This is a genomic window from Streptomyces sp. NBC_00390 (assembly GCF_036057275.1).
GTDB lineage: Bacteria > Actinomycetota > Actinomycetes > Streptomycetales > Streptomycetaceae > Streptomyces.
The window spans coordinates 6,698,828-6,923,310 of the sequence record NZ_CP107945.1 but is presented as its reverse complement, the minus strand read 5'-3'; the positions used below and the strand labels follow the sequence as shown (position 1 = coordinate 6,923,310).

Genomic DNA, 224,483 nt, shown 5'->3' with positions numbered 1-224,483 from the left:
GGCCCGGCACACGTTCACGGCCCGCCGCAGGGTCCGGCCGTGGGCGACGACGATCTGGGCGTCGTCCCAGGGCATGCCGGCCCTGGCGAAGGCTGCCGCCACGGCGGAGACCGCGGGGACGACCTCGACCTCCAGACCGTGCTCGGGGGCGCGCAGGGTGCGGACGACACCGAAGAATCCGGGGTCGCCGTCGGCGAGGACGACGGCGCTGCCGCGGTGTCCGGCGATCCTCCGGGCGGCGAGGTCGACGCTGCCGAGCCGGATGCGTTCGGCGCGCGGCGGCACCTCGGGCAGCGCCAGATGGTGGGCCGCTCCGGCCACCAGGGTGGCAGCGGTCAGGGCGGACCTGGCCGCTTGGGTGAGCGGCGAACCGTCCCAGCCGATCACCGTGACCCGGTCGGCCATCGTCGTCAGTCTCCTGGAGTTGTCGCAGGTCGGGGCTCCCGCGGACGCGGGCATGGCGAGCGTACCTGGAGGAGGGGTGATAGGGCCGGGAGCGGGGGTGCCGGGCGTTGTTCCGCCGGGGCCGGTCAGTTCCAGTCGGTGAAGGAGGCGTAGCCCGCCTGCGCCATCGGGTCCACGGCTCCGTCGAGGTCTTCGGGGAGCAGGCTCCAGATGATCAGGTCGGTGCGGATCTCGGTCCACGGGGCGCCGGGGTCGTTGTCGGGCCGGGTGCGCACGATCCAGGCGTTGCGCAGCACGCCCTCGCTGATGCAGCCGATCTTCTGGGCGACCTGCTGGGAGGCGGTGTTGTCGGCGGCGGTGCGCAGCTCGATGCGCTCGAACCGCTGGGTGCGGAAGAGCCACCGGGCGACCGCGAGCACGGATTCGGTGGCGTACCCCTCGCCGCGTGCCCAGGGCGCGGTGACGTAGGCGACCTCGGTTGCGAGAGTGCGCCAGTCGGTGTTCCGCAGATGGATCGTGCCGACGAGCCGCTGGGTGAGGAATTCGGTGACGGCGAGGACGATGCCGCGGCCTTCCGCGCGTTCTGCAGGAGCGATCCTGCGCACCCAGTCCTCGGAGTCCTGCGTCGTGTACGGGTGGGGAACGGAGGTCCAGGCGGTGACCAGTTCGTCGTTCATCATCTCGGTGTGCGCCGCGATGTCGGCCTCTTCGAAGGGGCGCAGCACCAACCGCTCCGTGCTGATGGACACGTCCGGGAAGGTGGTAGTCATGCGCAGCTCCATGCCGAAGACCGTGAGACAAGGGTCGTAGCCGTAAAGGCACAGCATGCAACATCATGTGGCGGGTGTGCATGGCCGGGGTACCGGTACGCCGAGGCCCCGCGCACCATGGTCGGTGTGCGGGGCCCGCGTCAAGTGCCGTGACAGCGGCGTTACTTGAGAAGCATGCCGGGCGGGAGCCTTACTGCGCGGCACCGAAGGCCGGGATGACCGAGCCCTTGTAGGTGTCCTCGATGTACTGCTTCACCTCGGGGGAGTTGAGAAGCTCCGCGAGCTTCTGCACACGGGCGTCCTTCTCGTTGCCCTTCTTGACGGCGAGGAAGTTGGCGTACGGGTTGCCCTCGGCCTTCTCCAGCACCAGGGCCTCCGTGGCGGGCTCGAGTTCGGCCTCGATGGCGTAGTTGCCGTTGATGACCGCGGCGTCGACGTCGTTCAGGGCGCGGGGCAGCGTGGCGGCCTCCAGCTCCTTGAACTTCAGGCCCTTGGCGTCCTCGATGTCGGAGAGCTTGGCGTCCGCGCCGGCGCCGTCCTTGAGGGTGATCAGACCGTTGTCGGCAAGGAGCGCCAGCGCGCGGCCCTCGTTGGTGGTGTCGTTGGGGACGGCGACCGTCTGGCCGGCCTTGATGTCCTTCAGCTCCTTGGCCGACGCGGAGTAGAGGCCGAGCGGCTCCAGGTGGACATCGGCGACCGGGACGATGGTGGTCTTGTTCTTCTTGTTGAAGTCGTCGAGGTACGGCTTGTGCTGGAAGAAGTTGGCGTCGACCTGGCCCTGCTGGGTGGCGGTGTTGGGCAGGACGTAGTCCGTGAACTCCTTCACCTCGAGGTTGAGCCCGGCCTTCTTCGCCAGGTTGTCCTTGATGTAGTTCAGGATGTCGGCGTGCGGCGTCGGGGAGGCCGCGACGACGAGCGCCTTGGACGCGTCGGCCTTGGCGCCGGATCCGGACGCGGCGCCCGGGTCGGAGGCCGTCCCGCAGGCGGTGAGGCCGAGAGCAAGGGCGGCGGTGGCAGCGGCAGCGGTGAGCTTGGTGTTCTTACGCACGAAAAGTGCCTCTTTCTTGTGTGGAACGACGCCCGGACAAGGAGTGCGGGCCCATGGGGAGTGAGGTCTGGAGTCAGCTCGCGGTGCGGCCACGGCGGGCCAGCAGCCGTACGACGCCGTCTCCGATCAGCTGCACCGCTGTGACGATGGCGATCAGGATGACGACGGTGACGAGCATGAACTGGGTCTCGAAGCGCTGGAATCCATACGTGACGGCCTTGGATCCGAGGCCTTCGCCGCCGACCGCGCCGGCCATCGCCGAGTACCCGACGAGGACGATCACCGTGGTGGTGACGGCGGAAACGAGCGACGGCAGGGCCTGCGGGAGCAGCACCTTGCGGATGATCGTGGGGATGGAGCCGCCCATGGCCTGCACGGCTTCGATCAGGCCGTGGTCGACCTCCCGGACCGCCGTCTCCACCAGCCGGGCGAAGAACGGGATGGCTCCGACGGCCAGCGGCACGATCATCGCGGTGGGGCCGATGAAGGTCCCGACGACGAGGGTGGTGAAAGGGATCAGCGCGATCAGCAGGATGATGAACGGCAGTGAGCGGCCGATGTTCACGATCACGCCGACGGCCTTGTTCACCGGCGTGTTCTGCAGCAGTCCGCCCTTGTCCGTGAGGACGAGCAGCACGCCGAGCGGCAGTCCCCCGATGACGGTGACCAGGGTGGACCACAGCACCATGTAGAGGGTGTCGACCGTGCCCTGGCTGAGCAGGGGCTGCATCTCCGACCAGGTCACTTGGCGGTCTCCTTCGTGAGTACCGGGCCCTGGGCGGGCAGGGTGATCTTCTCGGTGGGTCCGTCGCCATCGACGACGTCGACCTGGAGGCCCTGCTCGCGCAGGAAGCCGACGGGGATGACGTTCTCCTCGTAGCGGCCGGGCAGTTCGATACGCATCCGGCCGATCTGCTTGCCGCCGACGGTGTCCATGGCGGCACCGAGGATCGATATGTCGATGTTGTAGGTACGCGAGAGCTGGGAGATCACCGGCTGGGTGGCGGCCTCGCCGTGGAAGGTGACGTCGATGACCGTGCGGTCGGTGCCGGAGGCCTCACCGCCCACCGGGAAGAGCTCGTCGGCGAGTTCGGAGCCGGGGGTCGCGAGCAGTTCGCTGACCGTGCCCGATTCCACGATCCGGCCCTTCTTCATCAGGGCGGCGGAGTCGCAGATCGACTTGACGACGTCCATCTCGTGCGTGATGAGCAGCACGGTCAGGCCGAGCTGCCGGTTGAGGTCGCGCAGCAGCTGGAGGATCGAGCGGGTGGTCTCGGGGTCCAGGGCGCTGGTCGCCTCGTCGGAGAGCAGGACCTTGGGGTCGCCCGCGAGCGCCCTCGCGATGCCGACGCGCTGCTTCTGACCGCCGGAGAGCTGGGCCGGATAGGCCTTGGCCTTGTCGGCGAGGCCGACGAGGTCGAGCAGTTCGAGAGCCTTGCGGGAGCGTTCGGCGCCGGAGACGCCGAGGATCTCCAGGGGCAGCTCGATGTTGTCCTTGACAGTGCGCGAGGACAGCAGGTTGAAGTGCTGGAAGACCATGCCGATACGGCTGCGCGCCTCGCGCAGTTCCCTGGAGGCGCGGCGACCGCGTCCGGCGAGCGCTGTGAGGTCCTGGCCGGCCACTGTCACGGTGCCGGCGGTGGGGCGCTCGAGCAGGTTGACGCAGCGGATGAGCGAGGACTTTCCGGCTCCGCTCTGACCGATGACGCCGAAGACCTCGCCCTCACGGACATGGAGGTCGACGCCGTCCAGGGCGGTGACTTCGCGGGTTCGGGACTGGTGGGCCCGGTAGATTTTCGTCAGGCCCGTAGTGGTGATCACAGGGGTTTCCGTCACTGTCGAGTGCACGGCGCGGTGTCCGCCGGGCAGGGGGCATTTCTTCGTTCGGACAGTCGGCGCAGGAGGGCCGGTCCCGGCTCATGGCCGGGGGCGGCGTGCGCGCGGGGGCAGGCCGGGTCCGGGTGCGTTCCAGGTGGAGCTTCGGACACGGCTCGGCTGTCGGTCTCGCTTCGGGGCGCGAGGCTCAGGCAGGGGCCCTCAGAAGGCGCACATTCGACACAGACAACGAGCACCGGGCGTCGTGATCGCCTCGGTCGCAAGGGTGCGGCTGCTCGTCCTGGTCATGGCGGCAAGTAAAGCAGACTGCATGCTGAACCTATCTCCGGTGTCCGTATACCGGACGCAGGGTGCGCAGTATGTGGACGGATCACTCCGCTGTGGTGATCTCCACGCCATCCACCGTGGCCTGCGCGGACACGGACGAGAGGTCGGGGACGACGATGTCGGCGATCAGCTCGGACGCGGCGTGCGTTGTGGTCAAGGCCACGGTCGTCATACCGGCGGCCCGCCCCGCGGCGAGGCCGGCCGGTGCGTCCTCGAACACCACACAGCGCGCCGGGTCCACGCCCAGGAGCCGGGCGGCGCGGAGATACGGCTCCGGGTCGGGCTTGCCGCGGGTCACGTCGTCGGCGGCGATCATCGCCTTGGGCCGTATGCCGGCCTCCTCGAGGCGGGCCTCGGCCAGCCTGCGGGTCGCAGAGGTGACGACGGCCCAGCGGTCGGCGGGCAGCCGGTCCAGAAGCGCGGCGGTTCCGGGCAGCAGCTGCACTCCCCCGGCGACATCCTCGACCTCCAGCTGCTCGATGCGGGCCAGGGCCTCGGGGACCACGGCGGGGGGCAGCAGATCGGCGGCTATCTCCACGGCCGGCCGGCCGTGGAGTTCGATACGGGCGAAGTCCTCCGCCGCGATGCCGTACTCGTGCGCCCATCGGGTCCAGCAGCGGTTCACCGACTCCAGGGAGGAGACAAGGGTTCCGTCGTTGTCGAACAGGAGCGCTTCGGCGTGGATCTTCATGGTTCCCGACCCTAGGCCAACCCGCGGCGCGCCCTGGTGCCCGGCCCCCTGCGCACTCGGGGCCGGGCGCATCCGGCCCTTCGGCCCGTAATACTCTCGGAGCCATGCTTGACGCCCTGACGGTCGCGGTCGCCGTGGCCGCGACCGCCCTCACCGCATGGTGCGGCTTCGCCGCCTTCCGCGATCAGCCCACCAAGGACTGGCACTTCATCGGCATGGCCGTGGTGTCGGTGCTCGCCTTCGCGCAGCTGGTGGTGGGGATCGTGCAGCTGGCGAGGGGCGAGAAGGCCGACGAGGGCACCGCGATCTTCCTGGCCTATCTGATCGGGGCCTTCGCCGCAGTGCCGGCGGCCGGATTTCTGTCGCTGGCCGAGCGCACGCGATGGGGATCGGCGACGGTGGCCGCCGGCGCGGTGGTGCTGGCGGTCCTCGAAGTACGCCTCTACGACATCTGGGGAGGCTGACGATGCCCGAGCCGCTCACCGACGGGGCGCAGCAGCGGAACGGGCAGAGCGACCGCCCGGAGCGGGCCAGGCTGGTCGGGGGCCCGGGGCTGCTGCTGGTCTGGCTGTACGGAGTGATGTCGGTCGGCGCCGTGTCGCGCTCCGTCTACCAGATCCTGACCGACTTCGGCTCGGCCCCGCTGGCCCATGTGCTGTCCGCGGTCGCGGCCGTCGTGTACGCGTTCATCACCTACACCCTGGTGCGCGGCGGGGAGGCGGCCCGCAGGGCGGCGCTGGTGTGCTGCGCCGCCGAGCTCGCGGGCGTACTGATCGTCGGGACCTGGACCGTCCTCGATCCGTCGGCCTTCCCCGACTCGACCGTGTGGTCCACGTACGGGATGGGCTACCTCTTCATCCCGGTGCTGCTGCCGGTCACGGGCATGCTGTGGCTGCGCCGGGCGCGCAGCCTCGGGGCGTAGCGGGCGGGAGCGTCAGGCGCTGGCCGCGTATTCAGCGGCGGCCGCGTCCTTCTCCAGCGTGACGAGGGTGAGCCGGGGTCCGACCTGCTCGCTGGACACGGGGACGTAGCCGCGGCTGCGGTACAGCCGCAGATTGCCCTCGCTGCGGTGTCCGGTGAACAGCTGGAACCGCTTGGTGCCGGCGTCCCCGGCGAAGCGTGTCTCGATCGCGTCGAGCAGCCGGCCGCCCAGGCCGTGGCGCTGCATCCGCGGGTGCACGATGAGCTTGGCGATCCGCGCGGTGCCGGTCTCGTCGACCCTGGCACGCACGGAGGCGACGACTTCGTCCCCGAGCTTGGCCACCAGGGCGTGCCCCTGGGCGATTTCGGCCGTGAGGTCGGCGAGCGACTGGGTCAGGGGCTCGATCCCGTAGTCGCCGTAGAGTTCGGCCTCACTCTGATAGCACAGATACTGCAGCTTGAGGATGTGCTCCGCATCGTGCTCAGCTGCCGCTGAGATGGTCACGCTCATGCCCATGTGCGCATGCCTCCCGCTCACCTGTCCTGCCGGTTGTCTACCGCTCCTTTCCCAAATGTTCAGGAGCTGCAACCTCTGCCGCGAGCATTCTGCGCAGACATCCCAGGCAGCGGGAACGCATGGGTCCCAGACTGCCTTGTGAGATTCCCAACGTCCCTGCGATTTCCCGGTAGGTGGGGTCCTGCGGGGACAGCATCGCGGTCAGCAGCCGTGGGCAGTTCCCGGGGGTGCGGGCCACCGCGGCGCGCAGTGTGCGCCGCCGCTCCGAGCGGAGCACGGCCCGCTCCGGGGTGCAGGCCGGGTCGCCGGCGCGATCGGTGGACGGGTCGGTGGTGTAGGGCAGTTCACGCGCGGCCGTGCGGCGGGCTCGGCGCGCCTCCGCCCGTACCGCCGTCCTGACCCACCGGGCGGTGTCCGGCGGCGGCCCGTCCCCGTCGAGCCGTTCCAGCAGCCGTACCCATACGGCCTGTTCCAGATCGTCCGGTTCGAGTGCGGTGCCGGGGGCCTCGGCCGTGGCCTCGGCGCTGACCAGCGGGCCGAGTGCGCTGACGACATGGGCGGAGGTGCCGGCGGCCGGGACGGGGAGCTCATCGAGAACGGTCATGCCCTGCGGGACGTGCCGTCGAGGGCGCCCGGTTGCCCGGCGACGGCACAGTCACCCGTACGGGCGGCGGGTGACCGTGCCGTGGACGCTCGGCCGGCTCGTCGGGACTCAGCCGCGGAAGTCGGCGGCCGCCAGCAGTCCGGTGTCCGGATTGTCGGTGAAGATCCCGTCGATTCCGGTCTTGAAGTACACCTCGAGCGCACCGAACGCGTCGCCGTATGCGTTCGGGTCGGTACCGCGCCGGAAGTCGGCGGGCAGGAAGCTGTTCTCGTTGCGCAGGGTGTACGGGTGCAGGATCAGGCCCTTCGCGTGGGCGTCCCGGACCAGCGTGGTCGGCTCGGTGAGCCTGCCGGTCGCGTCCTTGGGGATGATCAGATCGAGCAGCGGGCCGATTCCCTGCGCGAACGAGGCGATCCACTTCAGCCCGTCGGGCTTGACCAGGTCGGCGACCGTGCGCGGGTCGCCCGACGTGCGGAAGTCCCACGGCCGGTCGTCCGGGGTCCACAGCAGGACCACGCGCGGCGTGTCGACGAGCCCGGCCATGCGCTTCATGCTGGTCGGCTCGAAGGACTGCAGGAACTGCGGGGAGTTCGCGCGGTGGCGGCCGTAGCGGCGCAGCAGCCTGGCGAGCCGCTCCTCGAGGCCGAGACCGAGACCGCGGAAGTAGGTGGGGTGCTTGGTCTCCGCATGCAGCCAGACCGGAGCGCCGCGCCGGCGGCCCTCCTTCTCGGCCCAGCGCAGCACCTCCTCGAAGGTGGGCACGGTCCAGCGGCCGTCGTAGAGGGTGTTCTCCTGGCGGGTTCCCGGGATGCGCTCCTTGGCGCGCAGCGTCTTCAGCTCGGCGAGCGTGAAGTCCTCGGTGAACCAGCCGGTGATGCTGACGCCGTCCACGGTCTTGATGGCCTTGCGGGAGGCGAACTCCGGGTGGTCGGCCACGTCGGTGGTGCCGGTGATGTCGTTTTCGTGACGGCATACGAGATGGCCGTCCTTGGTGGGCACCAGGTCCTGCTCGATGACATGGGCGCCCATGTCGAGGGCGAGCTGGTAGGCGCCGAGCGTGTGCTCGGGCCGGTAGCCGCTGGCTCCGCGGTGGGCGATGACCGTCGGCACGGGCAGATCCCGGTACGACGGCCGGTGGCCTTGGTGGCGCTCACCGGCGGGTGACGCCTGTGCCGTACCCGCACCCGCGCCGACCCCTATCGCGGCGGTGCCGAGAACCGCGGCTCCCAGTACGCTGCGCCGGCCCGGACTGCTGCTCGCACCCTGTGTCATCGAGTTCCTCCGTGTGATGTCCCGCACCTGTCAGGCGGACGCCTGATGCTAGGCAACTACGCCTTACCTACGGCGGATCCTGGGCCAACACCGTGAAAACTCGGGTCAACACTGCGTATCTCTCGCGTGAACCCGACGTGCGAGGGGGTATGACCCGCGAGTATCGTCCTCACCTGCATGGACTTCTCGGCCGCCGCACACTCTGCCGGCCGTGGACCTCCCGCCGGCCCCTGATTGATCCGTCCCTGACACCGGAGGACCCGTTGTCCCGCTTGTCGCTCATCAAGGCAGTGCTCGGGCCGATCCTGCGCCTGATGTTCCGGCCCCGCGTGGAAGGCGTCGAGAACATCCCCGGGACGGGAGCGGTGATCCTCGCCGGCAATCACCTCACCTTCATCGACTCGATGGTCCTGCCGCTCGTGTGCGACCGGCCGGTCCACTTCATCGGCAAGGACGAGTACGTCACCGGCAAGGGCATCAAGGGCCGGCTCATGGCCTGGTTCTTCACCGGCGTCGGCATGATCCCGGTGGACCGCGACGGCGCGAACGGCGGTGTGGCCGCGCTGATGACCGGCCGGCGGGTGCTCGAGGAGGGCAAGGTCTTCGGCATCTACCCGGAGGGCACCCGCTCCCCCGACGGCCGGCTCTACCGCGGCCGTACGGGCATCGCGCGGCTGACGCTGATGACAGGTGCGCCGGTGGTGCCGTTCGCGATGATCGGCACCGACAAGCTCCAGCCGGGCGGCGCGGGTCTGCCGCGCCCGGGCCGGGTGACGGTCCGCTTCGGCAAGGCGATGGAGTTCTCCCGGTACGAGGGAATGGACCGGGACCGCTATGTGCTGCGCGCCGTCACGGACTCGGTGATGGCCGAGGTGATGCAGCTGTCCGGCCAGGAGTACGTGGACATGTACGCGACGAAGGCCAAGGCGGCGTAACCCCCGCGTGGGACCTGAGGTGGCCCCCGGTGCCGTGTGCACCGGGGGTCACCTCGTTGTCCGCGTCAGTGCTCGATGCCGACCGCGTCAGTGATCGATGCCGTCGGCCAGCTTCTGGCCGCGCAGCAGGAACCATGCGGCGACGGCGGTGGCCAGGAGTACCGCCGCGCCGACGCCCGTGGCGAGCCGCAGCCCGTCCACGAAGGCGTCCTGGGCGGCGGTGATCAGCTCCGCGCCCTGCTGCTGCGGCAGTGCGGCTGCCGCCTCGACGGCCCCGCCGAGCGACTCGTGCGCGGCGGATGCCGGCCCGGCGGGCACACCGGCCGGGGTGGCGAAGTCGCGGTAGGCGCCGGTGACGATCGAGCCGAGCAGGGCGATGCCGAGGGCCGCGCCGAGTTCGTACGCCGTCTCGGACACCGCCGAGGCGGATCCCGCCTGCTCCTTGGGAACGCTGGAGAGGATGACGTCCGCCGTGACGGTGAACGAGAACCCGGCGCCGATTCCGACGACGAGCAGAGCAGCGCCGAGCAGCGGGTAGCCGGTGGACCGGTCGACCAGGGTCATCACGGCCAGCGCGATGCCCACGGCGGCAAGGCCCGCGGCCACCACGGACCGTACGGTGAACCGCCGGGCGACCGTACCCGCCATCAGACCGGTGACCACCGCGCCGATCGCGGCGGGCAGTTCCGCGAGCCCGGCCTCGAACGGCTGCCGCCCCTGGACCAGTTGCAGGAACTGGGACAGGAAGAACACCAGGCCGGACAGGCCGAGGATGGTCAGCAGATCCGCGAGGACCGCGCCGGAGAAACCCGGGTGCCGGAACAGCCGCATGTCGAGCAGCGGCGCCGGGAGCGTGAGCTGCCTGCGGACGAATCCGTACAGGGCGGCGGCACCGATCAGGGCGGCCACGCCGGCATCCGAGCCCGGCCCGTGGGTCGCGGCCTCCTTGATGGCGTAGACGATGCCGACCACACCGATGAGGGACAGCACGACGCTGATGAGGTCCCAGGGCCCGGCGACCCGGTTCTTGGACTCGGGCAGCAGCCTGATGCCGACGATCACCAGCACCGCCATCACGGGCAGGTTGATCAGGAAGACGGAGCCCCACCAGAAGTGCTCGAGCAGGAAGCCGCCGACGACCGGGCCCACGGCCGCGCCCGCGGAGGCCATCGCGCCCCAGATGCCGATGGCGAAACTGCGTTCCTTCGGGTCGTGGAAGATGTTGCGGATCAGCGCCAGCGTGGACGGCATCAGGGTCGCGCCCGCGACACCGAGCAGCGCCCGGGCGAGGATCATCATCTCGGGGCTGGTGGCGTACGCGTTGAGCACGGAGACGGCACCGAAGGCGACGGCCCCGGTCAGCAGCAGCTTCTTGCGGCCGATCCGGTCTCCGAGGCTGCCCATGGAGACGAGCAGACCCGCGATGACGAACGAGTAGATGTCGCCGATCCACAGCAGCTGCGTGCCGGTCGGCTGGAGGTCCTCGCTGAGGAACGGGGTGGCGAGGCCGAGCACCGTGGCGTCGACGGCCACCAGCAGAACGGCGAGCACCAGGACAGCGAGCGCCAGCCAGCGCCCGGGGCGGTACACGGTGTCATCCGTCCCGCTCGTACGCTGGACGGTACTGCTGGTCATTTCTCCACACTCCGTCGTGCTCCGCCGAGCAGCAGCTCGGCGATCATGTACTGGAAGTCCTTCTTGGCGACCCGGCCGTCCAACACGGCCCAGGCGCAGCTGCCCATGAGGCCGTAGAGCGCCTCGGTGAGCCATGCGGGTGTGAGGTCGATGCGGAACTCGCCCTGCTCCTGGCCGCGCCGGAACAGTGCCGAGACCCGGGCGTCGAGCCGGGACCAGCCCTCGTTGACCTGGTCGCCCTCGAACAGCTGGTTCTCGGTGACGAGGAAGGCCAGCAGATCGGCGGCGGGCTCCATCTCGGCGATGAGCCGCCGCAGCGCGTCGCTCGCGCCGCCCGTCTCGAGACCGGCCCGGTCCAGGGCGGCCTCGAACTCCTGGATCCCCAACTGCTCCAGCGCCTTGACCAGCGCCTCCCGCCCGGCGAAGTGCCGGTGCAGGGTGGCGCGGCCGATACCCGCGGCCCGGGCGACCTCGTCCATGGTGGCGGTCGACCGACGGGACAGCAGGGCGGCGGCGGTGCGCAGCACGTGTTCACGATCCATGGCCATGAGACAACCATACCCCACATGAGACATCAATGTCTCATTCAATGCATGAGCGTCCCACTGTTGCCGCAGATTCTCAGGCTGCACCACCGGCGGCGTCCACTCTCGTCGAGGAACAGCCACCCGCACTCCGGGCCGGGGCAGGCACGGATCGTGAAGCGCCTGGGGTCTGCCAGCAGATCCGCGGCGCTGCGGGCGACGCACCACAGGGGCAGCAGCAGACCGGCGGAAGGGGTGATCCGCCAGCGGCCGAGGCCGTCCTCGCCCCGGGTGAACACAGCGGAGCCGGCGGCGTCCTCGGCGACAGAGGCCACCGCTGCGAAGGCCCGGACATCGTCCGGATCGGTCAGACAGGCGTACAGCCGCCTGCGGAATTCCCGGGCCCGCTCCAGCGCGGCAGCGGCCTCGGCGGGGTGGTCGGCCGCCTGCTTGAGCAGTCCGGCAACCACCCATTCCTCCGCCAACCCGTGATGGCCGGCCCACACGGCGAGCGTGGCGTAACGGCGCAGCCACTCCGAGCCGGGCCTCTTCGGGCCGCCCCAGCCGGCGTACGTGTTGCAGAACTCCAGCGCGGGATGCCCGCTGGTGATCCAGGGCAGCCACTCGTCGCCCACCCGTACCGCGTGGACGGGCACGGACGGCCGGATCAGCCCTGGATCCACGCGCAGAATGCGGTCGTGCAGGGTCGCCAGCTCCGGGCCGGGCTCGATGCCGAGTCCGCTCACGAGCGCCTGGCGCGTGCGGCGGTACAACTGCAGGGCATCGGCCTGGCGGCCGCTGCGGTACAGCGCGGTCATCTGGACCGCGACCAGCCGTTCGCGCTCGGGGTGGAGCGGGACCAGCGGAGTCAGATCCGTCACGACGCGGTCGTGCAGCCCCAGGGTGAGCTGGGCATCGGCGCGCTGCTCGAACGCGGACAGCCGCAGCTCCTCGAGCGGGCCGCCGAGCCGGTCACGCAGGGGCCCGTCGGCGACATCGGCGAGCAGTGGGCCGCGCCACAGGCCGAGCGCCAGGTCGTAGAGACGCACGCGGTGCGCCCGGTCGCCTGCCGCGGTGGCCTGCCGGACGAGGCTGCCGAACTCCTGGGCGTCGATCTCGTGGGTGCCGGGCTCGATGCTGTACCCGTCGTGCCGGGTCTCGACCTCGAGGCCGTAGGGAGTCAGGGCGGCACGCAGGCGGCCGATGTAGGTGTGGACGGTGCCCCTGGCGGCGGCCGGCGCATCCCCGTGCCACAGGAGATCGATGAGGCGCGCGGTGGTCACCACGCGGCCCGCGTGCAGCAGAAGGATCGACAGCAGACAGCGCTCCTGGCGGCGGCTGCCCACCAGGACCCGCTGTCCGTCGTGGCGGGCCTCGAAAGGTCCGAGCAGCTGGAACTCCATGGCTGCGGCGAGCCTAACCGGGCGGAGCGGGCCGGTCCCAGCCCTGGTGAGTCTGTGGTCAGGGGACCCGGAGAGGCTCGGGCCGACACATCACCCCTCTCTTCAGGGAGACATCGTGCGACGAACTGTTGTTGCTCTCACGGCACTTGCCGCCGCGGCCCTCGGCGCCGCTCCGGCTTCGGCATCGGCCGGCACCGATGCGGGCTGGGAACCCGCGCCGTCGACGCCGTGGGACGTCGCTGCGGGCGTGCGCTGCGATTTCCCCGTGCACGGTGAGCCGATCGTGGACGAGGTGGTGCAGCGCGTGCTCTCCACTCATCCGGACGGCTCGGCGAAACTGGTCGCGTACAAGGGCGACCTGGTCATCAGGGTCACGAACACCGACACCGGTGACTTCTACGACGCCGACGCGAGCGGCTCGGCGCTCGTCGACCACGGCACCGACGGCTCCCAGTTCTGGACCGTGCTCGGTCCCGTGCTGGTGGGCGTCGGCGAGGGGCGCGGGAACCTGCCGCGCAGCCTCTACATCATCGACGGCGCGTACACGATGGACATCAGCCCGACCGGGTACAAGACCGTGACCATGGCGCATGGTTCGCGCACCGACATCTGCGAGCAGATCGACTGAGGCCGCCGGACCCGCGCCCGGTCGCCCAGGAGGTGAGCGCGGCGAGCAGTTCCAGCACAGTCGGGTCGCGCTCACGCTCACGTTCACCACAACCCGATGCAGGAACAGGGCAGTGAACGCAGGGCCGTTGCCGACCAAAAGCCTCAAGGCAGCCACCGCGACGGATCCCGGATGGGGCCGGCGGCACGGGCGTACACGGGGCGTCGTCGCTTCGCGAGGAGACTGTTCGGCCACCGGACGACAAAGGGCAAGGAGTACCCACTCCTTGCCACTCTCAACTTATAGCGCGCTGGGGGGCTTGCGGCAAGGCCCCGGGTGTCCCGCAGAATCCTCGGCCGAGGCCGGAAACCGCGGAAGGTGAGAGTCGCGAAATGCGTGTGCTGTTGTCGACGTATGGATCGCGCGGGGACGTCGAACCGCTGGTGGGGCTCGCGGTGCAGTTGCGCGCAGTCGGCGCCCAGGTGCGGGTGTGCGCGCCGCCGGACGAGGACTTCGTGCAGCGGTTGGCCGGCGTCGGCGTGCCGTTGGTGCCGGTCGGCCCGTCGGCGCGCGCGCTGACGAAGGCGGCGCCGCCGCCGTCATCCATGCCCCGGTACGCGGCCGAGGTGATCTCCAGTCAGTTCGGCGCGGTCACCGCGGCGGCCGAGGGATGCGATGCGCTGGTGGCGACCGGCATGATGCCGGCCGCGGCCGGCGCCCTGTCGGTCGCCGAGAAGCTCGGCATCCGCTCCGTGTCCGTGACCTTCCAGCAGCTCACCCTGCCGGCGCCGCACCGTCGGCCGCTGGCGTATCGGGGCCGGCCGTTCCCGCCGGAGGTGACGGACAACCGGGTGCTGTGGGATCTGGACGCCCAGAGCATCAACGCGCTGTTCGGTGAGGCGCTCAACACGAACCGGGCGTCGATCGGTCTGCCACCGGTGGACAACGTCCGGGACTACGTCATCGGCGGCCAGCCGTGGCTGGCGACGGACCCGGTCCTGGACCCGTGGCGGCAGACGCCGGACCTCGACGTCGTCCAGACCGGCGCGTGGGTGCTGCCCGACGAACGCCCGCTCCCCGCCGAGCTGGTGGCGTTCCTGGACGCCGGCACACCACCGGTGTACGTGGGCTTCGGCAGCATGCCCATGCACACGTCGACGGACGTCGCCCGGGTGGCCGTCGAGGCGATCCGGGCGCAGGGCCGCCGCGCGGTCGTGGCGGGCGGCTGGGCCGATCTGTCCCTGATCGACGAGCGGGACGACTGCTTCGCCGTCGGCGAGGTCAACCAGCAGGCACTGTTCGGCCGGGTGGCCGCCGTCGTACACCACGGCGGCGCGGGCACCACGACGACGGCCACCCGGGCCGGCGCGCCTCAGGTGGTGGTACCCCAGGGGGTGGACCAGCCGTACTGGGCCGCCCGGGTGGCCGACCTGGGCATCGGCACGGCACACGACGGTCCGACCCCGACCTTCGAGTCCCTGGCAGCCGCGCTCGGCACCGCCCTGGCCCCCGAGACCCGCGCACGAGCTACCGCCGTGGCCGCCACGATCCGCACCGACGGAGCAACAGTGGCCGCGAGACTGCTGCTCGGCGCGATCAGCCGAGACAGGCCGCCCATGTCCGCGTGAACACACGGGATCGTCGAGCCAGGACCCGTAACGCAACAACCTGCGAACCCTGGCGACCTGAACCGACAACGGCCATGTGGTCCACGTCAGGCAGAGCGTTGCCCGTCATGGCCACCTGGTCCCTCACGCCGGTTCGGACGCCTACTGCGCGCAATGGCTGCAAGCGGCCTCAGATCGGAGCTCTAGAAGTGAACCCCCTGACCACCAGCGCGTTCGACCTTCCCGACCACCTCTCTCCCAAGGCCGACCCGACGCTGACCGCCGGCGATGAGCAGCACTTCGCGGCCATCACGGAGTGCCTCGAGCAGTCGATCGCCGAGCTGTCCGATCACCTCGATGCCGCGCGCAGGGCGCCCGGCGGCCTGGGCCGGCAGGCGATGGACCGGGACATGGAGGTCCACCGGCTGACCGCCCGCCTGCGCGCACTGCGTCGCTTCGGTCTGGACCTGTGCCTCGGACACATGGCCGGCGCCGACAACCCCGAGCCTGTCTACGTCGGACGACTCGGCCTTACGGACAGTACGGGCCGACGGCTGCTGCTCGACTGGCGCTCCCCCGCGGCTGAGCCGTTCTTCGGAGCCACCCACGCCAACCCGATGGGTCTGGCAAGCCGCCGCAGGTATCGCTGGACCGGCGGCCTGATCAGCGACTACTGGGACGAGGTGTTCACCGCGGACGGGTTTGCCGGGCACGCCGCGCTCGACGACCAGTCCGCCTTCATCGCGAGCCTGGGCAGTAACCGGTCGGCACGGATGCGAGACGTGCTCGGCACCATCCAGGCCGACCAGGACGCCATCATCCGCGCGGGATCCCGCGGCGCTCTCGTCGTCGACGGCGGTCCGGGTACGGGGAAGACCGTCGTCGCTCTGCACCGCTCCGCCTACCTGCTCCACTCCGACCCCCGTCTCGGTCACCGCCGGGGCGGCGTGCTGTTCGTCGGTCCCCACCGGCCCTACCTGGCCTACGTCTCCGACGTCCTCCCCAGCCTCGGAGAGGAGGGCGTGCAGACGTGCACCCTGCGGGACCTCGTCGCCGAGGGAGCCGCAGCGGCGATCGAGGCCGACCCGCACGTGGCCCTCCTGAAGTCGTCCGCGAACATGGTGGAGGCGATCGAGACGGCCGTCAGGTTCTACGAGGAGCCGCCCGCCGAGGGGATGACGGTCACGACCCACTGGTCCGACATCCGGCTGAGCGCCGACGACTGGGCCGTGGCGTTCGAAGCAGCGGAACCCGGTACTCCGCACAACGAGGCGCGCGACCAGATCTGGGAGGAGCTGCTCACGATCCTGGTGGACAAGCACGACGGCGACGACGTCTCGTCCGACCTGCTGCGCAAGTCGCTGCTGCAGAACAGGGAACTGCTCACGGCCCTCAACCGCGCGTGGCCGCTGCTCGAAGCGGCCGACCTCGTCGGAGACCTGTGGTCGGTCCCCGCCTACCTGCGCAAGTGCGCTCCCTGGCTCAGCCGCGATGACGTGTCGAAGCTGCAGCGCGGGGACGCCCAGGCCTGGACGGTGTCCGACCTGCCGCTCCTGGACGCGGCACGGCAGCGGCTCGGCGACCCGGAGGCGTCACTGCGCAAGCGTCGGCACAAAGCCTCTGTCGCCGCCGAACGCGAGCGCATGGCCGGCGTCATCGACAACGTGCTCGAGGCCGATGCCGACGGTGAAGGCGCGGTGACGATGCTGCGCGGACAGGACCTGCGGGACACCCTGGTCGACCAGACCGCACGGCCCGGCACCGAACCGGACCTGCTCGCCGGCCCGTTCGCGCACATCGTCGTGGACGAGGCTCAGGAACTGACCGACGCGGAGTGGCAGATGCTGCTGCTCCGCTGCCCGTCCCGGAGCTTCACCATTGTGGGGGACCGTGCCCAGGCCAGGCACGGGTTCACGGAGTCGTGGCAGGAACGGCTCGAGCGGATCGGGCTCGACCGGATCAGCCTGGCCTCCCTGAGCATCAACTACCGGACGCCGGAGGAAATCATGACGGAGGCCGAGCCGGTCATCCGGGCCGTGCTCCCGGACGCCAACGTGCCGACCTCCATCCGCAGCGGCGGCGTCCCCGTCCTGCACGGGGCTGCTTCGGATCTGAGCTCGATCCTCGACACGTGGCTCGCCGCCCATGCCGACGGGATCGCCTGTGTCATCGGCGATCCCGCGTTCCGGACGACGTCCCGCGTCCGGTCGCTGACCCCGGAGCTGTCGAAGGGGCTCGAGTTCGACCTGGTCGTCCTCGTCGACCCGGAGGCGTTCGGCAACGGCATCGAAGGAGCGGTCGACCGCTATGTCGCGATGACCCGAGCGACGCGGCAACTCGTCATCCTCACGAGCTCCTGACGCCGGCCGGGCGAACGCCCGCTCCCGGCCGGGTCGGTGGCCCACCAGGCGCTGCTCGGCCGGGTCGCCGCCGTCGTGCACCGCGGCGGCGCGGGCACGACGACGGCGGCCGGGGGACCTGTCCGTCGAAGGTCAGTTCTTCGCGGTCGCCCACGCGTGCTGGACCGCCAGGTCCGCCTTGATCTCGGCGAGCTGGACGGCGACGGCGGACGGAGCCGTGCCGCCGCGCCCGTTGCGCGAGGCGAGCGCGCCGGGGACGTCGAGCACGGTGCGCACCTCGGGCGTCAGGTGCTCGGAGATCTTCGCGAACTGTTCGTCGGTGAGCTGGTCCAGCTCGATGCCGTGCTGCTCGCACTCCTTGACGCACTCGCCGGCGACCTCGTGCGCGACCCGGAACGGCACTCCCTGCTTGACCAGCCACTCGGCGATGTCGGTGGCGAGCGAGAAGCCGGCCGGGGCGAGCTCCTCCATCCGCTCCCGGTTGACCGTGAGGGTCGCCATCATCCCGGTGAACGCCGGGAGCAGCACCTCGAGTTGGTCGCAGGAGTCGAACACCGGCTCCTTGTCCTCCTGAAGGTCGCGGTTGTACGCGAGCGGGAGCGCCTTCAGCGTGGCGAGCAGGCCGGTCAGGTTGCCGATGAGGCGGCCGGACTTGCCGCGAGCGAGCTCGGCGATGTCCGGGTTCTTCTTCTGCGGCATGATCGACGAGCCGGTGGAGAAGGCGTCGTGCAGGGTCACGAAGGAGAACTCCTTCGTGTTCCAGATGATGATCTCCTCGGCGATCCGGGAGAGGTTCACACCGATCATCGCGGTGACGAAGGCGAACTCGGCGACGAAGTCACGCGAGGCCGTGCCGTCGATGGAGTTGCCGGCGGAGCCGTGCTCGAAGCCGAGGTCGCGGGCGACCGCCTCCGGGTCGAGGCCGAGCGAGGAGCCGGCCAGCGCGCCGGAGCCGTACGGGGAGACCGCCGTCCGCTCGTCCCACTGACGCAGCCGCTCGGCGTCCCGGGACAGCGACTGGACATGGGCCAGGACGTGGTGGGCGAACAGCACCGGCTGGGCGTGCTGGAGGTGCGTGCGGCCCGGCATGGCGACGTCCGGGTGGGCCTCGGCGAGGCCGACGAGGGCGTCCTGCAGCTCGGCGATCAGGCCGCCGATGATCCGGGCGTGGTCGCGCAGATACATCCGGAAGAGCGTGGCGACCTGGTCGTTGCGGGACCGGCCGGCGCGCAGCTTGCCGCCGAGGTCGGGGCCGAGCCGCTCGAGCAGGCCGCGCTCGAGTGCGGTGTGGACGTCCTCGTCGGCGATGGTGCCCACGAACGAGCCGTCGGCGACATCGGCTTCGAGCCGGTCGAGGCCGGCCAGCATGCGCGTCAGCTCGTCCTCGGTCAGCAGGCCTGCCTTGTGCAGCACCCGTGCGTGGGCACGGGACCCGGCGATGTCGTACGGCGCGAGACGCCAGTCGAAGTGGACCGACGCGGACAGCTTCGCCAGGGCCTCGGCGGGACCGTCGGCGAAACGGCCGCCCCAGAGCCGTACGTCACCGCTGTTGCTGCTCACTTGCTCTGCTCCTCAAGACGGGTGATGTGCGACCTCCCCCGGGCCCGGGGGCCTGGGGGACCTCCACCTCACCGTAGCGGTGAGGCAGCGGTTGCCGGGCCGGCTGTTACGCCAGGTCCCGCTTGGCGGCGATCTTCTGGGACAGGCCGAAGATCTCGATGAAGCCCTGCGCCTTGGACTGGTCGAAGGTGTCGCCCGAGTCGTAGGTCGCCAGGTTGAAGTCGTACAGCGAGGAGTCCGACTTCCGTCCGGTGACGACCGCGCGGCCACCGTGCAGGGTCATCCGGATGTCGCCGGTGACGTGCTGGTTGGCCTCGTTGATGAAGCCGTCCAGGGCGCGCTTGAGCGGGGAGAACCACAGGCCGTCGTAGACCAGCTCGCCCCAGCGCTGCTCGACCTGCCGCTTGTAGCGGGCGAGCTCGCGCTCGACGGTGACGTTCTCGAGCTCCTGGTGGGCGGTGATCAGCGCGATCGCGCCCGGGGCCTCGTAGACCTCACGGGACTTGATGCCGACGAGCCGGTCCTCGACCATGTCGATCCGGCCGATCCCCTGGGCGCCGGCCCGCTCGTTGAGCTGCTGGATCGCCTGAAGGACGGTGACGGGCTTGCCGTCGATGGCGAGCGGGACGCCCTCCTTGAAGGAGATGACGACCTCGTCCGCCTCGCGGGGGGTGGCCGGGTTCGAGGTGTACTCGTAGATGTCCTCGATCGGCGCGTTCCAGATGTCCTCCAGGAAGCCGGTCTCGACGGCCCTTCCGAAGACGTTCTGGTCGATGGAGTACGGCGACTTCTTGCTGGTGGCGATCGGGAGCTGCTTCTCCTCGCAGAACGCGATCGCCTTGTCCCGGGTCATGGCGTAGTCACGGACCGGGGCGATGCACTTCAGCTCGGGAGCGAGGGCGACGATACCGGCCTCGAACCGCACCTGGTCGTTGCCCTTGCCGGTACAGCCGTGGGCCACGACCGAGGCGTCGTGCTTCTTCGCGGCGGCGACGAGGTGCTTGACGATGGTGGGCCGGGAGAGGGCGGAGACCAGCGGGTAGCGGTCCATGTAGAGGGCGTTGGCCCTGATCGCCGGAAGGCAGTACTCCTCGGCGAACTCGTCCTTGGCGTCGGCGACCTCCGCCTCCACCGCACCGCAGGCGAGCGCGCGCTTGCGGATGACGTCCAGGTCCTCGCCGCCCTGGCCGACGTCCACGGCAACGGCGATGACCTCGGCGCCCGTCTCCTCGGCGATCCAGCCGATGGCGACGGAGGTGTCCAGACCGCCCGAGTAGGCGAGTACGACGCGCTCGGTCACTGGCTTCTCCTTCGGTGCATTCGGTGATGGGTATAACTATGCAATCCTCCGTATGTTTTGTCAATGCAAGCAGGAATGCGCTGGTGAGGCGTGCCCCTGCGGCTCGTACGGAGGCGGGCAGGCCGGGAAAACTCTGCGGACGTCTCCGTATCCGGTGCCCGCCCGGCTGCGCGACAGGACGGGGCGGCTCGCCGCCCGCATCACCGTCGACCACGGTCCGGCTCTCCGCGTGGCGCCCCACGCACACACGCCGGGCCGCCTTCCGGCTGCTGAAGGCGCACGGCGGGCTGAGCGAACCGAGCGCTGCAGTGGCCTTGTCGGCCGACACCGACCCCCGGCTGCGCCGAATCCGCCGTGCAGCGTTGGCTGGACGAGGTTCCGCGGGGCGACGCCGGCGTGGACGGGTTGCTCCGGCAGTGCACCCATTTGCTCAGCGACTACGTGATGAGCGGTATGCGGAGCCGCGTCGGCCTCAATGCGTGAACGCCCGGCCGGGCGGCCGGACGGGGCCGATAATTCAGCCATGGGGCAAACGTATGAACGCATAGAGGGCCGGATCCGCGAATTCATCGAGCAGCAGCCGGTCTTCTTCACGGCCACCGCGCCGCTGTCCGGAGACGGACACGTCAATCTCTCGCCGAAGGGGCGCAGCGGGACGCTCGTCGTCGTGGACGCCACGACGCTGGCCTACATCGACTTCGGCGGCAGCGGGGCCGAGACCATCGCCCATGTGCGCGAGGAGGGCAACGGGCGCATCACGCTGATGTGGTGCGCGTTCGCCGGGCCGCCCAAGGTGCTGAGGGTGCACGGCCGCGGCGAGGCGATCTTCCGGGACGACCCTCGTTGGTCCGCCTGGATCGGCCACTTCGAGCAGGTCGACGGCCCGAGCGCCCGCGCGATCATCGTCGTCCGCGCAGTGCGGATCAGCGACGCCTGCGGTTTCGCGGTGCCGTTCATGGACTACCGCGAGGAACGCACCCAGCACGCTGAGCACTTCGGCCGCAAGACGGACGAGGAGTTCGCGGCGTACTGCGAGAAGAAGGAGCACGTCGCCGTGAGCCTGGACGGGCTCCCCGCCCTCCCGCTGCCGCTTCCCGCCCGCACCGACTGAAGCGCACTCACCCGCGCCCGCCCCGCGGTCCTGCACCCGAGCGGCGCAGCCCGGACGGCGGGCGCACCGAGGCGGGGCTTAGCATCGTGAACCATGCGCCCTCGTCCTGCACTTGGCATCGTGCTGCTGTTCCTGCTCGCCTCGGGTTCCGTCGCGGCCGCGCCCGACCCCGTTCCTACGCCCCTGCCCGCCCGTATGGCGGACACCGGCGGCGGCAGCCAGCTGATCACCGCCGAGGCCCCGGGCCCCGGGTCCACGACCGGGAAGGTCACCTGGTGGGACCGCCGTCCGGACGGGCAGTGGGTGGCCGCGGGTTCGACGGACGCCCGTTTCGGTGCGAACGGCCTGGTCGAGGGCGACAGCCGCAAGCAGGGCACCTCCACCACACCGACCGGGCTGTTCGGCATGCCGTACGCGTTCGGGATCAAACCGGCGCCCGTCGGCACCGACTACCGGTACCGCAAGGTGACCGAGCGCTCCTGGTGGTGCCAGGACAACGCGGCCCGTACGTACAACCGCTGGGTGGAAGGCCTGCCCAGGGACTGCCGGGGCACCGAGTCGGAGCATCTGGTCTCGTACACCACGCAGTACGCCCACGCCCTCGTCATCGGTTTCAACTACGACCGTCCGGTGCGCGGCCGGGGTGCCGGCATCTTCCTGCACGTCAACGGGCGTGGCGCGACGGCCGGTTGCGTGTCCGTCCCGGAGTCGGCCATGGTGAAGATCCTGGCCTGGGCCGACAGGTTCCGCCATCCGCACATCGCGATCGGAACGGCCTCCGGGCCCACGGCCATCACCCGCTACTGACGCACAGCCGGCCCACAGCTGACACAAGCGCCCCGCAGATTGAACTCCTGGAGGCTCGTCTCCGTATCCACCTGAGCGATACGGAACAGCCGAGGAGCAGCGGTGGCGATGATTCAGAGCGGTCGGGCCGCCAGGCGCCAGACCATGCGCGCGATCCGGCCCAGGCGCAACCCGGCAGTGATGCTGCTGGGCCTTGCCTGGGCGGGCGCGGCGGCAGTGCTGTGGCTGTGGTGGCAGAACACGGCCGTGGTCGGGATGAACACCGCCGAGTGGCTGATCGGGGCGGGCCGGATCACCGGCCTGCTCGGCGGGTACATGATCGCGCTCGTGGTGCTGCAGATGGCGCGTGTGCCGGCACTGGAACGGCGCGTGGGTTCCGACCGGGCGACCCGCTGGCACGCGATGAGCGGCCGGTATGCGATCAGCCTCGTCGTCGCGCATGTCGTCCTGACCGTCTGGGGCTACGCCGTTCAGGCCCGTACCGGTGTCGTCGAGCAGACGGTCACCGTGGTCCTCGACTTCCCCGAAATGATCAAGGCGGCGATCGGCACCACACTGCTGCTGGTGGTCGGCTTCGTCTCGGCCGGCGCGATACGCCGCCGGATGCACTACGAGACCTGGTACTACCTCCATCTGCTCACCTACGCCGCGGTGTACCTGACCTTCTGGCACCAGCTGGCCACCGGCACCGAGTTCGTGGCGAACCCGACCGCACGAACGGTCTGGTACGTCCTGTACGCGGCAGTCGGTGCGCTGCTCGTCTGGTACCGGGTCCTGGCGCCCGTGCGGCTGAACCTCTGGCACCGGATGCGGGTCGAGTCCGTGGTGGACGAGGCGCCTGGCGTGGTCTCCGTGCTGATCAGCGGGCGGCGGCTGCACCGGCTCGGTGCTCAGGCGGGCCAGTTCTTCCGCTGGCGGTTCCTCACCAAGGGCCTGCGCTGGAGCGCCAATCCGTACTCCCTGTCCGCCCCTCCCCGCCCTGATCTGCTGCGTATCACCGTCAAGGCCGTCGGCAAGCACAGCACGGCCCTGTCCGAGCTTCAGCCCGGGACGCGCGTCTGGGCGGAGGGTCCGTACGGCGCGATGACCGCAGGACGGCGGAGCCGGAACAAGGTGCTGCTGATCGCCGGCGGAGCCGGTATCACGCCGCTGCGGGCGCTGTTCGAGACGCTGCCCGGCGGTCCCGGGGATCTGACCCTGCTCTACCGGGCCGGCAAGACCCAGGACCTGGCGCTGTGGAGCGAACTGCGGGAGATCGCGGACGCCCGCAGCGCGCGGCTGATGTACGCCGTGAACGGGCCGGACGGGGCGCGGCCCGAGATCACGACCGAGCGCCTCACACAGGTGCTGCCCGACATCGATGAGCACGACGTCTACCTCTGCGGGCCGCCCGGTCTGGCCGAGGAGTCGTACAACGCACTGCGCGCGGCGGGCGTGCCCTCCCGCCGAATCCACCACGAGTCGTTCGAGATGTGAGGCCGTCCATGAAGAGGAAACATCCGCTGCGCCGGATCATGATCGGCATCGCAGGCACCACGTCGGCCGTCGTCCTGCTGCTCGCACTGAAGCAGCCGGGCACCTCGGTGGCCGGCTCGTCGTCGCAGGCCGGCGGCGTGCCGCCGGCCGCTTCGGGGTCCGCGGGGAGCGGGCTGGAGGCGGCCGGCGGTCAGACGGTGCTGGGGGACGTGGCCGAGACCCAGTACGGGCCGGTACAGGTCCAGCTGACCCTGAGCGACGGCAGGATCACCGCGGCCACGGCCGTGAAGGCTCCCGGCTCGGACGCCAACAGCCGGAAGATCGCCGCTGGTGCCGTACCCGAACTCAACCAGGCCGTCGTCGCCGCGCAGAGCGCACAGATCGACGCCGTCTCCGGCGCCACGTACACGAGCCAGGGCTACATCAAGTCCCTGCAGAGCGCCATCGACAAGGCCGAGGCGGCGGGGGCGGAGGAGGACGGCCCCGGTGAGGGAGCCGGCGCGGGGGCCGCATTGCCCGGACCGGACGCAGGGGCCGGCACCGGCGGGTCGGGGGCGGCGTCCGGCACGGGCGACGCCGGGGCCGGAGGTGCCTCGGGCACCGGCGGGGGCGGGGGCTCGGAGCCGGCCGCGCCCAAGACGGTTGTCGGCGCTGCGGCGAGCACCCAGTACGGCGACGTCCAGGTGCGGATCACCGTCAGCGGCGGCAGGATCACCGCGGCCGACGCCGTCAAGGCACCGGACTCGGACGCCAACAGCCGGAAGATCGCCGCCAGGGCCGTGCCCGAGCTCAACCAGGCCGCCGTCGCCGCGCAGAGTGCGCAGATCGACGCCGTCTCCGGCGCCAGCTACACGAGCGAGGGCTACATCAAGTCCCTGCAGAGCGCCATCGACAAGGCAGGTCTGTGAAGGCCGGCGGGGCGCGTCTGCGCCATGTCGAGCACTCGATGGGCACGGTGTTCTCGTTCGACGTCCGCGTCGCCGCCGAGAGCGACACCTCACGGGTGCAGGCCGCACTCGCCGCCGCCGTGGCGAGCCTGCACCACGCCGACGAGACCTTCTCGACGTACCGCGAGGACAGCCAGTTGAGCCGGCTGTCCCGGGGCGAACTCTCACTCGGCGACTGCGTCCCGGAGATGGCCGAGGTGCTCCAGGGATGCGAGGAGGCCGAGGCCGAGAGCGAGGGATGGTTCACCACCCGGTACGCGGGCGGTCTCGACCCGACCGGCCTGGTCAAGGGCTGGGCCGTGCAGCGTGCGGTGCGCATGCTCGCCTCGTCCGGCGCGGATGCCGTCTGCCTGAACGGCGGCGGGGACATCCAGCTGTACGGCGGCCCCTGGCGCGTGGGAGTCTCCGACCCTCTGCGTCCCGGAGGACTGGCAGCGGTGATCGAGGCGCACCGGAGCCTGGCCGTGGCCACATCGGGTCCTGCTGAGCGCGGCTGCCACATCCTCGACCCGCACACCGGGCGGCCACCGGCCGCCGGCATCGCCTCGATGACCGTCGTCTGCCCCGGGCTCACCCGGGCGGACGTACGCGCGACGGCCGCGTATGCGATGGGTGACCGGGCCCGCGCATGGCTGGAGGAGCTGCCCGACACGGAGGGCTTCGCGGTCTCCGCCGACGGCTGCACGTGGCAGACCAGCGGCTTCGCCCGCCATACGGCGAAGCTGGCGGCATGAGGCGGGTACGCTGCCGCCCGCCCGGCCTGATGCCCACCCTGTCGTGAACCCCGACCGCGCCGGTGCGTTCGGGCCCGGCGGGCGGACCGCGTGCTCACCCCGCGGCGCCCGACAGCCCGAGGGGCAGCCTGCCGCTGCACCGCCCGGCCGCTGAGGACGGTCGGGCCCCGGCCGCACGCGCCGGGTCACCCGTTGCGGGCGCGGCGCGAAGTGCTCACTCGCCCGGAACCGGCCACGGGCGGCGGCAGGTGCGAGGCGAAGAGGGCGGCAGCCTCGGGACAGGCGACCGAGGCCGCTTTGAGTCCGACCGATCCGAGGCCCTTGCGGCCCGGCTGCCGGCCTTGACCATGCGACGACCACCCGCCTTCGGTGGCCTGCCGCCCGCGGGCCGGTCCGGCGACACGGCGGTCGCACGACGCCTCGGACCCGACAGCCCCGCCCGCCGGCCTTGACCACGCGACGACCACCCGGCTTCGGTGGCCTGCCGCCCGCGGGCCGGTCCGGCGACACGGCGGTCGCACGACGCCTCGGACCCGACGGCCCCGCCCGTCGGGCGCGTCGGCCACTCTCCGTCCCGACGGCCCTGCCCGCCGTCCCGTGCGGTCACCCGCCCCGGACCGTCCGGCCCGAGGCGGAGGAACTGTTCCGTACGCGGACAGCCGCAGGGGGCCGGGCCCCGGCCGGGTGCCCCTGTCAGCGGTCGTTCTGGGCCAGACGCAGCAGATGGTCCGCGAGCGCCTGTCCGCCCTGGGGATCACGGCTGATCAGCATCAGCGTGTCGTCGCCCGCGATCGTGCCGAGAATGTCGTGGAGTTCGGCCTGGTCGATGGCCGAGGCCAGGAACTGGGCTGCGCCCGGCGGCGTACGCAGGACCACGAGATTGGCCGAGGCCTCCGCGGAGATCAGCAGTTCACCGGAGAGGCGCCTCATGCGCTCCTCCTTGGCCGACTCACCGAGCGGGGCCTGCGGGGTGCGGAAGCCTCCCTCACTGGGTACCGCGTAGATCAGCTCGCCGCCGGTGTTGCGGATCTTCACCGCGCCCAGCTCGTCGAGGTCGCGGGAGAGCGTCGCCTGAGTGACGTTCAGTCCGTTGTCCGCGAGGAGCTTCGCCAGCTGGCTCTGGGAGCGCACCGGCTGCCGGTTGAGGATGTCCACGATCCGGCGGTGGCGAGCCGTGCGCGTCTGCGGTACGGCCGGGCCGCTGTGCTCGGTGTCCTGGCCCTCGGTCATCGTCGTCTCATTCTCCGGGTCGCCCTTCGCCGTCGCTCGCACTGATCGCCTGGAGGATGCCGGGCAGCGCTCCGAGGAACGCGTCCACCTCCGCGTCCCCGATCGTCAGCGCGGGCATGAGCCGTACGACATCGGGTGCGGGGGCGTTCACCAGGAAGCCGGCATCCTGGGCCGCCTGCTGCACCTTGGGTGCGTGCGGCCCGGTGAGCACGATACCCAGCAGCAGACCACTGCCACGGACATGGGAGACCAGCGGGTGTCCCAGACCCTCGATCCCGTCGCGCAGTTTTTCGCCGAGCCGCTTGACCTCGTCGAGCAGGCCGTCGGTGGCAAGGGTGTCGATGACGGCGAGACCGGCGGCGCAGGCCACGGGGTTGCCGCCGAACGTGGTGCCGTGCTGACCGGGCCTCAGCAGCTCGGCGGCCTCGCCGAAGACCACGGTGGCGCCGATGGGAAGACCGCCGCCGAGTCCCTTGGCGAGGGTGACGACATCGGGCTCGACGCCCTGGTGCGCCTGGTGCTCGAACCAGTGGCCGCAGCGGCCGATGCCGGTCTGCACCTCGTCGAGGACCAGCAGGGTGCCGGTGGCCCGGGTGATCTCCCGGGCCGCCTCCAGATAGCCCTTGGGCGGGACGACCACTCCGTTCTCGCCCTGGATCGGCTCGATGATCACCAGCGCCGTCTCCTCGGTGACGGCGGCCCGCAGCGCCTCGGCATCGCCGTAGGGGACGTGCGTGACCTGGGCAGGCAACGGCAGGAACGGCTGCTGCTTGGCGGGCTGGCCGGTGAGCGCGAGGGCGCCCATGGTGCGGCCGTGGAAGCCGCCGGTGGTGGCGACCATGTGCGTACGGCCCGTCAGCCGGCCGATCTTGAAGGCGGCTTCGTTGGCCTCGGCGCCCGAGTTGGCGAAGAAGACGCGGCCGGGGCGGCCGAACAGCTGGATCAGCCGCTCGGCGAGTGCGACGGGCGGCTCGGCGACGTACAGGTTGGAGACATGGCCGAGGGAGGCGATCTGGCGGGTGACGGCCTCGACGACGGCGGGGTGCGCGTGACCGAGCGCGTTCACGGCGATGCCGCCGACGAAGTCGGTGTACTCGGTGCCGTCCGCGTCCCAGACCCTGGCGCCCTCGCCACGGACGAGGGACAGTTTCGGCGTGCCGTAGTTGTCCGTCATCACGCCCTGCCAGCGCTGCGTGAGTTCCTCGTTGCCGCTCATCAGTCCCCCTGTCCGTCCGGCACGACCATCGTGCCGATGCCCTCGTCGGTGAAGATCTCCAGCAGGATCGAGTGCTGGACCCGGCCGTCGATCACGCGGGCGGTGTTGACCCCGTTGCGTACGGCGAACAGGCAGCCCTCCATCTTGGGGACCATGCCGCTGGAGAGGTCGGGCAGCAGCTTCTCCAGTTGAGTGGCGGTGAGCCGGCTGATCACTTCGTCGCTGTTCGGCCAGTCCTCGTAGAGGCCCTCGACATCGGTGAGGACCATGAGGGTCTCCGCGCCCAGCGCCGCAGCGAGTGCCGCAGCAGCCGTATCAGCATTGACGTTGTAGACATGTCCGTCGTCCTGCGAGCGGGCGATCGAGGAGATGACCGGGATACGTCCGTCGGTGAGCAGCGCCTCGATGGCGCCCGTGTCGATCTCGGTGATCTCGCCGACCCGGCCGATGTCGACCAGCTCGCCGTCGATCTGCGGCTGATGCTTGGTGGCGGTGATGGTGTGGGCGTCCTCGCCGGTCATGCCGACGGCGAAGGGGCCGTGCTGGTTGAGCAGGCCGACGAGTTCGCGCTGGACCTGGCCGGCCAGCACCATGCGTACGACGTCCATGGCTTCGGGTGTGGTGACCCGCAACCCTGCCTTGAACTCGCTCACCAGCCCGTGCCGGTCGAGCTGGGCACTGATCTGCGGGCCGCCGCCGTGCACCACGACGGGCTTGAGGCCGGCATGGCGCAGAAAGACGACGTCCTGCGCGAAGGCGGCCTTCAGCTCCTCGTCGATCATGGCATTGCCGCCGAACTTGATGACGACGGTCTTGCCGTGATGACGGGTCAGCCAGGGCAGCGCCTCGATAAGGATCTCGGCCTTGGGCAGCGCGGTGTGCTTCCGCGTCGTGTTCGTCATGAGCTGTACGCGCTGTTCTCGTGGACGTAGTCGGCGGTGAGGTCGTTGGCCCAGATGACGGCGGACTCGGACCCGGCGGCCAGGTCGGCGGTGATCTTCACCTCGCGGTAGCGCATGTCGACCAGCTCCCGGTCCTCGCCGACGCTGCCGTTCTTGCAGACCCAGACGCCGTTGATGGCGACATTGAGCCGGTCGGGGTCGAAGACGGCCTGGGTGGTGCCGATGGCGGAGAGCACCCGGCCCCAGTTGGGGTCCTCACCGTGGATGGCGCACTTGAGGAGGTTGTTACGGGCGATGGAGCGGCCCACCTCGACGGCGTCGTCCTCGGTCGCCGCGTTGATCACCTCGATACGGATGTCCTTGCTCGCGCCCTCGGCGTCACCGATCAGCTGGCGGGCCAGGTCGTCGCACACGGTCCGCACGGCCTCGGCGAACTCCTCGTACCGCGGCGTGATCTCGCTCGCTCCGGAGGCCAGCAGCAGCACGGTGTCGTTGGTGGACATGCATCCGTCCGAGTCCACCCGGTCGAAGGTCGTCCGGGTGGCGTCCCGCAGCGCCTTGTCGAGGGTGGCCGACTCGAGGTCGGCGTCGGTGGTGAGGACGACGAGCATGGTGGCGAGGCCGGGGGCGAGCATGCCGGCGCCCTTGGCCATGCCGCCGACGGTCCAGCCGTCCCCTGTGGCGACGGCGGTCTTGTGCACCGTGTCGGTGGTCTTGACGGCGATGGCGGCCTTCTCGCCGCCGTGCTCGCTGAGCTGCGCGGACGCCTTCTCGATGCCCGGCAGAAGCTTGTCCATCGGCAGCAGGACGCCGATCAGGCCGGTGGACGCGACCGCGACCTCGCCGGCGCTGTGGCCCAGCACATCGGCGACCTTCTCGGCGGTGGCGTGGGTGTCCTGGAAGCCCTTGGGCCCGGTACAGGCGTTGGCGCCACCGGAGTTGAGGACCACGGCGGTCACCTCGCCGCCCTTGAGGACCTGCTCCGACCACAGGACGGGCGCGGCCTTGACGCGGTTGGAGGTGAACACGCCCGCGGCGGCACGGCGGGGCCCGTTGTTGACCACGAGGGCCAGGTCCGGATTCCCGCTCTCCTTGATCCCGGCGGCGATGCCGGCCGCGGTGAATCCTTTCGCTGCGGTCACGCTCACTGTGCTTCTCCGTTCTCTCCCGGAGCTGACGCCTGGGAGGTGCCCCCGTCTCCGCCCGCGCGGCTCCGGGATGTGGGCATCGTCATCGACTGCGGACCGGTGGCTGCGTGCGCGTCGCTCACGGGGCAACTCCGGTCATGGGAAGACCTGCGCTCTCGGGGAACCCGAGGGCGATGTTCATGCTCTGCACCGCGCCGCCGGCAGTGCCCTTGGTGAGGTTGTCGATGGCGCTGATCGCGATGATGCGACCGGCGGCCTCGTCGTGGGCGACCTGGATCTGCACGGCGTTCGATCCGCAGACGGACGCGGTCGCCGGCCACCGCCCCTCGGGCAGGAGGTGGACGAACGCCTCGTCCGCCAGTGCCTTCTCGTACGCGGCCCTTACGTCCGCGGCCGTCGTGCCCGGCTTCGCCTTGGCGGAGCAGGTGGCGAGGATGCCGCGGGCCATGGGCGCGAGCGTGGGCGTGAAGGACACGGTGACCGGCTCCCCCGCGGCCGCGCTCAGGTTCTGGATCATCTCGGGGGTGTGCCGGTGACCTCCGCCGACGCCGTACGGAGTCATGGAGCCCATCACCTCGGACCCGAGCAGATGCGGCTTGAGCGCCTTGCCGGCACCCGAGGTGCCGGACGCGGCGGTGATCACGGCCTCTGCCTCGGCGAGGCCTGCGGCGTACGCCGGGAAGAGCGCGAGCGAGACGGCGGTGGGGTAGCAGCCGGGGACCGCGATGCGCTTGGACGCCTCCAGCGCGCTGCGGGCACCCGGCAGTTCGGGGAGGCCGTACGGCCAGGTACCGGCGTGCGGGGAGCCGTAGAACCGCTCCCAGTCACCCGCGTCCTTCAGCCGGAAGTCGGCGCCCATGTCGATGACGAGGACGTCGTCGCCGAGCAGCTCCGCGACCGCGGCGGATTGGCCGTGCGGCAGGGCGAGGAAGACGACGTCGTGGCCCGCGAGCGCCTCGGGGGTGGTCGGCTCGAGCACCCGTCCGGCCAGCGGGAGCAGATGGGGCTGGAGACCGCCGAGCGGGCGGCCCGCGTTGGAGCCACCGGTCAGGGCGCCGATCTCGACGTGGGGATGGGCGAGGAGCAGCCGGAGCAATTCCCCGCCCGCGTAGCCGCTGGCCCCTGCCACTGCTGCTCGTACCGTCATCGGACCTCCTCCTCGATGGCATGACTATACGCAACCATGCAGATCTATGCAATCACGCCGCCGACCGGCCTCGGCGAGGCCGGGGTGACCGAGACTCTTGGTTGACGGGCGAGCGTGCCAGTTGGCGGATCTTGGGTCCCGTAACGCCGCGTTGTGATAGTTCCGAGGAACGGTCCCCGTTGCCGGTCGCGATCGGGGGCGTTCGTGGCGTGGGTCAGATGGTGAGAGCGGGCCAGGGGACGTCGGTTTCGACGGGGGCGGTGTAGTCGACGCCAGGGACGGAGAAGCCGTAGAGGCGGCGGACCTCGTCGCTGAACCAGTCGAGGTCGGCGAGTTCGGTGACGGTCTCGCTGGTGGCGGTGCTCCAGCGTTCGGCGACGGCGTTCTGCACTGCGGGGGCAAGTTCCCAGGTGTCGAGGCGGACCCGGCCCTCGTCGTCGAGGTCGAGGGGCCGGGCGCCGGTCAGTTGGTCCCACAGGTCCACCAGTTGACCGATCGGGGCCACCATGGCGTCGCCGAGGACACCGCGCAGCAGCCCGACGTACAGGGCGATGCCGGGGATGGCGGTGGAGGACTGGGTGACGGCAGCGGCGTTGACCGAGGTCACGGCCCGGCCGCCCACGGTCTTGCCGAGACGCTCGTCCAACGTGCGTGCGGTGGCTTCGAGATGGGACTTTGCGGCGCCGATGGTGCCCTGCCGGTAGATCGCCGCAGTGAGTGGAGAACCGATGTAGGACAGGGCGGCGGTGGCGAAGCCGTCGGCGAGCAGGGACCGGTCGGCCAGGAACGTGATCCACCGTTCCCAGTCGGTGCCACCCATCACCGCCACGGTCTGCTCGATGTCGTCGCCCTCGGCCGGCGCGGTGGTGACCTCCTTGACCTCCGGGGCACCGGACTCGTCGAAGACGAGGGTCTTGGTGGTGTACTGCGAGCCGACCGGTTTGAGGACCGAGGCGTACACGTCGCCGCTGTCCGGGTCGGTGCGGCGAGGCGCGGCCACCGAGTAGATCAGGAAGTCGAGCCGCCCCCCGAACCGCTCGGTGAGGAGGTCGGCAACCTGCTCCTTCATCGCGTCGCTGAACGCATCGCCGTTGAGGAAGACCATGTCCCGCCCGTGCTGTTGGGCGAGCCGGGCGGTGGCGGCGGTGCGATACCAGCCTGCCGTACCGGTGCGCCGCGCGGGCGCCTTCTCGAAGCACACGCCGATGCCACGGATACCGACACGGGCCAGGCCCGCGATCGTAGCGGCCAGGCCATACCCGGCGGACGAGCCGATGACCAGAGCCACCGGCCCTTCGCCCCCGGCGGTGACCGGGGCGGGGACGGCGTGCCACATCTCGTCCACCAGCTGTCGGCATCCGCCGGGATGGGAGTCGAGGAACAGGAAGCCCCGGCTCTTGGGCGCAATGACGCGTTCGCTCACGGTGTGGTGCCCCAGGTGTCGTCACGGACAAGGACGCGGCGGCCGCCTCGGCCGCCCCGCCCTGCAAGTCTGCGGCCGTGCGGATGAACACGGTGATCTTGACCGGCACAACGATGTCCAGCCGGGCTTGGAGGGTTCCCACTAGCTCCAGCGGGGACAGCCGGCGGTGCCAAGTCCCATCCCGCGGGACAGGACCGGACCTGATCACCGGCCAGATCCTCGAAAGCCTCTTCGGTGCTGGTTCAGGGACCGGTCGCTCGGCCCGAGCGGGGTTGCGTGCGCAGGGCCGGCAGCCGGGTTTGATCATCACGTACCGACCGTACGGGACCCTCATTGAGCGCCTCCCTGCCCCACCCGGAAGGCGCTCAGCCCACGACCCGCTGCAACATGACTCAGACCAGTTCGGGCTGCGGTTCGCGTCGCGGTTCCGGCAGATGCGCCGACGCGGCCTTCCGTTCCCACAGCTTGGTGGTCCGTACATAGCCGTAGATCACCGAGGTCATCGCCAGAACGAGCAGCGGCCCGAACACCCACGGATGTCCGGCCATCTCCACCGACAGATAGCGATACGACGCCAAGAGCGCAGCGAAGACCGCGGTGCCGTAGACGACCAGCTGGATTCCCGCCCGGTCCCAGCCGCGGTCGAGCGAGCGCAGCGCCGCTTCGATCGTGAGCGTGAACACCACGCCGGCGACGATGTCCGCGCCGTAGTGGTAGCCGAAGCCCAGCGTTGCGCCGAGCGTGGCGATCAGCCAGAACGTGCCCAGGAATTGCAGAGCCCGCGGGCCCTTGAGGGAATGAATGAAGATCGCGGTGGCCCACGCCGTGTGCAGGCTGGGCATGCAGTTGCGCGGGGTGATCTCGTCGAAGGGCATCGGGCGCGGGGTACCGACCGGCGGCGGCGTGTCCGGCCACAGGTTGGCCATCGCCCACTGCCCCCCGTCGGCGCCGTAGGCGAAGACCGGCCCGACCACGGGGTAGATCATGTAAATGCCCGGCCCGAGCAGACCGATGACCAGAAAGGTGCGCACCAGGTGATGGCCCGGGAAGCGGCGCTCGGCCGCCACGTTGCGCAGCTGGTACAGCGCGATGATGACCGCGGCCACCGCGAGCTGAACGTAGACCCAGTCGAGAACGTGGGCGCCGACATTGCCGGTGGCCGCGACGATCCGGCCTACCACCCACGACGGGTCGCCCAACGCGCGATCGGCGGTCGCCACGTACTGGTCGAGCACCGTCGGGCGGGTCTTCGACGTGATCAGCAGCCAGGTGTAGCCGGTCTTGCGGCCGGCCACCAGCAGCAGGGCCAGTCCGACGCCTTTCAGCAGCAGGACACGGTCCCGGCCGGTGCGGCGCGTGACGGCAATGACGGCACAGGCCAGAGTCACCCACAACGCGCCGTTGCCGACCATCATCTTGGCGTCGACCGCCCACCGCACGAGCCAGAAGACACCGTCGATGCCGACCGCGGCGCCGACCGCGATGAACCGCTGCCGCCAGGTGAGCACCACCATCATCAACGCCATACTGGCGTACAGCACCGTCCCCGATTGGGGAGCGAATATCACCTCACGCGCCTGGGTGGTGATCGGCCCCGACACGCCGTACCGACGCGCGGCGATCTCCAGTGCGATGAGGAATCCGAGGGCCACCACACTCACGGCGACCCACAGCATGACGCGTGGTTGACGCCACCCGGCCAACCTAATTCTGCCGCCTATTCGCGAAAACACCCGCGTTACCCTAGATGTCAATTTTTCAGCCGATTTGTCATATTCAATGTGATCGTCGTGAGCTCGAACATGTTAACGGAGCAGGCGGGTTTCGCTGATCACGGGTACATCGAATTCAGCGATCGGCTCCCCTTGCCCGCGGCCACGGCGGACACGGAACGCCGCAATGAGGGCGTTCACCGTGGAGCTAGGCGGCCGCCCGGGCCGGCGCCCTCCTCACGAAGCTGCGGCTTCACTGCCGACGGACGATCCCCTTGGGGCAGTTGGCCGCTCAGCCCGTTACGGCCCCGAGCCCAGGGATACTCGGAATCGACGAGTTCGCTTTCCGTAGGGCCGGACCTACAACATCCGCCCTCGTCGGCATCGAGACTTCAGGGGTGACGGACGTGTCTACGGCGCTCAGTCACATTCACACCCCCCGAGGCTTGCCCAACCCTCTGGCCTCGAGCAACGGCGGACGAGCACCTGTACCACTCCGGGACGCATCCACCGGCCCGACATCGTCGACTGCGCCAGGGGCATCGTGACCGGCGCTCAAGGACCATGCGAAGCGGGTGGCCAAGCAAGACGGCGGCAGTCCCGGGGCGGTGATGCGTGGCTTCTTCTTCCAACGCCTGACCGCAGGAGTCTTCAAAGCCGACCCACACGGATGGCTCCTCAAAGGCGGCCAAGCCCTCCTGGTCCGCTACCCCGCCGGAGCGCGGCTGAGCAAGGACATCGACCTTCAGCACCTGAGCGGGGACAAGGGCGAGGCGCTCGCCGCCCTCATTTCCCGGCCATGGAGACGAACACACAGCCAGATGCGATTGAACCGCTCCGGCCGGCCGACCTCACCCAGAGCGTCAGCGTTCGTCTGCGTTCGACCGACCCCAATCCTCGACCGCCCGTGCCGGCGATGGTCCCCTCCTCATGCACGGTGGGAATCATGCCCGGACCAGGCTGTCAAGGCGAAGCCCTGTTCCGGCGGTCGGTCAAGTGCCTCAAGGCTGAGCACTTCAGTTGGCGTCGCCAGAGGTGGTGAGGCCACCCCCGGTCGCGCTGCCTCGCCGGGCAGTGACCGGCGCGTGGGGCCGGGACGTTCCGGCGGCAAATTCGTGTGCTTCGGTGGGCAGCGCCGCGTTATGGTCGCCCGCATGAACGTCACCGGCCCGAGCACCACCGCAACCGCGCGAGCGACCAGCTCGCCGGTTGCCGCCGCCTGACTTCCCCTTTCCCCGGCGACCGGAAACGGTCCGTCGGTAGTGCCGTGGCGCCCCCTGTCTTCGGTCGGACGACTGAACGGTCCCGTTCTCCGGTGCCTCCCCCGCTGTGATGCGAAGGAGTCATCCCATGAATACAGAACAGCTGGTCAGGACGTTCGTCGAGTACTTCGAAGAACGCGGCCATCGCCGGATCGTCGGCTCGACGCTGCTGCCGCCACCCGGCGACCCCGTGCTCTTCACCACCTCCGGCATGCACCCGCTCACTCCGTACCTGGAGGGCCGCCCCCATCCGCTGGGCAGGCGGCTGGTCAACGTACAGCGCTGTCTGCGCACCACGGACCTGGAGGAGATCGGCGACGCCACTCACCTGACGGTCTTCGAGATGCTCGGCACCTGGTCGCTGGGCGACTACGAGGGCCCGCTCAGTCTCGACTGGGGATACGGGCTGCTCACCGAGGGACTGGGTATCGATCCCGGTCTGCTGCATGCCACCGCCTATGCCGGCGACGACCGGACCGGACCGGACACCGCTTCCCTTGAGCTGTGGCAGGACCGCGGCGTCCCCGTTGAACTCACCGTAGAGGACAACTGGTGGTCCAACGGACCTGTCGGACCGTGCGGTCCCGACTCGGAGATCTTCCTGTGGAGCGGTGACTGCCCGCCCCGGTCGACACCCACCCGCGACGACCGGTGGGTGGAGGTGTGGAACCACGTGACGATGAGCCACCGCCGCCGCGACGACGGTTCCCTCGTGCCTCTTCCCCAGCGCAACGTCGACACCGGACTCGGCCTGGAGCGGCTGGCCTCACTGCTCCAGGGCAAGTCGTCCGTATTCGAGTGCGACGTTTTCGACCCCTGGCGCCGCCTCGTGCCGGCCCTGTGGCCCCTGGAAGAACCGTCGCTGCGTCTGGTCTGCGACCACCTGCGCTCGGCCGTCGTGGTGCTCGGCGACGGCGTGCGCCCGGCCAACACCGGACGGGGCTACGTGCTGCGACGCCTGGTGCGACGCGTGCTCACCGTGCTGTGGCGGGACGATCCCTCGCGCGGTGTCGAGGACCTGCCGGACGAACTGGTCCAGCACAGCCTGGACCACTTCCGGCAGGACATGCGTCCAGGCGACGTGCTTCGGATGTTGCTCGAGGAGGAGCGCCGGTTCCGTCGGCTCCTGGAGCGCGGCCGGCAGGTGCTCGCCCGGCCCCGCTTCCAGGGCCCGCTGACCGAGGAGGACTTCCACTACCTCCACGACACCCATGGTCTGCCCCGCGACCTGGTCACGAGCCTGCGGCAGGGGTGACGACACGGGTGCGAGCGGGCTCGGCAGGACAGGCCTGACCTGCTGGCCGCGGCAAGGCAGATCGTGCCCTCGACCGAGCCGTGGTTCGCGGCCGCCCGCAACGTGGCGATGTACGCGAACGAGGGCGGGATGTACGGCAGCCATGGAGGAGACGCCCCGGGCTAGGGTCGCTGCAGCAGTCCCCTCTCCAGGGCCACCACCACCGCCCGCGTCCGGTCGTTCACGTCGAGCTTGGCGAACAGGCGCAGGAGATGGGTCTTGACCGTGGCCTCCGTGATGACGAGGCGTTTGCCGATCTCGGCATTGGTCAGGCCGTCGGCCACGGCGTTGAGGACGTCGGTCTCGCGTGCGGTCAGCGGCTCCTGGGCGGGGCGGCGCATGCGCGCGATCAGCTTCTCGGCCACACGGGGGGCGAGGACGGTCTCGCCGCGTGCCGCCGAGCGGATCGCGTCGGCGAGCTGTTCGCGGGTGGTGTCCTTGAGGAGATAGCCGATGGCGCCGGCCTCCACTCCGCGCTCGATGTCCTGGTCGGTGTCGTATGTCGTCAGGATCAGGACCCGGGTGCGCGGGTATCGGGCGACGATTTCGGCTGTCGTCCCCACACCGTCGAGCACGGGCATCCGCAGGTCGATGAGCGCGACATCGGGGTCGTACCGCTCGACGAGTGCAAGGGCCGCCCTGCCGTCTCCCGCCTCTCCGACGATCTCGATGCCGTCCTCACCGGCGAGCAGGGCGACCACGCCCGCCCGCATCACGGTGTGGTCGTCCACGACGACCACCCGGATTCGTCCGCCGGTCATCCTGTCACCCCCCTCCCCTTGTCGCTGTCCTCGTCGCTGTCCTTCGGTGTCTCCATGGGCAGCACCGCCAGGACCCGCGTGCCGTCGCCGACCGAGCTGGTGACCATCAGCCGGCCGCCCAGTTCCGCCAGGCGTTTTCGCATTCCGTCGAGCCCGAAACCCGTCGATTCCTCCGGGACGAAACCGGCGCCGTCGTCGGTGACCTCCAGCTCCACCCGGTAGGGCCGGAGGGTCAGGATCACCCCGACCGTGGACGCGTGCGCGTGTTTGCGGACGTTGGCCAGGGACTCCTGGGTACAGCGCAGCAGCGCGATCCGGGTCTGCTGGTCGCACGCCACGTCCGCCAGGTCGGCGACCACTGTGAGCCCCGTGTCCTCCGCGAAGCGGTCGAGGATACGGCGCAGTGTCTGCGCCACGGAGCCGGCCGCCGCCTCGCCCTGTTGCTGTGCGGATCCCACCAGCTCCCGTGCCTCGGCGAGGTTCTCACGGGCGGTCGACTCGATCGAGCGCAGTTGCTGGGCGCTGCGTGCCGGATCGGTGGCGAGTCCCGCCCGGGCCGCCTCCGCGAGCACGACGATCGACGCGAATCCCTGCGCGAGGGTGTCGTGGATGTCGCGCGCCATCCGTTCCCGTTCGTCCGCCGCCCCCTGACGCTTGTGCGCCTCGGACAACTCCGCCTGGGTCCGCCCCAACTCGACGATCAGTCGGGCCCGTTCGGTGCTCTGCGCGACCACCGAGTGCGCCCACAGCCCGATGAGGACCCCCACGGCCACGACGATCAGGGTGGACACCACCGTCTCGCTGAAGAACTCCAGTGACCAGCCCTGCCGGGACCAGCTCCCCGCCAGCGTCGCGGCGGCCGCCAGCCCCAGGAACCCCATCGAAGCCCTGGGGGTCCGCCCGAACATCCAGTAGTGCGGCAGCGTCACCATGAACAGCGCCGCATAGCTGCTGCGCAGGTACGCGAGCCCGCCGAGCGCGAGCACGAGCACGGAGAGATAGACGTGCGGCCGTACGACGGAGTGGTCGGGGAAGCGATCCAGGAGCGCGTAGCAGAGCACCACGCAGCCGAGCAGCGCGAGCGCCCAGTACCTGCTCCCGCCGGGCCGGTCCATCGCGGCGAGCCCGACCGCCATCGCGGCGAACAGTACCCAGCACACCGCGTTCCATCGGCGCAGCGAAGCGGACCAGATGGCGTTGGCGGAGGGCCCGGCAAGAGCAGTCATATCGATCAACGTACGTCAACCGCCGGTTCTCCATGGGCCGCTGCTCGGCCGGGCACGGCCGGGGCACGTCGCGCCGGACGTGACGGCCACCAGGTCGCCTCGCCGAGCAGGAGCAGGGCCGACGGCAGAATCATGATCCGGACGACGAAGGCGTCGAGCAGCACGGCCGCCGCCAGGACGAAACCGATCTGCTTCATCTCGATGATGTGCAGGAAGACGAAGCTCGCGAAGACGGTCGTCATCACGACCGCGGCACTGGTGACCACGCTTGCCGACCTGCGAATCCCGTCGAGCACGGCCTGCCGCGTGGGGACGCCGGCGAGCGCGGCCTCTCTGATCCGGCTGACCACGAACACCTGGTAGTCCATGGAGAGTCCGAAAAGGATCACGAAGAGGAAGAGCGGGACGCGCGACCCGATCGAACCTGTGGAGCGGAAGTCCAGCAGCCCCTCGGCCCAGGTCCCCTGGAAGACGAGGACCAGCAGCCCGAGCGCGGCCGCGGCCGACAGCAGATTCAGTACGACACCGATCAGACCGAGCACCGCCGAACGGAAGACGTACACGGTCATCACGAACGTCACGAAGAGCAACGCCCCGAGCACCAGCGGGAGTTTGCTGTTCTGATGGGCGGGATAGTCGGCGTACCGGGCGACGTCACCGCTGACGCCGTACTCCGCGCCCTCGACCCGGCCGACGGTGGTCGGCAGGTAGTCGTTGCGCAGGTGGTCGAGGGAGTCGTACGCCTGAGGGGAGTTGCCGAGATGCGGCACCTTCAGCCGCAGGACACTGGTCCGGTGGTCGGCCGATGTCGTGATCCGCGAGCCGTCGGCGAAAAGCGGGTCGCTGTCGGCGAGTTCGGCGAGCCTGCGCAGCGCCTCGTCGACCTCTTGGACGCGCGAGGCGTCGGCGCGCACGACGACGTCGTGCGTGACCCGCTGCTCAGGAAACGCCTTGTTGAGGCGGTCGTACACCTGCATCGCACGGATCTCGCGGGAGTGTGTGTCCCGGCTCATCTCCGTGATCTTCAGCCCGGCCAGCGGAAGGGCGAGGGCGACCAGGGCGAGGACCGAGACGCAGAGCGTGGCGAGGGGATGCCCGGCGGCGGGCCGCAGCAGCGCCGTCCAGATGCGTCCGCCACCCTCGCCGCGCGTCCACCGGGCCGGTTTCGCGCGCTCCGCCCGGCGCCGTGCCTTGCGTTCCGCCCGCTTGCCGAGCACTGCCAGCAGTGCGGGCAGCGCCGTCAGGGAGCTGGCCACGGCGACCAGGACGACCACGATGGTGCCGGTGGCGAGCGAGGAGAAGATCACGTCGGAGGCCAGATACAGCGTCGCGGTAGAGGCGACGACCGCCAGCCCCGACACCACGACCGCACGGCCTGACGTGGCCGCCGCCAGCTCCACCAGCGCCTCGGTGCTCAGCCGGCCGCCGCTGCGGGCCCGCTCCTCGCGTTCCCGTTTGAGGTAGAAGAGTGTGTAGTCGACGCCGACCGCGAGACCGATCATCAGGATGACGTTCGTGCCGACCCCGGCGTCGGGGGAGAGATGCGAGACCACCATCGACAGGCCGATCGCCGCCGCGATCGACGACAGCGCGAGCAGCAGCGGCACTGTGGCCATGACGACAGAACCGAAGACGACCAGCAGCGTGAGCAGCGTGACCGGAAGCGTGATCTTCTCGGACAGCGCCAGGTCCTCGCCGCGCTGCTGGTCGACCCCCTTGCTGACGGAAGGGCTTCCGGTCTCCTCGAGCAGTAGCCGGGGGTGGGACTTCTGGACGGCCTCGGTCTGTGCGACCAGTGCGTCGACCTTGTCCTTCGCATCCCGCTCCTCGCCCTTCAGCGCCACCTCGACCATGACGATCCGGCCGTCGCCCGACCACAGCGGGGCGGCCACGCCGGCAACCTCGGGCAGTGACTTCATCCGCGCCGTGAGGTCCCGCGCGGCCGCTTCGGCGGCCTGCTTGTCGAGGGCGCCCGACCGGGCGGAGATCAGCACCTGCTCGGTGGAACGGCGCTCCAGACGCCCCTCGGCCGCCATGGCCTCGGCCCGGCCCGCCTCGCCGACGCGGTAGTCCGCCGTCTCGGCGCTGTTGGTGCCGACGGCTCCACCGACGACCAGGCACAGCACCACGAACACAAGCCATCCGGCGACCGCCCGCCAGGGGTGCCGCGCACTCCAGCGCGCCATACGTACCGTGAGTGAGTTCATGCCCAAAAGTCTTGTTGAGCAGGGCAGTTGACGGACAGAGGTGTCAGGTTGAACCTGCCGTCCACCGATCGGTGGACCCGGAGGGTGAGGAAAACCCCCGCAGGCGGCCGGCCGGTGGGTCGGTCCCGGGATGGGCTGCCGGCAGGTGACGGTTCTGGCAGCGCCCCGGCATCCCGCGTCTGCGCCGGGGACGGGCCACGAGGACGTCGCCTGCCCCATCGCCTTCATGGTCACCCGGCCCCGGGCACGCCGCGGTCAACGAGATCATGGTGCGCCGACGGCCGCAGGAGCGATGAGCCCGTACCGGACTCGGCAGCGGCCGACCGGGCGGCGCCGACTGCCGTGCGATGCTGGTACGCGTGACACTTGAGGACCTCGTCAGGCTGCGCCGCGCGCGGGACGTGATGGACCGCGACTACGCGCAGCCGCTGGACGTTCCGGCGCTGGCCGCCGTCGCCCTCATGTCGGCCGGACACTTCTCCCGCAGCTTCCGCGCCGCTTTCGGTGAGACGCCCTACAGCTACCTGATGACCCGCCGTGTCGAGCGGGCCAAAGCGCTGTTGCGGCGGGGCGACCTGAGCGTGACGGAGGTCTGCTTCGCGGTCGGATGTACCTCACTGGGGTCGTTCAGCTCGCGCTTCACCGAGTTGGTCGGCGAGAGCCCGAGCGCGTACCGGGCCCGCCGCCACGAGGCGGGCGCCGCGATCCCGGCGTGCATGGCCAAGATCCTCACGCGACCGCCCAGGAACGGCGAACCGGTCAGGATCGGAGAAGCGGAATCCGCCGCCGCCTCGTAGCGTCGAAGCCATGAACATCAAGCTCTCACAGTGCTTCATCGCAGTCGACGACCATGACAAGGCGCTCACCTTCTACCGCGACGCCCTCGGCCTGGAGGTGCGCAACGACGTCGCGTTCGAGGGGATGCGCTGGTTGACCCTCGGGGCGCCCGCGCAGCCTGACGTGGAGATCGTCCTCGAACCGCCGCTCGCCGACCCCAACGCCTCGCCGGCCGACAGGCAGGCGATGGCGGAACTGCTGGCCAAGGGCATGCTGCGCGGTGTGATCTTCTCCACCGACGACTGCGACGCCACCTTCGAACAGATCCGGGCCGCCGGCGGCGAGGTCCTCCAGGAGCCGGTCGACCAGCCCTACGGCGTCCGCGACTGCGCTTTCCGCGACCCGGCCGGCAACATGCTCCGCTTCACCCAGCCCCGTACGCGCTGACCCCTCGTCGAGGGCCCGGTTCGCCTGCGCCTGCGACAGTGCCGGCCGACGACTGCACAGCCTCCAACTCATCGGCGGGCGCGGGCGATCCGGCTCCTTGACCCGCACGCGTGAGGGAGCGTCCCCGTCCGGCGGGACCCGCCAAGGGCGCTCAGCCCGCACCGCCGGCGTGCGGCAGTGGCAGAAGCGGGTCGGAGCCATGCACGCATGGGAACCCATGCTCGATTTTCTGCGCATCGACGTGCGCCCGTGACGGTGGCGGCCGACCCTGAACACAGGGGGTCCTGCCGAGCGGCGCCCGGCTCGCACCTCTGGCCGGCGCATGAGCTCGGACCGAACTGGAAGGTGCACGTCACCATGAAGACACCCCCGATCGTTTCGCTGCAGGACTGGGAGGCCGCGCGCGAGCAGCTTCTGGTCGAAGAGAAGGAGTTGACCCGCGCCCGTGACGCACTGGCCGCCAAGCGACGGCGGATGCCGTGGCTGGCGGTGGAGAAGGCGTACGAGTTCGACGGACCCGAGGGCAGGGCGAGCCTGCTCGACCTGTTCGAGGGGCGCCGTCAGCTGATCGTCTACCGCGCCTTCTTCGAGCCCGGGGTGTCCGGCTGGCCCGAGCACGCTTGCCCCGGCTGCTCCATGGTCGCTGACCACGTCGGCCACCTGGCCCACATGAACGCCCGCGACACCACGCTCGCCTTCGTCTCGCGCGCGGCGCAGCCGGACATCGGGCGCGTGAAGGCGCGGATGGGCTGGACGATGCCCTGGTACACGATCACCGACGAGTTCGACACCGACTTCGGCGTGGACGAGTGGCACGGCACGAACGCGTTCATCCGCGAGGGCGACGAAGTGTTCCGCACCTACTTCATCAACGCCCGCGGCGACGAGGCACTGGGGAGCACCTGGAGCTACCTCGACATGACTGCGCTCGGGCGGCAGGAGACCTGGGAGGACTCGCCCGAGCAGTATCCCCAGACCCCGCCGTACGAATGGTGGAACTGGCACGACGAATACGGCGACGCCGAGCCGGCGAAGGAGTGACGTGCCCGGACTCGCGGAGACCCCCGAGCCCGGCGTGGCCGAGCCCGTCGTCCGGCGGCTGAGCGGTCGAACCGGCGGTGGAGAACCCCCCGGGTCGCGGCAGGTCAGGACCGGGCCGCAGGGCCCGGCGTGCTGCGGTGCATGGGCGCTCGGGTCGCGGCGAGGCGCGCTGAGCGCTTCGGTTGGCCAAACGGGCCATCCGAAGCGCTCGGTCGCAGAGAATCACGCCGGTCGTCGATAGATTCCACCCAAAACGGTCGCACCCGTCCCCAGGGGGAGCACGATGGCCAAGGCCGACACCGCCGACGCAGCGCCGCCGACCGCCAAGCTGACCCTGATGACACTGACGGCGATGGTCGTCGGCTCGATGGTGGGCGCGGGCGTGTTCTCGCTGCCGCGGCGCTTCGCCCAGGAGACAGGTGTCGCCGGGGCGCTGATCGCCTGGGCCATCGCCGGCACCGGCATGCTGATGCTGGCCTTCGTGTTCCAGTCCCTCGCCGTCCGCCGGCCCGATCTGGACGCCGGCGTCTACGCGTACGCCAAGGCCGGTTTCGGCGAGTACCTCGGGTTCTTCTCCGCCTTCGGTTACTGGGCGAGCGCCTGTGTCGGCAACGTGACCTACTGGGTGTTGATCATGTCCACGATCGGCGCGGTCTGGCCGGCGCTCGGTGACGGGGACACCCTCCTCGCCGCGGTGCTGTCGACCATAGGGCTGTGGGCGTTCTTCCTGCTCATCCGCCGTGGCGTGAAGGAAGCCACGGCGATCAACAAAGTCGTCACCGTCGCCAAGGTCGTCCCGATCCTCGTCTTCGTCATCCTTGCGCTCTTCTACCTCGACACCAGCGTCTTCGCCGAGAACTGGGGCGGCGCCGACTACGCCGGCTCGCTGTTCAACCAGGTCCGGGGCACGATGCTGGCCACGGTGTTCGTGTTCCTGGGCGTCGAGGGCGCCAGCGTCTACTCACGGCACGCCAAGCGGCGCGAGGACGTCGGACGCGCGACGGTGCTGGGCTTCCTCAGCGTCTTCGCCGTCTTCGCCTCGGTGACCATCGTGTCGTACGGAATCATGCCGATGAGCGAGATCGCCGAGCTCCGCCAGCCGTCGATGGCCGGTGTCCTTGAGTACGCGGTCGGCACCTGGGGCGAGGTGTTCGTCAGCGTAGGACTGATCATCTCGGTGCTCGGTGCCTATCTCGCCTGGACGCTGATGGCCGCCGAGGTGCTGTTCGTCGCCGCCAAGGACGACGACATGCCCCGCTTCCTGCGGCGGGCGACCGCCGCCGACGTCCCGGTGCCCGCGCTGGTGATGACGACGCTGCTGAGCCAGATCGTCCTGATCGTCACCCTGTTCTCCGAGGACGCGTTCAACTTCGCCCTCGATCTGACCAGCGCACTGACCCTGATCCCGTTCCTGCTGGCCGCGGCGTTCGCCGTCAAGGTCGGAGCGCGGCACGACAGCCTCACCAAAGGCGGCAAGGCCTCCGCGCGGGAACTCGTCGTCGCGGTGGTCGCCACCTTCTACACGGCGTTCCTGCTGTACGCGGCCGGACTGAAGTTCGTGCTCGTCTCCTTCATCATCTACGCCCCCGCCACCTTCCTGTTCGTGAAAGCCCGCCGCGAGCAGGGCAAACGGCTGTTCTCGCCACCTGAAGCCGTCCTCTGCGCCATCTCGGTCGCCGGTGCAGCCGTCGGCGTGGCCGCCGTGGCTGCCGGCTGGATCAGCCTCTGACCGCCCACGACGCCCACACCGGCTCCCGCCGTCGAGCCCGAGGAAAGGCCCAGCAGGATGAACGACACGACCCCGGCCGCACAGGCTCTCGGCGTCCACTCCGAGGTCGGCAGACTGCGCAAGGTCCTGGTCTGCGCCCCGGGGCTGGCGCACCGCCGTCTGACCCCCACCAACGCGGACGATCTGCTCTTCGACGACGTGATGTGGGTGGAGAACGCCCAGCGCGACCATGCCGACTTCGTCAACAAGCTCCGGCAGCGCGGCGTCGAGGTCGTCGAACTCCACGAGCTGCTCGCCCGGACCGTGGCCATGCCCGAGGCGAAGTCCTGGCTGCTCGACCGCAAGATCGTCGCGAACGAGGTCGGCGTCGGGCTGATCGATCCCACCCGCGCCTTCCTGGAAACACTGGAGCCTCGTGAACTCGCCGAGTTCCTCATCGGCGGCCTCGCGTCCGCCGACCTGCCGGACGAGTTCCGGCCGCCGTATCTCGCTCTGGCCCGGGAGTCGACCGGCATCCGCGAGTATCTGATGCCGCCGCTGCCGAACACCCTCTACACCCGCGACACCACCTGCTGGCTGTACGGCGGAGTCACCCTCAACCCGCTCTACTGGCCGGCCCGCCACGACGAGACACTGCTGATGAAGGCCGTCTACCGGTTCCACCCGGACTTCACCGGCAGCACCGTGTGGTGGGGCGACCCGGAACGCGACTGGGGGCAGGCGACGTTCGAGGGCGGCGACATCATGCCCGTGGGCAACGGCGTGGTCCTGATGGGCATGAGCGAGCGCACCTCCCGCCAGGCGATCACCCAGGTGGCGCTGTCCCTGTTCGAGAACGGTGCGGCGGAGCAGGTCGTGGTCGCGGGCATGCCCAAACTGCGCTCCGCGATGCACCTCGACACCGTCTTCACCTTCGCCGACCGGGATGTCGTGACGCTGTACCCGCACATCATGGACGCCGTCCACACCTTCACCCTGCGGCCGAGCGACAGGGCCCCCGGTCTGGACGTGGCCGACGAGGGGTCCCGTGCCTTCGTCGATGTCGTCGCGAGGGCCCTGGGCCTGTCCGAGCTGCGGGTGATCGAGACCGGCGGCGATGTGTACGCCTCCGAGCGGCAGCAGTGGGACAGCGGCAACAACGCGGTCGCCCTGGAGCCGGGCGTGGTCTTCACCTACGACCGCAACACGCAGACGAACACACTGCTGCGCAAGGCGGGGGTGGAGGTCATCACCATCGTGGGCGCCGAGCTGGGGCGGGGGCGGGGCGGCGGGCACTGCATGACCTGCCCCCTGATCCGTGAGCCGGTGGCGTTCTGAGCGAATTCCGTCTCTGCTGTCGATCCGGCGGGAGGCCGTTCGTGTAGAGAGTGAGACAGGGGCGAGCCGGATGCCACCCCGCGGAGGAGGAGCGTCATGCAGCAGTATCTGCTCAGCATCTACCAGCCCGACGGCGAGCCGCCGGCGCCCGAGGTGCTGGATCCGATCATGCGCGATGTCGAGGCCCTGAAGGCGGAGCTCAAGGAGGCGGGGGCCTGGGTGTTCTCAGGCGGCCTCCATGCGCCGAGCACGGCCACCGTGCTGCGGCTGAAGGGTGACGAGGTGCTCACCACCGACGGCCCGTATGTCGAGGGCAAGGAGCACCTCGGCGGTTTCACCGTCATCCAGGCCCCCGATCTCGACGCAGCGCTGGAGTGGGGGCGCAGGCTCGCCCGGGCGATCACGCTTCCGATCGAGGTGAGGCCGCTGCAGCACGGCCACGTCTGATGCCGTCCGGCCTGCCCGAGATGCCCGCAGCCGCGGTGGAGCGTGTCTTCCGCGAGGAGTACGGTCGCGCGGTCGCCGTCCTGGTCCGGGTCTTCGGTGACATCGACATCGCCGAGGAGGCGGTCCAGGACGCGTTCGCCACGGCCCTCGAACGCTGGCCCACGACCGGGCTGCCGCCGAGCCCCGCGGGATGGATCATCACCACCGGGCGCAACCGGGCGATCGACCGCCTTCGCCGGGAGGCGTCCCGCGCCGACCGGCACGGGCAGGCCGCCCTGCTGCAGGCCCGCGACCACGACGGCGAGGAGGAGGGGCCGGTGCGCGACGAACGGCTGCGTCTGATCTTCACCTGCTGCCATCCGGCGCTCGCCCCGGCCGCCCAGGTCGCCCTGACCCTGCGGCTGCTCGGCGGGCTCACCACCGCCGAGATCGCCCGGGCGTTCCTGGTCGCCGAGCCGGCCATGGCCCAGCGTATGGTCCGTGCCAAGGGCAAGATCCGGGATGCGCGGATCGCCTACCGGGTGCCCGGTGAGGCCGAACTGCCCGACCGGCTGCCCGCCGTGCTCGCCGTGATCTATCTGATCTTCAACGAGGGGTACGCGGCGGGCTCGGGCGACCGGCTCGTACGCGAGGACCTGTGCGTGGAAGCGGTACGCCTCGGGCGGCTGCTGGCCGCCCTGATGCCCGACGAGCCGGAGGTGACCGGCCTGCTCGCGCTGATGCTGCTCACCGAGTCCCGCCGCGCGGCGCGGACGGGCCCGGGCGGCGAACTGGTTCTGTTGGCCGACCAGGACCGGGGCCGGTGGGATGCCGCTCTGATCGCCGAGGGGCACGCGCTGGTACGGCGGTGCCTGCTCCGCGGGCGCCCGGGGCCGTACCAGATCCAGGCGGCGATCAGTGCCGTGCACAGCGAAGCCCCGGCGGCGGCGGAGACGGACTGGGGGCAGATCCTGCGGCTGTACGACCAGCTGGCGTCGATCGCGCCCAGCCCGGTCGTGGCGCTCAACCGCGCGGTCGCGGTGGCCGAGGTCGAGGGCCCGGCCACCGCGCTCGACCTGGTCGACGGTCTCGGCTCCGCGCTCGACGGCTTCCGTGTCTTCCATGCGGTCCGCGCCGATCTGCTGGTGCGCCTGGGCCGCCGGGCGGAGGCGACGACGGAGTACGACGCGGCGATCGGGTGCGCGGGGAACGCGGCGGAGATCGCCTTCCTGCGCCGCAGGCGGGACGGGCTGCGGGAAGCACCATAGCCCGGGGAAGGCCTCCCCCCCGTTGCCAACAGCCTGGTGAGGAGGCCGGGTTACCCTTCGCGCATGTCTGTTTCCCTCAGTACGGCCGCCCGTCGGCTGCTCGATGCGCCGAACCCCGCGGTGCTGGCCACCGTCCTCCCCGACGGGAGCCCCCAGACCTCCGTGGTCTGGATCGCCAGGGACGGCGACGCTCTGGTCATCTCCTCCGAGGCGGGCCGCCGCAAGGACCGGAACATCGCGGCCGACCCGCGGGTGAGCGTGACCGTGTACGACCTCAAGGACCCGCTGCAGTACGTGGAAGTGCGCGGCACCGCGACGATCACCGAGGACGCGGGACGCGAGCTCGCGGTCCAGCTGGCGGAGCGGTACGAGGGCCCGGGTGCGGGCGCGGAGTACCTGGGGCTGCCGCCGGAGGTCGTACGGATCGTCATCCGCATCACGCCCGAGCGGGTGGTGGGAACGGCCGCGTGATGCCGCGCGGCCGGGGCGTCACGCCGCCGCCTCCAGGCGCAGGCTCCAGTGACCGGAGAGGCCCGTGAGGGTCACGGTCGACAGCGGGCGCACGTCCACCGCCCAGTAGGTGGCCGGCGGCAGCCTCAGGGCGTACACCAGGGCCGCTCGGACGACGCCCGGTTCGGCCACGGCGACGATGGTGCCGCCGTCGTCGGCGGGGCGGGTGTCCAGCCAGCTCCCTATGCGTCCGATGAACGCGAGCAGCGGCTCGCCGCCGTGCGGCGCCGAGCGCGGGTCGGCGAACCACGCGTCGACGGCGGCAGGCTCGCGGGCGGTCACCTCGGAGAGCGTGAACCCGCGCCAGCGGCCCATGTCGCAGTCCCGCAGCGCGGGCTGGGCCATGGGAAAGAGGCCGAGCGCCTCGCCGGTCGCCCGGCTGCGGGGGGTCGGCGAGCAGTACCGCAGCTCGGCGGTGTTCAGCGGCACAAGGGCGTGCGCGGCGAGCCGCACCTCCTGCCAGCCCACCAGGTCGAGCGGGCGGTCGTCGTCGAACCGCTCGGCGAGCAGCGACGAGCTGCGCGCGGCGGCGACCAACGTGACCCTCACACTCATGGCGTGATGGTGAACGGGAACGCCGCGCAGGTCAAGAGTCAGTTGAAGGCGATCTGCAGCCAGTTCCCCGGGTTGCCGAGTACCTGGAATCCGACCTTTTCGTACACACCGTGAGCGTCGTCGGTGGTGAGCAAGATCCGGTTCAGCCCGAGCGGCGCGAGATGGTCGCGCACAGCGGCGACGAGGGCGGTGCCCAGTCCCGTCCCGCGGGCGGACGGGTCGACATAGACGTCGCAGAGGTAGGCGAAGGTGGCCCCGTCCGTGATGACGCGCGCGTAGGCGGCCTGCTCGCCCGAAGCTGCTTCGTACGCGCCGAAGTTGAGCGATCCGGCGATGGCGAGGTCCTGCCGCTCCCGGCTGCGGCCGAGCGCCCAGTAGGCATCGCTCGAGAGCCAGTGGTGCACCCGGGCCGCGTCGAGGCGGCCCGGGTCGGTGGAGATCGTGTAAGGGCCATGGGTCGTCTCGCTCATGGCGTGAGATTCGCATGCCCGGTCGCCGGCTGTCACGCTCGATGTCCCGGCCGGGGGCAGGCGGCGGTCGTCACGGCCGGTGTCCCGGTCCCGGGGGGAGGCCAGGGGTCATGCCGCCCATTCGTCGCACGCCGTCCGCAGCCGGCGCACACCCTTCTCGATCTCGGCCGGGCCCGCGACGCCCGCGAAGCTCAACCGGATGTGTCCGGCGGGGGGTTCGGCGCAGAAGTAGGGGCGGCCGGGGGCGACCGCGACATCCGCCCGGAGGGCGGCGGCCACGAGGGCGCTCTCGTCCATGGCGTCCGGCAGGCGCAGCCACAGGTGGTGGCCGCCGGACGGGATGTGCGGCAGGGACAGTTCGGGCAGGTGCATCCGAAGTGCCGCGGTCATGGTGTCGCGGCGGCCCTTCAGCTCGGCGGCCACGCGGCGCAGATGGCGACTCCAGGCCGGGGCACCGACCAGTTCCAGGGCCGCTTCCTGGAGCGGGCGGGGGACGAAGAAGTTGTCGACGACATGGATGGCGCGCAGCCGCTCCAGCACCGGGCCGCGGCCGGCGAGCATGCCCACCCGCAGGCTGGGCGAGGTCGCCTTGGTGAGCGAACTGACGTGGACGACCACTGCGTCGGGGTCGTCGGCGGCCAGGGGCCTGGGCAGCGGGCCGGCGTCCTCGTGGACCAGGCGGCGCGCGAAGTCGTCCTCGATCACGAAGGCTCCGGCTTCGCGGGCGATGCGCAGCACCTCGGGGCGGCGCTCCGTGGCGAGAACGGCACCGGTCGGGTTCTGGAACAGCGGCTGGCACACGAACACGCGCGCTCCGGTGGCGCGGAACGCCGCGGCCAGGAGGTCCGGTCGCACACCGTCGGGGTCCAGGGGGACGGGCACCGGTCGCAGCCCCGCGGCGCGGGCGATGGCGAGCATGCCGGGGTAGGTGGGTGATTCGACGAGGACGGGGGCGCCGGGCGGGGCGAGAGCGCGCAGCGCGGTGGTCAGGGCCGACTGGCCGCCGGCGGTGACCAGCACATCGGCCGCGCCGACGGTGCCGCCGAGTCCGCGGGCGAACCACTCGCGCAGTTCGGGCAGCCCGTCGGTCGGCGGCCGGCCCCACGCCCCGGGGCGGCGTCCCGCGCGGGCCAGCGCGCCGGCCATGGCCCGTTCCGGCTGGAGCGAGGGATGCAGATAGCCGCCGTTGAACTCGACGACTCCCGCGGGTGGCGCTGACAGTGTGACGAGCACGCCGGACGCGTCGACCGCGCGCGGCACGACTTCGGTCGCCGCGTCCGCGCTGAGGGTGACTTCCTGCCAGGAGGTGTCCCCCGGTGGTGGGGTGTCGGTGCGGGGCCGGGCCCGGAAGGCGCCTGCGCCGGGCCGCGTGACGACCAGGCCTTCGGCGGCGAGCTGGGCGAGAGCCCGGGAGACGGTGACCGGGGAGACCCGGTGGCGCTCGACCAGCGCCCGGCTGGACGGCAGCTTCTCTCCTGGTGAGTAGCGGTCCAGTTCACGCTTCAGCGAATTCGCCAATTCCGCCACACTGCTACGCTCTTGCATGACAGTACAGGATAGCGCTACTCCCACCACTTCGATAGCGGTGAGCAGTGGCACCCTTCTCGCCGCGCTCGGCGTCGTCGCCTTCTCGCTGACCTTTCCGGCCACGGTCTGGGGCATGGAGAGCTTCGGCCCCTGGTCCCTGGTCGCCGTACGCAGCGTGCTTGCCGCCCTGGTCGCGGGCGGGTTCCTGCTGGCACTGCGGGTGCCGGTCCCCCACCGCAGGCACTGGGCCCCGCTCGCCGTCGTCGCAGGCGGCGTGGTGGTCGGCTTCCCGCTGCTGACGACGCTCGCCCTGCAGACCTCCACCTCCGCCCACGCCGCCGTGGTGGTGGGACTGCTGCCGCTGACCACTGCGGCCTTCGCCGCCCTGCGCACCCGCCGCCGTCCCTCCCGCACCTTCTGGGCCGCGGCGCTCGCCGGTGCCGGCGTGGTGCTCGCCTTCACCGTCCAGCAGAGCGGTGGTGCGCTGCACACCGGTGACCTGTATCTCTTCGGCGCGCTGCTGGTGTGCGCCGCCGGCTACACCGAGGGCGGCCGACTGGCCGCGGTGATGCCGGGCTGGCAGGTGATCGGCTGGGCGCTGATGCTGTGCCTGCCGCTCGCCGTCGCCGGATCGGCCGTCGCGCTCGCCTTCGAGCCGGTGCGCCTCGGGACGCACGGCGTGATCGGCCTGCTGTGGGTCGCGGCCGGCTCGACGTTCTTCGGTCTGTACGTCTGGTACCGCGGGATGGCGCAGATCGGGATCGCGAAGGCCAGCCAGCTTCAGCTGGCCCAGCCGCTGCTCACTCTCGTGTGGTCCGTGTCCCTGCTCGGCGAGCGGCTCTCCCCGGCTGCTCCGCTCGCCGCGGTCGCGGTGCTGGTCTGCATCGCCGTCACCCAGCGCACCAGCGGTTGAAGGGGCAAACGACCACGGGCGGAGCCGGAGGTGCGACTCGCGGCCCCGGCCGTAGACTCGAAGTCAGGCACGACCAACCTCTTCGAGGAGGTCACTCCCAGATGCAAGCGAACGTGGGCGACAAGCTGCTGATGCACGGCAGGATCGTGGGACAGCACGACAAGGTCGCCGAAGTCGTCGAGGTGCTGGGCCCTGAGGGCAACCCCCCGTTCCGCGTCCGCTTCGAGGACGGGCACGAGGCGCTGATGTCCCCCGGTCCCGACACCGTCGTACGCCACCACGAGCAGACCTGATCAGCTCGGGGGCCTCACCCGGGTCGGATAGTGGTCGGCGACCACCTTTGCCATCGCCCCGGCCGGATCCGTCATGACCTCTTTCGCCGAGAAGAAGCAGTGGCCGCGGACCGTCGCGTACCGCCGGGCGAAGGTGAGGTGCCTGGACAGCTCCGCCGGATCCTGCCAGGGCGCGGGCTGACCGGGCATGCCCGCTTTGTACAGCGCTTCGCCGATGTACAGGTCGACGCCGGTCCCCCGGGCGACATCCGCCCACCAGGGAACCAGGGCCGCATAGTCGGCGGCCTGGAAGCCGATGTTCCAGTAGACCTGCGGAACGACGTAGTCGATCCAGCCCTTCCGGACCCATGTGCGGGTGTCGGCGTGCAGGGCGTCGTAGGTCTGGACACCGGCGGCGGTCGCCGAGCCGCGCGGGTCGGTCGCGGAATTGCGCCACACGCCGAACGGGCTGATCCCGAAGCGGACGCCGGGCTTGGCCTTGGTGATACGGGCGGCCATCTCGCTCACCAGCCGGTCGATGTTGCTGCGCCGCCAGGAGGCCTTGTCCGGGTGTCCGGCACCGTAGCGGGCATACGTGGCGTCGTCCCGGAAGACCTGTCCCGCGACGGGATACGGGTAGAAGTAGTCGTCGAAGTGCACCGCGTCGACGGCGTACCGGCGGACGGCGTCCATCATCGCGTCCTGGACGAAGCGGCGGACCTCGGGGATGCCGGGGTTGTAGTACAGCTTGCCGCCGTAGGGCAGGATCCAGCCGGGGTTCCGCCGGGCGGGGTGGTTCGGGACCAGCAGTGAGGGGTCGGTGTGGTTCGCCACCCGGTAGGGGTTGAACCAGGCGTGCAGCTGGAGACCGCGGCGGTGGGCCTCGGTCACCGCCGTACCGAGCGGGTCCCAGCCGGGATTCCTGCCCTGGACGCCGCTCAGATACTGGCTCCAGGGCTCGTGCGGGGACGGCCACAGCGCGTCCGCCGTAGGCCTCACTTGGAAGATCACCACATTCAGCCGGCGGGCGACCGCACTGTCGAGGTGGGCGAGCAGCTCGGCGCGCTGCGCCGCGGCGCTGAGGCCGGGCGCCGACGGCCAGTCCCGGTTGCCGACCGAAGCCAGCCACATCCCGCGGAATTCGCGCCGTTCGGCGCTGGTGCGCGGCGGTGCGGCGGCCGGCCGATCTGACGCAGCGGCCGCGTCCCCCGTCGCCGCCAGCGCGGACAGCGCTCCGGCGGCGGCTGCCACGAAACCCCTTCGCCCGATACGTGCCATATGACTGCCCCCTGCCCACTCGATGTGCGCTGTCGTGACTCTCCGTATTCAAGCAGCATGCCCGGCCCTGGCGGCCGGACACGCATACTCCCGGAGTAACGTCATGGGGTCGGGGCGGGCACCGGAACCATACGGGACCCCGCCGCACGAGTATCAGCGAAAGGCACGAGGTGACGGACTCAATGGCCGACATTGCACGCGTCGGAGTGGTGGGCTGCGGCCAGATGGGCGCGGGCATCGCGGAGGTGTGTGCCAGAAGCGGCCTCGAGGTGAAGGTCGCCGAGACCACGGGCGAGGCCCTGGAGATCGGGCGTACCCGCCTGCACAACTCCCTGTCCAAGGCCGCCGAGCGCGGCAAGATCACCGAGGCGGAGCGCGACGCGACCCTGGAGCGCCTCACCTTCACCACCGACCTCGGGGAGTTCGCCGACCGCGATCTCGTCATCGAGGCCGTCGTGGAGAACGAGCAGGTCAAGACGGAGATCTTCCAGATCCTCGACCAGGTGGTGACCCGCCAGGACGCGATCCTCGCCTCCAACACCTCCTCGATCCCGCTGGTGAAGCTCGCCGTCGCGACCTCGCGCCCCGACCAGGTCATCGGCATCCATTTCTTCAATCCGGCACCGGTCCAGAAGCTGGTGGAGCTGATCCCGGCGCTGACCACGTCCGAGGAGACCGTCAAGCGGTCCGAGGCCGTCGTGCAGCGCGTGCTCGACAAGCACCCGATCCGCGCCCAGGACCGCTCGGGCTTCGTGGTCAACGCGCTGCTCATCCCGTATCTGCTCTCCGCGATCCGGATGTTCGAGTCGGGCATCGCCAGCCGTGAGGACATCGACAACGGCATGGAGATGGGCTGCGCCCACCCGATGGGTCCGCTGAAGCTCTCCGACCTGATCGGCCTGGACACGGTGGCCTCGGTCGCCGACTCGATGTACGCCGAGTTCAAGGAGCCGCTGTACGCCGCTCCCCCGCTGCTCCAGCGGATGGTGGACGCGGGCCGGCTCGGCCGCAAGACGGGATCCGGTTTCTACCCGTACTCCTGAGCGCCTGACGCCCGCTCCTGATTCACACGGGGTGCGAGGGGCGTGCCCGCATATGCCGTGCGCACACGCTCCCGCCCCCCGAGCAGGGAGGGTTGACTCGGACCCGCTCAGTCAAGGGCCCGCCGTACACCCCCCGAACAGGAGCGACATCCGTGACAACCGACGCTGATCACTTACTGGCCGTCGAGGAGTTCGCAGAACTGCGCCGCAGCCTCGATGTCGGCCTCGCCCGGATCGACGGCCGGCTGGAGCTGCTCGCCCAGCGCAACGACCAGATCGACCGGGACCTGACCGATCTGGTCGCGCGCGTGGGGGCACTTGAGCATGCCCGGTGGCCACTGCCCGCCGTCGCCGCACTGACCGCGCTCGGGGCACTGGCCGTCGTGGTGTGGCAGGCGCTCGGGCCGTAGGCGCCTCGCCTCCCCTGCCGTGCCCGCCCCGTCCGATCAGCCCTGCCGCGCCGACCAGGTCGGATCAGCCCAGCCGCAGATGGTGCAGCATCAGCAGCCCGGCCGCCATGTTGGCGGCCGGGACCTCGCCGCGCGCGATCATGTCGGGCACCAGTTTCAGGGAGATCCACTCCCGGCGGGAGGACTCGAAGTCGTCCTCGGGGTGGCCCATGTACGTGGCCTCGTCGGCGACGTAGAGATGGTGGCGCGCGTCCGTGAGCCCGTTGGACGGCTCCACGGTGAGCAGATGCCGGAGGGGGCCCGGCCGCCAGCCGGTCTCCTCCTCCATCTCACGGGCGGCGGCGGCCGCGATGTCCTCGCCGTCCTCGACGACACCGGCGGGGAGCTCCCAGCCCCAGCTGTCCGTGATGAACCGGTGCCGCCACAGCAGCAGCACCTCGTTGGCCTCGTTGACCACGGTCGCGACGGCAACCGGGCGCAGCCGGATCAGGAAGTGGTCCAGATGCCGGCCGTCGGGCAGCGCGACATCCGCGAGGTTGACCCTGAACCAGCGGTTCTCATACACAGTTTGTTCGCTTAAGTTTGTCCACTGCACGTGTGTGCCACCTTCCGACAAGTAGGTGGCAACATCGCAGCAGGAGTACGGTCACAGGGGAACGCGCAGCGCCCCGTCGATGAGTTCGGCCGCTTCCTCGGCGTCGGCGCAGCCGCTCGCCGCGAGGGCCCGCCGCACGGCACGCAGCCGGTCGCGCAGCCGCTGGGACTCCATCCCCCGCGCCCGCTCCACCATCTCGGCCGCCGTCCGCGCCGCCCGGTCCATCTCACCCGCGCGCATCTCGATCTGGCTCAGCATCGCGAGCCGGTGCACCCGGCCGCGGTCGTGGGCCGGGGTGCCGACGGCCGCCGTGGCATGTTCCCGGGCCACCGTCAGATCCCCGAGGCTGAGCAGCGCTTCGGCCACCTGGACATTGACCAGTCCCGGTTGCACGTACCCCGTCTCGTCCGGTTCATGGCCCGGGCGGATCCGCTCCGCCTCGGACTCGGCGCAGTGGATGCACCGCAGCGCGCTGCCGCTGTCACCCAGGTGCGCGTACGCCTTCGCCTGCATCGCGTACAGGTCCGCGGCCAGGGCCGGCGTGATCTGGTGACCGGCAGCCCGCAGCGCCGCCTCGGCGAACGCCACCGCCTGCCGGTACTCGCCCATGTACAGCGACTGGTTGACCAGCAGCGCGATCACATAGGCGCCAAGTCCGCGGTCGCCGCTGGCCTTTGCCAGACGCAGTGCCTGATGGAAGTAACGCTGGGCGAGACCGTGCGCGTCGGAGTCGTACGCGCAGATGCCCGCCACCGCCACCAGCCCGCCCGTGGCACGGTGCAGTTGACGGCCGAGTGCGTCGCTGTAGGCGCCGCGCAGCAGGGGTGCGGTCTGCGCGTTGAGGAAGCCGACGACACGGGCGCGGACGGCGACACCGCCGGCCTTGCGGTACATCAGCTCGTAGTGCGCCCGCGCGGCACGCAGCATCTTGATGTCGGCCATGCTGACCCGGGTCGTGCCGCTGCGCGAGACATCCGCGTCCTCGGGCGGGTTCTCCCACTCCCACACGGGCATCACGGCGGGGGTGCCGGTGACGGCCGGGGCCCCCACGATGTGTGGCCGTTGCTGCTCGTCGGAGCGCCACAGGGCTGTTGCGCGGTCCACGAACCCGGAGAGCGAGGAGGCGCCCTGTGGCGACGGCCCGGGCGTGGCGAGTCCGATGTCGCCGAGCGTGATCACCCTGTGCAGCCGGCCGGCGAACACCTCGCAGATCAGGTCGGGCACCTGGCCGCGCGGGCGCTGGCCCTTCAACCACCGTGCCACGGCCGTGTGTTCGTACCGCAGCGACAGGCCTCTGGCCCGGCCCGCATGGTTGACGCGGGCGGCAAGTCCGGCGTGCGAGATGCCCGCTTCGTCGAGCAGGGCGTCGAGCAGGGTGTTGGGCTGCATGGGCACCCTCCGGTGACTCGGTCCGCTCAGCGTAGTAGAGGACGATTCGCACGGGGTGTGAAACAAGTGCGCTTTTCTGTGCCTTGCGTACGCTGCCGCCGGGCGGTGCGCGCCGGTTGACTGAAGGGCCTCTCACAGAGGCGGCCGGGCCGCCGGCTCCCCCTCGTACAGTGCGGCGGCCCCGATCGCGTCGTCTGCCCTGCTGATCTGCCCGACACTCCGCGGCAGGGCGGGCGGCGCCGGCCGTCGGCAGTCCCACTCCTGCCGAACACTGCACACGGCTGCGGAGAGCTATCGATTGGAGGGTTCCGGCCGGGCACGGCGCAGGGCGGTGTCACCGCTCTGCGCCGCTGCCCGTGTGCGGTCGTCGCGCAGCACCAGCAGCGCCACATCGTCGGCGATCCGCCCCCGGCGGGGGCGGTTTCCGGCTCCGCACACGCGTGAGGGGCGCATCCGCACGTGGCGGATGCGCCCCTCATCGGCGAACGGCCGCTCAGGCCCCGCGCAGCACCGCGCCGGTGCGCTCGGCGGCGAGCGCGACAGCGGCGTCACGGGCGGCCGACGCCTCGTCGACCGTCAGCGTGCGGTCCGCGGCACGGAAGCGCAGTGCGTACGCCAGGGACTTCTTGCCCTCGCCCAGCTGCTCGCCGGTGAAGACGTCGAACAGCCGGATGGACTCCAGCAGTTCGCCCGCGCCCTCGCGCAGTGCGGCCTCCACGTCGCCGGCGGGCACGTCCTCGGCGACGACCAGCGCGACGTCCTGGGTCGCCACCGGGAAGGTGGAGATCCGCGGAGCCTCGACGATGCCCCCGGCCTGCTCCAGCAGATCGAGCTCGATCTCCATGGCGCAGGTGCGCTCCGGCAGGTGCAGCTCCTTGACGACCCGCGGGTGCAGCTCACCGGCATGGCCGATGAGCGTCTCCTCACCGTTGACGGTCGCGAACAGTGCGGCGCAGCGCCCGGGGTGCCACGGCGCGTGCTGGTCGGCCCGCACGGTCAGCTCGACACCCGCCTCGCGGGCGAGCAGCCGGCCCGCCTCGATCGCGTCCGCCCATTCGGCCGGACCTCCCTTGCCCCACCAGCCGGCCTGCTCGCGGGCGCCCGCGAGGACGACCGCGGCGCGGCGCGGCTGGCGCGGCAGCGCGGCGTCCAGCTCGGCGATCTGCGCGTCGGTCGGACGGCGGTCGACCGGCAGTACCACGGCCGGCTTCTCGTCGCCGGTCGGCAGGAAGACCAGACCGGTCTCGAACAGCGCGAGGTCGTGGCTGCCACGGCCGTTGTTGCGCCGCAGCGTGGCGAGCAGGCCGGGCAGCAGTGTGGTGCGCAGCGCCGGCTCCTCGTCGGACAGCGGGTTGGAGAGCCGGACGACCCGGCGACGGGCGTCGTCCCCGTCCAGGCCGAGCTGGTCGAAGACCTTCTCGGCGATGAACGGATAGTTCGGCGCCTCGACGTAGCCGGCGCCCGCGAGCGCCCGGCCGACCCGCCGGTGCAGCCGCTGGCGTGCGGTCAGACCGCGGCCGGACGGCGGTGTGGGCAGCGTGGACGGAAGGTTCTCGTACCCCTCGAGCCGGATGACCTCTTCTGCGAGGTCGTTCGGCTGGGCGAGGTCGGGGCGCCACGACGGCACGGTGACGACGAGCTCGTCCTGCCCGTAGACGTCGCAGCCGACCTCCTGGAGGCGGCGTACGACGGTCTCGCGGCCGTAGGCGACACCCGCGACGCGGTCGGGGTGGTCCGCCGGCATGGTGATCGTACGCGGCGCGTACGGCGCGACGACCTCGGTGACGCCGCCGTCGGCGGTGCCGCCGGCGAGCAGCACCAGCAGATCGACGGTGCGCTGCGCGGCGGCGGCCGCGGCCAGCGGGTCGACGCCGCGCTCGAAGCGCTTGGACGCCTCGGAGGACAGCTTGTGCCGGCGCGCGGTCCGGGCGATGGCGACCGGGTCGAAGTGCGCGGCCTCGATGACGACCTCGGTGGTGGCCCCGGCGGTGTCGTCGTGGTCCGCGATCTCGGTGTTGGCACCGCCCATGACACCCGCGAGGCCGATCGGGCCGCGGTTGTCCGTGATGACCAGGTCCTCGGCGTCCAGGACGCGCTTGGCCCCGTCCAGGGTGGTGAGCTTCTCGCCGGGCTCGGCGCGGCGCACCCCGATCGGCCCGTCGAGACGGGAGCGGTCGTAGGCGTGCAGCGGCTGCCCGAGCTCCAGCATCACGTAGTTGGTGACGTCGACGGCGAGCGAGATCGGGCGCATCCCGGCCTTCTGCAGCCTGCGCTGCAGCCAGATCGGTGAGCGGGCCTCGGGCTCCAGGCCGACGACGGTGCGCGCGGTGAAGCGGTCGCAGCCGACCGGGTCGGAGACGTTGACCACGTGTCCGTACGAGTTCGGGCCGGGCACGTCGAGCAGCGCCGGGTCGCGCAGCGGCAGACCGTAGGCGATGGCGGCCTCGCGGGCGACGCCGCGGATCGACAGTGCATAGCCCCGGTCGGGGGTGACCGCGATGTCGAGGACCTCGTCGACGAGCTCCAGGAGCTCGATCGCGTCGGTGCCCACCTCGTACTCGGGCGGCAGCACGATGATGCCGCCGCTGCCGTCGTCGCCCATGCCGAGCTCGTCGCCGGAGCAGATCATGCCGTGCGAGGTCCTGCCGTACGTCTGGCGAGCGGCGATCGCGAAGTCTCCGGGCAGTACGGCGCCCGGGAGGACCACGACGACCTTGTCGCCGACGGAGAAGTTGCGCGCCCCGCAGACGATCTCCTGCGGCTCACCGCTGCCGTTGGCCTGGCCGACGTCGACGGTGCAGAAGCGGATGGGCTTCTTGAAGCCCTCCAGCTCCTCGATGGTCAGCACCTGGCCGACGACGAGCGGGCCCTTCAGGCCCGCGCCGAGCCGCTCGACAGTCTCGACCTCGAGGCCGGCGGAGATGAGCTTGGCCTGGACGTCGCGGCCGGTCTCCGTCTCCGGCAGGTCGACGTACTCCCGCAGCCAGGAAAGCGGGACCCGCATCAGATCTCCATCCCGAACGGCCGGGTGAACCGGACGTCACCCTCGACCATGTCTCGCATGTCTTCGACGTTGTGGCGGAACATCAGCATTCGCTCGATGCCGAACCCGAAAGCGAATCCGCTGTACTTGCTGGGGTCGACGCCGCAGGCCGTGAGCACCTTCGGGTTGACCATGCCGCAGCCGCCGAGCTCGATCCAGCCCTCGCTGGAGCAGGTGCGGCAGGGGCGGTCCGGGTTGCCGACGGACTCGCCGCGGCAGACGTAGCAGACCATGTCCATCTCGGCGGACGGCTCGGTGAACGGGAAGAAGTTCGGGCGCAGCCGGGTCTTCATGCCCTCGCCGAACAGCGCCTGGACCATGTGGTCCAGGGTGCCCTTGAGGTCCGCCATGGTCAGGCCCTCGTCGACGGCGAGCAGCTCGACCTGGTGGAAGACCGGAGTGTGCGTGGCGTCCAGCTCGTCGGTGCGGTAGACGCGGCCCGGGCAGATGACATAGACGGGCAGCTCACGCTCGAGCAGGGAGCGGATCTGCACGGGCGAGGTGTGCGTGCGCAGCACGACGCCGGAGCCCTGGCTTCCTGCTGCCGGGCCCTCGGCCTGGGCGGTGTCCCCGCTGCCCTGCACGAAGAAGGTGTCGTGCTCGCCGCGGGCCGGGTGGTCGGTGGCGATGTTGAGCGCGTCGAAGTTCAGCCATTCGGTCTCGACCTCGGGGCCTTCGGCGACCTCGTAGCCCATGGCCACGAAGACGTCCTCGATGCGCTCGGAGAGCGTGGTCAGCGGGTGGCGGGCACCTGCCGGGATGCGGTCGTAGGGCAGCGTGACATCGACCGCCTCCTCGACGAGCACCCGGGCATCGCGCTCGGCCTCGAGCTCGGCCTGCCGGGCGGCGAGCGCCTTGCTGACCTGGCCGCGGGCCTGGCCCACGCGCTTGCCGGCCTCGGCCTTGGCCTGCGGGGGCAGTGCGCCGATCTCACGGTTGGCGAGCGAGAGGGGTGAGGTGCCTCCGGTGTGCGCGACCTTGGCGTGGGCGAGCGCCTCGAGGGAGTCTGCGGCGGCGAAGGCGGCGAGCGCCTCGTCCCGCATGCGCTCGATCTGTTCCGGTTTCAGTGCCTCGACCTCAACGGGGTCGTACGACTTATTGGGTGCGGACATCTCTTCCCGTGCTTCCGATGGGCTGGCTGGGGACCCCGCACGTCGACCAAGGACGACCGAGGACGCAAAGGTGCCAAAGGTCGAGTCTAACGGGGTATGGGGAGGCGAATGAGCCCGCGGGCGGCTCGGGCGATCTCTACTGGAGATATGCCGGAGTGCCGACGGGCAGGATAAATCGGAACTCGGCGCCGCCGCCGCTCCCCCGGCCGACGGTGATCGTCCCGCCGTGCGCCTCGACGATGCCCTTGACGATGTAGAGGCCGAGACCGGTGCCACCGCGCTTGCTCCCCCGCCAGAAGCGGGTGAAGACACGGCCCATCGACTCCTCGGGGATGCCGGGGCCTTCATCGCTCACGGTGACCGCCGTGCCTTTCTCGTCGTTCTTCGCCGCGGCCGGCGCCACCTCGATGGTGACGGTTCCCTCGCCGTGGCGCACCGCATTTTCCAGCAGGTTGCCGAGTACCTGGTCGATCTTGTCGGGGTCGGCCCACAGGTCGGGCAGCTGCTCCCGGATGCGTACGAAGAACCGGTCGGGAGCCTGGCCGCCGGCTATGTGGGCCTGGACGTGCCTGCTGACGGCCGCGGGCATGTCGACGGGCTGGCGGCGCACCTCGAGCCGTCCGGAGTCGATCCGCGAGATGTCGAGGAGCTCGGCGATCAGCCGCGTGACACGGTTGGCGTCGGCATCGACGGTCTCCAGCATCAGGCGCTTCTGGTCGTCCGTGAAGCGCTCCCATTTGGCGAGCAGCGTCGCGGTGAAGCCCTTGACGGAGGTCAGCGGCGAGCGCAGCTCGTGGGCGACGGTGGCGATCAGTTCGGCGTGGCTGCGTTCGGTACGGCGCCGGGCCTCGGTGCCGCGCAGAGTGACCACGAGCCGGCGCAGCGGGCCGGTGGGGACGTCGCGTACATAGCGTGCGGAGACGAGGACCTCACGGCCGCCGGGGAGGAGCAGATTGCGCTCCGGCTGGCCGACGCGGGTGGCGAGTCCGCCGTACGGATCGGTCAGGGTCCACCAGCGGCGGCCCTTGAGATCCTCCAGCGGCAGCACACGCTCCAGCGGCAGTCCGATGGCGTCGTCCCTGGCGACGGCGGTGATGCGTACGGCGGCGGCGTTGAAGCAGACGACGTGGCCGGTCTCGTCGGCGACGACGAGTCCGTCGGGAAGGTCGTCGGGGTCGATCGCGGGCAGCTCGGGACTGCCGGATCGGCGCAGGAGAGCCGCCTGCGCCTGGGTCGGCCTGCTGGTCCCGACGGTCATAGCCCCGTACCCCACCTCTCCGCTGCCGAGTGGGCCCCCGAGCCCGCCACCCTACTAGCTCCTTGTGACGGAGCGGACCCCCTGAGCGAGTGGTCCGCTCAACGGGTGGCGCCGCCGGCGCGCTGGGCTCGTGCTGAGGCGTAGAGACATACGGCGGCGGCGGTCGCCAGGTTCAGGCTCTCGGCCCTTCCGTGGATCGGTACGCGCACGACGGCGTCGGCCAGCGCGCGGGTCTCCTCGGGCAGGCCCCAGGCCTCGTTGCCGAAGATCCACGCGGTGGGGCCGCCCATGGTGCCCGCGTCGAGCTCGGCATCGAGGTCGCGGTCGCCCGCGCCGTCGGCGGCGAGGACGCGGACCCCGGCGTCCCGCAGGCCCCGCACGGCCTGTTCCACGGGTACGCCGACGGCCACCGGCAGATGGAAGTGCGAACCGACCGACGCCCGCACGGACTTGGGGTTGTACAGATCGACGGAGGCGTCGGTGAGCACGACGGCGTCGGCGCCCGCGGCGTCGGCGCAGCGCAGCACGGTACCGGCGTTCCCGGGGTCGCGTACGTGGGCGAGTACGGCGACGAGCCGGGGGCGGGCGGCCAGGATGTCCTCGAACGGCGAGTCGAGGAACCGGCAGACGCCGACCAGACCCTGCGGAGTGACGGTCTGGGAGACCTCGGCGAGCACGCTGTCCGCGGCGTGATGCACCCGGGCGCCGGTGGCGCGGGCGGCGTCGACGATGTCCGCGTAGCGCTCGGCGGCCTCGACGGTGGTGAACAGCTCGACGAGCGTGGCCTCACCGCCGGGCCCGCGGTGGGCGACGGCCTCGCGCACGGCCTGCGGCCCCTCGGCGATGAACAGCTGGTCCTTCCCGCGGAAGTTGCGCTTGGCGAGCCGCCGGGCGGCGGCGACACGCGGGGAACGCGGGGAGATCAGCTCGGGGGTCGGCATGTGCCTGCGGCTCTCTGACTCGGTCCGGGCCGGGGCCCGGATACGGGGGTGCCCCCGCCCTGGCGGCCGACGGGGGTTCGGGGGGCCACCCCCGAGAACAACACCAAACGTGACCGGACCCGCAGGCCGCGCGGCCTGCGGGTCCGGTCACATGCGGATCAACGGACCCGTCAGGCGGCAGCCTTGGGGGCGTTGACGTCGCTCGGAAGCGCCTTCTGGGCAACCTCGACGAGCGCGGCGAACGCGTTGGCGTCGTTGACGGCCAGCTCGGCCAGGATCTTGCGGTCCACCTCGACGTTGGCGGCCTTCAGACCCTGGATGAGGCGGTTGTACGTCATGCCGTTCTGGCGGGCAGCGGCGTTGATGCGCTGGATCCACAGCTGACGGAAGTCGCCCTTGCGCTTCTTGCGGTCGTTGTAGTTGTAGACCAGGGAGTGGGTGACCTGCTCCTTGGCCTTGCGGTACAGGCGCGAACGCTGACCGCGGTAACCGCTGGCCTGCTCGAGGATCGCCCGGCGCTTCTTGTGGGCGTTGACTGCCCGCTTGACGCGTGCCACTTGTTTAACTCCTTGTAGCGGGGCCGTGGTCGGTGGTCACACGGCCCGGAAACGAATAGGTCCCGGTCTCGGCGTCCCGTCCCCGGCAGCGGGGACGGCGGACGTCACTTGCCGAGAAGCTTCTTGATCTTCTTGGCGTCGCCCGGAGCCATCTCGGCGTTGCCGCTGAGGCGACGCGTCAGCGTGGACGGCTTGTGCTCGAGCAGGTGGCGCTTGCCGGCGCGCTCACGGAGCACTTTGCCGGAGCCGGTGATCTTGAAGCGCTTCTTGGCACCGCTGTGCGTCTTGTTCTTCGGCATCGCGCCGTTATCTCCTCATCAGTGGCGCTCCCCCGGTGGGTACACCGGACAGCGGGAGCGTCAGATCTTGGTTTGTGGATTCCGGGCAGAACCCGGGGCCGCCTGGATGGCAGCCCCAGTGGTCATGCCTCGGAAGGTGTGTCGGAAGGTGCCTCGGCCGGAGCTTCGGCGCCCTGGTCCGCCGACTCTCCCGGCTGGCGTCCGGCCTTGCGGGCGGCCTGGGCCTCCCGGGCTTCGGCCATGGCCTCGGTCTTCTTCTTGTGCGGGCCAAGAACCATGATCATGTTCCGGCCGTCCTGCTTCGGGTTCGACTCGATGAAGCCGAGGTCCTCGACATCCGAGGCGAGACGCTGCAGCAGGCGGAAGCCGAGCTCGGGGCGGGACTGCTCACGACCACGGAACATGATCGTGATCTTGACCTTGTCGCCCTGCTTGAGGAACCGAACGACGTGACCCTTCTTGGTGTCATAGTCGTGCGGGTCGATCTTCGGCCGGAGCTTCATCTCCTTGATGACCGTGTGCGCCTGATTCTTGCGCGCCTCACGGGCCTTCATGGCCGACTCGTACTTGAACTTCCCGTAGTCCATGAGCTTGCACACGGGCGGACGGGCGTTCGCCGCGACCTCGACCAGATCGAGGTCGTACTCCTGCGCAAGCTCCAGGGCCTTGGCAAGCGGAACAATCCCGACCTGCTCGCCGCTGGGACCGACAAGTCGCACCTCGGGAACGCGAATTCGGTCGTTGATGCGGGGCTCGGCGCTGATGGATCCTCCTAAGTAGCACCACACGACCGCCTGGCAGACAGCCGCGTAACGTCTGTTTCAACGGACCAACCGCACCGGAACACGAAAAATGCCCCGGACGGGACACAGGCGGATGCTCCTTGGAATACCGGAACACCGCCGCGGTCAACCGCGGGGCGCACATCGGGCGACTCCATCGTCCGTACGGAACGATGGGGGCCGCCTGACCGGTGACCCGCCGCCCGGAGGGCGGTCAGGTGGGAGATCGGAGCCTCCACTTGTGGGCTGGGCACGCAGGTGTCCAGCCGGTCGTCACACAAGGTTAGCAGCTCCCGGCGGAAGGGGCTAACCGGTGGCCGCGGCGGGGGGCCGGACGGCGGGGCATATCGTGTGCGTCATGAGTGACGCGACCTCCCCCCAAGAGCCCTCCCCCGACGAGGCCCCCGATTTCGACGCCATGACCCGCGACATCGCCGAGGTCCCCGCCGTCGAGGTGATCGTCACGGTCGCGGTCAATCTGATGAGCGCCGCCGCCGTGAAGCTCGGTCTGACCGAGGACGCCGAGGACCACAAGGACCTGGACGAGGCCCGCAAGCTGGTCCATGCGCTGGCCGGTCTGCTGGACGCCGGCGCCACCGAGATCAGCTCCTTCCACGCGGCGCCGCTGCGTGACGGACTGAAGTCGCTGCAGCTGGCCTTCCGCGAGGCGTCGCTCGTGCCGGACGAGCCGGGCCAGGGCCCCGGCGAGAAGTACACCGGCCCGGTCTACGGCTGACCCGCCCGGACAGGGCTATACGCGGACGAACAGGGGCTCGCCCGGAGGGGTGGCCTCGGCAGGCAGCAGTGCCAGGTCGAGGCCCCGCACCAGGCGGGCCCTCAGTACGTCGTCGGCCGCCAGCGCCGCGGCGACACGCCGGCCGGCCTCGGCCGGGACCGCGTCCGCGGCGAGCACCAGCGCGAGCGTGCCGTCCGTGTCCCGGCCACGGACGAGATGTGCCCGCAGCACCATCGGCTCGGCGGCGACCGCGTTCCGTACGGCGCCGGTGACGGCGGGGTCGGCCAGCGGGTCGGTGCTGGTGCGGCCCTCGGCGAGGGCGAGCAGTGCCCGGCCGGCCAGCTGGTACGGAACGGGCCCGGCCAGGTCGATGACGAGGGTGTCCGCCTTCTCGTGGGCGGCGGCCTGGAGCGCCTGGTACAGCGGCACGGCCACGGGGCGGGCCTCGGGGTTCCAGCGGGCGAGCGAGGCGATCGACGTGAAGGCGGGCAGGGCTCTGCGGTCGCCGGCGGTCAGCGTGGGAACCGCCATGTCACTGGTCTTCTCGCGGCGCAGGCCGTTCTCGTCCTCCTCCACCTCACCGAGTACGGCGACGACAGGGACGAGCAGCCGCGCGCCCTTGAGTGCTTCGAGCACCGGTTCTTCGGCCGAGCCGTCCTCGGCCCAGGCGGCGAGCGCCGCCTCGAGGGCCGGGTCGGCCGTGCCGTCGTCGTCGGAGAAACCGGGGTCGGGAATGTTCTTGAGCGCCACGCGTCGAGCCTAGCCTCCTGTCCATGAGTGCCAGCGTCTCGGTCGCCGTCCTGCGCGCGGGAAGCGGCGAGCCCTTGGTGTACGGCGACGAGCGGACGTATCCGTGCGCCAGCATCGTCAAGATCGCGATCCTCGCGGCGCTGGAGGAACCGCTGTCCGAGCCGGAGCGGGGACGGGCCCGGGCCATGATCGTGAGGAGCGACAACGACGCCGCGACGGCCTTGTGGGAGCGGATCGGCGGGGCGGCCGGGCTCGATGCGGCCGTTGCGCGGCTGGGGCTGGGCGAGACCGTGGCGGACCGGGCATGGGGCCTGACCCGGACGACGGCACGCGACCAGCTCACCCTGCTGCGGGCGGTGTTCGAGGGGAACCACGCGTATCTGCGGTCCCTGATGCGGCAGGTGGTCCCAGGACAGGACTGGGGCGTGTCGGCGGCGGGCGCTCCGTGGGCGCTGAAGAACGGCTGGATGCCGATGCGTGCGACCGGTCTGTGGGTCGTCCACTCGGTGGGCCAGGCCGGCGGCAGCCTGATCGCGGTCCTCTCGGACGGTCATCCGACGAAGGAGTCGGGCGTCGCGTGCGTCGAGGCGGCGGCGCGGAAGGCGGTGGGGGCGCGCTGAACGGTGAGCGCCGCGGGCCCCTACCGCGTACGGCTGCTGCGTCCGCCGCGCCAGAGCGCGACGGCGGCGGCGAGCATCAGGACGCCGAGGCCTCCCGCGACCGGGGCGAGTACGCCGGTCGGTGCGCCGTCCTCGTCCGCAGGGGTGGGCCCTGGGCCGAAGTACTGCTTCGCGTAGCCCGCGGTCGCCGTCCCAGGCTGCGCGGGGCGCAGCTTGGCGCCCGCCGCGAGGGCCGCGGCGGGGTCGACCAGGCCGTGTCCCCGGGAGTCGTCACGGCCGCCCGTGGGTGAGTTGCGGGCGGTGTCACTGAGGAGCTTCTTGATCTGGGCCGGGCTCAGGTCCGGGTGGGCGGACCTGACCAGGGCGACCGCTCCGGACACGAAGGCGGCGGCCGCGCTGGTGCCCCAGCCCTGGTAGTAGCGGCGGTCCGGATGGGCGATCACGATGTCGACGCCGGGTGCGCTGACGGTGGCGTACCAGCGACGGGTGGAGAAGGCGGCGTGGGTGCCGAAGCGGTCGACGGCCGTCACCGCGATCACGCCGGGGTAGGCGGCGGGGTACGAGACGTGGTCGCCCTTCTCGCCGCCGTTGCCGGCCGAGGCGACCACGACTGCGCCCCTGGAGAGCGCGTACTGCACGGCGGCGTCCTCGCCCGCATCGGGGTGCGCGGACTTGCTGTCGTCGCCGAGGGAGAGGTTGATGACGTCGGCGCCGTGGTCGGCTGCCCAGCGGATGCCCTGGGCGAGAGCGGTGCCACGGGTCTTGCGGGCGCGGTCGCGGCTCTTGTCGCCGCCTTCGAGGATGACCCGGACGGGGAGGATCTTGGCCTCGGGGGCGATGCCCATGACCCCGGACTCGTTGCCGAAGCCATGACCGTGGGCCGCGATGATCCCGGCCATGGCGGTGCCGTGGTGGGCCCAGGCGCGGTCGCCGCGCTCGGCCCCGAAGCCGACGAGATCCTTGCCGGGCAGGACCGATCCGGCCAGGTCCGGATGCTGGTCGTCGACGCCCGTGTCCAGGACCGCGACGGTGATGCCCTTTCCCTTGGTGGTCTGCCATGCCTGCTCGGTGTGCAGCGCCTCGAGGCCCCACTGCTGGGCCCGGATCGCATCCGCGTGGGCGGGTGTCGCGGGCAGCAGCGCGAAGGAGACGGCGGCGAGGAGGGCGGCGACGCGGTGGCGGCGGCGGGTCATTCGGGCTTCTCCGTCGCGGCTGCGGTGAAGGCGGTGCGCAGCCGGGTCTTTACGGCGGTGGCGATTCCGTCGGCATCGTGGCCGAGGCCGGCCTGCGCGGGCGCGGAGGTCGCGCCGGCGGCCTTGGCCTCGTCGGCGGGCTGGGGGTCGGTGACGGTACGGCCGTCGGCGAAGCCGGACACGGCGTAGACGACGACGGGCGCCTCGGTCATCACGTCGACGGTCCAGCTCGCGCGCTGCTTCTTGCCGAACTTCGCGGCGACGGTCTTCTCGGCCCCCAGCGTGCGGGGCATCAGGTCGGTGCGCTCCCCCAGCGACTGCGCGGTGAACCGGTCGCCCAGAGCCCGCATGCCCTGCTTGTCGGCCTTGGTGAAGACCATGCCGACCGTGGTGACGCTGGTGGCGGTGGCGTCGGTGTACGTGGCGCGCAGCACGCGGGAGCAGCCGACCGGCTCCAGCGTCTTGACCAGCAGGGGATCCAGGGCGGTGGCGCAGCCGCCGGCGGGTGCGACGGCGACCCGCGTCCAGACCCGGTCGGCGCCGCCGGGGCCCGCGTCGGGGCCCTTGAGCGTACGGGGGAACAGTGTGTCCACGGGGACGCTGTGCCAGAGCGAGCCGGCCTCGGCGTACGGGTCGCCGGTGGCGGAGTCCGCGCTCGAACTGCCGGTCAGCCAGATGCCGGTGACCGCGCCGCCGATCAGCCCCAGTCCGAGCACGACGCAGGCGACGGCGCTGACGGTGCGCGCGGGGTGCCGGGTGCGTACGGGCCGCAGCCGGGTGGTCATCTCGGCGGGCGTCTCCGGCGGAGCCCAGGCATGGACGGGTGGCCGGGGCGCGCCCGGCCGCGGCGTCATGTCCACGGTGCCGACGGGCCTGCGGCGGGCTTGCGGCGGGAGCGGCGGCCGGGGTGGCGGGGTGCCGGCCCCGCCGATCGGCCGCAGGCGGGTGGTGGTCTCGGCGTCGGGGATGCCGGCGCCGGATCCCGTCGTCGTGCTCGGCGGAGCCCACGGCGCGGTGGCCTCTGCCCTGGCGGCCGGGTCCGCGGCGGGCCGGGCAGGCGGGGCCTGAGGGACGCGGGCGGGCGGTGCGGTGGGGGCGGGCGGCACCGGCCGTGCCGCCTGCCCGGGCGCGCGGGCGACGGAAGCGCGAGACGCGGTCGAGGGGCCCGGCTCGGCACGGGACACGGGCGGGGTTGCGGGCGGCGCCGGGGGTCCGCCGGGGTGCGGAGCGCACGGCGCGGGCCGCGGGGGTACGGCGGGCGCTTGAGCATCCTGTCCCGCCGCCGGGCCGGACCTCGCCGGGCGGGCCTCGGGGGCGCGCGGCGCTGACGGCTCAGGGGTGGTGGTGGACGGTCTCGGCGACGGCGCGCGGTCGGGGGCCGCAGGCGTGGCAGGCCGGTGCGGAGCCACAGGCGTACGCCCGTCGAACCCACCCTCACGCGTCACGGACGCGGACCGGGGCGACGCATCCGAAGCGGACACGCGCCCGGGCGCCTGACCCGACGCTCCCGGAGCGGCGGTGCGCGCCGCAGGCGCGGGTGCGCCAGGGACGGACCGGTCCGGAGCGGACGCGGCAGGCGCGGGTGCGGACCGGTCCGCAGCGGACGCGGCAGGCGGCGTCGGACGGTGCGGGGCAGATGAGGCGGGCAGGCGCGTCGCGGGGCCGGGCGCCGAGCCGGGCTCTGGGGGCGTGACACGCGCCGGCGGCTGGGGCGGCACCGTCGGCGCGGCCCGGTCCGGGTCGGGGGCCGTGTGCCGGTCCGGGTGCGCAGCCTGGTTCGACGTGGCGGGCGGCGTGTCCCCGTCCGCGGCCGGCGGCTCCATGGGCTGGAAGGCGTCCGAGATGCGCGACGGCGACGGGCGCTGTGCCTCCGTGCTCATTCCGCCCCCGTTCCAGGTTCACGTTCGCCGACGGATCACCCTTCGGGGCAGGCCCGTTCGCCACTGCGTGCCCGTCACTCTAACGGGCTCGGCCGAGGTCGTCGGCCACGCGCCCGCAGGTCCGGTGGATCTGCCCAGAACATCCCCTACCCCGGGGTATTCCGGTCTGGCAAGCTCAGGCCATGACCCGCTTCGACAGGGCCACCGCCCATCTCGACGCCCCGCTCGCCGTCGTCGATCTCGACGCATTCGATGCCAACGCCGCGGATCTGGTGCGCAGAGCGGGCGGCAAGCCCATCCGGGTGGCCAGCAAGTCGGTGCGCTGCCGCGCACTGCTGGAGCGGGTGCTGGCGATGGACGGTTTCGCCGGGATCATGTCGTTCACGCTCGACGAGTCGCTGTGGCTCGCGCGCGCGGGTTTCGACGACGTACTGCTGGCGTATCCGTCGGCGGACCGTTCGGGCTTCGCCGAGCTCGCGGGCGATGCCAAGCTCGCCGCGGCCGTGACCGTGATGATCGACGACCACGCGCAGCTCGAACTCATCGACGGTGCGCGGGCGGGCGGCACGGAGGAGATCCGGGTGTGTCTGGAGCTGGACACCGCGCTCCAGCTCCTGGGCGGCCGGGTACGGATCGGGGCGCGGCGCTCTCCGCTGCGCGAGCCCGCCCAACTGACCGAGCTGGCCAGATCCGTCGTCCGCCGGCCCGGTTTCCGGCTGGTGGGGCTGATGGCGTACGAGGGGCACATAGCCGGGGTCGGCGACTCGGTCGACGGATCTCCGCTGCGCTCACGGGCCGTACGGCTGATGCAGAGTGCGGCCCGCAAGGAGCTCGCCGCTCGGCGGGCCGCTGTGGTGCGGGCGGTACGTGCGGTCGCACCCGGCCTGGAGTTCGTGAACGGGGGCGGCACGGGCAGTGTCCAGCACACCGCCGCGGAGGACGCGGTGACCGAGATCGCCGCAGGCTCGGGTCTGTACCTCCCGCGGCTCTTCGACAACTACACCTCGTTCAGCGGTCGTCCTGCCGCTCTGTTCGCCCAGCCCGTGGTGCGGCGCCCCGGTGTGGGCGTGGTGACCGTGCTCGGCGGCGGCTACCCCGCGTCCGGCGCGGCCGGCAAGGACAGGCTGCCGGTCCCGTGTCTCCCCGAGGGTCTGCGCTACGACCCGCAGGAAGGCCCGGGCGAGGTGCAGACCCCGCTGCTCGGTTCCGCCGCCGACGACCTGCTGATCGGTGACAAGGTGTGGTTCCGGCATGCCAAGGCCGGGGAGATGTGCGAGCGGTTCGACACGCTGCATCTGATCGAGGGCGACCGGGTGACGGGCAGTGCCCCCACCTACCGCGGTGAGGGCCTCACCTTCCTCTAACGCGTTCCGCCGGCGCGCTGCCGGCCGAAACGCGCTCGGTCGCGTACGGCGGCCGTGGTCTCATACCCGCGGGACAGCGCCTCCCCGACCACTCGGCGACCTGTGTTCCCCGCTGCTCCGAACACAGTGATCCGCGTGAAGGGAGCCTTGCTCCCTGTCCTGTGTCTGCTTGTCCTGTTTCTGCTTGTCCGGTATTTGCCGGCTCTGCCGGCGGCCCTGGGCCGCGACGAGCGCGGCGAGGACGACGAGACCGCCGACCGCCTGAAGGGGGTTGAGTCGCTGGCCGAGCACGAGCAGGCCCAGCGCGGTGGCGACGAGGGGGCTGAGCAGCCCGAGGAAGGACACGCCCGTCGGGGACAGCGCGCGGATCCCCCGGAACCACAGGGCGTACGCGAGGGCGGCGCCGATGAGCGAGAGATACGCGTACCCGGCCAGATTCGCCGCCGTGAGCGTCGTGGGCGGCGGTCCTTCGACGGCCAGGGCGACCGGGAGCATCAGCAGTCCCCCGGCAACCAGTTGCCAGCCGGTGGTGGCGAGCAGCGGCGCGGGCGAGGGCCACCGCTTCGCCAGAACGATGCCCGCGGCCATCACGAGTGCCCCGCCGAGTGCCGCAGCGACCCCGAGGCCATCCAGCCGGGCGTCCGCCCGCAGCACGAGCAGGCTCACCCCGCCCACCCCCGCGACTCCCGCGAGCGCCGTGCGCAGCGACAGCCGCTCACCGAGGAGCACCGCGGACAGTCCCGCCGCGAACAGGGGCTGCACGGCTCCGACGGTGGCCGCCACCCCGCCCGGCAGCCGGTAGGCGGCGACGAACAGAAGCGCGTTGAAGACACCGATGTTGAGCGCGCCGAGCACGAGGGCGCGGGACCACCACACGCCGTGCGGCAGTCGCCGGGTGATGGCCATGAGCAGCAGTCCCGCGGGCAGTGCCCGGACGACCGCGGCAAGCAGGGGGCGGTCGGGCGGCAGCAGTTCGGTGGTGACGAGGTAGGTGGTGCCCCAGATCGCGGGCGCCAGCGCGGTCACCAAAGTGATTCTCAACTGGTCACTTAGCACTAAGTGAATGTATCTCATCGCTAAGGAAGTGACTAGGCTGGAGCCATGGCAGACCATGTCGATCTCGTTCTGAGGCAGTGGGGAGCACAGCGCCCCGATCTGGATGTGTCACCGATGGCGGTGATCGGCCGGCTCTCGCGGAGCTCACGGCTGATCGGCGGGGAACTGGCCCGCACGTTCGCGGCGCACGGGCTGGACGCGGCATCGTTCGACGTGCTCGCCACGCTGCGGCGCAGCGGACCCGCGCACCGGATGACACCCGCCGCGCTCACGCGGTCCGCGATGGTCACATCGGGCGCCATCACCCAGCGCCTGGACCGCCTGCAGGCCCGCGGCCTGGTGACCCGAACGCCGAGCGAGTCGGACGGCCGGGTCGTGCACGTGGCGCTCACCGACGAGGGCCTCGAGCTCATCGACCGGGCACTGCCGGACCACATCGCGACGGAGAACAGACTGCTGGCCGGGGTCAGCGGCTCCGGGCGCGCCGCACTCGCCGCGGCACTCCGCTCGCTGCTGGAGTCGCTCGGGGACACCGTTCCCCAGGAGCGGCATGGTTATGAGAATGAGTTTTGCGAAATTCCCGGGGAGGCCGTCGCGGCGGGGACGCAGCCCGTGCGCATCGAGTACGACGGTGAGCGTGGCTCGGGTGCCCGGCCCGAACTGGAGAAGGCTCTCGCGCTTCTGCGCGGGATCAGGCGGACCGCACCCGACCAGCAGGTGGTTCTCACCGTGCCGGACCTGCGGACCCTCGCGCGCGGCACCGGCGAGCTGGCCGCGATCGCCGTCCGGCTGCGTGAGTACGGTGTGCGGCTGGAGATCCAGGCCGGGCCGCTGAGCGGCGTCCATGACCCGGCCGAGCCGGGGACCACATTCTTCGCGGTGCTGGCGGCGGCCTCCCAGCTGGAGCAGGACCGGCCCGCTGATCACGAACAGGGAACAGGGCCGACGGCCGGGGCGGGCCCGGAGCCGGACAGGGACGCCATGGCGGGCCCGGAGCCGGAGCAGGCGGCCGGGACGGGTTCGGCCGCCCGCGGCGGGCGGCCGAAGGTGATCGACGACGCCATGCTCGCGCGCGCCCGCGCGCTGCGCGAACAGGGCGTGCCGGTGGCCGAGATCGCCGGACAGCTGACCATCACCACGGGCCGGAACGCGGGCCGCAGCCCCTCGGTCGCGTCGCTGTACCGGGCGCTGGCGCAGTCGGACACGCGCCCCGACCGGGCGCGGTGACCTACGGGGCCGTAGGGCCCGTGGTGCCCGGAGCGGGCCGCGTGGTCGGGCTGCTGCCTGCTGCGCTACCGCGGGCCGATGCTGCTGCCGACGCCGCCGCTCGTCGCGTCCCCGACCGGGCGGATGCTCGCGACGATCTTGTCCATCTCGTCGGGTTCCGGCGCGTCGGGCCCCGCGTCGAAGGCGAGGCGGACCATGACCAGCGCCTCCGTACCCACGGTCGAGGGGAAGACCACCGACTGGACATAGCCCCCGGGGCCCTTGCCGGTGATCACACGCCAGCGCACCAGATGACCCGCCCGCCCCGCGACCGCGATGGTGCGCTGGTCGAGCACGGTGTGGGAGGTGATGCCGCCGTGAATGCTGTTGCCGATGGCGTCCTCGCCGTACACCTCGTCGGCCGCCCGTTCGATGTCCTTCTCCGCCACCGCCTTGGCCGAGGTGCCGTCCGCCTGGGGCGCCGTCAGGGACGAGACCCGGCCATGACGGCAGAGCGGCGAGCCTCCGCCGGGACATTCGTATGTCTCGGCGGTGTGCATCGTCGTGCCCTGGTCGAGGGAGCTGTTGGACTTCTCCCAGCCGTCGGGGACGGGCATGGTGATGCCGTTGAACTGGTCGACGAGTTCGGCCGCGTCCCCGCCGTCCGAGGGGGACTCGGAGGCGCCGTCCTTGGGGTCGTCCGTCGCCGTGACGGCCGGCGTGACGGAGCCGGTCGCCTCGGGCGTGGATCCGTTGTCCTTGCCGAGGAGCACGGCACCGGCGGCGACCGCCGCCACGAGCACCACCCCCGCTGTCGCCAGCGCGAGCGTGCTGCGGTATCTGGCGCCGGTGCCCGGCGTCGTCGCAGGCCGGTGCAGGGGCACGGCCGACGCCCCGAAGCCGACGCCGTGCGGATCGCCCTGCGGCGACCCTGCCTGCGGTACCGGCCCCGGTGCCTGGGCCGCACGGGAGTGCGCGGTCCAGGCGGTCCCGTCCCACCAGCGTTCGGTGGCGGGCGTGTTCGGGTCCGGGTACCAGCCGGGAGGGGTCGTCATGCTCATCCGGCCACCCTAGGCCCTGTCCGGGCGATCTTCGAGGATCAGCCTGCGGCGTCAGATGCGGTGCATCGCAAGGCGGAGGATCGCCCTCGTACTGGACGTACTTGGGCGACTCCGACAACACAGCGAGGTGCCGTAGCTGTCGCCGCGGGCCCGACAAGATCGCCCGGACAGGGCCTAGGGGCGGCGGCCGTACGGGCTACAGCGGGGTGACGTACGCGCCCGAAATGCCACCGTCGACAAGGAAGTCCGTCGCGTTGACGAAGGACGCGTCGTCGCTGGCCAGGAAGGCCACCGCGGCCGCGATCTCCTCCGCCTGCGCGAACCGGCCGACCGGAATGTGCACCAGCCGCCGGGCGGCGCGCTCCGGGTCCTTCGCGAACAGTTCCTGGAGCAGCGGGGTGTTGACCGGCCCCGGGCACAGCGCGTTGACGCGGATGCCCTCGCGGGCGAACTGGACGCCCAGCTCACGCGACATGGCCAGCACACCGCCCTTCGAGGCCGTGTACGAGATCTGGGAGGTGGCCGCACCCATCCGCGCCACGAAGGACGCGGTGTTGATGATGGAGCCCTTGCCCTGCCGCCGCATGTAGGGGATGGCTGCCTTGCAGCACAGGTACACCGATGTCAGGTTGACCTCCTGGACGCGCCTCCAGGCATCCAGCCCGGTCTCGAGGATCGAGTCGTCGTCCGGCGGCGAGATGCCGGCGTTGTTGAAGGCGATGTCGACGGAGCCGTACGTGTCGAACGCGGTCTTGAACAGAGCCTCCACCTGCTCGGTGTCGGTGACATCGACGCGTACGAAGGTGCCCCCCACCTCGTCGGCCGCGGCCTTGCCCGCGCTCTCGTCGATGTCGCCGCAGACGACATGGGCACCCTCGGCGGCAAGGCGGCGCGCCGTGGCCAGGCCGATGCCGCTGCCGGCACCGGTGATGACGGCGGTGCGGCCCACCAGGCGGCGGCAGATGTTCTCGGTCTCTGTCATGGTGGTTCAGGCCTCCGTGCTGATGAAGACGTTCTTGGTCTCGGTGAAAGCGGTGAGGGCGTCGGGGCCCAGCTCGCGGCCGAGGCCGGAGCTCTTGTAGCCGCCGAACGGCGTCCAGTAGCGGACGCTGGAATGGGAGTTGACGGAGAGATTTCCGGCGGACACGGCCCCGGAGACGCGCAGCGCACGTCCCACGTCACGGGTCCAGATGGAGCCCGAGAGGCCGTAGTCGGTGGCGTTGGCGAGCCGGATCGCGTCGGCCTCGTCGTCGAAGGGCAGGACGGCGGCGACGGGCCCGAAGATCTCCTCGGTGGCGGCAGGACAGGCGGGGTCGACACCGGTGAGGACCGTCGGCGGGAACCAGAAGCCGGGCCCGGCGGGTGCCGAGCCGCGGATCGCCTGCGCGTCGTCGGGGACGTAGGAACGCACCTTTTCCAGCTGGGACTTGGAGATCAGCGGGCCCATCTGGGTCCGCTCGTCGGCCGGGTCGCCGACGACGACCGACTCGATCGCGGGCGCGAGGAGTTCGAGGAAGCGGTCGTGGACGGAGCGCTGGACCAGGATGCGGGTGCGGGCGCAGCAGTCCTGGCCGCTGTTGTCCAGGAAGGACATCGGGGCGGCCGCGACGGCCTTCTCCAGGTCCGCGTCGGCGAAGACGATGTTGGGGCTCTTGCCGCCGAGTTCGAGTGTCACCCGCTTCACCTGGCCGGCGCAGAGCGACATGATCTGCTTGCCGGTCCGGGTGGAGCCGGTGAACACGATCTTCGCCACGCCCGGGTGGCGCACGAGCGCGTCGCCGGCGATGTCGCCGCGCCCCGACAGCACCTGGAACAGATGCTCCGGAAGTCCTGCCTCCAGGGCGAGTTCGGCAAGGCGCAGCGCCGTGAGCGGGGTGGTCTCGGCGGGCTTGAGGATCACCGCGTTGCCGGCGGCGAGTGCCGGGGCGGTGCCCCAGGCGGCGATCGGCATGGGGAAGTTCCAGGGCGCGATCACACCGATGACGCCGAGTGGTTCGAGGATCGTGATGTCGAGGCCGCCGGGTACCGGGATCTGCCGGCCGTTCAGCCGCTCCACTCCCCCGGCGGCGTAGTCGAGCAGATCGCGGACATTGCCCGCTTCCCAGCGGGCGTTGCCGACGGTGTGGCCCGCTTCGCGGACCTCGAGCGCGGCGAGTTCACCGATGTGGCCGTCGACGACGGCGGCGAAGCGGCGCAGCACTCTGGCGCGGTCGGCGGGCGCTGCGGCGGACCAGACGCGCTGGGCCGCGGCGGCCCGGGCGACGGCGGCGTCCACGTCCGCGGGGGTGGCGCCGGGGACGGTCGCCACGACCTCCTCGGTCGCGGGGTTCAGCACATCGAGTTCGTACGGCTCTGACACGTGGTGCCTCACATGCGTTCGAAGGAGCGGCGCAGCTCCCAGTCGGTCACCGCGGCGTCGAAGGCTTCGAGCTCGACCCGCGCCATGTTGCGGTAGTGCGCGACGACTTCGTCACCGAAGGCGGCCTTGGCGAGGGCGCTGTTCTCCCAGAGCTCGGCGGCTTCGCGCAGGGTGGTGGGCACATGTTCGTAGTCGGCGGCGTAGGCGTTGCCCGGACAGGCGTCGGGCAGTTCCAGTTGCTGCTCGATGCCGTACAGGCCGGCCGCGATCAGGCCCGCCACGGCGAGATGCGGGTTGACGTCCCCGCCGGGCAGCCGGTTCTCGAAGCGCATCGAACGGCCGTGGCCCACGACGCGCAGCGCACAGGTGCGGTTGTCATGGCCCCAGGCGACGGCGGTCGGGGCGAAGGAGCCGGGCTGGAACCGCTTGTAGGAGTTGATGCCCGGGGCGTACAGCAGCGAGAAGTCGCGCAGCGCGGCCAGCTGGCCGGCGAGGAAGTGGCGCATGACGGGCGACATGCCGCCGGGTCCGTCGCCTGCCATGACGCTGCGGCCGTCGGCGTCCTGGAGGGACAGGTGGATGTGGCAGGAGTTGCCTTCGCGCTCGTTGTACTTGGCCATGAAGGTGAGCGAGACGCCCTCCTGCGCGGCGATCTCCTTGGCTCCGGTCTTGTAGACGGCGTGCTGGTCGCAGGTGACCAGCGCCTCGTCGTACTTGAAGGCGATCTCGTGCTGGCCGGGGTTGCACTCGCCCTTGGCTGATTCGACGGTCAGGCCGGCGGCGGCCATCTCGTTGCGGATACGGCGCAGCAGCGGCTCGATCCGGCCGGTGCCGAGGACCGAGTAGTCGATGTTGTACTGGTTGGCCGGGGTGAGTCCTCGGTAGTTGCGGTCCCAGGCCTGCTCGTAGGTGTCCTTGAAGACGATGAACTCGAGTTCCGTGCCGACGTGTGCCGTGTAGCCGTGCTCGGCGAGACGCTCCAGCTGGCGGCGCAGGATCTGGCGGGGCGCGGCGACGACGGGCGAGCCGTCGTTCCAGGCGAGGTCGGCGATGAGCAGTGCGGTGCCCTCGTGCCAGGGCACGCGGCGCAGCGTGGTGAGATCGGGATGCATGGCGAAGTCGCCGTAACCGCGCTCCCAGGACGACATTTCGTAGCCGTCGACCGTGTTCATCTCGGTGTCGACGGCCAGGAGATAGTTGCAGCCTTCGGTGCCGTGTTCCAGCACCTCGTCGAGGAAGAAGGGTGCGGCGAACCGCTTGCCCTGGAGCCGCCCTTGCATATCGGGGAAGGCCAGGACAACTGTGTCGATCTCGTCGTTCGCGACGAGGGCGCGCAGTTCCTCGACGGCGAGCGGGGGTTTGCGGTCTGCCACAGGGTTACGCCTCCTTGGATCAGCCGGGAGTCATAAGGTATTGCTGAAGACCATTGCTTGGGAAGGGGAAACGGCGAGGTGGCGAAGACAAGTGGGGCGACGGGCGGGCCGACCGACCGGCTCACCCCTGTACTGCGGCCCGTCCGCGCGGGCAACGGCTTCGAAGAGGCGCTGGAACAGATCCTCCAGTTGCTGCGCCTCGGCCTGGTCCCCGCCGGCGGGCGGCTGCCGGCGGAGCGCGAGCTCGCCGAGCGCATGGGGATCAGCAGGGTCACCCTGCGCGAGGTGCTGAAGGTTCTCACCGACCAGGGCCTGGTGGAGAGCAGGCGCGGCCGTTACGGCGGCACGTTCGTGCTGCACCGGCCGGACAGCCACGGCGAGGACGAGCTGCGGCGGCGGGTGGCGGGCGTGGACGTCGAGGACACCCTGCGCTTCCGCGAGGTGCTGGAGGTCGGGGCGGCCGGGCTGTGCGCGGCGCACGGACTGGGGGACCAGGACGCACAGCGTCTGCGTACAGCGCTCACCTCGACGCACGACGCGCCGCTCGCGGACTACCGCAGGCAGGACACACTGCTGCATCTGACCCTGGCCGAGCTCTCCGGGTCGCCGTCGCTGACGGCGCAGTACGCCGCGGTGCGGGCGACGCTGAACGATCTGCTGGACTGCATCCCGCTGCTCGTACGGAACCTGGAGCACTCGCAGCATCAGCACGCGGCGCTGGTGGAGGCGGTGCTGGACGGCGACCCGGACGGGGCGCGCGAGGTGATGCGCGAGCACTGCGAGGGCACGGCGGCGCTGCTGCGCGGTTTTCTGGCCTGAGCGCGGCGGCCGGCCGCGCGGGGCGCGACGCCCGCGCCGAGCCCGCCGTCGGCCGATCCGTAACCTCGCATTTACGCACGGGGCTTGCGCAGTCGGCTTGGCTGCCGCAATGGTGTCCGCACAAACCTTTGACCTCTGCCAGGAGCGACCCATGGCTGAAGGCACCACTTCGCGCACCCCGACCCCCGCACCCCCCACGGACAAGATCGTGGGGGACGCCTATCTGAATCGGCGCACGCTGCGCAGGGGCAGCGCCGGCTGGCTCCTGCTGACCGGGCTCGGCGTTGCCTATGTCGTCTCCGGCGACTTCTCGGGCTGGAACATCGGTCTGTCCAAGGGCGGATTCGGCGGCCTCGCCATCGCCACCGTGCTGATGGGCGGCATGTACGCCTGTCTGGTCTTCGCGCTCGCCGAGCTGTCGGCGATCCTGCCGACGGCCGGCGGCGGCTACGGCTTCGCCCGGCGCGCTCTCGGCACCTGGGGCGGGTTCCTGACCGGCACCGCGATCCTGATCGAGTACATCCTCGCGCCCGCCGCCATCTCGATCTTCATCGGCGACTACGTCGAATCGCTCAAGCTTTTCGGCCTCGAATCGAGCTGGCCGGTCTATCTCGCCTGCTTCGTCGTCTTCATAGCCATCCATCTGTGGGGCGTCGGCGAGGCGCTGCGCTTCAGCCTGGTGGTGACGGCGATCGCGGTGGCGGCGCTGCTGATCTTCGCGGTGGGCGCGTTCACCGACTTCCAGGCGGACAGCCTCGACGACATCCCGGTCGACAAGGACGCGTTCGGCGCGAACTCCTGGCTGCCGTTCGGCCTGCTCGGCATCTGGGCCGCGTTCCCCTTCGGCATGTGGTTCTTCCTCGGTGTGGAAGGCGTGCCTCTCGCCGCCGAAGAGGCGAAGGACCCGGTCCGCTCGATGCCGCGCGCGCTCGCTCTGTCGATGGGCATCCTGGTGCTGCTGGCCGTGATCACCTTCTTCGCGTCGACCGGCGCACGGGGCTCCGCGGCCATCCAGGATGCCGGAAACCCGCTGGTCGTGGCGTTGCAGGGAGACGGCGACCCGACGCCGCTGAGCCGCTTCGTCAACTACGCGGGCCTCGCCGGCCTGGTCGCCTCCTTCTTCTCCCTGATCTACGCCGGGTCCCGTCAGCTGTTCGCCCTGTCCAGAGCCGGCTATCTGCCGCGCTTCCTGTCGCTGACCAGCCGCCGCAAGTCGCCCTATCTCGGGCTCCTGATCCCGGGTGCGATCGGCTTCGCACTGGCGGCCGGCACGGGGAGCGGGCTGCGGATGCTGAACATCGCGGTGTTCGGCGCGACCATCAGCTACGCCCTGATGGCGCTGTCGCACATCGTGCTGCGCCGTCGCGAGCCCGACCTGCCCCGCCCCTACCGGACCCCGGGCGGCATCGTCACCTCGTCCGTCGCCTTCGTCCTGGCACTGTCCGCGCTGGTCGCGACGTTCCTGGTGGACAAGGACGCCGCGTTCATGGCCCTGGGCGTCTACGCCGTCGCCCTCGCCTACTTCGCGATCTACAGTCGGCATCATCTGGTGGCACGCGCGCCGGAGGAGGAGTTCGCGGCGCTCGCGGCCGCCGAGGCCGAGCTCGAACGAGACTGACCGGATCGATCAGGAACGGAGTCACCGTGTCCGTGCCGCTCATCGGCATCAGCACCTATCTGGAGTCCTCGGCCCGATGGGGCGTGTGGGACCTGCCCGCCGCGCTGCTGCCCGCCGGGTATCCGCACCTGGTCCGGGCGGCGGGCGGCCTGGCCGCGATGATCCCGCCGGACGACCCGGCGCGCGCCGATGCGGTGGTGGCGCGGCTCGACGCCCTGGTCATCGCCGGCGGACCGGACGTGGAGCCCGCACGGTACGGCGCGGAGCGCGAGCCCCGCACCGGACCGGCGGCCCAGGAACGGGACGCCTGGGAACTCGCCCTGATCCGGGCCGCCTTGGCGTCCGGCACCCCGCTGCTGGGCATCTGCCGCGGGATGCAGCTGCTGAACGTCGCCCTGGGCGGCACGCTGGTCCAGCACATGGAAGGGCACAGGGAATCGTTGGGTGTGTTCGGGGAGCACACGGTGAAACCTGTGCCGGGCACGCTGTACGGGCGGATCGCGCCGGAGGAGACGCCGGTCCCGACGTACCACCACCAGTCGGTGGACCGTCTCGGCACGGGTCTCGTGCCGAGCGCCCACGCGGCGGACGGCACGGTCGAGGCCGTGGAACTCCCGGGCGGCGCGTGGGTGTTGGGCGTGCAGTGGCACCCGGAGATGGGCGAGGACGTCCGGGTGATGGCATCCCTGGTGGCGGCGGCGACCGGCTAGGCCCAATACCGGTGATTTAGTCACCGGTATTGCGGCTAGGCCCTGTGGCGGGGGGCGCCGGCCCCCGCCCGGCCTCCCCCTGCGTGCCCGGGGGTACGTCCCACGGCCGCCCGGCCGTAGGGGGAGGGCCGGGTGCGGAAAAGGCCGCGCAACGGCCCCCACCCGTAAGCGCCCGGCACCCGGCCCTCACCCCGACGACGACCCCCGCGTCAGCCCCAGCAGATCCCGCGCGGGCCCGGTCGGCCGGTGCGACTGGGGCCAGACGGCCCGCAGATCACGCTCCAGCCGCACCCCCTCCACCGGAATGCGGGTCAGTCGTCGCGACGCCAGCTCCTCGGTGACCGCCAGTTCGCTCAGCACCGCCGGCCCCGCCCCGCTCACCGCCGCCGCCTTCACCGCCGTGGTGGAGGCGAGCTCCAGCAGCGGTTCCGCCAGTCCGCCGTAGGAGGACAGGGCCGAGTCGAGCACCTGACGGGTGCCGGAGCCCCGTTCACGCAGTACGAGCGGCACGGCCGCCAGCTCCGCGGGCGTCAGCGGGGCACGCCGCCGCCGCGCCCAGGCGTGTCCCGGCGCCGCGACCACCAGCAGCCGGTCGTGTCCGACGACCGTGCCGTCCAGGCCGTCGGGTACGGACAGTCCCTCGACGAAGCCCAGGTCCGCCTCGCCGTCGAGCAGCTGCTGGGCCACCGTCGCCGAGTTGCCGGCCAGCAGCGAGACCGCGGTGCCGGGCCGCTGAGCCCTCAGGGCGATCAGCCAGCCGGGCAGCAGATACTCGGCGATCGTCATGCTCGCGGCCACCCGCAGCCGGGAGTCGCGCCGCCCTCGCAGCGCCTGCGCCCCGGCGTCGAAGGCCTCCGCGGCCTCCACGATCCGCCGTGCCCAGTCGGTGACGAGGGCCCCCGCGTCGGTGAGCCGGGAGCCACGCGGCGAGCGGTCGACGAGCGCCACGCCCAGCTGGCGTTCCATCGAGCGGATCCGGCTGCTGGCGGCGGGCTGGGTGATGCCGACCTCGCGCGCCGCACGCCCCAGGCTGCCGTGCCGGGCGACGGCGAGGAGCAGCTCCAGCGCGCCCAGGTCGGGCACCCGGTGGGTGAGCGGCACACGTTCCTCATCACTCATAAAACCAGCTTATGGGTGCATAGGGAGAAGGTTCCTGGTGGGGCCACTCTGCTCTGGCCACAGTGTGCCCATGGTCACCGTCGCCCCACCCCGCGCCGAGCTTCGCGCGCCCGCTCGCACCCCAGACGCCGTCGCGCTGCGGCCCTTGAGGTATCTCGGCCCGAACTGGTACGCGACGGTGATGGGCACCGCGATCGTGGCGAGCGCCGGCGCCGCCGTGCCGCTGGACTTCCCCGGCTTCGCGGCCGCCCGGACCGGGGTGTGGGCACTGTCCGCGGTGCTGCTGTCCGCGGTGCTCACGGCCCGTACAGCGCACTGGATCCTCCATCGTGACCAGGCCCGCGCCCATCTGCTCGATCCGGCGGTCGCGCCGTTCTACGGCTGTCTGTCCATGGCGCTGCTCGCCGTCGGCATCAGCACCCTCACCGTCGGCCGCGGCGCGCTCGGCGAGCAGGTGGCACTACCGGCTGCCGTGGTGCTGTTCGTGGCGGGCACCGTCATCGCTCTGGTGGCCGCCGTGGGCGTGCCCTGTCTGATGATGGTGCGCCACCAGGTGAGCCCCGGCAGCGCCTCGCCCGTGTGGCTGCTGCCGGTGGTCGCGCCGATGGTCTCCGCGGCCTTCGGGCCGCTGCTGATCCCGTTCCTGCCGACGACAGGCCAGTGGCGCGAGACGCTGCTGCTGGCGAGCTACGCGCTGTTCGGCATCAGTCTGCTGGCCACACTGCTGATCCTGCCGGTGGTCTTCGCCCGGCTCGTGCACCACGGCCCGCTGCCGCTCGCGCTGAGCCCCTCGCTCTTCCTCGTTCTCGGACCGCTCGGCCAGTCGACCACCGCCGTGAACAAGCTCGCAGATGTCGCACCGGTAGCGATCGAGGCGCCGTACGCGTCCGCGTTCTCCGCGTTCGCCGTCGTGTACGGCGTGCCCGTGATGGGTTTCGCGCTGCTGTGGCTGGCGCTGGCCGGCGCGATGGTGCTGCGGTCGGCCCGCCTCGGGATGCGTTTCACGATGACCTGGTGGGCCTTCACCTTCCCGGTCGGCACCTGCGTGACGGGCGCTGCCACCCTTGCGCGCCACACGGGTCTGGCCGTCTACGAGTGGCTCTCCCTCGCCCTGTACGCGTTCCTGGTGACGGCCTGGGCGGTGGCCGGAAGCCTCACCCTGCGGGGCCTGCTGCGCGGAGAGCTGCTCGCAGCACCTCTACAGAAGTAACTTCGATCTGACCCTCTGCGCTTCGTTCAGTCCGGCCGACGTACAGCCGACGACACCTGCTTTGTAAGCCTGGCACGCATCGCAGACGCGTCCTCGCTGGTCACCCGCCATCCGAGGGCATTGAGCTTCCCCACACACGTCTGCACCGTCACGCGCACCGATTGACCGTGGCTGACCGCTCGATCTGGCACGAATCTGGCACGACCACCCCTCCGTGTGGCACGTCTGTGGCACGGACAGACCTCTCAAGCCAATTCCCCACTCGATCAAACGTGCGACCACTCCGGAAGTTCTAGCGTTTTCTTGACACTGCCCGAAAGGCAGGAATTGCCCGGCGTGCGAGCCGAGAGCGGGGGACATTCGCCTACGGCCATGGGGCTGCGTTATGCCCGGCCCTGCGCCAATTTGGGGCCCGCTCGTAGGTCGGGTTCTGCCTCCAAACCCCTCGTAGGAGTCCGGCACCCACCTCCGTGCGCGCGATCGTTGGCGGGGTCAATTGCTGCCTACGCTGATCTGGCCGTCTCCGGATGGTCGAAATCGTCCGCCATAGCCCTGGAGCACCGATGTCCGCGCCCCTTCCCACGAGTACGAGCCGAATGCGCGCGTGGATGCTGGAGGGCCTGTCCGACATGGCCAGGCACCAGAAGGGAGCACGTGCTGAGGCGCCGGCGGCTCACAAGGGGCAGCGCTGGTGGCGGGTCATGTGCCTGACCGGTGTCGACTACTTCTCCACCCTTGGCTACCAGCCCGGCATTGCCGCGCTCGCCGCGGGGCTGCTGTCACCGGTGGCGACCATCGTGCTGGTCATCGTCACTCTCGCCGGAGCGCTGCCCGTCTACCGGCGCGTGGCCGAGGAGAGCCCGCACGGTCAGGGCTCGATCGCCATGCTGGAGCGACTGCTGTCGTTCTGGAAGGGCAAGCTGTTCGTCCTGACCCTGCTCGGCTTCGCCGCCACCGACTTCCTGATCACCATCACCCTGTCGGCGGCGGACTCCTCCATTCACCTGGTGGAGAACCCGCACGTGCCCCATTGGCTGCATGGCCAGCAGATGATCGTCACTCTGCTGCTGATCGCTCTGCTCGGGGCGGTCTTCCTCAAGGGCTTCCTGGAGGCCATCGGCGTCGCCGTTGCCCTGGTCGGCGCCTACTTGGCCCTGAACGTGGTCATCGTCGTCACCGGACTGTGGCACCTCGCCACCGAGGCGCACGTCGTCACCGACTGGTCCACCGCCCTGACCACCCAGCACGGAAACGTCTTGGCCATGGTCGGTGTGGCCCTGCTCGTCTTCCCCAAGCTGGCGCTCGGCCTGTCCGGCTTCGAGACCGGCGTCGCGGTCATGCCCCACGTCGAGGGCGTCCCCGGCGACACCGAGGAGAAGCCCACCGGACGCATCCGCGGCACAAAGAAGCTGCTCACCACCGCCGCGGTCATCATGAGCGTGTTCCTGATCACCACCAGCTTCATCACCACTCTGCTCATCCCGGCCAAGGAGTTCGAGCCTGGCGGTGAGGCCAACGGACGAGCGCTCGCCTACCTCGCACACGAGTACCTCGGAAGCGCCTTCGGCACCGTCTACGACGTCTCCACCATCGCCATCCTCTGGTTCGCCGGCGCCTCCGCCATGGCCGGACTGCTCAACCTGATGCCCCAATACCTGCCCCGCTACGGCATGGCCCCGCACTGGGCCCGCGCCGTGCGACCCATGGTGATCGTCTTCACCCTCGTGGCCTTCCTCGTCACCTGGATCTTCAACGCCGATGTCGACGCCCAGGGCGGCGCCTACGCCACCGGCGTGCTCGTACTGATCTGCTCCGCAGCGATCGCCGTGACCATCGCCGCCCACCGTGCCGGACAACGGAGCTGGACGATCGCCTTCGCCGTCATCTCGGCGGTCTTCCTCTACACCACCGTCCTCAACGTCATCGAGCGCCCCGACGGCGTGAAGATCGGCGCCTGCTTCATCGCAGGCATCATCATCCTGTCCCTGGCCTCCCGCCTCGCCCGCGCCTTCGAGCTGCGCGTCACCGGCGTGACGCTGGACGACATGGCCGAGCGCTTCATCCGCGACATCTCCCATCGCACGATCCGCTTCATCGCCAACGAGCCCGACCAGCGCGACGTCGCCGAGTACCGCGAAAAGATCCACCAGATCCGGGCCGACAACGACGTGCCGACAGGGGACGACTTCATCTTTGTCGAGGTCACCGTCGGCGACCCCTCGGAGTTCGAGGCCGGCCTGAACGTACGCGGCGAGGTGATGCACGACCGCTACCGTGTCCTGACCCTGGAAAGCTCCTCCATCCCCAACGCCCTGGCCGCCTTCCTCCTGCACGTACGTGACGCCACCGGCCAGCGCCCGCACATGTACTTCGAATGGTCCGAGGGCAGCCCCTTCGCCAACTTCCTCCGCTTCTTCCTCTTCGGCCAGGGCGAGGTCGCTCCCGTCACCCGCGAGGTCCTGCGTGAGGCCGAACCCAACCGCGAGAACCGACCCCGCATCCACGTCGGCTGAACCACGGCCATGGGCGCCAGCGGCAGGCGCAGTCTCGAGGGCCGAGGCAAGTCCCCGGCCCGCCTGACCTTTCGTCCCGAAGCACCATGGCCGGGCGCCCGACCTTGGGCCGCCGTGCCTTTCAATGCTGCGATAGTCCGTCGGTGTGCGCGGGTGTCCGCTGTTGTGCGTCGGCGTTGTCACGCAGTTAGACACTCACCCTGACCCTCGATGTGAACTATCGGCGGGGCGGTCGCTGAGGTCTGCTGGGCTGGCTTCCCGGCTTCTCAGGTGTGTTGAAGGTCAGCCGCAGTCGGCGTGTTGCTGTACTCCACTGCTGTACAGCACGATCTGACCGCTCGATCTGGCACACAGCCCTTCGTCACCCCGAGGCGATCAGCTGTGGTGACGACAGTCGCAATCCGACGTGGAGAAACACGCACTGGTGAGGGCCCGGCACTCTTGGCTGTCGGGACTTCGCCTCAGCCGTCCACGTCCGCGCAGATCGCCCGTACGAAATGGTCGGACGCGAACGATTCCGTCGGAGATTGGTTTTGGACCTGCGCGAACCATTGGGTGCTTGTCAGCGGCCCGTTTGACACGACGTAGGGGGCAGCGCCGCTCCACTGCTCAGTGAAGAGACCGCCGCCGGTGAGAATCTTCCCCGGGGGACAGGATGCGTCCTCCCCACAGAGCTGCTGCGGTTCGCACGAGAAGGGCACAGAAACAATCTCGAGCCCTGTCAGACCAGGAGCACCGGTGGCACCCGTGGCGCCCGTCGGCCCTGCGGGACCGGTCGGACCCGTCGGACCGGTCGGACCCGGGTCACCCGGGTCGCCCTGCGTGCCCGTCGGACCCGTCGGACCCGTGGGTCCCGACGGTCCCGTGGGCCCTGTTGCGCCGGTTGCGCCCTTCGGGCCTTTCTTGCAGTTGTCCTTGTCGCCGCGGCCCGGCCCGTCCTTGCACTTGTCGCCCGGGCCGCTCGTCGCGCTCACGCGTTCGTTCACGCTGGGAGCGGCGGCCGCGACCGGACTGACCACCCCGGCCGCCAGGACCATCGCCAGTGAGGCGATCGTGCCGCTGGCCCTCCACTTGGCTCGACGGGGCAGAGGTCCCAGTCGGGAACCTGTCCTGTTGTCAGGACTCATGTACGCGCTCCTCGTTCGATCGGTTGGGGACTCCTTGTCCGAACCCAAGGGCGAGCCTGTCCCGTGGGCAGCCGATCGATCGTCACACCTGATCGACACGCAGCGATTATCAGCAAATCGGAGTAATTCATACAGGGCTTCGACAAGCGCCTGACACGCCTCTACCTACAGATGCCCGGCATGAGTGGCACGGCGGGTGCTGCTGATTCCCCGCTTCACCTTTTCCAGGACTACCGCCAGCCTCGGCGCTGCCTTCTCGTACTTGCCCGGGATCGACGCCATGCGTCCCAATGAACAGTGCGAGACCAACAGTGTCGAGGTCGGCTGTGCGGGTTTGGCCGGTGTCCTGTCCGGGATGGGGTCGTGCATGATCAGGGGGCCGTACGCTTGCCGGCTACTCGGGCAGGCTTGTCCCCTGCCCGTAATACGTCCGAGTGGCCCCCTGCTCTTGCTCGACGCGGGACCCGAATCGGGGAGGTGGGTAAAGCGAGCCGATCGTCCCCACCCCCGGCCTGGTTCTTTTCGCCCCCTCGTGGGCGCGGGCGGGCGACGACGTGCGGCCCCGGTGGCGTAGACATTGAGGGGCAAGCGCGGCGGCGTCCGGCCGGCGGCGCCGCGCTGTGCGCGGCACCTCTGACCTCGCGTCAGACTGCTACCGCAGTTCAGGAGGCCGGGAACGCAGACGCTCGATGCGTCAACTGTGGTGTTCTCCCGAGCGTCCGCCTCTTCCCCCGGGGCGTGGTGCGCTGCTGTCTTTGAACCTTCTGGGGGCCACTCGTCGCATGGGCGGCTGAGGATGGAGCCGGGCCGTTGTGGCTGGGCTGCGTGGCAACGGCTGGGCTGGCACTGATCCGGCTTAACCGCCCGAACCCCGGTCGGGCAGCGAGCGCAGCGAGCACTTGATGATGTAGGGAAAGTCTGTCCGCGCCACTCAACGGGCGCTCGTGGAGATCATGTACCGAAGGTCAGTAGCGGGACGTTGTAGAGGTCCGGATTCTGTGGACGGGTCATGACCGGTGAGATCACCTCGACCACGAGCATCTCGACGAGGAACTGAACCTGGGCGCTGAGCAAGTGACTTGTATGCCCGTTGGCTGAGCGCGCCTTCTCTCCGAGTGACGTATGGATGTGCGGCGACACCGTATCCGTCTCGGCGTCGTAGGCGAGAGTTCCGCATCCCATCGCCTCGACTCCGGTCAGGTGCACCTTGCTCCATACCGGAGCCTCTGGATCTTCCAGCTTCTCGCACGCACCGACGATCTCGGCCTCGGCGAAGCCTGCGATGAACATGGGGATGTATCCGTGCCGTACGCCGTTGCTGCGGCAGAACTCGGCGAGTGTGGGAAAGAAGTCGTCGCCGTGGTCGAATGCCACTCCGAAGGTTCGGCCGGTGGTCAACTCGTAGCTGCGCAAGACGGTCCTCTCAGGATGGGCCTGGGTCAGTGGATGTGGCTGAGGTGCTCTGCGATCTCGCTGGTATCGGCACCACGCATCAAAAGGAGTTGGAGCAGAATCCGAGCTTTGACGGGCCCGAGAGAGTTGGCCGCGATGAGCCCACGGGACAGCAGATCGGCTTCCGAACCTGGGAATCCGTAGGTATCGGAGAGGACAGGTCCAGCCCCGGTGCGCGTCGCCAGAATGACCGGCATCTCCTTGGCAAGGTCTGCCAGGGCATCAACGCAGCTCATCGGAACGTGACCGGCGCCAAACGCGGCAACAACCAAGCCGTTGACCTGCGCTCCGATCGCTCGCAGAACGACTCCATCATCTCCGAGTCCGACGAGCGCCACTGCGGTCCTGACGTCGTTGCTGAGCGGATTGAGCGGGATCCTGGGCTCGTCGGCCGGCCGGCTCCAGATCCGGACTCGATCCTCCGCGACGTATCCAACCGGTCCGGGGTAGGACGTGAACGCGGTAGGACTGGTGGCGTGACTCTTGCGTACCCATCGGGCTGCGTGAATCTCCTCGCCGAACACAACCACGGTCCCAAGCCCTCTGGCCTCGGCGCTGGCTGCGACACGGACGGCTGCGAGCACGTTGGCCGGCCCGTCGGCACCCGCCATGCTCGCGTTGCGCATCGCTCCTGTGACCACGATCGGCATCTCGGCTGAGTACACGAGGTCGATCAGGTACGAGGTCTCTTCGATGGTGTCCGTGCCCTGTGTGATCACCACGCCGTCCACATCGAGCGTTTCGATCTCCTTGACGAGATCGAGCAGGTCACTGAACGCCAGCGAAGCCCCCGGAAGTTGCCGGAAGTCGTGGACCTGGATCTGGATACCCGTCTTGGCAAGGCCTGGTACGGCCGCCACGAGATCAGTTGCTGAGAGCGTCGGGGTCGCACCGCCCGCATCCTGCGAGGTCATCGCGATGGTGCCGCCGAGTGAGAACACTGCGACGTGTCGATGCCTGTCCGTCATCTGAGCCTTCCCTATGTGCTGTGTGGCTTGCTGGCTAACCATCGGTCGGTAGGGCGCCGACGTATGAGCATGCTGCGTCGAGGCCGACTGCTGACACGAGACGGCTCCGGGACTGGATCAGACCCGATGTTCCGTACTTGCCCAACTGGCCACATCGATGGATCAGCCACGTCCAAGGAAGATCGAGGTAGTGCGCCAGGGCGCGCAGACGCTGCCCTGCCGTTGGCGCCTCGATGATCGAATCTGCGGCAACGTCGCCTGCGGCGTTGGTGAACGCACGGACGATCGAGGACCGTCCGGTCACGTCGACATGCCACATTCCATCACCCCGAACCCAGTTGGCGATGATCGCTTCCTTGTTGGGCGCAACAACGAACCCTTCGACGGCTTCGTACGACGCGTCGGTGGTGACCTGCGCATGGATGCCGAGAGATTCCATGAGTGCCACCGCAAGGAAGAGCAGGATCCGCTCATGTCGGGGCGAGGCTTGAACGACGGCTTCGGGGACGCAGAACGCCCGCGTGCTCGGCCCTCCAAGGGTCTTGGTGCAGCAGCGTTTCGTGCCGATGACCGGCAGAGACATCAAGAGCACGGAGGAGCAGGAGAGCGACGGCTCCGACTCTCCGGCGAGTATCTCGCCCTCGATCTCCTCCGTGGACAGCCGTGCCAGCCCTGCCCAGTTCTGCCCCTGTAAGTTGCCCCAGTGTGCTCGCTGTACCAGGTCATCGGTCCGGGGATTCGCACCGAACGGTGAGCGTGTCGACGGGCTGATCGTTTACGACATCGACCGCCTGACGCGAGACCCCCGGCACCTGGAAGACGCGATTGAGACGGTCGAACATCACCACCGGCCCATGCGAAGGAAGTTACATCCGATGGTGTGCTGCTCGCAGCGCCGCGCTGAGCACCTGCGGGGCAGTCACCAACGAGGGGCCGTACCAGGTCAGATGCCTGCCGTCGAGGAAGGAGGCGGGCAGGCCGGGGAACGCCTCGGGACCGTCGTCAGGGCCGAAGGCGTAGGGCTCGTCGGGCAGGACGACCAGATCGGCGCCGCTCGCCCGCAACTCCTCCAGCGGGATGCGGGGGTAGCGCTCCTCGTGGTCCGCGTACACATTGGCGACGCCGAGCCGGGCCAGCAGATCGCCGGCGAAGGTGTCGCGGCCGAGCACCATCCACGGCCGCCGCCAGACGGGCACCACGGCACGCAGCCCGGTCAGCGGCTCGACCCGCGACCAGGCCCGCTGTGCCTCGTCCAGCCAGCGTGGCCGTGGCAGCGCGCATCCGGTCACCAGCACCCGCTCCAGTTCGGTGAACGCCTGGTCCAGGTCACGCACCTCGGTGAGCACCACCTCGACGCCCGCGTCCCGCAGGGCGGTCAGGTCGGGTGCGCGGTTCTCCTCCTCGTTCGCGATCACCAGGTCGGGCCGCAGCCCGACGACGGCCGACACGTCCGGGTTCTTGGTGCCGCCGATCCGTACGACATCCAGGTCGGCCGGGTGACTGCACCAGTCGGTGGCACCGACCAGCAGCCCGGGGGCGCTGACGGCGACGGCCTCGGTCAGCGAGGGCACCAGCGACACAACACGCACCGGGGAGCCCCTCAGCCGCGCGGGTCGCCGGAGGCATCGACGTGTTCGGCCACCGCGACGACGAGGATGCGGGTGTCCGGTGCGGTGGCGCGCCACCGGTGCCGTACCCCGCCGGACAGGAACAGCGAGTCGCCGCGCCCCAGCCGGTAGGCCCGGCCCTCGGCCTCCACCTCCACGGCGCCGTCGGCGACGTAGAGCAGCTCGTCGTTGCGGTGCTTGTACTCGCGCCCGGTGTCCTGCTCGCCGCTGAATTCGAGGGCGTGCAGCTGATGCTGTCCGCGCACCAGGCTGCGGATCCGGGAGCCGGGGCCGGGCTGCGGACGGGCGTCGTCGCCGGCCCGTACGAGATCGACGGTGCGCGCCGCGTCGGATGCGGCCAGCAGCAGGCCGGCCGTGGTGTCCAGGGCGTCGGCGACCCGCTGCAGCGAGCGCATGCTGGGCCGGGCCCGCTCGTTCTCGACCTGGCTGAGGAACGGCACGGACACTCCGCTGCGCGCCGAGACGGCGGCAAGCGTGAGGCCGAGGGCGCGCCGGCGTCTGCGCACGGCCGCGCCCACGCGGAGAGGCTCTTTCCTCTCCTTCGCGTCCTTCGCGTCCTTCGCGTCCATGGGCCGGGCTCCCCTCCCCTGGGTCCTGTCTCACCTTACGCAGCATCCGGCCGCGGGGACTCACCGAGCGCAGGAGTACACGGGTGGCACGCCCGCAGCATGGGGCCTCGGGCACCGCAACGGAAAGGGGTGGGTCCCGCCGTGTGGCGGGACCCACCCCTTTCGGCCGTCCGGGAGGACGGTCACGGGCTGTCAGTGCGGAGCGAGCCGGTCCGCGAGACCCGGGTTCTCCTTCAGCCAGGCCCGGACGGCGTCCTGCTCCTTGCCCTTGCCGGTCTTCTGGATCTGCGCCTCGAGGCCGGTGAGCTGCTTCTCGGTCAGCTTGAAGTTCTTCAGCCAGGTGCCGACCTCGGGGTTGTCGGCGGCGAAGCCCTTGCGCGCCAGCGTGTGCACCCCGTCGCCCTTGCCCCAGGTGCCCTTCGGATCCTTGAGCTTCTTCAGGTCGTAGGTGCTGTAGGCCCAGTGCGGCGACCACAGGGTGGTGACGATGGGCTCCTTCTTGTCGTACGCGCGCTTCAGTTCGGCGAGCATCCCGGGCGTGGAACCGTCGACGATCTTGTACTCGCCCTCGAGGCCGTACTCCTTCAGCACCTTGTCCTTGAGGATGCCCATCATTCCGGCGCTCGGCTCGATGCCGACGATCCGGCCCTTGAACCGGCTCGAGCTGCCCTTGAGGTCCTCGAGCGAGTCGACGCCCTTCATGTAGGCGGGCACGGACAGCTCCAGCGAAGTGGGGCCGTACCAGGCGCCCAGGTCCTCCAGCTTGTTCCCGTACTTCTTCCAGTACTGGGCGTGGGTGACCGGGAGCCAGGCGTCGGTCTGGAAGTCGATCTGGCCGCCGGCGAGGCCGGTGTAGAGCGCTCCGGCCTCCAGCTGCCGGGCCTCGACCTCGAAGCCGCGCTTCTCCAGCAGTTCCTTCCACAGGAAGGTGGAGGCGATCCCCTCGTCCCACGGGATGTAGCCGAGCGAGATCTTCCTGCCCTTGCCGATGTCCGCGCCGCCGGACGCGGCGGTCTGCGGGGCGCCGCCGAACATGCCCATGCCTCCCGCGACCAGCGCGAGGACGACGATGCCGACGACCGCGACCGACGCCCGCGGACGGTATGTCCAGATCTTCGCGCCGCCGGTGGCGGCACGTGCCTTGGCCGACGCACGGCGGCCGAGCGGCGAGACCTGGCGGCCGAGGGCCCCGGTGATCCGGTCCAGGTACATGGCGAGGATGACGATGGAGATGCCCGCCTCGAAGCCGAGACCGATGTCGACGTTCCCGATGGCCCGGTAGACGGCGCCGCCGAGGCCGCCGCCGCCGACCATTCCGGCGATGACCACCATGGACAGCCCCAGCATGATCACCTGGTTGATGCCGGCCATGATCGTCGGCAGGGCGAGCGGGAGCTGGACGCGCAGCAGCGTGTTGCGCGGTGTGGTGCCGAAGGCCTCCGCGGCCTCGACGAGCTCCTCGTCGACCTGCCGGATGCCGAGCTCGGTCATCCGTACGCCGGGCGGCAGGGCGAAGACGATGGTGGCGATGATGCCGGGCACCACGCCGACGCCGAAGAAGATGATGCCGGGGATCAGGTAGACCATGGCCGGCATGGTCTGCATGAAGTCCAGGACCGGCCTGGTCACGGCGCTGACTGCCGCGGACCGGGATGCCCAGATGCCGAGCGGCACCGCGATCGCCAGAGTGACGAGCGTGGCGACGAGCACCAGCGAGAGGGTCGACATGGCGTCGTCCCACAGATCGACGGAGTCGATCAGCGCAAAGCCGGCGAAGGTGAGGCCGCCTGCGGGCAGCCCGCGCAGCCACCAGGCGACGACGGCGAGGATGCCGCCGAAAAGCAGCGGCTCGGGCGCCAGGAGCGCGGCCTCGATGCCGTCGTACATACCGGTGACGAGCGAACTGATCGCGTCGAAGAGCCAGGAAAGGTGGCTCTGGAGCCAGTCGACACCGCTGTCGACCCAGGCGCCGAGAGGAAGCCTAGGCACGGGCCACCTCCTTCGCCGCGGCACCGGCCCGGTCGGCGGCCTCGGTCTGCGCGGGGATGCCGTTCGTGCCGGCGGGGCTCATCGGCTCGCCGAGCACGGCCAGCAGCCGCCCCCTGGGCACGACACCGGTCAGCTCGCCCTCGTCGTCGACGACGGCGACGGCGTGTCCGCTGTCGGCGCAGGGCGTGAACAGCTCGATGACCGGAGTCCGCTCCGTGACGGTGGCGGGCGCCGCGGCAAGCACGTCCGCCGCGGAGCGCAGCACCTTGCCGCTGTCGGTCCTCGTGCCGTACACGGTCTCCGGATCGGCCATGATCGCGCCCGCGGTGAGCACGCGGGAACGGTCGACGTCCTGGGTGAACGAGGCGACGTAGTCGTTGGCCGGGGTGACGAGGATGTCCTCGGCCGTGCCGAGCTGCACGATCCGGCCGTCGCGCATGACGGCGATCGAGTCGCCCAGGCGCATGGCCTCGTTGAGGTCGTGGGTGATGAAGACGATGGTCTTCTTGAGCCGCTTCTGCAGGTGGAGCAGCTGATCCTGCATGTCGCGCCGGATCAGCGGGTCCAGGGCGCTGAAGGACTCGTCCATCAGGAGCAGATCGGCGTCCGTCGCGAGCGCCCGGGCGAGGCCCACGCGCTGCTGCATGCCGCCGGAGAGCTCGTCCGGCCAGGAGTTCTCCCAGCCGGCGAGGCCCACCAGCTCCAGTGCCTCGGCGGCGCGGCGCGCCCGCACTTCGCGCGGGACACCCTGGACCTCGAGGCCGTAGCCCGCGTTCTCCAGCACGCTGCGGTGCGGGAACAGCGCGAAGTGCTGGAAGACCATGCTGATCCGCTTCGAACGCACCTCGCGCAGGTCGCGAGCGCCCAGCGCGGTCAGATCGCGGCCGTCGTGGAGCACCCGTCCAGCGGTCGGCTCCAGCAGTCCGTTGAGCATGCGCAGCAGCGTGGACTTGCCGGACCCGGACAGACCCATGACGACGAAGATCTGGCCGGGCTCGACGGTGAAGGACGCATCGATCACCGCGGCGGTCGTGCCCTCGGCGCGCAGCTCGTCGCGGCCGGCGCCGCCCTCGAGCCTGGTCACCGCTTCGTCGGGTCGTCTGCCGAACACCTTGTACAGGTGCTCGGCCTGGAGCCTGGACACATACACCTCGCGCATAGAACGGAAAACAGCCCGCCACCCCCGCCCGGCGAGCTGTGGAGCGGGTCGGGATCCGCCCGTTTGCCCGATGCAATGGTTGAAATCGCTACGGGATCCGCTCCGGGCTCGCGCCTGCCCTCGGCCCCTGGGGGCAAACACGAAGGTGAGCCACCTCACGGGTGCGCCGCGACGGGCGGGCGCTCTGTGACTGTCAGTGGCGTGCGGCATCATCAGGGTTGTGACGCGACGCCTGATGCTCCTCGACACCGCTTCCCTGTACTTCCGGGCCTATTTCGGGGTCCCCGACTCGGTCCGGGCTCCGGACGGCAGCCCGGTGAACGCCGTGCGCGGGCTGATGGACTTCATCGCGCGACTGGTCCAGGACCACCGGCCGGACGATCTCGTCGCCTGCTGGGACAACGACTGGCGGCCCGAGTGGCGGGTCGAGCTGATTCCGTCCTACAAGGCGCACCGCGTCGCGGTGGAGACCGAGCAGGGCCCTGATGTGGAGGAGGTCCCCGACACGCTCTCGCCGCAGGTCCCGGCCATCGAGGAGGTGCTGGCGGCGGTCGGTATCGCCCGTATCGGCGCGGACGGTTACGAGGCGGACGACGTGATCGGCACCCTCACCGCACGCGCCGAGGGCCCGGTCGACATCGTCACCGGCGACCGTGACCTGTTCCAGCTGGTCGACGACGCCCGCGGGCGTCGGGTGCTGTATCCGCTCAAGGGCGTCGGCACCCTCCAGACGACGGACGAGGCATGGCTGCGCGAGAAGTACGGCGTGGACGGGCCCGGATATGTCGATCTGGCGCTGCTGCGCGGCGACCCCAGCGACGGGCTGCCCGGCGTGCCCGGCATCGGCGAGAAGACCGCGGCCAAGCTGCTCGACGCGTACGGCGACCTGGCGGGGATCATGGCCGCCGTCGACGACCGGACCTCGAAGCTCACCCCGTCGCAGCGCAAGCGGCTGGACGAGGCCAGGGACTATGTGGCGGTCGCGCCCAAGGTGGTCCGGGTCGCCACGGACGTACCGCTGCCCGAATTCGACCCCTCGCTGCCCGCCGAGCCGCGCCACCCGGCTGAGCTGGACGCGCTGGCCGCGCGGTGGGGACTCGGCGGGGCCGTGGTGCGGCTGCGCTCCGCACTCCAGCGCTGAGAGGTGCTAGCTTAGGCAACCCTAAGCAGCGATATTCCGGGGAGAGCGCCGTGGCAGACCGACCGGCACGCAAAGCACCGAAGGCACACGAGGCCAAGGTGGTGCGCACCGAACGCATCACTCCGCACATGGTGCGTGTCGTCCTGGGCGGTGAGGGTCTGGCCGCGCTCGAGCTCGGCCAGTACACCGATCACTACATCAAGCTGCTGTTCGCGCCCGAGGGCGTGAGTTACCCGGAGCCGTTCGACATGGACCGCATCCGTGAGGAGCTCCCGCGTGAGCAGTGGCCCGCCACTCGCACCTACACGGTGAGGCAGTGGGACCGGGCCCACCTGGAGCTGACGGTCGATTTCGTGGTCCACGGCGACGAGGGCCTGGCCGGGCCGTGGGCGGCACGCGTGCAGGCCGGTGAGACGGTGCGCTTCCTGGGCCCCGGCGGGGCCTACGCCCCCTCCCCTGCGGCCCACTGGCATCTGCTGGCGGGCGACGAGAGCGCGCTGCCCGCGATCGCCGCGTCGCTCGAGCGGATGCCGGCAGGCGCGGTCGTGCACGCCTTCATCGAGGTCGCGGGCCCCGAGGAAGAGCAGAAGATCGTCTCTGGGGACGGGGTGGAGATCACCTGGCTGCACCGCGGCGACCGGGCGCCGGGCGAGGCGCTGGTGGCGGCGGTAGCGGCGCTGGAGTTCCCCGAGGGGGAGGTCTGCGCGTTCGTCCACGGCGAGGCGGCCTGTGTGAAGGAGCTGCGTCGTCAGCTGCGGGTGGAGCGGGGCATTCCGCGTGAGCAGTTGTCAATCTCCGGCTACTGGCGCCTGGGTCAGACGGACGAGGCCTGGCGTGCGGCCAAGCGCGAGTGGAACGACCAGGTGGAACGGGAGCAGGAGTCGGCGGCCTGACGACCACTCTCTTCCTTATCCCCCGGCCGGACTCGGCCGGGGGGCCTTTGCCGGTACCGGGATCCGGCCGCCTGCCCATCTGGAGCCGGTCCTGACGCTCCTGCCGTCACCGATCGGTCTGCTCGCCCTCCTGCCGCTGCGCGTTGCGGCGTCGGCGCGTTCGGCAAGGTTCGACGAAGGCAATTCCGACGGCAATTCCGACGGCGATACCGACGGCGATTCCGACAGCGACGGCAACGACGACGGCGACGACGGCGACGACGGCGACGACGGAGCGGGACAGGCACGAGACGGGGACCCACACGGGGTCGGTCCATGGCACGATGCGGCCACCCGGACCAATCCATCGGGCCTTCGGCTCCGAATGCGTCGTGACAGGTGTCCGGACGTGCCGTCCGACCCGTGGAGGAACACCGCGTGAAAGAAGCCGTACAGATAGGCGGCCCCGCCTCGGCCGGTCCCGATCTGCAAGAACTGCTCGCCCTGGTTGCCAGGGGCGACCAGGGCGCTTTCTCCCGGTTGTACGACGCGGTCTGCGGACCGGTCCTGGGCCTGATACGCGCCGTGCTGCGCGACCCCGCCCAGTCGGAAGAGGTGACACAGGAGGTGCTGATCGAGGTCTGGCGTACCGCCGTGCGCTACGAGCCGTCCCGCGGCTCGGCGATGACCTGGATCCTCACCCTCGCCCACCGCCGGGCCGTGGACCGGGTCAGGTCCGCCCGTGCCGCCACCGACCGCGAGCGGCGGGCCGCGCTGCTGGACCAGGGCCGCGCCTACGACGAGGTGACCGAGGAGGTGGAGGCCCGGCTGGAACGCGAACAGGTGCGGCGCTGTCTGCAGGGCCTGACCGAACTGCAGCGCCAGTCCGTGACGCTGGCCTACTACCGGGGACTGACCTACCGGGAGGTCGCCGAACTGCTCGCCGTGCCACTGGGCACGGTGAAGACACGACTGCGTGACGGGCTCATCCGGCTGCGCGACTGCCTGGGGGTGAGCGCATGAACTCCGCCGATCTGCACACATTGACCGGCGCCTATGTGCTGCACGCGCTGGCACCCGACGAAGAGGCCGAGTTCGAGCAGCATCTGCGGGCGTGTCCGCCGTGTTCGCTGGAAGTACGCGAACTGGCCGCCACCGCCGGCCGGCTGGGCTCGGCGGAGTACGTCACGCCACCCCCGGAGCTCAAGCACCAGGTGATGGCCCGCGTGGGCGCCGAACGGCAGGACCGCCCCCGGGTCACCCGGCAGGCGCACCGAGGCGTGGTGCGCCGCGGCCGCGCGGTGTCCCGTTTCGCGCTCGCCGCCTGCATGGCCGTGGCGGCGAGCCTCGGCGGGGCGGCCGTCTGGCAGCACGACCGGGCCGAGGACGCCCGCGCCCAGGCGCAGCGCGCGGAGCGCACGGCCACGGAACTCGCCGCCGTACTCGCCGCGCCGGACGCCAAGGTGAGCACGGGGCCGCTGACGGACGGGGCGACCGGCACGGTCGTCGTGTCGCGCAGCCGCAACCGCGCGGCGTTCTATGCGTCGGGGATGCCGAAGCCGCCGCAGGGCAAGGTGTACCAACTCTGGTTCGAGGACGGCGGCACGATGCGTTCGGCGGGGTTGATGGAGCTGACCGCCACGTCCGGCGCCGTGCTGATGGAAGGGCCGGTCAACTCCGCGTCCGGCATGGGCGTCACCGTCGAACCGGCGGGCGGCTCCCGCCGGCCGACCTCGTCTCCGCTCGCCCTGATGCGCCTGCCGTCCTGATCCGGCCCTGCGGCCCGGTCCACCGCCGATCCGGCCCGGTCCACGCATGCACGACCAGCCGGCGCGGCGCACCGCCGGCTGGTCGCCCCGCTGTTCGTACCGGCCCGCGGTGCCTGCCGCTCCGCTCATCGGCGGGCGCGGGCGAGCACCGGCCGTGCGGGCGGCCCCCTCCCGCCCGCACGGACGCCGGAGGGCTCGGGCCGTGCCGACCGGCCCCGCCCGGGACCTCTCAACCGCCCGTCCGTCAGCGCCGCTTCGGCGGACGCGGCAGGAAGCCGCTTGTGCGGGCCGCGTACTCCGCGAAGCCGGGGCGGTCGGCCATGTGCCGTTCCAGCAGCGCCTTTCCGCTGCCGCTGATCAGGAGGTAACTCATCACCAGGGGACTCACGACGACCACTGCGGCCGGCGCCGGCTCGTCGCAGACGACCAGGAAGAGTCCCCACCACACGCAGAAGTCCCCGACGTAGTTCGGGTGCCGGGTCCAGCCCCCACAGCCCCCGGTCCATGACGCGGCCCCGGTTCGCCGGATCGGCCTTGAACCGGGCCAGTTGCCCGTCCCCGACCGCCTCGAAGAGGAATCCGGTCAGCCACAGCGCGCAGCCGATCACGCCGACGGGCCCGGGGACGTACTGCGCGGCCTGCACCGGCAGCGAGATCAGCCATACCAGCGCGCCCTGGAGCAGATACATGATGCGCAGGGCGTACAGCGTGCGATGGCCGGGTGCCTTGGCGAGCAGTGCCTCGTACCTCGGGTCCTCGCCGTGCCCTCGTCCGCGCCGGGCGATGTGCGCGGCCAGCCGCAGTCCCCACACCGCCGTGAGCACGGTGACCAGAAGCCGCCGCCCGTCGTCCCCCTCCCCCGCCGACATCGCGTACCCGACACCGCGACGGCCGTGAAGGCGATCCCCCACGCCACATCCACCCCGCGGTGCACTCCGGTGCGCAGCGCGACGGCGAAGGCGAGAAGCATGACCGCGAGAGCGGCGGCCGCGGCGGGGCCGAGACCCTGTGCGAACGCCGCCCACGCATGGCCGTTCACCGCCGGCAGCCCTCCGCGTGGCCGTGGTTCGGCGTCGCGCACGTCCCCCGGTCGTCCCGGCCGGTGGTCCGCACGGCCGGGACCGGGCCGACGCCCGTGCGCCGCTCCTCGAACGCAGGCCGGCCGGCCACCGGACCCCACCGCCGCACCGGCGTGGTCACGCCGCCTCCCCCTTCGTCAGCAGCAGCTGCTGCACATCCAGGTAGCCGGACCTGAAGCCGGCTTCGGAGTAGGAGAGGTAGAAGGTCCACATACGGCGGAAGACCTCGTCGAAGCCCAGGGCTTCGACCTCCTCGGCGCGCTCGGTGAACCGTTCGCGCCACAGGCGCAGCGTCTCGGCGTAGTGCGGCCCGAAGCCGTCGCGAGCGGCCGTCGTGAGGCCGGTGCAGCCCGCGACGATCTGCTCGATGGCCTCGGAGGACGGCAGCTGTCCGCCGGGGAAGATGTACTTCTGCACCCAGGTGTAGGTGTCGAGGGAGGCGAGCATCCGGTCGTGCGGCATGGTGATCGCCTGGAGGGCGATCTGCCCGCCGGGTGCGAGCAGCCGGTCCAGCGTCTGGAAGTACTCGGGCCAGAACTCCGCTCCGACGGCCTCGATCATCTCCACGCTGACGATGGCGTCGTAGCGGCCGAGCACCTTGCGGTAGTCGCGCAGCAGTACGGTCACCCGGTCCTGGAGGCCGGCGGCCCGGATGCGCTGCTGCGCCAGCGTCTGCTGCTCGCGGGAGAGGGTGACGGTCAGGACGCGTGCGCCGCGCTGCGCGGCGCGGATCGCCAGCTCGCCCCAGCCGGTGCCGATCTCCAGCAGCTGGGTTCCCTGTCCGACCTGCGCCAGGTCGAGCAGCCGGTCGATCTTGCGGTGCTGGGCCGCGGGCAGCAGCTGCCGCTCGGCCGGGAAGCCCCGGAAGAGCGCGGAGGAGTACGTCAGGGTCTCGTCGAGAAACAGCGCGAACAGCTCGTTGGACAGGTCGTAGTGATGGCTGACGTTGGCCTGCGAGCCGCTTGTCGTGTTGCGGTGCCGCCCCGGCCTGCGCGGCGCCCAGGCGCCGCGCAGCCGCTGCAGCGGGCCGGGCACGAGAGTGGCGGCGTTCTCGGCGAACACGGACAGCAGTCCGACGAGGTCGGGGGCCTCCCATTCACCGGCCATGTAGGACTCGCCGAAGCCGAGCAGCCCGCGGGCACCGATCCGGCGGAAGAAGGCCGCTGGGTTCCGTACGTCCATCAGCGGTCCGCCCTGGCCGATCGTCTCGCGGCCGGCGAGGCGCACCCGCACCGGGAGCCCGCCGAGCGCGTGCCTGACAAGGCGTTCCGCGACGGCCGTGCGCAATTTGGAGGCCCTCGGCAGGCGGGCCGGCCCTGGCCGGCGCCGAGGGTCGACGGACGCGGTTCGCGAGGACGCCGGGGAGACGGACACGCTCACTTCACACCCTCCTGGGGCAGATGGTGGGGACGGGGTTGGACCGGGAGTCCGCGCAGGAACAGACGGATGCCGTGGAACCGGATGCCGACGGACACGGCGAGGGTCGACAGCGGGTGCGCCAGTGCGGCGCGGAGCAGGGCGCCGGCGGTGGCCGGGCGGCGCTCGCCGCGTACGGTCGCGGTGAACGGGCGGGCGCCGTCGCGCTCCAGATGGATCGTCAGCTCCAGCCGTTCGTCCGGCTCGGGCAGCCGCATCCGGTAGCCGCCGTCCACCGGGAAGAAGGGCGAGACGTAGAACTCCTTGTCCACGAAGGCCCGGTGGGCTGCGTCGGGGCGCAGCAGATAGCAGTGGCGCTCACCGTAGGTGTTGTGCACCTCGGCGACGACGCAGAGCGGACGGCCGTCGCGGCCGTGGCACCAGTAGAGGGTCAGCGGGTTGAAGACATGGCCGAGCACCCGCGCGTGGGCGAGCATGACGACCGCACCGCCGTCGAGGTCGGTCCCCCGCGCCGCGAGGAACGCCTCCAGCCCGGCACGGATGGTCGGCGCCGCCCCGCCGAAGTGGTCACGGGCGTCGAAGCGGGCGAGCGGGCGCAGCGCCCTGGGCAGCCGCGGTGGCACCTCGGGGTCGGTGAGCCACATGTAGGTGCGGTGGCGCAGCGCAAAGCGGCGCGGCGTGGTCCGCACGTGGGTGACCGTGCAGCGGTAGAGGGCCGGCGGAGCGCTCACCAGGGGACCCCCAGCGCAGCGGCGGCAGCGACGCCCGAGCGGCAGCCGTCCTCGTGGAAGCCCCAGCCGTGGTATGCCCCCGCATACGCGGTCACCGGTCCGCTCAGCTCGGGGAGCCGGCGCTGGGCGGCCACCGACTCGGGGGTGAAGACAGGGTGCTCGTACTCCATGGCGGCGATCACGCGGGCGGGCACGACGTCTTCGGAGCCGTTCAGCGTGACGACATAGGACTCTGGGGCGTCCAGCCGCATGAGGCGGTTCATGTCGTAGCTGACGCGCACCCGCCGGGCGTCCGCGTCGCAGGCCGGCATGGAGAAGTTCCAGCTGGCGCGGGCGGCGGCGGTGCGCGGCAGGACGGAGGCGTCGGTGTGCAGCACGGTGGTGTTGCGGGAGTACGGGAACGCTCCGAGGATCTCGCGCTCCTGGGTGCTCGGGTCGGCGAGCACCCGGAGCGCCTGGTCCGGATGGGTGGCGATGACGACGGAGTCGTAGCTCTCGACGCTGCCGTCGTCGGCGGTGATCCCGACGCCGTCGGCGTGGCGGCGCACGGCGCGTACGGGGGTGGCGGTGTGTACGGCGGTGAGCTGCTTGCCGATGCGGTCGACGTACGCGCGTGAGCCGCCGGTGACGGTACGCCAGACCGGCGAGCCGGTGATCGTGAGCATGCCGTGGTGGTCGAGGAAGCGGAAGAGATGGCGGGCCGGGTGGCGCAGGGCGGTGGCCGCGTCGCAGGACCAGACGCAGGAGACGAGCGGCGTCATGAAATGGGCGGTGAAGTAGGCGGAGAAACGGGCGTCGGACAGGAATCGGCCGAGGATGGGACCCTCTTCGTCCTTCCGGCTGCCGTTCGCCTGCCGGGCGAGCAGACGGCGCGCGAGCCGGTGGAAGCGGGGCACTTCGGCGAGCAGGCGCAGATAGCGTCCGCGCAGCGCGTTCGCGGGCCGGGCTAACAGGCCGCCCGGTCCGCGGGCTCCGGCGTACTCGAGTCCGCAGCCCTCGCACCGCACCGACATGCTCATCTCCGACTCCTGGGTGGCCACGCCGAGTTCCCGGAAGAGCCGCAGCAGCTGCGGGTAGGTGCGCTCGTTGTGGACGATGAAGCCGGAGTCGACGCGCTGCAGCCGGCCGTCGGAGGCGGCGATGTCATGGGTGTGCGCATGCCCGCCGAGCCGGGGCTGTGCCTCGTAGAGCGTGACCTCGTGGCGACGCTGCAGAACGTATGCCGCGGTGAGGCCCGAAACTCCGCTGCCCACCACGGCCGTACGCCGCCGTTGCCCTGTCATTCCCGCTCCTTCCCGGCCGGCCTGGAGCCGTCCCGCAACCGTCATTCGGCGCACGGGGCCGGTCGGATTGGTCGGCGTCAGATCTTTCTTCGCCGAAGGTTCGGGGGCGCCGCCCCGGGGGCGCCCCCGGGCGGGCCTGCGGGCCCGCCTACGCTGGATCGATGCGGCGTTCGGAGCGTGTGATCGGCACGGTGGTCGGCTCGGCGGTGGGCGACGCCCTGGGCGCCCCCTTCGAGTTCGGTGAGCGCGGTGTGTTCCGGGCCCGATTCCCGGACGGCGTCGCCACGATGTGCGGGGGCGGCGGCTGGGACCCGGGCGAGGCCACGGACGACACACAGATGGCGGTGCTGGTCGGCGAGTCACTGCTGGAGCGCGGCGGTCTGGACCCGGCCGACATCTTCGCGCGCTTCCAGCGCTGGGCCGCGGGCGACCCGAAGGACATCGGGCTGCAGACGGAGGACGTGCTGACGAACGGCGAGCCGTGGGACCTGGCCGCCGCACTGCACTTCCAGGTCACCGGCCGGGCCGCGGGCAACGGCTCGCTGATGCGCGCATCCACCTCGGCCGTCCGTTTCGCGGGGACCGGCCGCGATGCCACGATGGCGGCCGCCCGGCGGATCGCGGCGCTCACCCATGGCGACCGCGCGGCCTGGGAGGGCACGGCGGTCTTCCACGAGTTGGTACGGGTGGCTCTGGACGGCGCGGACCCACTGGCCGCGATTCCGTCGGCACTGGCCCAGGTCGACCCGGCGCACCGGACGCGCTGGGCGACGGTGCTGGCCCCCGACTGGCACCCGGACGACGCGACGGAGTTCAACGGGGCGGTGTGGCCGTGCCTGGGGTCGGCGCTCTGGGCGCTGCGCACGACGGCGACCTTCGAGAGTTGCCTGGGCGCGGCGATCGACCTGGGCGGTGACACGGACACGGTCGCGGCGGTCGCGGGGGCGCTGGCGGGCGCGGTGTACGGCGCGGGGGCGATCCCCGAGCGCTGGACCGGCCCCCTCCATGTCCCGCTGCCCGGCTACCCCGGCCGGGTGCTGCGCCTGGCGGAACTCACCTCGCTGGCAAAGGCGCTGGCTGCCTGAGCCTTCTAGGAAGGGGAGGCGATGCCCACGATCCGGAGCGCGGCGTCGGCGGTGGCTTCGGCGAACCGGGCCACGGACCGGCGCGGATCCGACCGGTGCACCAGGATCACGCCCTCGATCAGACCGAACACGAGATCCGTACGGAGTGCGCGCTCGGCCTTGGTCAGCGCGGCGCCCTCCGGTGTCGCTGCCAGCAGCAGCCCGTACGCGGCCTTGAGCTCCGCCCGGACCCGGCGGAAGATCTCGAAGCGTTCGCCCTGCACTTCGGGGAGGAGATACAGCGCGCCCAGGTTGTACGGCCCGCCGCACAGCAGCTTCACGTCCGAGCGGCACAGCTCCCACAGCCGCGTCCGCGCCGGCCGTCCGTCGTCGGCGAGCAGTTCGCGCGCCAGGGTCAGGGAGGGGGTGACGGTCGACTCCAGGAGCTCGGCGAGGATGTCCTCCTTGCCGCTGAAGTAGTGGTACATGGAGGCCTGGCGCATGCCCGCGCTCTCGGCGACCGCCCTGGTCGAGGTCGACGTGTAGCCCTGCGTGGTGAACAACTCCGCTGCCGCGGCAAGCAGTTCGTCACGAGCGGACAGTCCGCTGTCCGGCCGTTTGATAGCGCGCGGCCGTCCGACCTTGCGTCCCGTGGTGGTGCTCATACAGGCGATCGTCGCACATCGGCATCCGGCCAAGATCGGCATCGCCCCCTGGCCACGGCCCCGTCGTGGCGCGCTGGACCGCATGGACAGCCCCTGACACCCGACGGATGATGGACAAAAGTGATGATAGGGATGAAAGGTGTGGTTCACCATGTCCGAGCACCCCGACTGCGCCCTGGTACGCAGGGGTTACGTAGCGTTCGTCGAGGGCGACCTGAAGACGATCGAATCCCTGATGACGGCAGACGTCGTCCACCACGTACCCGGCCATCACCCGCTGTCCGGGCATCACAAGGGCCGCGAAGCCGTCCTCGACCTGTACCGGCGCCTCGGCGAGGAGACCAACGGAACCATGCAGGTCCAGCTCGAGGCCGTGCTCGCCGACGGTCGCGGGCACGTCATGTCCTTCCACACGTCCAGGGCCGACCGGGGCGACCACGGCCTGGAGATCCGCCAGGGCCTCTTCTTCACCATCGTCGGCGGCAAGATCACCGACATCGACGAGTGCACCGAGGACATCGACGAGGAGAACCGCTTCTGGGGTCCGCCGGCCATGTGACCCTGCCCCCGTCCGACACCGCCGGCCGGCGCACCGAGCAGCACGGCCCTGGTCACCGCGCAGCAGCGGTACCAGGGCCGCGTCGTGCCCGCGGGGCGACTCGGCCCGGCGGGCCGGTCAGCCGACCGAGCTGTACGCCACCACACCCCGCAGCAGCGCGTCGACCGCCTTGCGGGCGTTCTTCGCGACCGTGCTGTTCTCCCGCGGCGCGGCGGCCGCGATCTGGCCCAGCACGTCGATGACCTGCTTGCTCCAGCGCACGAAGTCGCCGGCCGGCATCTCGGCCTCGCGCAGCACCTCGTCGAGCCCCTTGTCCGAGGCCCACTGGTAGGCGGCCCAGGCAAAGCCGAGGTCGGGTTCGCGCTGCCCGACCCCCTCCGCCTGGTTGATCTTGAATTCCTCCTCCAGGGCATCCAGCCGGCCCCAGATACGGACCATCTCGCCGAGCGCGGCCTTCGCCTTGCCGGCCGGCACCTTGGGCGGCACCGCATCATCGGCCTGCCGCGCCTCGTACACCAGCGCCGAGACGCAGGCGGCCAGTTCGGCAGGGTTCAGCCCCTCCCACACCCCGTCGCGCAGACACTCGCTGGCCAGCAGGTCCAGCTCGCCGTAGAGCCGGGCGAGCCGCTTTCCGTGTTCGGTGACCTCGTCTGCCCGCAGATAGTCCAGCTCGGTCAGCAGCGCGACGATCCGGTCGAAGGTCCGCGCGATGGTGTTCGTACGACCCTCTATACGGCGTTCCAGCTGACGTGTGTCGCGCTGCAGCCGGTGATAGCGCTCCGCCCACCTGGCGTGGTCCTCGCGCTCGTCGCAGCCGTGGCAGGGATGTGCCCGCAGCTCGGCACGGAGCCGGGCGATCCCGCGGTCGTCCGCCGCCGGGGCACGGTTCCTGTGGTGCCGGTCGGGCACGATGTGACCGGCCTTGGTGCGCAGCGCCGAAGCGAGATCACGGCGCGACTGCGGGGAGCGCGGGTTGAACGACTTCGGGATCCGCATCCGCTCCAGCGCCTCGACCGGCACCGGAAAGTCGATCGATGCCAGCCGCTTGACCTGCCGCTCGGCGGTGAGCACCAGCGGCCGCGGGCCGTCGTGGTACTCCAGTCCGCGGTGCCCGTTCGTCCGGCCCGCGGGCAGCCCGGGGTCGAGCACGAGGGCGAGGCCCGCGAACTTGCCCGTCGGGACATGGATGACATCGCCCGGCTTGAGCTTCTCCAGCGACGTGGCCGCGGCGGCCCGGCGCTGGGCGGCACCCTGCTTGGCCAGCTCCGTCTCCCGGTCCTTGAGGTCGCGGCGCAGCTGCGCGTACTCCTCGAAGTCCCCGAGGTGGCAGGTCATGCCCTCGCGGTAGCCCTGCAGGCCCTCTTCGTTGCGCTGCACCTGGCGGGAGATGCCGACCACCGACTTGTCCGCCTGGAACTGCGCGAACGACGTCTCCAGCAGCTCGCGCGAGCGGTGCCGGCCGAACTGGTGCACGAGATTGACCGCCATGTTGTACGACGGCTTGAAGCTGGAGCGCAGCGGGTACGTGCGGGTACCCGCAAGACCGGCGAGCGCGGTCGGGTCCATGGCGCGCTGCCACAGGACCACCGCATGGCCCTCCACGTCGATTCCGCGCCGTCCGGCCCGGCCGGTCAACTGGGTGTACTCGCCCGGGGTGATGTCGGCGTGCTGCTCGCCGTTCCACTTGACGAGCTTCTCCAACACCACCGATCGGGCGGGCATGTTGATACCGAGGGCCAGGGTCTCGGTGGCGAACACGGCCTTCACCAGGCCCCGTACGAACAGCTCCTCGACGACCTCCTTGAAGGTGGGCAGCATGCCGGCGTGGTGGGCGGCGATACCGCGCTCCAGGCCTTCCAACCACTCGTAGTAGCCGAGGACATGGAGGTCCTCGCGGGGGATGGCGGCGGTGCGCTCCTCGACGATCCGGCGCACCTTCGCGCGCGCCTCCTCATCGTTGAGCCGCAGCCCTGCGTACAGGCACTGCTGCACGGCGGCCTCGCAGCCCGCCCGGCTGAAGATGAACGTGATGGCGGGCAACAGCCCTTCGGCGTCCAGCCGGTCGATGACCTCGGGCCGCCCCGGCGTCCAGATACGGCTGCGCTGACGCCGCTCACGCTCCCGGTCCGCCTCGCGCACCATCTTTCCGCGGCGCCGGTCACGCGGGTTGTAGGTGCGCTGGTTCTCCATCCGGGCCAGCCGCACGAGATCGGGGTTGACCTCGCGCCGGCTCGCGCCGCGGCCGCCGTGGTCGGTCCCCTCCTCGAAGAGGTCGTACATCCGGCGGCCTGCCATGACGTGCTGCCACAGCGGTACGGGCCGCTCCTCGGCGACGATCACCTCGGTGTCACCGCGGACGGTGTCCAGCCAGTCGCCGAACTCCTCCGCGTTCGACACGGTCGCGGAGAGCGAGACCAGGGTCACCGACTCGGGAAGGTGGATGATCACTTCCTCCCATACCGCGCCGCGGAAGCGGTCGGAGAGGTAGTGCACCTCGTCCATGACCACATGGCCGAGGCCGAGCAGCGACTGGGAGCCCGCGTACAGCATGTTCCGCAGCACCTCGGTGGTCATCACGACCACGGGCGCCTCGGAGTTGACACTGTTGTCGCCGGTGAGCAGGCCCACCTTCTCGGGGCCGTAGCGCCTCACCAGGTCCGCGTACTTCTGGTTGGACAGCGCCTTGATGGGGGTGGTGTAGAAGCACTTGCGGCCCTGGGACAGGGCGAGATGGACGGCGAATTCGCCGACGATGGTCTTGCCTGAGCCGGTGGGTGCGGCCACGAGCACGCCCTTGCCCGCCTCCAGGGCCTGACAGGCCTCGATCTGGAAGGGGTCCAGGTCGAATTCGTACATCGCGCGGAAGGGGGCCAGCGCAGTGGCCTCCTCGGCGGCGCGGATGCGGGAAGCGGCATAGCGCTCGGCGGGAGAGAGATCCTCGGTCATCTTGTTCATGAGCCTACCCGTCCCCTGTGACAGTCAACGGATCTTTAATTGACCGGGGCACCTACCAGGGCGGACACCCCGTCCCGTACGCACGAACGGCCGGGTGCGCGCTCCGTGCGCCCCGGCCGCCGGCCTGCCTGCAGGTCAGGTGACGTCGTCGTACCCGTTGAGCCGGTGACTGCGCGCGTCCGCCTCGCCGGTTGCCTGCTCGGGCAGGGCACGCGAGGCGGGGACCGTCTCCACCTCACCGAGCGAGGAGGGCGTCAGGTCGAGCTCCGAGGCCTCGTCGTCGTCGAGTCGGGCGTCGGGGTCGTTGCGCCGCCGGCGCTTGTCGTTGAGCAGCGCGAATCCGACGGCCATGAAGTAGAGCAGGATGATCGGCCCGGACAGCGCGATCATGCCGAGCGGGTCGGTGGACGGAGTGGCGATCGCCCCGAAGACGAAGATGCCCATGACGGCGCCGCGCCACCAGCCGAGCATCCTCCGGCCGGTCACGACGCCCGCCGCGTTCAGCATGATCAGAATCAGGGGCAGCTCGAACGAGAAGCCGAAGACCAGCACCATGCGGACGGAGAAGTCGAGGATCTTGTCGACCGCGAGGAAGTTCGCCGCGGTGTCGGGGGTGATGCTGAGCAGCACCTTCATGCTCACCGGCATGATCAGGAACGCGAGGTAGGCCCCGGCCGCGAAGAGCGGAACGGCCGCGCAGGAGAAGAGGTAGGTGTACTTCTTCTCGTTCTTGTGCAGGCCCGGCGCGACGAAGGCCCACAGCTGGTAGAGCCAGACAGGGCACGACACGAGAATGCCCGCCATGAGAACCACCTTCACCGTGGTGGTGAAGGGAGACAGCAAGTCGTTGTACGCGATGGTGGCGCACTTGCCGCCGGTCTCCAGAACGCCCTTCTCACAGGCGGGTACCGGCGACGCAAGAAGATCCATCAGCTCCTGGCTGTAGAACGCGGCGGCCACGGACGCGATCACGATCGCCAGCATCGCCTTCGCGAGCCGGTTCCGGAGCTCACGCAGATGGTCCGCGAGCGGCATCCGCCCCTCGGGGTCCTTCTCCTTCTGCTGTGTGCGGGCAGACTTGAGCAACCCACGTCCTCATCTCGTGCGGCAGGCCATGATCACGGCCTTGGGGTCAGCGCTGGTGGGTGTCGGTGGGCTCGTTCACGGGGCGAGCGCTGGTCACATCGCCGGGAGCCGCCTGGATGGTGCGGGGAGCGGGCTGGTCCTGCGCCGGGTCCTTGGGCTCGGCCGGGGTCGCCGCCGGCTGCCCGTCGGACTTCATCGCCTTGGCCTCGCTCTTCAGGATCCGAGCCGACTTGCCCAGCGAACGTGCCATGTCGGGAAGCTTCTTGGCCCCGAACAGAAGAAGGATGAGCAGCGCGATGATGATGATCTCGGTGGGCCCGATCTGACGGAACATAACTGTGTCTACCTTCTCACCGAGGCGGCTTGGGGCTCTGGTCTGCCGATCACGGTGGACTGGTGTCCGAGCCGCGACCGGCTGCGATCGTAACTCGCACGGGTAAACGCCGGGCAATCCCCGTGCATACTCCCGTCAGCGGTCGGCGCCTCATCACCGGTGCCGCCACCAGCAGCGTACCCCTCGTATCTGTGCCGCAGCAGGGTGCGTGCGCGATCGCGGACAACGCTGTCAGCGTGCTCCCGCTCCCGGCTCCGGACGTGCTGCGCACGGCCTCAGCGCAGTGCTTCGCCCGTGCGCGCAAGATCCGTGGCCGCCCGCTCCAGATCCTCCGCGGCCCTGTTGATGCGCTCCGTGGTGCGGGAGACCTGGCGGCCGAGCCGCTGGGCCTCGATGAAGACCCTGATTCCGAGCACGCCGAGTACGGCGATGCCGAGGAAGCCGAGGGCGATGGCGAGCATGGGCCAGAACATGCGCAGAGCCTAGACCGTTCCGGAACCGTAAGGTCACATGCCGGTGTGCAGGCGCAGGGTCCGCACGCCGCCACCGGTGAGAAGTTCGACGATCCGCTCACCGGCGGGCTTGCGCACCGCGATGCCGCACTCGGGGCAGGTGAAGGAGTAGAAGGTGGTTCGGCGGCTGCCGCCGATCGCCAGGCGCAGCGCCCCCGCCGAGAGTTCGAAGCGGGCCCGGCAGTCGGGGCAGGCGGCCTTGAACAGGACCGGTCCGACGGCGGCCGGGATCTTGGGCATCACAGACATGGGCGCGCTGCTCTCCTTATTCCTGACCGTCGTAGGCCGCGAGCGCCTCGCGCGCCGCCGTCCTGGCACTGTCCGCCAGGTCCGCCGGCGAGACGATCCGCCCGTCGCGGCCGAGCCTCAGCCCCAGCCGGCGCAGCGACGCGGGGTCCGGGGTGCGCAGAGTGATGCGCAGACCGCCGTCCGGCAGCTCCTGGGCACTGTCGTGCGGGTAGTACTCGGCGACCCAGCGCCCGCCGGGTCCGACCTCGACCACTACCTCAGGGTCGTCCGCCGACGGCTGCACCAGCCCCTCGGACAGGTCACGCAGCTCGATCTCCGGCGGCGCGGCGGGGGCGTCGAGCAGCTTGATCTCGGCGACCCGGTCGAGCCGGAAGGTCCGGCGCGCCTCGGAGAGCCGGCACCAGGCCTCCATGTACGTGTGCCCCACCGCGAAGAGCCGGATCGGGTCGACCTCGCGCTCGGTGAGCTCGTCGCGTGCCGGAGAGTAGTAGCGCAGCCACAGCCTGCGCCGCTCGGAGATCGCCCGGTCCACGTCGGCGAAGACCCCGCCCTCGGACTCGAAGGTGACCGACAGCCGGGAGCTGGCGCCGGCGGCCTCGCCGGCCGCGGCCTCCAGTTTGGCCGTGGCCCGCAGGAGCGCCTCACGGTCGCCCTCCCGCAGCCCCGGCAGGGTCGCCACCGCCCGTGCGGCCACCAGGAGGGCGGTCGCCTCGTCGGCGGCGAGCCGCAGCGGCTCGGCGGTGCTGGAGCCGGAGGCGTCGGGGTTGCGCCACCAGATGCGTTCGCCGTCGGTGTCGATGTCGAGCAGATCGCCGCCGCGGAAGCTCGTCCCGCACATCGGCAGTACGTCGAGATCGGAGATCAGCTCGTCCTCGGTGATCCCGAAGGCGCGGGCGACGTCCACGATGCGCGCACCGGGGCGCTCCCGCAGATAGGTCACCAGCGAGAGCATCCGCCGGGTCTGGTCGATCGCGTTCGTGGCCATGGTCGTACGAGTTCCCCTCAGCCCTTGGCCACGGCGCGCAGCCGGTCCACCACATCGGCCCGCAGATCCGCGGGCTCCAGCACGACGACGTCCGGTCCGAACTCCACCAGCCAGGCGTCGAGCCCGTGCCCGTACGGAATCTCCAACTCGTCCCAGCCCTCGCCCAGTTCCGTCACCGACCGGGCCCGGGAGCGCAGCGGGTAGCCGCAGCCCGCGCGCAGTCTGATGCGCGCGGTACGGGTCGCGCTCTCCCCGGCCCAGCTCTCGACGGTCTCGCGCACGGTCACCACATCGGGCACAGGCGCGGTGAACGGCCCCGAGCGGGAGCGGACCTTGCCGGTGATACGGGACAGCCTGAAGACGCGCTCCGCGCCCCGGTCCCGGTCGAAGCCGGCGAGATACCAGTGCCCGCGCCAGCATTCGAGCGTCCACGGCTCGACGTGGCGCTGCTCGGGTCGTGCCGCGTTCGCCTTGCGGTAGTCGAAGACGACGGGGCGGCGGTCACGGCAGGCGAGCATCAGCGGCTCGAACGACGCCTCGTGGACGGGGATTCGGGGCTCGAGTGCGCTGTGCTGCGCCTCGTAGTCGTCCTGCGTCTCGGGCATTCCGGCCGCCCGCAGCTTCTGCAGTGCGCCGCTCGCCGCCCCCGCGAGCCTGGCCTGCTGCCACACCTTGGCCGCCAGTCCCAGTGCCGCGGCCTCCTCGGCCTCGAGGGTGATGGCGGGCAGCCGGTTGCTGTCGCGGCGGGCGAGATAGCCGATGTCCCCGTCGAGATTCTCCACCGTCTCGATGACCAGGCCGAGTTCGCGCAGATCGTCCTTGTCGCGCTCGAACATCCGGTTGAAGGACTCGTCGGAGCCGGCCTCCAGGTAGGCCTCGATGGATCCACGCAGCTCCCGCTTGCTGAGCGGACGCCGGGTCCCCAGCAAGCACAGCGCCAGATTCATCAGCCGCTCTGCCTTGGCAATGGCCATCGACGCCCCGCACCCTCCTGCCGCAAATCACTTCCGAGCGTCGACCGTACCGCTCCGGGGTGTCCGGGCCAAAGCCGAGGGCCCATGCCATCAGGCATGGGCCCTCGTCGAGCTGTACCGCGCCGGATCCGACCGGAGCCGGTCACAGACGAAAGATCAGACCGCGACCAGGTCGCAGACGAAGATCAGCGTCTCGCCCGGGGCAATGGTGCCGCCACCGGCGCCCCGGTCGCCGTAGGCGAGGTGCGCGGGGATGGTCAGCCGGCGGCGGCCGCCGACCTTCATGCCCTGCACGCCCTGGTCCCAGCCCTTGATGACCTGGCCGACGCCGAGCTGGAACTGCAGCGGGGTGCCGCGGTTCCAGGACGCGTCGAACTCCTCGCCGGTGCTGTAGGCGACGCCGACGTAGTGGACGGAGACGGTGTCCCCGGCCTTGGCGACCGGCCCGTCACCCTCCCACAGGTCCACGATCTCGAGCTCGGTGGGAGCCGGGCCCTCGGGGAAGTCGATCTCGGGCTTGTCGATGCTCACGGATGTTGCTCCTTGCGTTCTCTGTTCGAGTCAACCAGGACAGTCTTACAGAACTGCCAGGATGTCGACGGAGAAGACAAGCGTGGAGTTGGCCGGGATCTTGGGCTGCGCCTGGTCGCCGTAGGCCATGTCCGGCGGGATGACGAGCAGTACGCGGCTGCCCACCTTCTTGCCCTCCAGGCCCTTCTGCCAGCCCGGAATAACCTGTGCGAGCGGGAAGCTGACCGGCGCGTCGCCGCGGGAGTAGCTGCTGTCGAACTCCTTGCCGTCCTTCCACACGACGCCCTTGTACTTCACCGCCAGCGTGTCGGACGCCTTGACCGCGGGGCCGTCGCCCTCGATGACGTAGTTCGACACCAGCTTGGTCGGCGCGTCCTTCTTCGGCACCGTGATCGAGGGTGCCTTGCCGTCGGTGTTGGTGCCGACCTTGGGCAGGTCGATGTTGTCCTGGGCGACGTCGGTGCCCTTGGCGGAGGCCGGGATGGTGGTCGCCTTCAGGATGTCGACGATGAACACGAGGGTGGCATTGGGCTTGATGTCGCCCTGGCCCTGCGCGCCGTAGCCGAGCGCGGGCGGGATGACGAGCTGCACCCTGCTGCCGACCTTCTGGCCCTCCAGGCCCTGGTCCCAGCCCTTGATGACCTGGCCGGCGCCGATCGTCAGATCGAACGGCTGCTTGCGGTCGAAGCTGTTGTCGAACGGCTTGTCCGAGTCCCAGGCCTGTCCCAGATAGTTGACCGTGACCGAGTCGCCCTTCTTGACGGTCGCGCCGTCGCCCTCCTTGATGACCTCGACCTTCAGCTCCTTGGGCGGATCGCCCTTACCCTTCGCCAAGGTCGGCTTTTCACCGAACTCGGCGCCGGCCGTGATCGCGGGCAGGCCATTGGCGGACGCGGTGGATTCGGAGCCCTTGTCGTTGCCGCAGGCCACTGCTGACAACAGCAGCAGGGGGACGACAAGAAGGCCGGCAAGTCGGCGCACGTGTTCCTCAGATCTCAGACGGCACTTTGGTTTCCCGACACTCTAGGGTGTGCCACGGGCCCCGTACGTGCAACGTACGGGGCCCGTGTGACGTTCCGAAGGATCTGCTACATGCCGGCGATGAGCTTCTCCACCCGGTCGTCGACCGAGCGGAAGGGGTCCTTGCACAGAACGGTGCGCTGCGCCTGGTCGTTGAGCTTCAGATGCACCCAGTCGACCGTGAAGTCCCGTCGCTGCTCCTGGGCCCGCCGGATGAAGTCACCGCGCAGCCGCGCCCTGGTGGTCTGCGGAGGCACCGACTTGCCCTCGAAGATCTTCAGGTCGTTGCAGATACGGGCGGCCTGCCCCTTGCGCTCCAGGAGGTAGTACAGTCCGCGCCGGCGGTGGATGTCGTGGTACGCGAGGTCTATCTGCGCGACCCGCGGATGCGACATGGTCATGTTGTGCTTGGCCCGGTACCGCTCGATGAGCTTGTACTTCATCACCCAGTCGATCTCGGTGCCGATCCGGTCCAGGTCCTCCGCCTCGATCGCGTCCAGCGTGCGGCCCCACAGCTCCAGGACCTGCTCCACGACGCCGGTGCGGATGCCCCGGCGGTCCACGAAGTCCACGGCCTTCTCGTAGTACTCGCGCTGTACCTCGAGGGCGGACGCCTCACGGCCACTGGCGAGGCGGACCTTGCGCTGGCCGGTGATGTCGTGGCTGACCTCGCGGATGGCCCGGATCGGGTTCTCCAGGGTGAGGTCGCGCATCACCGTGCCGGCCTCGATCATGCGCAGCACCAGGTCGGTCGCGCCGACCTTCAGCAGCATGGTCGTCTCCGACATGTTCGAGTCGCCGACGATCACATGGAGGCGGCGGTAGCGCTCGGCGTCGGCGTGGGGTTCGTCGCGGGTGTTGATGATCGGGCGCGAACGGGTCGTGGCGGAACTGACGCCCTCCCAGATGTGCTCGGCGCGCTGGCTGACGCAGTAGACCGCGCCTCGCGGCGTCTGCAGCACCTTGCCCGCACCGCACAGCAGCTGCCGGGTGACCAGGAACGGGATCAGAATGTCCGCGAGCCGGGAGAACTCTCCGTGGCGGGCCACCAGATAGTTCTCATGGCAGCCGTAGGAGTTTCCCGCCGAGTCGGTGTTGTTCTTGAAGAGATAGACGTCGCCCGCGATTCCCTCCTCGTGCAGGCGGCGTTCGGCATCGACGAGCAGGCCCTCGAGAATGCGCTCGCCGGCCTTGTCGTGCGTGACCAGCTCGGTCACGTTGTCGCATTCGGGTGTTGCGTATTCCGGATGCGAACCCACGTCGAGGTACAGACGGGCGCCGTTCCGCAGGAAGACATTGCTGCTGCGGCCCCATGACACAACACGGCGGAAGAGGTAGCGCGCCACTTCGTCAGGTGACAGTCGGCGCTGTCCCCTGAACGTGCACGTGACGCCGTACTCGTTCTCCAGCCCGAAAATGCGGCGGTCCATGTCTGAACATTACGCCTCACGGCCTGAGCTGAAACCGGGTTGGGCAGCACCGTTTCGATCATTTTCCGAAGAGGCCGGGGCCGAGCCCGCAATGTCCTTGCTGCGGCCGGGAACTGCCAGTACCCGCTGAGTGGCTGTCAGAACCAGCAGCGCGGCACATCCCGCGGCCCCCGCGACCGCGAAACTCCACGCCGTGCCGCCGATCTCGACGGCCGGGCCCGCCACGGCCGTTCCGGCCGCCGCACCGACCCCGAACGTGGTCACGAGCCACGAGAACGCCTCGGTGACCGTACCCCTCGGGGCATGCCGGTCGACCACGATGAACGCGCAGGCGATGGCAGGGGCGAGGAAGACACCGGCGAGCGCGGACAGTGCCGTCATCGCCACGACACCGGGAGTGAGGACCAGCGGCAGGTACCCGGCCGCCAGCAGGGCCACCAGGACCCGCAGCCGGCGCTCGGGGGCCCCGGCCCACTGGCGGGCTCCGTACGCGGTGCCGCCGATCAGCGCGCCGAGACCGAGAGCGGCCATCAGCCAGCCGTACACCGACGCGCGGCCGTGGTCGTCGGCGTACGCGACTCCGGCGACGGTGATCGAACCGAGGGCCAGACCGACGAAGAAGAACGCGCCGAGCAGGGCCAGCAGTCCCGGCGAGCGCAGCGCGCCGAGCCAGTGCGCCTCGCGGGGGGCCGAGCGCCAGGAACGCGAGGGTGCGGACATGACCACGGACAGTGCCCCCAGGACGCCTACCGCATTGATGACGAGCAGCGCCGCGGCGGGCGACCAGAGGGCGACGAGCACGGTCACGAGCAGCGGGCCGACCGTGAACATCACTTCCTGGGCCACGGCGTCCATCGCGTACGCCCGGTGCACCTGGTCCTGGCGGCCGAGCACGCTGGGCCACAGGGCCCGCAGTCCGCCCTCCAGGGGCGGCGTGAACAGGCCCGCAATGGTCACGGCGGCGTAGGCGAGAGGCAACGGGCCGGTGCCCGCGACGGCGAACAGCGCCATGCCGAGCGCGGAGACGACGGCGGCGGGCAGCTGCACCCGGGGCTGGCCGTACAGGTCCACGGCACGCCCCAGCAGCGGCTGGCCGAGCGCGGTGGCCAGCCCGTACACCGCGGCGAGCGCACCCGCGAGGGTGTAGCTGCCTCCTTCGGCGCGGGTGAACAGGACGATCGCGATGTGGCCGGTGGCGTTCGGCAGCCTGCCGACCAGGGTGCCGGTCAGCAGCCGTGCCGCGTGCGGCGCCCTGAGGATGTCAGCGTATCCGGCGGCCATGCCGCAACCCCTCTCCCCCGGACCGTCCGAGGTTTTACGTATAACGTACGCCGTCATACGTACCATGTCGACAGTCCGCGGGTCCACCGAGCCGCCGCCGGCGGACGCGTGCACGAGCGGACGGGCGGCGGAGGACGGCACGTATGGCACACCGGTCCCGGCAGGACCGCCCCGTCGCCCCGGCGACGGAGACCCCCCGCCCCACCAGCCGCGACGTGGCCCGCGTCGCCAGGGTCTCGCAGGCCACCGTGTCCCTCGTGCTGGGCGACAAATGGAGGGGCCGCGTCTCCGAACGCACCGCCGCCGTCGTGCGCGGTGCGGCAGAGGAGATCGGCTACCGGCCCAACCTCGCGGCCCGCAATCTCCGGCTGGGGCGCACCCGGACCGCGCTGCTCGTCGTCCCCGCCCTCACCAACGAATTCTTCGCCCGCGTGTACGCCGGCGCCTCGACCGTCGCCGCCGAGCACGGTTTCGGCGTCGTGCTGTACCCCTCCCCCGAAGGCATCGGTCCCGCCAAGGACCCCTTCGCGTCCGCACGCGCGGCACTCGACGGCGTCATCGCCTCCTCCATGGCCGCCCAGGCCCTCACCGCCATCCGCGGCACCGAGCTGCCGCTGGTCATGCTCGACAGCGACCCGGCCGACCGCGGCGCGGCCGGCCACGTCAACCTCGACATCGCGGACGGAATGCGCCAGGTCACCGACCACCTGCTGGCCCTCGGCCACCGCCGGTACGTCCACCTCGCCTCCGCCGTCACCTCCTGGACCTTCGACGTACGCGCGCGGGCTCTGCGCTCCGCACTCGACGCCGTCCCCGGCACCGAGCTGCGCACGGTCCGTGCCGCCCTCGATGTCGGCAGTGCCCGCGCGGCGGCGGAAGGCGCCCTGACCGCATCCGGCCCCCGGCCCACAGCCCTCGTCTGCGACGACGACATCCTGGCCGCCGGTGCCTGCAAGGCGGCCCGCCGCCTCGGCCTGCGCGTCCCGGAGGACCTCACGGTCACGGGCTTCGACGACCTCGCACTCGCCACTGCTGTGGAACCGGAGCTCACCACGGTGCGCCTGCCCGCCGAACGCGTCGGCGAGCAGGGTATGACCGCCCTGCTCGCGGTCCTGTCCGGCCGCGAACCCGAGGAGACCGACCTGCCCGTGGAGCTCGTCGTCCGCGGCTCCTCCGCGCCGCCGCCGGCCGGCTGACGGGCCGCCCGGAAAAAGGCCGCCGACGCCCGGACCGCAGTTCGACCACCGGCCGCTCCCGGGCCCGGCCACGGCGGCCCGGAAACGCCTGTGCCCGGACCGCACGGGCGATCCGGGCACAGGCGGAACAAGGCGCCGGGAACTACTCCCCGGCCTCCTCGCCCTCCTCGGTGTCGGAAGGAGCATCGGTCGGCGTCGACGCGGCGCCGTCGGCCTCGAGCAGCCGGGACAGCTGCCGCCCCACGATCCGCTTGAACTTCCGCTGCTGAGGCCGCGTACGGTCGAGAACAGCGACCTCGAGCCGCTCCGCCGGGATCTCCCGGTCGGTGCCGTTGGCCTGGCTGGACAGGGCCTGTACCGCCAGCTTCAGCGCCTCTGCGAGCGTCATCCCGTCACGGTGCCGCTGGTCCAGGAAGGTGCTGATCTGCTCCGCGTTGCCGCCGACCGCCACCGAGCCGTGCTCGTCCACGATCGAGCCGTCGTGCGGCAGCCGGTAGATCTGGTCACCCTCCGGAGCGGTGCCCACCTCGGCGACCACCAGCTCCACCTCGTACGGCTTCTCGCCGGCGCTGGAGAAGATGGTGCCGAGCGTCTGCGCGTAGACGTTGGCGAGCCCACGGGCCGTCACATCGTCACGGTCGTAGGTGTACCCCCGCAGATCCGCGTAGCGCACCCCGCCGATCCGCAGGTTCTCGTACTCGTTGTACTTGCCGGCTGCGGCGAAGCCGATCCGGTCGTAGATCTCGCTGAACTTGTGCAGCGCACGGGACGGATTCTCGCCGACGAAGACAATGCCGTCGGCGTACTGCAGCACGACGAGGCTGCGACCACGGGCGATGCCCTTGCGGGCGTATTCCGCCCGGTCGGCCATGGCCTGCTGGGGTGAGACATAGAACGGCGTCGACACCGGCTATCCGTCCCTTTCTGTCAGAGGCAGAGGCGAGTACATCAGAGCAGCGCGGCGCGCGGGCCGTCGGGCTGGATGAGGCGTCCCTCGATGATCGAGCGGGCGATCTGGGAGGTCTCGGCCTCGGTCAGCCTGCGGAAGCCCTCGTCCGTGATGACGGTGACGATCGGATAGATCTGCCGGGCCACGTCCGGACCACCGGTCGCCGAGTCGTCGTCGGCCGCGTCGTACAGCGCCTGGACGACAAGGGTGGTGGCCTGCTGCTCGGTGAGGTCCTCGCGGTAGAGCTTCTTCATCGCTCCACGGGCGAAGATCGAACCGGAGCCGGTCGCCGCAAAGCCGTGCTCCTCGGAACGGCCGCCGGTCACGTCGTAGGAGAAGATGCGGCCCTTCTCCCGGTCGATGTCGTACCCGGCGAACAGGGGCACCACGGCCAGGCCCTGCATGGCCATGCCGAGGTTGCTGCGGATCATCGTCGAGAGACGGTTCGCCTTGCCCTCCAGCGACAGCTGCGCACCCTCGACCTTCTCGAAGTGCTCAAGCTCGAGCTGGAACAGCTTGACCATCTCCACCGCGAGCCCGGCGGTGCCGGCGATCCCCACGGCCGAGTACTCGTCGGCCGGGAAGACCTTCTCGATGTCGCGCTGCGCGATCATGTTGCCCATCGTGGCCCGCCGGTCGCCGGCGAGCACCACACCGCCCGGAAACGTCGTGGCGACGATGGTCGTGCCGTGCGGCGCCTCGATGGCACCCTGCACGGGGGGCAGAACGCGCTTCCCGGGCAGCAGCTCCGGGGAGTGCTGGCCCAGAAAGTCCATGAACGAGGACGAGCCGGGCGTCAGGAAGGCAGCTGGTAGACGCCCGGTGCTACGAGTGTTGGCTTCCACGCGTTTCCTTCCACATATGTGGCTGTACGCCTTGTGACGTCCGGCCGATCCTTGAAAATGCCCCAGCGCCGCGTTGCAGCTGAAGCACGGTACGCCTCGGACCCTACCCGTCTCAGGACAGTGATCCACATGTTCGGCCGGAGCAGAAAGACAGATACCGCAAACGCCTCGCCGCTCGGCAGTCGTCCCGTCCAACTCGGCAGGAGTCGGGCTGCACTTGCACTGCAGGTGGCTGATGCAATTCCGCTTCGCCCGACTGTCCGGCCTTGCGCCTCCCGGCGCTGCCGGGAGCACTCCGCGGAGCACTCCCGGCAGTACGCCTGAAGGCCTTACCGAGCCGCTCTTATCGCCGGCGAGAGAATTCTCCCGGCAATGTCCGTCCGCAGCGCGGGCAATCCTCCCCACCCGCCAATTCGGACATCAGCGACTATTGCCCGCCCTTTTGCACAAATGACCTGACGAAGTCCTCTGCGTTCTCTTCGAGCACATCATCGATTTCGTCCAGCACGGAGTCGACGTCGTCCGACAGCTTCTCCTGGCGCTCCTTGAGGTCGGCCGCAGCCTGCGCATCCTGCGCCTGCTCCTCGACCTCCTCCGTGGAACGCGTGGCCTTCTGCTGTCCGCCGCCGGTGTCCTTGGTCGCCATGTCCCTCACCCCGCTCGGTTTGCCCTGACGTGAGTTCGTTCGGTCAAGATCAGACCCTACAAGCAGGGTCCGACATCGGCCCCGCACTTCACTCAACGTCCGGGGACCACCTCGATGATTCCCGGACGGGAGCCGTTTCAGCCGCCCGAGAGCACCCGGACCAGCTCCTCCGCCGTGCGGCACCGGTCCAGCAGCTCCTTGACGTGGTTGCGGGTGCCCCGCAGGGGCTCCAGGGTCGGCACCCGCTGGAGGGAGTCCCTGCCCGGCAGGTCGAAGATGACCGAGTCCCAGGAGGCCGCGGCCACGTCGTCGGCGTACTGCTCCAGGCAGCGGCCGCGGAAGTAGGCGCGGGTGTCCTCCGGAGGCTTGTTCTCGGCCCGCTCGACGGCCTGCTCGTCCAGCAGCCGCTTCATCTTCCCGCGGGCCGCCAGCCGGTTGTACAGGCCCTTCTCGGGACGTACGTCGGCGTACTGGAGGTCCACCAGGTGCAGCCGCGCCGCGTCCCAGTCGAGGCCGTCACGCCGCCGGTAGCCCTCCATGAGCTCCTTCTTGGCGATCCAGTCCAGCTCGCCGGCCAGGCTCATCGGGTCGTTCTCGAGCCGGTTCAGGGTGTCCTCCCAGCGCGTGAGGACGTCCTTGGTCTGGTCGTCGGCATCCGCCCCGAAGCGTTCCTCCACGTACTTGCGGGCGAGCTCGAAGTACTCCATCTGCAGCTGGACCGCGGTCAGTGTCCGGCCGCTGCGGAGCGTGACCAGGTGCTTCAGGCTCGGGTCGTGGGAGACCTGGTGGAGGGTGCGTACGGGCTGTTCCACTGCCAGGTCGACAGCGATGAAGCCGTCCTCGATCATGGAGAGCACCAGGGCCGTGGTGCCCAGCTTGAGGTAGGTCGAGATCTCGGACAGATTGGCGTCGCCGATGATCACATGGAGCCTGCGGTACTTCTCGGCGTCGGAGTGGGGCTCGTCCCGGGTGTTGATGATGGGGCGCTTCAGCGTGGTCTCGAGACCGACCTCGACCTCGAAGTAGTCGGCCCGCTGGCTGATCTGGAAGCCGTGCTCGTGGCCGTCCTGGCCGATTCCGACCCGTCCGGCACCGGTGATGACCTGCCGGGAGACGAAGAACGGCGTCAGATGGCGCACGATGTCCGAGAACGGGGTTTCCCGCTTCATCAGGTAGTTCTCGTGCGTGCCGTAGGACGCGCCCTTGTTGTCGGTGTTGTTCTTGTACAGGTGGATCGGCTGGGCGCCGGGGAGCTGGGCCGCGCGCTCGGCGGCCTCGGCCATGATGCGCTCGCCGGCCTTGTCCCACAGGACCGCGTCCCGAGGGTTGGTGACCTCGGGCGAGCTGTATTCGGGGTGGGCATGGTCGACGTAGAGCCGTGCACCGTTGGTGAGGATGACGTTGGCAAGGCCGATGTCCTCGTCGGTGAGCTGGCTGGAGTCGGCGGCCTCGCGGGCGAGGTCGAAGCCGCGGGCGTCCCGCAGCGGATTCTCCTCCTCGAAGTCCCAGCGGGCGCGGCGCGCCCGGTGCATCGCCGCCGCGTAGGCATTGACGATCTGGGACGAGGTGAGCATGGCATTGGCGTTCGGGTGGCCCGGGACGGAGATGCCGTACTCCGTCTCGATGCCCATTACTCGCCGTACAGTCATGCGGCCCTCCTTGCCCGGCGGCGTTCCTGTCCGGGAACGGCGCTCAAGTACCGCTGTTGCTCCGGTGCGTGTGCGGTGCCCGTCCCCGCACTGCGCGACTCGGCGGTACCGACGAGCCTAGAACGCCTCTGCGCTGGTGGGGAGATCAATTTCGTCATTGCTCCGGTGTGGTCGGACCTGTCCGGAAAGCAACCGGCTGCGGATGCTGGGGGTCCCCCCGCCGAAGGCGGGGGGACGGGCATCCGCAGCCGGTGCCGCCTGTTACAGGTACTGACCGGTGTTGGCCACCGTGTCGATGGAACGTCCGGTGTCGGCGCCCTGCTTCCCGGTGACGAGGGTGCGGATGAAGACGATCCGCTCGCCCTTCTTTCCGGAGATCCGGGCCCAGTCGTCCGGGTTGGTGGTGTTGGGCAGGTCCTCGTTCTCCTTGAACTCGTCCACGCAGGCCTGGAGGAGGTGGGAGACCCGAAGGCCCTTCTGGTTGTGGTCGAGGAATGCCTTGATGGCCATCTTCTTGGCCCGGTCGACGATGTTCTGGATCATCGCTCCGGAGTTGAAGTCCTTGAAGTAGAGGACTTCCTTGTCGCCGTTGGCGTACGTGACCTCGAGGAAGCGGTTCTCCTCGGTTTCGGCGTACATCTGTTCCACGACCGACTGGATCATGGCGTGGGCGGCGGCTTCCTTGGACCCGCTGTGCTCGGACAGGTCGTCCGCGTGCAGCGGCAGCGAGGCTGTCAGGTACTTGGCGAAAATGTCCCTGGCCGCCTCGGCGTCCGGACGCTCGATCTTGATCTTGACGTCGAGCCGGCCGGGCCGCAGGATCGCGGGGTCGATCATGTCCTCGCGGTTGGAGGCGCCGATCACGATGACGTTCTCCAGGCCCTCCACACCGTCGATCTCGGCGAGCAGCTGCGGGACGATCGTGTTCTCGACGTCCGAGCTCACACCCGATCCACGGGTACGGAAGAGGGACTCCATCTCGTCGAAGAAGACGATGACGGGGGTGCCCTCGCTGGCCTTCTCCCGGGCACGCTGGAAGACGAGGCGGATGTGCCGCTCGGTCTCGCCGACGTACTTGTTCAGGAGTTCGGGACCCTTGATGTTGAGGAAGTAGCTCTTGCCGGCGGGCTGGCCGGTGACCTCGGCGACCTTCTTGGCAAGGGAGTTGGCGACGGCCTTGGCGATGAGCGTCTTGCCGCAGCCGGGCGGACCGTAGAGCAGGATGCCCTTGGGCGGGCGCAGTTCGTGCTCCTTGAACAGGTCGGGGTAGAGGTACGGCAGCTCGACCGCGTCGCGGATCATCTCGATCTGGCCGCCCAGACCGCCGATCTTGTCGTAGTCGACGTCCGGGACCTCTTCGAGGACCAGTTCCTCGACCTCGCTCTTGGGCACGACCTCGTAGACGTAACCCGAGCGGGGCTCGAGCAGCAGGGCGTCACCAGGACGGATGGTGATGTCCATGAGCGGCTCCGCGAGCCGCACCACCCGCTCTTCGTCGGTGTGGCCGATCACCAGGGCACGCTCGCCGTCCTCGAGGATCTCCTTGAGGGTGACGATGTCCCCGGCACGCTCGAATTCCATGGCCTCGACCACGTTGAGCGCCTCGTTGAGCATGACCTCCTGGCCGCGCTTGAGCTCGTCGAGCTCGACGCTGGGGCTCACGTTCACCCGGAGCTTGCGGCCCCCGGTGAAGATGTCACATGTGCCGTCCTCGATCGCCTGCAGGAAGACACCGAAGCCGGCCGGCGGCTGGGCGAGCCGGTCGACCTCCTCCTTGAGGGCCACGATCTGGTCGCGGGCCTCACGGAGCGTGTTGGCGAGCCGCTCGTTCTGAGCGGACACGCCGGCCAGGTTGGTCTGCAGCTCGACGATCCGCTCTTCGAGAATCCTCGTATGACGCGGAGAGTCGGCGAGCTTGCGGCGCAGGACGGCGATTTCCTGCTCGAGATAGGCAACCTGGCCGGCTGGGTCTTCAGACCCCCGCCCCGGCCGGATGCCGCGGTTGATGTCGTCGTCGTGGGCTGCCACGGTCCTCACCTCCTCCAAGGGGAGCTGGACGCTTCCTGACCCTACCTGTGTGGGTGGTGATTGAAACCCCTAGATCACTAAAGACGGAAGGGGGTGTGTCCGATCTTCACCCTTGCGCTCTCCCTCACGCCAGGGGAATACCCACCCGATACCCACCCAGCAACATCGGAAAGCGGGCGGTTGTATCGTCGAAGCGTTCAACACCCGTCACGGCTCGCACGACTTGCGTCACTGCGATCCACGTCGCGGGCCCGCTGGGGCCGGCGTCGGCGCCCTGCTTCACCGGCCGGGGGTCCGGGGGTTGTCCCCGGAACACAGCACAGGGCTGTACCCGACGAAGGAACGGCAGGAGATATGACCGTGCAGCACGAGGCTCCCTCCGAAGGCGTCGGTGAGGCGCTCGAGGTCTGGATCGACCAGGACCTCTGCACCGGCGACGGCATCTGCGTCCAGTACGCCCCGGAGGTCTTCGAGCTGGACATCGACGGGCTTGCCTATGTGAAGTCCACCGATGACGAACTGCTCCAGGACCCGGGCGCCACAACGCCTGTGCCGCTTCCGCTGCTGAACGACGTGGTGGACTCGGCCAAGGAGTGCCCGGGCGACTGCATCCACGTCAGGCGCGTTTCGGACAGGGTCGAGGTCTTCGGCCCCGACGCAGAGTGACGCGTCACACACCCTGCGCCTGAGGCTGGGCGGTGCGGACGAACGTCCCTCCCTGCCACTGCCACTTGACCGTCTCCCGCAGGTCCGGGCAGCAGCTCGGCACCTCGGGCGAGGAGTACCCGAGCAGGGTCGCGGTGATCGCGCCGTCACGTACGGCGATCTCCTTGACGCTCCGCTTCTCGGCGGGCGCGACCAGGGTCGCGACGACACGGGGGCTGCCCTCCCGGCTGCCGGCCAGCACATAGATGCCGCTCGGCGGGGTGCCGGAGCCTGCGTCGCAGCGGGCCGCCGCCACCGTCTCGGGGGTGCCGTCGCCGTCGAGGTCGCCGGTCACCTTGTGCGTGACCAGGCTCTTCGCTCCCCCGCACTCGAGCGGTAGCGCCACATCCGCAGGGTCGGGCGCCGGCAGCGGGGCCGCTGCCGTGGTGGTCCGCGGGGCGCCTGGCTGTGAGGCGGTGGCGGCATCGGGCTGGAGCAGTCCGGCACCCGCGACGACCGCGGCCATCGCCGTCGCGGTGGCCAGCCAGTGCACCGGGCGGGCGTGGGTGTGCGCGAGGTCCGGGACGGCGGAGTTCTGCACGCGGGGAGTCTCCTGAGAAGGCGGTGCCGGTGGGGTGGCTCGCATCGTGCCATACGTCACACCCGGGCGGAACACTGGGGTCCGCACTTCGTCGCAATGGCAACGCAAGAAATACCCGAGTACGGCTCGAGCGCGGCACGACGGCAACACGAGGACGCCGCCGCCGAGTTCTCCGTATGGCACGGGAACTCGGCGGCGGCGTGGGTGCGTTGTGCGCAGGATCGGGCGGTTCAGCCCTTGTTGGGGCCTTCGTAGTCCTCGCCGTACGCACCCTTGGCGGGCCGGCGGCGGCGCATCGGCGGCTCCACACCGTCGGCGAGACGGCGGGCGGTGACGAGGAAACCCGTGTGCCCGATCATCCGGTGGTCCGGGCGGACGGCCAGGCCCTCGACGTGCCAGTTGCGGATCATCGACTCCCACGGCTGCGGCTCGGCGAAACAGCCGATCTCACGGATGGACTCGACGGTGCGCGCGAGCTGGGTGGTGGTCGCCACGTAGCAGCACAGGATGCCGCCGGGCACGAGCGCCTTGGAGACGGCCTCCAGGCACTCCCAGGGGGCGAGCATGTCCAGGATGACGCGGTCGACGTCGGCGTCGGTCAGGTTGTCCTGGAGATCGCCCACGGTGAGCTGCCAGGCGGGGTGCGGGCCGCCGAAGTAGCGCTCCACGTTCTGCTGGGCGATTTCCGCGAAGTCCTGGCGGCGCTCGTAGGAGTGCAGCATGCCGTGGTCGCCGATGGCGCGCAGCAGGAAGGCGCTGAGCGAGCCGGAACCCACCCCCGCCTCGACGACGCGCGCGCCGGCGAAGATGTCGGCGAAGGCCAGGATCTGCCCCGCGTCCTTGGGGTAGACCACGGCGGCACCGCGGGGCATGGACAGGACGTAGTCGGGGAGCAGGGGGCGCAACGCGAGGTAGGCGACGTTTCCCGTGGTTCGGACAACACTGCCCTCGGGAGCGCCGATCAGCTCGTCGTGCGGGAAGGAACCCTTGTGGGTGTGGAAGTTCTTCCCGGCCTCGAGCGTGAACGTGTAGTGGCGTCCCTTGGGGTCGGTGAGCTGGACCTGGTCCCCGACCTTGAAGGGCCCGCGACGGCGGGCGGCACCGGTCGGTTCGGACATGTGACCAGCCTACCGGGCGCAGCCGGGGGCGGTGACCACGAGGCGGGCGGCGCGAGGCCCGTCGGCCGCCGGCGCCGGACGGGCGGGTTTCCCGGACGAGGTCCGTCAGGAGTGCGGCGATCGCGAGGGCTGCGTCTGCGGCTTCGCCGCATGGGGGACCGGGCACGGACGACCCTCGGGGCACCCTCAGGCGGCCGGCGCGAGCGCTCAGGAAGACGGCCGCGCCATGGCGGCGACGAAGGCGCGTTCCACGTCCGCCGTGGACAGGACACCGTAGATCTCGCCGGTCTCCTCCACCACCAGGTACTCCGTCGCCGGGGAGGAGCGGAGCTTGTCGAGCAGGGCTTCGCCGGCCAGCTCGGCCGGGATCCTCATGCCGTCGGTGAGCTCCTGGGCCAGGCCGCTGACGGCCACCCAGGGGCGGCGGTGCTCGGGGACGCCGACGATGGCCGTTTCGCGGACGATCGCGGTCGGCTCGCCTTGGCCGTCGACGACGACCAGGGCGCGCGCTCCGGCTTCGTTGGCGCGGCGCAGGGCCTCGGAGAGCGGGGTGTCGGACTCGACGGGGACCGCGCGCCGGGTGAGCGCGCGGGCGGCCAGCTCGGGCAGGTGCTCGCGCAGCCTCGCCATACGCAGGCTGTTGCCCGCACCGGTCCAGATGATCGCGGCCAGGATGGCGGCGAGGAGCGCGTCCATCACCGTCTCCATGCCGCCGATGTCCTCGGTCGCGTTGCCCAGCGCCCCGGTGTGGGTGAGCAGCGGGAGGCCGATGAGGACGGCGACGGCAAGGGCGCGGCCGACCCAGGCGGCGGCGACGGTGCCCGTCATGGGCCTGCCGCTGATCTTCCACACGACGGCGCGCAGCATGCGGCCGCCGTCCAGCGGGAGACCGGGCAGCAGGTTGAACGCGGCGACGATCAGGTTGGAGATCATCAGCCCGGCGAGCAGCACCCCGGGCACGGTGCCGGGCTCCACGGCCTGCATGCCGAGGTAGAAGACCCCGGCCAGGACGAGCGAGAGCAGAGGCCCCACGAAGGCGAGCACGAACTCGCGGCCGGGGCTCTCGGACTCCTTCTCGAACTCGGTGGCACCGCCGAAGAACTGGAGCTGGATGCGGCGCACCGGCAGCTTGAAGCGCAGGCCTGCCACGGCGTGGGCCAGTTCATGGACGAGCACGGAGGCGTAGAAGGCGACCGCGAAGAAGAGGGAGACGAGATAGCGCAGGGCGCCGAGTTCGGGCAGGACACGGTCGAGTTGGTCGCCGAAGATCCAGGTGATCAGGGCGGCGACGACGAACCAGCTGGGTGCGACGTAGACAGGGACGCCGAAGGGGCGGCCCATGAGAATGCCGCCGCCCGGTTCGCCGGAGCGGCGCTCTTCGCGGCCTTCGGGGTCCGTCTTCCCCGCTCCGGACTGCGGCCGCTTGCGCTCGCCGCTCGCGTCGTCCTCGTTCACGGGTTCCCTTCGTTGCAAATGCGTCGCTCGCTCGATCATGCAGTGCGCGAGGGTCTGACGTCGATGGTATGCCGCTGGCTGTCAGTGGCGGGCCGTAGGGTCTGAGTCATGACTGAGAGCCAGCAGCCCGAGCGGGGCACCCAGCCGAGCTCGCTGTCGCCTTCGCGGGCCGGCGACTTCATGCAGTGTCCCCTGCTGTACCGCTTCCGCGTCATCGACAGGCTGCCGGAGAAGCCGAGTGAGGCGGCGACCCGCGGGACGCTGGTCCATGCGGTGCTGGAGCGGCTCTTCGACGATCCGGCGGTCGAGCGCACGGCACCGCGGGCGAAGGCGATGATCCCGGGCCAGTGGAACCGGCTGCTCGAGTCGAAGCCGGAGTTGAGCGAGCTGTTCGCCGAGGACGAGGGCGGCGAGCGGCTGACGCGCTGGCTGGGCGAGGCGGAGCAGCTGGTGGACCGCTGGTTCACGCTGGAGGATCCGACACGTCTCGAGCCGGCCGAGCGGGAGATGTTCGTCGAGACGGAGCTGGAGTCGGGGCTGCGGCTGCGCGGGGTGATCGACCGGGTGGACATCGCACCGACGGGCGAAGTGCGGATCGTCGACTACAAGACGGGCAAGGCGCCCCGCCCCGAGTACAGCGAGGGCGCGCTGTTCCAGATGAAGTTCTATGCGCTGGTGATCTGGCGGCTCAAGAGCGTGCTGCCGCGCCGGCTGCAGCTGGTGTATCTGGGCAGCGGCGATGTGCTGACGTACGACCCGGTGCCGGCGGATCTGGAGCGCATGGAGCGCAAGCTGCTGGCCCTGTGGGACGCGATCAAGCTGGCGACCGAGACAGGTGACTGGCGGCCTCGGCCGACGAAGCTGTGCGGCTGGTGCGACCACCAGGCAGTCTGTCCGGAATTCGGAGGCACTCCCCCGGTATATCCGCTGAGCGTTTCCCCGGCGGGACCGGGCGAGGATGGCCAGGGCAAAATGGGTCCGGTCTAGAGAAGGAGTCCCCGTGGCTATCCGCGTCCTGCTGGTCGACGACCAACCACTGCTGCGTACCGGTTTCCGGATGATCCTGGAGGCGGAGCAGGACATTGCGGTCGTCGGTGAGGCCGGGGACGGCCTCCAGGCTCTCGACCAGGTCCGGGCCCTGCAGCCCGATGTGGTGCTGATGGACATCCGGATGCCGCGCATGGACGGCGTGGAGGCGACGCGGCAGATCACCGGGCCGGGACGCGACGGTCCGGCGAAGGTGCTGGTGCTGACCACATTCGATCTGGACGAGTACGTGGTGGAGGCGCTGCGGGCCGGCGCGAGCGGCTTCCTGCTCAAGGACGCGCCCGCCGATGAGCTGGTTCAGGCGATCCGGGTGGTCGCGGCGGGCGAGGCGATGCTGGCGCCGAGCATCACCCGCCGGCTGCTCGACAAGTACGCGGACCATCTGCCCTCCGGCGACGCCCCGGTTCCGGACACGTTGCACACGCTGACCGAGCGCGAGGTGGAGGTGCTCAAGCTGGTCGCGCGGGGTCTGTCCAATGCGGAGATCGCCGCGGATCTGTTCGTCAGCGAGACGACGGTCAAGACGCACGTGGGCCATGTGCTGACCAAGCTGGGTCTGCGGGACCGGGTCCAGGCCGCGGTGTACGCGTACGAGAGCGGCCTGGTGCGCCCCGGCGCACAGTGACGTCCGGGGCGCGGGGCGGGGTCCTCAGGCCTTCTCGATCTCCCAGAACCGGAAGACGGTGGAGGCATCCAGGGTCCACTGGAGACCGGCGACGTCGCCTCGGGCCACGGCGTACTGCTTGCCCTGCCAGAGCGGCAGGATGGGCAGCTCCTGAGCGACGAGATTCTGCAGCTCGACATACGGCTTGTCGACGGCGGTCCGGTCGGATTCGCCTGCGGCCTCGGGCAGGATCGAGCCGGTGATCCGCTTGTTGTCGTAGTTGTTGCCGAGGACGTTGCCCTCGCCGAAGAACGGCTGCGTGAAGTTGTCGGGGTCGGGGTAGTCAGGGACCCAGCCCTTGACGTAGACGCCGTACTTCCCGGCGGCGATGCCCTTCTCGTACTCCTCGAAGTCGACCGACTTGACGGTCGCGTCGAACAGCCCGCTGGCGTTGAGCTGCTTGGCGATCACCTTGAACTCCTGGTCGGTCGCCGGGCCGTAGCGGCTCGGGGTGGACCAGAGGGTGAGCTTCACCTTGCCGCTGATTCCGGCGGAACGCAGGGCCTGCTCCGCCTTCTGCGGCTGCGGTTCGCCGCCGTACAGGTCGAAGAAGGCGGTGTTGTGGCCGGCGATGCCGGCCGGGATGATCGAGTACAGCGGGGTCGCCGTGGACTGGTAGACGTCCCGCACCAGGGCGTCGCGGTCGATGAGGTAGGCGATGGCCTTGCGTACACCCAGCCTGCCGACGACCGGGTCGTCGACGTTGAACACCAGGTGCTGGACCTCCGCGCTGGATCCCTCGACGACCTCGATCCCCCGGTCATCGGCGGCGGCCGAGCCCTGGAGCTCACTGATCTCCTCGGCAGGCAGTCCTCGGTAGGCGACGTCGACGTCGCCCTCGCCCAGCGCCGATGCCAGCGCCTTCTGGTCACCGGGGAAGAACTTGAGGGTGACGCCCGCGTTCCGCGTCTCGGCGGTTCCCCGGTAGTCCTCGTTGACCGAGAAGGCGGCCTCTTCCTTGCTGTACGAGTCCAGCTTGTACGGGCCGGAGCCGACCGCCTTTCCGTCGGTGCGCAGGGCGTCGGCCGGATACTCGCGGTGATCGACGATGGAGCCCGCACCCGAGGCGATCTTGCTCGGGAAGGTGGCGTCGGGGACGGACAGCTTGAAGACGACGGTCTTCTCGTCGGGTGTCCTGATCTCGTCGATGGTGGACAGCAGCGGCATCGGTCCCGCTTCGCTGTCGATCTCCCGTACCCGGTCGAAGGAGAACTTCACGTCCTTGGACGTCAGCGGGTTGCCGTTGCTGAACTTCAGACCGTCGCGCAGTTTGCAGCGGTAGACCGTGCTGCCGGACCCTTCGAAGCCGCAGCTCTCGGCGGCCTCCGGCTCAGGCATCGAACTCCCCTTGGGGAAGCTGAGCAGTGACTGGAAGACGTTGTTGAACAACAGCCAGGACCCCGGGTCGTAGCCTGCCGCCGGGTCCGTGGACAGGACCTCGTCCGACATGCCTATGACCAGTGAGCTACCGCCGGAGTCTCCGGAACCGCTTCCCTCGTCGCCGCAGCCGCTCAGCAGACCGGCAGCCAGCCCCGCCGCGAGCGGGGCCGTCAGCCACTTGTTACGTGCCTTCACAGAACCGTGCCTTTGTTCTCAAGTAACGGCGGGCGCCGTTTGCCCCGCCGAAACCTCCACGGTCAGACGCCGTCGCTGCGCGAGAGCTCCCAGAGCTGGAGGTCTGAGCTGGAGTTAAGCACGTACTCGACCCCGATGACCCCACTGCGGGCGGCAACGTACTGTTTGCCCTGCCACAGCGGCAGCACGGGGACATCGTTGGCGACGATCTCCTGCATCTGAGTGAAGGCCGGAGATGCGGCGTTTCGGTCCGATTCGCGCCTCGACTGGGGGATCAGCTCACGGGCCTTCTCGCTCACATAGGGCGAATTGAGGAAGTTGCCCTTGTCCAGGAACGGTGCGATGTAGTTGTCCGGGTCCGGGAAGTCGGGGAACCAGCCGAGGCCGTAGACCGCGTAGTCACCGCGCTTCTGAGCGGGGCGGAACTTGGACCACTCGGTGCCCTGGACGGTGACGTCGAAGAGCCCGGTCGCGTTGAGCTGGTCGCTCAGCGCCTCGAACTCCTTCTCCGTGCCCGCGCCGTAGTGGTCGGTCGTGTAGTGCAGCTTGAGCTTCACCGGGGTGCTGATGCCGGCGCCGGAGAGGATCGACGCGGCCCTCTTGCGGCTGGGCTCGCCGTACTTGTTGTAGAACGAGTTGGTGTGCGCGGCGATGCTCGTCGGGATGAGCGAGTAGAGCGGCTCGGCGGTGGCGCCGTAGACCTGGCCGGCGATCTGACCGCGGTCGACGACGGCGGCCATGGCCTGGCGGACGGCCTTGTCCTTGACCGACGGGTCGTTGGTGTTGAAGGCGAGGTAGCGGATCTCCAGGCCGGGCACCTCGGTGAGCTCGATGTCCTCCTTGGGCTTCTCGGCGAGCTCCTGGATCTGCTTGGGCGACATGGCGCGCGTCATCATGTCGATGTCGCCGGACTCGAGCGCCTCGCCCATGGCCTCGGCGTCGGCGAACGAGCGCAGCTCGACCTTGTCGTTGTTGAGCTTGACGTCGCCCTTGTAGTGGTCGTTCCTGCTGAAGACGACCTTGGTGATGTGATCACCCTCGGTCTCGGTCTTCATGGTGTACGGGCCCGAGCCGTCGACCTGGAAGCCCTCGCGCAGCTTGCTGCCGTCGTAGTGCTTCTTGCTGACGATGCCGGCGACGGGCGTGGACAGCTTGTACGGGAAGGTCGCGTCCGGCGTGGAGAGGTGGAAGATCACCTCGTTGTCGCCCTTGGGCTCGATGGTGTCGATGTTCGCGAGCAGGGCGGCGGTGCCGTTGTCCGACTCGATGTTCAGCACGCGCTCGATGGAGAACTTGACGTCCTCGGCGGTCACCGGGGTGCCGTCCGCGAACTTCAGCCCGTCACGCAGCTTGCAGCGGTACCTCTCGCTGGCGTTGTCGGTGAAGGTGCAGGACTCGGCCGCGTCCGGCACCGGCTCGCCGCCGCCGCGCGGGGCGTGCAGGAGGGTCTGGACGGTCTGCCGCAGGACGTTCCAGGCGCCGGTGTCGTAGGCGTAGGCCGGGTCGAGAGGGGCGGGGGCGTCCGCAGTGGCGACGAACTGGTCCGTGGTGCCCACGACGATGGCGTCACCGCCGCCGGACCCGCCGTCCTGGCTGCCGCAGGCGACGAGCACGGGCGCGAGCAGACCGACCACGGCCGGCAGCACCAAAGTCTTACGGTTCATCCTGGACGTTCTCCCTCATCCATCCGGCACAGGTACAGCGGTGTGTGCGAGGTGCTCCGCCACTTCCGCCCGGTCGGGGCGGTGCGATCGGGCCGGGGGATTCTCAGCGATCGGTCCTGGCTTTCCGACGGCTTGGTGGCCGTGGGAGCGCCATGGTGCGGCGGCGAAGTTCTCGCGATGAGATTAGTGGGCGGTGCCAGGAAAGGGTGACCGAACGCCAGTTGGGGGCTATTCGCAGAGTGATCAGCAATGCGCACCGATGGATGACCATGCCGAGGGATTTTCGGTCATAGGGTAATCAATCAGGACACATGGGTGCACTCAAACTGCCCATGATGCGGCGCAGGGACATCCAGGACGGACGCGCAACACCACCCAGCGTGATGAAGGTCACGCCGGAGATGGGGTTGGCAGATCTCGAAAAACCATCCGGTCATCACGGAAAAAGCACGTCTCGCCGCCGCGGGTTTTCCGTACATTCACACACCACGGACAGTACGCGTATCAGTGCGGAGCGGTGATCAGAGTGCGCAGAAAAACAAGGTCGACTTCTTCGAGGGACTGAACGACCACTCGGCCCGCCGCCGGCGCGATCGACGCCACCGACGGCACGGCGACGACCCTGCAGCCGGCCGCCTCGGCAGCCGCCACACCGGTCGCCGTGTCCTCGACCACGGCACACCTGGCGGGCTCCGCACCCAGGCCCGCGGCGGCCAGCAGATAGGGGTCGGGGTGCGGCTTGGTACGGGGCACCTCGTCGCCCGCGACGGACAGGGCGAAGTGCTCGGGTCCCAGCGAGGCGAGGATGCGGTCGATGATGCGCCGGTGGGAGGCGGAGACCAGTGCGGTGGGCACATTGTGCGCGGCGAGCTCGGCGAGCAGCCGCGCGGCGCCGGGCATGAGCGGCACTCCCCGCGCGATCCGGTTCTCGAACTTGTCGTTGAGCAGCACGGTCAGCTCGGCGAGAGTGATGTCCGCGCCGGTGGCCTCGATGAGGTAGCCGGCGCTGCGCGTCATCGGACCGCCGACGACCACATCCCGCCATGCCTCGTCCAGCCGGTGTCCGAGGTCGGCGAAGACCTCCACCTCGGCGTCCCACCAGAAGCCCTCGGTGTCCACCAGGGTGCCGTCCATGTCCAGGAAGACCGCCTGCAGGGCAGCGCCCTCCGCCAAACGGGTCAGGGACGCGGGGACCGTGCTGGTCATGGGCACACCTCCGTGAGGGACGAGAAGGCCGGCCGCCTTTCCCTGCGGCTTTCCCGCTGGAACAGGTGACCGGCCTGCACTGGACCGACCAGTGTACGTCTCGTTCGTCCGGCGCGCGTCGGTCATCTGGACGACACGCCCTGAACGACGCGCTAACGCGCGTTGAAGTACTTCGCCTCGGGGTGGTGGATGACGATCGCGTCGGTGGACTGCTCGGGGTGGAGCTGGAACTCCTCGGACAGCTGGACGCCGATGCGCTCGGGCTCGAGCAGCTCGGCGATCTTCGCCCGGTCCTCGAGGTCCGGGCACGCTCCGTAACCGAGTGAGAACCGTGCGCCGCGGTACTTCAGTGCGAACATGTCCTCCACATCGGCCGGGTCCTCGCCGGCGAATCCGAGCTCGGCGCGCACGCGGGCGTGCCAGTACTCGGCGAGGGCCTCGGCCAACTGGACGGACAGGCCGTGCAGTTCGAGGTAGTCGCGGTAGGAGTCGGCCTCGAAGAGCTTGGCCGTGGCCTCGCCGATCCTCGAGCCGACGGTGACGACCTGCAGGCCGACGACATCAATCTCACCGGACTCCTCCGGGCGGAAGAAGTCCGCCAGGCACAGGCGCCGTCCGCGACGCTGGCGTGGGAACGAGAAGCGCGTGCGCTCGGAGCCGTCCTCGCCCAGGATGATCAGGTCGTCGCCCTTGGACACGCAGGGGAAGTAGCCGTGGACCACGGCCGCCTCCAGCAGGTTCTCGGTGTGCAGCCGGTCCAGCCAGCCGCGCAGCCGCGGCCGGCCCTCCGACTCCACGAGCTCCTCGTACGAGGGGCCGTCACCGGCGCGGGACTGCTTCAGGCCCCACTGGCCCTTGAACAGGGCGCCCTCGTCGAGCCAGGAGGCGTACTCCTTGAGCTGGATGCCCTTGACGACCCGGGTGCCCCAGAACGGAGGGGTGGGGACCGGGTTGTCGATCGCGACGTCGGAGCGTACGGCTCCCTCTTCGGGGCGCTCCTCGACCACCGCGTCGGACGTGGCCCGCACGCGGCGCTGCTTGAGTTCGGGGAGGGTGGCGCCGGGGACGCCGCGCTTGACGGCGATGAGGGCGTCCATCAGCCGCAGGCCCTCGAACGCGTCCCGTGCGTAGCGGACCTCGCCCTGGTAGATCTCGTGGAGGTCCTGCTCGACATAGGCACGGGTGAGCGCCGCGCCGCCGAGGATGACCGGGAAGTCGGCGGCCAGCGAGCGCTGGTTGAGCTCCTCCAGGTTCTCCTTCATGATCACCGTGGACTTCACCAGCAGGCCCGACATGCCGATCACATCGGCCCGGTGCTCCTGCGCCGCCTCCACGATCGCGGACACCGGCTGCTTGATCCCCAGATTGACCACGTTGTAGCCGTTGTTCGACAGGATGATGTCGACCAGGTTCTTGCCGATGTCGTGCACATCACCGCGCACCGTGGCCAGCACGATCGTGCCCTTGCCCTCGGCATCGGACTTCTCCATGTGCGGCTCGAGGTAGGCGACCGCGTTCTTCATCACCTCGGCGGACTGCAGCACGAACGGCAGCTGCATCTGACCCGAGCCGAACAGCTCACCGACGACCTTCATGCCCTCCAGCAGCGTGTCGTTGACGATCTCCAGCGCCGGACGGTCCTGGAGCGCCTCGTCCAGATCCGCCTCCAGACCGTTCTTCTCCCCGTCGATGATCCGCCGCTTGAGCCGCTCCTCCAGCGGCAGTGCCAGCAGCTCCTCCGTCTTGCCGGCCTTCATCGACTTCGTGTTGACGCCCTCGAACAGCTCCATCAGCTTCTGGAGCGGGTCGTAACCCTCGCTGCGCCGGTCGTAGATGAGATCGAGGGCGGTCGTCACCTGCTCCTCGTCGAACCGCGCGATCGGCAGGATCTTCGAGGCGTGCACGATCGCCGAGTCCAGACCGGCCTTCACGCACTCGTCCAGGAACACGGAGTTCAGCAGGATCCGCGCCGCGGGGTTGAGGCCGAAGGAGATGTTGGACAGGCCCAGCGTCGTCTGTACGTCCGGGTGACGGCGCTTCAGCTCACGGATGGCCTCGATGGTGGCGATACCGTCCTTGCGGGACTCCTCCTGCCCCGTGCAGATGGTGAACGTCAGGGTGTCGATGAGGATGTCGGACTCGTGGATCCCCCAGTTGCCGGTGAGGTCCTCGATCAGACGCTCGGCGATCGCGACCTTCGTCCCGACCGTGCGGGCCTGTCCCTCCTCGTCGATGGTCAGCGCGATCAGCGCGGCACCGTGTTCCTGGGCGAGCCGGGTCACCTTGGCGAAGCGGGACTCGGGGCCGTCGCCGTCCTCGTAGTTGACCGAGTTGATGACCGCGCGGCCGCCGAGCTTCTCCAACCCGGCCCGCAGCACCTCGACTTCGGTCGAGTCCAGCACGATCGGCAGCGTCGACGCGGTCGCGAAACGCCCCGCCAGCTCCTCCATGTCCGCCACACCGTCCCGGCCGACATAGTCCACACACAGGTCGAGCATGTGGGCGCCCTCACGGATCTGGTCCCGCGCCATCTCCACACAGTCGTCCCAGCGGCCCTCCAGCATCGCCTCACGGAACTTCTTCGACCCGTTCGCGTTCGTCCGCTCACCGATCGCCATGTAGGAGGTGTCCTGACGGAACGGCACCGTCTGGTACAGCGACGCGGCACCCGGCTCCGGGCGCGGCTCACGCACCGGCGGCTCCAGGCCGCGCACGCGTTCGACGACCTGGCGCAGGTGCTCCGGCGTCGTGCCGCAGCAGCCGCCGACCAGCGACAGCCCGTACTCGCGCACAAAGGTCTCCTGCGCATCCGCGAGCTCGGACGCCGACAGCGGATAGTGCGCGCCGTCCTTGCCCAGGACCGGCAGGCCCGCGTTGGGCATGCAGGACAGCGGGACACGGGAGTGGCGGGCCAGATAACGCAGGTGCTCGCTCATCTCCGCCGGGCCGGTCGCGCAGTTCAGACCGATCATGTCGATACCCAGCGGCTCCAGCGCGGTCAGCGCCGCACCGATCTCCGACCCGAGCAGCATCGTGCCCGTCGTCTCCACCGTCACCGAACAGATCACCGGAACACTCACCCCGACGGCCTCCAGCGCCCGCCGCGCCCCCAGCACCGCCGCCTTGGTCTGCAGCAGATCCTGCGTCGTCTCCACCAGCAGCGCATCCGCACCGCCCGCGATCATGCCCTCCGCATTGCGCTGATACGCGTCCCGCAACGTCAGATACGGCGCATGCCCCAGCGTCGGAAGCTTCGTACCCGGCCCCATCGACCCCAGCACCCACCGCTGCCGGCCCGTCGAGACCGTGAACTCGTCCGCCACCTCACGCGCGATCCGCGCACCCGACTCCGACAGCTCGAACACCCGCTCCGCAATGTCGTACTCCGCCAGCGCCGCGAAGTTCGCACCGAACGTGTTCGTCTCCACACAGTCGACCCCGACCTCGAAATAGGCCGCATGCACCGACCGCACGATGTCCGGCCGCGTCACATTCAGGATCTCGTTGCAGCCCTCGAGATCCTGGAAATCCTCCAGCGTCGGATCCTGCGCCTGAAGCATCGTGCCCATCGCACCGTCCGCCACCACCACACGGGTGGCCAGCGCCTCACGCAGGGCTTCGATTCGGGTCCGGCTGTCAGCGGAAGGGGTCGGCAACGCGGCCATGGATGTACTCCCTGGGATGCGACGGCTGTCGGCTTTGCGTCTCCCGGTGGAAGGCGCACGAAGTCAGGGTAGCCGTGCTTCCCGCCGAGGGCGGAGGCGTCCCACGGGGCGGACGGCAAGTTGTACTGGGGGTTTCTGCAGTCTGACCATCGGAGAGATACTCGTCACCGATGACCAAGGTCGACATCGGCCGATAGTGTTCAGCATTGTCGAACCACAGGGGAGAAAGGCCGAGACGATGGCGAAGAGCATCCAGTCACTCGAGCGGGCCGCGGCCATGCTGCGTCTGCTCGCGGGCGGAGAACGCCGGCTGGGACTGTCCGACATCGCCTCGTCGCTGGACCTGGCCAAGGGCACGGCGCACGGCATTCTGCGCACACTCCAGGCCGAGGGCTTCGTCGAGCAGGACGCCGCCTCCGGCCGCTACCAGCTCGGAGCCGAGCTGCTCCGGCTGGGCAACAGCTATCTGGATGTCCACGAGCTGAGGGCGCGCGCCCTTGTCTGGACGGACGATCTCGCCCGCTCCAGCGGCGAGAGCGTGCACCTGGGAGTGCTGCACCAGCACGGCGTGCTCATCGTCCACCACGTCTTCAGGCCCGACGACAGCCGCCAGGTCCTGGAGGTGGGGGCCATGCAGCCGCTGCACTCCACGGCGCTGGGCAAGGTTCTGGTGGCCTACGACCCGGTCGCCCACACCGAGGCGCTCGAGGTCGACTTCAAGGCGTTCACGCCGCGCACGGTCACGGATCTGACCGAGTTCGAGTCGCTTCTGGACCACACGAGGGCACGCGGCTGGGCGGCAGATGTGGAAGAGACCTGGGAGGGCGTGGCGGCCGTCGCCGCACCCATCCACGACCGGCGCCGGATGCCGGTGGGCGCCGTCGCCATCACGGGTGCCGTGGAGCGGGTCTGCCAGGGCGAGGAGCTGCGTTCCGAGCTGGTCGCGGCGGTGCGGGACTGTGCACGCGCCGTTTCCCGCGATCTGGGCGCCGGGCGGTTTTGACCGTTTTGTTCCATCGTAAGTAACGATCGGGTTATCGGCGTCACAACCCTTGACGCCGTCTTAACCGGAGGACAAAACTGCCGTTCATCGGTCGGCATTGTCGAACACCTAACGGTAATACGCGCTAGAGTGTGGCAACGCCAAGGGCCGGCAACGCTCTCATCCCGAGGGCATCGCTCTCACCCCCGAGGGCGCGAACCACGGTGGGACCCGTTGGTTCGCCTTCCCCTGGACGAAGGACAAGGAGTCGCGGGTGTCCAGCTCCGACATCTTCATCGGCGAGATCATTGGTACCGCCGTACTCATCCTGCTCGGCGCCGGCGTTGTCGCCGCCGTCGTGCTCAAGCGCTCGAAGGCGCAGAACGCCGGCTGGTTGGCCATCACCTTCGGGTGGGGCTTCGCGGTCCTGACCGCGGTCTACATCGCAGGCCCCCTGTCCGGTGCCCACCTCAACCCGGCGGTCACGCTCGGTATCGCGATAACGAGCGGGGACTGGAACAACGTCCCCGTCTACTTCGCGGGCCAGCTGGTCGGCGCCATGCTCGGTGCCTTCCTGGCCTGGGTCGCGTACTACGGCCAGTTCAAGGCCCACCTGACGGACCCGGAGATCCTCGCCGCGCCGCCTCACGAGGAGGGCCTGGTCACCGAGAAGGCCGCCCCGAACGCCGGTCCGGTGCTCGGTGTCTTCTCCACCGGCCCCGAGGTCCGCGTCGTCTGGCAGAACCTCGCCACCGAGATCATCGGCACCGCCGTGCTCGTCCTCGCGGTCCTCACCCAGGGCCTCAACGACAGCGGCAAGGGGCTCGGGGTCCTCGGCGGTCTGATCGTCGCGCTCGTCGTCGTCGGTATCGGACTCTCGCTCGGCGGTCCGACCGGATACGCCATCAACCCTGCTCGTGACCTGGGCCCGCGCATCGTGCACGCCCTGCTCCCGCTGCCCAACAAGGGTGGTTCCGACTGGGGCTACGCCTGGATTCCCGTCGTCGGCCCGCTCGTGGGTGCTGCGATTGCCGCGGGTATCTACAACATCGCGTTCGCCTAAGCCGTACGTCCTCCTCACAGACCACAGGAGCAACCGTGACTGACGCACACGCCGGCCCGTTCATCGCGGCCATCGACCAGGGCACCACCTCCAGCCGCTGCATCGTCTTCGACAAGGACGGCCGGATCGTCTCGGTCGACCAGAAGGAGCACGAGCAGATCTTCCCGAAGCCGGGCTGGGTCGAGCACAACGCCGCCGAGATCTGGACCAACGTCCAGGAAGTGGTGCAGGGAGCCATCGAGAAGGGTGGCATCACCCCCTCCGACGTCCTGGCCATCGGCATCACCAACCAGCGCGAGACCACCGTCCTCTGGGACAAGAACACGGGTGAGCCCGTCCACAACGCCCTCGTCTGGCAGGACACCCGCACCGACAGCCTCTGCAAGGAGCTCGGCCGCAACGTCGGCCAGGACCGCTTCCGCCGCGAGACCGGCCTGCCTCTGGCGAGCTACTTCTCCGGTCCCAAGGTCCGCTGGCTGCTGGACAACGTCGAGGGGCTGCGCGAGCGCGCCGAGCGCGGCGACATCCTCTTCGGCACCATGGACTCCTGGGTCATCTGGAACCTCACGGGCGGTGTCGACGGCGGTCACCACGTCACCGACGTCACCAACGCCTCCCGCACCATGCTGATGAACCTGCACACCATGGAGTGGGACGAGAAGATCCTGCAGTCCATGGAGGTCCCGCCGGCCGTGCTGCCGGAGATCCGCTCCTCCGCCGAGGTGTACGGGCACGTCAAGGGCGGCGTCCTGGACGGCATCCCGGTCGCTTCCGCGCTCGGCGACCAGCAGGCCGCGCTGTTCGGCCAGACCTGTTTCGCCGAGGGCGAGGCCAAGTCGACCTACGGCACCGGCACCTTCCTTCTGATGAACACCGGCGACAAGATCATCAACTCGTACTCGGGTCTGATCACCACCGTCGGCTACAAGATCGGCGACCAGGCGCCGGTGTACTCCCTCGAGGGGTCCATCGCCGTCACGGGTTCGCTGGTGCAGTGGATGCGCGACCAGATGGGCCTGATCAGCACCGCCGCCGAGATCGAGACGCTCGCGTCGTCGGTCGAGGACAACGGTGGCGCGTACTTCGTACCGGCCTTCTCCGGACTGTTCGCCCCGTACTGGCGCTCCGACGCCCGCGGTGTGATCGCCGGCCTCACCCGGTACGTCACCAAGGCGCACATTGCGCGCGCCGTTCTCGAGGCCACCGCCTGGCAGACCCGCGAGATCACCGACGCCATGACCAAGGACTCCGGCGTCGAGCTCTCCGCACTCAAGGTCGACGGCGGCATGACCTCCAACAACCTGCTGATGCAGACGCTCTCGGACTTCCTGGACGCCCCTGTGGTGCGCCCGATGGTTGCCGAGACGACCTGCCTCGGCGCTGCCTACGCCGCCGGCCTGGCCGTCGGCTTCTGGCCGGACACCGAGGCTCTGCGTGCCAACTGGCGCAGGGCCGCCGAGTGGACCCCCCGCATGGACGCTGACAAGCGTGAACGCGAGTACAAGGACTGGCTCAAGGCCGTCGAGCGGACCATGGGCTGGATCGAGGACGAGGAGTAATACGAGATGACCACCCTGCAGAGCGTCCCGGCCCTCGGGACGCACCCGGCCTCCGGCTCTCACCCGAGCCGGGCCGAAACTCGGGAGCAGCTTTCCAGGGCGACCTTTGACCTCCTGGTGATCGGCGGCGGCATCCTGGGCATCTCCACTGCCTGGCATGCGGCTCAGTCCGGGCTGCGGGTGGCACTGGTGGACGCCGGCGACTTCGCCGGCGCCACCTCCTCCGCCTCCTCCAAGCTGCTGCACGGCGGTCTGCGCTACTTGCAGACCGGCGCGGTCAAACTGGTCGCCGAGAACCACTTCGAGCGGCGTGCGGTCTCCCGTCAGGTGGCACCGCACCTCGCGAACCCGCTCACCTTCTACCTGCCCGTCTACAAGGGCGGCCCGCACGGCGCGGCCAAGCTCGGCGCAGGCGTCTTCGCCTACTCCGCGCTCTCCGCGTTCGGGGACGGCGTCGGTCATGTCATCTCCGCGTCGAAGGCCGCGCGTGACGTGCCCGAGCTGCGTACGGAGAACCTGAAGGCCGTGGCCGTGTACGGCGACGACCAGATGAACGACTCCCGGATGGCGCTGATGACGGTCCGTGCGGCCGTCCAGGCGGGCGCGACCGTCCTCAACCACGCCGAGGTCACGGGCCTGCGCTTCACCAAGGGCCGGGTCACCGGTGCCGAGCTCAAGGACCGCACCGACGGCGCCGAGTTCGGTGTCACGGCCCGCCTGGTGCTCAACGCCACCGGCCCGTGGGTCGACCACCTGCGCAAGATGGAGGACCCGAACGCGGCTCCCTCCATCCGTCTCTCCAAGGGCGCGCACCTGGTCCTCAAGCGCACCGCCCCCTGGAAGGCCGCGCTGGCCACCCCGATCGACAAGTACCGCATCACGTTCGCCCTCCCGTGGGAGGACATGCTGCTGCTCGGTACGACCGACGAGGAGTTCGAGGGCGACCCGGCGGATGTCGCGGTCAACGACAAGGACATCACGCAGATCCTGGACGAGGCCGCGTTCTCGATCCGGGACCAGCAGTTGTCACGCGACTTGATCACGTACTCCTTCGCGGGTCTTCGGGTGCTGCCCGGCGGTCCCGGCGACACCTCGAAGGCCAAGCGGGAGACGGTCGTCACCGAGGGCAGCGGCGGCATGCTGTCGGTGGCCGGCGGCAAGTGGACGACCTTCCGCCACATCGGCCGTACGGTGATGAACAAGCTGGCCGAGCTGCCGGGCCGCCCGCTCGCGGACGACATGGAGCCGATCGCGGACCTGCCGAAGAAGCTGCCGCTGCCGGGCATAGCCAACCCGCGCGCGGTCGCCCACCGGCTGCTCGTGGACGGGCCCGCGCCCGGTCCGCGGATGGCTGCGGACACCGCCCGCCATCTGGCCACGCACTACGGCTCGCTGTCGTTCGACATCGCGCGCCTGGCCAACGAGAACCCGGCGCTGGCGGAGCGCGTCCACCCGGACGCGCCCGAGATCTGGGCGCAGGTCGTGTACGCGCGTGACCACGAGTGGGCCGAGACGGCGGACGACGTGCTGCGCCGCCGTACGACGCTGACGATCCGTGGTCTCGCGACGGACGAGATCCGCGCCAAGGTCGAGGACATCCTCGGTAAGTAGCAGCAGGCGAAAGGGGCGGCCCACGGGGGGCCGCCCCTTTCTCATGTCCGGTGCCCGTTCGGTTCCTCAGGTCCGCGGCACACGACGCCGGTGCCCATACCGGAGTTCCTCGCCGTGCGCCGCATCCTGGAGGCGGCCGCGACGGCGGGGGCGCGGATCACCGACGACGAACTGGACGAGCTCGCCGCACAGTTGGACGCCCTGGATTCCGACCCGTCGGTGGAGGAGCCGGCCGCCGCGGATCTGGAGTTCCGTCGTTCGATCGTGCGCTGCTCGGGGAACTCGGTGCTGGGCTCGCTGCTGGAGGGGCTGTCGGGGCCGACGACGCGGGCCCGGGCGTGGCGCGGCCTCACCCGGAAGGGCGCGGTCGGCCGCACCCTGGACGAACACCGCGCGATCCTGGCGGCGCTGCGTGACCGTGACGGAGAGGCGGCGAGGTCGTGGGCCACGGTGCATGTGGCGAGCGCGGAGCAGGGGCTGAGGTCCACTCTCTGACCTCGTCGTGCACGCCGCTCGGCCCCGACGTGCCGCCTCGTGCCGGCCTGTGCGAGAAGGACATCGGACCTCTCCTCGGCATCCGATCTCCGTCCCCGTCCGGGCGCGAGACGCGGGGAGCTCCGCGCCGATACCGATTTCCCCTGCACAGCTCGGATGAATCGGCCGGTCAGAGGTCCGGACGCCGCGGCATATGCCTGCGTCGGGGAACTTCACCTCGCCGTGCAGGAGGGCTGCGGAGCGGGGCCCCGTTAGCCGTAAGGTTGGCGTGTACGAAAGGGAACTTCGGAAGGAGGCACTGGGTGATCGAGCTCGAGGGGGTTCCCGAGCTGATCGACCCGGTCATGGTGGCCGCGTTCGAGGGCTGGAACGACGCCGGCGACGCCGCCTCCACCGCGGTCGCGCATCTGGACCGGGAGTGGAAGGGCGAGGTGTTCGCGGCGCTCGACGCCGAGGACTACTACGACTTCCAGGTCAACCGGCCCACGGTGTGGCTGGACGGCGGTGCACGGAAGATCACTTGGCCCACCACACGGCTGTCCGTGGTCCGGATCGGCGGTGACAAGCCGCGCGACCTGGTGCTGGTCCGCGGTATCGAACCGTCCATGCGCTGGCGCTCGTTCTGCAACGAGATCCTCGGCTTCGCCCATGAGCTGGGAGTCGAGATGGTGGTCATCCTGGGCGCGCTGCTGGGCGACACCCCGCACACCCGGCCGGTGCCCGTCAGCGGGATCACCTCGGACCCGGATCTCGCGCGGACCATGGATCTCGAGGAGACCCGGTACGAGGGCCCGACCGGCATCGTCGGCATCCTGCAGGAGGCGTGCACGCACGCGGGCGTTCCCGCGGTCAGCCTGTGGGCGGCGGTGCCGCACTACGTGTCGCAGCCGCCCAACCCGAAGGCGACACTGGCGCTGCTCAACCGGCTCGAGGACCTGATCGGGCTGCGCATCCCGCTGGGCGAACTCCCCGAGGACGCACGGGCCTGGCAGCTCGGCGTGGACCAACTGGCCGCCGAGGACAGCGAAGTGGCGGAGTATGTGCAGACGCTGGAGGAGGCGCGGGACACCGCGGAGCTCCCGGAGGCGTCCGGCGAGGCCATCGCCCGCGAGTTCGAGCGTTATCTGCGGCGGCGCGACGGCGGCCACGGCCAGGCGCCGGGCGGTCATGCCACCGAGGGCGGCGACTCGTATCTGCGGGACACCTCCAGCGGACGCACCCGGCCGCCCAAGCCACCGCGCCCGGAACCTGGTTCACCGCCGGAGACGGGGCCCGGAGCCGGGCCGGACGCGGAGGGCGACGAGGACGCACCCGATGCGTCCGACGACTGAGCGGTAGGAGCGCCGAGCAGTACGAGCAGCGGGGTGGTGCCGGCCGGTACCACCCCGCTCCAGCATCCGCGCCCCTCACACCTGGCCGACCGCCACCACGTCGTACTCGGTCTCCGGCGTCGGCCCGACATCGAAGCGGGCGTTGGGCAGATAGATCCGGCGGCCGAAGGCCGCGGCCGTGGTCGGGATCCGGAATCGCTCCGGGTCGGTGATCCGCCCGATCGCCGTGCCCCTGGTGCCCGCGTCGTTCAGCAGGACCACATCGATCTGGTTGCGCTGCTGCTGAACGATGTACAGGTGACGGCCGAGCAGCAACAGACCGTCACCGAAGGGGATCCTGAGATCGCCGAGGTCGACTCTGCGGGCCATGGCCGTGCGCGGGTCGACCCGCATCAGCGAGCCGCCCTCGACCACGGTGTTCACCACCAGCAGGGCGCACCCGTCCGGGGTTCGCTCGATGCCGTTCGCCGTGAAGTCCGTGCCCTGCTCCCACTCTCCGCCCAGCGGCACCGTCTCCACCGCCCGGCCTGGCTCGCCCCGCAAGTCCAACGGCAGCCGGTAGAGCTGAGGTTGGAACGAGTCCGTGAACCAGGCGGCGCCCGGCGTGAGGATCACATCGTTCACCATCGAGTTCGCGGCGCCCACGGGGAAGTTCCGGACGATCTCCCCTGAGCGGGCGTCGGCGACCCGGATCTCCCGGCTGAAGCCGCCGGACAGGAACAGCCGCCGTTCGTGCCGGTCGATCTTCAGCCCGGCGACCGAGTGGCCGGTGCCGGCCCCCTCGCTCACGATCCGGCCGCGTCCGGTGGCCAGACTCGCCCGGTACACATCACCGGTGCCGAGCGAGCCCAGGTAGGCGTACGGGCTGCGCCCGATCGTGATGCCCTCGGGCTGGAAGCCGTTCGGCAGGAGGAAGCGGGCGGGCCAGGGCCCTTCGGCGGATCCGTCCGCCGCCCGTGCGGAGCCGGCCGGTGGTCCGAGCAGTGCGGCCGCGCCGACGGCGGCGGCCGTGCCCAGTAATTCTCTGCGTGCGAAGGAACGTTCCATGGTGCGTCCTTCCGACTCGTCATCGACGAACGCACCACACCCCACCACACGACAGGTGGCCCCCGCAGCATGAACCCCGAAGCGGAGGCAAGGGTGCCGGAGCGGGCTCGGGCCCGCCCCGGCACCGCGGGGATCTACAGGGCCACGCCGAGCAGAGCGTCCACGGAGCGGGAGACCAGGCCGGGGGCGCCCTCGTCCGTGCCGCCCTCGGCGTGCTGGGCCGCGACCCAGCGGTCCACGGCCGCGAGTGCGGCCGGTGCGTCGAGGTCGTCGGCGAGCGCGCCGCGGATCTCCTCGACCAACGCGTCGGCGGACGGCCCGTCAGGCCGGGAGACGGCGGCGCGCCAGCGCCCGAGCCGCTCCACCGCTTCCTCGAGCACGGAGTCCGTCCACTCCCAGTCCGCCCGGTAGTGGTGCGAGAGCAGGGCGAGGCGGATGGCGGCAGGGTCCACGCCGTCGCGGCGGAGCTTGGAGACGAAGACCAGGTTGCCCTTGGACTTGGACATCTTCTCGCCGTCCAGGGCGACCATGCCGGCATGGACGTACGCCTTGGCGAACGGGTGCTCGCCGGTGAGGGCCTGAGCGTGCGAGGCCCCCATCTCGTGGTGCGGGAAGACCAGATCCGAGCCGCCGCCCTGCACGTCGAAGCCCATGCCGAGGTGGTCGAGGGCGATCGCCACGCACTCGATGTGCCAGCCGGGGCGGCCACGGCCGAGCGAGCCGCCGTCCCAGCTCGGCTCGCCGTCACGGGCGGCCATCCACAGCATGGGGTCGAGCGGGTTCTTCTTGCCGGGCCGGTCCGGGTCACCGCCGCGCTCGGCGGACAGCAGCCGCATGGCTTCGGCGTCGAGTCCCGACACCTCGCCGAAGTGCGGGTCGGCCTCGACCGAGAAGTAGACGTCGCCTTCGAGCTCGTAGGCGGCGCCTGCGTCCCGCAACCGCTCGACGAGCGGCACGATGCCGGGTATCGCCTCGACGGCGCCGATGTAATGCTGCGGGGGCAGCATCCGCAGTGCGGTCATGTCCTCACGGAACAGGGCGGTCTCGCGCTCGGCGAGCTCGGTCCAGTCGTGCCCGTCGCGGATCGCGCGCTCGAGCAGGGGATCGTCCACGTCCGTCACGTTCTGGACGTAGTGAACCTGCCGCTTGGTGTCGAGCCACACGCGCTGCACAAGGTCGAACGCGTTGTAGGTCGCCGCGTGACCCAGGTGGGTCGCGTCGTACGGTGTGATGCCGCAGACGTAGATACGGGCGACGGGACCGGGGTCGAGGGTCACCGGACCACCGGTCGCGGTGTCGTGGATCCGGAGGTCGCGGCCCTTGCCGGGCAGGGCGGGGACCTCAGAAGCGGGCCAGGCATGCATGTCATGAGCGTAACCGGACGCCAGTTCCACATACGAACCGGACCACTGATCTTGGCCGGTTGGGCATTCTTGCGCCTGGGCGCGGTGTGTGCTGCGTTCCGGGCTATACGGGAGGCCAGGGAATCGCAGGCCAGTCACCCGACGGGACAGGGTGCTTCCCCGTGCCCCGCAGGGCCTCGACCCGGTCCCTGAGCGCACGCACCTCGTCCGCGGTGAGCAATTGCTCCAGTCGGGTGGCGAGCGGCGCGCCCTCGGCCAGGGACCGGGCCACCGTGCCGAGCGCTTCGAGCGCGTCCGCGGTCAGCGGCTCCCCCGCCCATCCCCACAGCAGGGTGCGCAGTTTGTCGTCCACGTTGAAGGTGACGCCGTGGTCGATCGCGTACAGCGTGCCGTCGGCCGTCGGCAGCAGATGGCCGCCCTTGCGGTCGCCGTTGTTGATCACAGCGTCGAGCACCGCGAGCCGCCGCAGCCGCTCGTCGTCCGCGTGGACCAGCAGGGCGGTGCGTCCCTCGCCGACGTCGGCGAAGCCGACAGCCTTCCAGCCGGCGCCGGGCTCCTCGTCCTCCACGAGCGCCAGCAACGGCGCCTCGGGATCGGCCTCGATCCACAGCTGGACCATGCCCTGGCCGTACGGGCCGTCGCGCAGCACGGTGGGCGGCACCAGGCCCCACCCGGTCGCCTCGGAGAGCTCGTACGCCGCGACCTCGCGGTGCGCGAGCGTGCCGTCCGGGAAGTCCCACAGCGGGCGCTCGCCGGCGATCGGCTTGTATACGCAGTGGGCTTCCTGACCGTCGTACGAAACCGAGCAGTACAGCACCGCGTTGGATGCCTCGCGGACCCGTCCCCGTACGGTGAGCTCGCCCTTGGTGAGCAGATCCACCGCCGTCAGGCGCCCCGTCGGTATCCGTTCTGGCGCGGGCATACGTGTCCTTCCGGATCGAGCGGCAGGCTGCACAGCGGGCACGGCGGGCGGCCGGCGTTCACGACGTCCAGCGCGCGCTTGGCGAATGCCCGGGCCTGTGCCCCGGTCAGCCGCACACGCAGCATCGGCGGGCCGTTCTCCTCGTCCTGAAGCAGCCGCTCCTCGGCCTCCGCAAGGTCCTCCTCGGAGTCCACGTCCAGCTCCACGAGCGCCTGCGCCTCGACGATCATGCGCTGTTCCTCGCCGTCCCAGGCCAGCGCCATCGTGCCGACCCGGAACTCCTCCTCGACCGGGTTGTCGAGCGGAGCGGTGTCGGCGACGTCGGCGGGAGCCATGGCCGGCACCGGGGCGTTGCCGCCGGTGCGGCGCACCACCTCGTCCAGCAGCTCGTCGATCCGCTCGGCAAGCGCGGCCACCTGGGTCTTCTCCAGGGCGACGCTGGTCACGCGCCCAGCGGCGGAGGCCTGCAGGAAGAACGTACGGCGGCCAGGCAGCCCGACCGTACCGGCCACGAAACGCTCCGGCGGGTCGTAGAGGAACACCTGACGGGACACGTTCTGTCTCCCTTGGGAAGGGTCGGTCGGGACTGCGGTCGCGGGGACTTCAGCATTACGGCCCGTCCACCCTACTGCGCGAACGGATCACGGTGCGCCCGCGCCGCCTCCGACGACGGCGGCCCCGCTGTCACCGCCCGTTTCGGCCTCGCCCCTCTCGGGCGGCACGAGCGAGGCGAAGTTCCCGGTGTCACCGAGACGCAGCAGGAAGGGACGGGTACGGGTGTAGCGGATCGCCGTGATGGAACACGGTTCGACATGGATGCGCTGGAAGAGATCGAGATGCATGCCGAGGGCGTCGGCGACGAGGGACTTGATGATGTCTCCGTGCGAGCACATCACATAGGCGGCGTGCTCGCCGTACTGGGCGTCGATGCGCGCGTTCCAGTCCCGTACCGCGTCGACGGCGCGCGCCTGCATGGCCCGCATCGACTCGCCCCCGGGGAAGGCGGCGGCGGTCGGGTGCTGCTGAACCACCTCCATCAGCGCCTCGTCGGCGAGCTCGGCGAGCTTGCGCCCCGACCAGTCGCCGTAGTCGCATTCCCCGATGCGCTCATCGCTCACCGGCTCCAGCTCCGGCCGGGCGTCCAGCAGGGGCTGGAGGGTCTGCCGGCAGCGCTCGAGGGGGCTGGTGACGGCGGCGACCAGGGGGACCCGGGCCAGGCGCTCGGGCAGGGCGGCGGCCTGTTCGGCGCCGCGCTCGTCGAGGAGGACGCCCGGCGTCCAGCCGGCGAGCACTCCCGAGGTGTTGGCGGTGGATCGTCCGTGGCGTACGAGGATCAGCGTGGCCATGCCCGTCAGCCTAGGGGGTGCCCGCCGGGGTGCGCCGAGGCGCCGAGCGCGGAAGAATGCGCGCCGTGATCGTGGACTGTGCCATCTACCGGGGCGGGCGGCGTACCGAGGGCCCCGACGACCTCTCGGACGCGCTGGAGGAAGCACGCGCGAGCGGGGACGCCTTCTTGTGGATCGGGCTGCACGAGCCGACCGAGAAGGAGTTCGATCTCGTCAGCAGCGAGTTCGGTCTGCACCCGCTGGCCGTGGAGGACGCGCTGCGGGCGCATCAGCGCCCCAAGTTGGAGGTGTACGACGACTCGCTGTTCGTGGTCCTGAAGCCCGTCGTGTACGAGCCGGAGAGCGACACGGTCAGCAGCGAGGAGGTGATGGTGTTCATCGGTGACTCCTTCGTGGTGACGGTCCGGCACGGCGAGGGCACACCGCTGCATTCGGTGCGGCTGCGGATGGAGGCCGATCCGAATGTGCTCCGACACGGCCCCACGGCTGTCCTGTACGCGGTCAGCGACGCCATCGTCGACCACTACATCGACGTGGCGAACGAGCTCCAGGTGGACCTGGAGGAGATGGAGGCGGACGTCTTCGCTCCGACGGGCGGGGAGCTGCGCAACACGGCTGCGCGGATCTACACGTTCAAGCGCCAGCTGCTGGAGTTCCGCCGGGCGTCCGGTCCGCTGGCGGCGCCGATGGTCCGTCTGGCGAGTGCGGGCGTGCCGTTCGTGCACGAGCACGCGCAGCCGTTCTTCCGCGATGTCAGCGACCATCTGACGCGGGCGAACGAGCAGGTGGACGGGTTGGACCGGCTGCTGTCGGACATCCTCTCCGCTCATCTCGCGCAGATGGGCGTGCGGCAGAACGACGACATGCGCAAGATCTCGGCCTGGGCTGCGATGGCGGCGGTTCCCACGATGGTCGCGGGGATCTACGGAATGAACTTCGAGTACATGCCGGAGCTGAAGGAGCCCTGGGCGTATCCGGCGGTCATCCTGCTGATGGCCACCGCGGTCTACGGCCTCTACCGCCTGTTCAAGCGCCGCGGCTGGCTCTAGGTCGTCTCAGTCACGGCCCGGCCCGGCCCCGGGCGTCGCTGTCGGCCGGACGGTCGGTGCCAGATAGGCGCGGGAGTTGTGGTGGCCCGGCAGATCCGGGAGGCGCGTGAGACGCCAGCCACGGGCGTACGACGGTGGCCGGCTCTCGCCCGTCACCACGAACGCCACCGGCCGGTCGCGGGCGAGGGCGACGAGCCCGGCAGGGGTGATGCTGCCGTCGTGGCCGCGGGTCTGGCGTGAGGCGCAACCGGTGAAGAAGGCGATCCGCACGGCTTCCGCACCACTGATCGCGCAGGGCGGGCGCATGCCCTGGAGGTGGAGTTCGGCGGCGATCCGGTCGAAGGCCAGGCGGTTGGCGCGGTTGCGCGAGACGGCGCCGTCGAGGACGGAGTACTGGATCGCCAGATGTCCGGCCAGCAGCAGGGCGAGTGCGACGGCGACCAGGGGGCGCGGCCGTGCGTACGCGGCGATCCGGGTCAGACACAGCGCCGCGGGCAGCGCGAGCAGCGCGTAGGCGGGGAGCAGGAAGCGCGGGGCGGCGTAGTCGATCAGCAGCAGATACGGCACGGCCAGCGACAGACCGGTCAGCGCCGGAACCAGGATGCCGGAGGGCCGCCGGGTGCGCATCGCCGCCGCGCAGCCGCCCGCGACGAGCAGGGGCAGAACGAACCACCACAGGGCGGTGACCGGCCGCTTCCAGGGCACATCGCACGGGCGGCACAGCGACCGTCCGTCGAGTGAGCGCACCTGGTCGTCGACGGCAAAGTGTGGGCCGAGGTGCCCCTGGATCTCGCTCGCACGCCGCAGCCGCGCGAGGAGCCCGTCGTAGCTGACAAACGCCTCGACGACCCATGGGGCGCAGCCGACCGCCGCTCCCGCGGCGAGCACCAGCAGCAGGACCGGGTGCCGCCAGACCCTGACGCACAGCGCGACGGCGGCGAGCGGCGCGGCCAGCCAGAACGCGTCGGTGGGCCGCATCAGCGCGACGAATGCGACGCCGGCACCGAGGCCGATGAGGGCCGTGCCGTCGGACGGGTCCCGGGCGGCCCGCAGGAAGCAGCCGACGGTGAAGAGTGCCCCGAGGGCGACCCAGAGGTTGGGCATGGCCTGGGGACCGTAGAACACGGTGATCCACAGTCCGGCGAACAGCGCGCCGGCCACGGCGAGTACGGATGCGGGGAGCAGCCGCTTCCACACCCACAGCGCGAGGAACAGGCCGGCGCCCGACAGCAGCGCCAGATAGACGCGCAGCGCCTCGACGGACGAGGTGAAGGCGGTCAGCGGAGCGATGAGCAGGGTGATGCCCCGGGCACGCGGCGCGCTGAAGAACGCGGCATCCGCGCCGGGCGTGACCTGGCTGACGTACACCGTCTCGTCCCAGCCGAGCCCCGTCCCGGGGACGGCGAGCGCGAGTTGCACGATCGTGTACACGGCGGCGACAACGGCCGGCCACCGGAAGTCGCGGGTGGCCGGCCGTTGTGTGCGCGCCTGGCTCGGTCCGCGCAGGCGGAGAACCGGGGCAGGGGTCTGCGTCATGCGGTCCACGCTGCTACCGGAGCGCGCACCCGGCAATCGGGGTGCGGCACTCGGAGGAGCACGCCCGGGGTCAGGTGGCGGGTGCGGGGGTGGCGGGCCCGTCGAGGGCGCCGCGTCGCTCCGGCATCGAGAGGCTGATCATCCGGTGCCAGCCGCCGAAGCGTTCGTACGCGTACATCCCGTGGATGCCCGTGGCGAGCGCCGCGGACTTGGCCTTGGGCCACTGCAGGAGCCGGCCCATGTGGCTCATCACGGCGAGGCTCACGTCGCGGTAGACCCCGATCTCGGTGAGCGCGCTCGCGCGCAGCACGCGGTGGATCGTGGGGCCGTGCCCGGCGGCGGCGAGGCGGAGCAGCTCCTCGTGGCAGTAGGCCAGGTGGTTGTCCTCGTCCTCGCAGATCATCCGGATGGCGCGGCCCAGCTCCGGGTGGTCGCCGAAGTGCTTGACCAGCATGTCCATCTGATCGGCGGCCCGCTGCTCGGTGACGCGGCTGTGCGAGAGGTAGACGACGATGTCCTCTTCGCTCAAGGGCTCGTCGCGGCGCAGCTTTTCATGCGCGAGTCCGATGCCCTGCCGCTCCAGCAGCATCGTGTAGTCGGTCTCGGACGGGACCGGTACCGGGTCGAGCTGCCGCTTCTTGAGCAGGGCGTTGAAGATCCGGCCGTGCTTGTCCTCATCGGCGCCGTGCCGGGTGATCCTGGGCGCGAGGTGGCGCATGCTCTCGGGCACCAGGGCCGCGATCCTGCCGTTCTCCCAGCCGCCCTGGGTCTCGCCGCTGGCAGCGATGGAGCAGAAGAGCTGGAAGGAGTCGTCGTTGTCGATGATCTCCTGGAACAGGCTTCGGGCCGAGAGCATGACTCCACCTCCATGAAGGCATCCGCAAGGAACGAGTCAAATGCGAGACGCCGCATGGAGCAACAGGTGGCGGGAACCACTCGTCCGAACGGGGGAACGCAAGCCGTGGGGCCGGGGGAGTAACCGCAGGGGTCCGTCGCGCGTTGTAGTGCGTGACGGCCGTGGCGGGGAAGACCCCCGAGCCCCCACCACGGCCGCAGAATCCGCAGCGGGCCGCGTTACGCGACGCCCGCGCGCTCCAGGGCGTCGGTGCCGGCGCGCAGCGCGGTGAGCCGCTCGTCGAGCGTGAAGCCGGCCGGGGCGAGGGTGAGCGTGGTGACACCGGCCGCCGCGTACGCCTGCATCCGCTCAGCGATCCGCTCGACCGGACCGAGCAGCGCCGTCTGGTCGATCAGCTGGTGCGGCACCGCCGCGGCCGCCCCCGCCTTGTCGCCCGCGAGGTACTTGTCCTGAATCTCGGCGGCTTCCTTCTCGTAACCCATGCGCTGCGCAAGCTGGTTGTAGAAGTTCTGCTTGCGGCTGCCCATGCCGCCGACGTACAGCGCGGTGTACGGGCGGAACATGTCGGCCAGTCCGCTGACGTCGTCGCCCACCGCGAGCGGCAGGGTCGGGCAGACGTCGAAGCCGTCCATGGTCTTGCCGGCCTTCTCGCGGCCCGCGCGGATGTGCCTGAGCGCGGTCTCCTCCAGGTGGTCGGCGGAGGGGAAGATCAGCAGGGCGCCGTCGGCGATCTCGCCGGTCTGCTCGAGGTTCTTGGGGCCGATGGCCGCGATGTACAGCGGGATGTGCTCGCGCTCGGGGTGGACGGTCAGCTTGATCGGCTTGCCGGGGCCGCCGGGCAGCGGGAGGGTCCAGTGCTCACCGTCGTACGAGAGGCGCTCGCGGGTCATCGCCTTGCGCACGATCTCGACGTACTCGCGGGTCCGCGCTAGCGGCTTGTCGAACTTGACGCCGTACCAGCCCTCGGAGACCTGCGGTCCCGAGACGCCGAGGCCGAGGCGGAAGCGGCCGCCGGAGAGGGAGTCGAGGGTGGCGGCGGTCATGGCGGTCATCGCGGGCTGGCGGGCCGGGATCTGCATGATCGCGGAGCCGACGTCGATGCGTTCGGTCTGGGCGGCGACCCAGGCGAGCACGGTGGGAGCGTCGGAGCCGTATGCCTCCGCGGCCCAGCAGACGTCGTAGCCGAGCCTGTCGGCCTCCTTCGCGACCTCGAGATTGTCGCTGTCCATCCCCGCGCCCCAGTAGCCGAGGTTGATGCCGAGCCGCATAACCGCTCCCTCTTACTGATCAGTAACGTCCCTGTGCGGGGACTCTAGCGCGCGGACAGGGGATCCGGCAGAGGGACGTTGTCCACAGGCTCTCTCGGGGTGCGCCCTTGGCCAGTACTCTCAGCGCCCATGGAACAGAGGCATCTCGGCCGCACCGGCCTGCGCGTGTCCCGGCTCGGTCTCGGCACCCTGACCTGGGGCCGGGACACCGACGAGCACGATGCCGCCGATCTGCTCAAGGTGTTCTGGGAGGCGGGCGGGACGCTGGTCGACACCGCCGATGTCTACGGGGGCGGGGAGGCCGAGTACGTACTGGGCCAACTGGTCGAGCGGCTGGTGCCCCGCCGCGATCTCGTCATAGCCACCAAAGCGGGCAGTGTGCCGGATCCGGACCGGCGCTTCGACGGCTCGCGCGGACATCTGCTCGCCGCGCTGGACGCCTCGTTGCAGCGGCTCGGCACGGACCATGTCGATCTGTGGCAGGTCCATGCCTTCGACACGGAGACCCCGCTGGACGAAACGCTGCAGGCCCTCGACATCGCGGTCTCCAGCGGTCGCGCGCGGTATGCGGGGGTGTCGAACTTCTGCGGCTGGCAGCTCGCGAAGGCCGCGACCTGGCAGCTGGCGGCGCCGGGGGTGCGGACTCGGCTGGCCAGTACGCAGATGGAGTACTCGCTGCTTCAGCGCGGAGTGGAGCGCGAGGTGCTGCCGGCCGCGCTGGACCTCGGCGTCGGGCTGCTCCCGTCGTCGCCGCTCGGCCGCGGGGTGCTCACCGGGAAGTACCGCACGGCGACGCCGGCGGACTCGAGGGGTGCCTCGGAGGACATGGCGCCGTTCGTGGAGCCGTATCTCGACGACGCGGCGAGCCGCATCGTCGACGCGGTGGCGACTGCGGCGGACGGGCTGGCCGCCACGCCGCTGGAGGTGGCGCTGGCCTGGGTCAGGGACCGGCCGGGCGTGGCCGCCCCCATCGTCGGGGCGCGCAACGCGCAGCAGCTCGCGGCCGCATTGTCAGTGGAGGCGCTTAGTCTTCCTGACGAGATCTGCCAGGCGCTCGACGATGTGTCGGCGCCCGTGCACCGCTATCCCGATCAGGACTGGAGCACGCTGTGACTGTGCCTTCCCGGGGGACGTCCCCCGGATCCGCGGCCGAGGACACCGAGGCCCGGGACACTGCCGCCGACCCCGAGGAGGCAGTGGCCGACGAGGGCTCGGGAGGCACCGTCGACGGCGAGGCGGCGCCGGACGCCGGGCACGGCGTCGACGGCGAGGACGGCGAGGTCTCCAAGGAGTCCGTGGGGTCCGAAGAATCCAAGGACGCGGACGAGACCAAGGAGGCCGACACCGCCGACGGCGGGATGAGCGAGACCGAGGCGGAGCTCGCCGCGCAGCGGGAACTGCGGGCGAAGATCGAACAGCGCAAGGCCGAGCGGGACGAACCGATCCACAGCGGCGGCAAACTGCGCGGCACGGCCGCCGATCTGCTCGCCGCGGTTCGGGCCGTGGAGAGCGGCGAGAAGCCCGGACCCGAGTTCTACGACTCTCCCCCTCGCTCCGCCGGGGGGACCCCCAGCGCGGATGCGCCCGCACCGCGCAGAATCGCCCCGGCTCCCGAGACGCCGGTCCGGACCGGCCTGCCCGGGCCCACGCCGGAGCCGGGGGCGGCCGCCCCCGAGACGGTGGCCGCGGTGCAGGCGGTGCTGACCCAAGGGGGTGCGCCCGACACGCTCGCGCCGCAAGCGGCCCAGGTGCTCGGCGAGTCGGCGGCGGATGTGCTGTCCGAGGATCCGTGGCAGCTGCTCACCGTTCCGGGGGTGCGCCCCGAACAGGCGGACGGCTTCGCACGGGCTCTGCTCGGCGCTCGGTGCGGCCCCGGTGACGAGCGGCGCACCGCGGCTCTGGTGACCTGGCTGCTGGAGCGCGCGGCGCTGCAAGGGCACACCGCCCTGGAAGCGTCGCAGGTCCGGGAGGGGCTGGCAGGGCATTCGGTGCCCGGCCCGGACGAGGCCGTACAGCAGGCGATCTCCGACGGCCTGGTCCTGGTCTTCCAGGACGGTCCGGAGGAGACGGAGGACATCGACGGGGAAGAGGCCGCCGCCGAAGCGCCCCTACCGGTCCTGTTGGGGCTCGACCGGTACGCGATGGCCGAGGAAAGCCTCGCGGACGGGCTGGCCCGGCTGGTGCGGACGGGACCGGACGACGTCTGGGAGGGGTCCGAGCTGGCCCGTGCCGCCGGCGCGCACGGACTGGTTGTCCACACGGGTGGCGAGGCTGCCAGGGCCGAGCCGGTCGAGCTCGCGGAGAGGGCCCGCGGACTCGGGCTGCGTACGGTCGTCGCGGTCCACGGCGACAACGGCCGTCGCAGGCTGGGGGCGCAGGCGGCTGCGGTCACCGTGCCGGACCTGCTGAGCGGCGCGGCGGGGCCCGGGAGGGACGCGGAGGGGGCGCTCGCGCTCGATCTGCTGGTCGTACTCGACGCGCCGCAGCTGGACGTCGAGACCGCGGCGATGCTCGTGGAGTCGATGCCGGACGGTGGCCGCCTGGTGCTCAGCGGCGATCCAGGCGTGCTGGGCTCGGCCGGCGCCGGCCGGGTGTTCGCCGATGTGCTGGCGGCCCGGGTCTGCCCGCAGATCGCATCCCGCACCCCCGATCCGGGTCCGATCGGCGAGCTGGTCTCGGGGATCGGCATCGGTGAACTCAGCCAGGTCGAGGCACCCGGCAAAGAGGTCGTGATCGTCCCGGTGCGGGACGCGGGCGAGGCGGTGCACCGCACGGTGCAGCTGGTCGCGGACTCGGTGCCTCGGGCCATCGGCGTACCGCCCGAACAGACCCAGGTGATCACAGTCGGCCATGGCGGCTCGGCCGGCACACGCGCGCTGAACACGGCGCTCAAGCAGCGTCTGAATCCCGGCCCGGGCCGCTTCGGCGGCTTCGACGCGGGCGACCGCGTGGCCTACGCCCAGGCCCCTGGCCGGACGCTGACCGGAACGGTCGTCTCCGCCGCCGCGGACGGTCTGCACCTCGACTGTGAGGGCTCACCCGCCGTCGTGCCGAAGGAGCACGTCGAGTCCGCGCTGCGGCACGGCTGGGCACTGACCGCGCACCAGGCGGCAGGCATGCGCTGGCCCGCGGTGGTCGTGGTGCTGCCCGGGGACGCGGCGCAGGGGCTGAGCCGCCCCTGGGTCTACACCGCGTTCGGCCGTGCCGAGCGGCATCTGTCCGTGGTCCACGGGGTGGACCAGGCGCTCGCCCGCGCGGTGACCGAGATCCCCGGCCCGGAGCGCACGACCCGGCTGCGGACGCTGCTGGAAGGCCTGCTCGCACCGAGCAACTGAGCGCCGGCGGCCGGGGCTGGTGCACCACCTGTGCCCGAAGGGCGGTGTGGGCGCCGAGAGCTCCCGATGCGATCGCCTCGGCCGTCCGCGGGGAACCGTGCCGCATGGCGGCGGCCGGCAACGGCGGTACAAGCCCACGCCGGACGGGCCTGCCCGGACGCACAGGCCAGGGTGCGGTCGCAGACCGCCCGGAGAGGCGCACCTTCGGTGCGTCGGCCGGGGCGGCGCGCCCCGGCTGCATGAACCGTGCCCCGACGCCACGAACGTCCGCGCCCGGCACGGCACAGTGCGCGAGCCGGGCGCGGCGGCCGGCAACGCCGAAGGCCCCGGCCGGGACGACTGCGGATGTCGTCCCGGCCGGGGCCGGGCGTTCTTCGTGGGTGTGCGTGCCCGAGCCGTACGGGACCGATCAGGTCCCGACGGTCTCGTGCGTCAGCGGTCCGCCTCGTCCACCTCGTCCGGGTCCTCGCCAGAGTCGTCCTCGTCGAAGACCGAGCTGACGTCGAAGCGGCATACGACCCGCTCGGGATCCGCCTGGTCGAAGGGGACGCTCAGCCACTCACCGGGCTCGGGCAGCTCGTCCGCAGCCGACACCCAGAGTGTCGAGTCGCCCTCGCCGAGTCCGAACTCCTTGTGCCGGGAGGCGATTTCGTCCGGTTCGAACTCGCCGAAGAGTACGCCGAGCGCGGCATGCACGCTCGCGCCGACGGTCGGGGCATTCGCCGGGCGGTCCTCGTCGGGGTCCAGATCGGCGATGCGCTGTGCCTGCGCGAGCAGTCGCTGGGGCTCCACCACCGCGTAGTCCCGGCGGATCAGCACACTCAGGGCGTTCGGCTCCTCGGGGCCCGCGTAGGGCGGCAGAGAATCGTCCGCACCAGGGATCTCGAAGGGTGTGACCTCGTCGTAACGGTCGTAGAGCCGCTCGTCGTACGCCTCCGCCGCTGCGGCGAGTGCGTTGAAGGCGTCATAGACGGCCGGGTCGTCCTCTCCCGTGCGGTTCTCGACCGCCTCGAGGTGACGGTCCAGTGCGGCTTTGACCGCCTCGGCGGCGGCACGTACCTCGGCAGCCGTGGGCTGCGCAGCATCAGACATAGTGCAGACGCTATCCGTACCGGGGCTGTGCCCGCACAATAGATGCGATGCCGGAATACGAATTTGTCGACGTGTACGTCCCGCGCGGGGTCTCCCGCCAGGAGGCGACCCGACTGCTGACCGACCATGCCGAGTACGGACACTGGGAGTTGGACCGACTGAGCCTCCACCGGGACGGGAGCCGCAGGGTGCGGCTGCGCCGGCGCATCATCCGCCAGGTACGCGCCACCTGGTGATCGGCGAGTGAGGACGAGCAGAGACGAAGCGGGCCCCGCGACCGCGGGGCCCGCTCTGCTCGGCTCGTGCGAGGACGTCCGGGCAGCTGCCTGGACCGTCGCTACGCCGAGGCGCGGGCGCGGCGGTAGAGCACCACTCCCGCCAGCAGCATGCCGACACCCGCCGGGGCCAGCACGTCGAGCGCACCGAAACCGGTCTCGGCCAGCTGGTCACCGCCGTCGCGCGGGGTGACGGTCTGCTCGCCAGGGGTGTTCGGCTGGGCCGGGGTCAGCGGGACCTCGGGAGTGCCGGGCACCTCCGGGGTTCCGGGGACCTCCGGCGTACCGGGGACCTCCGGCGTACCGGGGACCTCCGGGGTACCCGGCTCCTCCGGGGTGCCGGGCTCCTCCGGCGTACCGGGCTCCTCCGGCGTACCGGGCTCCTCCGGGGTACCCGGCTCCTCCGGCGTACCGGGCTCCTCCGGCGTACCGGGCTCCTCCGGGGTACCCGGCTCCTCCGGCGTACCGGGCGGGGTGGCGCCGTCCGAACCGTTCTGGCAGCCGTTGCCGAACGCCGGGTTGAGCAGGCCGCCGATGGTGACGCTGTTCCCGCAGACGTTCACGGGGACGTCGACGGGGACCTGAACGTTGTTGCCCGAGGCGACGCCGGGCGAGTTGCTCGTCTCGCCCTCGGCAAAGGACCCGCCGCCCGTCCCGGTGTTCGAACCGGACTCGTTGGCGCAGCCGTTTCCGAACGCCGGGTTGAGCAACCCGACGACGTTCACGCTGTTTCCGCAGACGTTCACCGGCACATGTACCGGCGCCTGAACCGAATTCCCGGACAGCACGCCCGGAGAATTCGACGCCCCGCCGACCGCACCGGCGTCCGCCTGGGCATAGCCGCCGCCGATGGCAATGACGCCACCCGCCGCCGCCATGGTGATCAGGCCCTTACGCGTGACCTGTCGCATGTTTTGTTTCCCTGCCTTCCAGCTTCAGGAAAAAGCCCATGGGCGCTGTGCCCGAGGGCTGGGAAAGGCCGGGCGGCTCCGGAGTACATGGCGCGCACTCCGGAGCCGCCCGTGGGTGAAACCCGGACCCTCGCGGGCCGGGGTCACAAAAATCAGGCGTTGGCGCAGGTGTTGCCAGCGGCGGGGTTGAGCAGCCCGATCACGGAGACCGTGTTGCCGCACACCCCTACCGGCACGTGGACGGGGGCCTGCACCAGGTTCCCCGAGAGCACGCCCGGAGAACCCATGGCGGCACCCTGGGCACCCGCGTCGGCCATGGCCACACCCGCGCCGGCGAGCACCAGACCACCAGTGGCAGCCGCAGCAGCGACGACCTTCTTGATCATTATTCCTCCTCGTTGGCAATGCGGTTCCAGCCGCGAACCGCAACACCTGTAACGAGGAGGCCACACAAGGGCTACGAGGTTATTCCTCCATTCACTCTTCTCAGTCACATGCGTACGTGTTGACGATTATGGGAGTGGCATCTCAGCTGTATGTCATCAGCAATGGTCCAGAAATCGGTCGAGGACGCGGACGCCGAACTTCAGACCATCGACCGGCACGCGTTCGTCCACCCCGTGGAACATGCCGGCGAAGTCCAGCTCCGGGGGGAGCTTGAGCGGCGCGAAGCCGAAGCAGCGGATCCCGAGATCGTCGAAGGACTTGGCGTCGGTGCCGCCGGAGAGCATGTACGGGACAGCCCTGGCGATGGGGTCCTCGGCCTTCAGCGCGGTCTGCATCGCATCGACGAGCGCCCCGTCGAAGCTGGTCTCCAGCGCCTTGTCACCGTGCACGTCAGCGCGCTTGATCCGCGGTCCGAGCAGCCGGTCCAGCTCGGCCAGGAACTCCTCCTCGTAGCCGGGCAGGAAGCGGCCGTCGACGTGGGCGGTCGCCTGCCCGGGGATCACGTTCACCTTGTAGCCGGCGCCGAGCATGGTGGGAGCGGCCGAATTGCGCAGTGTCGCGCCGACCATCTTGGCGATGCCGCCCAGCTTGGCGAGGGTGGCCTCCATGTCCTCGGGGTCGAGCGGGGTGCCCAGCGCGTCGGACAGCTCGTCCAGGAAGGAGCGCACCGTCTTGGTGACCCTGACCGGCCACTGGTGGCGGCCGAGACGTCCGACGGCCTCGCACAGCTCGGTGATCGCGTTGTCGTTGTTGGTCATCGAACCGTGGCCGGCGGTGCCCTCCACGGTCAGGCGCATCCAGTGCATGCCCTTCTGCGCCGTCTCGACGAGATAGAGCCGCAGGTTCTCGTTGACCGTGAAGGAGAAGCCGCCGACCTCGCCGATCGCCTCGGTGACGCCCTCGAACAGTCCGGGGTGCTTGTCGACCAGATGCCGCGCGCCGTAGGTGCCGCCCGCCTCCTCGTCGGCGAGGAAGGCGAGCACGACATCCCGCGGGGGCTTGCGGCCGCTGCGCAGCCGGTCCCGTACGACCGCGAGGGTCATCGCGTCCATGTCCTTCATGTCGACCGCGCCGCGACCCCAGACGCAGCCGTCCGCGATCTCGCCGGAGAAGGGATGGTGCGTCCAGTCCTCGGCGTTCGCCGGGACGACGTCGGTGTGGCCGTGGATGAGCAGCGCGGGCCGGGAAGGGTCCTCGCCCTCGATCCGGGCCACGGTGGAGGCCCGGCCCTTGTGCGACTCGATGATCTGCGGCTCCAGGCCGACCTCGGCAAGCTTCTCGGCGACGTACTCGGCGGCGGCCCGCTCGCCGGGGCCGGAGTGGTCTCCGTAGTTGCTGGTGTCGATCCGGATCAGGTCGCGGCAGAGGTCGACGACCTCGTCCTCACCCGTGACGGCACGGGCTGTGCTCGACGCGCTCACGCTGGTTCCTCCCACTGTCGCTGCTGGTGGTCCGTCCTCATCCTCTCGCCATCCTGCCGTCCGCCCCAAGGGCGCGAGTACGCCGTCGCGCCGCCGTCCCGCGGCGAAGAGGGGTGATCGGGGCGGTCCGAATGTTTGCTATGGTTTTCCACGTCGGAACGGCCCAGGGCCGCGAGACAGACACCTTGTCCGGGTGGCGGAATGGCAGACGCGCTAGCTTGAGGTGCTAGTGCCCTTTATCGGGCGTGGGGGTTCAAGTCCCCCCTCGGACACCAGCAAGATCCCCACGGGAATCCGTGGGGATCTTTGTGTTTCCGAGGGAGTCACGCCGATGGGATTGGTGCTGGTCGCGGGCGCGATCGCCTTCGAGGTCATGGCAACACTGGCGCTGCGCGCCTCGCACGGCCTGAGCCGGCTCGGCCCCAGCGCGCTGGTGGTCGTCGGTTACGGGACGGCGTTCGTGCTGCTGGCGCTGGCCCTCAAGTCACTGAACGTCGGGCCGGTGTACGCGGTGTGGTCGGGAGTGGGCACCATCGGAGCCTTTCTCGGCGGGGTCTGGCTGTTCGACGAGCCCGTGAGGCCGGCGACGCTGATCGGTGTCACGCTCATCGTCATCGGTGTCGTGGTGATGTATCTCGGCGGCGGGATGGAGCAATGACGGCCGGAGTATCGCGGTCGGGCCCGTGGCAGCGGCCCGCCGAGCTCGCTGCAGGCACGGTGGGCACGGTGGGCATAAAGTCTCATCGGTGAGAGGGAAACGACGGAAACACAGCGCCCCGCCGTCCCCGCTCCCCCAGCGCGACGGCATCGATCCGGTCCGTCTGCGGCTGCCCGCCGACCCGGACGGGCTGTGGGGCACCGTGCGGGAGCATCTGGTCGAGCGGTACGGGAACGCGATCGGGGCCGAGCAGGTCGATGCCATGCTCCGCGAGGGCCGCATCGTCTCGGCGGACGGTCCGGTCCGGTCCGACGAGCCGTACGAGGCCGGACGGTATCTGTTCTTCCACCGGGACTTCGCCGCCGAGGAGCGGGTCCCGTTCGAGGTGGCCGTCGTGCACCGCGACGAGCACCTGGTGATCGCCGACAAGCCGCACTTCCTCGCCACCGTGCCCCGTGGCAGCCATATCACCGAGACGGCGCTCGCCCGGCTGCGCCGCGAACTAGATCTGCCGCGGCTCCAGCCGGCGCACCGGCTCGACCGGCTCACGGCGGGCCTGGTGCTCTTCGTCGTACGGCCCGAGGAGCGGGGCGCGTACCAGACGATGTTCCGCGACCGGCAGGTGCGCAAGGAGTACGAGGCGATCGCACCGTACGCCCCGCACATCGCCCTGCCCGTCACCGTACGCAGCCGGATCGAGAAGGAGCGCGGGGTGCTCGCCGCCCGGGAGGTACCGGGCGGGGAGCCGAACAGCGAGAGCCGGATCGAACTGGTGGAGCAGCGCGGCGGGCTCGGCCGGTACCGGCTGCTGCCGACCACCGGCCGTACCCATCAGCTGCGGGTCCACATGAACGCGCTGGGAGTGCCGATCCTGCACGACCCGGTGTATCCGGTCGTGCTGGACGAGGCCGCCGAGGACTACGGAAGACCTCTGCAACTCCTCGCCAGATCCCTGGAATTCACCGATCCTGTGACGCGTGAGCCACGCCGTTTCGTCAGCGGGCTGCGGCTGGCCGATTGGCCGGGGTGAGGCGGACGGGGGTCACAGCAGTACGACGGACCGCAGGACGTCGCCTTCCTGCATCCGGGCGAACGCCTTCTCCACGTCGTCGAGTCCGATGGTCTCGGTGACGAACGCGCCGAGGTCGATACGGCCCTGCTGGTGCAGGTCGATCAGCATCGGGAAGTCCCGGGACGGCAGACAGTCGCCGTACCAGGACGACTTGAGTGCGCCGCCGCGGCCGAACACGTCGAGGAGTGGCAGTTCCAGTTTCATCTCGGGGGTCGGCACGCCGACCAGGACGACCGTGCCGGCCAGGTCCCGGGCGTAGAAGGCCTGTTCGTACGTCTCCGGGCGGCCGACGGCCTCGATGACGACGTCCGCGCCGAAGCCGCCGGTCAGTTCACGGATCGCCTCGACGGGGTCGGTGTCACGGGAGTTCACGGTGTGTGTGGCGCCCATCGCGCCGGCCGTCCGGAGCTTGCGGTCGTCGATGTCGACGGCGATGATCCGGGCCGCGCCCGCGAGCCGGGCACCGACGACGGCCGCGTCACCCACGCCGCCGCAGCCGATGACGGCGACCGAGTCGCCGCGGCCGACCTGCCCGGTGTTGACGGCGGCGCCGATTCCGGCCATGACACCGCAGCCCAGCAGGCCCGCGATGGCCGGGGAGACGGCCGGGTCGACCTTGGTGCACTGGCCGGCGGCCACCAGGGTCTTCTCGGCGAAGGCCCCGATGCCGAGTGCCGGCGACAGCTCCCTGCCTCCGGCGAGTGTCATCTTCTGCCGCGCATTGTGGGTGTCGAAGCAGTACCAGGGGCGGCCGCGCAGACAGGCGCGGCAGCGACCGCACACCGCACGCCAGTTGAGGATGACGAAGTCTCCGGGCGCGACGTCGGCGACCCCGGCGCCGACCGACTCGACGACACCGGCCGCCTCGTGGCCGAGCAGGAAGGGGAAGTCGTCGTTGATCCCGCCCTGCTTGTAGTGCAGATCGGTGTGGCACACCCCGCAGGCCTGCACCTGTACCACGGCCTCGCCGGGTCCCGGGTCGGGCACCGTGACCGCCTCGATCCGGACCGGCTCGTTCTTCCCGGGCGCGATCACACCCTGCACCTGCTGCGGCATAGCAGAACCTGCCTTCCTCGCAACGGACGTCGACCCTTCACTATGACCGTTCCCCAGCACTGCGCGGGAGGGAATCCTGTTGCCAGGACGGCTGCTCAGCGGCTTACCCCGAACGGTTGTGGGCACCATGGTCGCCCGCTTTCGCGCCAAGGCCGGGCGGCGCGCCCGTTGTGCGCGGTCCGGGAATGTGGGGGGCGGGTTCCGCGTCGCCGGGTGCACGGTCGGGCCGGGACGGTCCGGTGAACCCCTCGTGCGGATACGGGAAGGCCCCCGCGGATGTTCCGCGGGGGCCTCGCCGTGGTGCGCTCAGTCCGGGGCGTCAGAGGGACGTGCTCTGCGCGGCCATCCTGCGGACGCGGCCGCGGACCAGGTACCAGCCGCCGACCAGCGCGGCTGCGATCACCGGCAGGCAGTTCACGGTGGTGCGGCTGATGCCGCCGTCCATCCACATCAGGACCAGGACCGAGGCGAGGAAGACCAGCGTGGTGATCTGCGTGTACGGGGCCCAGGGCAGCTGGTAGCCAGGACGGGTGACCCGGCCGTCCTTGGAACGGTGCCAGAACAGCAGCGAGCAGACCATGATCATGCCCCAGGTGCCGATGATGCCGATGGAGGCGAAGTTCAGCACCAGCTCGAAGGCGTCGCCCGGCATGACCTTGTTCAGGACGACGCCGACGATGCCGAACGCTGCCGTGAGCAGGATGCCGCCGTAGGGCACGCCGCCCTTGTTCATCACGCCGGTGAACCTGGGAGCGGATCCGGACATCGACATGGAGCGCAGGATGCGGCCGGTCGAGTACAGGCCGGAGTTCAGGCTGGACAGGGCGGCGGTGAGCACCACGAGGTTCATCACGCCGGCCGCGCCCGGGATGCCGAGCTTGTCGAAGACGGTGACGAAGGGGCTCTGGTCGCCGGAGTAGGCGGTGTACGGCAGGAGCAGCGCGAGCAGCACGACCGAGCCGACGTAGAAGAGGCCGACGCGCCACATGATCGAGTTGATCGCCTTCGGCATGATCTTCTCGGGGTTCTCGGTCTCACCGGCGGCGACGCCGCACAGCTCGACGGAGGCGTAGGCGAAGACGACACCCTGGATCAGCAGGAGCATGGGCATGACGCCGGCCGGGAAGATGCCGCCGTTGTCGCCGATGGTGGCGAGGCCCGGGGTGTGGCCGCCGACCTCGTGCTGGGTGACGACGAGGTAGATACCGATGAGCATGAAGATCGCCAGCGCGGCGACCTTGATGATCGCGAACCAGAACTCCATCTCGCCGAAGTACTTCACCGAGATGAGGTTGGCGGTCAGGACCACCGCGAGGGCGATGAGGGCGAGCACCCATTGCGGGATGTCGCTGAACATGGCCCAGAAGTGCGCGTAGGTCGCGGCCGCGGTGATGTCCGCGATCGCGGTCGTCGACCAGTTGAGGAAGTACAGCCAGCCTGCCGTGTAGGCGCCCTTCTCGCCCATGAACTCACGGGCGTAGGAGACGAAGGCGCCGGAGGAGGGCCGGTAGAGGACGAGCTCGCCGAGTGCGCGCACGACGAAGAAGGCGAAGACGCCGCAGAGCGCGTACGCGATGAAGAGGGAGGGGCCGGCGTTGGCCATGCGGCCACCGGCTCCGAGGAACAGGCCGGTACCGATGGCACCGCCGATGGCGATCATGTTGATGTGCCGCGACTTGAGGTCCTTGCGGTACCCGGCGTCACCGGCGTCTACGTGGGGGGTGCCCGTCGCGGTGGCGACAGACGTATCGGCCGCAGCCAGGGTGCGGTCACTCATTGAGGTTGTTCGCCTTCGTGAGGGGGTGTGCGGTACCCGGCCGAACGCCGGGGGCCTTCCCGTGGTGAGAAGGGGGTCACCACGGCTCGGCCTCGGAGCGCAGAACGCCCGAGGCAATGGTCAGGGCAACCCTGGGATTTTGGCAGTGGTCAACCTCACTCAGACACATATCTGAGGTATTCCAGAGGTTTCGACAAGGTTAAGCAAGGCGGTATGCGGCAGGCACCGGCCTCAGGGAGCGAGTACGTCCAGCTCCTGGAGGGCCCCCACGGCGATCTCCCGGGTCAGCCTCTCCGCCCGGTCGGCGTCGCCTTCGCGAACGGCTTCGGCGACCTGCACATGGAGGGTGACGGCCGCCGGGTCGGGGTCGTCGAACATCACATGGTGGTGGGTGCGGCCCGCGAGGACCTCGGCGACCACATCGCCGAGCCGGGCGAACATCTCGTTCCCGGAGGCATTGAGCACGATGCGGTGGAAGGAGATGTCGTGCTCCAGATAGCCCTCCAGCTGGTGGCCACGGGAGGTGGCGACCATGCCGAGGGCGCACGCGGTCAGCTCGGCGCACTGCTCGGGGGTGGCATGACGGGCGGCCAGACCGGCGGCGACCGGTTCGACCGCGGAGCGCAGCACCGTCAGTGAACGCAGCTGGCGGGGGCGGTCGGCGCCGGCGAGGCGCCAGCGGATGACGCGCGGGTCGTAGACGTTCCACTCCTCGGTGGGGCGCACGGTGACGCCGACGCGCCGCCGGGATTCCACCAGATGCATGGACTCCAGGACCCGTACGACCTCGCGGACGACGGTGCGCGAAACATCGAAGCGCTGGGCCACTTCGTCGGTGCGCAGAACGCTGCCCTGGGGGTGTTCGCCCGCGGTGATCGCGAGGCCGAGGGTGTCGAGCACGTGCGTGTGGAGCCCTCGGCCTTCTGTGGTCATGGACACAGCCTACGGGCCACGAGCGAGGAACAAAAAGTATGACGTTTAGATCTCGACCTCTTGAATAAGTCGTACCTAATAGGTTTCCATGGCGCGACGACACCGATGTCGAGGACAGCGAGGCAGGCAATGAACACCCCCCACGTCGTTGTGGTGATGGGCGTCGCAGGGACCGGCAAGACCACGATCGGCCCGCTGCTCGCCGCTGCACTGGGCGTCCCCTACGCCGAGGGCGACGATTTCCATCCCCCGGCGAACATCGCCAAGATGTCCGCCGGCACTCCCCTCGACGACGCGGACCGGTGGCCCTGGCTCGATGCGATCGGCCGGTGGGCGCACGCGCGGGAAGGGCTGGGCGGTGTGGTCTCCAGCTCCGCCCTCAAGCGCAGCTACCGCGACCGGCTGCGGGCGGCCGCACCAGGTGCCGTGTTCCTCCACCTCACCGGCGACCGCGCACTCATCGAGAAGCGGATGTCGGAGCGCAAGGGCCACTTCATGCCCGCCGCGCTGCTGGACTCGCAGTTCGCCACGCTGCAGCCGCCGGCGGCCGACGAGGCAGGAGTCGGTGTCGATGTGTCCGGCACTCCCGAAGAGATCACCGAGCGGGCGGTCGCCGCACTGCGCCTGCTCGACACGTAACGCCGCCGGCCCGGCCGGCACCCCCGTCCCCCACCCTCTCCCCCTCTCCACCACAAGGAATCACCGTGACCAGTCTCAGCGTCGAGATGCTGGCAGCGGACGCCGTCGAGCCGATCACCTCGGCGGGCGACGCACAGCTGGGCATCGCCGTCCTCGCGGGCATCGCTGTCATCGTCCTGCTCATCACCAAGTTCAAGCTGCACGCGTTTTTGGCGCTGACGATCGGGTCGCTGGCGCTCGGCGCGTTCGCCGGAGCCCCGCTGGACAAGACGATCGTGTCCTTCAGCACCGGTCTCGGCACCACCGTCGCCGGTGTGGGTGTGCTGATCGCCCTGGGCGCGATCCTCGGCAAGCTGCTCGCAGACTCCGGCGGCGCCGACGAGATCGTCGACACGATCCTCGCCAGGGCGAGCCGGCGTTCCATGCCGTGGGCGATGGTGCTGATCGCCTCGATCATCGGTCTGCCGCTGTTCTTCGAGGTCGGCATCGTCCTGCTGATACCCGTCGTGCTGATGGTCGCCAAGCGCGGCAACTACTCGCTCATGCGCATCGGCATCCCGGCGCTCGCGGGACTGTCCGTGATGCACGGTCTCATCCCGCCGCACCCCGGCCCGCTGGTCGCGATCGACGCCATCGGCGCCAACCTGGGCGTCACGCTGGCTCTCGGCCTGGTCGTCGCGATACCGACGGTGATCATCGCCGGTCCGCTGTTCTCCAAGTACGCCGCCCGCTGGGTGGACATCCAGGCACCGGACGGCATGATCCCGCAGCGCGCTTCCGAGGACCTCGAGAAGCGCCCGAGCTTCGCCGCCACCGTCTCCACCGTGCTGCTGCCGGTCGTTCTGATGATGGGCAAGGCACTCGTCGACATCGTCGTCGACAACCCGGAGAACGGCGTGCAGCGGGTCGCCGACGTGGTCGGCTCCCCCCTCATCGCACTGCTCGCCGCCGTGATCGTCGGCATGTTCACCCTCGGCCGCGCCGCCGGGTTCACCAAGGAGCGCATCTCGACGACCGTCGAGAAGTCCCTGGCCCCGATCGCGGGCGTGCTGCTGATCGTCGGCGCGGGCGGCGGCTTCAAGACGACGCTGATCGACATCGGCGTCGGTCAGATGATCCTGGACCTCTCCAAGAACTGGGCGATCCCGACGCTGTTGCTGGCCTGGCTGATCGCGGTGGCGATCCGGCTGGCCACAGGCTCGGCGACGGTCGCGACGATCTCCGCGGCCGGCCTGGTCGCCCCGCTCGCCGCCGACATGTCGACGGCCGAGTCCGCGCTGCTGGTGCTGGCGATCGGCGCCGGTTCGCTCTTCTTCAGCCATGTCAACGACGCCGGCTTCTGGCTGGTGAAGGAGTACTTCGGGCTGAGCGTCGGTCAGACCGTCAAGACCTGGTCGGTGATGGAGACCATCATCTCGGTCGTCGGCATCGTCTTCGTCCTGCTGCTGTCCCTGGTGCTGTAACGCGCCGCCAGGCGCGTCAGTCGTCGTCGGGGTCCCACAGCGGGTGTTCCGTACGGGCCCAAGGCCGCTCGACCGACCCGGTCCGCATGCCACGGCGTGCCTCCGGGTCGGCGAGCGCCATCGCGATGTGCCCGAAGAGCACGATCCCTATGGTGAGCGCGAGCCAGTCATGGACGAAGGTCGCGCCCGTACGCCACACCAGCGGGGCCAGGTGCGTGAACCACATCAGCAGCCCGGTGCCGATCATGACCAGGACGGCGCCGGCGATCCAGGCGGCGTAGATCTTCTGCCCGGCGTTGAACTTCCCGGCCGGGCGCGCTTCGGGTGACCTGTCGCGCCGCCGGACCGCCCGCAGCCAGGTCCGGTCGTGCGGGCCGAACCGGTTGAGCCGACGCAGGTCCCTGCGGAAGGCAGGCGAGGCGAGCCCGCACAGGAAGGGCACCGGGAGCAGGATCCCCGACCACTCGTGCAGCGTCACCACGAGGTGGCGGCGGCCGACGAGTTCGGCGATCTGGGGTACGTACAGTGCCGCAGCGGTCGCCACGCACAGCAGCATCAGCGCGGCGGTGGTGCGGTGCACCCAGCGCTCGGCGCGGCTGAATCTCGCTGCCCGCGCGGGCTCGTCAGACGGTGGGTGCGTCGTCGCGGCCGTTCGACCGGCCGACCCAGGCGTCGACGTCATAGCCTCGCTCCTCCCAGTACCCGGGGTCGACCCTCGAGGTGAGTGAGATCCCGGAGAGCCACTTCGCCGACTTGTAGAAGTACATGGGTGCCACATAGAGACGTACCGGCCCGCCGTGCGCGTGGCTGAGCGGCTTGTCCTGCATCCGCAGGCAGACCAGGACGTCGGAGCGGCGGGCCTGGGAGAGGGTGAGGCTCTCGCTGTACGTGCCGTCGAAGCAGGTGAACCGGATGGCCCGGGCCTCGGGCCGTACCCCGGCAGCGTCCAGCAGCGCCGACAGGCGCACGCCTTCGAACGGCGTGTCGGGCACCCGCCAGCCCGTGACGCACTGGACGTCGCGCACCACCCGGGTCTGAGGCAGCGCGCGCAGGGCGTCGAGCGTGTACGACGTGGGCCGCTCGACCAGCCCGTCGAGAGTGAGGCGGTAGTTGCGCTCGTTCTTCGGCGGTACCGATGCGGCGACGGAGTAGTAGCGGAAGCCTCCGCCGTTGGGCAGCAGGCCCGTCAGGCCCGTCGGGTCCTTGTCGGCTGCCGCACCGAGGAAGGACTCCATCCCGCGCTGCAGATACGGCGCCGATGCGACGCCGGCCGCGCCAAGGCCCAGCATGCCGAGGACCAGGCGACGCCCCACGGGCGAGCCTTCGGCGTCACGGTCGGATGTGGTCACCCCTCGATTCGAGCACTGCACGACGGCAGAATCCAGAGCGATCGGCGGTACGTCAGACTTCCGTCACACTCCGCGGCGGGGCGCGCTGCGGTGTCGGCCGGTCCTGGCCGGTCGGCGTCGCGTCAACCGCCGGTGCTTGGATGGCTGCCATGAATCCGGCCGAGGAGATCCTGGACATCGTCGACGAGTCCGACCGCGTCATCGGGCAGGCGCCGCGCGCCGAGGTGTATGCGCGCGGGCTGCGCCACCGGTGTGTGTTCGTCCAGGCCAGGGACGCGGAGGGGCGGGTGTTCGTGCACCGCCGTACGCCGGAGAAGCTGGTGTTCCCCTCGCTGTACGACATGTTCGTGGGCGGGGTCGTCGGCGCGGGCGAGAGCAACGACGAAGCCGCGCTGCGTGAGGCGGAGGAGGAGCTCGGCGTGAGCGGACTGCCGTGCCCCGTGCCGCTGTTCACCTTCCTGTACGACGGCGGGGGCCACCCGGCGCGGACCTGGTGGTCGTACGTCTACGAGGTCCGCTGCGACCTCCCGGTGAACCCGCAGGCGGAGGAGGTCGCCTGGCACGCCTTCCTGTCCCCGCACGAGCTGGAGCGGCGGCTCGGCGAGTGGGATTGGGTCCCGGACGGGCTGGAGGCGTACCGGAGGCTCACGGCGTTCCGCGCCGCAGGCTGACGTCCGGGCACCGGTCAGGCGCGGCCGGCCAGGGCGTCAGCGAGCGACCGGGTCTGCTCGGCCGTGATGCCCTGGGCGAGAGGCATCATGAAGCGCGGGCTGGAGGAGCCGGTACAGACCGGCACGGGGCTGCTGTCGCGCACCTCCCAACCGGGCGCGTCCCAGAAGGGGTTGTCGAGGACGCGGCCCGCGATGTCCAGCGCCTGAGCCTCGGGTATGCCGCATCGCGTCAGGCGCTCCGCGACGATCCGGGACGCGTCGGCAGGCATGTCCATGTCTCCGAGCATGGGCAGGAGCAGCAGGAAGCGCTCGGCGGGGTCGGTGAGTCCCGGCATGCCGGCCTGGACGTCGTCCGCGACGGTGATCAGCTCCCGCCAGGACAGCCCGGGTCCCGTGTCATGGCCGTCCATCTGGCCCAGGTGACCGAGCCGGCCCCACTCCGGATGGTGGACGAAGTAGTCGATGCCGTTGTCCTCGGGGAAGTTGCGGTACGCGACGACGGCCGCGTGCCCGCCGCCGAAGGGCACCCGGAACACCGGCCAGGGCGCGTCCTCGTCGAAGAGCCGCTCGTACAGCGCGTCGACATCGGCGGTGTCCGCGCCGAAGCTCTCCGCCGTCGCCCTCGGCTCGCCCTGCCACATGTACAGATGCAGGAACCAGAACTCCGGGCCGGTGACCAGCTGCTCACTGCCGGCGAGCTCGAACTCCTGCTCGTACTCCGGTATCTCCACACGCTCCGTCATGCCCCGCACGCTAGCCGGACCCACGGGCAACGGCGCAGGTAGGGTGCGCTGCGTGAGCGACTTCGTACAGAGCCTGCGGCTGTGGTTCGCGCCCGGACGGATCCGGGAGGAGGGCGAGACCCCGGACTACCGGTTCTCGCTCGCCAACGAGCGCACCTTTCTCGCCTGGATCCGCACGGCACTCGCGCTCATCGGCGGCGGGTTCGCGGTCGACCAGTTCCTGCCGGATCTGCGCTGGGGTGTGCGGGCCGGGCTGGCGATCGCCCTGATCGGGACCGGGGCGTTGTGCGCGGTACGGGCGGTCAATCACTGGGTGCGGTGCGAGCTGGCGATGCGCCGGGGTGAGGATCTGCCCGTGTCGCGCTTCCCCTCGCTGCTGGCCGTGGTCGTGGCTGTCGTGTCGGTCGCCATGCTGGTGATCGTCGTCCGGGAGGGCGTGTGACACAGCCGGACCGTGACCCGGGGCTGCAGCCGGAGCGGACCCGGCTGGCCTGGCGGCGGACCACCCTGTCCTGCACGGTCGTGGCGGTCCTCGCGGCGAGGCAGGCTGTCGAGGACGAGACCACGGCGGTGGGGGTGCTCGCGTCGGGGCTGAGTCTGCTGGTCTGGCTGGGCTTCCTCGCGGTCGCCCACCGCCGCGTCACGGCGATGGGTGCCACGCGGCCGGCGGCGATGTCGGTGCGAGGGGCGGTCGCCGGGGTCGCGTGCGTTCTCGCGCTCGCCGGGTTCGCCGTCGCGATCGTGACCTGACCTGCCCGGTCACGGTGTGCGCGGTCCCGCACGAAGGGCCAGTGCGAGACGGCGCTGCTCACGCCCTGCGAAGCCGGGCTCGCGGCCCATCAGCCTGATCAGCGCGTCGCGCACGGCACGGCTGCGGCCTGCTTCCACGAGTGCCCTCGCGAAGGCGAGTGCGTGCGCCAGGTGCCGGTGACGGGTCTTCGTCGTGGTCTCCACGTCGAACCACTGATGCGGCGGGAAGCCGGGCGTCACCTTGGGCTGGCGGTCCGCCAGTTCGCTCCACATCCGGCTGTCGAGCGAGACGTTGACGACGTGTCCCGCGGGCAGGGTGCGCACCCAGTCGTGGGCCCGGTCCTGCTGCCAGCGCCAGTGGTGGGGGCTGGTCGTCCCCTGTTCGGTGACCCCGATGTAGCGCAGTTTGCGCCGTATCACCGGCCAGGGCTCGCGGCTCTCCTCGATCCAGTCGGCGAGCTGCCGGTGCACGGTGGTGAACGTTGTTCCCTGGTGCACGACGTCCAGCAGGGCGATCGGGCGGGCGCGGCGGGCCAGCGCGTACGGCTCGAGGCCGGCCGCCGCGAGGTGCTCGCGGAGGCGGTGCCGCTCGGCCGGCCCCCAGTCGTCGTCGCAAAGGCCGGACAGGGGCAGTCTGAGCAGCCGGCCCTCCCACCCCGAGTGCTCGAACGCGCCGGTCAGCAGGTCGTACATGGAGTCGAGCGAGCGGCCGACGAAGACGAGATCGGCCCCCTCGGCGCGGGCGAGCACCTTGGCGGTGCAGGCGGTGAGTTCGCCGAGGAACCGGTCATGGGGACGGGTGTCCCCCGCCCCGTCGGTGAGCGCGCCGAGCCGGTCGGGGGCGATCCCGTCGTACGACGCGAGTCTCCAGCGGTAGCGCTGCGGCGGCGCAGGGTGAACAGGTGGGGTCACACGGTTCAGTCCAGCAGGAGCGGGGAGGGCGGGTCATCTGGTTTTCCCGGGCGAGGCGGGCCGGTGACCCGCCCAGGCAGGGTCCGGCGACTAGCCTGGATGGTGACATAACATGCCAATCCCGACATAAAGGTGAGCACTATGCCCGTCCTTCACCACGAGCACCCCACGCACGAGCACACCCACGGCCCGGAGTGCGGACACACCAAGTTCCCCCACGGCGACCACATCGACTACGCGCACGACGGGCATCTGCACCGGGAGCATGCGGGGCACTGGGACGAGTGCGAGCCGGGCGAGCACATCTCGCACAGTGGACACGCCCATGAGCACGGATCCGGGTGCGGGCACCCGGCCGTGGCACACGGCGACCATGTCGACTACATCCACGACGGCCACCGGCATGCGCAGCACGACGGGCACTGGGACGACCACTGACCGGCCCGGGCCGGTCAACCGCGTCCGACGCGGGCCCGACTTCCCTGGGTCGACGCCAACTGGCAGGCTCTGAGCGACCGTTCGCCATCGACTCGGGGGAGCCCCGTTGCCTGCCACGGAACCGTACACCGTCCCGCTCGCGCCCGGAGTGCACGCCTATGTCCAGCCCGACGGCGGCTGGTGCCTGAACAACGCGGGTTTCGTCAGCGACGGGGGTACCACCCTGCTGGTCGACACGACGGCCACCGAGCGCCGGACCGCGGCACTGCGCGAGGCGCTCCTCGCGACCGGCGCCCCGCTCCCCCGCATCCTTGTCAACACCCACCACCACGGCGATCACACCTACGGCAACGGGGTGTTCCTGCCCGAGGCGGTGGTGATCGGGCACGACGCGTGCCGCAGCGAGCAGCTCGCGGCCGGGCACCAGCTGCATCTGATGTGGCCCGAGAACGACTTCGGCGACATCCGGATCACCGCACCGACCCTGACGTACGACGACCGGATGGCCGTCCACGTCGGGGAGATCGAGGTGCGGCTCATCCACCCCGGCGGTGTCGCCCACACGCCGGGGGACACGGTGGTGCATCTGCCGCAGCAGGGCGTGGTCTTCACGGGTGACCTGATCTTCCAGGGTGGGACACCGTTCATCCCCATGGGCTCGCTCGCCGGATCGCTACGGGCCCTGGACGTGCTGCGCTCGCTCGACGCCACGACGGTGGTGCCGGGCCACGGCCCGCTCACCGATCCGTCCGCGTACGACGCGACCGAGCGCTATCTGCGCTTCGTGCTCGCCCTGGCCGAGGAGGGGCGCGCGAAGGGGCGTACCCCGCTGGAGAGCGCGGCCGAGGCGGACCTCGGACCCTTCGCGGCCCTGCGCGAGAGCGAGCGGCTGGTGGCGAACCTGCACCGGGCGTACGCGGAGCTGGACGGGCAGCCGGAGGGCTCCCCGCTGGATCCGGCCATGGTGTTCGCGGACATGGCGAGAATGAACGGCGGGGTTCCGGTGGCCTGTCACGCCTGACCGCACGCCGGCCTGCGCCCGGGGCAGCCCACCCGCCGATGAGCACGTGTTCTCCGCCGACCTGGGCGTTCGTCACCACCGGCTCCCGGATCCGATCTGCCGGCCGGCTTTTCCGCCGTGCCGTCCGGGCGCCTTTCCGCGCCGGGCCGCTTTTCGGCGCCCCGCCCTCGGCACCCGGTGTGTGATCCACGTATCGGTCGGGGCGCCGCACTGGACGACATACCGACTGGTCGGTCATCATGAACGCGTTCCCCATGACCACCCCGGAGGTGCGCATCATGAGCTCATCCCCTCCCCCGCAGCCTTCGGCGCGGGAGGTACCCCCACCAGGCCTCGACCCCGAGAAGCTGCGCAGCTGTCTCGACCGCGAGCGCCCGGGGCTGGTGGGCGGACCGCTCCGCGCACAGTTGATCCAGGGCGGCCGCTCCAACCTCACGTACACCGTCACCGACGGCGCCGGCCGCTGGGTCGTACGCCGCCCGCCGCTCGGCCATGTGCTGGCGACCGCGCACGACATGAAGCGCGAGCACCGGGTGATCACGGCGCTGCACGGCACCGCGGTGCCGGTGCCCACGCCGGTCCTGCTCTGCGAGGACGAGTCGGTCCTCGGTTCGCCGTTCTACGTCATGGAGTTCGTGGACGGCACCCCGTACCGCACGGCCGAGCAGCTCGCACCGCTCGGCCCGGAGCGCACCCGGGAGGCGGTGCTCTCTCTCGTCGACACCCTCGTCGACCTGCACGCCGTCGACCCCGAGTCGGTCGGACTCGCGGACTTCGGCCGGCCCGAGGGCTTCCTCGACCGGCAGCTGCGGCGCTGGGGCAAGCAGCTGGACGCCTCGCGCAACCGCGAGCTCGCGGGCATCGACGAACTGCACGCCGCGCTCGGGCGTGCGCTGCCCGACTCCCCCGCGCCCAGTGTCATCCACGGGGACTACCGTCTCGACAACGTCCTGATCGGCGGCGACGACCGGATCAAGGCCGTACTCGACTGGGAGATGTCCACCCTCGGCGATCCGCTGACCGACCTCGGCCTGCTGGCGATGTACAGCCGGCCGATCGACCTGCCCGGCTCACCGATCAGCACCACCGCCACGGCGGCGGGGCATCCGCCGGCGGCCGAGCTGATCGAGCGGTACGCCGAGCGCTCCGGCCGGGACACCTCCGCCATCTCCTGGTACACGGCCTTCGCCTGGTTCAAGCTCGCCGTGATCCTCGAGGGCATCCACTACCGCTACACGCTCGGCCAGACCGTCGGCGCCGGCTTCGACCGGATCGGGGATCTCGTCCCCGTCTTCATCGGGCACGGCCTCACCACCCTCCAGGAAGGCTGAGTTCCTCATGGACTTCGCATTCGACGTGCGCACCGAAGAACTCCGGGCCAAGCTGCTCGCCTTCATGGACGAGTACGTCTATCCCGCCGAGCCGATCGAGCACGAGCAGCGCGCACAGCTCGCCTCGCCGTGGGACACCCCGGCGATCTTCGGCGAGCTCAAGGCCGAGGCGCGCAGGCAGGGACTGTGGAACCTCTTCCTCCCCGACGCCGAGCACGGCGCCGGACTGACGAACCTCCAGTACGCGCCGCTCGCCGAGATCACCGGCCGCAGCCCTCACCTGGCCCCCACCGCGCTGAACTGCGCGGCCCCGGACACCGGGAACATGGAGGTGCTGGCGCAGTTCGGCACCGACGAGCAGAAGAAGCAGTGGCTGGAGCCGCTGCTCGCGGGTGAGATCCGTTCGGCGTTCGCGATGACCGAGCCCGAGGTCGCCTCGTCCGACGCCACCAACATCCGCACCCGGATCGAGCGGGACGGCGACGACTACGTCATCAACGGCCGCAAGTGGTACATCTCCGGCGCGATGAACCCGGACTGTCAGATCTTCATCGTCATGGGCAAGACGGACCCCGAGGCCGACGTACGCCGCCAGCAGTCGATGATCCTCGTGCCGCGCGACACACCGGGGCTCGAGGTGCGCCGCGCCATGCAGGTGTACGGCTACGAGGACCATGCCCACGGCGGCCACGCCGAGGTCGTCTTCACCGATGTGCGGGTGCCCGCGTCGAACCTGATCGGCGAGGAGGGCGGAGGCTTCGCCATCGCCCAGGCGCGCCTCGGACCGGGCCGTATCCACCACTGCATGCGCCTGATCGGCATGGCCGAGCGCGCGATCGAGCTGATGTGCCGGCGGGCCGTGTCCCGGGAGGCCTTCGGCAAGACGATCGCCCAGCAGGGCGTGGTGCAGAACTGGATCGCGGATGCCCGCGTCACCGTGGAGCAGCTGCGGCTGCTCGTGCTCAAGACCGCCTGGCTGATGGACACGGTCGGCAACCGGGGCGCGCACACCGAGATCCAGGCCATCAAGATCGCCACGCCGCGGGCGGTCGTGGGCATCCTCGACAAGGCGGTGCAGGTGCACGGCGCAGGCGGTGTCAGCCAGGACTTCCCGCTTGCCGAGCTGTGGGCCGGCGCGCGCACGCTCATGCTGGCCGACGGCCCGGACGAGGTGCACCAGCGTTCGCTGGCCCGGCGCGAGCTGAAGAAGTACATGTAGCCGCGGGTGCGCGGCCGCCGGGCCGCGCTGTCCTGCCGCCCTGACCGGCAGGGGAAAGTCAGCCGGTCAGGGCACTAGGCCCTGTCCGAGCGATCTTCGAGGATCAGCCTGCGGCGTCAGATGCATGGGGTCCCGCCAGGGCCGAGGCATGGGGCCTCCCCAGGCCCGCCAGGGCCGAGGCATGGGGCCTCCCCAGGCCCGCCAGGGCCGAGGCATGGGGCCTCCCCAGGCCCGCCAGGGCCGAGGGGACACATCGCAAGGCGGAGGGTCGCCCTCGTACTGGACGTACTTGGGTGACTCCGACAACACAGCGAGGTGCCGTAGCTGGGGGTACCTCCTGGGGGTCCCCCGGACGGAGTCCTGGGGAGAAGCTCTGGGGGAGCGTCGCAGGCCCGACAAGATCGCCCGGACAGGGCCTAGTACCCGCCGAAGGGCGTGTGGTCCGCGCGTGCGAGCTCGCGGACCAGTTCGCCCGCTCGGAGCACGAGCCTCGCCAGGAGCCGCACGGACGGCCGGCGTGAACAGCAGGCCGCGGACCACAAGGGCGGTACGCGATCCATGAGTCCATGGTGGATCGCGTACCGCCCTTGGTCGAACGGAAGGCTTCGCCTACGGGCGCAACGCACGCAGCAGCAGGTCGGCGAGGTGGTCGGCGACCTGCTGCTTGGTCATCGGGCCGTCGGGACGGTACCAGGTCGACAGGTGGTGGACGGAGCCGAAGTGGTAGTCCACCACCAGGTCGGCGGGGGTGGCCGAGGAGAAGACCCCGCCCTGCTGCCCCTCCTCCACCAGCGCACGGAAGCGCTCGTGGTAGCGACGGCGCTCGGCGCGCACCTGCTTGTGCTTCTCCGGGCTCAGATGGTGCATGGAGCGGAAGAAGATCGCGGCGTCGTCCAGGTTGTCGATCGTCGTCACGACGACGTCCGCGGCCGCCGCGCGCAGCCGTACCTCGATGGGCTCGTCGGCGTTCGCGTAGGCGTCGAGCCGCTCCTGCTGGACACGCAGCACGCGGGCGTAGACCTCCTGGAGGAGGTCCTCCTTGGAGCCGAAGTAGTGGTACAGAGCGCCTTTGGTGACGCCGGCCGCCTCGACGATCTCCTGCACCGACGTACGGTCGTAGCCGCGCTCCGCGAACAGCCGGGTGGCGGCGGCCAGCAGCCTCTGCGGGACGGGGGTGCCGTCCCCGTCCGTCGTCCTGGCCATTGCCGCCACCCGCCTTTCGCTCGTTTCCTCATGTGTCTTGAAAAGTTCTGCGCCTGTTGAAGAGTTCTACAGCCGCGAACGCGGTTCCCGCCCGAGGATCTTCCCACTCGTCGCCTCCGGCAGATCGGGCAGGATCTCCCCTTGCCGTGGATTTGTACGGGCGGCGGGCTGCTCGGCACAGTACGCGCAGGAGCACGCGGGCTCCACGACGGCTCCCGGCCGGGTGCCGGCATACGCCGTGAAGGTCTGCGCACAGCAGTTGGCCGGAATACCGACGACGGCCGCCTCGCGCGCGGACGGGTGCGCGAGAAGCATGTCCTCGGGGCAGGCCGGCCACCGCTCGAAGGAGGCGGGTGCCCAGTGCGCGGGCGCTCGTTCGGCCGAGTGGACGGAGCTCACCGGCGCCTCATCTCCTCCCACTTCTGCTGGAGGTGGTTCATGTTGGTCAGCCAGCGGTCCGGTTCGGTGGCGCGCGCCTGGTAGTAGCCGGCGACCTCGGGGTGCGGCAGCACCAGGAAGCGGTCGGCGGCCATCGCGTCGAAGAGTGCTTCGGCCACGTCCTCGGGTTCGATCGCGGTCGGCTGGAGGACGAGGTCGCCGGCCGATCCGGTCGCGGCGAGCATGTCGGTGCGCACGCCCTGCGGGCAGATCGCGTGCACCTTGATGCCGCGGTGGCGGTAGGTGAGCGAGAGCCACTCCGCGTAGGCCAGCACCCCGTGCTTGGTGACGCTGTACGGGGCGGCGCCGATCATGGTGAGCAGGCCGGCGGCGGACACGGTGGACACGAAGCGGCCACTGCCGCGCTCCAGCCAGTCGGGCAGCAGTGCGCGGCTCGCGCGTACGTGTGCCATCACGTTGACGTCCCAGGCCGAGGCCCAGATGTCCTCGTCGGCGAACGCGTCACCGGGCGAGCCGAGGCCGGCGTTGGCGCAGTAGATGTCGACGACGCCGTCGAGTGCGTCGCGCGCCTCGTCCACGATCTGCGAGGCGTCGCCGGGCACGGCGTGTCCGCCGATCTCGTCCGCGACCTCCTTGGCCCTGCCGGAGTCGATGTCGTTGACCACGACCCGGGCACCCTCGGCGGCGAACCTGCGGGCCAGCGCGGCGCCGATGCCACCGCCGGCGCCCGTGACCACAACTCCCGCACCCTGCACGGTACTCATCAAGCTCCGCCTTCCTGCGCGTCGACCGTCGGCGGCGACCGTCCGGGCCGTCCGTCCGCACCTGTCCAGGAGCAGACTAACCAGTCGGTATGTAGCTGGGGAAGAGGCCCCTGCGTCGGTCCGGGCGAACCTGAGAAGAAAGCGCGTTCACAGCGCTCCCCAGGGGCATGAGGAGCGCGTAGCGTGCGTGCCCATGACAGACGGCGATCACGGAGGTGGCTCGATGAGCTTGTCCAGACGGGGTTTGCTGGCCGCCGGAAGTGCGGTGGGAGCGCTTGCCGCGACGGCGGGTGCCGCGCCCGCGGCGGCGGCCCACCAGGACCGGCACCGGATCCGTACCGGCTTCGAACGGCTGGCCGCCGGCGGCTATGCGGCCCTCGCCGGCGAACGGGTCGGCGTGGTCACCAATCCGACGGGCATCACCCGGGACGTACGGCACATCGTGGATGTCATGCACGCCGACGACCGGGTGAACCTGGTGGCGGTCTTCGGCCCCGAGCACGGCTTCCGCGGCACCGCGCAGGCGGGGGGCTCCGAAGGCCGCTACGACGACCCGGCGACCGGACTGCCGGTCTACGACACGTATCTCAAGAGCGGGCAGCCGCTCGCCGACATCTTCACCGCCTCGGGCGTGGACACCGTCGTCTTCGACATCCAGGACGTCGGAGCCCGCTTCTACACGTACATCTGGACGCTCTTCGACTGCATGCAGGCGGCCGAGCTCGCGGGCAAGCGCTTCGTCGTGCTCGACCGCCCCAATCCGGTGACGGGCCGGGCAGCCCTCGGCCCGGTGCTGGACAAGGCGTTCGCGACCTTCGTGGGCCGCGAGCCGATTTCGCAGGCGCACGGGATGACGGTCGCGGAGCTGGCGCTGCTGTTCAACGGGGAGTTCCTGACCCGGCCCGTGGAGCTGGAGACCATTGCCATGACGGGCTGGCGGCGAAGCGACTTCTACGACAGCACGGGACTGCCCTGGGTCCCTCCGAGCCCCAACATGCCGACCCCCGAGACGGCGCTGGTCTACTCGGGCACCTGCCTGTTCGAGGGCACGAATCTCTCCGAAGGGCGGGGCACGACCCGGCCGTTCGAACTGCTGGGCGCCGAGGGCATCGGGCCGGCCTGGGCCGATGCCGCGAACGCACTCGGCCTGCCGGGGGTGCGCTTCCGGGAGGCGTACTTCGCCCCGACGTTCTCCAAGTGGCAGGGCAAGACGATCGGCGGCGTCCAACTGCATGTCCACGACCGGGAGTCGTACGACCCGGTGCGCACCGGCATCGGGCTGCTGGTGACCGCCAGGCGCAGCTGGAGCGGCTTCGCCTGGCGTGCGGACAACTGGATCGACAAGCTGAGCGGTTCGGCGAAGGTCCGCACGCTGATCGACGCGGGCGCCGGCACCGACGAGGTGGTGGGGGCCTGGCAGGACGAGCTGGCGGCGTTCCGGGCGATGCGGCGGGAGTACCTCCGCCACCGGTGAGGTCATCACGCGCGGATCCGGCGGGCCCGCTACCGGGGCACGGCACGCCGTCCGGGCCGGCGGCCGCGCGGCCGCCGGCGTCGTCGCCTTCGGCGAAGGGGTCCGTACCACCTGCCCGCCGTTGCGGACGGAGATCCGCATACGCACCTTGGTGGACCGTATCGGGGCTTCGCGAGGTATGGCCGTTTCTTCCCTTGCGCAGCATGCTGTTGCTGCGGCAGAGCGCGCTGGGGAGGGGGCCGGTCATGGCGGTGACGGGCGTGGAACCGTATCGGGAGATCACCTTCGACGCGGACGGCGATATGCGCGGCGGCGCGCCTGACGGGATGCGGGGGCTGGATGTCACCGATCTGGTGATGTTCGCGCACGGCTGGAACAACTCACCTTCCGTCGCCGCCCGGTTGTACTCGGCGTTCTTCGCGCCCTTCCCGCGGCTGCTGGCCGGCAGGCCGGGAGTGCGGCTCGGGTACGCGGGGATCGTCTGGCCCTCGATGCGGTTCACGGACGAGCCGATCCCCGACTTCGAGCCGTCGGCCGCGGTGGCGGCCGTACCGCCGGGTCCGGGGGCGGCGTCCGGAGCGTGGCAGGGCCTGGACAAGACGACGCGGGACGTGCTGGCCGGGCTGTTCCCGGGACACCGGACAACCCTGGACCGGCTGACCGTACTCCTGGACGAGCAGCCTGATTCTCAGACTGCGTTCGCCGAATTCGGTTCGCTGGCCCGTGAGTTGGCGGCGGTTCCGGCCGGAGGACTCGAATCGTGCTTCGCGGACGATCTGCCGCACGACGAGCAGAGCCCGCCGGCGGTCCTGTTCGAGGACCCGCTCACCCTGTGCACACGGTTCGCGGCTGCCCTCGATGCCCGGTCGCCGTCACTGGGCCTCGGAGGCCTCGGCGGCTTGGGCAGCCGGCTCGGCGGCGGAGTGACGGGGGCCTGGAAGGGCGCCAAGGAACTGCTGCGGCAGACGACGTACTACGCGATGAAGCGTCGGGCCGGCACGGTCGGCGAGCTGGGCCTCGGCCCGCTGCTCGGTCGGCTCTCCCGGTCCTCCCCCGGGATGCGGGTGCATCTGGTGGGGCACAGCCAGGGGGCGCGGCTGGTCGCCTTCGCCCTGCGCGGGCTGCCCGAAGGCGCGCACAACGTGAAATCGGTGACGCTGCTTCAGGGAGCTTTCTCCCACTACGCGTTCGCGACGAGCCTGCCGCACGCGCCGCACAGCGCGGGTGCGCTCGCCGCGCTGCAGCACCGGGTCGACGGGCCGGTGGTCGCCTGCTACTCACGGCATGACAGCGCCCTGGGGGTGATCTATCCGCTCGCCTCCAGCCTGGCCGGTGACTCGGCGACCGCGGTGGGGCTCGACCGGCGTTGGTGGGCCATGGGCCACGACGGCATACAGGCCGTCGCCGGGGCGCGGCGGCTGACGCTGGAGGAGGCTCTGCGTGACGGGGTGCCCCTCAGGGGCTGTGTGAGCGTGGACGCCGCCTCCGTGGTGCGGCGCGGAGGGCCGCCGTCAGGCGCGCACAGCGACATCTGCCACGAGGAGCTGGCGCGGGTGGTGCTGGCCGCGGGCCGCATCGGGCGCTGATGAGCGCCCGTCGGAGCGTGGGCCGCGAGATGCGTCAGCCTTTCCGTGTCGCCACAGGCGCGGGAGCGGCGGCCGTGCGCAGGTGCTGAAGGACCGCTGTCAGCACCGGGTCGTGCTCGGCGCCCGCCCGGACGGCGGCGAAGACATGACGGACGGGCGCTTCCCCGGTGGGGGCCCGCAGCACCAGGCCGGGGCGGTGGAGCGGCTGCACCAGGCGAGGCACCAGCGCGACACCTGCCCCTGCCTCGACGAGGCAGGCGAGTGCCTGCCAGTCGTTGACGGCGTGACGGATCTCCGGGGTGAAGCCGCCGGCCGCGCAGACGGATCGGGTCACCGCACCGCAGCAACTGCGCGCGTCCCCGACGATCCACGGGTCGCCGGCAAGCTCCCGCAGCGGAACCCGGTCCGAAGCAGCGAGGCGGTGCCCGGCGGGCAGCGCCACGTCGAGGATGTCGGTGAGCAGGTCGGTCCGCACGTAGCGGCGGTCGGTGAACGCGGGCGCCTCGGCGAAGTCCACGGCGACGGCCACGTCGATCTCGCCCGCGTCGAGCCGCGTGAACAGGTCCGGCGGTTCGGCCTCCACCACCGCGATGCCGATGTCGGGGCGTGCGTGCGCCAAGGCGGTGAGGGCGGCGGGCAGCAGCCCCGAGACAGCGCTCGAGAAGGCCCCGACGGTCACCTCACCGCGCCGTCCATGACCCCACGCCGCGAGGTCGGCGCGTACCCGTTCCAGCTGCGCGGCGATGACGTCCGCGTGCTGCAGCACGATCCGCGCCTGTCCGGTGAGCCGGACACCGCGCCCCTGCCGCTCGATCAGCGGCACGCCCAGCTCCCGGGAGAGCGCCGCCAGTTGCTGCGACACCGCGGAGGGCGTGAGATGCAGGGCCTGCGCGGTCCTGGCCAGACTGCCCCGGCGGTCCAGCTCGCGCAGGGCGCCGAGACGGCGCAGATCAATACTGAAGGCTGCGCTTACCTGTTCCATCCAGAAACATTAACTGGACCTGCTGAATGGAGTGGCCGAGGATCGCAACCGTGACCATGAACACGACCAGACCGACGACCACGTCCCTGGCCACGGCCGCGGCATCGACCGCGTCCCCGGCCATGCACTCGGCCCCATGTGCCTTCCTGATCCTTCACGGCTGGCAGAACCGGCGCCCGGCGGGCCACTGGCAGCACTGGCTGGCGGGCGAACTGGCAGGCCGCGGCCACCACGTGACCTACCCGCAGCTTCCGGACCCCGACCGTCCGGACCTTCAGGCGTGGCTCGGCCGGCTGGGCACCCTCCTCGAAGCCCAGCGGGACACCCGGGCACGCGAGCGGGTGGTGATCTGTCACAGTCTGGCCGTTCTGCTGTGGCTGCACGCCGTTGCCCGCGCAGGCGCCCGGGCCGACCGGGTGCTGCTGGTCGCACCGCCGTCCGGCGAGGTGATCGCCGGGTACGAGGAAGTCGCCGGCTTCGGCGGGCCCCGTGCCACCCGTGCGCAGGTCGGCGCCGCCGCGGGCAGCACACGTCTGGTGGCCGGGGACGACGACCCGTACTGTCCGGGCGGCGCGGCCGAGCTGTACGGCCGGCCGCTCGGTCTCGCCACCGACGTCGTACCCGGCGGCGCCCATCTGGACCTGGACGCGGGCTACGGACCCTGGCCGTCGGTCCTCGGCTGGTGTCTCGATCCTGCCGCACGGGTACGCGCGCGGAACGGATGAGTTCAGGACAGCTGCCCGGCTGATGGGCTCCATCGGATTTTCGATGGAGCCGGATCGGGCACCCGTACGTCCATTCAACGACGCCGATGTACCAGCGACGGAGGTGGCAGTGCGATGGCCGGTTTCCGGAGTCTTGCGAGACAGGTGCGCGATGCGCGGTGTGACCTGGCGCTACGGCGCTACTCACTGCGCAAGTGCCTGGAGCGGTTTGCGCCTTATGGGCACCGGGCGACCTGGGACCACCTGTGCGCAAGGCACAGGATCGAACCCGAGGACAGGGCCCCCGATCCGGCGCGGCTGGTGGCCGCGCTCGAGGAGTTGGAGGAGGCGCGGGCCGTCTGGCTCGCGTACGAGGAGAACTTCGCGGACCGCCGCAAACGGGAGAAGCACGAGGGGCTTCGGCGGCCCGGACACATCGACGACTGGCACCGGCGGACCTGGGGCGGAAACGGCGTCGCACGCTGCGACACCCCACAGGCCCATCCCTCCGCGCCGCTCGGTGAGGTGCTGCGCAGGCTGATCGCCGCCCTGGAGGACGAGCCCGGTACCGCCTGCCCGGTGTGCACGACCACGCACATCGTGTGGCGTCAGGACCTGGAGCACGAACCGTGGTTCGGGCCGGTCTGCACCGGCTGCGGCATCGTGGTACCGCAGCCGGTCCTGACATCCGATGCCGTGGCCGCCGCCAAGCGGGCGGGACGCCGGGAGCTGGCCTCCGTGGCGTGAGGCGTACGGTCCCGGGGGCCGGGGGCCCGGGACCGTTCCGGTGGCGAGCGGCCGGCGGCGGGTGGCGCCGTCCGGCCGAAGTGGCGTGTGGTTTCGGCCCGAAGCGGGCGGACGTCACCAGAGACAAATTCGATGGCTCCAAGGGATTCGGCGCGCGACAGTTGGCCGTGATGCAACACGACCGAGGAGCCTGACATGTCGACGCTGCGCGTCACCGCCGAACCGCTGACCGTCCATGAGCACCCCAACGCCGATGCGCTCGAGCTGGCCCAGGTCGGTCTGTACCGAGCCGTGGTCGCCAAGGGCGCCTACCGCAGTGGTGACTTCGCCGTCTACATCCCGGAACAGGCCGTGCTTCCCGCGGAGTTGGTCGAGGAGCTGGGACTGACGGGACGACTCGCCGGCAAGGCCTCCGACCGCGTCAAGGCGGTGCGGCTGCGGGGTGAGCTGTCGCAGGGCATCGTGTGCCGGCCGCGGGCGCTCGCGGACGTCGACCTGGCGCGGGCTGCGGCCGACGGTGAGGACTTCGCGGAGCGGCTGTCGATCACCAAATGGTCGCCGCCCATCCCGCCCACCATGTCCGGGGACGTGGAGCGTGCGCCCGATCTGCTGCCGTGGGTCGACATCGAGAACATCCAGCGCTACCCGGCGATCTTCGAGCCGGGCGAGCCGGTGGTGCTCACCGAGAAGCTGCACGGCACGGCCTGCCTGATGACCTACAGCGTCGCCGACGGCGGCTCGGTGCAGGTCTCGTCGAAGGGATTCGGCGCCAAGGGGCTCGCCCTGCAAGAGGACCCGCGCAACCTGTACTGGCGCGCGGTGCTGGGCGCGGACGTACCGGCGGTCGCGGCGCGGCTCGCCGAGAAGCTGGGGGCGAGCCGGGTCGGCGTCTTCGGGGAGGTGTACGGCGCGGGCGTCCAGGACCTGGCGTACGGGGCGAACGCACGTGCCGAGGACAGCCTGGGCTACGCCGTGTTCGACGTGTCGGCCGAGATCGACGGCCAGGTCCGGTGGCTGGACGCGGCCGAGGTCCTCGGGGGTGAACTCCCGCTGGTGCCACGGCTGTACGAGGGCCCGTACGACATCGGCAAGGTGCTCGAGCTCGCGAGTGGCCGCGAGACCGTGTCCGGCCGCGAGCTGCATCTCCGCGAGGGTGTGGTGATCCGCCCGGCCGTGGAGCGCTACAGCCCGGTCGTCGGCGGCCGGGCGATCGCCAAGACGGTCAGCCCGGCGTATCTGACCCGCAAGGGCGGTACGGAGTACGAGTGATCCGTAGGCCGCCGGTGGGCCCGGCTCCGCGCGGACCGGGCCCACCGGCGTGCCCGCGTGCGCCTCAGGATTCGCGTTTCCCGGCCCGCCCGCGCTCCGGCAGCAGCCGCGAACCCGTCAGGCGTTCACCGAAGATGTCGTCCGGGTTGGACAGGACGCAGGTCTCCAGCGAGAGACAGCCGCACCCGATGCAGTCGGTCAGATGGTCACGGAGCCGGCCGAGCTGCCTGATCCGCTCGTCGAGTTCGCTCCGCCACGCCTCGGAGAGCCGCGCCCAGTCCTGGCGGTCGGGCGTACGCTCCTCGGGCAGTTCTGCGAGGGCGTCGCGGATCGTGGCAAGCGGGATGCCGACCCGCTGGGCGGCGCGTACGAAGGCGACACGGCGCAGCGCGTCCCTGCCGTAGCGGCGCTGGTTGCCGCTGGTCCTGCGGCTGCTGATGAGGCCCTTGGACTCGTAGAAGTGCAGGGCCGACACGGCGGCGCCGCTGCGCGCGGAGAGCTGCCCGACCGTGAGCTCGTGGATCTTCTCGGGAATCTGTGGCACTCCTCGAAGCCTACTGGGTGGTCCGTTGACAGGAGGGCGCCCGTCGAACCATGCTGAGCAAGCGCTTAGACAGGAGCGTCGAAACGCTTGAGAGGCAGGGACCAGGGACATGGCAGAGCCGAGGATCTTCACCTCCGCCGACGAGCTGCGGGCCGGGGTCGGCGAGCAGCTGGGGTACAGCGACTGGCTGGAGGTCGACCAGAAGCGGATCGATCTGTTCGCCGACGCCACCGGGGACCACCAGTGGATCCATGTCGATCCGGAGCGGGCGGCGAGCGGCCCCTTCGGCACGACGATCGCCCATGGCTATCTGACGCTGTCGCTGCTGCCGGCCCTGGTGCCGCAGGTGCTGCGGGTCGAGGGCATGAAGATGGGCATCAACTACGGCGCCAACAAGGTGCGCTTCCCCGCCCCCGTACCCGTGGGCTCACGGCTGCGCGCCACCGCGGTGCTGCAGAGCGTCGAGGACGCGGGCGGCGGCGTGCAGGTGACCGCCCTCGTCACGGTCGAGCGCGAGGGCGGCGACAAGCCGGTGTGTGTCGCGGAGTCGGTGTCGCGCTACTTCTTCTGAGCGCTCACCATGCGCAGGACGAGGTCGGCGTAGAGCGCGCCGACCTCGTCGGGCGTGCGGCGGCCGGCGACGTTGAACCAGCGCGCCACGTCGATGCAGAGCGAGAGCACGGCGACGGTGGTGCCGGGGACGTCGGGCACGTCGAACTCCCCTGCCTCGACGCCCTCGTTCAGGATGCGGCGCACCACGGCGTCGCTCTGCCGGCGCAGCTCCATGATCTCGGTGCGGTGGGCCTCACCGAGCGCGTCGAGTTCGTACTGGACCACCCGCGCGGTCGTGTGCCGCCCCGCGTGCCAGCGGACGAAGGAGCGCACGGCGTCGGCGAGACGCTCGGTCGGTGTGCCCTCGCCCTCGTACGCGGCCTCGAGAATCTCCAGGGCCTTGTCGTGCCCGATCCGGCTGATGCGGTGGAGCAGTTCTTCCTTGGTCTTGTAGTGGATGTAGAGCGCGGCGGGGCTCATTCCGGCGCGGCCGGCGATGTCCCGGGTCGTGGTCGCGTGGTAGCCGCGCTCGGCGAACGCCTCGACGGCGGCGACGAGCAGTTTTCGGGCAGCGTCAGGGGTGACCTCGTCCCATGGCTTTTCCTCGTCGGGCGTCAGGTCCGCCGCACTCATCGCTCGCCCCTTCCGTGGCAGGACGAACACCATACCCCGAGGGTGAGCGAGCGCTTAGATCTTCCTACAGCTTCTGGAACGGGTCGTGCTCGGCGAGCAGCTTCTCCAGCCGCGCCTGGTCGACGCGACTGACGATCTGCCCGGCCTCCTGCCGGTCCCTGACCACCTTGGCGAGGGTGAAGGCCGAGGTCGTGAGATAGAGGACGGCAATACCGAGGAAGGCACGCACCCATGCGTCGGCCTCCAGGTTGAAGATCCCGAGGGCGACGGCTCCGAGCGCGAGCGCGAAGGAGGCGACGGCCTGGCCGTAGTACGCCGCTGTGTTCTGCTGCTTGACCGGTGTCTCACTCATGAGCACAGCCTCGCGGGATACGGCGACCGCCGGGATGGGCGCTCGTACTCACCGAGGTACTCAAACCGGGGGCTCAGAACGCGGACACCCCGGTAAGGGCCCGGCCGATGATCAGCTTCTGGATCTGGCTGGTGCCCTCGTACAGCGTCATCACCCGGGCATCGCGCAGCAGCTTGCCCACCGGGAACTCGTCCGTGTAGCCGTAGCCGCCGAAGACCTGCAGGGCGTTGCCGGCGCAGCGCACGGCCGCCTCGGAGGCGAACAGCTTCGCCTGGGAGGCAGCGGTGGCGAAGTCCTCGCCGCGGTCGATCAGATCGGCGACCCGCCAGGTGAGCAGCCGGGCCGCGTCCACGTCCACCGCGATGTCGCTGAGCAGCTCCTGGACGAGCTGGTAGTGGGCGATGGACCTGCCGAACTGCTCCCGCTCGCCCGCATAGCCGACGGCCGCGTCCAGGGCCGCCTGGGCGATGCCGACGCAGCCGGCCGCCACCGACATCCGGCCCTTGGCGAGGGCGGACATGGCGATCGAGAAACCCTTGCCCTCGGGTCCCAGCATCGCGGACGCCGGGACACGGACGTCCTCGAGGACCAGTTCGGCGGTGGCCTGGCCGCGCAGGCCCAGCTTGCCGTGAATGGTGCGGCGAGTGAGTCCGGGGGCGCTCGTGGGCACCAGGAAGGCGGAGATGCCCTTGTGACCGGGGGTGTCGTTGGTCCGCGCGAGGAGGAGCACCACATCGGCCCAGGTGCCGTTGGTGATGAACATCTTGGAGCCGTTGACGACGAATCCGTCGCCGTCGCGCACGGCCCTGGTGCTCAGGTTTCCGGCGTCGGAGCCGGTACCCGGCTCGGTGAGCCCGAAGCAGCCGAGCGCCTCGCCGGAGGTGAGCCGGGGCAGCCAGTGGCGCTTGTGCTCCTCGCTGCCGTGGGCGGCGATGGTCTTGGCCACCAGTCCCAGCGACACGGAGACGATGCCGCGGACCGAGGAGTCACCTCGGCCGAGTTCCTCGGTGACCAGGCAGTACGCGAGGTGGTCGCCGCCCGAGCCGCCGTACTCCTCGTCGATGGTGAGTCCGAGGAACCCGAGGGCGCCGAGCTTCTTCACGATCGAGCGGTCGACGCTCTCGGCACGGTCCCACTCGGCGGCATGCGGGGCGATCTCACGGTCGACGAAGTCCCGGGCCAGCCGGCGGACAGCCGTCTGCTCCTCACTGAGCTCCAGGTTCATACGACCCTCTCCCACTTTTAACTACCACCGCTAGTTTCTCTCCGGCAGGCCCTACTATGTGCCGCATGGCCCGACCGCGCAAGCCCCTGCTCAGCCGAGATCGCATCGTCGACGCGGCGAGCGCACTCGTGGACGCGGAAGGCCTGGACGCGGTCTCCACCCGCCGGCTCGCCGCGGAGCTCGGCGTCAGCGGGCCGTCCCTCTACAACCACTTCCGCAACAAGGACGAAATCCTCGACGCCGTCGCGGACGCGGTCAGCGCCCAGATCGATCTGTCGATGTTCGACGAGCACGACGGCCGCGACTGGCGCACCGCACTGCACGACTGGGCCGCCTCCTACCGGGCCGCCCTGGCCGACCACCCGCACATCGTCCCCGTCCTCGCCCAGGGCCCCGGCCGCCGCCCGGCGGGTCTGCGGGTGGCCGACGCGGTCTTCGGCGCGATGGTCAGGGCGGGCTGGCCGCCAGCCCAGGCCACGTACATCGGTGCGCTGATGCGGTACTTCATCACCGGCTCGGCACTCGGCTCCTTCGCCCGCGGCTTCGTCGACGACGCGGCGGCGTACGACCCGGCCGACTATCCTCACCTGGGCCAGGCCCACCTGCTGGCAGACCATCAGGAGCAGGTCGACGAGGGGGCGTTCGAGACGGGGCTGCGCGCGCTGCTCGACGGGTTGACGATGCAGTACGAGACGGGGGTACGGGGGAAGTGGGAGACGCAGAGCTCATAGCGGCGGTGCGGCGCGGGGACGCCGATGCGGTACGGGCCCTGCTCGAAGAGGGCGCCGATCCGGACGCGCTCGACGCGGACGGTCTCCCGGTGCTGTGCACCGCTGTTGCTGCGTACGACGACCCGGTCGCCGAAGCTCTGATGGACGGCGGCGCGGACCCCGACAGGCCGCTGCCGGACGGGACCACGCCGTTGCTGCGGGCAGTCGATCTCGGTTCTCCGGCGATCTTCTCGACCGTACTGGGGCGTGAACCCCGGCTACGGCTGCCGGAGGCCGCCCGGGAACGGCTCCTCACCCTGGCCAGGACCTGGTACGAGACGGGTGCAGCCGAGGAGCTGCGACGCCGTACCGGGGCGACGGGCCCCGCCGAAACGGTCCGGGTCCAGGACGACGAGTACCACCACGTCGAACAGGTCACGCTCGGCGGACTCACCGTGCGGGCCGGGCACGGCGCCCTCCTGACCTCACTGGAGTGGGCCTTCCGCGTCCTGCCGCCCGTCGAGGAGCTCGTCGCCCGCGGTCTGAAGTACCCCGATGAGGACCATGTGGACTGGTCGTCGGCCAAGTGGATTCTCAGCCAGCGGCGCAGCAAGGAGACCTGGCTCGCCGTGACGGCCTTCCGACACCATCCCGACCCGGCCCATCGCCGTTTCGTGCTCGATTTCCTGCGGATCCGATCGCTCGCGGGGGCCAGCGACAGGCACTCGTACGACAAGGAGGAGAGCGAGCTCTTTGCGGCGTGGGCGGCCGAGGAGACGGACGTCGACGTCCTCGCGAAGGTCCTCGACGTCTTCGGCGGATACGAGCACCCGGGCATGGAGTCCGTCGGGCTCGGGTACCTCGGCCATCCGGACCCCCGCGTGCGCAGCGAAGTGCCCTACCTCCTCGGCACGTACGACTCGCCCCTCACGCCGACGGGCAGGACCGCGCTGCTCGGCCTCGTGCGGGACCCCTCCCCCGAGGTCCGCGGCAGCGTGGCCACGGCACTCGGCACGTGGCACGACCTCACCCCCGAGGTCTCCGCGGCGCTGCTCGCCCTGGTCCGGGATCCGCACGCCGGAGTGCGAGGGGCCGCCGCTACGGCGCTCGCCGCATCCCCGGACCGCACGCCCGCCGCGACGGAGGCCCTCGCGGTACTGCTCGACGACGAGGAACTGCTGATCCGCCTGGAGGCCGTGCACGGGCTGGCTGAGCGGAACGACCCCCGCTGCGTGGAAGGGCTTGCCCGGATCGGCCCGCTCGACCCCGCCTTCGACGACGATCACCGGCGCTCCGCCGTCTGGCGCTACGAGTGGCGCATGCGGGAAAAAGCTTCGGCGGACGCCGAACAGTGACTCCACGATCCTGGGAGCATGGCACCCAAAGACCTTGCCGCCTTCGCGGCGCTGCTCGCCGACGAGACCCGTGCCGCCTTCTGTCTCGCGCTGCTGGACGGGCGGGCCTGGACCGCGGGCGAGCTCGCCAGGTACGCGGGCGTCGCACCCTCGACCGCCAGCGAACATCTGGGCAAGCTCGTGGCCGGCGGCCTGCTCGCCGAGGAGCGCCAGGGCCGGCACCGCTATGTGCGGCTCGCCGATCACGGCGTCGCCCAGCTCGTGGAGGAGCTGGCCGCCCACGCAGCCCTCGGACCGGCGCCGCGGCCGGACTCGCTGAAGTCGGCCGGCATCGCCTCCGCCATGGCCCGTGGCCGCACCTGCTACGACCATCTCGCCGGGCGGCTCGGGACCACGATCACCCAGGCCATGACCGAGCGCGGACTGCTCAGCCAGGACACCGGCTTCGCGCTCACCGGCCGGGGCGCCGCCTGGTTCGAGGAGCTGGGGATCGAGCTGGAGCGCAAGGGACGGCGGCCGCTTGTGCGCAGTTGTCTGGACCGGACCGAGCGCCGCCCGCATCTGGCCGGGGTCGCCGGGGCGCAGCTGTGCCGGCATGCGCTGGAGGCGGGCTGGTGCGTACGCATCGGTTCGGAGCGCGCGGTGAAGGTGACCGAGGAAGGAGAGCGGGCGCTGACGCGGCTACTGGGCATCGCGCCCGGAATATTTCGGTGAGCACCGAACCGTCCGGCCCGTACGGTCGCTCCATGACGAATTCCGCCGGCACCGCCCACCGTTCCCCATGGCCTGCCCTGGTCGCGGCGGGCGTCACCGTCGTGCTGTGGGCTTCCGCCTTCGTGTCGATCCGCAGCGCCGGTGCGGCCTACTCCCCCGGCGCGCTCGCCCTCGGCAGGCTGCTCGCCGCGTCGGTCGTGCTCGGCTGCGTCCTGCTGATCCGGCGCGAGGGGCTGCCGCCGCGGGCCGCCTGGCCCGGCATCGCGGTCTCGGGGCTGCTCTGGTTCGGCCTGTACATGGTCGCCCTGAACTGGGGCGAGCAGGAGGTCGACGCCGGTACGGCCGCGATGGTGGTGAACATCGGCCCGGTGCTGATCGCGCTGCTCGGCGCGCGGATGCTGGGCGAGCACCTGCCTCCCCGGCTGCTCGCGGGAATGGCGGTCTCGTTCGCGGGTGCCGTGACCGTGGGCCTGTCGATGTCGGGCGAGGGCGGCGCCTCCACGATCGGGGTGCTGCTGTGCCTGCTGGCCGCGGTGGCGTACGCGACCGGTGTGGTGGCACAGAAGCCGGCGCTCGCGCACGGCAGTGCGCTGCAGGTGACCACCTTCGGCTGTCTGGTGGGTGCGGCGGCCTGCCTTCCCTTCACCGGGCAGCTGCTCGACCAGGCCTCCGACGCGCCGGTGTCGGCGACGCTCAACATGGTCTATCTGGGCGTCTTCCCGACCGCGCTGGCCTTCACGACCTGGGCGTACGCCCTGGCGCGTACGACGGCAGGGCGGATGGGCGCGACCACGTACGCCGTGCCCGCCCTGGTGGTGCTGATGTCGTGGCTGGCGCTGGACGAGGTGCCAGGGCTGCTGACCCTCGCCGGGGGTGCGCTGTGTCTGGCCGGGGTGGCCGTCTCGCGCTCCCGCCCCCGCCGGTCAGTGGACGGCGGGGACGGGGGTCTGCGGGAGACCAGCCGGGTCAGCGGGCGGCCGCCCGGGTAGCCAGGATCTTGATGGAGATCAGGGCGATCACGGCGAGACCGATGATGTAGCCCGCGACGGACATCGAGGTACCCGTCGCCTCCAGCAGCAGGACCATGACGAACGGGGCCAGGCCACCGCCGAGCACGGCGGCGATCTGGTAACCGAGGGAGGCGCCGGTGTAGCGCATCTCCGCGGTGAACAGCTCGGCGAACAGCGCCGCCTGGGGCCCGTACATGATGCTGAGGAAGCAGCTGGTGACGAAGGTGCCGACCGCCAGCCACACCAGCGACGCGGTGTCGATCAGCAGGAACATCGGCACGGCCCACACCAGCAGTCCGATGGCGCCTGCCGCGTAGATGCGCAGTCGTCCGATGCGGTCGGAGAGGGCCGCGGCGGCCGGGATCATCACGAGCTGGGTGATGCTGACGCCGAGCGAGACGGCGAGAACCGAGCTGCGTTCCATCTCGAGCGTGCGGGTCGAGTAGTCGAGCACGCCGGTGATGATGATGTAGAAGGTCGCGGTGTTGACCGCGAACGAGCCGCCCGCCAGGAAGACGGTGCCGAGGTGGTTGCGCAGGATGGTGCGCAGCGGCGAGCGGGCCTCGCTCTCACCCTTCTCCTGTTCGGCCAGGGCGCGCTCGGCCTCGCGGAACGCGGGGGTCTCCTCGACGCGGGTGTGGATGTACCAGGCGAGGACGAGGACCAGGAATCCGACGAAGAACGGCACCCGCCAGCCCCAGCTCGCGAACGTCGCGTCACTCGTGAGTGATCCGGCGACCAGGAAGACGGTGTTCGCGGTGACGACGCCGATCGGGACGCCGAGCTGGACCAGGCTGCCGTACAGACCGCGCTTGCCCTCGGGGGCGTACTCGGTGGCCATGAGCATGGCGCCGCCCCACTGGGCGCCGACCGCGATGCCCTGGACGACGCGCAGCAGCACCAGCAGTACGGGTGCGGCGATGCCGATGGTCTCGTACGTGGGGAGGAGGCCGATGCCGGCGGTGGCGATGCCCATCAGGGTGAGCGCCAGGACCAGCATGGGCTTGCGGCCGTGCTTGTCGCCGAGCTGGCCTGCGATGACGCCGCCGACGGGCCGGGCGAGGAATCCGACGGCGAAGGTGGCGAAGGCGGCCAGCACACCGGCCGACGAGCTGCCGGCGGGGAAGTAGAGATCGCCGAGGACCAGAGCGGCGGCAATGCCGAAGACGAAGTAGTCGTACCACTCGACGGCGGAGGCCAGGGCCGCGGCTGTCGCGACCTTTCTGCGGTTCCGGTCCGTGGGAGCAGGGGACGCGGAGTCCGTGAGCTGAGCGGGGGTGTCCATGAGAAGCACTCTCCGGGGAGCGGGGGACGGAGCTTGGGGTGCCACGGGTGGAGATTGCGGGGACCGTACCGACCAGTGGGTATGTAGGTCAACGGGTTGAACACCAGGAGTTTTTGCGAGTTTATTACCCTTCGGTAACCCGGCTCGGGACAGCACGGAAGCCCCGGCCGCGAGGCGGCCGGGGTCGTACTGCGGGGGTCGCGGTGGATGCTAGAAGACCACCAGCGCCCGCCCGCCCTTGCCCGCGAGCATGGTGTCGAAGGCGGCCGGGATGTCCTCGATCCCGATCCGCTCGGTCACCAGGGCGCCCAGGTCGAGACGCCCGGCGCGGATGTGCTCCGCCAGCACGGGCAGGTCCTCGGCGGGGTTGGAGTTGCCATAGACGCAGCCGGACAGCGTGCGGCCCCAGTGGAACAGCTCGAGAGCGTTGAACGTCACCTGCTGGTCCTTGCCGCCGATGCCGACGACGGTGGTGCGGCCGCCGCGCCGGGTGGAGTCCCAGGCGGTACGGATGGTGGCGGCCCGGCCGACGCATTCGATGGCCACGTCCGCGCCCCGGCCAGCGGTGAGCCGCCGGATCTCCTTCGCGGTGAGGTCGGACGCGACGACGTACTCGGTGGCGCCGGCGCGGCGGGCGAGCTCCTCCTTCTCAGGGGAGATGTCGACGGCGATCACGGCTGCGGCGCCTGCGATACGGGCCGACTGGAGCGTGGCGAGGCCCACCCCGCCGACGCCGAACACCACGACCGACTCGCCCTCGCGGACCCGGGCACAGTGGTGGACGGCCCCGTACCCGGTGAGCACGGCGCAGCCGAGCAGCGCGGCGTCGGTGAGCGGGACGCCATCCGGGACGGGCAGGACGCAGTTCGCGGGGACGACGGTCTCCTCGGCGAACGCGGCGACGTTCAGGCCGGGATGGAGCTCGGTGCCGTCCTCGGTGACGGCGTGGACGCGGCCGGCGCCGGTCAGCGCGTCGGCACACAGCCACACCTCGCCGATCGAGCAGTGGTGACATCTCCCGCAGGAGGGCGCCCAGTTGAGGACCACGCCGTCACCGGGAGCGACATGGGTCACGCCCTCGCCGGCCGAGACGACGGTCCCGGCGCCCTCGTGGCCGAGGACGGCCGGGACGGGCAGACGCATGGTGCCGTTGGACAGGGACAGATCGGAGTGGCAGACCCCGGCGGCGGCGAGACGGACCCGCACCTGGCCGGGGCCGGGTTCGGGAAGTTCGATGCCGGTGATCTCCAGCGGAGCTCCGACGGCGGGCAGGACGGCGGCGCGGACCACGATGGATTACTCCCGGCTCAGAACTGGAGGGACTTGGTCTGAAGGTACTCGGCAAGGCCGTGCGGACCGAGCTCACGGCCCACGCCGGACTGCTTGTAGCCGCCGAACGGCGCCAGGTGGTTGAAGCGGCCGCCGTTGATGTCGATCTGGCCGGTGTCGATGCGGCGCGCGAAGGCGGCCGCCTCGGCGTCCTCGCCCGCCCAGACGGCGCCGGCGAGACCGTAGACCGTGCCGTTGGCGATCTCGACGGCGTCCTGCTCGTCCTCGTACCTCAGCACGCAGACGACCGGGCCGAAGATCTCCTCCTGAGCGATGGTCATCTCGGGGGTGACATCGGCGAAGACGGTCGGGCTGACGTAGTAGCCCGTCTCGAACGGAGCGGCGGGGCCGCCCGCGACCAGGCGGGCGCCTTCGGCCACGCCCGTCTCGATGTAGGCGCGGACGCGCTGCTGCTGCTTGGCATTGACCAGCGGGCCGACCTGCTCGCCCGGTACGAACCGGTCGGCGGCGGCCGCGGCGAGGGCCACGGCCTCGTCGTACTGGTCCTTGTGGACCAGCATCCGGGTCCAAGCGCTGCAGGTCTGACCGGAGTTGGACATGACGTTGGCTATGCCGTGGGACACGGCCCTGGCCAGATCGGCGCTGGGCAGGATGACGTTGGCGGACTTGCCGCCGAGTTCCAGGGCGACGCGCTTGATGGCTGCTCCGGCGGTCGCGCCGATCTGCCTGCCGACGGCGGTGGAGCCGGTGAAGGAGACGAGATCGACTCCTTCGTGCGCGGCCAGCGCCTGCCCTGCGACCGGCCCGAGACCCGTGACCAGGTTGAACACACCGGCGGGCAGCCCCGCGTCATGGACCGCGTCGGCGAAGAGCTGGGCGGTCAGCGGAGTGTCCTCGGCCGGCTTCAGCACGATGGTGCAGCCGGCCGCCAGCGCGGGGGCGACCTTGGCCACGATCTGGTGCAGGGGGTAGTTCCACGGGGTGATCGCGCCGACCACTCCGACCGGCTCCAGCAGGACGGTGGAGTTGTTGATCCTCTCCTCGAAGGAGTACGAGGCGGCCAGTTCGGCGTACGAGCCGGCCACCCGCAGGGGCAGTCCCACATGGACCCGCTGGGCGAGCACGGGCGGTGCGCCGAGCTCGGCGGTGACGGTCCCGGCGATCTCGTCCGCCCGCCGGGTCAGCTCGTCGCGCAGCGCCTCCAGGTGCGCGGCGCGCTCGGCGGGCGGTGTGGCCGCCCATGCCGGGAAAGCCTCGCGGGCGGCGCGCACCGCGGCGTCGACGTCCTCGGCCGTACCGGCGGGGACATGGGCGATGACCTGCTCGTCCGCCGGGTTGACCACGGCGATCGTGTCCGGCCCGGCGGCGGGCAGCCACCTGCCGCCGATGTACATGCCGTCGTGAGCCTTCATCGCATTCCTCCACACCTCGGCGGCACCGTCCCGCCCCAAACTAGCGCCGTTAGTTTTCTGGCGCCAGAGCCGTCTCGGCGAGCGAGCACGAAGGCGGAGGAGGACAGAAAGGGCACAAGGGACGGAGAGGACGCAGGGGGGCGGAGAAGGAGGGGAACGGAGGGGATCAGACGTCCAGTCCGGGCAGGTCCAAGGGAGCCGGGCAGATCCTGCGGCCCTGGTGGTCGAAGACGTACAGATGCGCCACATCCACCAGGAGCGGCACCTGGGCCCCGGTGCGCAGCCGCAGGTCCGGACCGGTGCGCACCACAAGGTCGCCGGTGACGGACGCGCGCTCCCGGGGCGGTTCCGGCGCGTCGAGCACCGCGACGGGCCGGGCGACCTGCGAGATCGCCCGGTCCTTGATACGGGTCAGCACACCGGGGCCGACGTTTCTGCGGCGGCGCGCGGTCTGCCTGGGCCGGGGCGACTCCAGATCGGCGACGACGGCGGGCGTCGAGCCGGTGCTGAAGTGCACGAGCGCCTCGTGTCCCTGGTACTCCATGTGCTGGACGATGCCGGTCAGCGCGACCTCTCCGGGGCGGGCCTGGCTCGGCGGTGCGATCCGTGCCGCCTCCGAGCGCAGCCCGACGATGATCTGCCGCCCCTGCTGGATGCGGAGCAACTGGTGGTCCGTGCTGAGCGGTTCGGGCAGCGGCAGCCGCTGCCGTCCGAGGTCGATGGACATCCGGCCGTCCAGCGGCGCGTGTACGACGGCCTGCAGCAGATTGATCCGCGGGGTGCCGATGAACGCGGCGACGAACACGTTCTCCGGCAGGGCGTAGGTCTCGCGCGGGGTGCTGACCTGCTGCAGCACGCCGCCACGCATGACCGCGACCCGGTCCCCGAGCGACATTGCCTCGGCCTGGTCATGGGTGACGTAGACCGTCGTCACCCCCAACTCCGCGGTGAGCTGGGCTATTTCGGCCCGGAGATGGTTACGCAGCTTGGCGTCGAGGTTCGACAGCGGCTCGTCCATCAGAAAGACGGAGGGCCGCCGGGAGATCGCCCGGCCCATCGCGACGCGCTGGCGCTCGCCGCCGGAGAGCTGGCTGGGATAGCGGTCCAGGAGATCCTCGATGCCGAGCATCCTCGCGGTCGCCTCCACGCGCGGGTTGCGGTCGGCACGCGGGTTCTCCAGGCGCAGCGGGAAGCCGATGTTCTCGCGGTTGGTCATGCTCGGGTAGAGCGCGAAGTTCTGGAACACCATCGCCATGTCCCGCTCACGGGGCGGGATGTCGTTGGCGTACTCGCCGTCCAGCAGCAGTTCGCCCTCGGTGATGTCCTCGAGTCCGGCGATCATGCGCAGCACCGTCGACTTTCCGCAGCCCGAAGGGCCGAGCAGGACAAGGAACTCCCCCGGCTCGATGCCGAGGGAGAAGTCGTCGACGGCACGCTGGGCGCGCCCGTATCTCTTGCTGACGTGGTGCAGGGAAATGGCGCGCGTCATCGAGTCCTGCCCTGAGGGAAAGAGTGAGGAGCAGCTGGGTGGCCAGAAGCTAGCCGACTACTTCCTGTCAGGGAATGGCTCTTGCGAAGGTTGGGGCCGCCTTCTTGCGGAGTGAGATGTTGCGTGACCTTCGCACCGCTTGCGGGTCGTTCGCACGAAGGAGGTCCGCCGCGGCGCTGCGACCACACCCGGTTCACGGTGTACCGGGTGTGGTCGCAGAACTCGACCTTGGCCATGCCGACCGGGACGGGAGCCGTCACCGTCCGGCGAGACGATCGCGGCGATCACCGCCCTGCCGACGACTATGCGCAAAAGCGCAGGTCACTTGCTTGGTGACAGTTCTACGGGGAAGCCGTTGAGCACGGCGGTGCCCGACAGGGGGTCCAGTCGGGAGCCGTCGAGGAGCTGATTGACATTGACTCCGGGGCGTGAGGAGGCGACCGACATCCGGGTGCCGGGACGGTTGTGCCCCCAGCCGTGCGGCAGACTCACCACTCCCGTCCGTACGGTGTCGGTGATCTCCACGGGCGCCTCGAGGCGGCCGCCGTCCGCGCTGATGCTCACCACCGCGCCGTCCGTGAGGCCGAGCCGGGCCGCGTCCTCGGGGTGGACATGGAGGGTGCAGCGGTTGGAACCGCCGTTCAGCGAGGGCACGTTGTGCAGCCAGCTGTTGTTGGAGCGAAGATGGCGGCGGCCGACCAGGACCAGCGCCGCGGGCCGCTCGCCGAGTGCGCGCCGGAGCCTCGGCAGATCGTCGGCGATGGGGCCGGGCAGCAGCTCGATCCGGCCGCTGACGGTCTTGAGGACCTGCTGGATGCGCGGCTGGAGCGGACCGAGGTCGATGCCGTGCGGGTTCTCGACGAGCTTGTCGAGGGTGAGATCGTACGGGCCGAGGCGCAGCATCATGTCGAGTCGGCGCTCCGCGCCCCGGTGGCCTGTGAGTTCGGCGGCGAGTTCCGTGACGTCCTGGCCGTGCACCGGGGAGTGCGGGTCGGCGACGGCCCTGGCGAGGGAGCTCTGGATGACCATGTCGTCGACCGCGGACGGGTCGGCGCCGTGCATGCCGGACACGGCGAGGATCAGCCGGGCGTGGATCTCGCACTCGTCCATGAGCCCGGCCTCGAGAGGCACGGCGGCCGGGTTGTAGCGGGCCTGGTTGCGCACCGCGAGCGCATTGAACGCGAAGTCGTAGTGGGCGCTCTGGGACGGCGGAGGCGGGGGCAGCACCACATCGGCGTGGCGCGAGGTCTCGTTCAGATAGGGGTCGACGCTGACCATGAAGTCGAGACCCTCGAGCGCCCGGTCGAGACGGTCCCCGTCGGGCGCGGAGAGCACGGGGTTGGCGGCGATGGCGATCACGGCGCGGATCTGCCCTTCGCCGGACGTCTCGATCTCCTCGGCGAGCGCGGTCATCGGCAGTTCGCCCTTGGCCTCGGGGTGGCCGCTGACCCTGCTGGACCAGCGGCCCAGGGCGAATCCCTTGCCCGGGCCCGCCGGGCGGGGTGCACGGTCGGTGGCGGAGAAGGGGAAGAGCGCGCCGCCGGGCCGGTCGAGGTTGCCGGTGAGGATGTTGAGGACGTCGACGAGCCAGCTGGCGAGGGTGCCGTGCTCGACGGTGCAGCTGCCGATACGGCCGTATACGGCGGCGGTCGGCGCCGCGGCCAGTTCGCGGGCGATCGTACGGATCTCCTCGGCGTCCATGTCACAGGCCGCGGCGACGGCGTCCGGGGTGAACTCCCCCATTGCTTCCCGCAGTTCGTCCAGTCCCTGGACGTGCTCGGCCAGCTCGCCGAGGTCGGTGAGCCCTTCCTCGAACAGGACATGGGCGAGGGCCGCGAGCAGCAGCGCGTCGGTGCCGGGGCGGATGGCCACATGCCGGTCGGCGAGCTGAGCGGTCCGGGTGCGGCGCGGGTCGACGACGGTGAGGGTGCCCCCGCGGCGGCGCAGCGCCTTGAGCTTGCCGGGGAAGTCGGGGGCGGTGCACAGACTGCCGTTGGACTCCAGCGGGTTGGCACCGAGGAGCAGCAGATGGCCGGTGCGGTCCAGGTCGGGCACGGGGATGGCGATCGCACTGCCGTAGAGCAGGCCGCCGGAGACATGCTTGGGCATCTGGTCGAGCGTGGAGGCGCTGAAGATGTTGCGGGTGCGCAGGGCGGAGAGCAGGACGGGCGGGTAGAGCCCGCCGGCCATGGTGTGCACGTTCGGGTTGCCGAGGACGACGCCCACGGCGTTGCCGCCGTGCTCCTCGATCAGTGGCCGCATCCGCGCGGCCACCAGGTCGAACGCCTCCTGCCAGGTCGCCTCGCGCAGCGTGCCCCTCTCGCGCACGAGCGGTGTGCGCAACCGGTCGGGGTCGGCGTCGAGCTCGCCGAACGACGCGCCCTTCGGGCAGATGAACCCCTGGCTGAAGACATCGTCCCGGTCGCCGCGCGCCTTGGTCACCCGGGTGCCCTCGATGGTGAGGGTGAGCCCGCAGGTGGCTTCGCACAGGGGGCAGACCCGCAGGGCCGTCCGGGCGCCGGCGTCGGCGGCCCCGGACTCGGGCGGGGGTGCAGCCCGGGGTGTGGTCTCGGGACGTGCGCCGTCCGTCGGTGCGGTGCGGGCGGCGGAGGTGCGGGACATGGGCTCTCCCCGGGGCGGCGGCGATGACGCGCTGACCGAACCGAGCATACCGACCGGTATGCACGGGCGGGAGTCCCTGCTCGCATCCCGTCGGGATTTCTCCGGCGCCGCGCCCGTCAGTCCAGGACCCGGGCGAGCCGGTCGGCGCTGCGCTGCTGAACGGGCATACGGCGCAGATGGGACTGGGACACGCGCCCCATCATGCCGTCCCGCTTCCTTTGACGGGGCGGACCTGTAATCCTACGGTTGTACATAGGATTCCTTCGGTTCGGAACCGGGAGCGGGAGCGGGCGATGAGCGGCATCGAGCAGGCGCGGAAGACAGTCGAGGGACTGACGGACAAGTCGTTCTCCCTCGGCTTCGGCAACGAGCACAGCTCGGAGGCGGTACCGGGCGGCCTGCCGCACGGCCGCAACTCCCCGCAGCGCGCCCCCCTCGGTCTGTACGCCGAGCAGCTCAGCGGCAGCGCCTTCACCGAGCCCCGCGCCCATAACCGCCGCTCCTGGCTCTACCGCATCCGCCCGTCGGCCGCGCACCCGGCGTTCGTCCGCATCGACAACGGCAGCCTGCGAAGCGCCCCCTTCACCGAGAGCGTCCCGGACCCCAACCGGCTGCGCTGGAACCCGCTGCCGGAGCCCGAGCCCGGCACCGACTGGCTGTCCGGCCTGTGGACGCTCGGCGGCAACGGCGACACCACCCAGCGCACCGGCATGGCCGTGCACCTCTACCACGCCAACGCCTCGATGACCGACCGGGTGTTCAGCGACGCGGACGGCGAGCTTCTGATCGTCCCCGAGCGCGGCGGGCTGCTGCTGGTGACCGAGCTGGGTCTGCTGCCGGCCCGGCCCGGCGAGGTCGCGCTGATCCCCCGCGGTGTCCGTTTCCGTGTGGAGCTGCTGGACGAGAGTGCCCGCGGCTATGTCTGCGAGAACTACGGACAGCCCTTCGAGCTCCCCGACCTCGGCCCGATCGGAGCCAACGGCCTGGCGAACGCCCGGGACTTCCTGGCTCCGGTCGCCGCCTACGAGGACCTCGAGCGCCCGGTGGAGGTGGTGAACAAGTTCTGCGGGAATCTGTGGGCCGCCACCTACGACCACTCCCCGCTCGATGTGGTCGCCTGGCACGGCAACCATGTGCCCTACGTCTACGACCTGCACCGTTTCAATGTCATCGGCAGCATCAGCTACGACCACCCCGACCCGTCGATCTTCACCGTGCTGACCTCGCCGTCCGACACCCCGGGTCTTGCCGGTGTCGACTTCGTGGTCTTCGCGCCGCGCTGGCTGGTCGGCGAGGACACCTTCCGCCCGCCGTACTTCCACCGCAATGTGATGAGCGAGTACATGGGCCTGATCGAGGGCGCGTACGACGCCAAGACTGCCGGTGAAGGGGGCTTTGTGCCGGGCGGCGGCTCGCTGCACAACATGATGTCGGCGCACGGTCCCGACCGGGAAACCTTCGACAGGGCGAGCGCCGCCGAGCTGAAGCCGCAGAAGATCGACGACGGTCTTGCCTTCATGTTCGAGACCCGCTGGCCGGTGACGGCGACCGGGCAGGCCGCGAGCGCCGACCACCTGCAGAAGGGCTATGACACCGTGTGGCAGGGTCTTGAGCGCCACTTCAGGCCGTAGTTCGTCGAAGTACGGAGATGCCGTGACCTCCTTCGCCCCCGACTCGCTGGTCCTGAACCGCAAGCTCCCGCTGTGGTACCAGGTCTCGCAGTCGCTGCGCGCCTCGATACTCGGCCGCACGCCCGAGGCCTCGCTGCGGCTGCCCACCGAGGAGCAGCTCGCCCAGCACTACGGCGTCAGCGTGCTGACCATGCGCCAGGCCCTCAAGGAGCTGGAGGAGGAGGGCCTGATCAGCCGGCACCGCAGGCGCGGCACGTTCATCGAGCCGGGGGCGCGGCGCAGTGCCCCCCGGCGGCTGCTGGGCTCGATCGACGCGATCGTGGCCCAGCAGTCCGGGGAGCGCACGACGATCCTCGGCCACGGTCCGGCCCCGGTCCCCGGTGAGCTCGCCGAGTACTTCCCCGGCGCCGACGAGGTCGTCATGTACCGGCGGCTGCGCTGCGACGGCGACAGCGGCGAGCCCACGAACTGGGCCGAGAACGCGTTGTGCGCGGATGTCGCGGCCCGTGTGGACCTCGCGGACCTGGAGCGCTGGCCGATGACCAAGGTGCTGCGGGACGTGCTGGGCGTCCGGATCAGCAGGATCACCGACACGGTGGAGGCGCGGCTCGCGGACCCGCCCACGGCGGAGCTGCTGCGGGTGCCGCTGCTGAGCCCGATCCTGCATTACACCGGGGTGACGTACGACGAATCGGGCCGGGTGGTGGACGTGGCCCGGATCCGCTACCGCGGCGACCGCTTCTCCTTCTCGGTCACCGTGGATGCCGCGGACTGACTCCCGTCACCCTCTCTCACTACCATGCGGACAGTGACCGAGACCGCGACCGCCACCGACGAGGTGCCGCTGCTCGACGACCTCATGCCCTGGTCCGTGGCACCGCTGCGGCTGGGCAGGCCGTGGGTGATGGCACCCGATGCCCCGTCCCTCAGAGCCCGCTGGGACACACTGACCGGCGCCGACGAGGCCCGGCGCGCGGCGCTGTTCGGGTCCACCCGTGCCCGTACGCCGCACAGCGCGGTGGCCCAGCTGCCGGGACAGGACACCCGGACCGGCCGGATCGCCCGCGAGGACGGCCGTTGCCCGGACCCGGTACGCGTACTGCACGGCGGGTTCGACGAGCAGTGGCTGATACCGGACCACCGGCTGATCGATGTCGCCCGGCCCGAATTGTGGCGGGTGCTGGACGATCGGCAGCTCTTCGTGGTCGAGCAGGGGCATGTGCCGCAGTCCGCGGGGCCCGCGGTGCTGGTGTCGGCCCTGCTGCCGGACGGGCGTTCGCCCGCGGGCCGTCCAGGGCGGATCCGTCCGCTGTACCGGCGGCCCGGGGGGCACGAACCGAACGTCGCGCCGGGGCTGCTCGAAGCGCTCGCGGGCCGGTACGGACACCGGGTGAGCGCCGACGATCTGCTCTGCTGGGTCATGGCGGCCGCCGAGTCCACACCGGGGGGATGCGCGGTCCCGCTGACCGCTGACGCAGGCGTGTGGGCGTCGGGAGTGGAACTGGGGCGGCGCATGGCCCGCATCCAGCTGCGCGGCGCGCACGGTGGCGAGCGCCCGAGGCTGCCCGGTGGCCGTCGGCCCTATGTCCGCGCGGCGTTGCCTGCCCGGCCGGACTCGATCGCGTACGACCCGGACGAGGAGGAGCTGCGCATCGGCGACGGCGGCCGTATCTCGCCCGTCCCGGCACAGGCCTGGGACTTCGAGGCCGGGGGCGTACGCGTGCTGGAGCTGTGGTTCGAGCGCCGTACGGCCACGGCGGAGGCGGGCACGCTGGAGGCGGTGCGGCCGGCCGCCTGGCCGCAGGAGTGGACCTCGCAGCTCCTGGAGCTGATCACGGTGCTGGCGCTGCTGGACGAACTGCTGCCGCGGCGTGCCGAGTTGACTCACGGACCACGGATCACCGCGGCGGAGCTGCGTACGGCCGGAGTGCTGCCGCCGCCTGCGGCGGTGCGACGCCCGGCGTCGGTGCTGGACCACCAGGAGGAGGGGCCGGAGGGGCAGTTCGCGCTCCTGTGAGGGGGCGCGGGGCGCCCGCGTCGGCCGCGCTTGCCGGGCCGGGACAGTGCCCCGGACCCCGGAACGCCCTTCGGGTGTTGTCCTCGAACGCCGGACGGAGTGAAATGTGCCGCTGCCCGGCAGACCGGCCGCGCAGGACGACCTCCGGCCCCGCCGGCGACCGAGGCGGGGGCGGGTCCAGGCCCAGCAGGCCCGCCGCGTCCCCGGGTGCGGCCTGGCCGGGGGCTCTCGGTACGGAGCTTGTCGAGGCGCCGCGCGAACGGGTGCGCGTGCCCTGACGGGCGCGTTCGGAGACCTGCAGGCGATTGAGGCGCCCGGTTCGGGCAGAGCCCGCAGTCCCGCCGCGCCGGGGGCGCCGGCCGTGACCCGGCGGCTGCGACGTCCGGCGCGGGCCGGTAGTGGGGCACCGGCGTGGTGATGCGCCGGTGTGACAAAGGTGCCCCATACACGATAGGTACAGCGTCATGAGCCAACAGCCACTGCCCCTGGACGGGATCACGGTCGTCGCCGTCGAGCAGGCCGTCTCGGCACCCTTCGCCACCCGCCAGCTCGCAGATCTCGGGGCTCGCGTCATCAAGGTCGAGCGCCCGGACGGCGGCGACTTCGCGCGGGGATACGACACCGCGGCCCGCGGCCTCGCCTCGCACTTCGTGTGGTGCAACCGCGGCAAGGAGTCCCTGGCGGTGGACCTCAAGGACCCGCGCGGCCTCGACATCGTGCACCGGCTGATCGCGGACGCCGATGTGTTCGTCCAGAACCTCGCCCAGGGCGCCGCCGCCCGGCTCGGCCTGGACGCCGCCACCCTGTGCGCCGCTCGTCCGCGGCTGATCGCCGTGGACATCTCCGGGTACGGCCCGACGGGCCCGTACGCGCACAAGCGGGCGTACGACATGCTCGTGCAGTGCGAGGCCGGGCTGGTGTCGGTGACCGGGACGGCCGAACAGCCGGTGAAGGCGGGGATCCCGGCGGCCGACATCGCGGCGGCGATGTACGCCTTCTCCGGAGTGCTGGCGGCGCTGGTGCGGCGCGGCGTCACGGGGCGGGGCGGGCCGGTGGAGATCTCGATGCTGGATTCGCTCACCGAGTGGATGGGCCACCCGCTGCACTACGGGATGCATGGAGGTGAGGCCCCGGCGCGTACAGGGGTCGCGCACGCCGTCATCTCACCGTACGACGCCTACATCACGGCCGACGGCGAGCAGGTCCTGCTGTCGGTCCAGAACGACCGGGAGTGGCGGCGTCTCGCCGAACAGGTGCTGGAACGTCCCGAATTGGGTATTGATCCGGCCTTTGCCACCAACACCGCCCGTACGGCCAACCGTGCGCAGACGGATGCGGCGGTTGCCAGGGCGCTGGCGGGTCTGCGGACCGACGAGGCGATCGGCCGCCTCGAAGCGGCGGGGATCGCCTGCTCCCGGCTGAACAGCGTCAAGGATGTGGCCGGGCATCCGCAGCTCGCCGCCAGGGAGCGGTGGCGGGAGGTGGACACTCCGGCGGGGCCACTGCGGGCCCTGCTGCCCCCGATCACGCTGCCGGGCGGGGCCCCGGCGCGGATGGGCGCGGTACCTGCGCTCGGCGAGCACACCGACGCACTGCTGCGGTCCGTGGGGATGAAGGACGAGGATGCAGCGGCGCTGCGCCGGGACGGTGTGGTCGCCTGAGCGCGTTCGCTTGTGTGGTGGAGCGGCCGGGCCCGGGTCAGCCGCGGCTGCCGAACAGTGAGCGGCGCAGTCGCCGCAGCGGGGCGAAGAGCGAGACACGCGCGCTCTTGCTCCGGCGGGTGTGCGTCACATCACGCGAGGTCAGTTCACGCATGAGAGAGGTCGCTTCGGCCGCCTCGCCGTGCGGGACGGCAGGGCCGCCGAGCACCGAGAGATGTCGGTCGAGCCGCGAACTTGTCGCCGTACTCCCACATGTGATCGCAGGCACTCGCGGCCTGCTGCGCATTGCTATCTGGTCCATGTCACTCCCCACCCGTACGAGACACCCGGCCCGGGCAGATTAACCCTATCGCCCCTTCGGGACACTCGTGTATCCCGCCCGCATGATTCAGCACACCCGTACGGGGGTTGACGGCCACGCTCCGAATCCGCCTGATTCCAGGCCGAGTTGGCCGCGCATGTCAGTGAACGTTCTCGGTCTTCGAAGACCCTCTCGGATCCCGACCAATCCGCTGGGCCCGCGGCACCGAATGGCTGGCAAGGAGCACGACCAGCCACTCGCGTGAAGGACGGATTCGATGACCGCACTCAGCAGCAGCGGGCGGGGGCCCCTCAGGCTCGCGGCACTCGCCTGCGCGGCGCTGGCCACCGGGGCGCTCGCGGCTTCCGGCGTGACCGGTCTGGAGCCTCGAGCGGCCCAGGCCTCCAGCCACCGCGAGGCCCCGCTGATCTCCGGCCAGCCGCAGTACGACAACACCGACGTGTACGCGTTCGTCAGCCCCGACAAGCCCGACACCACCACGATCGTGGCCAACTGGCTGCCGTTCGAGGAACCGGCCGGCGGACCGAACTTCTACTCGTTCGCCGACGACGCCCAGTACGACATCCATATCGACAGCGACGGCGACGCCCAGGGCGATCTCATATACCGGTGGACCTTCAAGGACCACGTCAAGAACGGCAGGACGTTCCTCTTCAACACCGGTCCCGTCACCACGCTCGACGACCCGGACCTCAACATCACCCAGACGTACGACATCGATGTGCTGCGGCTCAGGAACCAGCGCGTGACGAGCACCACGAAGATCGCCGACGATCTGCCGGTGGCGCCCTCGAACGTGGGCAAGGCATCCATGCCGGACTACCAGACCCTGCGCGACCAGGCCGTGCGCCGACTTCCCGGCGGTACCACGGCGTTCGCCGGTCAGGCGGACGACCCCTTCTTCCTCGACCTGCGCGTCTTCGACCTGCTCTACGGCGGCGACCTCTCCGAGGTCGGCAACGACACACTCAAGGGCTACAGCGTCAACTCCATTGCCCTGCAGGTGCCGACCGCGTACATCCGGCAGTCGCAGAAGCAGCCCATCGTCGGAATCTGGTCCACCACCCAGCGCAGGAGCGCCGGCGGCCACTGGACGCAGGTGTCCAGGCTCGGAATGCCACTGGTCAACGAGGTGGTCATCCCCGTGAAGGACAAGGACAGGTTCAATGCGTCCCATCCGTGGAACGACGGCGACTTCCTTCCGTTCGTCACCCAGCCGGAACTGCCGAAGCTGATCGAGGGCATCTACAAGATCAAGGCCCCGGCCGAGCCGCGCAACGACCTGGTCTCCGTGTTCCTGACCGGTGTCGACAAGCTCAACAAGCCGCCGCACGTCCGCCCCGCCGAGGCGCTGCGGCTCAACACCTCCGTCCCGCCGAGCGCCGAGCCGAAGAGGCTGGGTGTGCTGGACGGCGACAACGCCGGGTTCCCGAACGGGCGCAGGCTGTCCGACGACGTACTGGACATCGCGCTCCAGGTCGTGGAGGGCGAACTGCTCGGCCAGAAGAACGACCTGGGCGACGCGGTCGACCAGAACGACCAGAAGTTCGGCAGCTCCTTCCCGTACCTCGCACTGCCCGAGGCCGGCTCCCGAGGCCCGGTCGCCAAGGGCGCGGGGACCAAGGTGTCGCAGGACGGCCTGCTGACCGGTGGGGCGTCGTCCGCCGCCGGCGGTGACGCGACCACCACGACGCTGGTCGTATCGGCGGTCGCCACGGGCGTGGGTGTGCTGCTCGTCGGTCTGGGACTGCTCTGGTGGCGGATGCGGCGCCGCACTTCGTACAGCTAGGTGCCCGGCACAGTCCACACCTCGCAGTGCACAACTCGCAGTTCGCAGCCAGCAGTTCACAGCTCGCAGTCGCACCTACGAGAGGAAGGGCGGACCGATGTCCCTGCCAAGGACGCCGGACACGGTCGCGGCGGCCGGCCACGGCCCCGAGGACCGGGAGCCACGGCCCCGGCGCGGGGCGGGGAGGATCCGGGGCCGGCGCGGGGCGGGGAGGATCCGGGGCCTGTTGTTCCCCGCCGGGACACTCGCCCTCGCTCTCACCGTGGGCGCCGTCGTGTCGGGCGGTGCGGACCAGCAGCCCTCGGCGGCCCGCACCGCCGCACCTGCGGCGGACGCACCGTTCGACCGGATCGACACCGGTGACCTCGCCCGCGGGATCACCGGCCTCCAGACACATCTGCGGGCCCGGCCCAAGGATGACCGGGCGTGGGCGACACTCGGCGCCGCCTATGTCGAACAGGCCAGGACCAGCGGCGACCCGACCCGGTATCCCCAGGCAGACAAGGCACTGGCCCGTTCACTGGAGCTCCGGCCGCGGGACAACGATGCGGCGCTCGCGGGCCGTGCCGCACTCGCGGCGGCCCGGCACGACTTCTCTCAGGCCCTGCGGGACGGGGAGGCGGCGCTGAAGGTCAATCCTTTCGGCGAGCGCGCGCTCGCCTCCCGGATCGACGCGCTCGTCGAACTGGGCCGCTATTCCGAGGCGTTGGCCGCTGCGAAGGAAGCCGATGGCCGCCGGCCCGGCATCCCCGTGTTCACGCGCTATGCGTATGTACTGGAGCTGCGCGGCGATGTCACGGGCGCCCGCCGAGTGCTGAACACCGCCATGAACTCGGCATCTTCGCCCGGAGACGTGGCGTATGTGGCGACGGCGACCGGGCAGCTGGAGTGGAGCCAGGGGGCGTACGCCCCGGCGCTGAAGAACTTCACGACGGCACTCGAAGCGGACCCGGAGTATCTGCCGGCGCTCGAGGGCCGCGCCCGTGCGCACGCCGCACGCGGTGACACCGAGTCCGCCGTGTCCGGGCTCGAGGCGGTGGTCGACCGGCTGCCGCTGCCGGGTCACCTGGTCGCGCTGGGCGAGCTGTACGAGGCCGCGGGGCGCACGTCCGATGCCCGCCGCCAGTACGAACTCATCGGCGACTGGACGGAGTTGGCTCGCGCCAACGGCGTGGACACCGACCTGGACACCGCACTCGCCCTGGCCGACCACGGCGACAAGGCGCAGGCGCTGGCCGCCGCCCGCACCGAGTGGGCCAAGCGCCGGACCGTGCACACGGCGGACGCCCTTGCCTGGGCGCTGCACGTCAACGGCCGCTCCGCACACGCCATGAAGTACCTCTCCGCGTCGGCGCCGAGGGGCTGCCGTAACGCCGTGTTCCTCTACCACCGCGGCATGATCGAGCGCGCCGCGGGCCGGCCGGCTGCCGCCCGCACCTCGCTCGCCGCCGCGCTGGAGATCAACCCCGGTTTCTCGCCCGTCGGCTCACGCACGGCCCGGACGGCACTGCGGAGTCTGGAGGCGTCATGAAGACCGCAGACGGAACGACGACCAGAGGCGGCACAGGAAGCAAGGGCGGCATCAAGGGGCGTACGGCAGCCGTCGGCGCGGCGGTCCTGGTGGCCGGTGCGGCGCTCGCGCTGCTGCCCGCGGGGACGGCCGCCGCGCATCCACTGGGGAACTTCACCGTCAACCGCTACGACGGACTGCTCGTCGCACCCGGACGGCTGAGCGTCGACCATGTCGAGGACCTCGCGGAGATACCCGCCGCTCAAGCTCGCACCAGGATCGACCGGAACAGCGACCGGGAGATGTCCCCCGGGGAACTCTCCGAATGGGCCGGTCAGCGCTGCCGGGACGCGGCCCGGGACAGCCGGGTCACGGTCGAGCGGCACGGTCCGGTCGCGCTCACGCCCGGCGCGAGCCGCGCCGAGGTGCGACCGGGGCAGGCCGGTCTGCCGACGCTCCGCGTCGAGTGCCGGCTGGCGGCCGCACTGCCGGACGGGCGTCGCACGATCGGCTTCCGGGCGGCGGGCAGCGGCCAGGGACCGGGCTGGCGGGAGATCACGGCCCGCGGAGACCGGATGACGCTCGTGTCGTCGGACGTACCGAAGGCGTCGACATCACGCCGGCTGGCGGTGTATCCGAACGGGCCGCTCTCGTCGGCGCCGGACCGCACGACGGCGGCGCTGTCGGTCACCCCCGGCGGCGCACCTGCGGAGGCGGACCGCCAGGAGGCCGCGCCCCCGGCCTCCGTGCTGCCGCGCGGGGCGGACCGCTGGACCCAGGCACTGACCGGGATGGTGTCCCGGCGCGATCTGACCGTGGGGTCCGGCGCGCTTGCCCTGGCGACCGCGGTCCTGCTGGGCGCGCTGCACGCCCTCGCACCGGGTCACGGCAAGACGGTGATGGCCGCGGCCGCGGCGGCGGGCGGCAGGAACTCCTTGCGCGATGTCCTCTCCCTGGGCGCTTCGGTGACGATCACGCACACGCTCGGTGTGTTCGCACTGGGCGCCCTGATCGCGGTGGGCTCCGCGGCGGCACCGTCGGTGGTGGCGTGGCTGGGCGTCGCGAGCGGGGCCCTGGTGGCCGGGGCGGGGGCGGTACTCGTCCGGAGGGCGTGGCGCAACCGCGGACACGATCATGCGCACGGGCACACGTATGGACAGCAGCACGGCCACGGGCCACAGCAGGGACACGGACCGGGCAGCGAACAGGACCACGGCACGGAACACGGTGGCCATGAGCCGACGCACCTTTGGGAGACGGGTCCCGTCGGCGGTCCCGCCCCTGGACCGGAGCACATGCCGGAGGCCGGACACGGGCACAGCAAGAGGGACGAGCACGGCAACGGGGACGGCCACGTGCACAACCACAGCCATCCGCACCCGCACCCGCACCCGCACCCGCACCCGCACCCGCACCCGCACCCGCACCCGCACGGGCATACCCACACCCACGACCACCGTTCCCTCGGGCTGCGGTCCACTCTTCTGCTCGGCTTCGCCGGCGGCCTCGTCCCCAGTCCGTCCGCCGTCGTCGTCCTCGTCGGCGCCGCCGCGCTCGGTCGTGCCTGGTTCGGCCTGCTGCTCGTCGTCGCGTACGGTCTCGGGCTCGCCCTCACTCTCGCCGCCGCCGGGTTCGCCGCGGTCCGGCTCGGCGCCCGCGCCACCCGGCTGCTCGCCGGGCGCAGCCGCCCCACATGGCGGTTGGTCTCCGCCGCTCAGCGTGCACTCCCGCTGGGCACCGCCTGCGTGGTCCTCGCGCTGGGATGCGGATTGGCGCTCAAGGGGGCGGCAACAGCACTTGCGTGAGCTAGCTTGGAGTCACTGCTCTGCTACCGATGGGGGCCCGCTGTGAGCGAAGTGCCCGGCGACGAGCGGCTGTTGGCAGGTCGCTACCGCCTCATGAGCCCCTTGGGCGAAGGCGGCATGGGAGTGGTGTGGCGCGCCCGCGACGAGTTGCTGGGCCGCGAGGTCGCGGTCAAGGAGGTCCGGGCCCCCGCCGCCCTCGGCACCGACGACGAGCGCCGGCTCTATGCCCGCCTCGAACGGGAGGCCTGGGCGGCGGCCCGCGTCTCGCACCGCAATGTGGTCACCGTCTACGACGTGGCGACCCAGGACGGCCGCCCCTGGATCGTGATGGAGCTGGTGCGCGGACTCGCCCTCTCCGACGTACTTGACGCCGAGGGCCCCCTCGCCCCGGCGCGCGCCGCGCGCATCGGCGCAGAGATCCTCGCTGCCCTGCGCGCCGCGCACGACGCGGGCGTGCTGCACCGGGATGTGAAGCCCGGGAACGTACTCATCGGCAACGACGGCCGCGTGGTGCTGTCCGATTTCGGGATCGCGACGGTGGAAGGGTCGTCCAACCTGACCATGACGGGCGAGCTGATCGGCTCTCCCGAATTCCTCGCCCCGGAACGGGCGCTGGGACGTACGCCGGGGCCCGAGTCCGATCTCTGGTCGCTCGGCGTCCTGCTGTACGCCGCGGTCGAGGGCAACTCGCCGTTCCGCCAGAACACCCCGTTGAGCACGCTGCGGGCCGTCGTGGACGAGGAGCTTCCGCTGCCGCACCGTGCGGGTCCGCTGACGCCGGTGATCGCGGGGCTGCTGCGCAAGGACCCGGCGCAGCGGCTCTCGGCGGCGGAGGCCGAGCGGGAGTTGCGGGTCGTGGCCGCGGGCGGCGCACCCCGCACGGCTCCGCCGCCCGGCGCCGACCACCCCACCGTGGCGGCCGGCTCCCCCACGACTGCGGTGCATCCGCAGTCGCGCACGCCCGCACCGGTGCCCGGTCCGGCCACCGCGTCCACCACAGCTCCCATGTCCGGCGCAGCTCCCGCGGCCGCGAACGGCCTGCCGCCCGACCGTGCGCGGCGCGCGGCGGTGGTGCTGATCGCCGGGGTAGCTGTGCTGCTGCTCGCGGTCAGCGGTCTCGCCTGGGCGCTGGTCAACAGCAACAGGGACCCGGGCGGCGGCAAGGACAAGGGCAGCAGCACACCCTCTACGCCGGGCACTTCGAGCACGAGCCCCGGCAGTACGGCCTCCGCGCCCGGAGGCGGCGCGACGGACGACGGCACCTCGGACGACGGCGGAGACGACGGCGGAGACAGCGGCGGTGACGGCGGTACGTACACCCCGCCTCAGAGCGTCGAGGTCCATGTCCAGGGGGTGAGGGACAGTTACGCGGGCACCTGCCCGCCTGCCGAAGCGCAGGCTCCGGCCTTCCGCGCGACGATCACTGTCGCCCGCACGCCGGTGGGTGTCGACTACCGCTGGGTGACCAGGAACGGCGACGGCGACGGCGACGGTTCCGGCTCCGGCTCCGGCTGGAGGACGCTGGACTTCGCGGCCGGGAGGCCGAAGCAGAAGCAGGTCGACCACATCGAGCTGACCTACGAGCAGGGCGGGACACACCACGACCGGATCCGGGTGGAGATCCGGAGTCCGGTCGAGGTGCGCTCGCACTGGATCGACTTCTCGGTCACATGCGATCAGGAGACCCCGACGGACGAGGTCTCCTCTTCGGCCGGTACGGCGAGCGCGGTGAGCGCCGCGTTCAGGCGTGATCGGTGAACGCGGGGAGATAGCCGCCGGACTGGCCGGAAGCCGTCGGGTGGTAGGAGTCACCGATGTTGAGCCAGTTGACGCTGTGCAGCCAAGCGGCGCCGGAGCAGATCTCGTGCCCGGTGAAGGCCGGGACGACATCCGCGAAGTCGTAGCCGTGATCGGCCGCGCGCTTCGCGATCGCCGCGTTCAGGTAGTCGGCCGCGCCGTTGATGGCCGACCGTTCGTTCTCGCTCAGGCCGGTCACACAGCTGCCGGCCAGCTTGTAGAAGCGGGGGTAACCCAGGACGACGACCTGGGCTGCGGGGGCTTTGGTGCGGATGGCGCCGTACACCGAGTCGAGCCTGCCGGGCAGGGTGGAGTCGACGTAGGCACGGGCCTGCGCGATCCGGTTGAGACAGCTCGATTCGGACTGCAGGACACACGTGGTCATGACGTCGGAGAAGCCCGCGTCATTCCCGCCGATGGTGATGGAGACGAGGTCGGTCGCCGAGTTGAGCGGACCGAGCTGACTCGCCGTGACATCACTCGTACGAGCGCCTGAGCAAGCAGTGAACGAGAACGACGAGGGTGAATGGGTGTTGGCCCAGAGCGTCGGGTAAGCCCTGGTGCTGCGCTTGCAATTGCCGCTTGCGCTGTCGTAGCTGCCGGCTCCCACACCTGAGGAGTAGGAGTCGCCGAGGGCCACGTAGTCCACTGCTTGGGCGGTGGAGGAGGCCTGCGCCGTGCTCGCTCCGGTGAGAGTGAGAACGACGCCGAGGAGGAGTGACGATGAGAGTGCCGCGGCTCGGGACAGTTTCATGGAACCTCCCTTAGCAGGATCTCTGCCACAACTTTGGTAGCAGTCAGGACACTTCAGTGGAAGTGTCCATGCCAAGACTTTCGGGAGGATCTTCCCGGGATCTCCCGAGATCGACCTGTCGCACCGTCAGGCGGACCGAGCGGGAGGACTCATCCGGAACTGGTCATTCAATCGATCAGCGCAGAAAAGGGATCAAGAAACAGTGATCGGGATGTTCCACGTGCGATCGCCCAATCATCATGAAAAAGCAAAAAAGCGGGGTCATGGCCCACCTCTTGCCATACAGTCCTCATCATCAATACCGTCATACATCCACCCGCAACGGTCCATCATGCAAAGCGGCTCAGGGGAGGGCGTTAGCGTCGCGATGGATCCGGAGCAGGGTGCGGCAGGGGGGTGCCGTGTCGGTTCCGCGCTCGATCCGATCGATTCGAGGCGTGCCGCGCGGCCAGTGATGCCGACTCGTCCGACCAGCACGGAGAGCGCTTCCGGCATGGGCGGATGACAACAACCCCCCTTTCGAACCGGACATTCATCCGGGCTGCCCGGGGGCGGGCGGTCCACCGGTGGAGAGAGGGAACACAGTCATGAGTTCAGTCCTGCACCCGGCGGCGCCGGGGCAAGATCCGGTGAACGACATCGGCCGCATATCCGTCAGGTACCGGCCCATCTCCTCGCACCTCGCGATCACTCCGCCCGTGAGCGTGGTGATCCCCGCCATGAACGAGGCGGAGAATCTCCCGTACGTCTTCAAGAGCCTGCCCGACTGGATCCACGAAGTCGTTCTGGTCGACGGGAACTCCACCGACGACACCGTCGAGGTCGCCCGCGAACTGTGGCCGGACGTCAAGGTCGTCCAGCAGCTCGGCAAGGGCAAGGGCGACGCCCTCATCAGCGGCTTCGCCGCTTGCACCGGGGACATCATCGTGATGGTCGACGCCGACGGCTCCGCCGACGGTTCGGAGATCGTCTCCTATGTCTCCGCCCTGGTCTCCGGAGCCGACTTCGCCAAGGGCTCCCGGTTCGCCAACGGCGGCGGCACCGACGACATGACCGCCATCCGAAGACTCGGCAACAGAGCGCTCTGCGCCGTCGTCAACGCCAAGTTCGGCGCCCGCTACACCGACCTCTGCTACGGCTACAACGCCTTCTGGGCGCACTGCCTGCAAAAGATCACTCTCGACTGCACCGGATTCGAGATCGAGACGCTGATGAACATCCGCGTGGTCAAGGCAGGGCTGCGGGTGCAGGAGGTGCCGAGCCACGAGTACCTGCGCATTCACGGCGTCAGCAATCTCCGCGCCGTCCGGGACGGTCTGCGGGTGCTGAGGGTCATCCTCAAGGAGAAGCGAGCGAAGCGCGCCCGGCGGGGCACAGCGTCCGCCGCGCGCCGGCATTCGGCACTGGGCGTCAGCATTCCCCGGGGAGAGGTCTCTTGACGGACGCGGACCGGGCCTGGGGGGAACGGTTCTCCGTGGTGATCTGCGTCTACACCGAGGACCGCTGGGAGGACATCCTCGCGGCCGTCGACTCGGTGCGGCGCCAGTCCCTGCCGGCTCTCGAGACACTGCTGGTGGTCGACCACAATCCGGCGCTGCTGGATCGGCTGCGCGTCCAGTACAAGGAAGAGGGACAGGAGGTGCGGGTGCTCGCCAATGCGGGCCCCCGCGGCCTGTCCGCCGGACGCAACACCGGAATCGCCGCGGCACGCGGCGCGTTCGTGGCCTTCCTCGACGACGACGCCGTGGCCGAGCGCGACTGGCTGCGGTACTTCGCCGCGGGATACGCCGACCGGCGGGTGATGGCCGTCGGCGGGCGGACCGAGCCCGCCTGGGCGTCGGGCGGCAGGCCCGCCTGGTTCCCGGAGGAGTTCGACTGGGTCGTCGGGTGCACCTACCGGGGCCTGCCGCCGGGCAGGGTCAGGGTGCGCAACGTCCTCGGCGGCAACGCCTCCTTCCGACGCAGCGCGTTCGACGCCGCGGGCGGCTTCGCCACCGGCATCGGGCGTGACGGCGACAAGCGGCCGCTGGGCTGCGAGGAGACCGAGCTGTGCATCCGGCTCGCCAGGGCCGTACCGGACGCGGTGCTGCTGATCGACGACCGGGCGGTCATCCACCACCGGGTCCCCGCCGGGCGTGAGCGGTTCGGCTACTTCCGTACCCGTACGTACGCGGAAGGACTGTCCAAGGCGCTCGTGGCGCACAGCGTCGGAGCCGGCAAGGGGCTCGAGTCCGAACGCCGTTACACCACCAGGGTGCTGCCGGCCGGTGTCGCACGCGGGCTGCGCGATGCGCTGCTGGGCCGGCGCGGCGGCGCGGGCCGGGCCGGCGCGATCGTGGCGGGCGTGGCGGTGGCCGCGAGCGGCTATGTGGTGGGGAGTGTCCGGGCCCGCGCGGGTGCGGTGACGTTCTCGTCGGGACCGGTCGAGGGAGCGGCACCATGAAGGGGCCGGTGCCGATCCTGATGTACCACGCCGTCAGCCACCGGCCGGCCGCGGCCACACACGGGCTGTCGGTGAGTCCCGACGCCTTCGCCGCGCAGATGGCGGTGCTCCGCACGCAGGGGTTCACTCCCCTGAGGACCGCGCAGCTCGGCGACGCGTGGCGGCCGGGCGGCCGGCCGTTGCCGTCCCGGCCCGTGCTGATCACCTTCGACGACGGCTACGAGGGCGTGCACCGGCACGCCCTCCCCGTCCTCGCCGAGCACGGCTTCGCGGCCACCGTGTTCGTATCGACCGGGTGGCTGCGCGGCGCCCACGACGAGGGCGGCTCGCTCGACACCATGCTCGACTGGGACCAGGTGCGGGAACTGGCCGCCGCGGGCGTGGAGATCGGCGGCCACACCCACACCCATCCCCAGCTCGACCAGTTGTCCGACGAGCGGCTGCGGTACGAGACGGCCCGCTGCCGGGACATCGTCGCGGACGAGCTGGGGGCCGAGCCGGTCTCGTTCGCCTATCCGTTCGGCTACTCGAACCGGCGGGTGCGCCGGGCCGTACGGGCGGCCGGCTTCCGGCAGTCGCTGGCCGTCGGCAACAGGCCGGCGGCGCACCGTCAGGGGCCGTACGCCCTCCAGCGCCTCACCGTGCGGCGCACGACCGGTGCAGTGGAGTTCGAGCGGCTGGTCGAAGGGCGCGCCATCGCCCGGTCCTTCGCGAAGGACCGGGCACTCACCAAGGGGTACGCCGTCGTGCGGCGGGCGCGGCGGGCGGCGGCGCTGATCACCCGGGCGGAGGGCTGAGTACCGCGTCCCGGTCACCCGCCGGGGAGCCGGGCGGGGGTCCGGCCCCCTCGGCGGGGCCGGGCGGCGAGCCGCCGCCCGGTCGGTGCGGCGCCACGTCCCCGGCGCCGCACCGGGCAAAAGACGGTGCGTCGGCCGATCCCGTGCCCGATCATGGGCGCATGTCTGCCAACCCTCAGGACGCTCTGCCGATCCGGCTCAACGTCGACGACAGCGATTCGCCCTCGGACGTCGTCGACGCGCTGTTCCTCGGCCGCTTCGCGAAGGGCGAGCAGCCGTACTCCCACAGCTCCACCATCGACCGGGTCAAGCCCGGAGCGACCATGCTGCCCGCCGGGGCGAGGGTGCTGCGCGCCGCCCGCGACGACGACCGCAGTGCGACGCTCGCGGAGGGCGACGGCTGGACGCTGCTGATCTCGCGCTGGAACCGCGGCGCGGACGTCACCGTCACGGCGGTCAGCGCCGACCTCGCCGAGACGGTGCTCAAGGAGGCGACGGACAACGCGACCGACGAGCCGGAGCCGCAGCCCGAGAACGTCACGATGGGCTTCTGGTACGTCTCGCCGCGCCGCGGCCCGCACCGCACCACCCGGCAGATCGCCGCCGGGACATGGGAGGAGGTGCGGCCCAACTACACGGCGCCGGTCGCCGACGCGATGGACCGGCTGATGAAGGTGACACCGGACGACATCGCGGGCCGGCTGCTGCTGCTCCACGGCCCGCCGGGCACCGGCAAGACCTCGGCGCTGCGGACGCTGGCGCGGTCCTGGCGGGACTGGTGCCAGGTGGACTGCGTCCTGGACCCGGAGCGGCTTTTCAACGACGTCGGCTATCTCATGGACATCGCGATCGGTGAGGACGAGGGCACATCCAAGGGCCGTTGGCGGCTGCTGCTTCTGGAGGACTGCGACGAGCTGATCCGCGGCGAGGCCCGCCACACCGCGGGCCAGGCGCTGTCGCGGCTGCTCAATCTGACGGACGGCCTCCTCGGCCAGGGTCGTAACGTCCTGGTGGGCATCACGACCAACGAGGACCTGGAACGCCTCCACCCGGCGGTGGTCCGCCCGGGCCGCTGCCTGGCCCGCATCGAAGTGGGCCCTCTGACGCGGCCCGAGGCGATCACGTGGCTGGGCACGGAAGAGGGCGTGGGCCGCGAAGGCGCCACCCTGGCCGAACTGTTCGCCCTGCGCCGCGGCACGACCCCGGCGTCGGTCCCGTCCCAGACGGCGGGCGCGGACGCGGGCCTGTACCTGTAGGGCCTGGCCGGCGTCGACGGGCGCCGTGCGCCGGCCGCCGTGGCTGTCACCACCGCTCCGACGGCGTTGCCGGGCCGTCCGCCTCTGGACACGGCCGACGCCGGGGCAGCTGCTGCGCGGCACGGTAATTCCTTTGCGGGGCCTGGGCGGAGGTCCGTAACGTGGGTCTTCGCCGGGTGGTGCAGCTAGGTAGCACGCTGGGCTCATAACCCAGAAGTCGCGGGTTCAAATCCTGCCCCGGCCACTGAAGGAAGGGCCCGGCGCCGCCAAGGCGCCGGGCCCTTCCCCCTGCGGGGGCTACCGCGCGTACACGGCCCGCACCGCCTCCTGCGCCGCCGCCAGCGCGGCCGGCTGCGGAACACCCAGCCGCTGGGCGCGCTCGGCGAAAGCCTGGGCCGCCGCTGCCAGTTCACGGGCCGCGGCGTCGCCCGCCGCTGCGATGAACGTGCCGTTGCGGCCGCGCGTCTCGATCACCCCGTCCGACTCCAGCGCGCGGTACGCCTTGGCCACCGTGTTGGCCGCGAGCCCCAGTTCCTCCGCGAGGCCGCGGACGGTCGGGAGCTTGTAGCCGACAGGCAGCCGGCCCGAGCGCGCCTGGCTCGAGACCTGGGCGCGCAACTGTTCGTACGGCGCGGTCGCCGAGTCCGTGTCAATGACGATCTTCAAGGTCACGGCCCGATTCTCCCCCACTGCCAGGCGGACCGCCGCAAAATGGGAGGCGGCCGCGCCGGGCCCCACGTAACGTGCGGCCTCATGACCTTGATCGTCCGTGACTTCCGTACCCAGGATGCCGACGACGCCCAAGCGGTGGCCCGGGCCCGCCGAGCTTCGATCCCCTTCGAGGTGACGACCCCCGCGTCCCTCCTCTTCGGCCTCCGGACCGCCAACCCCGCCAAGAAGTACCGGCTGTTGGTCGCCGAGCACAACGGCGAGATCGTCGGCACGGCCCATGTGGGCATCGCGTACGACAGCACCGAGCCCGGCCAGTCCTACGCCACCCCTCAGGTCCACCCCGACCACCGTGGCCTTGGCGCGGGATCACTGCTGCTCCGCACCGCCGAGGAACATCTGGCGGCCCAAGACGCGACGAACGTGTACGCCTGGGTGATGGACAACCCCGAGTCCCGGGCCTTCGCCGAGAAGCGCGGCTACCGGCCGACCCGCCCGGCCCACTTCCAGCATCTTGACCTGGCGAACGGCACACTGCCCCCACTGCCGGAGCTGCCCGCAGGCGTCGAGTTGCGTACCGCCGCGGACTTCGAGGCCGATCCACGGCCGATGTTCCGGGCCGATGCCGAGGCCACCTCGGACGAGCCCGGCGACATCAGCATGGCTTTCGGCGACTACGACGACTGGATCAGCCACACCTGGAACAACCCGCTGCTCGACCGTGTGCTCAGCACGGTCGTGCTGGTGGACGGCAAGGTCGCCGCCTTCACCGCCGCGGAGTCGGACGGCGACACCCGCTACATGTCCGGCATGACCGGCACTCTGCGCGCCCACCGCGGCCGTGGTCTGGCGAAGCTCGCCAAGACGGACTCGCTGCGGCGCGCCCGCGCGGCGGGCTACACGGACGCGTTCACCAGCAATGACGCCGACAACGGCCCCATGCTGGCCATCAACACATGGTTCGGCTACAAGATCTGCGCGACGGAGGTACGTCATGTCCGCACACTCGTTTGAGGTGGTCCTGCTCAAGGCGGGCCGGACCAAGATCCGCTATGCCGCCGAGCTGCTCACGGACGACGGAATCCATCTGGTGGTCCGCGCGCCGTGGGCGGGCGAGGGTGCGCGCGATTTCGGCTTCGTACGCTTCGAGCCGGGCGATGTGTTCACCGAGCACTACTGGCGCGACCGCTGGTACGCGGTGAAGGAAGTCCGCACCGGCGAGGGCACGTTGAAGGGCTGGTACTGCGACGTCACCCGGCCCGCAGTACTCGACGGCGGTGCCTTGTCCGTCGAGGACCTGGACCTCGACCTTTGGGTGTCGGCGGACGGCAAGGAGATCCTGCGCCTGGACGAGGACGAGTTCGCCGAGAGCGGCCTCGCCGACCGTGACCCCGCGGCGGCCGAAGAGGCCCTGCGTGCGCTCGATGAACTCGAACTCCTTGCCCGTCGCGGCGGTTTCACCGACCTCCTCGGCTGATCAGCAACGCCGTCGCCCCCAGCCGGGCCCGGTCCATCCGGGCCTGGTCCGGGCGGGTTCGTATGCGGCCGTGTCGTCCGAGGGCGCTCAGCACCGCGGGGCCGACCGGGCCACCAGCACATACCGCTCGTCGTCCACGGGCCCGCCCCACAGCGCCTGATCGCCCGACAGCCGCTCGTGGTCGACCCGGTCGGCGAGCGGCCTCAGCGCTGCGGTGAGCCGTGCGGCCGGCAGCCCCGTGCCACCCCACACGCCCTCGACCAGCACCAGCCGCCCGCCGGGCCGCAGCAGTGAGGCCCAGTGCCGCAGAGCCGCCTCGGGATCGGGAAGCAGCCAGACGACATGCCGGGCCAGGACGACGTCGAAGCGGCGATCCCCCACAGGCGGCCGGTCGGCGGACCCTTCCCGTATGTCCGCGCCGGTGCCGGCGAGCTTGGCGCGTGCTCGGGCGACCATCTCGGGCGAGAGGTCGACTCCCGTCACCCGGTGGCCCTGTTCGACGGCGAGCAGCGCAAGGCTGCCCGTACCGCACCCGAGGTCGAGCACATCGGACGGCTGCCGGGGCAGCCACCGCTTCAGCCGCTCCGCCCAGGCCCCGCGGACGGCAGGGTCGAGCAGCCCGTGGTCCGGTTCCTGGTCGAAGGAGTCCGCGGCCCTGCCCCAGTCGATCGTCGTCATGGGTCGATCGTCGCAGCCACCACTGACAACGGGCCGTCTCCGGCGGACTCATGACGCGCATCCGCCCCCGGCCGCAAACGGGCCAGGGGCGGACGGCATCACAAGGGCCGGTGGGTCACGACACCTCCGTACGACGTCGTACGAACAGCCTCTTCAACCAGGGCCAGGCCACCAGGATCACGATCACCGCGTAAACCGTCACCGAGAAGGGCGTGTTGACCAGACCGGTGACACTGCCGTCACTGATCTGCAGTGCCCGGCGCAGCTGCTGTTCGGCGGCCGGGCCGAGGATCACCCCGATCACCGCGGGCAGCACCGGCAGCCCGTAGCGCCGCATGCCGAACCCGATCAGGCCGATGATCAGCAGGATCACCAGATCGACCGCCTCGCCGCCGACCGCGTACGCGCCCACCGCGGCGAAGAAGAGGATGCCCGCGTACAGGTACGGCCGCGGGATGCGCAGCAGCTTCGCCCAGACCGGTGCCAGCGGCAGGTTGAGGGCGAGCAGCAGCACCATGCCGACGAACAGCGAGGCGATCAGGCCCCACACCAGGTCGGGTTCGCGCTCGAACAGCAGCGGTCCGGGCTGGATGCCGTACTGCTGGAACGCGGCGAGCATCACGGCCGCCACGGCGGTCGTGGGCAGGCCGAGCGTCAGCATCGAGACGAGCGTGCCCGCTGCGGAGGCCGAAGCCGCCGACTCGGGTCCGGCGACGCCCTCGATGGCTCCCCTGCCGAACTCGTCCTTGTGCTTGGACAGCCGCTTCTCCGTCACGTACGACAGGAAGGTCGGGATCTCCGCGCCGCCGGCCGGGATCGCGCCGAACGGGAAACCGATGACGGGACCGCGCAGCCAGGCTTTCCAGGTGCGCTTCACATCGGATCCGGCGAGCCAGGGCCGGCCGACCGGAATGGCCTCTCCTGCCGTACGGCGCAGATGCGCGGCGACCCACAGCGCCTCGCCGATGGCGAAGAGGCCGACCGCGACGATGACGACATCGATGCCGTCGGCGAGCTGCAGCGAGCCGAAGGTGAGTCGCTGCTGGCCGGTCATCCGGTCCAGGCCGACCAGGCCCAGCGTGAGGCCGATCAGCAGGGAGGCCAGCCCGCGGATGCGGGAGGAGCCGAGCACCGAGGTGACGGCGATGAAGGCCAGCACCATGATCGCGAAGTAGTCGGGTGCACCGATGTCGACCGCCAGTTCGGCGACGGCAGGGGCGAGAAGTACCAGCAGGATCGTGCCGATCATGCCACCGGCGAAGTGGCCGCCGGCCGCCGCGGCGAGCGCCTGTGCGCCACGGCCCGCTTTGGCCATCGGATTGCCTTCGATGGCCGCTACGACCGCCGCGCTCTCACCCGGGGTGTTCAGCAGGATCGAGGTGGTGGAGCCGCCGAACATCG

Annotated in this window: 206 protein-coding genes, 2 tRNA genes and 4 pseudogenes (2 of these 212 running past the window's edge); 91 read left to right on the top strand and 121 right to left on the bottom strand. The window is 70.6% G+C overall.

Annotation, left to right across the window (positions count from 1 at the left end; translation table 11 throughout):
• From cbiE to OHS70_RS30665, 6 genes are all read right to left on the bottom strand, one after another.
• Positions 1–405: the beginning of a precorrin-6y C5,15-methyltransferase (decarboxylating) subunit CbiE gene (gene cbiE, locus OHS70_RS30690; RefSeq protein WP_328406032.1), read on the bottom strand. The gene continues 849 nt to the left of window position 1, outside the view; the window shows 405 of its 1,254 coding nt (coding positions 1–405); it begins with the start codon at positions 403–405; its stop codon lies beyond the left edge, outside the window.
• Positions 406–530: 125 nt separating this feature from the next.
• The gene (locus tag OHS70_RS30685) at positions 531–1,232 is read right to left on the bottom strand and encodes a GNAT family N-acetyltransferase (protein WP_328402739.1); all 702 of its coding nucleotides are present in this window, start codon (positions 1,230–1,232) and stop codon (positions 531–533) included.
• Between the two features lie 133 nt (positions 1,233–1,365).
• Positions 1,366–2,223, bottom strand: a complete 858-nt coding sequence (locus OHS70_RS30680; protein WP_328402737.1) for a MetQ/NlpA family ABC transporter substrate-binding protein — start codon at positions 2,221–2,223, stop codon at positions 1,366–1,368.
• Positions 2,224–2,296: 73 nt separating this feature from the next.
• Positions 2,297–2,968, bottom strand: coding sequence for a methionine ABC transporter permease (locus OHS70_RS30675; RefSeq protein WP_328402735.1), 672 nt, complete (start codon positions 2,966–2,968; stop codon positions 2,297–2,299).
• Positions 2,965–4,044 (bottom strand): methionine ABC transporter ATP-binding protein, encoded by a 1,080-nt coding sequence (locus OHS70_RS30670; protein WP_328402733.1) that lies wholly within the window; start codon positions 4,042–4,044, stop codon positions 2,965–2,967. Before OHS70_RS30670 ends, OHS70_RS30675 begins: the two co-directional genes overlap by 4 nt.
• A 385-nt stretch (positions 4,045–4,429) precedes the next feature.
• Positions 4,430–5,077, bottom strand: coding sequence for an HAD-IA family hydrolase (locus tag OHS70_RS30665; RefSeq protein ID WP_328402731.1), 648 nt, complete (start codon positions 5,075–5,077; stop codon positions 4,430–4,432).
• Between the two features lie 104 nt (positions 5,078–5,181).
• On the opposite strand from OHS70_RS30665, the gene OHS70_RS30660 reads away from it, so the two are divergent.
• The gene (locus OHS70_RS30660) at positions 5,182–5,541 is read left to right on the top strand and encodes a hypothetical protein (RefSeq protein WP_328402729.1); all 360 of its coding nucleotides are present in this window, start codon (positions 5,182–5,184) and stop codon (positions 5,539–5,541) included.
• Between the two features lie 2 nt (positions 5,542–5,543).
• Complete coding sequence (locus OHS70_RS30655; RefSeq protein WP_328402727.1) at positions 5,544–5,999, top strand: hypothetical protein; 456 nt, start codon at positions 5,544–5,546, stop codon at positions 5,997–5,999.
• Positions 6,000–6,011: 12 nt separating this feature from the next.
• On the opposite strand, the gene OHS70_RS30650 is transcribed toward OHS70_RS30655, so the two are convergent.
• From OHS70_RS30650 to OHS70_RS30640, 3 genes are all read right to left on the bottom strand, one after another.
• Complete coding sequence (locus tag OHS70_RS30650) at positions 6,012–6,515, bottom strand: GNAT family N-acetyltransferase (protein WP_328402725.1); 504 nt, start codon at positions 6,513–6,515, stop codon at positions 6,012–6,014.
• Between the two features lie 37 nt (positions 6,516–6,552).
• Complete coding sequence (locus tag OHS70_RS30645; RefSeq protein WP_328402723.1) at positions 6,553–7,119, bottom strand: RNA polymerase sigma factor; 567 nt, start codon at positions 7,117–7,119, stop codon at positions 6,553–6,555.
• A gap of 108 nt (positions 7,120–7,227) precedes the next feature.
• Positions 7,228–8,391 (bottom strand): glycerophosphodiester phosphodiesterase, encoded by a 1,164-nt coding sequence (locus OHS70_RS30640; RefSeq protein WP_328402721.1) that lies wholly within the window; start codon positions 8,389–8,391, stop codon positions 7,228–7,230.
• 245 nt (positions 8,392–8,636) lie between these two features.
• Between OHS70_RS30640 and OHS70_RS30635 the strand changes: the two genes are divergently transcribed.
• Positions 8,637–9,326 carry a lysophospholipid acyltransferase family protein gene (locus tag OHS70_RS30635; RefSeq protein WP_328406030.1) on the top strand — a complete coding sequence of 230 codons (690 nt, stop codon included), beginning with the start codon at positions 8,637–8,639 and terminating at the stop codon, positions 9,324–9,326.
• Positions 9,327–9,413: 87 nt separating this feature from the next.
• Here the strand turns inward: OHS70_RS30635 and OHS70_RS30630 are convergent, their stop codons facing one another.
• From OHS70_RS30630 to OHS70_RS30620, 3 genes are read right to left on the bottom strand one after another with little or no spacing between them, the layout of a single operon-like run.
• Positions 9,414–10,961 (bottom strand): MFS transporter, encoded by a 1,548-nt coding sequence (locus OHS70_RS30630; RefSeq protein ID WP_328402719.1) that lies wholly within the window; start codon positions 10,959–10,961, stop codon positions 9,414–9,416.
• Positions 10,958–11,509 carry a TetR/AcrR family transcriptional regulator gene (locus OHS70_RS30625; protein WP_328402717.1) on the bottom strand — a complete coding sequence of 184 codons (552 nt, stop codon included), beginning with the start codon at positions 11,507–11,509 and terminating at the stop codon, positions 10,958–10,960. The genes OHS70_RS30630 and OHS70_RS30625 overlap by 4 nt, the downstream gene beginning before the upstream one ends.
• Positions 11,510–11,547: 38 nt before the next feature.
• Entirely contained in the window at positions 11,548–12,888 is a 1,341-nt protein-coding gene (locus OHS70_RS30620; protein ID WP_328402715.1) for a BTAD domain-containing putative transcriptional regulator, read from the bottom strand.
• Between the two features lie 115 nt (positions 12,889–13,003).
• On the opposite strand from OHS70_RS30620, the gene OHS70_RS30615 reads away from it, so the two are divergent.
• The 3 genes from OHS70_RS30615 (at position 13,004) to helR (ending at position 17,462) form a co-directional block, all read left to right on the top strand.
• The gene (locus tag OHS70_RS30615; protein ID WP_328402713.1) at positions 13,004–13,516 is read left to right on the top strand and encodes a hypothetical protein; all 513 of its coding nucleotides are present in this window, start codon (positions 13,004–13,006) and stop codon (positions 13,514–13,516) included.
• 371 nt (positions 13,517–13,887) lie between these two features.
• Complete coding sequence (locus OHS70_RS30610) at positions 13,888–15,123, top strand: glycosyltransferase (protein WP_328402711.1); 1,236 nt, start codon at positions 13,888–13,890, stop codon at positions 15,121–15,123.
• Positions 15,124–15,311: 188 nt separating this feature from the next.
• Positions 15,312–17,462, top strand: a complete 2,151-nt coding sequence (gene helR, locus OHS70_RS30605) for an RNA polymerase recycling motor ATPase HelR (RefSeq protein ID WP_328402709.1) — start codon at positions 15,312–15,314, stop codon at positions 17,460–17,462.
• 132 nt (positions 17,463–17,594) lie between these two features.
• Here helR and argH read toward each other — a convergent pair whose 3' ends face one another.
• A complete protein-coding gene (gene argH, locus OHS70_RS30600; RefSeq protein WP_328402707.1) occupies positions 17,595–19,022 on the bottom strand; it encodes an argininosuccinate lyase in 1,428 nt (475 codons plus the stop codon).
• 106 nt (positions 19,023–19,128) lie between these two features.
• Positions 19,129–20,322, bottom strand: a complete 1,194-nt coding sequence (locus OHS70_RS30595; protein ID WP_328402705.1) for an argininosuccinate synthase — start codon at positions 20,320–20,322, stop codon at positions 19,129–19,131.
• Positions 20,323–20,845: 523 nt separating this feature from the next.
• Here OHS70_RS30595 and OHS70_RS30590 point away from each other — a divergent pair.
• From OHS70_RS30590 to OHS70_RS30570, 5 genes are all read left to right on the top strand, one after another.
• Complete coding sequence (locus OHS70_RS30590) at positions 20,846–21,433, top strand: pyridoxamine 5'-phosphate oxidase family protein (protein ID WP_328402703.1); 588 nt, start codon at positions 20,846–20,848, stop codon at positions 21,431–21,433.
• A gap of 93 nt (positions 21,434–21,526) precedes the next feature.
• Positions 21,527–22,240, top strand: a complete 714-nt coding sequence (locus tag OHS70_RS30585; RefSeq protein ID WP_328402701.1) for a L,D-transpeptidase family protein — start codon at positions 21,527–21,529, stop codon at positions 22,238–22,240.
• A 108-nt stretch (positions 22,241–22,348) separates the two neighbouring features.
• Entirely contained in the window at positions 22,349–23,716 is a 1,368-nt protein-coding gene (locus tag OHS70_RS30580; RefSeq protein ID WP_328402699.1) for a ferredoxin reductase family protein, read from the top strand.
• A gap of 8 nt (positions 23,717–23,724) precedes the next feature.
• Complete coding sequence (locus OHS70_RS30575; protein ID WP_328402697.1) at positions 23,725–24,624, top strand: FMN-binding protein; 900 nt, start codon at positions 23,725–23,727, stop codon at positions 24,622–24,624.
• 38 nt (positions 24,625–24,662) lie between these two features.
• Positions 24,663–25,397 carry an FAD:protein FMN transferase gene (locus tag OHS70_RS30570; RefSeq protein WP_328406028.1) on the top strand — a complete coding sequence of 245 codons (735 nt, stop codon included), beginning with the start codon at positions 24,663–24,665 and terminating at the stop codon, positions 25,395–25,397.
• Between the two features lie 693 nt (positions 25,398–26,090).
• Here OHS70_RS30570 and OHS70_RS30565 read toward each other — a convergent pair.
• From OHS70_RS30565 to OHS70_RS30535, 7 genes are all read right to left on the bottom strand, one after another.
• Entirely contained in the window at positions 26,091–26,627 is a 537-nt protein-coding gene (locus OHS70_RS30565) for an arginine repressor (RefSeq protein ID WP_328402695.1), read from the bottom strand.
• A gap of 7 nt (positions 26,628–26,634) precedes the next feature.
• The gene (locus OHS70_RS30560; RefSeq protein WP_328402693.1) at positions 26,635–27,843 is read right to left on the bottom strand and encodes an acetylornithine transaminase; all 1,209 of its coding nucleotides are present in this window, start codon (positions 27,841–27,843) and stop codon (positions 26,635–26,637) included.
• Entirely contained in the window at positions 27,843–28,745 is a 903-nt protein-coding gene (argB, locus tag OHS70_RS30555) for an acetylglutamate kinase (protein WP_328402691.1), read from the bottom strand. The genes OHS70_RS30560 and argB overlap by 1 nt, the downstream gene beginning before the upstream one ends.
• Complete coding sequence (gene argJ, locus OHS70_RS30550) at positions 28,742–29,893, bottom strand: bifunctional glutamate N-acetyltransferase/amino-acid acetyltransferase ArgJ (RefSeq protein ID WP_328402689.1); 1,152 nt, start codon at positions 29,891–29,893, stop codon at positions 28,742–28,744. Before argJ ends, argB begins: the two co-directional genes overlap by 4 nt.
• Positions 29,894–30,011: 118 nt before the next feature.
• The gene (gene argC / locus OHS70_RS30545) at positions 30,012–31,040 is read right to left on the bottom strand and encodes an N-acetyl-gamma-glutamyl-phosphate reductase (protein ID WP_328402687.1); all 1,029 of its coding nucleotides are present in this window, start codon (positions 31,038–31,040) and stop codon (positions 30,012–30,014) included.
• Between the two features lie 214 nt (positions 31,041–31,254).
• Positions 31,255–32,463: an enoyl-[acyl-carrier-protein] reductase FabV gene (fabV, locus tag OHS70_RS30540; RefSeq protein ID WP_328402685.1), complete on the bottom strand. Its 1,209-nt coding sequence runs from the start codon at positions 32,461–32,463 to the stop codon at positions 31,255–31,257.
• 392 nt (positions 32,464–32,855) lie between these two features.
• Positions 32,856–34,139 (bottom strand): phosphatase PAP2 family protein, encoded by a 1,284-nt coding sequence (locus OHS70_RS30535; protein WP_328402683.1) that lies wholly within the window; start codon positions 34,137–34,139, stop codon positions 32,856–32,858.
• A 647-nt stretch (positions 34,140–34,786) separates the two neighbouring features.
• On the opposite strand from OHS70_RS30535, the gene OHS70_RS30530 reads away from it, so the two are divergent.
• Together OHS70_RS30530 and OHS70_RS30525 are read left to right on the top strand one after the other, a co-directional pair.
• A complete protein-coding gene (locus OHS70_RS30530) occupies positions 34,787–35,398 on the top strand; it encodes a nucleotidyl transferase AbiEii/AbiGii toxin family protein (RefSeq protein WP_328406026.1) in 612 nt (203 codons plus the stop codon).
• A gap of 127 nt (positions 35,399–35,525) precedes the next feature.
• The gene (locus tag OHS70_RS30525; RefSeq protein WP_328402681.1) at positions 35,526–36,692 is read left to right on the top strand and encodes an alanine--tRNA ligase-related protein; all 1,167 of its coding nucleotides are present in this window, start codon (positions 35,526–35,528) and stop codon (positions 36,690–36,692) included.
• A 161-nt stretch (positions 36,693–36,853) separates the two neighbouring features.
• On the opposite strand, the gene OHS70_RS30520 is transcribed toward OHS70_RS30525, so the two are convergent.
• The 3 genes from OHS70_RS30520 to OHS70_RS30510 are packed head-to-tail and all read right to left on the bottom strand — an operon-like array spanning position 36,854 to position 40,925.
• Positions 36,854–37,492, bottom strand: a complete 639-nt coding sequence (locus tag OHS70_RS30520; RefSeq protein ID WP_328402679.1) for a response regulator transcription factor — start codon at positions 37,490–37,492, stop codon at positions 36,854–36,856.
• Complete coding sequence (locus tag OHS70_RS30515) at positions 37,489–38,718, bottom strand: sensor histidine kinase (RefSeq protein WP_328402677.1); 1,230 nt, start codon at positions 38,716–38,718, stop codon at positions 37,489–37,491. The genes OHS70_RS30520 and OHS70_RS30515 overlap by 4 nt, the downstream gene beginning before the upstream one ends.
• A gap of 5 nt (positions 38,719–38,723) precedes the next feature.
• Positions 38,724–40,925 (bottom strand): MMPL family transporter, encoded by a 2,202-nt coding sequence (locus OHS70_RS30510; protein WP_328402675.1) that lies wholly within the window; start codon positions 40,923–40,925, stop codon positions 38,724–38,726.
• Positions 40,926–41,272: 347 nt separating this feature from the next.
• On the opposite strand from OHS70_RS30510, the gene OHS70_RS30505 reads away from it, so the two are divergent.
• The 8 genes from OHS70_RS30505 to OHS70_RS30470 all read left to right on the top strand — a co-directional run bounded on the left by OHS70_RS30505 (position 41,273) and on the right by OHS70_RS30470 (position 48,401).
• Positions 41,273–41,722: a helix-turn-helix transcriptional regulator gene (locus OHS70_RS30505; protein WP_328402673.1), complete on the top strand. Its 450-nt coding sequence runs from the start codon at positions 41,273–41,275 to the stop codon at positions 41,720–41,722.
• Positions 41,723–41,732: 10 nt separating this feature from the next.
• Positions 41,733–42,149, top strand: coding sequence for a VOC family protein (locus OHS70_RS30500; protein WP_328402671.1), 417 nt, complete (start codon positions 41,733–41,735; stop codon positions 42,147–42,149).
• Between the two features lie 357 nt (positions 42,150–42,506).
• On the top strand, positions 42,507–43,190 hold the full coding sequence (locus OHS70_RS30495; protein WP_328402669.1) for a DUF899 domain-containing protein: 684 nt from the start codon (positions 42,507–42,509) through the stop codon (positions 43,188–43,190).
• Between the two features lie 283 nt (positions 43,191–43,473).
• Positions 43,474–44,919, top strand: a complete 1,446-nt coding sequence (locus OHS70_RS30490) for a basic amino acid/polyamine antiporter (RefSeq protein WP_328402667.1) — start codon at positions 43,474–43,476, stop codon at positions 44,917–44,919.
• 57 nt (positions 44,920–44,976) lie between these two features.
• On the top strand, positions 44,977–46,236 hold the full coding sequence (locus OHS70_RS30485; RefSeq protein ID WP_328402665.1) for an arginine deiminase: 1,260 nt from the start codon (positions 44,977–44,979) through the stop codon (positions 46,234–46,236).
• A 96-nt stretch (positions 46,237–46,332) separates the two neighbouring features.
• Entirely contained in the window at positions 46,333–46,683 is a 351-nt protein-coding gene (locus OHS70_RS30480) for a YciI family protein (protein ID WP_328402663.1), read from the top strand.
• 20 nt (positions 46,684–46,703) lie between these two features.
• Positions 46,704–47,930, top strand: a complete 1,227-nt coding sequence (locus OHS70_RS30475) for an RNA polymerase sigma factor (RefSeq protein WP_443062678.1) — start codon at positions 46,704–46,706, stop codon at positions 47,928–47,930.
• 63 nt (positions 47,931–47,993) lie between these two features.
• A complete protein-coding gene (locus OHS70_RS30470; protein WP_328402659.1) occupies positions 47,994–48,401 on the top strand; it encodes a PPOX class F420-dependent oxidoreductase in 408 nt (135 codons plus the stop codon).
• A gap of 18 nt (positions 48,402–48,419) precedes the next feature.
• On the opposite strand, the gene OHS70_RS30465 is transcribed toward OHS70_RS30470, so the two are convergent.
• From OHS70_RS30465 to OHS70_RS30455, 3 genes are all read right to left on the bottom strand, one after another.
• A complete protein-coding gene (locus tag OHS70_RS30465; protein WP_328402657.1) occupies positions 48,420–48,995 on the bottom strand; it encodes a histidine phosphatase family protein in 576 nt (191 codons plus the stop codon).
• 38 nt (positions 48,996–49,033) lie between these two features.
• A complete protein-coding gene (locus tag OHS70_RS30460; RefSeq protein ID WP_328402655.1) occupies positions 49,034–49,465 on the bottom strand; it encodes a GNAT family N-acetyltransferase in 432 nt (143 codons plus the stop codon).
• A gap of 108 nt (positions 49,466–49,573) precedes the next feature.
• Complete coding sequence (locus OHS70_RS30455) at positions 49,574–51,010, bottom strand: aminotransferase-like domain-containing protein (protein WP_328402653.1); 1,437 nt, start codon at positions 51,008–51,010, stop codon at positions 49,574–49,576.
• Here OHS70_RS30455 and OHS70_RS30450 point away from each other — a divergent pair.
• Both OHS70_RS30450 and OHS70_RS30445 read left to right on the top strand, forming a co-directional pair.
• Complete coding sequence (locus OHS70_RS30450; protein ID WP_328402651.1) at positions 51,009–51,905, top strand: DMT family transporter; 897 nt, start codon at positions 51,009–51,011, stop codon at positions 51,903–51,905. The two genes, OHS70_RS30455 and OHS70_RS30450, sit on opposite strands and share 2 nt — an antisense overlap.
• A gap of 101 nt (positions 51,906–52,006) precedes the next feature.
• Positions 52,007–52,198: a DUF1918 domain-containing protein gene (locus tag OHS70_RS30445; RefSeq protein WP_328402649.1), complete on the top strand. Its 192-nt coding sequence runs from the start codon at positions 52,007–52,009 to the stop codon at positions 52,196–52,198.
• On the opposite strand, the gene OHS70_RS30440 is transcribed toward OHS70_RS30445, so the two are convergent.
• On the bottom strand, positions 52,199–53,455 hold the full coding sequence (locus OHS70_RS30440; protein WP_328402647.1) for a glycoside hydrolase family 10 protein: 1,257 nt from the start codon (positions 53,453–53,455) through the stop codon (positions 52,199–52,201). It lies immediately after the preceding gene.
• Between the two features lie 182 nt (positions 53,456–53,637).
• Here OHS70_RS30440 and OHS70_RS30435 point away from each other — a divergent pair, with 182 nt between their 5' ends.
• Together OHS70_RS30435 and OHS70_RS30430 are read left to right on the top strand one after the other, a co-directional pair.
• Positions 53,638–54,498, top strand: coding sequence for a 3-hydroxybutyryl-CoA dehydrogenase (locus OHS70_RS30435; protein ID WP_328402645.1), 861 nt, complete (start codon positions 53,638–53,640; stop codon positions 54,496–54,498).
• Between the two features lie 152 nt (positions 54,499–54,650).
• Positions 54,651–54,908 carry a hypothetical protein gene (locus OHS70_RS30430; protein WP_328402643.1) on the top strand — a complete coding sequence of 86 codons (258 nt, stop codon included), beginning with the start codon at positions 54,651–54,653 and terminating at the stop codon, positions 54,906–54,908.
• 64 nt (positions 54,909–54,972) lie between these two features.
• On the opposite strand, the gene OHS70_RS30425 is transcribed toward OHS70_RS30430, so the two are convergent.
• The 10 genes from OHS70_RS30425 to infC all read right to left on the bottom strand — a co-directional run bounded on the left by OHS70_RS30425 (position 54,973) and on the right by infC (position 64,890).
• Complete coding sequence (locus OHS70_RS30425; RefSeq protein ID WP_328402641.1) at positions 54,973–55,503, bottom strand: NUDIX hydrolase; 531 nt, start codon at positions 55,501–55,503, stop codon at positions 54,973–54,975.
• Between the two features lie 51 nt (positions 55,504–55,554).
• A complete protein-coding gene (locus tag OHS70_RS30420; RefSeq protein ID WP_328402639.1) occupies positions 55,555–56,892 on the bottom strand; it encodes a transcriptional regulator in 1,338 nt (445 codons plus the stop codon).
• 291 nt (positions 56,893–57,183) lie between these two features.
• Positions 57,184–57,345, bottom strand: a complete 162-nt coding sequence (locus OHS70_RS30415) for a hypothetical protein (RefSeq protein ID WP_328402637.1) — start codon at positions 57,343–57,345, stop codon at positions 57,184–57,186.
• A 40-nt stretch (positions 57,346–57,385) separates the two neighbouring features.
• Positions 57,386–59,896, bottom strand: a complete 2,511-nt coding sequence (gene pheT / locus OHS70_RS30410) for a phenylalanine--tRNA ligase subunit beta (RefSeq protein WP_328402635.1) — start codon at positions 59,894–59,896, stop codon at positions 57,386–57,388.
• A complete protein-coding gene (gene pheS, locus OHS70_RS30405) occupies positions 59,896–61,047 on the bottom strand; it encodes a phenylalanine--tRNA ligase subunit alpha (protein ID WP_328402633.1) in 1,152 nt (383 codons plus the stop codon). Before pheS ends, pheT begins: the two co-directional genes overlap by 1 nt.
• A gap of 136 nt (positions 61,048–61,183) precedes the next feature.
• Entirely contained in the window at positions 61,184–62,305 is a 1,122-nt protein-coding gene (locus OHS70_RS30400) for a sensor histidine kinase (RefSeq protein WP_328402631.1), read from the bottom strand.
• 98 nt (positions 62,306–62,403) lie between these two features.
• Entirely contained in the window at positions 62,404–63,246 is an 843-nt protein-coding gene (locus OHS70_RS30395; RefSeq protein ID WP_328402629.1) for a TrmH family RNA methyltransferase, read from the bottom strand.
• Positions 63,247–63,416: 170 nt separating this feature from the next.
• Complete coding sequence (rplT, locus tag OHS70_RS30390) at positions 63,417–63,803, bottom strand: 50S ribosomal protein L20 (protein WP_328402627.1); 387 nt, start codon at positions 63,801–63,803, stop codon at positions 63,417–63,419.
• 104 nt (positions 63,804–63,907) lie between these two features.
• Positions 63,908–64,102 carry a 50S ribosomal protein L35 gene (rpmI, locus tag OHS70_RS30385; protein WP_328402625.1) on the bottom strand — a complete coding sequence of 65 codons (195 nt, stop codon included), beginning with the start codon at positions 64,100–64,102 and terminating at the stop codon, positions 63,908–63,910.
• 122 nt (positions 64,103–64,224) lie between these two features.
• Entirely contained in the window at positions 64,225–64,890 is a 666-nt protein-coding gene (infC, locus tag OHS70_RS30380; RefSeq protein ID WP_328402623.1) for a translation initiation factor IF-3, read from the bottom strand.
• A 352-nt stretch (positions 64,891–65,242) separates the two neighbouring features.
• On the opposite strand from infC, the gene OHS70_RS30375 reads away from it, so the two are divergent.
• Entirely contained in the window at positions 65,243–65,620 is a 378-nt protein-coding gene (locus tag OHS70_RS30375) for a DUF1844 domain-containing protein (protein WP_328402621.1), read from the top strand.
• Between the two features lie 15 nt (positions 65,621–65,635).
• On the opposite strand, the gene OHS70_RS30370 is transcribed toward OHS70_RS30375, so the two are convergent.
• Positions 65,636–66,370, bottom strand: coding sequence for an SseB family protein (locus OHS70_RS30370; RefSeq protein ID WP_328402619.1), 735 nt, complete (start codon positions 66,368–66,370; stop codon positions 65,636–65,638).
• A gap of 23 nt (positions 66,371–66,393) precedes the next feature.
• Between OHS70_RS30370 and OHS70_RS30365 the strand changes: the two genes are divergently transcribed.
• Entirely contained in the window at positions 66,394–66,990 is a 597-nt protein-coding gene (locus OHS70_RS30365) for a serine hydrolase (protein ID WP_328402617.1), read from the top strand.
• A gap of 20 nt (positions 66,991–67,010) precedes the next feature.
• On the opposite strand, the gene mycP is transcribed toward OHS70_RS30365, so the two are convergent.
• Together mycP and OHS70_RS30355 are read right to left on the bottom strand one after the other, a co-directional pair.
• Positions 67,011–68,183, bottom strand: coding sequence for a type VII secretion-associated serine protease mycosin (mycP, locus tag OHS70_RS30360; RefSeq protein ID WP_328402615.1), 1,173 nt, complete (start codon positions 68,181–68,183; stop codon positions 67,011–67,013).
• Positions 68,180–69,289, bottom strand: coding sequence for a hypothetical protein (locus tag OHS70_RS30355; RefSeq protein WP_328402613.1), 1,110 nt, complete (start codon positions 69,287–69,289; stop codon positions 68,180–68,182). The genes mycP and OHS70_RS30355 overlap by 4 nt, the downstream gene beginning before the upstream one ends.
• A 956-nt stretch (positions 69,290–70,245) precedes the next feature.
• On the opposite strand from OHS70_RS30355, the gene OHS70_RS30350 reads away from it, so the two are divergent.
• Positions 70,246–71,427: an amino acid deaminase/aldolase gene (locus OHS70_RS30350; protein WP_328402611.1), complete on the top strand. Its 1,182-nt coding sequence runs from the start codon at positions 70,246–70,248 to the stop codon at positions 71,425–71,427.
• Positions 71,428–71,487: 60 nt separating this feature from the next.
• Here OHS70_RS30350 and OHS70_RS30345 read toward each other — a convergent pair whose 3' ends face one another.
• Complete coding sequence (locus OHS70_RS30345; protein ID WP_328402609.1) at positions 71,488–72,501, bottom strand: EamA family transporter; 1,014 nt, start codon at positions 72,499–72,501, stop codon at positions 71,488–71,490.
• A 27-nt stretch (positions 72,502–72,528) separates the two neighbouring features.
• Here OHS70_RS30345 and OHS70_RS30340 point away from each other — a divergent pair, with 27 nt between their 5' ends.
• Positions 72,529–73,710, top strand: a complete 1,182-nt coding sequence (locus OHS70_RS30340) for a MarR family transcriptional regulator (RefSeq protein ID WP_328402607.1) — start codon at positions 72,529–72,531, stop codon at positions 73,708–73,710.
• Between the two features lie 65 nt (positions 73,711–73,775).
• On the opposite strand, the gene OHS70_RS30335 is transcribed toward OHS70_RS30340, so the two are convergent.
• The 4 genes from OHS70_RS30335 to OHS70_RS30320 form a co-directional block, all read right to left on the bottom strand.
• Positions 73,776–74,750: a DUF2510 domain-containing protein gene (locus OHS70_RS30335; RefSeq protein WP_328402605.1), complete on the bottom strand. Its 975-nt coding sequence runs from the start codon at positions 74,748–74,750 to the stop codon at positions 73,776–73,778.
• A gap of 196 nt (positions 74,751–74,946) precedes the next feature.
• Positions 74,947–75,732 carry a 3-oxoacyl-ACP reductase gene (locus OHS70_RS30330; protein ID WP_328402603.1) on the bottom strand — a complete coding sequence of 262 codons (786 nt, stop codon included), beginning with the start codon at positions 75,730–75,732 and terminating at the stop codon, positions 74,947–74,949.
• Between the two features lie 6 nt (positions 75,733–75,738).
• Positions 75,739–77,109: an aldehyde dehydrogenase family protein gene (locus OHS70_RS30325; protein WP_328402601.1), complete on the bottom strand. Its 1,371-nt coding sequence runs from the start codon at positions 77,107–77,109 to the stop codon at positions 75,739–75,741.
• An 8-nt stretch (positions 77,110–77,117) separates the two neighbouring features.
• Positions 77,118–78,482, bottom strand: a complete 1,365-nt coding sequence (locus OHS70_RS30320) for a glutamine synthetase family protein (protein ID WP_328402599.1) — start codon at positions 78,480–78,482, stop codon at positions 77,118–77,120.
• A gap of 78 nt (positions 78,483–78,560) precedes the next feature.
• On the opposite strand from OHS70_RS30320, the gene OHS70_RS30315 reads away from it, so the two are divergent.
• The 3 genes from OHS70_RS30315 (at position 78,561) to OHS70_RS30305 (ending at position 81,629) form a co-directional block, all read left to right on the top strand.
• Entirely contained in the window at positions 78,561–79,301 is a 741-nt protein-coding gene (locus OHS70_RS30315) for a FadR/GntR family transcriptional regulator (protein ID WP_328402597.1), read from the top strand.
• Positions 79,302–79,452: 151 nt separating this feature from the next.
• The gene (gene eat, locus OHS70_RS30310) at positions 79,453–80,919 is read left to right on the top strand and encodes an ethanolamine permease (protein ID WP_328402595.1); all 1,467 of its coding nucleotides are present in this window, start codon (positions 79,453–79,455) and stop codon (positions 80,917–80,919) included.
• A 26-nt stretch (positions 80,920–80,945) separates the two neighbouring features.
• On the top strand, positions 80,946–81,629 hold the full coding sequence (locus OHS70_RS30305; RefSeq protein ID WP_328402594.1) for a gamma-glutamyl-gamma-aminobutyrate hydrolase family protein: 684 nt from the start codon (positions 80,946–80,948) through the stop codon (positions 81,627–81,629).
• 186 nt (positions 81,630–81,815) lie between these two features.
• Here OHS70_RS30305 and OHS70_RS30300 read toward each other — a convergent pair whose 3' ends face one another.
• On the bottom strand, positions 81,816–82,748 hold the full coding sequence (locus OHS70_RS30300; protein WP_328402592.1) for a LysR family transcriptional regulator: 933 nt from the start codon (positions 82,746–82,748) through the stop codon (positions 81,816–81,818).
• 70 nt (positions 82,749–82,818) lie between these two features.
• On the opposite strand from OHS70_RS30300, the gene OHS70_RS30295 reads away from it, so the two are divergent.
• Both OHS70_RS30295 and OHS70_RS30290 read left to right on the top strand, forming a co-directional pair.
• Positions 82,819–83,958, top strand: a complete 1,140-nt coding sequence (locus tag OHS70_RS30295) for a TDT family transporter (RefSeq protein ID WP_328402590.1) — start codon at positions 82,819–82,821, stop codon at positions 83,956–83,958.
• A gap of 563 nt (positions 83,959–84,521) precedes the next feature.
• A complete protein-coding gene (locus OHS70_RS30290) occupies positions 84,522–86,471 on the top strand; it encodes an amino acid transporter (RefSeq protein ID WP_328402588.1) in 1,950 nt (649 codons plus the stop codon).
• A gap of 2,078 nt (positions 86,472–88,549) precedes the next feature.
• Here OHS70_RS30290 and OHS70_RS30285 read toward each other — a convergent pair.
• The 7 genes from OHS70_RS30285 to OHS70_RS30255 form a co-directional block, all read right to left on the bottom strand.
• Entirely contained in the window at positions 88,550–89,011 is a 462-nt protein-coding gene (locus OHS70_RS30285) for a PPC domain-containing DNA-binding protein (RefSeq protein WP_328402586.1), read from the bottom strand.
• A 26-nt stretch (positions 89,012–89,037) separates the two neighbouring features.
• Positions 89,038–90,018, bottom strand: a complete 981-nt coding sequence (locus tag OHS70_RS30280) for an asparaginase (protein WP_328402584.1) — start codon at positions 90,016–90,018, stop codon at positions 89,038–89,040.
• Positions 90,019–90,052: 34 nt separating this feature from the next.
• On the bottom strand, positions 90,053–90,601 hold the full coding sequence (locus OHS70_RS30275; RefSeq protein WP_328402582.1) for a hypothetical protein: 549 nt from the start codon (positions 90,599–90,601) through the stop codon (positions 90,053–90,055).
• A gap of 283 nt (positions 90,602–90,884) precedes the next feature.
• Positions 90,885–91,607 (bottom strand): helical backbone metal receptor, encoded by a 723-nt coding sequence (locus tag OHS70_RS30270; RefSeq protein WP_328402580.1) that lies wholly within the window; start codon positions 91,605–91,607, stop codon positions 90,885–90,887.
• Between the two features lie 11 nt (positions 91,608–91,618).
• On the bottom strand, positions 91,619–92,215 hold the full coding sequence (locus OHS70_RS30265) for a helix-turn-helix domain-containing protein (protein ID WP_328402578.1): 597 nt from the start codon (positions 92,213–92,215) through the stop codon (positions 91,619–91,621).
• A 192-nt stretch (positions 92,216–92,407) separates the two neighbouring features.
• Positions 92,408–94,204, bottom strand: coding sequence for an ABC transporter permease/substrate binding protein (locus tag OHS70_RS30260; RefSeq protein WP_328402576.1), 1,797 nt, complete (start codon positions 94,202–94,204; stop codon positions 92,408–92,410).
• Positions 94,197–95,363, bottom strand: a complete 1,167-nt coding sequence (locus OHS70_RS30255; RefSeq protein ID WP_328402574.1) for a quaternary amine ABC transporter ATP-binding protein — start codon at positions 95,361–95,363, stop codon at positions 94,197–94,199. The genes OHS70_RS30260 and OHS70_RS30255 overlap by 8 nt, the downstream gene beginning before the upstream one ends.
• Before the next feature lie 235 nt (positions 95,364–95,598).
• Here OHS70_RS30255 and OHS70_RS30250 point away from each other — a divergent pair, with 235 nt between their 5' ends.
• Positions 95,599–96,504: a 5'-3' exonuclease gene (locus OHS70_RS30250; RefSeq protein WP_328406024.1), complete on the top strand. Its 906-nt coding sequence runs from the start codon at positions 95,599–95,601 to the stop codon at positions 96,502–96,504.
• Between the two features lie 50 nt (positions 96,505–96,554).
• Positions 96,555–97,397 carry a siderophore-interacting protein gene (locus tag OHS70_RS30245; RefSeq protein ID WP_328402572.1) on the top strand — a complete coding sequence of 281 codons (843 nt, stop codon included), beginning with the start codon at positions 96,555–96,557 and terminating at the stop codon, positions 97,395–97,397.
• A gap of 106 nt (positions 97,398–97,503) precedes the next feature.
• Here the strand turns inward: OHS70_RS30245 and OHS70_RS30240 are convergent, their stop codons facing one another.
• The gene (locus tag OHS70_RS30240) at positions 97,504–97,719 is read right to left on the bottom strand and encodes a hypothetical protein (RefSeq protein WP_328402570.1); all 216 of its coding nucleotides are present in this window, start codon (positions 97,717–97,719) and stop codon (positions 97,504–97,506) included.
• 95 nt (positions 97,720–97,814) lie between these two features.
• On the opposite strand from OHS70_RS30240, the gene OHS70_RS30235 reads away from it, so the two are divergent.
• Positions 97,815–98,399 (top strand): sigma-70 family RNA polymerase sigma factor, encoded by a 585-nt coding sequence (locus tag OHS70_RS30235; protein WP_328402568.1) that lies wholly within the window; start codon positions 97,815–97,817, stop codon positions 98,397–98,399.
• Positions 98,396–99,145, top strand: coding sequence for an anti-sigma factor (locus OHS70_RS30230; RefSeq protein ID WP_328402566.1), 750 nt, complete (start codon positions 98,396–98,398; stop codon positions 99,143–99,145). The genes OHS70_RS30235 and OHS70_RS30230 overlap by 4 nt, the downstream gene beginning before the upstream one ends.
• Positions 99,146–99,389: 244 nt before the next feature.
• Here the strand turns inward: OHS70_RS30230 and OHS70_RS30225 are convergent.
• The 4 genes and pseudogenes from OHS70_RS30225 to OHS70_RS30210 all read right to left on the bottom strand — a co-directional run bounded on the left by OHS70_RS30225 (position 99,390) and on the right by OHS70_RS30210 (position 103,615).
• Positions 99,390–100,184 (bottom strand): annotated as a pseudogene (locus OHS70_RS30225) (DUF1295 domain-containing protein).
• A 157-nt stretch (positions 100,185–100,341) separates the two neighbouring features.
• Positions 100,342–101,604, bottom strand: coding sequence for a cyclopropane-fatty-acyl-phospholipid synthase family protein (locus OHS70_RS30220; RefSeq protein WP_328402564.1), 1,263 nt, complete (start codon positions 101,602–101,604; stop codon positions 100,342–100,344).
• The gene (locus OHS70_RS30215) at positions 101,601–102,332 is read right to left on the bottom strand and encodes a DUF1365 domain-containing protein (protein ID WP_328402562.1); all 732 of its coding nucleotides are present in this window, start codon (positions 102,330–102,332) and stop codon (positions 101,601–101,603) included. Before OHS70_RS30215 ends, OHS70_RS30220 begins: the two co-directional genes overlap by 4 nt.
• Complete coding sequence (locus OHS70_RS30210; protein WP_328402560.1) at positions 102,329–103,615, bottom strand: NAD(P)/FAD-dependent oxidoreductase; 1,287 nt, start codon at positions 103,613–103,615, stop codon at positions 102,329–102,331. The genes OHS70_RS30215 and OHS70_RS30210 overlap by 4 nt, the downstream gene beginning before the upstream one ends.
• A gap of 161 nt (positions 103,616–103,776) precedes the next feature.
• Between OHS70_RS30210 and OHS70_RS30205 the strand changes: the two genes are divergently transcribed.
• Positions 103,777–104,700, top strand: coding sequence for an ADP-ribosylglycohydrolase family protein (locus tag OHS70_RS30205; RefSeq protein WP_328402558.1), 924 nt, complete (start codon positions 103,777–103,779; stop codon positions 104,698–104,700).
• Positions 104,701–104,705: 5 nt separating this feature from the next.
• Here OHS70_RS30205 and OHS70_RS30200 read toward each other — a convergent pair whose 3' ends face one another.
• Complete coding sequence (locus tag OHS70_RS30200) at positions 104,706–105,344, bottom strand: TetR/AcrR family transcriptional regulator (protein ID WP_328402556.1); 639 nt, start codon at positions 105,342–105,344, stop codon at positions 104,706–104,708.
• A 151-nt stretch (positions 105,345–105,495) separates the two neighbouring features.
• Here OHS70_RS30200 and OHS70_RS30195 point away from each other — a divergent pair, with 151 nt between their 5' ends.
• Positions 105,496–105,903, top strand: coding sequence for a nuclear transport factor 2 family protein (locus tag OHS70_RS30195; protein WP_328402554.1), 408 nt, complete (start codon positions 105,496–105,498; stop codon positions 105,901–105,903).
• Between the two features lie 117 nt (positions 105,904–106,020).
• On the opposite strand, the gene OHS70_RS30190 is transcribed toward OHS70_RS30195, so the two are convergent.
• From OHS70_RS30190 to OHS70_RS30140, 11 genes are all read right to left on the bottom strand, one after another.
• Positions 106,021–108,849, bottom strand: coding sequence for a DEAD/DEAH box helicase (locus OHS70_RS30190; protein WP_328406022.1), 2,829 nt, complete (start codon positions 108,847–108,849; stop codon positions 106,021–106,023).
• Between the two features lie 144 nt (positions 108,850–108,993).
• Entirely contained in the window at positions 108,994–109,944 is a 951-nt protein-coding gene (gene tatC / locus OHS70_RS30185; RefSeq protein ID WP_328402552.1) for a twin-arginine translocase subunit TatC, read from the bottom strand.
• Between the two features lie 46 nt (positions 109,945–109,990).
• Entirely contained in the window at positions 109,991–110,278 is a 288-nt protein-coding gene (tatA, locus tag OHS70_RS30180) for a Sec-independent protein translocase subunit TatA (RefSeq protein WP_328402550.1), read from the bottom strand.
• 275 nt (positions 110,279–110,553) lie between these two features.
• Complete coding sequence (locus OHS70_RS30175) at positions 110,554–110,751, bottom strand: hypothetical protein (protein WP_328402547.1); 198 nt, start codon at positions 110,749–110,751, stop codon at positions 110,554–110,556.
• A 33-nt stretch (positions 110,752–110,784) separates the two neighbouring features.
• On the bottom strand, positions 110,785–111,039 hold the full coding sequence (locus OHS70_RS30170) for a hypothetical protein (RefSeq protein WP_328402545.1): 255 nt from the start codon (positions 111,037–111,039) through the stop codon (positions 110,785–110,787).
• Positions 111,040–111,055: 16 nt separating this feature from the next.
• On the bottom strand, positions 111,056–112,024 hold the full coding sequence (locus OHS70_RS30165; protein WP_328402543.1) for a helix-turn-helix transcriptional regulator: 969 nt from the start codon (positions 112,022–112,024) through the stop codon (positions 111,056–111,058).
• A gap of 17 nt (positions 112,025–112,041) precedes the next feature.
• Entirely contained in the window at positions 112,042–112,998 is a 957-nt protein-coding gene (locus OHS70_RS30160) for a helix-turn-helix transcriptional regulator (RefSeq protein ID WP_328402541.1), read from the bottom strand.
• A gap of 156 nt (positions 112,999–113,154) precedes the next feature.
• On the bottom strand, positions 113,155–113,529 hold the full coding sequence (locus OHS70_RS30155; protein WP_328402539.1) for an FKBP-type peptidyl-prolyl cis-trans isomerase: 375 nt from the start codon (positions 113,527–113,529) through the stop codon (positions 113,155–113,157).
• A gap of 45 nt (positions 113,530–113,574) precedes the next feature.
• Complete coding sequence (locus OHS70_RS30150; protein WP_328402537.1) at positions 113,575–114,510, bottom strand: FKBP-type peptidyl-prolyl cis-trans isomerase; 936 nt, start codon at positions 114,508–114,510, stop codon at positions 113,575–113,577.
• Between the two features lie 107 nt (positions 114,511–114,617).
• A complete protein-coding gene (gene pafA / locus OHS70_RS30145; RefSeq protein ID WP_328402535.1) occupies positions 114,618–115,979 on the bottom strand; it encodes a Pup--protein ligase in 1,362 nt (453 codons plus the stop codon).
• Between the two features lie 9 nt (positions 115,980–115,988).
• On the bottom strand, positions 115,989–117,260 hold the full coding sequence (locus tag OHS70_RS30140; RefSeq protein WP_328402533.1) for an MFS transporter: 1,272 nt from the start codon (positions 117,258–117,260) through the stop codon (positions 115,989–115,991).
• Between the two features lie 143 nt (positions 117,261–117,403).
• On the opposite strand from OHS70_RS30140, the gene OHS70_RS30135 reads away from it, so the two are divergent.
• Positions 117,404–118,456, top strand: coding sequence for a LacI family DNA-binding transcriptional regulator (locus tag OHS70_RS30135; protein WP_328402531.1), 1,053 nt, complete (start codon positions 117,404–117,406; stop codon positions 118,454–118,456).
• 142 nt (positions 118,457–118,598) lie between these two features.
• Here OHS70_RS30135 and prcA read toward each other — a convergent pair whose 3' ends face one another.
• The 6 genes and pseudogenes from prcA to arc form a co-directional block, all read right to left on the bottom strand.
• Positions 118,599–119,363 carry a proteasome subunit alpha gene (gene prcA / locus OHS70_RS30130; RefSeq protein WP_328402529.1) on the bottom strand — a complete coding sequence of 255 codons (765 nt, stop codon included), beginning with the start codon at positions 119,361–119,363 and terminating at the stop codon, positions 118,599–118,601.
• A gap of 41 nt (positions 119,364–119,404) precedes the next feature.
• Positions 119,405–120,250, bottom strand: a complete 846-nt coding sequence (gene prcB / locus OHS70_RS30125) for a proteasome subunit beta (RefSeq protein WP_328406020.1) — start codon at positions 120,248–120,250, stop codon at positions 119,405–119,407.
• Between the two features lie 105 nt (positions 120,251–120,355).
• A pseudogene (locus OHS70_RS30120) lies at positions 120,356–120,544 on the bottom strand (hypothetical protein); the annotation flags it as partial.
• Between the two features lie 133 nt (positions 120,545–120,677).
• Positions 120,678–120,896: a ubiquitin-like protein Pup gene (locus tag OHS70_RS30115; RefSeq protein ID WP_328402527.1), complete on the bottom strand. Its 219-nt coding sequence runs from the start codon at positions 120,894–120,896 to the stop codon at positions 120,678–120,680.
• A gap of 137 nt (positions 120,897–121,033) precedes the next feature.
• Positions 121,034–122,545 carry a depupylase/deamidase Dop gene (gene dop / locus OHS70_RS30110; protein WP_356910992.1) on the bottom strand — a complete coding sequence of 504 codons (1,512 nt, stop codon included), beginning with the start codon at positions 122,543–122,545 and terminating at the stop codon, positions 121,034–121,036.
• Between the two features lie 261 nt (positions 122,546–122,806).
• Positions 122,807–124,573 (bottom strand): proteasome ATPase, encoded by a 1,767-nt coding sequence (gene arc, locus OHS70_RS30105; protein WP_328402525.1) that lies wholly within the window; start codon positions 124,571–124,573, stop codon positions 122,807–122,809.
• Positions 124,574–124,927: 354 nt separating this feature from the next.
• On the opposite strand from arc, the gene OHS70_RS30100 reads away from it, so the two are divergent.
• Entirely contained in the window at positions 124,928–125,239 is a 312-nt protein-coding gene (locus OHS70_RS30100; RefSeq protein ID WP_328402523.1) for a ferredoxin, read from the top strand.
• 4 nt (positions 125,240–125,243) lie between these two features.
• On the opposite strand, the gene OHS70_RS30095 is transcribed toward OHS70_RS30100, so the two are convergent.
• The 3 genes from OHS70_RS30095 to OHS70_RS30085 all read right to left on the bottom strand — a co-directional run bounded on the left by OHS70_RS30095 (position 125,244) and on the right by OHS70_RS30085 (position 128,431).
• On the bottom strand, positions 125,244–125,819 hold the full coding sequence (locus tag OHS70_RS30095; protein WP_328402521.1) for a hypothetical protein: 576 nt from the start codon (positions 125,817–125,819) through the stop codon (positions 125,244–125,246).
• Between the two features lie 230 nt (positions 125,820–126,049).
• Positions 126,050–126,937, bottom strand: a complete 888-nt coding sequence (locus OHS70_RS30090) for a tRNA (adenine-N1)-methyltransferase (protein WP_328402519.1) — start codon at positions 126,935–126,937, stop codon at positions 126,050–126,052.
• 207 nt (positions 126,938–127,144) lie between these two features.
• Positions 127,145–128,431, bottom strand: coding sequence for a site-2 protease family protein (locus tag OHS70_RS30085; RefSeq protein WP_328402517.1), 1,287 nt, complete (start codon positions 128,429–128,431; stop codon positions 127,145–127,147).
• 141 nt (positions 128,432–128,572) lie between these two features.
• Between OHS70_RS30085 and OHS70_RS30080 the strand changes: the two genes are divergently transcribed.
• Both OHS70_RS30080 and OHS70_RS30075 read left to right on the top strand, forming a co-directional pair.
• On the top strand, positions 128,573–129,379 hold the full coding sequence (locus OHS70_RS30080) for a RecB family exonuclease (protein WP_328406016.1): 807 nt from the start codon (positions 128,573–128,575) through the stop codon (positions 129,377–129,379).
• Between the two features lie 13 nt (positions 129,380–129,392).
• Positions 129,393–130,064 (top strand): response regulator transcription factor, encoded by a 672-nt coding sequence (locus OHS70_RS30075; protein WP_328402515.1) that lies wholly within the window; start codon positions 129,393–129,395, stop codon positions 130,062–130,064.
• A gap of 24 nt (positions 130,065–130,088) precedes the next feature.
• Here OHS70_RS30075 and OHS70_RS30070 read toward each other — a convergent pair whose 3' ends face one another.
• From OHS70_RS30070 to metH, 4 genes are all read right to left on the bottom strand, one after another.
• Positions 130,089–131,678 carry an ABC transporter substrate-binding protein gene (locus OHS70_RS30070; RefSeq protein ID WP_328402513.1) on the bottom strand — a complete coding sequence of 530 codons (1,590 nt, stop codon included), beginning with the start codon at positions 131,676–131,678 and terminating at the stop codon, positions 130,089–130,091.
• Positions 131,679–131,740: 62 nt separating this feature from the next.
• Positions 131,741–133,342: an ABC transporter substrate-binding protein gene (locus OHS70_RS30065; protein ID WP_328402511.1), complete on the bottom strand. Its 1,602-nt coding sequence runs from the start codon at positions 133,340–133,342 to the stop codon at positions 131,741–131,743.
• A gap of 504 nt (positions 133,343–133,846) precedes the next feature.
• On the bottom strand, positions 133,847–134,548 hold the full coding sequence (locus tag OHS70_RS30060) for an HAD family hydrolase (RefSeq protein ID WP_328402509.1): 702 nt from the start codon (positions 134,546–134,548) through the stop codon (positions 133,847–133,849).
• Positions 134,549–134,700: 152 nt separating this feature from the next.
• Positions 134,701–138,213 (bottom strand): methionine synthase, encoded by a 3,513-nt coding sequence (metH, locus tag OHS70_RS30055; protein ID WP_328402507.1) that lies wholly within the window; start codon positions 138,211–138,213, stop codon positions 134,701–134,703.
• A 238-nt stretch (positions 138,214–138,451) separates the two neighbouring features.
• On the opposite strand from metH, the gene OHS70_RS30050 reads away from it, so the two are divergent.
• The 6 genes and pseudogenes from OHS70_RS30050 to OHS70_RS30025 all read left to right on the top strand — a co-directional run bounded on the left by OHS70_RS30050 (position 138,452) and on the right by OHS70_RS30025 (position 145,254).
• Positions 138,452–139,216 (top strand): IclR family transcriptional regulator, encoded by a 765-nt coding sequence (locus OHS70_RS30050; RefSeq protein WP_328402505.1) that lies wholly within the window; start codon positions 138,452–138,454, stop codon positions 139,214–139,216.
• A 253-nt stretch (positions 139,217–139,469) separates the two neighbouring features.
• A complete protein-coding gene (locus tag OHS70_RS30045) occupies positions 139,470–140,258 on the top strand; it encodes an MIP/aquaporin family protein (protein WP_328402503.1) in 789 nt (262 codons plus the stop codon).
• A 35-nt stretch (positions 140,259–140,293) separates the two neighbouring features.
• The gene (gene glpK, locus OHS70_RS30040; RefSeq protein ID WP_328402501.1) at positions 140,294–141,817 is read left to right on the top strand and encodes a glycerol kinase GlpK; all 1,524 of its coding nucleotides are present in this window, start codon (positions 140,294–140,296) and stop codon (positions 141,815–141,817) included.
• A 6-nt stretch (positions 141,818–141,823) separates the two neighbouring features.
• Positions 141,824–143,428: a glycerol-3-phosphate dehydrogenase/oxidase gene (locus OHS70_RS30035; RefSeq protein ID WP_328402499.1), complete on the top strand. Its 1,605-nt coding sequence runs from the start codon at positions 141,824–141,826 to the stop codon at positions 143,426–143,428.
• Between the two features lie 102 nt (positions 143,429–143,530).
• Positions 143,531–143,923: pseudogene (locus OHS70_RS30030) on the top strand (FadR/GntR family transcriptional regulator); the annotation flags it as partial.
• 302 nt (positions 143,924–144,225) lie between these two features.
• Complete coding sequence (locus OHS70_RS30025) at positions 144,226–145,254, top strand: PAC2 family protein (protein ID WP_328402497.1); 1,029 nt, start codon at positions 144,226–144,228, stop codon at positions 145,252–145,254.
• 75 nt (positions 145,255–145,329) lie between these two features.
• On the opposite strand, the gene OHS70_RS30020 is transcribed toward OHS70_RS30025, so the two are convergent.
• The 5 genes from OHS70_RS30020 to OHS70_RS30000 all read right to left on the bottom strand — a co-directional run bounded on the left by OHS70_RS30020 (position 145,330) and on the right by OHS70_RS30000 (position 149,933).
• The gene (locus OHS70_RS30020; protein ID WP_328402495.1) at positions 145,330–146,301 is read right to left on the bottom strand and encodes a superoxide dismutase; all 972 of its coding nucleotides are present in this window, start codon (positions 146,299–146,301) and stop codon (positions 145,330–145,332) included.
• Between the two features lie 134 nt (positions 146,302–146,435).
• Positions 146,436–147,665, bottom strand: a complete 1,230-nt coding sequence (gene mshC / locus OHS70_RS30015; RefSeq protein WP_328402493.1) for a cysteine--1-D-myo-inosityl 2-amino-2-deoxy-alpha-D-glucopyranoside ligase — start codon at positions 147,663–147,665, stop codon at positions 146,436–146,438.
• Positions 147,666–147,768: 103 nt separating this feature from the next.
• The gene (locus OHS70_RS30010; protein WP_328402491.1) at positions 147,769–148,587 is read right to left on the bottom strand and encodes an SCO1664 family protein; all 819 of its coding nucleotides are present in this window, start codon (positions 148,585–148,587) and stop codon (positions 147,769–147,771) included.
• The gene (locus OHS70_RS30005; RefSeq protein WP_328402489.1) at positions 148,551–149,141 is read right to left on the bottom strand and encodes a DUF3090 domain-containing protein; all 591 of its coding nucleotides are present in this window, start codon (positions 149,139–149,141) and stop codon (positions 148,551–148,553) included. Before OHS70_RS30005 ends, OHS70_RS30010 begins: the two co-directional genes overlap by 37 nt.
• Positions 149,142–149,228: 87 nt before the next feature.
• On the bottom strand, positions 149,229–149,933 hold the full coding sequence (locus OHS70_RS30000; protein WP_328402487.1) for a histidine phosphatase family protein: 705 nt from the start codon (positions 149,931–149,933) through the stop codon (positions 149,229–149,231).
• Between the two features lie 56 nt (positions 149,934–149,989).
• Between OHS70_RS30000 and corA the strand changes: the two genes are divergently transcribed.
• Positions 149,990–150,982 carry a magnesium/cobalt transporter CorA gene (gene corA, locus OHS70_RS29995; RefSeq protein ID WP_328402485.1) on the top strand — a complete coding sequence of 331 codons (993 nt, stop codon included), beginning with the start codon at positions 149,990–149,992 and terminating at the stop codon, positions 150,980–150,982.
• Positions 150,983–150,988: 6 nt separating this feature from the next.
• Here corA and OHS70_RS29990 read toward each other — a convergent pair whose 3' ends face one another.
• The 3 genes from OHS70_RS29990 to OHS70_RS29980 form a co-directional block, all read right to left on the bottom strand.
• The gene (locus OHS70_RS29990; protein ID WP_328402483.1) at positions 150,989–152,518 is read right to left on the bottom strand and encodes a hypothetical protein; all 1,530 of its coding nucleotides are present in this window, start codon (positions 152,516–152,518) and stop codon (positions 150,989–150,991) included.
• A 70-nt stretch (positions 152,519–152,588) separates the two neighbouring features.
• Positions 152,589–153,374, bottom strand: a complete 786-nt coding sequence (locus OHS70_RS29985) for a ferritin-like domain-containing protein (RefSeq protein WP_328402481.1) — start codon at positions 153,372–153,374, stop codon at positions 152,589–152,591.
• 218 nt (positions 153,375–153,592) lie between these two features.
• Positions 153,593–154,642: an LLM class F420-dependent oxidoreductase gene (locus OHS70_RS29980; protein WP_328402479.1), complete on the bottom strand. Its 1,050-nt coding sequence runs from the start codon at positions 154,640–154,642 to the stop codon at positions 153,593–153,595.
• A gap of 129 nt (positions 154,643–154,771) precedes the next feature.
• Here OHS70_RS29980 and OHS70_RS29975 point away from each other — a divergent pair, with 129 nt between their 5' ends.
• Both OHS70_RS29975 and OHS70_RS29970 read left to right on the top strand, forming a co-directional pair.
• The gene (locus OHS70_RS29975; RefSeq protein WP_328402477.1) at positions 154,772–155,755 is read left to right on the top strand and encodes an aldo/keto reductase; all 984 of its coding nucleotides are present in this window, start codon (positions 154,772–154,774) and stop codon (positions 155,753–155,755) included.
• Complete coding sequence (locus tag OHS70_RS29970; protein WP_328402475.1) at positions 155,752–157,977, top strand: helix-hairpin-helix domain-containing protein; 2,226 nt, start codon at positions 155,752–155,754, stop codon at positions 157,975–157,977. Before OHS70_RS29975 ends, OHS70_RS29970 begins: the two co-directional genes overlap by 4 nt.
• 432 nt (positions 157,978–158,409) lie before the next feature.
• Here the strand turns inward: OHS70_RS29970 and OHS70_RS29965 are convergent, their stop codons facing one another.
• Positions 158,410–159,069 (bottom strand): hypothetical protein, encoded by a 660-nt coding sequence (locus tag OHS70_RS29965; RefSeq protein ID WP_328402473.1) that lies wholly within the window; start codon positions 159,067–159,069, stop codon positions 158,410–158,412.
• A 47-nt stretch (positions 159,070–159,116) separates the two neighbouring features.
• On the opposite strand from OHS70_RS29965, the gene OHS70_RS29960 reads away from it, so the two are divergent.
• On the top strand, positions 159,117–159,305 hold the full coding sequence (locus OHS70_RS29960) for a DUF5703 family protein (protein ID WP_328402471.1): 189 nt from the start codon (positions 159,117–159,119) through the stop codon (positions 159,303–159,305).
• A gap of 101 nt (positions 159,306–159,406) precedes the next feature.
• Here the strand turns inward: OHS70_RS29960 and OHS70_RS29955 are convergent, their stop codons facing one another.
• From OHS70_RS29955 to OHS70_RS29945, 3 genes are all read right to left on the bottom strand, one after another.
• Entirely contained in the window at positions 159,407–160,255 is an 849-nt protein-coding gene (locus tag OHS70_RS29955; protein ID WP_328402469.1) for a chaplin, read from the bottom strand.
• A gap of 152 nt (positions 160,256–160,407) precedes the next feature.
• Positions 160,408–160,641 (bottom strand): chaplin, encoded by a 234-nt coding sequence (locus tag OHS70_RS29950; RefSeq protein WP_328402467.1) that lies wholly within the window; start codon positions 160,639–160,641, stop codon positions 160,408–160,410.
• Positions 160,642–160,797: 156 nt separating this feature from the next.
• Positions 160,798–162,123 (bottom strand): M20/M25/M40 family metallo-hydrolase, encoded by a 1,326-nt coding sequence (locus OHS70_RS29945; protein WP_328402465.1) that lies wholly within the window; start codon positions 162,121–162,123, stop codon positions 160,798–160,800.
• A 187-nt stretch (positions 162,124–162,310) separates the two neighbouring features.
• On the opposite strand from OHS70_RS29945, the gene OHS70_RS29940 reads away from it, so the two are divergent.
• From OHS70_RS29940 to OHS70_RS29930, 3 genes are all read left to right on the top strand, one after another.
• Positions 162,311–162,398: transfer RNA gene (locus OHS70_RS29940), tRNA-Leu, on the top strand.
• Between the two features lie 56 nt (positions 162,399–162,454).
• Complete coding sequence (locus tag OHS70_RS29935; RefSeq protein WP_328402463.1) at positions 162,455–162,781, top strand: DMT family transporter; 327 nt, start codon at positions 162,455–162,457, stop codon at positions 162,779–162,781.
• Between the two features lie 88 nt (positions 162,782–162,869).
• Positions 162,870–163,811 (top strand): RluA family pseudouridine synthase, encoded by a 942-nt coding sequence (locus OHS70_RS29930; protein WP_328402461.1) that lies wholly within the window; start codon positions 162,870–162,872, stop codon positions 163,809–163,811.
• Positions 163,812–163,823: 12 nt separating this feature from the next.
• Here the strand turns inward: OHS70_RS29930 and OHS70_RS29925 are convergent, their stop codons facing one another.
• From OHS70_RS29925 to OHS70_RS29915, 3 genes are all read right to left on the bottom strand, one after another.
• Positions 163,824–164,909, bottom strand: a complete 1,086-nt coding sequence (locus OHS70_RS29925; protein ID WP_328402459.1) for an S-(hydroxymethyl)mycothiol dehydrogenase — start codon at positions 164,907–164,909, stop codon at positions 163,824–163,826.
• 319 nt (positions 164,910–165,228) lie between these two features.
• A complete protein-coding gene (locus tag OHS70_RS29920) occupies positions 165,229–166,686 on the bottom strand; it encodes an amino acid permease (RefSeq protein ID WP_328402457.1) in 1,458 nt (485 codons plus the stop codon).
• Between the two features lie 231 nt (positions 166,687–166,917).
• Positions 166,918–167,619 carry a FadR/GntR family transcriptional regulator gene (locus OHS70_RS29915; protein WP_328402454.1) on the bottom strand — a complete coding sequence of 234 codons (702 nt, stop codon included), beginning with the start codon at positions 167,617–167,619 and terminating at the stop codon, positions 166,918–166,920.
• Between the two features lie 129 nt (positions 167,620–167,748).
• On the opposite strand from OHS70_RS29915, the gene OHS70_RS29910 reads away from it, so the two are divergent.
• Both OHS70_RS29910 and OHS70_RS29905 read left to right on the top strand, forming a co-directional pair.
• The gene (locus OHS70_RS29910) at positions 167,749–168,258 is read left to right on the top strand and encodes a gluconokinase (RefSeq protein WP_328402452.1); all 510 of its coding nucleotides are present in this window, start codon (positions 167,749–167,751) and stop codon (positions 168,256–168,258) included.
• Between the two features lie 65 nt (positions 168,259–168,323).
• A complete protein-coding gene (locus OHS70_RS29905; protein WP_328402450.1) occupies positions 168,324–169,721 on the top strand; it encodes a GntT/GntP/DsdX family permease in 1,398 nt (465 codons plus the stop codon).
• Positions 169,722–169,737: 16 nt separating this feature from the next.
• Here the strand turns inward: OHS70_RS29905 and OHS70_RS29900 are convergent, their stop codons facing one another.
• Positions 169,738–170,403 (bottom strand): cytochrome b/b6 domain-containing protein, encoded by a 666-nt coding sequence (locus tag OHS70_RS29900; protein WP_328402448.1) that lies wholly within the window; start codon positions 170,401–170,403, stop codon positions 169,738–169,740.
• The gene (locus OHS70_RS29895; protein ID WP_328406014.1) at positions 170,345–171,010 is read right to left on the bottom strand and encodes a molybdopterin-dependent oxidoreductase; all 666 of its coding nucleotides are present in this window, start codon (positions 171,008–171,010) and stop codon (positions 170,345–170,347) included. The genes OHS70_RS29900 and OHS70_RS29895 overlap by 59 nt, the downstream gene beginning before the upstream one ends.
• 209 nt (positions 171,011–171,219) lie before the next feature.
• On the opposite strand from OHS70_RS29895, the gene OHS70_RS29890 reads away from it, so the two are divergent.
• Positions 171,220–171,741 carry an NUDIX domain-containing protein gene (locus OHS70_RS29890; protein ID WP_328406012.1) on the top strand — a complete coding sequence of 174 codons (522 nt, stop codon included), beginning with the start codon at positions 171,220–171,222 and terminating at the stop codon, positions 171,739–171,741.
• 14 nt (positions 171,742–171,755) lie between these two features.
• On the opposite strand, the gene OHS70_RS29885 is transcribed toward OHS70_RS29890, so the two are convergent.
• Entirely contained in the window at positions 171,756–172,484 is a 729-nt protein-coding gene (locus tag OHS70_RS29885; RefSeq protein ID WP_328402446.1) for a hypothetical protein, read from the bottom strand.
• Between the two features lie 52 nt (positions 172,485–172,536).
• On the opposite strand from OHS70_RS29885, the gene OHS70_RS29880 reads away from it, so the two are divergent.
• Entirely contained in the window at positions 172,537–172,926 is a 390-nt protein-coding gene (locus tag OHS70_RS29880) for a YidH family protein (protein ID WP_328402444.1), read from the top strand.
• Positions 172,923–173,234 (top strand): DUF202 domain-containing protein, encoded by a 312-nt coding sequence (locus OHS70_RS29875; protein ID WP_328402442.1) that lies wholly within the window; start codon positions 172,923–172,925, stop codon positions 173,232–173,234. Before OHS70_RS29880 ends, OHS70_RS29875 begins: the two co-directional genes overlap by 4 nt.
• 9 nt (positions 173,235–173,243) lie before the next feature.
• On the opposite strand, the gene OHS70_RS29870 is transcribed toward OHS70_RS29875, so the two are convergent.
• Complete coding sequence (locus tag OHS70_RS29870; RefSeq protein ID WP_328402440.1) at positions 173,244–174,146, bottom strand: hypothetical protein; 903 nt, start codon at positions 174,144–174,146, stop codon at positions 173,244–173,246.
• Positions 174,147–174,287: 141 nt separating this feature from the next.
• Here OHS70_RS29870 and OHS70_RS29865 point away from each other — a divergent pair, with 141 nt between their 5' ends.
• The 4 genes from OHS70_RS29865 to OHS70_RS29850 all read left to right on the top strand — a co-directional run bounded on the left by OHS70_RS29865 (position 174,288) and on the right by OHS70_RS29850 (position 178,155).
• The gene (locus OHS70_RS29865; RefSeq protein WP_328402438.1) at positions 174,288–174,584 is read left to right on the top strand and encodes a hypothetical protein; all 297 of its coding nucleotides are present in this window, start codon (positions 174,288–174,290) and stop codon (positions 174,582–174,584) included.
• Positions 174,585–174,690: 106 nt separating this feature from the next.
• Complete coding sequence (locus OHS70_RS29860) at positions 174,691–175,605, top strand: MBL fold metallo-hydrolase (RefSeq protein WP_328402437.1); 915 nt, start codon at positions 174,691–174,693, stop codon at positions 175,603–175,605.
• A 278-nt stretch (positions 175,606–175,883) separates the two neighbouring features.
• Entirely contained in the window at positions 175,884–176,936 is a 1,053-nt protein-coding gene (locus tag OHS70_RS29855) for a phosphotransferase family protein (RefSeq protein WP_328402435.1), read from the top strand.
• 7 nt (positions 176,937–176,943) lie between these two features.
• The gene (locus OHS70_RS29850; protein ID WP_328402433.1) at positions 176,944–178,155 is read left to right on the top strand and encodes an acyl-CoA dehydrogenase family protein; all 1,212 of its coding nucleotides are present in this window, start codon (positions 176,944–176,946) and stop codon (positions 178,153–178,155) included.
• Positions 178,156–178,764: 609 nt separating this feature from the next.
• Here OHS70_RS29850 and OHS70_RS29845 read toward each other — a convergent pair.
• From OHS70_RS29845 to OHS70_RS29835, 3 genes are all read right to left on the bottom strand, one after another.
• Positions 178,765–179,358 (bottom strand): TetR/AcrR family transcriptional regulator, encoded by a 594-nt coding sequence (locus OHS70_RS29845; RefSeq protein ID WP_328402431.1) that lies wholly within the window; start codon positions 179,356–179,358, stop codon positions 178,765–178,767.
• A gap of 66 nt (positions 179,359–179,424) precedes the next feature.
• Positions 179,425–179,757: a hypothetical protein gene (locus tag OHS70_RS29840; protein ID WP_328402429.1), complete on the bottom strand. Its 333-nt coding sequence runs from the start codon at positions 179,755–179,757 to the stop codon at positions 179,425–179,427.
• The gene (locus OHS70_RS29835; RefSeq protein ID WP_328402427.1) at positions 179,754–180,521 is read right to left on the bottom strand and encodes an SDR family oxidoreductase; all 768 of its coding nucleotides are present in this window, start codon (positions 180,519–180,521) and stop codon (positions 179,754–179,756) included. The genes OHS70_RS29840 and OHS70_RS29835 overlap by 4 nt, the downstream gene beginning before the upstream one ends.
• Before the next feature lie 223 nt (positions 180,522–180,744).
• On the opposite strand from OHS70_RS29835, the gene OHS70_RS29830 reads away from it, so the two are divergent.
• Positions 180,745–181,995, top strand: coding sequence for an exo-beta-N-acetylmuramidase NamZ family protein (locus OHS70_RS29830; protein ID WP_328402425.1), 1,251 nt, complete (start codon positions 180,745–180,747; stop codon positions 181,993–181,995).
• A 203-nt stretch (positions 181,996–182,198) separates the two neighbouring features.
• Positions 182,199–183,581, top strand: a complete 1,383-nt coding sequence (locus OHS70_RS29825) for a serine-threonine protein kinase (RefSeq protein WP_328402423.1) — start codon at positions 182,199–182,201, stop codon at positions 183,579–183,581.
• 34 nt (positions 183,582–183,615) lie between these two features.
• On the opposite strand, the gene OHS70_RS29820 is transcribed toward OHS70_RS29825, so the two are convergent.
• Complete coding sequence (locus OHS70_RS29820; RefSeq protein WP_328402421.1) at positions 183,616–184,563, bottom strand: LysR family transcriptional regulator; 948 nt, start codon at positions 184,561–184,563, stop codon at positions 183,616–183,618.
• Between the two features lie 122 nt (positions 184,564–184,685).
• On the opposite strand from OHS70_RS29820, the gene OHS70_RS29815 reads away from it, so the two are divergent.
• The 3 genes from OHS70_RS29815 (at position 184,686) to OHS70_RS29805 (ending at position 187,283) form a co-directional block, all read left to right on the top strand.
• The gene (locus OHS70_RS29815) at positions 184,686–185,288 is read left to right on the top strand and encodes an RBBP9/YdeN family alpha/beta hydrolase (RefSeq protein ID WP_328406010.1); all 603 of its coding nucleotides are present in this window, start codon (positions 184,686–184,688) and stop codon (positions 185,286–185,288) included.
• Positions 185,289–185,402: 114 nt separating this feature from the next.
• The gene (locus tag OHS70_RS29810) at positions 185,403–186,014 is read left to right on the top strand and encodes a hypothetical protein (protein ID WP_328402419.1); all 612 of its coding nucleotides are present in this window, start codon (positions 185,403–185,405) and stop codon (positions 186,012–186,014) included.
• Positions 186,015–186,209: 195 nt separating this feature from the next.
• On the top strand, positions 186,210–187,283 hold the full coding sequence (locus OHS70_RS29805) for an RNA ligase (ATP) (RefSeq protein ID WP_328402417.1): 1,074 nt from the start codon (positions 186,210–186,212) through the stop codon (positions 187,281–187,283).
• Positions 187,284–187,347: 64 nt separating this feature from the next.
• On the opposite strand, the gene soxR is transcribed toward OHS70_RS29805, so the two are convergent.
• On the bottom strand, positions 187,348–187,827 hold the full coding sequence (soxR, locus tag OHS70_RS29800; RefSeq protein WP_328402415.1) for a redox-sensitive transcriptional activator SoxR: 480 nt from the start codon (positions 187,825–187,827) through the stop codon (positions 187,348–187,350).
• Positions 187,828–187,936: 109 nt separating this feature from the next.
• On the opposite strand from soxR, the gene OHS70_RS29795 reads away from it, so the two are divergent.
• Positions 187,937–188,398: a MaoC family dehydratase gene (locus tag OHS70_RS29795; protein ID WP_328402413.1), complete on the top strand. Its 462-nt coding sequence runs from the start codon at positions 187,937–187,939 to the stop codon at positions 188,396–188,398.
• On the opposite strand, the gene OHS70_RS29790 is transcribed toward OHS70_RS29795, so the two are convergent.
• From OHS70_RS29790 to OHS70_RS29780, 3 genes are all read right to left on the bottom strand, one after another.
• Positions 188,386–189,012: a TetR/AcrR family transcriptional regulator gene (locus tag OHS70_RS29790; protein WP_328402411.1), complete on the bottom strand. Its 627-nt coding sequence runs from the start codon at positions 189,010–189,012 to the stop codon at positions 188,386–188,388. The two genes, OHS70_RS29795 and OHS70_RS29790, sit on opposite strands and share 13 nt — an antisense overlap.
• A 64-nt stretch (positions 189,013–189,076) precedes the next feature.
• Entirely contained in the window at positions 189,077–189,364 is a 288-nt protein-coding gene (locus OHS70_RS29785; protein ID WP_328402409.1) for a YiaA/YiaB family inner membrane protein, read from the bottom strand.
• Positions 189,365–189,437: 73 nt separating this feature from the next.
• Entirely contained in the window at positions 189,438–190,589 is a 1,152-nt protein-coding gene (locus OHS70_RS29780) for an acyl-CoA dehydrogenase family protein (RefSeq protein ID WP_328402407.1), read from the bottom strand.
• Positions 190,590–190,654: 65 nt separating this feature from the next.
• Here OHS70_RS29780 and OHS70_RS29775 point away from each other — a divergent pair, with 65 nt between their 5' ends.
• Genes OHS70_RS29775 through OHS70_RS29760 form a run of 4 tightly spaced genes read left to right on the top strand, consistent with a single transcriptional unit; the run spans position 190,655 to position 194,357 of the window.
• A complete protein-coding gene (locus OHS70_RS29775; RefSeq protein WP_328402405.1) occupies positions 190,655–191,320 on the top strand; it encodes a TetR/AcrR family transcriptional regulator in 666 nt (221 codons plus the stop codon).
• A complete protein-coding gene (locus OHS70_RS29770; protein WP_328402403.1) occupies positions 191,299–192,654 on the top strand; it encodes a HEAT repeat domain-containing protein in 1,356 nt (451 codons plus the stop codon). Before OHS70_RS29775 ends, OHS70_RS29770 begins: the two co-directional genes overlap by 22 nt.
• 18 nt (positions 192,655–192,672) lie before the next feature.
• Positions 192,673–193,368, top strand: a complete 696-nt coding sequence (locus OHS70_RS29765) for an ArsR/SmtB family transcription factor (RefSeq protein WP_328402401.1) — start codon at positions 192,673–192,675, stop codon at positions 193,366–193,368.
• Between the two features lie 32 nt (positions 193,369–193,400).
• On the top strand, positions 193,401–194,357 hold the full coding sequence (locus tag OHS70_RS29760) for a DMT family transporter (protein ID WP_328402399.1): 957 nt from the start codon (positions 193,401–193,403) through the stop codon (positions 194,355–194,357).
• On the opposite strand, the gene OHS70_RS29755 is transcribed toward OHS70_RS29760, so the two are convergent.
• From OHS70_RS29755 to OHS70_RS29735, 5 genes are all read right to left on the bottom strand, one after another.
• Positions 194,335–195,663 (bottom strand): MFS transporter, encoded by a 1,329-nt coding sequence (locus OHS70_RS29755; RefSeq protein ID WP_328402397.1) that lies wholly within the window; start codon positions 195,661–195,663, stop codon positions 194,335–194,337. The genes OHS70_RS29760 and OHS70_RS29755 overlap by 23 nt on opposite strands.
• A gap of 210 nt (positions 195,664–195,873) precedes the next feature.
• A complete protein-coding gene (locus OHS70_RS29750; RefSeq protein WP_328402395.1) occupies positions 195,874–196,953 on the bottom strand; it encodes a zinc-binding dehydrogenase in 1,080 nt (359 codons plus the stop codon).
• 17 nt (positions 196,954–196,970) lie between these two features.
• On the bottom strand, positions 196,971–198,365 hold the full coding sequence (locus OHS70_RS29745) for an aldehyde dehydrogenase family protein (RefSeq protein WP_328402393.1): 1,395 nt from the start codon (positions 198,363–198,365) through the stop codon (positions 196,971–196,973).
• Positions 198,366–198,531: 166 nt separating this feature from the next.
• The gene (locus tag OHS70_RS29740) at positions 198,532–199,854 is read right to left on the bottom strand and encodes an ABC transporter ATP-binding protein (protein WP_328402391.1); all 1,323 of its coding nucleotides are present in this window, start codon (positions 199,852–199,854) and stop codon (positions 198,532–198,534) included.
• Positions 199,855–200,175: 321 nt separating this feature from the next.
• Positions 200,176–202,476, bottom strand: coding sequence for a molybdopterin oxidoreductase family protein (locus OHS70_RS29735; RefSeq protein ID WP_328402389.1), 2,301 nt, complete (start codon positions 202,474–202,476; stop codon positions 200,176–200,178).
• 293 nt (positions 202,477–202,769) lie between these two features.
• Between OHS70_RS29735 and hmgA the strand changes: the two genes are divergently transcribed.
• From hmgA to OHS70_RS29715, 4 genes are all read left to right on the top strand, one after another.
• Positions 202,770–204,107, top strand: coding sequence for a homogentisate 1,2-dioxygenase (gene hmgA, locus OHS70_RS29730; protein WP_328402388.1), 1,338 nt, complete (start codon positions 202,770–202,772; stop codon positions 204,105–204,107).
• Positions 204,108–204,129: 22 nt separating this feature from the next.
• The gene (locus OHS70_RS29725; protein WP_328402387.1) at positions 204,130–204,882 is read left to right on the top strand and encodes a GntR family transcriptional regulator; all 753 of its coding nucleotides are present in this window, start codon (positions 204,130–204,132) and stop codon (positions 204,880–204,882) included.
• Positions 204,883–204,906: 24 nt separating this feature from the next.
• Positions 204,907–206,124, top strand: coding sequence for a type ISP restriction/modification enzyme (locus OHS70_RS29720; protein ID WP_328402386.1), 1,218 nt, complete (start codon positions 204,907–204,909; stop codon positions 206,122–206,124).
• A 464-nt stretch (positions 206,125–206,588) separates the two neighbouring features.
• A complete protein-coding gene (locus tag OHS70_RS29715; protein WP_328402385.1) occupies positions 206,589–207,785 on the top strand; it encodes a CaiB/BaiF CoA transferase family protein in 1,197 nt (398 codons plus the stop codon).
• Positions 207,786–207,822: 37 nt separating this feature from the next.
• On the opposite strand, the gene OHS70_RS29710 is transcribed toward OHS70_RS29715, so the two are convergent.
• The gene (locus OHS70_RS29710) at positions 207,823–208,086 is read right to left on the bottom strand and encodes a hypothetical protein (protein WP_328402384.1); all 264 of its coding nucleotides are present in this window, start codon (positions 208,084–208,086) and stop codon (positions 207,823–207,825) included.
• A gap of 277 nt (positions 208,087–208,363) precedes the next feature.
• Here OHS70_RS29710 and OHS70_RS29705 point away from each other — a divergent pair, with 277 nt between their 5' ends.
• The 4 genes from OHS70_RS29705 to OHS70_RS29690 all read left to right on the top strand — a co-directional run bounded on the left by OHS70_RS29705 (position 208,364) and on the right by OHS70_RS29690 (position 214,969).
• A complete protein-coding gene (locus OHS70_RS29705; protein WP_328402383.1) occupies positions 208,364–209,896 on the top strand; it encodes a DUF4331 domain-containing protein in 1,533 nt (510 codons plus the stop codon).
• A gap of 97 nt (positions 209,897–209,993) precedes the next feature.
• Positions 209,994–211,427: a tetratricopeptide repeat protein gene (locus OHS70_RS29700; RefSeq protein WP_328402381.1), complete on the top strand. Its 1,434-nt coding sequence runs from the start codon at positions 209,994–209,996 to the stop codon at positions 211,425–211,427.
• Complete coding sequence (locus tag OHS70_RS29695; RefSeq protein ID WP_328402379.1) at positions 211,424–213,211, top strand: nickel transporter; 1,788 nt, start codon at positions 211,424–211,426, stop codon at positions 213,209–213,211. The genes OHS70_RS29700 and OHS70_RS29695 overlap by 4 nt, the downstream gene beginning before the upstream one ends.
• Positions 213,212–213,253: 42 nt before the next feature.
• Positions 213,254–214,969 (top strand): serine/threonine-protein kinase, encoded by a 1,716-nt coding sequence (locus OHS70_RS29690; protein ID WP_328402377.1) that lies wholly within the window; start codon positions 213,254–213,256, stop codon positions 214,967–214,969.
• Here OHS70_RS29690 and OHS70_RS29685 read toward each other — a convergent pair.
• Complete coding sequence (locus tag OHS70_RS29685; RefSeq protein ID WP_328402375.1) at positions 214,953–215,762, bottom strand: SGNH/GDSL hydrolase family protein; 810 nt, start codon at positions 215,760–215,762, stop codon at positions 214,953–214,955. The genes OHS70_RS29690 and OHS70_RS29685 overlap by 17 nt on opposite strands.
• A 587-nt stretch (positions 215,763–216,349) precedes the next feature.
• On the opposite strand from OHS70_RS29685, the gene OHS70_RS29680 reads away from it, so the two are divergent.
• The 5 genes from OHS70_RS29680 (at position 216,350) to OHS70_RS29660 (ending at position 220,502) form a co-directional block, all read left to right on the top strand.
• Positions 216,350–217,201: a glycosyltransferase family 2 protein gene (locus tag OHS70_RS29680; RefSeq protein ID WP_328402373.1), complete on the top strand. Its 852-nt coding sequence runs from the start codon at positions 216,350–216,352 to the stop codon at positions 217,199–217,201.
• Complete coding sequence (locus OHS70_RS29675) at positions 217,198–218,205, top strand: glycosyltransferase family 2 protein (protein ID WP_328402371.1); 1,008 nt, start codon at positions 217,198–217,200, stop codon at positions 218,203–218,205. Before OHS70_RS29680 ends, OHS70_RS29675 begins: the two co-directional genes overlap by 4 nt.
• Complete coding sequence (locus tag OHS70_RS29670) at positions 218,202–219,002, top strand: polysaccharide deacetylase family protein (protein ID WP_328402369.1); 801 nt, start codon at positions 218,202–218,204, stop codon at positions 219,000–219,002. The genes OHS70_RS29675 and OHS70_RS29670 overlap by 4 nt, the downstream gene beginning before the upstream one ends.
• A 161-nt stretch (positions 219,003–219,163) precedes the next feature.
• Positions 219,164–220,258: a DUF5925 domain-containing protein gene (locus tag OHS70_RS29665; RefSeq protein WP_328402367.1), complete on the top strand. Its 1,095-nt coding sequence runs from the start codon at positions 219,164–219,166 to the stop codon at positions 220,256–220,258.
• A 170-nt stretch (positions 220,259–220,428) separates the two neighbouring features.
• Positions 220,429–220,502: transfer RNA gene (locus tag OHS70_RS29660), tRNA-Met, on the top strand.
• A 53-nt stretch (positions 220,503–220,555) separates the two neighbouring features.
• On the opposite strand, the gene OHS70_RS29655 is transcribed toward OHS70_RS29660, so the two are convergent.
• Positions 220,556–220,930 (bottom strand): GntR family transcriptional regulator, encoded by a 375-nt coding sequence (locus OHS70_RS29655; RefSeq protein ID WP_328402365.1) that lies wholly within the window; start codon positions 220,928–220,930, stop codon positions 220,556–220,558.
• Between the two features lie 81 nt (positions 220,931–221,011).
• On the opposite strand from OHS70_RS29655, the gene OHS70_RS29650 reads away from it, so the two are divergent.
• Together OHS70_RS29650 and OHS70_RS29645 are read left to right on the top strand one after the other, a co-directional pair.
• Positions 221,012–221,941: a GNAT family N-acetyltransferase gene (locus OHS70_RS29650; RefSeq protein ID WP_328402363.1), complete on the top strand. Its 930-nt coding sequence runs from the start codon at positions 221,012–221,014 to the stop codon at positions 221,939–221,941.
• Entirely contained in the window at positions 221,922–222,404 is a 483-nt protein-coding gene (locus OHS70_RS29645; RefSeq protein WP_328402361.1) for a DUF402 domain-containing protein, read from the top strand. The genes OHS70_RS29650 and OHS70_RS29645 overlap by 20 nt, the downstream gene beginning before the upstream one ends.
• 96 nt (positions 222,405–222,500) lie before the next feature.
• Here the strand turns inward: OHS70_RS29645 and OHS70_RS29640 are convergent.
• Positions 222,501–223,082 (bottom strand): annotated as a pseudogene (locus OHS70_RS29640) (class I SAM-dependent methyltransferase); the annotation flags it as partial.
• A gap of 115 nt (positions 223,083–223,197) precedes the next feature.
• On the bottom strand, positions 223,198–224,483 hold the 3' portion of the coding sequence (locus tag OHS70_RS29635) for a tripartite tricarboxylate transporter permease (protein ID WP_328402359.1). 211 nt of this gene lie beyond the right edge of the window; 1,286 of the gene's 1,497 nt are visible here — the last part of the coding sequence; the start codon falls outside the window, past its right edge; it ends in the stop codon at positions 223,198–223,200.

What these genes read in the sequence shown, in the direction of transcription:
- OHS70_RS29985 (WP_328402481.1), bottom strand. Translation starts at nt 153,374, where the DNA reads ATGCTCTCGGCCCGAAGCCTGTTCCAGGAGATCATCGACAACGACGAC.
- OHS70_RS29705 (WP_328402383.1), top strand. Translation starts at nt 208,364, where the DNA reads ATGACCGCACTCAGCAGCAGCGGGCGGGGGCCCCTCAGGCTCGCGGCA.
- OHS70_RS30195 (WP_328402554.1), top strand. Translation starts at nt 105,496, where the DNA reads ATGTCCGAGCACCCCGACTGCGCCCTGGTACGCAGGGGTTACGTAGCG.
- OHS70_RS30080 (WP_328406016.1), top strand. Translation starts at nt 128,573, where the DNA reads ATGCAGTGTCCCCTGCTGTACCGCTTCCGCGTCATCGACAGGCTGCCG.
- OHS70_RS30290 (WP_328402588.1), top strand. Translation starts at nt 84,522, where the DNA reads ATGTCCGCGCCCCTTCCCACGAGTACGAGCCGAATGCGCGCGTGGATG.
- OHS70_RS30620 (WP_328402715.1), bottom strand. Translation starts at nt 12,888, where the DNA reads ATGGAGTTCCAGCTGCTCGGACCTTTCGAGGCCCGCCACGACGGACAG.
- OHS70_RS30655 (WP_328402727.1), top strand. Translation starts at nt 5,544, where the DNA reads ATGCCCGAGCCGCTCACCGACGGGGCGCAGCAGCGGAACGGGCAGAGC.
- OHS70_RS30255 (WP_328402574.1), bottom strand. Translation starts at nt 95,363, where the DNA reads ATGCGCGAGGTGTATGTGTCCAGGCTCCAGGCCGAGCACCTGTACAAG.
- OHS70_RS29745 (WP_328402393.1), bottom strand. Translation starts at nt 198,365, where the DNA reads ATGAAGGCTCACGACGGCATGTACATCGGCGGCAGGTGGCTGCCCGCC.
- OHS70_RS30510 (WP_328402675.1), bottom strand. Translation starts at nt 40,925, where the DNA reads ATGAACTCACTCACGGTACGTATGGCGCGCTGGAGTGCGCGGCACCCC.
- OHS70_RS29790 (WP_328402411.1), bottom strand. Translation starts at nt 189,012, where the DNA reads ATGAGTGCGGCGGACCTGACGCCCGACGAGGAAAAGCCATGGGACGAG.
- OHS70_RS29740 (WP_328402391.1), bottom strand. Translation starts at nt 199,854, where the DNA reads ATGACGCGCGCCATTTCCCTGCACCACGTCAGCAAGAGATACGGGCGC.
- mshC (WP_328402493.1), bottom strand. Translation starts at nt 147,665, where the DNA reads ATGCATGCCTGGCCCGCTTCTGAGGTCCCCGCCCTGCCCGGCAAGGGC.
- OHS70_RS29890 (WP_328406012.1), top strand. Translation starts at nt 171,220, where the DNA reads ATGAATCCGGCCGAGGAGATCCTGGACATCGTCGACGAGTCCGACCGC.
- OHS70_RS30455 (WP_328402653.1), bottom strand. Translation starts at nt 51,010, where the DNA reads ATGCAAGAGCGTAGCAGTGTGGCGGAATTGGCGAATTCGCTGAAGCGT.
- OHS70_RS29975 (WP_328402477.1), top strand. Translation starts at nt 154,772, where the DNA reads ATGGAACAGAGGCATCTCGGCCGCACCGGCCTGCGCGTGTCCCGGCTC.
- OHS70_RS30505 (WP_328402673.1), top strand. Translation starts at nt 41,273, where the DNA reads ATGCTGGTACGCGTGACACTTGAGGACCTCGTCAGGCTGCGCCGCGCG.
- OHS70_RS29960 (WP_328402471.1), top strand. Translation starts at nt 159,117, where the DNA reads ATGCCGGAATACGAATTTGTCGACGTGTACGTCCCGCGCGGGGTCTCC.
- OHS70_RS29785 (WP_328402409.1), bottom strand. Translation starts at nt 189,364, where the DNA reads ATGAGTGAGACACCGGTCAAGCAGCAGAACACAGCGGCGTACTACGGC.
- OHS70_RS30495 (WP_328402669.1), top strand. Translation starts at nt 42,507, where the DNA reads ATGAAGACACCCCCGATCGTTTCGCTGCAGGACTGGGAGGCCGCGCGC.
- OHS70_RS29685 (WP_328402375.1), bottom strand. Translation starts at nt 215,762, where the DNA reads ATGAAACTGTCCCGAGCCGCGGCACTCTCATCGTCACTCCTCCTCGGC.
- OHS70_RS30210 (WP_328402560.1), bottom strand. Translation starts at nt 103,615, where the DNA reads ATGACAGGGCAACGGCGGCGTACGGCCGTGGTGGGCAGCGGAGTTTCG.
- OHS70_RS30440 (WP_328402647.1), bottom strand. Translation starts at nt 53,455, where the DNA reads ATGGCACGTATCGGGCGAAGGGGTTTCGTGGCAGCCGCCGCCGGAGCG.
- OHS70_RS29955 (WP_328402469.1), bottom strand. Translation starts at nt 160,255, where the DNA reads ATGCGACAGGTCACGCGTAAGGGCCTGATCACCATGGCGGCGGCGGGT.
- OHS70_RS30490 (WP_328402667.1), top strand. Translation starts at nt 43,474, where the DNA reads ATGGCCAAGGCCGACACCGCCGACGCAGCGCCGCCGACCGCCAAGCTG.
- OHS70_RS29830 (WP_328402425.1), top strand. Translation starts at nt 180,745, where the DNA reads ATGAGCTTGTCCAGACGGGGTTTGCTGGCCGCCGGAAGTGCGGTGGGA.
- OHS70_RS30565 (WP_328402695.1), bottom strand. Translation starts at nt 26,627, where the DNA reads ATGACCGAGGGCCAGGACACCGAGCACAGCGGCCCGGCCGTACCGCAG.
- OHS70_RS29650 (WP_328402363.1), top strand. Translation starts at nt 221,012, where the DNA reads ATGACCTTGATCGTCCGTGACTTCCGTACCCAGGATGCCGACGACGCC.
- OHS70_RS30295 (WP_328402590.1), top strand. Translation starts at nt 82,819, where the DNA reads ATGGTCACCGTCGCCCCACCCCGCGCCGAGCTTCGCGCGCCCGCTCGC.
- argC (WP_328402687.1), bottom strand. Translation starts at nt 31,040, where the DNA reads ATGACGGTACGAGCAGCAGTGGCAGGGGCCAGCGGCTACGCGGGCGGG.
- OHS70_RS30375 (WP_328402621.1), top strand. Translation starts at nt 65,243, where the DNA reads ATGAGTGACGCGACCTCCCCCCAAGAGCCCTCCCCCGACGAGGCCCCC.
- OHS70_RS29715 (WP_328402385.1), top strand. Translation starts at nt 206,589, where the DNA reads ATGAGCCAACAGCCACTGCCCCTGGACGGGATCACGGTCGTCGCCGTC.
- OHS70_RS30275 (WP_328402582.1), bottom strand. Translation starts at nt 90,601, where the DNA reads ATGTCTCTGCCGGTCATCGGCACGAAACGCTGCTGCACCAAGACCCTT.
- OHS70_RS30340 (WP_328402607.1), top strand. Translation starts at nt 72,529, where the DNA reads ATGGCAGACCATGTCGATCTCGTTCTGAGGCAGTGGGGAGCACAGCGC.
- OHS70_RS29810 (WP_328402419.1), top strand. Translation starts at nt 185,403, where the DNA reads ATGGCCGGTTTCCGGAGTCTTGCGAGACAGGTGCGCGATGCGCGGTGT.
- OHS70_RS29780 (WP_328402407.1), bottom strand. Translation starts at nt 190,589, where the DNA reads ATGAACCTGGAGCTCAGTGAGGAGCAGACGGCTGTCCGCCGGCTGGCC.
- OHS70_RS30400 (WP_328402631.1), bottom strand. Translation starts at nt 62,305, where the DNA reads ATGACCGTCGGGACCAGCAGGCCGACCCAGGCGCAGGCGGCTCTCCTG.
- OHS70_RS29965 (WP_328402473.1), bottom strand. Translation starts at nt 159,069, where the DNA reads ATGTCTGATGCTGCGCAGCCCACGGCTGCCGAGGTACGTGCCGCCGCC.
- OHS70_RS30065 (WP_328402511.1), bottom strand. Translation starts at nt 133,342, where the DNA reads ATGAACCGTAAGACTTTGGTGCTGCCGGCCGTGGTCGGTCTGCTCGCG.
- OHS70_RS30520 (WP_328402679.1), bottom strand. Translation starts at nt 37,492, where the DNA reads ATGACCGGCGGACGAATCCGGGTGGTCGTCGTGGACGACCACACCGTG.
- OHS70_RS29895 (WP_328406014.1), bottom strand. Translation starts at nt 171,010, where the DNA reads ATGCTGGGCCTTGGCGCGGCCGGCGTCGCATCGGCGCCGTATCTGCAG.
- OHS70_RS29720 (WP_328402386.1), top strand. Translation starts at nt 204,907, where the DNA reads ATGCGGACAGTGACCGAGACCGCGACCGCCACCGACGAGGTGCCGCTG.
- OHS70_RS29825 (WP_328402423.1), top strand. Translation starts at nt 182,199, where the DNA reads ATGCTGTTGCTGCGGCAGAGCGCGCTGGGGAGGGGGCCGGTCATGGCG.
- OHS70_RS30335 (WP_328402605.1), bottom strand. Translation starts at nt 74,750, where the DNA reads ATGAGCATGACGACCCCTCCCGGCTGGTACCCGGACCCGAACACGCCC.
- OHS70_RS29805 (WP_328402417.1), top strand. Translation starts at nt 186,210, where the DNA reads ATGTCGACGCTGCGCGTCACCGCCGAACCGCTGACCGTCCATGAGCAC.
- OHS70_RS30250 (WP_328406024.1), top strand. Translation starts at nt 95,599, where the DNA reads ATGCTCCTCGACACCGCTTCCCTGTACTTCCGGGCCTATTTCGGGGTC.
- OHS70_RS30085 (WP_328402517.1), bottom strand. Translation starts at nt 128,431, where the DNA reads ATGATCGAGCGAGCGACGCATTTGCAACGAAGGGAACCCGTGAACGAG.
- pheT (WP_328402635.1), bottom strand. Translation starts at nt 59,896, where the DNA reads ATGCGGGTCCCGCTTTCCTGGCTGCGGGAGTACGTCGACCTGCCGGAG.
- OHS70_RS30135 (WP_328402531.1), top strand. Translation starts at nt 117,404, where the DNA reads ATGGCACACCGGTCCCGGCAGGACCGCCCCGTCGCCCCGGCGACGGAG.
- OHS70_RS29815 (WP_328406010.1), top strand. Translation starts at nt 184,686, where the DNA reads ATGCACTCGGCCCCATGTGCCTTCCTGATCCTTCACGGCTGGCAGAAC.
- OHS70_RS30170 (WP_328402545.1), bottom strand. Translation starts at nt 111,039, where the DNA reads ATGTCTGTGATGCCCAAGATCCCGGCCGCCGTCGGACCGGTCCTGTTC.
- OHS70_RS30020 (WP_328402495.1), bottom strand. Translation starts at nt 146,301, where the DNA reads ATGGAACGTTCCTTCGCACGCAGAGAATTACTGGGCACGGCCGCCGCC.
- OHS70_RS30480 (WP_328402663.1), top strand. Translation starts at nt 46,333, where the DNA reads ATGCAGCAGTATCTGCTCAGCATCTACCAGCCCGACGGCGAGCCGCCG.
- mycP (WP_328402615.1), bottom strand. Translation starts at nt 68,183, where the DNA reads ATGACCCGCCGCCGCCACCGCGTCGCCGCCCTCCTCGCCGCCGTCTCC.
- OHS70_RS30470 (WP_328402659.1), top strand. Translation starts at nt 47,994, where the DNA reads ATGTCTGTTTCCCTCAGTACGGCCGCCCGTCGGCTGCTCGATGCGCCG.
- OHS70_RS30165 (WP_328402543.1), bottom strand. Translation starts at nt 112,024, where the DNA reads ATGGCCACGAACGCGATCGACCAGACCCGGCGGATGCTCTCGCTGGTG.
- OHS70_RS30685 (WP_328402739.1), bottom strand. Translation starts at nt 1,232, where the DNA reads ATGCTGTGCCTTTACGGCTACGACCCTTGTCTCACGGTCTTCGGCATG.
- OHS70_RS30035 (WP_328402499.1), top strand. Translation starts at nt 141,824, where the DNA reads ATGACCACCCTGCAGAGCGTCCCGGCCCTCGGGACGCACCCGGCCTCC.
- OHS70_RS30010 (WP_328402491.1), bottom strand. Translation starts at nt 148,587, where the DNA reads ATGCCCGCGCCAGAACGGATACCGACGGGGCGCCTGACGGCGGTGGAT.
- OHS70_RS30640 (WP_328402721.1), bottom strand. Translation starts at nt 8,391, where the DNA reads ATGACACAGGGTGCGAGCAGCAGTCCGGGCCGGCGCAGCGTACTGGGA.
- argB (WP_328402691.1), bottom strand. Translation starts at nt 28,745, where the DNA reads ATGACGAACACGACGCGGAAGCACACCGCGCTGCCCAAGGCCGAGATC.
- OHS70_RS29915 (WP_328402454.1), bottom strand. Translation starts at nt 167,619, where the DNA reads ATGACCACAGAAGGCCGAGGGCTCCACACGCACGTGCTCGACACCCTC.
- OHS70_RS29935 (WP_328402463.1), top strand. Translation starts at nt 162,455, where the DNA reads ATGGGATTGGTGCTGGTCGCGGGCGCGATCGCCTTCGAGGTCATGGCA.
- OHS70_RS30350 (WP_328402611.1), top strand. Translation starts at nt 70,246, where the DNA reads ATGACCCGCTTCGACAGGGCCACCGCCCATCTCGACGCCCCGCTCGCC.
- rpmI (WP_328402625.1), bottom strand. Translation starts at nt 64,102, where the DNA reads ATGCCGAAGAACAAGACGCACAGCGGTGCCAAGAAGCGCTTCAAGATC.
- OHS70_RS30665 (WP_328402731.1), bottom strand. Translation starts at nt 5,077, where the DNA reads ATGAAGATCCACGCCGAAGCGCTCCTGTTCGACAACGACGGAACCCTT.
- OHS70_RS29670 (WP_328402369.1), top strand. Translation starts at nt 218,202, where the DNA reads ATGAAGGGGCCGGTGCCGATCCTGATGTACCACGCCGTCAGCCACCGG.
- OHS70_RS30140 (WP_328402533.1), bottom strand. Translation starts at nt 117,260, where the DNA reads ATGGCCGCCGGATACGCTGACATCCTCAGGGCGCCGCACGCGGCACGG.
- OHS70_RS30265 (WP_328402578.1), bottom strand. Translation starts at nt 92,215, where the DNA reads ATGGACGCGAAGGACGCGAAGGACGCGAAGGAGAGGAAAGAGCCTCTC.
- OHS70_RS30650 (WP_328402725.1), bottom strand. Translation starts at nt 6,515, where the DNA reads ATGGGCATGAGCGTGACCATCTCAGCGGCAGCTGAGCACGATGCGGAG.
- OHS70_RS30630 (WP_328402719.1), bottom strand. Translation starts at nt 10,961, where the DNA reads ATGACCAGCAGTACCGTCCAGCGTACGAGCGGGACGGATGACACCGTG.
- OHS70_RS29680 (WP_328402373.1), top strand. Translation starts at nt 216,350, where the DNA reads ATGAGTTCAGTCCTGCACCCGGCGGCGCCGGGGCAAGATCCGGTGAAC.
- OHS70_RS30585 (WP_328402701.1), top strand. Translation starts at nt 21,527, where the DNA reads ATGCGCCCTCGTCCTGCACTTGGCATCGTGCTGCTGTTCCTGCTCGCC.
- OHS70_RS30590 (WP_328402703.1), top strand. Translation starts at nt 20,846, where the DNA reads ATGGGGCAAACGTATGAACGCATAGAGGGCCGGATCCGCGAATTCATC.
- OHS70_RS30625 (WP_328402717.1), bottom strand. Translation starts at nt 11,509, where the DNA reads ATGGCCATGGATCGTGAACACGTGCTGCGCACCGCCGCCGCCCTGCTG.
- OHS70_RS30445 (WP_328402649.1), top strand. Translation starts at nt 52,007, where the DNA reads ATGCAAGCGAACGTGGGCGACAAGCTGCTGATGCACGGCAGGATCGTG.
- OHS70_RS29735 (WP_328402389.1), bottom strand. Translation starts at nt 202,476, where the DNA reads ATGTCCCGCACCTCCGCCGCCCGCACCGCACCGACGGACGGCGCACGT.
- OHS70_RS29645 (WP_328402361.1), top strand. Translation starts at nt 221,922, where the DNA reads ATGTCCGCACACTCGTTTGAGGTGGTCCTGCTCAAGGCGGGCCGGACC.
- OHS70_RS29820 (WP_328402421.1), bottom strand. Translation starts at nt 184,563, where the DNA reads ATGGAACAGGTAAGCGCAGCCTTCAGTATTGATCTGCGCCGTCTCGGC.
- OHS70_RS29925 (WP_328402459.1), bottom strand. Translation starts at nt 164,909, where the DNA reads ATGCCGCAGCAGGTGCAGGGTGTGATCGCGCCCGGGAAGAACGAGCCG.
- OHS70_RS30475 (WP_443062678.1), top strand. Translation starts at nt 46,704, where the DNA reads ATGCCCGCAGCCGCGGTGGAGCGTGTCTTCCGCGAGGAGTACGGTCGC.
- OHS70_RS30570 (WP_328406028.1), top strand. Translation starts at nt 24,663, where the DNA reads ATGGGCACGGTGTTCTCGTTCGACGTCCGCGTCGCCGCCGAGAGCGAC.
- metH (WP_328402507.1), bottom strand. Translation starts at nt 138,213, where the DNA reads ATGGCCGCGTTGCCGACCCCTTCCGCTGACAGCCGGACCCGAATCGAA.
- OHS70_RS29980 (WP_328402479.1), bottom strand. Translation starts at nt 154,642, where the DNA reads ATGCGGCTCGGCATCAACCTCGGCTACTGGGGCGCGGGGATGGACAGC.
- OHS70_RS29710 (WP_328402384.1), bottom strand. Translation starts at nt 208,086, where the DNA reads ATGGACCAGATAGCAATGCGCAGCAGGCCGCGAGTGCCTGCGATCACA.
- OHS70_RS29990 (WP_328402483.1), bottom strand. Translation starts at nt 152,518, where the DNA reads ATGACGCAGACCCCTGCCCCGGTTCTCCGCCTGCGCGGACCGAGCCAG.
- OHS70_RS30000 (WP_328402487.1), bottom strand. Translation starts at nt 149,933, where the DNA reads ATGGCCACGCTGATCCTCGTACGCCACGGACGATCCACCGCCAACACC.
- OHS70_RS30460 (WP_328402655.1), bottom strand. Translation starts at nt 49,465, where the DNA reads ATGAGCGAGACGACCCATGGCCCTTACACGATCTCCACCGACCCGGGC.
- OHS70_RS30280 (WP_328402584.1), bottom strand. Translation starts at nt 90,018, where the DNA reads ATGACGGACAGGCATCGACACGTCGCAGTGTTCTCACTCGGCGGCACC.
- OHS70_RS29700 (WP_328402381.1), top strand. Translation starts at nt 209,994, where the DNA reads ATGTCCCTGCCAAGGACGCCGGACACGGTCGCGGCGGCCGGCCACGGC.
- OHS70_RS29795 (WP_328402413.1), top strand. Translation starts at nt 187,937, where the DNA reads ATGGCAGAGCCGAGGATCTTCACCTCCGCCGACGAGCTGCGGGCCGGG.
- OHS70_RS29855 (WP_328402435.1), top strand. Translation starts at nt 175,884, where the DNA reads ATGAGCTCATCCCCTCCCCCGCAGCCTTCGGCGCGGGAGGTACCCCCA.
- OHS70_RS30535 (WP_328402683.1), bottom strand. Translation starts at nt 34,139, where the DNA reads ATGCTGTGGGTCGCCGTGAGTGTGGTGGCCCTCGGATTCCTCATCGCA.
- OHS70_RS29900 (WP_328402448.1), bottom strand. Translation starts at nt 170,403, where the DNA reads ATGACGTCGACGCCTGGGTCGGCCGGTCGAACGGCCGCGACGACGCAC.
- OHS70_RS30435 (WP_328402645.1), top strand. Translation starts at nt 53,638, where the DNA reads ATGGCCGACATTGCACGCGTCGGAGTGGTGGGCTGCGGCCAGATGGGC.
- OHS70_RS30115 (WP_328402527.1), bottom strand. Translation starts at nt 120,896, where the DNA reads ATGGCGACCAAGGACACCGGCGGCGGACAGCAGAAGGCCACGCGTTCC.
- OHS70_RS29950 (WP_328402467.1), bottom strand. Translation starts at nt 160,641, where the DNA reads ATGATCAAGAAGGTCGTCGCTGCTGCGGCTGCCACTGGTGGTCTGGTG.
- OHS70_RS29845 (WP_328402431.1), bottom strand. Translation starts at nt 179,358, where the DNA reads ATGGCCAGGACGACGGACGGGGACGGCACCCCCGTCCCGCAGAGGCTG.
- OHS70_RS30420 (WP_328402639.1), bottom strand. Translation starts at nt 56,892, where the DNA reads ATGCAGCCCAACACCCTGCTCGACGCCCTGCTCGACGAAGCGGGCATC.
- OHS70_RS30330 (WP_328402603.1), bottom strand. Translation starts at nt 75,732, where the DNA reads ATGACAGAGACCGAGAACATCTGCCGCCGCCTGGTGGGCCGCACCGCC.
- OHS70_RS29920 (WP_328402457.1), bottom strand. Translation starts at nt 166,686, where the DNA reads ATGAGTGACCGCACCCTGGCTGCGGCCGATACGTCTGTCGCCACCGCG.
- OHS70_RS30200 (WP_328402556.1), bottom strand. Translation starts at nt 105,344, where the DNA reads ATGAGCACCACCACGGGACGCAAGGTCGGACGGCCGCGCGCTATCAAA.
- OHS70_RS30160 (WP_328402541.1), bottom strand. Translation starts at nt 112,998, where the DNA reads ATGGCCATTGCCAAGGCAGAGCGGCTGATGAATCTGGCGCTGTGCTTG.
- OHS70_RS30230 (WP_328402566.1), top strand. Translation starts at nt 98,396, where the DNA reads ATGAACTCCGCCGATCTGCACACATTGACCGGCGCCTATGTGCTGCAC.
- hmgA (WP_328402388.1), top strand. Translation starts at nt 202,770, where the DNA reads ATGAGCGGCATCGAGCAGGCGCGGAAGACAGTCGAGGGACTGACGGAC.
- OHS70_RS30450 (WP_328402651.1), top strand. Translation starts at nt 51,009, where the DNA reads ATGACAGTACAGGATAGCGCTACTCCCACCACTTCGATAGCGGTGAGC.
- OHS70_RS30485 (WP_328402665.1), top strand. Translation starts at nt 44,977, where the DNA reads ATGAACGACACGACCCCGGCCGCACAGGCTCTCGGCGTCCACTCCGAG.
- OHS70_RS30060 (WP_328402509.1), bottom strand. Translation starts at nt 134,548, where the DNA reads ATGACCAGCACGGTCCCCGCGTCCCTGACCCGTTTGGCGGAGGGCGCT.
- dop (WP_356910992.1), bottom strand. Translation starts at nt 122,545, where the DNA reads ATGACTGTACGGCGAGTAATGGGCATCGAGACGGAGTACGGCATCTCC.
- OHS70_RS29775 (WP_328402405.1), top strand. Translation starts at nt 190,655, where the DNA reads ATGGCCCGACCGCGCAAGCCCCTGCTCAGCCGAGATCGCATCGTCGAC.
- OHS70_RS29850 (WP_328402433.1), top strand. Translation starts at nt 176,944, where the DNA reads ATGGACTTCGCATTCGACGTGCGCACCGAAGAACTCCGGGCCAAGCTG.
- corA (WP_328402485.1), top strand. Translation starts at nt 149,990, where the DNA reads ATGCGCGCCGTGATCGTGGACTGTGCCATCTACCGGGGCGGGCGGCGT.
- OHS70_RS29765 (WP_328402401.1), top strand. Translation starts at nt 192,673, where the DNA reads ATGGCACCCAAAGACCTTGCCGCCTTCGCGGCGCTGCTCGCCGACGAG.
- OHS70_RS30525 (WP_328402681.1), top strand. Translation starts at nt 35,526, where the DNA reads ATGAATACAGAACAGCTGGTCAGGACGTTCGTCGAGTACTTCGAAGAA.
- OHS70_RS30205 (WP_328402558.1), top strand. Translation starts at nt 103,777, where the DNA reads ATGCGGCGTTCGGAGCGTGTGATCGGCACGGTGGTCGGCTCGGCGGTG.
- OHS70_RS30395 (WP_328402629.1), bottom strand. Translation starts at nt 63,246, where the DNA reads ATGCCGACCCCCGAGCTGATCTCCCCGCGTTCCCCGCGTGTCGCCGCC.
- OHS70_RS30500 (WP_328402671.1), top strand. Translation starts at nt 41,733, where the DNA reads ATGAACATCAAGCTCTCACAGTGCTTCATCGCAGTCGACGACCATGAC.
- OHS70_RS30175 (WP_328402547.1), bottom strand. Translation starts at nt 110,751, where the DNA reads ATGTTCTGGCCCATGCTCGCCATCGCCCTCGGCTTCCTCGGCATCGCC.
- OHS70_RS30415 (WP_328402637.1), bottom strand. Translation starts at nt 57,345, where the DNA reads ATGCGCCCCTCACGCGTGTGCGGAGCCGGAAACCGCCCCCGCCGGGGG.
- OHS70_RS30580 (WP_328402699.1), top strand. Translation starts at nt 22,349, where the DNA reads ATGATTCAGAGCGGTCGGGCCGCCAGGCGCCAGACCATGCGCGCGATC.
- OHS70_RS29910 (WP_328402452.1), top strand. Translation starts at nt 167,749, where the DNA reads ATGAACACCCCCCACGTCGTTGTGGTGATGGGCGTCGCAGGGACCGGC.
- eat (WP_328402595.1), top strand. Translation starts at nt 79,453, where the DNA reads ATGGCTGAAGGCACCACTTCGCGCACCCCGACCCCCGCACCCCCCACG.
- OHS70_RS30100 (WP_328402523.1), top strand. Translation starts at nt 124,928, where the DNA reads ATGACCGTGCAGCACGAGGCTCCCTCCGAAGGCGTCGGTGAGGCGCTC.
- OHS70_RS30660 (WP_328402729.1), top strand. Translation starts at nt 5,182, where the DNA reads ATGCTTGACGCCCTGACGGTCGCGGTCGCCGTGGCCGCGACCGCCCTC.
- OHS70_RS29885 (WP_328402446.1), bottom strand. Translation starts at nt 172,484, where the DNA reads ATGACGGAGCGTGTGGAGATACCGGAGTACGAGCAGGAGTTCGAGCTC.
- OHS70_RS30575 (WP_328402697.1), top strand. Translation starts at nt 23,725, where the DNA reads ATGAAGAGGAAACATCCGCTGCGCCGGATCATGATCGGCATCGCAGGC.
- OHS70_RS30515 (WP_328402677.1), bottom strand. Translation starts at nt 38,718, where the DNA reads ATGACTGCTCTTGCCGGGCCCTCCGCCAACGCCATCTGGTCCGCTTCG.
- OHS70_RS30610 (WP_328402711.1), top strand. Translation starts at nt 13,888, where the DNA reads ATGCGTGTGCTGTTGTCGACGTATGGATCGCGCGGGGACGTCGAACCG.
- OHS70_RS29695 (WP_328402379.1), top strand. Translation starts at nt 211,424, where the DNA reads ATGAAGACCGCAGACGGAACGACGACCAGAGGCGGCACAGGAAGCAAG.
- OHS70_RS30365 (WP_328402617.1), top strand. Translation starts at nt 66,394, where the DNA reads ATGAGTGCCAGCGTCTCGGTCGCCGTCCTGCGCGCGGGAAGCGGCGAG.
- OHS70_RS30465 (WP_328402657.1), bottom strand. Translation starts at nt 48,995, where the DNA reads ATGAGTGTGAGGGTCACGTTGGTCGCCGCCGCGCGCAGCTCGTCGCTG.
- pheS (WP_328402633.1), bottom strand. Translation starts at nt 61,047, where the DNA reads ATGTCCGCACCCAATAAGTCGTACGACCCCGTTGAGGTCGAGGCACTG.
- OHS70_RS29760 (WP_328402399.1), top strand. Translation starts at nt 193,401, where the DNA reads ATGACGAATTCCGCCGGCACCGCCCACCGTTCCCCATGGCCTGCCCTG.
- OHS70_RS30345 (WP_328402609.1), bottom strand. Translation starts at nt 72,501, where the DNA reads ATGAGATACATTCACTTAGTGCTAAGTGACCAGTTGAGAATCACTTTG.
- pafA (WP_328402535.1), bottom strand. Translation starts at nt 115,979, where the DNA reads ATGGACCGCCGCATTTTCGGGCTGGAGAACGAGTACGGCGTCACGTGC.
- OHS70_RS30090 (WP_328402519.1), bottom strand. Translation starts at nt 126,937, where the DNA reads ATGTCCGAACCGACCGGTGCCGCCCGCCGTCGCGGGCCCTTCAAGGTC.
- OHS70_RS30560 (WP_328402693.1), bottom strand. Translation starts at nt 27,843, where the DNA reads ATGAGCGGCAACGAGGAACTCACGCAGCGCTGGCAGGGCGTGATGACG.
- OHS70_RS30190 (WP_328406022.1), bottom strand. Translation starts at nt 108,849, where the DNA reads ATGACCGAGGATCTCTCTCCCGCCGAGCGCTATGCCGCTTCCCGCATC.
- OHS70_RS29835 (WP_328402427.1), bottom strand. Translation starts at nt 180,521, where the DNA reads ATGAGTACCGTGCAGGGTGCGGGAGTTGTGGTCACGGGCGCCGGCGGT.
- OHS70_RS29665 (WP_328402367.1), top strand. Translation starts at nt 219,164, where the DNA reads ATGTCTGCCAACCCTCAGGACGCTCTGCCGATCCGGCTCAACGTCGAC.
- OHS70_RS30645 (WP_328402723.1), bottom strand. Translation starts at nt 7,119, where the DNA reads ATGACCGTTCTCGATGAGCTCCCCGTCCCGGCCGCCGGCACCTCCGCC.
- OHS70_RS29865 (WP_328402438.1), top strand. Translation starts at nt 174,288, where the DNA reads ATGCCCGTCCTTCACCACGAGCACCCCACGCACGAGCACACCCACGGC.
- OHS70_RS29755 (WP_328402397.1), bottom strand. Translation starts at nt 195,663, where the DNA reads ATGGACACCCCCGCTCAGCTCACGGACTCCGCGTCCCCTGCTCCCACG.
- OHS70_RS30300 (WP_328402592.1), bottom strand. Translation starts at nt 82,748, where the DNA reads ATGAGTGATGAGGAACGTGTGCCGCTCACCCACCGGGTGCCCGACCTG.
- OHS70_RS30530 (WP_328406026.1), top strand. Translation starts at nt 34,787, where the DNA reads ATGCGTGGCTTCTTCTTCCAACGCCTGACCGCAGGAGTCTTCAAAGCC.
- OHS70_RS30050 (WP_328402505.1), top strand. Translation starts at nt 138,452, where the DNA reads ATGGCGAAGAGCATCCAGTCACTCGAGCGGGCCGCGGCCATGCTGCGT.
- tatA (WP_328402550.1), bottom strand. Translation starts at nt 110,278, where the DNA reads ATGTTCCGTCAGATCGGGCCCACCGAGATCATCATCATCGCGCTGCTC.